This window comes from Microbacterium sp. BWR-S6Y (assembly GCF_041379845.1).
In the GTDB taxonomy this organism is placed as follows: Bacteria; Actinomycetota; Actinomycetes; order Actinomycetales; family Microbacteriaceae; genus Microbacterium; species Microbacterium hydrothermale.
This window is the reverse complement of record NZ_JBFECV010000001.1, coordinates 620,316-805,519: the sequence shown is the minus strand read 5'-3', so window position 1 is coordinate 805,519 and position 185,204 is coordinate 620,316. Positions and strand designations below refer to the sequence as shown.

Sequence of the window (185,204 nt, the reverse complement as noted above, 5' to 3'; positions counted from 1 at the left end):
ACCCGGAAGCTAAGCCTCTCAGCGCCGATGGTACTGCAGGGGGGACCCTGTGGGAGAGTAGGACACCGCCGGACTTCCTTTACCGAAATGGCCACCCAACGCTGGGTGGCCATTTCGCATTTACGGGTAGATTTCTCCCTGGGAAGGACGATCATGTCGACGGACGACGGCAACGAGCGCAAGAGCAACGAGGGGCGCTCGGGCGACCGCGCGTTCGGACGTGATCGGCCGTCGCGTGATGGCGGATCCGCGTCGCGCGGTGACCGCCCCGCCCGTCGCGACGGAGACGCGCGTCCCTTCCGCCGGGAGGGTGAGCGTCCCGCCCGCCGCGACGGCGACCGTCCGTTCCGTCGCGAGGGAGACCGTCCCGCACGTCGCGACGGCGACTCGCGCCCCTTCCGTCAGGACGGGGATCGTCCGTTCCGTCGTGACGGGGAGCGCCCGGTGCGCCGCGACGGTGATCGACCGGTCCGTCGTGACGGCGATGCGCGTCCGTATCGTCAGGACGGGGATCGTCCGTTCCGTCGTGACGGGGAGCGCCCGGTGCGCCGCGACGGTGATCGACCGGTCCGTCGTGACGGCGATGCACGTCCGTATCGTCAGGACGGAGATCGTTCGTTCCGTCGGGACGGGGATCGCCCGGTGCGCCGTGATGGCGACCGTCCGGTGCGTCGTGATGGCGACCGACCGGTGCGTCGTGACGGTGAGTCGCGTCCGTTCCGTCAGGACGGGGATCGTCCGTTCCGTCGGGACGGGGATCGCCCGGTGCGTCGCGACGGTGACCGTCCCGTGCGCCGCGAGGGTGATCGCCCCTTCCGGAAGGACGGCGACCGTGCGCCCTACCGCGGGGGCGAGGGTCGTCCCGCCCGCCGCGACGGCGACTCCCGGGGCTTCGGTTCCGGAGACCGTCGACCGTCGCGCGACAGCCGTCCGGGCGCCGGCGCCCCCCGACGGTTCGACCGCGACGACGCGCGTGCCACGCGGCCTCCCCAGGATCGTCGCGAGCGCGGCCCGGAGCTGCCCGAGGACGTCACCGCCTTCGACCTCCCCGGTGCCGCGCGCAACGAGCTGAAGACGCTCAGCAAGGACAACGCCGACAACGTCGCGCGTCACCTCGCGATGGCCGCCCGGCTGATCGACGACGACCCGGCCCTCGCGCATCAGCACGCCCTCGCGGCGTCGCGCAGCGCAGGACGCGTCGGCGTCGTGCGCGAGACCGTCGCCATCACGGCGTATGCGGTGGGTGACTTCGCTCTCGCGTTGCGCGAGCTGCGGACGCATCGTCGCATCACCGGCTCGGACGAGCAGCTGCCGCTGATCGTCGACAGCGAGCGTGGCGTCGGACGCCCCGACCGCGCGCTCGAGGAAGGCCGAGCGGTGGACCGCACGACCCTCTCCGTCCCCGTGCGCGTACAGCTCGCGATCGCCATGTCGGGTGCGCGACTCGACCTCGGACAGACCGACCGTGCCCTGCAGGAGCTCGAGATCCCCGAAGCCGACCCGGACCGAGCGTTCGAGTGGAGCCCCGCACTCTTCTCCGCGCGGGCGGCGGTGCTCGAGGAGCTCGGGCGCGACGAGGAAGCCTCCGAGTGGCAGCGACGAGCAGACATCGCCGCCGAGGCGCTCGACGCGGCGGCCGGAGTGGCCGATCGCGAAGTCATCGTCGTCGAGGAGATCGACCTGATCGATGACGAGGGCGGAGTGGACGTGGCATCCGGTGTCATCCCCCTCGAGGAGTCCGCGGGCGAGTCGGACGCGGAGGTCGCGGACGACGAAGGCGTGGCCGAGTCCGAGGACGCCGCCGCCGACGGCCTACAGGATGTCGCGGACTCGTCGTCCGCGGACGACGAGGCCGGGGACGCGCGATGATCTTCCGCCGCACCGCCGCGCCGGCGACGCCGCTGGACGGGGTGGACGTGATCCTCTCCGACCTGGACGGGGTCGTGTATGCCGGTCCCGGCGCTCTCCCGCACGCGGTGGACAGTTTGAACCGCGCACAGGACGAGGGACGCCGGCTGGGGTACATCACCAACAACGCCTCTCGGACCGACGCCTCGGTGGCGGAGCACCTGAGCTCGCTCGGACTGCGCGTCGTCGCCGACGACGTCACGACGAGCCCCCAGGCGGCGATGCGCCTCATGAAGGATCTCGTCCCGGCGGGGTCGACGCTGCTGGTCATCGGCGGCGAGGGTCTCGTGGTCGAGGTCGAGAAGGCCGGTTTCGTCGTCACGCGCAGCGCGGACGACGCCCCCGCCGCGGTCGTGCAGGGCTTCGCTCCCGAGGTCGGCTGGAAGCACCTCGCGGAAGCCGCGTACGCCCTGGCGACGCCGATCGAGGAGGGCGGCATCCCCTGGGTGGCGACCAACACCGACTGGACGATCCCCCAGGCGCGCGGGATCGCACCGGGGAACGGAACCCTGGTGTCGGCCGTGCACACCGCCGTCGGACGTCTCGCGACGATCGCCGGCAAGCCCGAACGGCCCATCTTCGACGAGGCCGTGACCCGCACCGGGGCGACGTCGCCCCTGTTTATCGGCGATCGTCTGGACACCGACATCCAGGGCGCGCGCACGGCGGGTATGCCCTCGCTCCTCGTCCTCACCGGGATCGACCGCCCGAAGCAGGTGCTCGCGGCGCCGCCGTCGCAGCGGCCCGACTACATCGTCGAAGACCTCCGGCAGTTGTTCGAGCCGTACCCGGCGACGATCGTCAAGGGCGAGCGCACCCGCGTGGGTGACGCGATCGTCGAGATCGACGGTGTGGACCTGCGCATCGTGGCGGAGGGCGGCCGACAGATCGACCTCCTCCGCGCGGGAGCGGCGGCGATCTGGAACTCCGGGCGGGCCATCTTCGGCTTCCGTGTTCCGGAGCAGCTGTACGCGGACCCCTTCCGCGCGCGCTGACGTCGGTAGCATGGCATCCATGTCGGACAGCGAAGACCAGGATGTCTCGACGGAGCTGATCGATCGACTGCGTCTCATCGAGGAGCAGCCTTTGCACGCACGTGCCGACGCCTATGCCGCGGTGCACGACGAACTGGCCCGGCGCCTCGCGTCGGCGCCGACCGATCCCGCCGCGGCGTCGCGCCCGTGACCTCCCGCCTCGACGCCGAGCTCGCCGCCCGCGGGCTCGCCCGCTCGCGTTCGCACGCATCGCAGCTGATCGCCGCCGGAGTCGTCAGCGTGGACGGCAAGCCGGTGGTGAAGCCGTCGACGCCCGTCGGCGCCGCAAGCGACATCACCGTCGCGGGTGCCGATCACTACGTCAGCCGGGCGGCGCACAAGCTGATCGCCGCGCTCGACGCCTTCCCGATCGAGGTGGCGGGGCGCACGGCGCTCGACCTCGGCGCCTCGACAGGCGGATTCACGCAGGTGCTTCGCGAGCGCGGTGCCCGCCCCGTCCTCGCGGTCGACGTGGGGCACGGACAGTTGTCCACCGTCGTGGGGAGCGACCCCGACGTGGTGTCGGTGGAGGGGTATAACGTGCGGTTCATGACCGCCGACTCCCTCGCCGCCGCGACCGGCGTCGACGAGCGGCCGAGCGTGGTCACCGGCGACCTGTCGTTCATCTCCCTGCACCACGTGCTGCCGGCGGTGGCGACCACCGCGGCGAGCGAGGCGGATGTCGTCCTGCTGATCAAGCCGCAGTTCGAGGTCGGACGGACCGCGGTCAAGGGCGGCCTGGTGACCGATCCCGCCCTGCGCTCCGATGCGGTGCACGGCGTCCTGTGGGCGGCGTGGGACACGGGGCTGCGAACGACCGGACTGATCGCGTCGCCCCTCGTCGGGACCCACGGCAACCAGGAGTATGTCGCGTGGTTCTCGGCCGTCCGGGGCGGTGACCCCTCAGAATGGGAGAGCACCGTGACCGAACTGACCGGAAGCCGATGACCCCCAGCGATCGCCGAATCCTCCTCGTCGTGCACGCACGCCGCGATGACACCGTCCATGCCGCCGAGCGCATCCTCACCGCTGTGCGCGCCGCGGGGGCGACGCCCGTCGTCTCGGCGGAGGACCGACCCGAACTCGCCGAGCGTCTCTCGCTCGAGGGAGTCGAGACCCTCGGCGTCGATGTCGACATCACCGACGTCGAGCTCGCGATCGTCCTCGGTGGCGACGGCACGATCCTGCGCGCGGCCGAGACCGTGCGCGGGGGGCGCGCTCCCATCCTCGGGATCAACATGGGCCACGTCGGGTTCCTCGCCGAGATCGAGCGCGACGACATGGACGACGCCGTCCGTCGCGTGATCGCCCGCGACTACACCGTCGAAGAGCGTCTCGCCCTGGCCGTCCGGGTGCTGGATGCCGACGACACCGTCATCTTCGAGACCTGGGCGCTGAACGAAGCCACCGTCGAGAAGGCCAGCCGCGAACGCATGCTCGAGGTCGTCATGGAGGTCGACGGTCGTCCGCTGTCGTCCTTCGGGTGCGACGGCGTGGTGGTCGCTTCGCCGACGGGGTCGACGGCCTACAACTTCTCGGCCGGGGGACCGGTCATCTGGCCCACGGTCGAGGCGATCGCCGTGGTGCCCCTCTCCGCCCACGCGCTCTTCGCGCGCCCGCTCGTGGTGAGCCCCGACGCGACCGTCGCCGTCGAGGTGCTCGAGCGCACGAGCGGGAGCGGCATCCTGTGGTGCGACGGGAGACGCTCGCACGAACTGCCGCCCGGCGCCCGCGTCGTGGTGCGGCGGTCGTCGCGCCCGGTGCGTCTGGCGCGACTGCATCCCGCGGCGTTCACGGATCGGCTCGTGCGCAAGTTCCGCCTGCCCGTCACGGGCTGGCGCGGCGCGACGGGAGGCACCGCGTGATCGAGGAGATGCGGCTGAAAGACCTCGGGGTCATCGCCGACGCCACGCTGCCGATCGGCCGCGGGTTCACGGCGATCACCGGCGAGACCGGCGCAGGCAAGACCATGGTCGTCACCGGACTCGGGCTGCTGCTGGGGCAGCGTGCCGACTCGGGGGCCGTGCGCTCGGGAGCCGCCCAGGCCGCCGTCGAGGGCGTCTGGCTGGTGCCCGAAGACGGGCCGGTCGCCGCTCGCGTGCGCGAAGCCGGGGGCGACGTCGAACCCGTCGGCGAGGGCGCTGCGGAGCTGTACCTCGGCCGCACGGTGTCGAGCGAGGGGCGCGGACGGGCGACCGTGGGCGGGCGGACCGCCCCGGCCGGGGTGCTCGCCGATCTGGCCGACGACCTCGTCGTGGTGCACGGGCAATCCGATCAGCTGCGTCTGCGCTCGGCATCCGCCCAGCGCGATGCGCTCGATCGCTTCGGCGGCGAGCCGGTGGCGACGGCGCGGGCGACCTATCGCGCCGCGTGGGACACCTGGCGTGCGCTCGACGCCGAGCTGTCGACCCTCACCGGTGATCGCGACGAACGCGCGCGGGAGGCGGAGCAGCTGCGCGCGGCCATCGCCGAGATCGAGGCCGCGGCGCCGCTCCCGGGCGAAGAAGACGAGCTGGCCCGCCGCGCGGAACGACTGGCCAACGCCGAGGAGCTCCGCGTCGCCGCGGTGACCGCGCACGCCGCCCTCTCGAACGAAGACGGGGCCCCCGACGTCGTGTCCCTGCTGGCGGAGGCCCGCCGCGCCCTGGAGCGCATCTCGGGCAGCGACGCCGCTCTCGCCGCGATCGGCGAGCAGATCGCCGACCTGGGCTATCGCGCCACCGATGCCTCCGTCGCGCTGTCGGGGTACCTCGCCGACCTCGATGAGTCCGGCCCGCACGAGCTCGCCGCCGTCGACGAGCGCCGCGGGGTTCTCGCCGCCCTCGCCCGCACCCACGGCTCGGTCGACGCCGCGATCGATCTGCTCGCGACCGGGTCGGCCCGCCTCGTCGAGCTGGACGACGACGGAGACCGTCTCGAACGCCTCGCGGCCCGACGCGACGAGGCGGCCCGCGAACTCGACGCCGCCGCCGACGCCCTGACCGCGGCCCGCCGCGAGGCGGCGGAACGCCTCGGTGCGGCCGTCACCGAAGAACTGCACGCCCTCGCGCTGCCCGACGCGAAGCTCACGGTCGACGTGGCTCCCGCCTCTCCGGCCGCGCACGGGCGCGACGACGTCGCCATCCTGCTCGCGCCCCATCCCGGGGCCGATCCGCGACCGGTGTCGCGGGGCGCCTCGGGCGGCGAGCTCAGCCGCGTGATGCTGGCCATCGAGGTCGTGATCGCCGGCGTCGACCCCGTGCCGACGTTCGTCTTCGACGAGGTGGACGCGGGAATCGGTGGCGCCGCGGCGATCGAGGTCGGTCGACGGCTGGCCCGCCTGGCGGAGTCGTCGCAGGTGATCGCGGTCACCCACCTCGCCCAGGTGGCCGCCTTCGCGGGCAACCACCTGACGGTCGTCAAGGGCAACGACGGCGCGGTCACGGCATCCAGCGTCCGACGCCTCGACGGAGCCGAGCGCGAGGCGGAGATGGCGCGACTGCTCTCGGGACTCAGCGACTCGGATGCCGCCCTCACCCACGCCCGCGAGCTGCTCGAGACCGGGCGGGCACGCTGACCCGACCGCGCTCGACCCCTGATCGACACGCGGGCGTGACCCGGATGTCGGAAGGGGCTGTCAGACTCTGAGGCGAACCCCCACACCCGACTGATAGGATCGAAGCCCGTGATGCAGACTTCGGACGCGGGACATTCAGACAGCACGACCTTCACGACGAAGCACATCTTCGTGACCGGAGGAGTCGTCTCCTCCCTGGGCAAAGGCCTGACGGCGGCAAGCCTCGGCAACCTCCTCACGGCCCGCGGACTCCGCGTGGTCATGCAGAAGCTCGATCCCTATCTCAACGTGGATCCGGGCACCATGAACCCCTTCCAGCACGGCGAGGTCTTCGTGACCGACGACGGCGCCGAGACCGACCTCGACATCGGGCACTACGAGCGCTTCCTCGACATCGAGCTGAGCCAGGCCGCCAACGTCACCACGGGCCAGATCTACTCGCAGGTGATCGCGCGCGAGCGTCGCGGCGAGTACCTCGGCGACACGGTGCAGGTCATCCCGCACATCACCGACGAGATCAAGCGGCGCATGCGCCTGCAGGCCAGCGAGAGCCCGCAGCCCGACGTCATCATCACCGAGATCGGCGGCACGGTCGGCGACATCGAGTCGCAGCCGTTCATCGAGTCGGCCCGTCAGATCCGCCACGAGCTCGGTCGCAAGAACGTCTTCTTCGTGCACGTGTCGCTCGTGCCGTTCATGGGCGCCTCGGGCGAGCAGAAGACCAAGCCCACTCAGCACTCCGTCGCGACGCTGCGATCCATCGGCATCCAGCCCGACGCCCTCGTGCTGCGCAGCGACCGCCCCGTCACCGAGTCCAACAAGCGCAAGATCGCGCTCATGTGCGATGTCGACGAGGACGCGGTCGTCAACGCGATCGACGTGCCGAGCATCTACGACATCCCGTCGATGATGCACGACCAGGGCCTCGACGCGTACATCGTCGACGCCCTCGAGATCGCCAAGGCCGCCGACGTGGACTGGACGCGCTGGAACCGCGTGCTGCAGGCGGTGCACAACCCCAAGCACGAGGTCACGATCGGCCTGGTCGGCAAGTACATCGACCTGCCCGACGCCTACCTCTCGGTCACCGAGGCCATCAAGGCCGGCGGTTTCGGTCAGGAGACGCACGTGAAGATCACGTGGATCCCCTCCGACCTGTGCGAGACGCCCGAGGGCGCCGCGAAGGCCCTCGGCGCGGTCGACGGCATCATCGTCCCCGGCGGCTTCGGCATCCGCGGTATCGAGGGCAAGCTCGGTGCGCTGCGCTTCGCCCGCGAGCAGGGCATCCCGACGCTCGGCATCTGCCTCGGCCTGCAGTGCATGGTCATCGAGTACGCGCGCACCGTCGCCGGGCTCGAGGGCGCCTCGTCCAGCGAGTTCGACCCCGACACCGCCCACCCCGTCGTGGCGACGATGGCCGAGCAGGTCGACATCCTCGAGAGCGGCGACCTCGGCGGCACGATGCGCCTGGGTCTGTACCCGGCCGCGCTCGCCGAGGGCTCGCTCGCGGCCGAGGTCTACGGATCGAGCAGCATCTCCGAGCGCCATCGTCACCGCTACGAGGTCAACAACGCCTACCGTCAGCAGTTGAGCGACGCGGGGCTCGTCTTCTCGGGGCTCAACCCCGATCTCGACCTCGTCGAGTTCGTCGAGCTGCCGCGCGACGTGCACCCGTACTACATCGCCACGCAGGCGCACCCCGAACTGCGCTCGCGGCCCACCGAGCCCCACCCGCTGTTCCGCGGGCTCGTCGGGGCGGCGCTCGAGCGTCACCGCTCGAGCGAGCTGTTCGACGTCGAGGAGGACTGAGATGGAGTCGCTGCGCGACGAGCGGGTCGACCTCGAGGTCGTCTCGACCGACCTCGTGTACGAGGGCGCCGTGTGGGACGTCCGCAGCGACACCGTCCGGTACGGCGACGGCGAGATGACGCGTCAATACGTCGAGCACCCGGGCGCCGCGGCGGTCGTCGCGATCGACGACGAGGGTCGCGTCGTGCTCATCCAGCAGTACCGCCACCCCATCAAGGAGCGCGACTGGGAGATCCCGGCGGGGCTGCTCGACGTGGCCGGAGAGCCGCCGCTCGAGACGGCGAAGCGCGAGCTGACCGAGGAGGTCGATCTCGAGGCCGACCGCTGGCAGCACCTGCTGTCGATGCACACCACCCCGGGCGGGAACAACGAGGTCGTGCACCTCTTCCTCGCCCGCGGGCTGCGCGAGGTCGAGACCGATTACGAGCGCGAACACGAGGAATCCGACATGCGGGTCGAGCGCGTGCCGCTCGACGACGTGATCGACGGGGTCATCGCGGGGCGTCTGCGCAACGGCATCCTGGCCGCGGGGGCGCTCGCGGCGGCCGAGGTCCTGCGCCGCGAGGCCGCGTCGGCCTGACGTGGAGCTCGAGCGCGCGGTCGACACCTACCTGCGACACATCGCGCTCGAGCGGGGCCTGTCGGATCACACGGTCGCCGCCTATCGGCGCGACCTCGAGGTGTACACGGCGTGGCTCCGCGCGCGTGACGTCGTCGAGGCCGAGGCGGTGACCGCCGAGCTGGTCGCCGCCTTCGGCGCGGAGCGGGCCTCGGCCGACCCTCCGCCCGCGGCGTCGTCGCTCGCGCGTCTGCAGTCGTCGGTGCGGGGGCTGCACCGCTTCCTCGTACGCGAGGGTCGGACCGAGGTGGATCCGAGCGGGCGTCTGCGTCCGCCCAAGACGCCCCGGCGCCTGCCGAAGGCCCTGACCGTCACGCAGATCGACGAGCTGTTGGATGCCGCGGGGCCGGCGCCCGGATCGCTCGATGCGTCGGCGGCGGAGCCGGTGGCCGTCCGCGACCGGGCGCTGCTCGAACTGCTCTACGCCACGGGCGCGCGCGTGTCGGAGATCGTGCAGCTCGACCTCGACGACCTGTCGCACGGCGACCTGCTGCGCGTGCGCGGCAAGGGCGACAAGGAACGCATCGTGCCGGTCGGCTCCTACGCGCGCGCCGCCATCGAGGCCTACGCGACGCGCGTGCGCCCCGCCCTCGCGGCACGGGGACGCGCGACGCCGCGGCTGTTCCTCGGGGTGCGCGGCGCCCCCCTCTCGCGGCAGAGCGCGTGGCTCATCATCCAGGCCGCGGCTGATCGCGCCGCCCTCACCGCCCACGTCTCGCCGCACACGCTGCGCCACTCGTTCGCGACGCACCTGCTGCAGGGCGGTGCGGACGTGCGCGTCGTGCAGGAGTTGCTCGGTCACGCGTCGGTCGCGACCACCCAGATCTACACGCACGTCTCCGTCGACGCCCTGCGCGACGTCTACGCGACGGCGCATCCGCGGGCGCGGTGAGGGGCGACGTGTCGGCGGGGCGGCAATGCGGATCACGGGCGCAGGGAGGGGCTCGGCCGAGCCCGGAGAGGGGATGCCGATGAGCGCATCGGACGCATCGACGACCGGGAGGAGACTGCTCGACGGCGGGCTGGCCCTCGCCGCACTGGTCCCGTTCGCCGTGCTCGGTCTGATGGGAGCCGTGGTCTGCCTCTCTTCCCTCGCGGGAACGGGCTCGGGCGGCGAGGAGGGGGAGACCCTGATGCTGAGCCTCCTGCTCGGGGCCGTGTCCGTCGCCTTCTGCCTTCTGGCGGCCCGGGCGTCGGCGCGCGGGGCTCGCCTGTCGTGGCCGCGCGCCCTCTGCCTGGTCGCCTTCGTCACGATCCTCTGGACGGCCGCCACCTTCGGCCTGTGGGGCACCGGCGCCTTCCTGCTCGTCGCCGATCTCCCGTGGGTGCTCTTCCTCATGGTCGTCACCGGGTTCACCCTCCCGGTGGCGGGCCTCGGCATCCTGGGGCTCGTCGTCGTCGCGATCGTCCGGCGCGCGCGGGGCCGAGGCGCGCCGGACGTCACCGAGGGGCCTGGGAGACTAGGGGGATGACCGCCACCCTCGTCGCCCAGAACCTTGCCGGGGGATACGGCCACCGCACGCTCTTCGAGGGCGTCGACCTCACCGTCGCTCCGGGCGACGTGGTCGGACTGGTCGGCGTCAACGGCGCCGGGAAGTCGACCCTGCTGCGGCTGCTCGCCGGCGCCGACGAACCCCTCGCCGGAACCGTGGGCCTCGCTCCCGCCGACGCCTTCGTGGGCTGGCTCCCGCAGGAGCACGAGCGCGTACCGGGTGAGACGGTCGCCGCCTACATCGCACGGCGAACGGGCTGCGCCGAGGCCGCCCGCGAGATGGATGCCACCGCCGCGGCGCTGGGCGACCCCACCGCCGTCGGCGCCGACGACGCGTACGCGACGGCCCTGGAGCGGTGGCTCGCGAGCGGTGCGGCCGACCTCGACGAGCGCATGCCGCAGGTGCTCGCCGACCTGGGGCTGGAGGTGGGGCCGGATGCCGAGATGACCGGCCTCTCCGGCGGACAGGCGGCCCGCGTGGGTCTGGCGGCCCTGCTGCTGTCGCGCTTCGACATCGCTCTGCTCGACGAACCCACGAACGACCTCGATCTCGACGGACTCGAGAGGCTCGAGGCGTTCGTCCGCGGGCTGCGCGGCGGGGTGGTGCTCGTCAGCCACGACCGCGAGTTCCTCGCACGCTCGGTGACCCGCGTCCTGGAGCTCGACCTCGCGCAGAACACGCACCGGATCTACGGCGGGGGATACGACTCCTACCTCGAGGAGCGGGCGACGCTGCGCCGTCAGGCGCGCGAGAAGTACGAGGAGTACGCCGAGACGAAGGCCGACCTGGTGTCGCGGGCGCGCACGCAGCGCGAGTGGTCGAGCCAGGGCGTGCGCAACGCGATGAAGAAGTCGCCCGACAACGACAAGATCCGCCGCAAGGCCGCGACCGAGTCGAGCGAGAAGCAGGCGCAGAAGGTGCGGCAGATGGAGAGTCGCATCGCGCGCCTCGAAGAGGTCGAGGAGCCGCGTAAGGAGTGGCAGCTCGAGTTCACCATCGGGTCGGCACCCCGGTCGAGCTCGGTCGTGTCCACGCTCTCCGGCGCGGTGTTCCGCCAGGGGACGTTCGTGCTCGGACCGGTCTCGCTGCAGGTCAACGCCGGGGAGCGGATCGGCATCACCGGGCCGAACGGTGCCGGGAAATCGACGCTGCTGCGTGGCATCCTGGGCCGTCAGTCACCCGATGAGGGGACGACGTCGCTCGGGACGAGCGTGGCGATCGGCGAGATCGACCAGGCCCGGTCGCTGCTGGTGGGCGAGCGCCCGCTCGCCGAGACCTTCGAGGCGCTGGTGCCCGAGATGAACGCCGGCGAGGTGCGGACGCTCCTGGCGAAGTTCGGGCTCAAGGCCGATCACGTCACGCGGCCCGTCGACGGTCTCTCGCCGGGCGAGCGCACGCGCGCGGGTCTCGCGCTGCTGCAGGCTCGGGGCGTCAACGTCCTCGTGCTCGACGAACCGACCAACCACCTCGACCTCCCCGCGATCGAACAGCTCGAGCAGGCCCTCGGCTCGTACACGGGGACGCTGCTGCTGGTGACGCACGATCGGCGCATGCTCGCGGCCGTCGAGACCGATCGTCGCTGGCACGTCGAGGCCGGGCGGGTCACGGAGCTGTAGCCGCGAGGCGCTCGCGGGTGCTTCGCACAAACGGGCTCAGCGGCGGGAAACCCCCCGAGTCTCGGACCGTTCAGCGTTCGTCGCGGCGCAGGGGGCCGCGGATCAGCGGCCCTGGCGCTTCTTGTACGGCTTGGGCTGGCCCTTCACGATCGGGGCGCGGCCCTTCCCCTTGTTGGCCTTGGCCTTGCCGCCCCCGGGGGCCTTCTGCTTGGGTGCGGGGGGAGGAGCGTCGGCGATGCGGCGGTGGGCCTCCTCGAGCAGCAGGGCGCCCGCCGGGAGCAGACGCGTGGGAGCCGTGCGCTGGACCAGCGGCTGGCCCACTTCCTCCTCGAGCTTGTCGAGCGTCGTGTAGAGCGAGGCGAGCGGGATGCCGAGCTTCTCGGCCGCGCGGGGGAAGTGCAGCTCCTCGGCGAGGGCGGCGAACCGGACGAGGTGCTCGAGCTTCATGGCATCCATTCTCCCGTGTGCGTGCCGACATCACACGATCGGCTCGAGATCACCCGTCGCGGTCGGTCCGTGACATGTGACCTCGAGCCGATCGTGTGATCTCGCGAGGGGGAGGGGGCCTTCCCGCCGGGGCGGGGTCAGGCGGCGGCGGATGCCAGGAAGCGGTCCGCCGTGCGCAGCGACAGCGCCATGATCGTCAACGCCGGGTTCGCGGCGATCGCCGAGGGGAAGACGGAGTTGTCGCAGATCCACAGGTTCGGGATCTCGTGCGAGCGGCCGTCGGCGTCGACGACGCCGTCCGAGGGGTCGGTCGACATGCGACAGGTGCCGATGGTGTGGGCCGTGCGGGCCAGCACGATCGTCTCGCGCGCTCCGGCCGCCTCCATCACGCGCAGCATGAACGCCGTCGCGTGCCGGTCGATCGCCTTCTCGTTCTCTCCCGCGGTGAAGGTGACGTGCGCCCGGGGGATGCCGAACTCGTCGGTCTCGTCGCTCAGCACGAGGAGGTTGTCGTCGGAGGGCAGGCAGTCGGCGTTGATGCCGATGCCGGCCATGAACCGGTATTGATCCAGCCGCTGCATGAGCTCCGGACCCCACAGGCCACCGCCGCGCACGAGCGTCGTCGACAGCGTCAGCGGCATCACGCCCAGGCTCTGGACGAGGTACCCTCCGGCGAAGTCCGCATCGGCGGGACGCATCATGTCCTCGGAGATGAGCGACGACGGGTAGCCGCGGTGCCCGCGCACCGGCTCGTCGAAACGGCCCCACACCTGGGTCGCGCCGTGCGCGAGGAAGTTGCGGCCCACCTGGCCGTTGTCGTTGGCGAGTCCGGTGTGCAGGAGGAGGCGGGGGGTCTCGACGCCGCCGCCGGCGAGAACGAGCGCGCGGCACCGCTGGCGACGGTCCACGCCGTCCTTGCGGTAGACCACCGCCTCGACGTGCCCGCGCTCGTCGAGTTCGATGCCGTGCACCATCGACTCGCTGCGGATCTCGGCGCCGGCCGCGACCGCCGCGGGCAGGTAGGTGTTGGCAGTGGAGGCCTTGGCATCCGCCCGGCATCCCTGGTGGCACTCGCCGCAGTTGACGCACGCCCCGCGCTCGCCGTGGTGATCCTGGAGTCGCGCTCGCGTGAGCACGGCCGCGGGGGCGTCGGCCCAGCGCACGCCGAGGGCGTCGCAGCCCTTGGCGACGAGGTTCGCCGGCGCGTTGCGCGCCGCGGGGGCGTACGCGTAGGTGCGGCTCGGGTCCCACGGGTAGGGCGTCGGGCCCGAGACGCCGATGTCGCCCTCGACGCGCTCGACGTAGGCGAGCAGTTCGTCGGGGTCGATCGGCCAGTCGCGGCCCACTCCCGATTCGCTGCGCAGCGCGAGGTCGCGTCGATCGGGACGCGGGGTGAAGGCGCCCCAGTGCAGCATCGAGCCGCCGACGCCGCGACCGCTGTTGTTCGGGCCGAACGCCGTGGGGTCGTCACCGCCGCTCAGGCGCTCCGACATCCAGTTGATCTCGACGGCCTCGGTCTCGTCGGGCGTCAGGTCATCGAGCGCGAAGTGGCGCCCGGCCTCGAGCGCCACGACGCTGAGTCCCTTGCGGGCGAGTTCGTTCGTCAGCGGCGCGCCACCGGCGCCGGTTCCCACCACGACGACGTCGACCGTCTCGTCGTCGGTGAAGGTGCGCATGCCGTCGAGGTTCATGCGGCGTCTCCTGTCGCGATCGTGCCGCCGACGTTCGACGGCTCCCAGTCTTCTCGGCGGCCCAGCCGCAGTTCCACGTAGCCGCGCATCGGCGAGCCGCCCGTGGCGAATCCGTCGTAGCCGACCCGCGCCATGCTCGCCGGATGTGCGAGCCACTGCCGCACGAGGTCGTTGCGCACGTCCTCCAGCCACACCTTCAGCTGCGCCGCGTCGAAAGCGCCCTCAGCGCTGCTCTCGCCCTCGATCGCCTCGCGCAGGACGCGCGTCCGGTCGGCGGGGTCGGTCGGCCAGTGGCGCGCGAGCGTGTCGAGCCCCGCCCGGTACGCCTCGGGGTCGGTCGGAAGGTCGGCGTTGCGCCAGCCGTCGCCCTCACCGCGCGCGAGCTGCGCGTCGACGCGCGCGGCGATGTCGATCGCGGGGCCGTCCTGCGGGACGACCAGGTCGGCGATCTCGCGCAGCAGGGTGAGCTGGGCGATATCGAGCACCTCGGGGGCGTACCCGCGGTCGTCGGGAAGAGCGCGCCGGGCCAGGATGCCGCGCACCCGGGCGTCGACGCGATCGCCGGCGATGAGGCGGACCCACTCGTCGGCGACCACGGGTCCCACCCGGATCTCCTCGTCGACGAAGCGTTCGATGGCCGCGGCGGCCTCGGCGTCGCGCTCGAGCGGGATCAGGTGACCGGTGTCGGCGAGGGGAACGAAACGGGCGCGCGGGTACACCGAGGCCAGCAGGCCCGGCTGGGCGGCCGCGCCGAGGTCGGCGTCGTCCTCACCGGCGAGCACGAGGGCGGGGAGGTCGAGCGTGCCCACCTCGGCCGTGGCGTCGACGCGGCTCCCCGTCTCGAGCCAGGCGCGCCACGCCGCGGGGGAGGTGCGGCGGAGGTCGTCGATCGCGGCGGCGTGCGCCGCGTCGTCGAGGGGCTCGGCGGTGTTCTGCGCGAGGAAGGTCGCTGCATCCTCATCGGAAAGGCCGCCGTCGGACACCCACGACAGCATGCGCTCGCGGCGCTCCTCGTCCATGGGTTCGGGGCGCGGGGGCGAGGGGGCCATCAGCACGACGCCGGCGAGGCCGAACAGCCGCGCCTCGCCCCGCAGGACGCGCGACGCCACGAGCGCGGTGACCTTGCCGCCCATGCTGTGCCCGCCGAGCAGCCAGGGGCCGCCCGTGTGGGCCGCCAGCGTGCGCTCGACGTGCGCGACGGTGGAAGAGAGGTCGGTCTGCGTCGCGGACGCCTCGGAACCGAATCCGGGCAGGTCGATCGCGACGACACGCACGCGGCCGGCCAGTCTCTCGGCCACCCGATCGAACGAGCGGGCGCTCGCGCCGAGCGCGTGCAGCATGTACAGGGTCAGGGGCGCCTCGTCGGGGACGGAGGCGGTGTCTTCGGACATGACATCACCGTTTCGCACCGCGGGCACGCGAGAGGGTCGGTTGCGGATTGCCGCGATTTGCGCAAGAGGCCCCGGTGCCCGCGAGGGGAGCGTGCGGGGCGGGCATGACGAACGCCCCGACCCGACGGGCCGGGGCGTTCGCCGGGGCACGTCAGGGAGTGACCATGCCGCCGTTGACGTTGAGCGTCTCGCCCGAGACGTAGCTGGATTCCGCGGATGCCAGGAAGACGAACGCCGGTGCGATCTCGGCCGGCTGCCCCGCGCGCTGGTAAGTGCTTTCGTCGTCGAAGTGCTCCATCTGATCGTCGGAGACGCCCTGGCTCACCTGCAGCGCCGACCAGGTGGGACCGGGGGCGACGACGTTCACCCGGATGCCGCGAGACGCGAGCTGCTGGGCGAGCCCCTTCGACAGGTTGTTGATCGCCGCCTTCGTCGCGGCGTAGTCGAGGCGATCCGGCGCGGGCACGTAGGCCTCGAGGGAGGCGGTGTTGATGATCGTGCCCCCCTCGGGCAGGTGCGCGAGAGCGGCCTTGGTGATCCAGAACGGGGCGAACACGTTCGTGCGGAAGGTCTGCTCGAACTGCTCGTCGGACAGGTCGTCGACCTTCTCGACCATCACCTGCTTGCCCGCGTTGTTCACGACGATGTCGAGGCCGCCGAGCGCCTCGGCCGCGTGCGAGACGAGCTCGCGGCACGCGCCGGGATCGGTGATGTCGGTCGCGATCGAGACGCCCGTGCGGCCGGCATCCCGGATCTGCTCGAGGATGTGGTCGGCGTCGCGCTGCTCGCCGGGCAGGTGCACGATCGCGACGTCGGCGCCCTCGCGGGCGAACGCGATCGCGACCGCACCGCCGATCCCGGAGTCGCCGCCGGTGATGAGCGCCTTGCGGCCGGTGAGTCGGCCGAGTCCGCGATAGGTCTTCTCGCCGAGGTCGGGCACCGGGGTCATGTCGGCCTGAACGCCGGGCTCGGGCTGGTGCTGGAGGGGCGGTTCGACGCGGGCGTAACGCGTGACCGGATTGTCGAAGGTGAACTGGTCGCGATCGGAGGTCATGCGTCGACGCTAGGCAGGGTGGTGCGCCTCCGCGGGGGCCTTGACGTGCCCGCCCGGATCGTCGTCGTCGCCCATACGCCGATGAGGACGGCGACAGCGCGACCTGATGAGGCGAAGGGTGATCTCTTCGGCCCCGCGGCCCTTCCCTCTCCGAGACGTCCCCGGCCCGGAGGATCGTCCGTCTAATCTCACCGCGTGAACGAGACCCCGCACGAACGTGTCGTCGCCCATGTCGTCGATCGCGTCAGCGGAGGCGTACCGGTCGCGGTGCGCACGTACATCCAGAACTCTCCCTCCGGCTACTCGCACGTCGTCATCTCGCCGTGGCGCGACGGCGCACCCTCCTCCGTCTGGTCGGGGTTGTCCGCCGCACACCTCGCGTGGGACACGTCCACCGTCTCCCGGGCGATCAGAGATCTCCGACGCGTGCTGCGCCGCCACACGTTCGACGTCGTCCACGCGCACTCCAGTTTCCCCGGGGCATACGTTCGGATGGTGTCCTCGCGCCGCCGCACGCGGGTCGTCTACACCCCGCACTGCTTCGCGTTCGTCCGTACGGACATCTCCGCGCCACAGCGCGCCGTCTTCCGTCTCGCCGAGAGAGCGCTCCGTCACCGCACCGGCATCCTCGCCGCCTGCGGAGCCGGTGAGCGTCGCGAGGCCGAACGCCTCGGTTTCCGCCCGGAACGCGTCCTCGTCGTTCCCAACCTGGCATCGGTTCCGACTCGCGACGGGTCCCGTCGTGCGCGCGGTCTGCGCGTCCCGAACCGCGTGCACATCGGCATGCTCGGTCGCTGGTCGGAGCAGAAGGATCCCGCTGCCTTCATCGCGGGCGCCGTCGCCCTCCGACGTGCCCTCCCCGGGATGACCGTGGACGCCACCTGGATCGGCGACGGGCAGGGCACGACTCCCCGACCTGACGGAGTGGAAGTGACGGGGTGGCTCGATCGAGCCGCGGTGGGTGAGCGGCTCGACGATCTCGACGTCTACGTGCACAGTGCCGCGTGGGAGGGCTTCCCCATCGCGATCCTGGATGCCGCGGCCGTGGGGCTGCCCATCCTCACTCGCCGGATCGACGCACTCCCCGACCTTCCCGCGGCATTGACGATCGACGGAGGGCTTGCGGATCTCGCCGATGCCGTCCGCTCCGATCGTTTCGACGCCTGGAGCTCCACCAATCGCTCGCGATGGGCGGAGTACCTCGGACCGCGCGACAGTGACGATCAGCGCCGCGCACTGGCCGGCGCGTGGGGATGATCTGCGTCACTCGTACGACAATTCGCGAGCGATCGCACGAGGATCGCTGTGCTGCCCGTACGCGTGACGCGCGGGCGAGAAGCGGGCGCGAATCCGTACCCCCACGCGCATCTTCCACAGCTTCCAGGGCACCCGCTCCAGCGGTGCGATGAGAGTCACCAGGGGCAGTCGTGCCCGCCACTTCTGCCTGACGTAGCGGTGCCCCTGCGCGTAACCACCCCCGAGAGAGGTGATCGGTTTGGCGTGGTGGACGACGTCGAGAGGCAAGGCGTACGACTGCCGCCCCTGCAGACGCCCCATTTGCACGAGATCGACGCCGTAGAGGTGGAAGCCGGGTAGCCCGAGGTCGACGAGCGAGAGATCGCCCGCCCGCATGATGAGGACGCACTCGTCGAGACACTCGACGGGAGCCGCCCGCTCGATGCGCTCTCCGACGACCATTCCCCGATCGGTGCTCCAGACGGTGCCGTGGGTTCGCCGCGCGGCATCTCGGCCGATGGCACCGGCGACGGCCCACGTCGGATCCTGCTCGGAGAGCGTGGACAGCGCGTCGGAGAGCCGGGCGAAGAAGCCCGCGGGAAAGTACACGTCTTGATGCGCGTAGACGACGAACGACCGATCGGCGCGGCCGAGAGCGTCCGCGATCACGTTGTTGGCAGACCGCGCCTCGCGCACGACGCGGAGGGGGACATCCCCGCTCCGGATCTCCGGGGATGCCGCGAGACACCGCTCGAGAGTCCGGTCGTCGTTCGTGGGGGACACGACGACGAAGTCAACGGGCGAGGGCGAGGGCGAGGGCATGGGGGATCTCCAGGAACGGTCGGCGGTGTCGATCAGACATCTGCGCGAGGGGTGGGAGCGGTGAGCTCGGACAGCAGTTCGGACAGCTCCCGATGGAACCGCTTCTCGGAGAACTCCTCGCGTGCCCACGTCTGACCGGCACGCGCGATGGTCGCAGCTGCAGCGCGATCGGACAGCGCATCGATGATCCCCTCGGCGAAGGCCCGAGGTTCGTCGGCGCGGCGCCAGATCGACGCGGGATCCTCGGTGATGCCCTCCAGCCCGACACCCGTGGACACCACCGGAATGCCCCAGAGCAGGGCGAGGACGGTTTTGAACTTCACACCGGCCCCCTGCAGAACGGGGATGACAGCGACGTCGGCCCGCGCGTAGAAGGAATCGAGGCTTTCCTGGTAGCCGGTCACCTCGATGGAGGCATCCGTTCGCGCGGCCTCGATCATCGCCGGGGTCGGATCCGCTCCGGCCAGCGTGAGATGCGCGTCGGGGTGCGATTCGCGGACCAGCGGCCACACGTCGCGGTACAGCCACTCGGCCGCACGCGCGTTATCGTCCCGCCGGAACCATCCGACATAGAGGACTTCGGCGCGGTGGTCGCTCTCGACGACGTGCCGGTGACGATCTCCTCCGATGTCCATCGCCTCGGACAGCGGAGGGCGCAGCACGCGGATGGTGGTGGAGGTCGGCGCCAGTTCGCGGGCGACGCCGGCGTCTTTCTCGCTGAAGACAATCGCGGCGTCGACCGTCGCGACGGCGCGGGCTTCGGCCGCGCGGACGAACCAGAGCTTCAGAGACCTCAGCGCACGTCTGGACGGCCCACCCCCGCCGCTCTCCCGCTGGCGGCGCACCTGTTGGGTCATCACGTCGTGCAGCACCACCAGGCTGCGGGTATCCGGACGTGTGTGAGCCATCGCGATGCGACTCAAGTCGGCGGACTGGGTCCAGTGGAACTCGACGACGTCGGCACGATTGAGGGCGTCGTGCGCGGCCGTGCACCGCGCCAGTCTCCGGTGCTCCCATCGATCGACCCGAGCGGGCGACAGGCGTCGCATCGATCGCGCGAGCGCGCTCGGACGCTCGTCGCCGGGTTCACCGTAAAGGACGACCGTTCCGGGCAGATCGTGTGTGGAGACGGCCCGCCGGTTCTCGTTCGTGTTGGGCGCGACGAAGACCACTTCGTGTCCGAGCGCGCGGAGAGCCCGCGCGTGACGGAGCGCGTACTCGCCTCCGGCGTGCGGAATGCCCTCGTAGGGAACCGTCCGCGTCACGCTCACGATTCGCATCGTCCTCCCCTCGTCGTCGTCGATGATGACCCCGTCCTGCGAACGGTCCGCGGTGGCCTCGTGAGCATGGGGGCGGATGAAGCGGCGGATCGTCGAGACATCCGGTCGGGCGAAGACGGAGCCGCAGCAGAGGGCGGCCACCGTCCAGACAGCGACGAGACCCGCGAGCCGCGGCAGAGGGTCCCACGTCCGCAGGAGCCACGCGTCGACGACGACGGCCGCGCTCAGCGCGGTGGCGGTGACGAGCAGCGCGCGCCCGGCCGAGCGCGCAAGGCTCCATCCGGACAGGCCGGCGCGAGGCAGGAAGACGAACGTCGAGCCGATCCACACCACCGCGTGCCCGCAGGCGATGGCGGCGGCGACCCACCCCGGGCCGTACGGGGCCCAGACGATGGCCAGCCCGATCATGACGGCCCGACCCACCGCTTCCGCCCCCAGCAGCAGCCCCGGGCGTCCGGCTGCCACGAAGGCCCAGTAGCCCACGTAACCCAGCGTCTGGAAGAGCGCACCGACGGCGAGCAGGGGAACGACGTCAGCGGCCGGTTCCCACTCCGCGCCGAGAACGACGTGGATGGCGGGATGAGCGGTCGCGGTGAGAAGGCTCACGTAACCGAGGACGGGGTAGCAGAGCAGCACTTGGAAGCGCCCGAGCCGTCGTTGCAGGTCGGCGGTGCTTGCCGCCCGGGAGAGCGCCGGGATGACGATCCGGGTCAGCGGACTCGCCAACTGCTCGAGGGGAAGATTCACCAGCTGATTCGCCCGGGAGAACAGGCCGAGGACCGCCGCACCGGATGCCGCTCCGACGGTCATCGTGCCGATGTTCGCCGACGTGTAGTTGAGCAGGTGGACGACGAAGGTGTTGCCTCCGAAGGACAGCAGCGATCGGATCGGGGCGTCTCGCCGTGGGCGCCCCGGTCGCCACCGTGCCGTCGCGATCGCCGCGACGAGGGTCACGGTGGCGGCGATCGTGCCCTGCAGGGACAAACCGACGACACCCGCGCCACTCCACGCGAGCAGGGCCGCCGCCACGAGACCCACCGCATCGCCGAGGAACTCGACGACGGCGAGGGTGCCCAGCCGGCCGGCACGGTTGAGCTCCACGCGGTACTGCACGCTCGCCGACCGCAGGGCGAAAGCCGGCGCGAGCAACAGCATGACGGGGACCAGGCGGCTGTCGTCGTAGGCGGAGCTCACCGGGAACGCGGCGACGACCACGATGGCCGACGCCACCACGCCCACGAGGGTGTTGATCCAGAAGAGGAGGTCGCGCTGTGCGACCGAGAGGCGAGGCGCGCGTAGCGCAGCCAGGCTGAGGCCGAAATCCCCCAGCACGGCGGCGAAGCCGGAAAGGGCGAGGCCGAGCGCGACGAGACCGAAGTCGGCCGGCGCGATGAGACGGGCGAGGATGACGATGCCCCCGACCTGAACCGCGTACCTGCCCCACTGCGCGCCGAGCAGAGCGATGGCGCCGACTCGCCCGGGGGCGGTCGATTCGAGCGAGGACATCCGCCTTCTCCTCCGGTTGTACTGTCTGGCCAGTGAGCAGGGTAATGAGCGACCGGTATCGCGCCGACCAGCACGTCTCGCCGCGGGCGGGGCGAGTGGGCGACCCGCGGTGGCGCCGATTCGCCGTTCTCCTGCTGCTGCTGGCGTCGCTGACCGAGCCGGTGGTCGAAACTCTCACGACCGACCGTGCCCACTACGTCGAAGGGGCGACGGTCGCCCCGCGACCGCTGGTGGAGGCGGCGACTGCCCTCTCCAATGCGGTCATCCCCCTGGTCGCCCTCGGCGTCCTGCTGCTGGCACTGCTGTGGGCGAAGGTCGACGGGAGAGCGCTCGTCCTCGTGAGCCTCCCCTCGCTCACGATGACGGTGAACGAGTTCGTGCACGGTCGTGCGCTCGGGCCCTCGCTCCTCCTCCCCGCCGTGGCGGGGATCCTGCTCGTGACGCTACGGGTGAATTTCGCGGACCTGGCGCTCTTGGGCTACGCCGGCGGCATCGTCGCGGCGATATCACTCCTGGGGATGGTCTTCGCCCCGGCGTTCGTCTTGATGTCCGCCGGACTGGCGTTCGCGGAGAAATCCATCACCGGGGCCCCTCTGCTCGCCGGGATCTTCTCCCACTCGAACATCCTGGGGCTCTACCTGGCGGCGTCGCTGCCCTTCGCCTTCCTGGCGAGGCGATTCATCGTGCGCTGGACGATCGTGCTGATCCTCGTCCTGGCGCTCGTCATGACATCGTCGCGAACAGCGCTCTTCGGTGCGGCCGTCGTCCTGATCGTCATTCTGGTGGGCTGGATCCTTCCGCGCGCGGCTTTCCGCCCGGTGCTCGTCGTGACGCTGATCGTGCTGTGCATCGCACTGGTCCAGGTGCCCTTCTCCGAGACGGACCCGTCCGCATACACCTACCGGGGCGAGATCTGGATGTACAACATCGGGTTGTTGGCGGGGAACTGGCTCTTCGGGCTCGGAGCGTGGTTCTACACCGACGACTATGCGCGTCTCTCGCAGGTGCTGTCCGCCGCCGCGAGCCACGCGCACAACGACCTCCTGACCAACCTCGTGATGGGCGGCCTGCTGCTGGTGAGCGTCATCGGGCTCGTTCTCATCAGCGCCTGGCGCGGGGCGGACGGGTACCTCGATCGGCGTCAAGGTTTCGTCGGCGGTGCGTTCCTTGCCGGAGTGGTCGCGTTGAGCATCACCGAGACGACCATGCGCTTCGCCAGTTGGGGCCCGTTGTCGGCGTCCTTGCTCGTCCCCCTCTTCGTCATGGTCGCCGACGCGTCGGCACGTCGCGGCGCGCCGACGACCGTCGGACTCGTCCCGGCGCCGCTCGTCCCGCCGTCTTCAGGTCCGGTACCGTCGACGCGTCGACAGGCGCGCGCCGCCCTCGGCGGGTCGGCGCGGGATCATTCCTGACAGCAACGGACCGAGTCCCCTGCGCAGGCGCCGCAGTCGCGCGACCGCGAGGCTCCCCGTCGGATCCCCGGCCCGTCGCGCTGACTCGCGGATCACGTCCGCGGTCGGCCACACGAGGGTCACGAGGAGACGCGCGCGAGAGGACCAGGGCAGCTCCCGCAGTGCGGTGAGGTAGGCCCTCGCACGGTCGGGCTGCGCTCTCCAGAACCAGTCGCGGGGAGGTCGGTCGTCCGCCGGCAGATCGGCCTCGGGACGACAGGCGCGCAGTTCCCGCCGCAAGGCGGGGACGGCACCGAGCCGGACGGCCGCCCCCACGGGATCGTCGGCGCGTCGGAGCAGTTCCAGGGCGGACGTCGACGGGTGCGCGGGGAGTGTCGGCCGACCGATCTGAGGCCGCGCGGCGTGCAACGCCGCGACCACCGCATGGCTCTCGCGCGCCGGAAATCTCACCGGCACCCCTGCGTGGATCTCGAGCACCGTATCGGAGGACAACGCGGCGAACGCGGCACTGTCGTCGAGGACGACACCCGGCATCCTTCGGTGCACGTCGATCTGGCAGCCCCAGGCCGGAGCATTCAGCGTCACGGAATGCCCCACATCCGTTCCCCTCCAGGGATCGGGCTCGCGTGTCCAGCCGTGATGCGTCAGGGCCTCGGCGAGATCATCCCAGCGCGAGGGGGCGCACCACACATCGACATCTCCGGAGTGCTCGCGGTCGCGCAAGCCCTGACGCTGCAACATCGGGCCCTTCACGAACACGTGGGGGATGCCGAGGTCATCGGCGACGCGCGCGACGAGGGCGTACACGAGTTCGTGCACCGGTGACGTGAGGATCGGCGGACGCAGATCGATGAGAGGATGTCGCGGCGATTTGCTGCGCGAGAGGAATCCGGCGGCCTCGAGTTCGAGCGCGATCTGCTCGTCACTCGCCGAGAGGACGGCATCGCGGGTCGTCGACAGTCGACGCCAGACGGCGGCGCCCGCGCCGATCAGCCCGATGGGGCCGCCCCCGTCGGCGGGGAGGAGGACGATCTCGACCGACCCGGCGTAGACATCGCTCTCGGCGACATCCAGCGCCGCGAGTGCGACCGGGGTCCAGGGGCTCCGGTGCGACGCGCGGGTTTCAGAGTCGGTCATAGTCGGGAAGAGGAGGCTCGCAACGGCGGAGCACCGCCGACATCGCGCTCATCACTCCCCGGAGGTGCTCGAGCGGGACCGCGGAGGCGAAGGGCAGCAGGACCAGGCGGATCGAGAGCGCCGTGAGCACCAGCAGGTCGGAGGCGAGCGCGCGTGTGCCCGTGACGCGCAGGTACGTGCGGGCGGAGAAGGCGACCGCGGGAAGCACGCGCGCGATGTGACGTGACGTCGTCGTCGACCGATCATGGACCAGACCCACGTCGATGGACTGCGGCTCGACGCCCCCACCCTCGAGATGCCGTCGGGCGAAGTACGCGTCCTCGAAGCAGAAGACGAATCGCTCGTCGAGCCCCCCGCACCTGTCCCACGCGGTCCGGCGGATGGCGACGGCGCTGAAGGACTTGTACGTCGCTCCGACGGCGCGATCGCGGGGTGTCCGGCGCAGTCGCGAGGCGACGGACTCCAGCAGGGACAGGGAGAGGAAGACGCCGCTCGGGTCGGGGAGCGGCCGCAGGGACTCGGGATCGAAATAGATCAGCTCCCCTCCCGTGCCGTCGGCGGTGCGGATCGCATCGCGGATGCGTCCGGGCGTCTCGGGGGAGAAACGCAGATCGTCGTTGAGCAGCACCACCCAATCCCAGGTCCCCACGGCGCGCGCGGCGGCACTGACGGATCGAGCGAAGCCCGGGTTGGCGCCGGTGTCGATGACGGGTGCGGCCCACCCGAGGCGGTGGTCGGCGACGGATGCCGCGTTCGCGACGATCCGCACGTCGAAGCCCGCGACGGGGTCGCGGAGTGCGGTCAGCCACGGCGCCGCCGCAGCAACCCGCGTGGGGCTGATCGTCGGGACGAGGACGAGGACCCGGGGCGCGGTCATCGCAGGGAGGGGAGGTGGTCGTAGAGGGCCAGGTGCGCATCCACGATCGCGGGCCAGGCCCACCGGGGGTGCACGTGCGATCGGGCGCGCAGGCGGAGCGCGGAGAAGTCAGGGGAGAGCAGCACCGACACGACGGCGTCGGCCAGCGCGTCCGCGGTGGCGCGGCGGGCGACGAGCAGGCGCGAGAGCCCCTCGACCACCTCGGCGTTCGCCCCGATGGGGGTGACGACGGCGAGGGTTCCGCAGGCGAGGGCCTCGACGGTCGACAGCCCGAATCCTTCCAGTGCCGTGGTGGGGGTGATGGCGAGGTGCGCCCGGCGATATCGATCGCGCAGCTCGGCCTCGGGGATGCGGCCCAGCAGCCGGACGTTCTTCTCGAGGCCCGTGGCGCGTATCCGATCGGCGAGCGTCTCGCCGAGCGGGCCGGAGCCGGCGATGTCCAGGTGGGCTCCCGGGATCCGCCGGAGGATCGCGGGCATGGCATCCACGAGCAGGTCCACCCCGGTTCGTTCGACGAGCCGACGGGCGGTGAACAGGCGGGGTGCGGATGCGGCGGTCGTCGCGAGGGCGACGTCCGCCCTTTCGTCGGCGGGCTGGAACCACTCGGTGTCGAGACCCCCGGGGATGAGCTGGACGCGGGCGCCGTCGCGCGCGTCCAGCGCTGCCACTTCGGATCGCACGAAATCGCTGAGGGTGACGAGGGTGTGAGCGCGCCGGAGGACGTGCCGCTCCGCCGCACGAAGACCGCCGACGGCGGTTCTGCGCACGGGAGAGGGAAGGGCGTAGGAGTTCCGCCGCTCGGACAGGAGCTCTCGATGGACGGGGGCGTGGCAGGTGTAGACGTAGGGCTTCCGGGCGAGAGCCGAGCCCAGCATCGGCACGGGGAAATGCCCGTGCAGGAGCACGCGACGCGATCCCGCGTCAGCGATCGCGCGTGCGATGCCGACACGGACGCCCCGGTGGACCTCGATCGGGTACCGGGCGGCGAAGAGCGGATCGCTCTTGGGCGGGGGAGAGTAGCGACGTATCCTCACGCCGTCCTCGCCTCGCTCGTCGCCGGGCTGGTCGGGCTGCGTGCGCTTGGACACGACGGTCACCGACGCCCCGGCGTCGACGAGCCCTCGGGACAGTTCGCGGACGTACCTCTCCAGACCGCCGAGCTTGTCGGGAGCGACGGCGTTCGTCACCATCACGAGGTGGGGCGGAGCGGCGGTCACGGTTGTCCTCCTCGGGAGGGAGCGCCGACGGCGCAGCGAGAGGGGCCTGATCGGGGGTGGGCCATGGTCCGACTATCCCCCTGACGCCGCGCCGCACGAACCGCCCCCGGTCGCTCCCTGCGCTCGGGCGCCGTCGGCTTCGCCGCCCGCCTCACCCGCGACGGCGTGCGCTTTCGCCCTCGCCCAGAGATGATCCCGGGACGAGGTCCGACGATGAGTCAGCGCACGCCGCCCCGATCCACCAATCGCGTCGGAACGAGGTGGGTGTGCGAACCGGTCGCCGGGGCGGCGGCACGGCGCAGCAGCGTCTCCGCGGCGTGACGTCCCAGGTCGGCGACGTCGTAATCGACGACGCGGATACGACGGGGGAGCAGGTGCGACAGCTCGAAGTCGTCGAAGCCGGCTACGTCGACGTCCGCTCCGCGCGGGAGGATCGCCTCGAGCACGCCGATCGTGATGCGGTTGTTGGCGCAGAACACCGCGGTGGGCGGATCGTCGTCGTCGAGCAGGCGGAGCATCGCGTCGCGGGCCGCGGCGGGGGTGTGCAGCGCGTCGACGACCCACGCGGGGTCGGGCTCGCGTCCGATCGCGGCGTAGGCCTCTTCGACGCCCGCTCGACGTTCGACCATCGTGTAGATGCCCGGCGCGTCGAGCAGCACCGCGATGCGACGATGCCCCGCCGCGAGCAGCTCGGCGACGGCGGCGCGCGCCCCGCCGCGGTTGTCGAGCAGGATCGTGTCGGCGGGGATGCCGGTGCCGGGACGGTCGAGGAAGACCACCGGAGTGCCGAGTTCGACCTCGCGCTGCAGGTAGGCGTGGTCGTCAGCGGTCGGCACCACGATCAGGCCGCCGACCTGACGCTGGCACAGGTCGAGGGCGAGGGTGCGTTCGTTCGTGGCATCCTCTTCGCTGGATGCCATGACCAGGTGCATGCGCTCCCGGGAGGCGATTGAGGATACGCCGGCGGCGACCGCCATGTAGAACATGTTCGACAGATCGGCGGCGATGAAGCCGATCGTGTCGCGGTCGCCGGAGCGCAGGCTCGCGGCGAGGGCGTTGCGGTGGTATCCGAGCCGCGCGACCGCGGCCAGGACGCGTTCGGCCATGGCCGGGTCGACGTGCGGTTGGCCGTTGATGACGCGCGAGACGGTTTTGAAGCTGACGCCCGCCTCGGCGGCGACGTCGACCATGGTCGGCCGGCCGGTCTTGCGCATGCGTCTCCTCGGGTGATGCCGTCGGGAGCGGCATCCTCCGAGCATAGGGATCGACCGGGGCGCGGTGCCATCCGGGCGCGGTGCCGTCCCCGAACCCCGCCCGCCGGCCTCGGGCGACGCCGACGCGCCCGGGACAGACGAATGTCCACGGCACGCCGCATCTCGGGGAGGGGAGGCGGCGTGTCGTGGACACTCACGAGAGGGTCAGAGAGAAGGAGCGACCAGGGTGCCCGTCTCGTGGGAGGCGATCGCGGCGGCGAACAGGCGGTGCGTGAGAGCGGCCTCTTCGGGGCGGACGCAGCCGAAGCCGTCGCCCAGCTCGCCCACGTACTCGGCGAGGAAGGCCGCCCACATCTGCAGGATGGCATCCGAGAATCCGGACTCGAAGTTCGGACCCGTCACCGTGGGCCACACCGACTGGCTGCCCGCGTCGACGCTCTGCCAGCTCTGCTCGCGGCCGACGCCGGGCACGTCGACGAAGGCGAACACCTCGACCTGCTTCGGGTTCTTGGTGCTGAAGCGCACCCCGCCCGACATGCCGATGGCCTCGAACTCCCACGTGTTCTTCTGACCGGGCGCGATGCGCTTGGTCTCGGTCGTGAGCGGGAACGGCGCCCCCTCGTGACGCGCCCACGAGTGGATCACGGCGTTGTCCCACGTGTCGCAGGGCTGCGGCGAGCCGTCGGGGCCCGGGCGCTCGGTGACGATGTCCTGCAGGATGCCGACGACCTTCTCGGGCGTCCAGCCCAGGCGCAGCGGCACGTGCCAGGTGTGCATGCCGAGGTCGTTGAGCACGCCCGCGTCGCCGCAGTACTGCTTCTGCCGCTTCCAATTGAGGGGCTTGTTCACGTCGATGTCGCTCGAGTGCAGGAAGGTGCATTTCGCCTCGACGATGCGGCCCAACGCTCCGGAGCGCACGTAGTCGACGGCCCACTGCGCTCCGGGGAAGAACGGCATCTCGCTCGAGACGCGCACGAACGACTGCGGGTTCTCGTCGATCGCGGCCACGACCGCATCGGCGGCGGCCCGGTCGATGCCGAACGGCTTCTCGGCGAGCAGCGCCTTGCCGGCCTTCACGGTGTCGACGTACAGGCGCTCGTGCAGGTCGTGGCGGACGGCGATGTAGACGACGTCGACGCGGGGGTCGGCGAGGAGCTCGTGGTGGTCGGTCGTCGTCAGCTGGACGGTGTCGATGCGCTCGAAGAATTCCAGCGCCGCGGGGTTGATGTCGCACACCGCGACGAGCTCGGGCTCGGCGGGGTGGTCGATGAGGGCGGGCCAGCGGCGCAGCGCCGCCGCGATCTCGCGGCCCATGAGGCCGCCGCCGATGATGCCGACGCCGATCTTCTTGCCGGTCATGCGGCACCACCGATCAGGGTCAGTGCGTCGTCGACCGAGGCGTTCTCGTGCACGACGGCCATGAGCGCGGCGGTGATGCCGGCCGGATCGCGGTGCTGGATCACGTTGCGGCCGTAGACGATGCCGCGCGCGCCCTGCTCGAGCACCGCCTGCGTGCGCTCGAGGAGCGTGCGGTCGTCGACGCGACCGCCGCCGCGCACGAGCACGGGGGTGTCGCCGGCGGCCTGGATGACGCGGTGGTAGTCGCCGATGTCGTCGGTCGGGTCTGCCTTTATCAGGTCGGCGCCGAGCTCGCGGGCCTGGCGGACGAGGGTGACGACCTTGGCGGTGTCGCCGTCGACGCCGTAGCCGCCGGAGCCGGGCTTGGTCTGCATGACCAGGGGCTCGATCATGAGCGGCATCCCGTACTTCTCAGCGTCGGTGCGCAGCGCGAGGATCGAACGGATGCACTGCTCGCGCACCTGGGGTTCGCCGGGCAGGTCGAGCAGGTTCACGCACACCGCCACGGCGTCCAGACGCACGGCGACCTCGATCGCGTCGGGGACGTGGATGCTGTGCAGGGGTGCTTCGAGCGGGTCGTTGTAGACGTTGGCGATGTCGGTGCGCAGGACCAGACCGGGCTTGTTCTTGCCGGGGACGGACTGCAGCAGCGGGGCCTGGCCGAGCGTGAGCTGCACGGCGTCGGGTCCGGCGTCGACGAGGGTGGCGACGGTCTTCGCCATGTCTTCGATGCCGGTGAGGAACGAGGGCTCGTGGAACGCGCCGTGGTCGACGGCGACGTCGAACGCGCGACCGGAGCGGGCGTTGAAGAGGCGGTTGAGGCGGGGTTTCGACATGGGGTGTGGGTCTCCGAAGCGTCGTGTCGGGGCGCGGCTCTGCGCTCGACGGTCAGTATGCGGGGAGCAAGACAACGTTGTCAATCACTGCTACCGTGAGGCGCACCACGGCGAGGAAGGCGGGGGCTCATGGGCGAGCTGTACGGGCGATCGATCGACGAGGCGCTCCGACGCGCGGGCTCGACCGCGCAGGTGGCGTTGGTGGAGCAGTCGCTTCGCACCGACGGTCCGGACGCCGGCACCCGGCGCGTGCGCATCGTCGCGGGCGACCTCGACGTCGAGCTGCTGCCCGACCGCGGTCTCGACCTCGGGCAGGTGCGCCACCGCGGCGTGCCCCTGGCCTGGGTGTCGCCGACCGGGTGGCCTCGGACGGGCGCCGCGGGCTTCGGGGCGTCGTTCGGGGGCGGGCTCGTGACCACGTGCGGCCTGCTGTCGTTCGGGCCGCCGTCGGTCGACGCCGAGGGGACGCATCCCCAGCACGGGCGCTACAGCGGGCTCTCGGCATCGGTCACCCGAGCCGAGGTGCGGGCGGATGCCGTGATCGTGGAGGCGACCGTCGTGGAGGCGACGGTGCTCGGCGCTCACCTCGAGCTTCGGCGGAGGGTGCGCGTGCCGCTCGGCGAGGGGCGCATCGAACTGCGCGACGAGATCGTCAACCGCGGCGCGCGGGCGGTCGAGCCGATGGTGCTCTACCACGTCAACCTCGGGTGGCCGCTGGTCGACGCGGGCACCGTGCTGCGCTCGCCGGCGGAGCGCGTGCGCGCCCGGGATGCCGCAGCCGAGGCGGGGCTGTCCACGTGGGCGGCGTTCCCGGAGCCGGTCGCGGACTACCCCGAGCAGGTGTTCCGTCACGAGCTTCCGGCCGACCGTCGTGTCAGCGCCGAGGTGGTCGCGGCGTCGGGGCTCGGCATCCGGATCTCCTTCGACACCGCGCAGCTGCCGGCGCTGTTCCAGTGGCGGGTCGCTCAGGACGACGGCCTGGTGCTCGGGGTGGAGCCCGCGACGGCGGCGACGATCCTGGGTCGCGCCGACGCGCGGCAGGCGGGCCTGCTGCGTCCGCTCGCTCCCGGCGGCTCCCGGGAGCTCGGCCTCGACATCGATGTCATCGGAAATCGAATCGAGACTTGACAACGTTGTCCGCCTGACCTCAGGATGACTCCATCGAGGCCCTCCCCGGGGTCTCCTGTCCGAATGACAACGATGTCGGAGATGCGATGACGCACGACGAGCAGGTGACCGCGACAGCGGTCGGCGAGGCCCCCGTGGCCCGCCCGCGCGCCCGCCTCATCGACGTCGCGACCGCCGCCGGGGTCAGCCCCAAGACGGTCTCGCGCGTCATCAACGACGAGCCCGGCGTGCTTCCCGGCACCCGGGACAAGGTGCTGCAGACCGTCCGCGCCCTCGGCTTCGTGCCCGACCGCAGCGCACGCGAGCTCAAGCGGCAGGCGGCCGACACGATCGGCATCCTGATCGACGCGATCAGCGACCCCTTCTTCGCCGCGTTCGTCAGCGTGGTCGAAGAGCTCGCCGTCGCCGAAGGGCTCAGCGTCATCTTCGCCAGCACCGGCTACGACGCCGCACGCGAGCGCACCCAGCTCGACCGTCTGACCGGCCACCGCCTCGCCGGTCTCGTCGTCGCTCCCGTCGCGGTGGGCGCGGCGACGCTCGCGGGACTGCGCACGCGATTTCCCGTGGTGACCGTCGACCGCTCGCGATCGGGCATCGACGCGGTCGTGATCGACGACTTCGGTGCGGCGGCCGAGGCCACCGCGGCCCTGCTCGCCCACGGGCACCGTCGCGTGGCGTTCATGGGCGAGGACGTGCCCTACCCCACCGTCAGCGACCGTCTCGCCGGCTACCGCTCGGCCCTCGAGGCGGCGGGAGTCGCCTTCGACCCCTCGCTCGTCGTCACGCACGAGCGGTTCCGCGCGGGAGAGGCGGCCGAGGCCTCGCGGCTGCTCGAACGCGACGACGCCCCCACCGCGCTGCTGTGCGCCACGAGCCTCGCCGCGATCGGCACCGTGCAGGCGATCCGCGCCCGGGGTCTTGCGATGCCCGCGCTGATCTCGTTCGGCGACTTCACCCTCGCCGAGGTGCTCGAACCGGGCATCACCTACGTCGACCACGACCCGCGCCTGATGGGGGCGGCGGCCTTCCGGCGCCTGCGTGAACTCGCCCTCGACCCCGACGCCGAGCCCACCCGCACCGTCGTACCGACGCGCCTCGTCGCGCGCGGATCGGGCGAGGTGCCGGTCGCGCCTCGCGGCACCACGGCGCGCGGCACCTCCTCCAATGGCCACACACTGATCCCCACCGCCGCCGCCGCGGCGCTCGCCCCCGTCCACCTCGAGCCGGTCGGCGCCGTCGCCGCCTCGGCCGTCGTCCCCCTCGGAGCCCCCTCATGAAGCCCGTCCTGCTGCCCCCCAACCCCGTGCAGCACTTCTACCTCGGCGGCGACCGCATCGCGGCGCTGCGCGGGATCGTGCCCGAGACCGACCGTCAGCCCGAGGAGTGGCTCGGCTCCACCGTGTCGCGCTTCGGCTCCGACGAGATCGGCCTCGCCGTGACCGACGAGGGCGCGTTCCTGCGCGATCTCGTGAGCGCCGACCGCGCCGCCTGGGTGGGAGCGCGAGCGGGACGGGATGCCGCGGATCTCGGCATCCTGGTCAAGCTCCTCGACGCGCGACAGCGCCTCCCCGTGCACGTGCACCCCGACCGCGCCTTCGCGGGCGCGCACCTCGACTGCCCGTACGGCAAGACCGAGGCGTGGTTCGTGCTCGAGACCGAGGACGACTGCGCCGTGCACGTCGGCTGGAACCAGGACGTCGACCGCGACGAGCTCGACCGGCGCCGCGACGCGCAGGACAGCGAGTGGATGCTGTCGCGCATGAACCGCGTCGTCGTGCGACCCGGGATGGGCGTGCTCGTTCCCGCCGGCACCGTGCACGCGATCGACGGCGGCATCTTCGTCGCCGAGGTGCAGGAGCCCACCGACTTCTCGATCCTGCTGGAATGGTCGGTCACCACCTCGACGCGCGAGGAGTCGCACCTCGACCTCGGCTTCGACGCCGTGATGCCCGCCGTCTCGACCGCGAAGCTGGATGCCGCCTCCCTCGACGCCCTGATCAGCACCGCCGGCACCACCGCTCCCGGGCCCGCCTTCCGCTCGCTCATGCCGGCGGCCGCCGACGCGTACTTCCGCCTGTTCGACGCGGCGGGCGACACCGCGGGCGACGCCGCATCGCTCGATGCCGGCTTCGCGGTGGTGCTGGTGCGCGAGGGCTCCGGTGCGCTCGTGTCCGACGCCGGGACCGTCGAGGTCGAGCGCGGTCAGGTCTACGCCGTGCCCCACGCCTTCGGCGCCTGGCGGCTGACCGGCGCGGCCGAGATCCTCGTCGCCGCCCCCGGCGCCGGCTGGCCCGCCACCCTCCGCGGGGGTGACGTGCGATGAGCGACTACGTCGTCGGGATCGACATGGGCTCCACCAGCACCAAGCTGCTGGTGGCCACCCCCGACGGGCACCAGGTGCTCGTCGTGAGCCGCCGGTCGCCGTGGACCAACCTCGACCACGGACAGGCCGAGATGACCGCCGCCCAGGCGATCGCCGTCGTGCACGAGCTCGCCGCCGAGGCCGACACCCGCCTCGACGAGGGCTACCGCATCGTCGCGCTCGGCGTCTCGGGAATGGCCGAGGCGGGCGTGCTGCTGAATGCCGCGGGCGAGGCGCTCGCGCCGATCATGGCCTGGTTCGACCCCCGGGGCGCGGCGCAGATCGCGGCGACCCCCGCGGACTTCCGCTCCGAGTTCCCCGGCCGTACCGGACTGCCGGTGGGGCCGTTGGCATCCGTCTCGAAACTGCTGCACCTGCGCGACACGGGGATCGCCCTCGCGGGCACCACCTTCCTCAACGTGCCCGAGTTCGTCGTGCACGCGCTCGGCGGCCCGCGCGTCGCGGAGTACTCGCTCGTCTCGCGGACCGGTCTCATCGACCAGGACGACAGCACCCCCTGGCAGGCGGCGCTCGACGTGCTCGGCGTGGACGCCTCGATCCTCGGGACGCTCGTCAGCGCGGGCGAGGCCGTGGGGACGCTGAGCGACCCCGATATGCCCGCGGGTTTCCAGGGTGCGGCGCTCACCATCGCCGGTCACGACCACCTCGTCTCGGCGGTCGCGGCCGGCGCGACCCACACGGGTCAGCTCTACGACTCGATGGGCACCGCCGAGGCCCTCGTGCGCGTGCTCGACGACACGCTGCCGTTCGCCGCGCGCGAGCGTCTCGCCCACGCGGGCATCAACTGCGTGCGTCACGTCATCCCGGGCAAGTACGTGCTGCTCGCAGGGACCAAGTCGGGCCTGCTGATGCGCCGCGTGCTGCAGCTGCTCGGGATCACGGATGCCGTGGGCCGCGCCCGCGTCGACGACGAGACCATGGCGCTGCCCGTGGACGGAACCGTCTCGGACGCCGGTCTCGCCGTCTCGGGGGCGCGCAACGACGACGGCGTGCTCACGATCGTCGCCCAGAGCGACGGGCTGAGCCCCGCGGAGCTGTTCGCCGCGTCCCTGCGCCACGGCAACGACATGCTCGCCGAGTGCATGGCGGTCATGGACCGCGAGGTCGCTCCGCCCACCTCGACCGTGCTCACCGGCGGGTGGTCGTCGATGGCATCCGTCGTCCGCTCCCGCTCCGCGCTGCTGCCCGAGGTCACCGTCTCGACACACGACGAGGGCACCGCCTACGGGGCGGCGCTGTTCGCGGCGTTCGCCGTCTCCTCCTCCTCTTCTTTCGAGGACGTCGCCGAGGCGTTCCTCTCTTCCTCTCTCCTCACTACGGAAAGGAGCTGACGATGTCGTCAGTCACAACGGCCACGCCCGTGCTGCAGGCACGCGGTCTCTCACGGCAGTTCGGTCACGTCCGCGCCCTCAACAACGTCGACTTCGAGGTCTACCCCGGCGAGGTCACGGCCCTGATCGGCGACAACGGCGCCGGCAAGTCCACGCTCGTGAAGGCGCTGTCGGGAAACCTCGCGGTCGACGAGGGCGAGATCCGCTTCGACGGCAAGCCGATCGAGATGACCAACCCGCAGGTGGCGTCGTCGCTCGGTATCGAGACCGTGTACCAGGACCTCGCCCTGGCCCCGCACCTCGACCCGGTGCAGAACATGTACCTCGGTCGCGAGATCCGCCGGCCCGGGATCGCCGGGGCCCTCGGCTTCATGAAGACGAAGGACATGGCGAAGGCCTCACGCGCCGCGTTCGACGAACTCGGTGCGACCGTGCGGTCGCTGTCGTCGCCGGTGGGGGAGATGTCGGGCGGTCAGCGTCAGGCGATCGCGATCGCCCGAGCCGTGCACTGGGCCGGTCGCCTCGTCTTCCTCGACGAACCGACCGCCGCCCTCGGCGTGCGTCAGACGAAGAACGTGCTCGAGACGATCCGCCGCGTGCGCGACAAGGGCATCGCGGTCGTGCTGATCTCGCACTCCATGCCGCACGTGATGGAGGTCTGCGACCGCATCCAGGTGCTGCGCCTGGGGACGCGCGTCGCCAACATCTCCGCGAAGGACACCTCCATGGAAGAACTCGTCGGGCTCATGACCGGCGCCGTCACGAAGGACGACTCGAAATGAGCACCACCACGCCCCCCACCGAGACGGTGGCCATCGGCACGTTCGAGGACACCAAGCCCAATTTCTTCGTCGGCTTGCTGAAGGCGCAGGCCTTCCAGATCCTGCTCATCCTCATCGTCATCGTGCTGATCTTCAGCGCGCTCGCACCGGACTCGTTCGCGCAGTGGTCGAACTTCCGCCTCATCATCCAGAACGCCTCGATCCTCGCGGTCCTCGGCGTCGGCATGACCTACATCATCATCACCTCGGGCATCGACCTCTCGATCGGCTCGGTGCTCGTGTTCTCGGGCGTCGTCTCCGCCCTGACGATGCGCGCGCTCGGCGGCGAAGGCTGGGGAGTGGCCACCGTCGGCATCCTGGTCTCGATCTTCAGCGGTGTGTGCTGGGGACTGTTGAACGGCTTCCTCATCGCGAAAGCCAAGATCCCGCCGCTCATCGTCACGCTCGGATCGCTCGGCATGGCCCTGGGTCTTGCGCAGATCCTCACCGGCGGCGTCGACATCCGCGACGTGCCGACCGTGCTCACGGTGTCGATCGGCTACGGCAACGTGTTCGGCTCGCTTCCGATCATCAGCGTCATCGCCCTCGTGGTCGTCGTGATCGGCGCGGTGGTGCTGCACTTCACGAAGTTCGGCCTCTACACCTACGCCGTCGGCTCCAGCGAGCTCGCCGCCCGCCGCGTCGGCGTCAAGGTCGACCGCCACCTCATCTCGGTCTACACGCTGTCGGGGGCGCTCGCCGGACTCGCCGGCATCCTGGCCCTCTCGCAGTTCTCGACCACCGCGATCGCCGGCCAGTCGCAGACCAACCTGAACGTCATCGCGGCCGTGGTGATCGGCGGGACCTCGCTCTTCGGCGGCGTGGGAACGATCTTCGGCACCGTGGTCGGCCTCTTCATCCCGGCCGTCCTGCAGAACGGCTTCGTCATCACCGGCGTGCAGCCGTTCTGGCAGCAGGTCGCCGTGGGCGCGGTGCTGATCACCGCCGTCTACGTCGACCAGGTGCGCCGCACCGCCGCGACCCGCGGCAACACCCAGAGCCTCTGGCGCAAGTTCGTCAGCGGAGGACGCCGCGGCTGAGCGCCCGGCGTCCGGAATCAACCAAGAGAGAACAGGCAATCACAATGCAGTGGAACAAGAAGGTTCTCGCGTTCGCCACCCTCGGCGCCGCAGCCACCCTCGTCCTCGCCGGGTGCTCCGGCGGCTCGTCGTCGGGATCCGCCTCCGGCGGTTCCGACGGGGGCTACAAGATCGCGTTCGTGCAGGGCGTCGCCGGGGATGAGTTCTACATCTCCATGCAGTGCGGCATCGAAGCCGAAGCCGAGAAGGAAGGCGCCACCGTCACCACCCAGGGTCCGGAGAAGTTCGACCCCACCCTGCAGAAGCCCATCGTCGACGCCGTCGTCGCGTCGAAGCCCGACGCACTGCTCATCGCCCCCACCGACGTCTCCGCCATGCAGGCGCCCATCGCCGCAGCCGAAGCCGCCGGCATCAAGGTCGTCCTCGTCGACACGACGCTGGAGGACCCCTCCGGTGCGGTGTCGCAGATCTCCAGTGACAACGAAGGCGGCGGAGCGGCCGCGTTCGAGGCGATCCAGAAGGCCAACCCCAACGGCGGCAAGGTCCTCGTCGTCTCCACCGACCCCGGTGTGTCCACCACCGACGCCCGCGCCCAGGGCTTCGAAGACGCCGTCAAGAAAGACTCCAAGTTCACCTCCGTGGGCGTGCAGTACTCCCACAACGAACCCTCCACCGCCGCGGAGATCGTCACCGCCGCCCTGCAGAAGGACCCCGACATCGTCGGCATCTTCGCCGCCAACCTCTTCGCCGCCGAAGGAAGCGCCACCGGCGTCCAGCAGGCCGGCAAGCAGGGCCAGGTCACCATCGTCGGTTTCGACGCCGGTCCCGCCCAGGTCAAGGCCCTCGAAGCCGGAACCGTCCAGGCCCTCGTCGCCCAAGAGCCCGCCACCATCGGCTCCGACGGCGTCAAGCAGGCCATCGCCGCCCTCAAGGGCGAAGCGACGGAGGAGAAGATCCAGACCGGCTTCACCATCCTCACCAAGGACAACATCAACGGCGACGGCAAGGACGCGGTCTACAAGTCGAGCTGCTGACCCCTGAGCCCGGATGTCGGGACCCCCGCTCGCGCGGAGGTCCCGGCATCCACCCCCTCCGCCCGCAGGCTTCGACAGGCTCAGCCACCGGGCTCGCGCACCCCAGGTCCCTGAGCCCGTCGAAGGAACCGCAACCACCCACCCGCGGCTTCGACAGGCCCAGCCAACGGGCTCGCCGGTCGGCCAGCGGGCTCGCCTATCAGCCGCCGGGCCCGCGAACCGTTCCACCCCATCGAGAGAGAGACCGCCGTGCCGCTGGCCGACATGCCCGACCTGCTCGCCGCGCACCGCGCGGTCGGGGCCTTCAACTTCATCACCCTCGAGGTCGCCGAGGCCGTCGTCGCGGGGGCCGAGGCCGCCGAGACCGGCGTGATCCTCCAGCTCTCGCAGAACGCCATCGCCTTCCACGGCGGGATCGCGCCCGCCGCCACCGCCGCCCTGCGCCTGGCCGAGGCCGCGCGGGTGGACGTCGTCGTGCACCTCGACCACGCCACCGACGAGCCGCTCATCGACGAGGCGTTGGCCGTCGGCATCCGCTCCGTCATGTTCGACGCGGCCCACCTGTCGGATGCCGAGAACCTCGAGCGCACCGCCGCCGTCGCCGCCCGCGTGCACGCCGCCGGCGCCTGGATCGAGGCCGAGCTCGGCGAGATCGGCGGCAAGGGCGCCCACGCGCCGGGCGTGCGCACCGACGTCGCCGAGGCCGCGCGCTTCGTCGCGGCGACCGGGGTCGACGCCCTGGCCGTGGCCGTGGGCAGCGAGCACGCGATGCGCGAGCGCAGCGCGACCCTCGACGAGGACCTCATCGCTCGGCTCGCCGCAGAACTCCCGGTGCCCCTCGTGCTGCACGGCTCGAGCGGTGTCGCCGACGCCGGGATCGACGGTGCCGTGCGCGCGGGCATGCGCAAGATCAACATCGGCACGCACCTCAACACCGTGCTGACCGCGGCCGTCCGCGACGAGCTGGACCGGGATCCGGATGCCATCGACCCCCGCCGCTGGCTCGCCCCCGGCCGCGCGGCGGTCGCCGGCGAGGTGCATCGCCTTCTCGACGTCATCACCGGGCGCATCGTCAGCGAGGTCGGCGCATGAGCCGCATCGTCACCCTCACCGCCGCCGGAGCGATCGACGCCACCTACCGAGTCGTATCGCTGCGCCCCGCGACCTTCACCCGCGCCGACAGCTACACGCGCGAGGTGAGCGGCAAGGGCGTCAACGTCTCGGCCGCCCTCGCCGCGGGCGGTGCCGACACCGCCGCGGTCGTGGTGCTCGGGGCGGACGACGTGCGGTTCGCCCGCTGCGGGTTGACCGCCCCTCTCCTTCGGATCGTCGAGGTGCCCGGCGCGACGCGGGTGAACACGTCGATCATCGACGCGGCCGGCGCCACGACCAAGGTCAACGCCCCGACCCCGCCGCTGTCGAAGCAGGCGTGGGATGCCACGGTCGCGGTCCTGCGCGAGGAGCTCTCGACCCGCGGCGACGCGTGGCTCGTGATCTCGGGGAGCCTGCCCGAGCTCGCCGACACCGGGGCGATCGTCGACCTCGGGGGCGTGCGCGATCTCGCCCGCGAGCTGGGCGCCCGGGTCGCCGTCGACACGAGCGGTGCGGCGCTCGATGCGCTGCTGGCCGATCCGACCGGCATCGACCTGCTCACCCCGAACGTCGACGAACTCGCCGCGGCCGTGGGCCGCCCGCTCGAGACCCTCGGCGACGTCGTGGTCGCGGCGCGCGAGGTCGTCGCCCGGGGCGTGCAGACGGTGCTCGCGAGCATGGGCGCCGACGGACTGCTCGCCGTGACCGCAGACCGCGCGGTGTTCGCGCGCGCCGACGCCCCCTACGTCGCCAACACCGCCGGCGCGGGAGACGCCGCCCTCGCGGGCTTCCTGCTCGGTCTCACGCGCGCCCCGGCCGCGTCCGCCGCGGGTGCCGACGCGCTCGCGGTCGCCGCCGCGAGCGCCGCGGAGTGGGGAGCGCACGCGGTCGCGCACGCCTCGACGGTCGTGGCGGGTCCGCCGCTCGGCATCCGGGCCCTCGTCGAGACCTCGCCCGACCTCTCGCGCGTGCTGACCGCCGAGGGGGATGCTCCGGCGCCCACCGACACTCGACGACCCCAGGAGACCGTATGAGCACCCTCGCGCCCGAGATCGCCGCGGCCGTGGGCGATGCCTCGCGCCTGCGCACCCGCGCGATCGACCGCGTCGCCTACGCCAACGACGCCTCGCACTACCTCCTCACCCCCGAGGCCGTGGTGGTCGCCGCCGATGCGGCGGAGGTCGGCGCGATCCTGCGCGCGGCCACGGCCTCGCGCACCCCGGTGACGTTCCGCTCGGGTGGCACGAGCCTGTCGGGGCAGTCGTCGGGCGCGGGGCTGCTCGTCGACGTGCGGCAGGGGTTCGGGCGCATCGACGTGCTCGACGGCGGACGTCGGGTGCGTTCCCAGCCCGGGGCGACGGTGCGCCAGGTCAACGCGCGGCTCGCGCGGCACGGCCACCGCCTCGGTCCCGATCCGGCGAGCGAGGCCGCCTGCACGATCGGCGGCGTCGTCGCGAACAACTCCAGCGGCATGGCCTGCGGGACGGCGGAGAACTCGTACCGCACCCTCGAGTCGCTCGTCGTGGTGCTGGCATCCGGAACCGTCGTCGACACCGCGGACCCGGATGCCGACCGCCTGCTCGCCCAGCGCGAGCCCGCCCTCGTCGACGAGCTGATGCGTCTGCGGGAGCGCGTGGTGGCGGATGCCGCGAGCGTCGCCCTCATCGAGCGGCAGTTCGCGATGAAGAACACGATGGGCTACGCCCTCAACGCGTTCCTCGACTACGACACCCCCGCGGCCCTGCTCGCCCATCTCGTCGTGGGATCGGAGGGGACTCTCGCCTTCGTCGCCGAGGCGACGTTCCGCACCGTGCCCATCCGCCCCGCGATCGCGACGACGCTCGCGGTGTTCCCGACGCTCGACGCCGCCACCCGTTCGCTTCCCGCACTGGTGGCGACGGGCGCGGCGACCCTGGAGCTCATGGATGCCACGTCGCTCCGCGTCGGCCAGCGTCTGGCGGGCACGCCCGCGGCGATCCACGGCTTCGAGGCCACGACCCAGGCGGCGCTGCTCGTGGAGTATCACGCGGATGATCCGTCCGCCCTGCGCGAGCTCGCCGACGCCGGGGGGCGCGTCCTCGCGGAGCAGCAGCTGCTCGACCCGGCCGTCTTCTCGAGCGACGCCGCCGACCGCGCCGCCGCCTGGACCTTCCGCAAGGGCCTCTACGCCTCGGTCGCCGGCGCGCGCCCCTCGGGCACCACCGCCCTGCTCGAAGACGTGGTCGTGCCGGTCGAACGCCTTGCCGACACATGCGGGGGCCTGCAGGAGCTGTTCGCGCGCTTCGACTACGCCGACAGCGTGATCTTCGGTCACGCCAAGGACGGCAACATCCACTTCATGCTCACCGACCGCTTCGAGGGGGCGACGGCCCTTCGCCGGTTCGAGGGCTTCACCGACGCGATGGTCGACCTCGTGCTGGGCGCCGGCGGCAACCTCAAGGCCGAGCACGGGACGGGCCGCGCCATGGCGCCCTACGTGCGACGCCAGTACGGCGACGAGCTCTACGACGTGATGGTGCGACTGAAGCGGGTGCTCGATCCGGGCGGCATCCTGAATCCGGGCGTCATCATCGACGACGATCCCACCGCCCACATGCGCAACCTCAAGACCCCCGTCTCGATCGAGCCCGAGGCCGACCGGTGCGTCGAGTGCGGGTACTGCGAGCCGGTGTGTCCGAGTCGGTCGCTGACGCTCACCCCGCGCCAGCGCATCGTCGTGCGGCGCGCGTCGACCGCCGCCCGTGAGCGCGGCGACGGCGCCCTGGCCGCGGAACTCGAGAAGGACTACGACTACGACGGCGTGCAGACCTGCGCCGTCGACGGCATGTGCCAGACGGCCTGCCCCGTGCTCATCAACACGGGCTCGCTCATGAAGCGCTTCCGCCGCGAGGACGCCAACCCCGTGCTCGCCGCGGGCTGGTCGGCCGCGGCGACCGGGTGGGGAGCGGTCACGCGGGCGGGTTCCGCGGCGCTCTCGGTCGCGTCGGCGCTGCCGACGCCGGCGGTGCGGACGGTGACGGATGCCGCCCGCGCGGTGCTCGGCACCGACACGGTGCCCCGCTACTCGGCGGAGTTGCCGAGCGGAGGGTCGTCGCGTCGCTCGCTGGGCTCCGTCGTCGGGGCACCGGGCGTGGAGCCCGTCGCGGTGTTCCTGCCGGCCTGCGTGGGCAGTATGTTCGGCCCCGCCGACGGGATCGGCGCGACCGCCGCGTTCACGCGCCTGCTCGAGCGCGCGGGGGTCGCGGCGGTGGTGCCCGACGGCATCGACGCGCTGTGCTGCGGCACGCCCTGGTCGTCGAAGGGCTACGCGAAGGGGCACGCGACGATGTCGGCGCGCGTCCGCGCCGCGGTGCGCACGGCCTCGCGCGACGGGGTGCTCCCGGTCGTGTGCGACGCGTCGAGCTGCACCGAGGGATTCGCGGCGACCCTGCGCGACGAAGGCGTGGACGTGATGGATGCCGTGGCCTTCGCGGCATCCGCTCTCCTCCCGCGTCTCACGGCGACCCCGGTGGCCGAACTGCTGGCACTCCACCCGACCTGCTCGTCGAAGCAGTTGGGCATCGACCCGGCGCTGCGCGCGGTGGGGGAGGCCGTCGCGGCCGAGGTGCGAGTGCCCGACGCGTGGGGCTGCTGCGCCTACGCGGGAGACCGCGGGATGCTGCACCCCGAGCTGACCGAGGCGGCGACGGCTCCCGAGGCGGCCGAGGTCGCGGGTTGGGGTGCCGACGCGCACGCCTCGTGCAACCGCACGTGCGAGCTGGGGATGACGAAGGCGACGGGGGAGTCGTACGTGCACGTGCTGGAGCTGCTGGAGCGGGCGACGCGGTAGACGCGCGCTCTCTGCCGAATCGCAACGTCGCCCCCTCTCCGATGCGAGAGGGGGCGACGAGCGCGGCGACGAGGGTCAGGCGGCCATCGCGCCGTAGCGCTTGTGGCCCTTCACGTCGTAGCGGTCCAGCATCATGACCTTCGACCAGACCTCGGCGAAGTCGCGGACGAACCGCTCCTGCCCGTCGGCGCCCGCGTAGGCGTCGGCGATCGAACGGAGCTGCGCGTTCGAGCCGAACACGAGATCGTTGCGCGACGCCCGCCAGCGCGCCTCGCCGGTCGCCTGGACGCGGCCGGTGAAGGTCGACGCGGTGTCGTCGTCCTTGGTCCAGACCAGATCGGTGTCGGTCAGGTTGACGAAGAAGTCCGTCGTCAGGACGCCGACGCGGTCGGTGAACACCCCCCGGTCGGATCCGTCCCAGTTGGCGCCGAGGACGCGCAGGCCTGCCGTCAGGACGGCCCACTCGGGCGCGGTGAGCGTGAACAGGTTCGCCTTGTCGAGGAACGCCGCCTCGGGCGCGACACCCGGGGCGAACTGGTCGAAGCGCTCGGACACGAAGTTGCGGAAGCCGTCCGCGACCGGGCGGAGCCACTCGAACATCTCGATGTCGGTGAGCTCCTGCGTCGTGTCGACGCGGCCCGGAGTGAACGGGACCTCGGCGTCGGAGCCCGCCGCCCGCGCCGCCTGCTCGACAGCGGCCGTGCCGGCGAGGACGATGAGGTCCGCGAGCGAGACCTGGCGTCCGTCCGACGCGGCGGCGAAGTCCGACTGCACGGACCGCAACGCCTCGATCACGGGAACGGTGCGGCGGTTGACCGCCCAGTCCTTCTGGGGTGCGAGGGCGAGACGTCCGCCGTTCGCCCCTCCCCGCTTGTCGCTGTCGCGATAGGTGGAGGCGGCGGAGAAGGCCGTGTACACGAGATCGGACACGGACAGCCCCGTGTCGAGGACGGCCTTCTTGAGGGCCTCCACGTCGGCCTCGTCGAGGGCGGGGCCCTCGGCGTCGGGCAGCGGGTCCTGCCAGAGCAGGTCGTCGGCGATGGTGACCTCGGGGCCGAGGTAGCGGTGCTTCGGGCCCATGTCGCGGTGGGTGAGCTTGTACCAGGCCTTCGAGAACGCCAGCGTGAAGAGGTCGAAGTCGGCCAGGAAGCGCTCGCACACGGCCCGGTACTCCGGGTCGACCTTCAGGGCGATGTCCGAGGTCATCATCATGAGCGGGTTCATCTGTCCCGGCACGTGCGCGTCGGGGGTCTTCGGCGCGTCCGGGTCGGTGGGCGTCCACTGCAGCGCGCCGGCCGGGCTCTTCGTCTGCTCCCAGTCGTACGCGAACAGGTTCTCGAGGTAGGTGTTGTCCCACTGGATCGGGTTCGGCGTCCAGCTGCCCTCGATGCCGTTGGTCGAGGTGTTCTCGGCGTTGCCGCTGCCCACCGGGTTGTGCCACCCGAGACCCATCGACTCGATCGGTGCGAGCTCGGGCGACGGGCCGATCTTCGATGCGGGCACCTGGCCGTGGCTCTTTCCGAACGCGTGTCCGCCGGCGATCAGGGCGACGGTCTCTTCGTCGTTCATCGCCATGCGCGTGAACGTGATGCGGATGTCACGGGCCGAGCCCATCGGGTCGCCGTTGGCGTACGGCCCCTCGGGGTTGACGTAGATCAGGGCCTGGTGCGACGCGGCCAGCGGGCTCTGCAGGTCGTAGTCCGCGTCGCCGTTCTCGCCGTGCCAGCGCTCGTCGCGGCTGACCATCTCGTCGGGGCTCTCGACGTTGTGCGGGTTCCAGACCTCGGGTCCCCACCAGGTGCCGTCGTCGGGCTCCCAGGCGTCGAGTCGTCCCCCGGCGAAGCCGTACGTCGGCAGGCCCATCAGCTCGAGCGAGCAGTTGCCGGTCAGGACCATCAGGTCGGCCCACGACAGCGCGTTTCCGTACTTGTGCTTGATCGGCTGCAGGAGGCGACGGGACTTGTCGGTGTTGCCGTTGTCCCACCAGCTGCCGATGGGAGCGAAGCGCTGCATCGCGGTCCCCGCCCCGCCGCGTCCGTCGGCGATGCGGTAGGTGCCGGCGGCGTGCCAGGCCATGCGGATCATCTGCGGGCCGTAGTTGCCGTAGTCCGCCGGCCACCAGTCGACCGAGGTGGTGAGCAGCTCCTTGATGTCGGCCTTCAGCTCATCGAGGTCGATCGTGGCGAACGCGGCCGCGTAGTCGAAGTCGGCACCGAGCGGGTCGGCCGCGACGCCGTTGCGGTGCAGCAGCTCGACCTTCAGCCGCTGCGGGTACCAGCTGTCGAGGCTCGGCGCCTGGCCGAAGGTTCCGCCGAGGTGGTCGCCGCCGGCGGGGAGGCTGCCGGCCATGTGGTAGCTGCAGGTGTCGGTCTTGTCGTCCGAGCTCATGGGTGCTCCTTCTGGACTCGAGTGGAGAGAGCAACTTCGCCGCGGTCGGGTGCGACACGATCACGAAAGTGAAGCTGCGCGAATGGGCCCAGAGTAAGCAGCCGCAGCGCGGCGCGCTATGGGACAAAGAGAATCCCCAGCAGGGGTTCCGATTGGCGTAAGGTGTGCGGCCGACGTCGTTCAGGAGCGCGGTCGCACGGGGACCCTGACCCTCTCGCGCGGGCTGTTTCCGGCGCGCGGCAGCGGACCGCGGGCGTCGTCCCCGCCCGTGGCCGACGGCCCGTCGGGTGCCGCCGCGACGGTCAGGCGATCACGCCGGGACGAGCCGCAGCGCCCCCGCGGCGGTGGCCTCGATACGCAGGACATCCAGTCCGTCGACGACCAGGTCGGCGGTCAATTCCTCTTCGGCGGTCGTGCCGGTGAGCGCGATCACCGCGCAGCCCGCCGCGCGGGCGGCGGCGATGCCGGCCGGGGCGTCTTCGACGACGAGGCAGCGCGACGGATCCACGCCCAGGCGCTCGGCGGCGAGCAGGAACGGCTCGGGGTCGGGTTTGCCGTTGACGACGTCGTCGACCGTGACGAACACCGCGGGCCGGTCGTAGCCGGCAGCGGCCAGGCGGGCCGTGGCGATCGGCACCGAGCCCGACGTCACGATCGCCCGACGCTCGGCGGGCACGGCGTCGAAGAACACGTCGGCTCCGCGGATGGGGTGCAGGCCCACGGCATCCCTCACCTCGAGATCGGTCACGTGCGCGAGCGCCTCGGCGTGCCGCTCCGCGGGGAGCAGCAGGCTCACGAGCGTGCGCGCGGGCTGGCCGTGGTTGGCGTGCAGGGCCTGCATCGACACGTCGTAGTGCTCGGCGAAACGCCGCCACGACCGCACGACGGATGCCGTGGAGTCGACCAGCGTGCCGTCGAGGTCGAACAGCACGGCGTCGAACTCGCGCGCGAAGATCGCGGCGCCGGGGTCGACCGGGCGCCTGCGCCCGAGCGCGGGGAGTAGTCGCGCGAGCTGCTGGGTCGTCGTGAGCTCCGCGTCGACGCCGAGGACGTCGATCGCGGGGGCGACGGACGGGGTGTCGGGGCGGTGCGCGTCGCGGGAAGCTCCGCGAACGGCGCGACGCGAGGCGAGCACCGCGGGGTCGCCGTCGACGTGCACGACGATCGGCTCGGTGGGGAAGAACGCGTCGCGCAGGGCCTGCCACTCGTCGCCCCCGGCGAGCTCGGCGGTGAACGGGGCGACGGCGACGACGCGTCCGGCGGTCGCGAGGACGTCGGCGGCCGTGGCGCGCAGGGCGGCGTAGCGCCCGGAGCGGATCGCACCCGCGTGCGGCGAGGTGAGCCAGTGCCCGCCCAGGGCCTCGGACGGGAGCGCGTCGAGCAGCGGCGTGGTCACGCTGTCGAGGTCGACCAGGGCGGCTCGCAGCTCCGCCGCCAGCGCTCGACCGAGCGTGCTCTTGCCGCTTCCGGCGGGTCCGGCGACGACGACGGCGAGCGGATCGGGTATTTGACACGACGACGGCATACCCCCACCATAGACGTAGCAAGTCACCGGTGTCATGCTTGTCATTCCGGGACTCGAAGAGGTTCCGGAAAGGACGGCCGCTCATGCACGACACCGGTGACATGGTGCGAGGGTCGGAGCGCCTGCACGGCGGCATCGACCTCGGCAGCACGGGCATCAAGATGCTCGTCATCGACGACGACGGGATCGAGGTCGCCGGCGCCCAGGTGCCGACGCCGTGGCGCGTCGGCGAGGCCGGCACGACCGACCTCGACGCCGAGGACCTGCTCGCCGCCCTGCGCTCGCTCATCGACCTCGTCGAGGCCGAGCTCGCGCCGCGGACCTCGACGCCGCTCACCTCCCTCGCGGTCGCCGGCATGGGCGAGACCGGCATCCTGATCGACGCCGACGGTCGCGCGGTCGCCCCCGGCTTCGCCTGGTTCGACCCGCGCGGGTGGGAGCAGATCGCCGCCTTCCCCGACGCCGTCCGCGCGGAGTTCGCCGGCCGCACGGGCCTCCCGCTCGGCGCGCAGGTGAGCGTCGCGAAGCTCGCGTGGCTGCGCGACCAGGGCACCGACCTCGCGGGGCTCCGCTGGCTCGACCTGCCCGAGTTCGTCGCGGCCGCGCTCGGGGGAGACATCGCCCTCGAGCTCTCGCTCGCCTCGCGCACGGGCCTCATCGACCAGGACTCCGGCGCCGCCTGGCCCGCGATGCTCGACGCCCTCGGCGTCACCGCCGACCTGCTGCCGCCCCTGCGCGGCGGCGGTCTTCCCTGGGGCACGGCATCCGCTGATCTCGGTCCCCGCGTCGCGGGCGCCGCGCTCACCGTGGCCGGGCACGACCACCTCGTCGCCGCCCAGGCCAACGGAACCCTGGATGCCGACGGCTACCACGTGTCGCTCGGCACCGCCGAGGTGCTGCTCCGGGTGCTCGACGCGCCCCTCGGCTTCGCGGCGCGGCAGCGCCTCGCCGACGCGCTCATCAACGAGGTGCGCCACGTCGTCCCCGGCCGGCACGTGCTCGTCGCCGGGGTGAAGACCGGACTGCTGCTGCGTCGGGCGCTGCACGCGGCCGGGATCAGCGACCGCGCCGGGCGCGATGAGCTGGATGCCGCGGTCATGGCCCTGCCCTACGAGGGCGAGCTGCCGGCCGGGGCGATCGAGGTCGCCGGCGCCCGCAACGACGACGGCGTGCTGCGGCTGACGCTGCACACCGAGGCGAGCCCCGCCGAGATCTTCGGCGCCGTGCTGCGGCACAGCAACGACGAGATCGCCCGACTGATCGCCGCCATGGACCGCGAGGTCGCCCCCGCCACCCACTCGACGCTCACCGGCGGCTGGGCGGGCATGGCCTCCGTGCGCCGCGCCCGCGCCGAGGTGCTGCCCGATCCGTCCCTGTCCACCCGCGAGCAGGACGTCGCCTACGGAGCCGCCGACATGGCGCGGCGACTCGTCTCGGCATCCGTACCCTCCTGACTCCCTGCCCGCCGCGCCCGTTGCGACCCGACGCGCGAACAGACCACCGCGCCGACCGGCGCGAATGAACCCCAGAGAAGAGAGATCATGAACGCCCTCACCACCATCGAGCGCCGCGCGCTCCAGTCGATCAGCACCCCCGACGGCCACATGCTCATCGTCGCCGCCGACCAGCGCAACGGCATGAAGGCCGCGATCAAGGACGCCCCGAACGGCTCCGACGCCATCTCGCGCGAGGAGCTCGCCGAGGTGAAGGCCGACCTCGTGCGCCACCTCGCCAACCACGCCCCCGCGATCCTGCTCGACCCCGAGGTCGCGCTGCCCCGGATCGTCGACGATGGCGTGCTCGCCCGCGATACCGCCCTCGTCGTCGGTCTCGACGCCTCGGGGGCCGAGACGGTCGACGGCCTGAAGTACACGCGCTACGTCCCCGGGACGACGCCGCACTCGATCCGCGAGCAAGGCGCCGACGTCGCCAAGATGCTCTGGTACACCCGCCCCGACAAGCAGGACGCCGACTCCCGCGTCGCGCACGAGATCCGCGACCTCGTGCAGGCGTGCGAGGCCGAGGGCCTGCTGCTCATCGTCGAGCTGCTCACCTACCAGCTCGAGGGCGAGAGCGACGAGGAGTACCAGGCGAAGTTCGCCGACCTCGTGGTCGACGGCGCCGCGCTGGCCGTCGCGTGCGGCGCGAAGATCCTCAAGCTGCAGTACCCCGGCTCCGCCGAGGCGAGCGCCCGCGTGACCGAGGCCGCCCAGGGCGTGCCGTGGGCCGTGCTCTCGGCCGGCGTCGACCACGAGACGTTCATCGAGCAGGTGCGCACGGCCGTCGCCAACGGCGCCTCGGGGGCCATGGCCGGTCGGTCGCTGTGGAAGGACAGCCTCTCGATCGACGCCGACCGCCGCGAGGAGCTCCTCTCGGGTCGTGCCCTCCCCCGCCTGCGCGAGCTCGCCGACGCGGTCGACGGACGCTGAGATGACCACGCCCGCCCGGCGCCGATCGCGTCCGCCGGCCGGATCCGACCCCGGTCGGACCGGCTCTCCGCGGGTGCACGCGGGGGACGGATGCCGCGGTGCCGGGCGGGCGGACCGGGAGACCGGCCGGATGGTCGCGGACGCGACCACGGGCGGGGGCGCGGCATCCGGTCGCCGCTCCCCGGCGCCGGGCGCGCGCTCGGACGCCGGCGCGCGGCGGATAGGGTTGCGAGTCGAAGCCCCCACCCGCCCGCACCCTGGAGGTGTCTCGTGACCACGATGCGCGACGTCGCCCAGCGCGCCGGGGTGAGCACGAAGACCGTGTCGCGCGTCTTCAACGACGACCCGCACGTGCTGCCCGACACCCGCGCGCTGGTCGAGGCGGCCATGCGCGAGCTGAACTACGTGCCCAACGCCCTGGCCACGACGTTCCGCGCGGGTCGGGCGTCGGTGATCGGCGTCGCCGTGCCCGACGTCGTCGACCCGTTCTTCGCGGCGATCGCGCGCGCGGTCGAGGACACCGCCCGCCGGCACGGGCTGTCGACGCTCGTGACGAGCCTCGGCGAGAACCCCGACGACGAGAAGCCCGCCCTCGAGTCCCTGCTCGGACGCCAGTTGACGGGGCTCGTGATCGCCCCGGTAGGCACCGACCACTCGTGGCTCGAGCGCTGGCGCGGGCACACCCCGATCGTGTTCGTCGACCGCGCTCCCGTCGGACTCACCACCGACACGTTCACCGAGAACGACGAGGCCGGAGCGCACCTGGCGACGACCCACCTGCTGTCGCACGGTCATCGCCGCATCGCGTACGTCGGCGACATGGTGCACCTCTCGACCGAGACCAAGCGCGTGGAGGGCTGGCGCCGGGCTCTGCGCGAAGCGGGGATCGACGTCGACGAGACTCTCGTGGCCTCGCAGGTCGCGACGCGCGAGGCCGCGGCATCCGCCCTCGAGCGTCTGCGGGCGCTGCCCGAGCCGCCCACGGCGATCTTCTCGGCCAACGCCCGCTCGTCGATGGCGCTCGCGCACGTGCTGCGGGGCGAGCCGATGCCCTTCGTCGGGTTCGGCGACTTCCCGATGGCCGACACCCTGACGCCCGCCGTCACGGTGATCGACCAGGACCCGCGTCGCATCGGCGCGCTCGCCGCCGAGCGCGTGTTCGCGCGTCTCGAGCCCGACGCCGGCCTGGGCCTCGACGAGGTCACGGTCATCGACGTCTCCCTCGTCGAGCGGGAGTCCTGCGCGGTGTGATCGTGCTCTCCTCGGCGCGGTCGAGCGGGTCGAGCCTCGCGGACGACCGGGGCCGGTCCCGTCGACGGGCTCGGAGCGACGCACATCGTCGCGCCCGGGGCAAGAGCGCTCACCCGTCGGAGCGCGGACGGTAGGAAAGACAGGGACAGACGCCACCGCTCCCGAGAAGAGGGCTCCGATGACGACCTCCCCGCACCCCGACCGCCGCCCCGCCGCTCGGACGGAGGTGGCGTCGTGAGGCTCACCGACACCAGCGACCTGTGGTGGAAGACCGCGGTCTTCTACAACCTCGACGTCAAGACGTACCTGGATGCCGACGACGACGGCGTGGGCGACCTGCGCGGTCTCGCGCAGCGGCTCGACCACCTCGCCGAGCTCGGCGTGACGTGCCTCTGGCTCGCCCCGTTCTACCCCTCGCCGCAGCGCGACAACGGGTACGACATCGAGGACTACTACGGTGTCGACCCCCGTTACGGTTCGCTCGGCGACATGGTCGAGGTGCTGCGCACGGCCCACGACCGCGGGATGCGCGTGATCGTCGACCTCGTCGTGAACCACACCTCCGATCGGCATCCGTGGTTTCAGAAGGCGCGGCAGAGCCCCGACAGCCGCTACCGGCACTTCTACCAGTGGAGCGACGAGGTGCCCGACGACGCCCCGGCGAGCATGTTCCCCGACGTCGAGGACGGGGTCTGGTTCTTCGACGAGACCGCGGGGCAGTACTACAAGCACTCCTTCTACCGGCATCAGCCCGACCTCGCCACCGATCAGCCCGAGGTGCGCGAAGAGATCGCGAAGGTCATCGGCTTCTGGCTCGAGCTGGGGGTCGACGGTTTCCGCGTGGATGCCGTGCCCCACCTCATCGACGCAGGCGACGGGCCCGAGCACGACTTCCTCCGCGCGCTGCGGGGATACGTCTCGCGTCGCAGCGGTCACGCCATGATGCTCGGCGAGGTCAACCTGCCCTACGACGAGCAGCTGCGTTTCTTCGGCGACGCCGACGGCGACGAGCTCACGATGCAGTTCGACTTCGTCGCCAATCAGCGGCTGTACCTCGCCCTGGCCCGGCAGGATGCCGCGCCCCTGCGCGAGGCGCTGGAGTCGCGGCCCGCGATCGCCCGCGGCAACCAGTGGGGCAACTTCGTGCGCAACCACGACGAGCTCACGCTCGATCAGCTGAGCGCCGAGGAGCGGGAGGAGGTGTTCGCGGCCTTCGCCCCCGAGGAGGGCCAGCGCATCCACGGCCGCGGCATCACGCGCCGCCTGCCGTCGATGCTCGAGGGCGACCCGCGCCGCATCCGCATGGTCTACAGCCTGATGTTCTCTCTCCCCGGGGCGCCGGTGCTGTACTACGGCGAGGAGATCGGGATGGGCGAGAATCCCACGATCTCGGGCAGTCGCGCGGCCGTGCGCACGCCGATGCAGTGGACCGCGGACGTCGATGCGGGCTTCTCGGGGGCGGACGAGCTCATCGCCGACGTCGTCCCCGGTGGATTCGCGCCCGAGCACGTCAACGTCGCGCAGCAGCGGCGCGACCCCGACTCGATGCTGCGGTTCACGCAGAACCTCGTGCGTCAGTACCGTGCGTCCCCCGAGATCGGGTGGGGGGAGCTCGGCATCCTGGATCAACCCCACGCGTGCGTGCTGGCCCACTCGGTCACGAGCGAGCTGGGCATGCTCGTCGCCGCGCACAACTTCGCCCCCGACGGTCGCACCTTCCGCCTGCGGATCGAGGGAGCGGATGCCGAGACCTGGCGCCTCGTCGACCTTCTCGACGACGCGGGCGGGGCGCAGACCCTGGACGGCGACGGGTTCGAGGTGACGCTCGACGGGTACGGGTACCGGTGGTGGCGGGTCATCCGGCCGGGGGAGCGGCGGATCGCCTGAGAGATCCGCGGGACCCTCGCGCGAGCGTATTCACGGGAATAGGCTGAATCGGCATCATCGTTGCTGCCGCGAGGGTCGATGGGACGGTTATGGAGCCGCAGACGTTCTCCACCCGACGAGTGGGTCGCGCCGGGCGCATCAGCGCCTGGGAGGCCCACCACGAACGTGCGCTCGTCGGCCTGGCCTGCGTCGCGCCGCGGTCGGGAGAGTTCGACGCGACCGTGCGCAGCGCCCGCGTCGGGCCGTTCGACGTGGCCCACGTCGTCGCGACGCCTCACGCCGTGAGACGCACGCGCGCGCACATCGTCGCCCACGACGCGCCCGGCCGGGCGATCTACCTGACCCGCCGGGGCGATGCGCGCCTGATCAGCGACGAGCAGGTCCTGGGACACGGCCCCGGATCGGCCGTCGTCTGCGCCACCGACCGGCCGTTCTCCCGGGAGTTCCGGGGCGGGGTCGACGAGATCGTCATCGCGTTCTCGGATGCGGACGCCGCGCACCTGCTCGCGACCGAGGCGGTCCCGACGGGGCGGCTCGATGTCGGCGCGACCGCGACGATGCGACTCGTCGCGGGCGCGGTCCACCGTCGTGTGATGGGGAGGCTCGCTTCGTCGGGGTCGTCCGACGACGACCTCATCGACCGGATCCGGCTGCTCCTGGTTCCGGGGCTCGCGTCGACGGAGGCGGGCCGGCGGAGCATCGTGCTCGACTTCGTCGACGCGCACCTCGACGACACCCGACTGAACACCGCGTCCATCGCCGCCCGTCTCGACCTCACGGATCGCACGATGCGTCGGCTCTTCTCCTCCGCGGAGCGGAGTCTGGCCGAGGAGATCCGGATGCGGCGGCTCGCGGCCGCTCTCCACATGCTGCGCGGGACCGTGCCGATCGGAGAGATCGCCGGACGGTGCGGCTTCGCGTCTCACCCGCACTTCAGCCGGGCCTTCCGGATGCACTACGGGTGCACGCCTCGGGAGGTCCGCTCCGGGCACCCCGTTTGACGAAACCGGACATCGAGGGGGCCTTTCGCCTTCGTCGAAGGACGTGGCGGGGTCGCCGACGCATACTTCCCGGGACGCCACGATGTCGTGGCGCAGGGATGAAGGACGGACCCATGGCGGTTTTCGACGACGGCATCAGCGACACAGCCCTCCCGGACGCCGGAGTGGTGCACACCGATGTGCTGATCATCGGGACGGGCCCCGCCGGCGCGTCGGCCGCCCTGGCGCTGGCGACGCTCGGCATCGACACCGTGATGATCACGAAGTACCGGTGGACGGCGAACACCCCGCGCGCCCACATCACGAATCAGCGGGCCATGGAGTTCTTCCGCGACATGGGCATCGAGGATCAGGTGAAAGCCGATTCGACCCCGCACGAGATGATCGGCGACACCGTGTTCTGCACCTCGCTCGCCGGGGAGGAACTCGGCCGGATCCTCAGCTGGGGGACGAGCCCCGCGCGCCACGCCGACTACGTCGCCGCATCCCCGACGCTCAACTGCGACGTGCCCCAGAACTACCTCGAGCCGATCCTCGTGCGCAACGCCACGGCGCGGGGGACGCAGACGCGGTTCTCGAGCGAGTACCTGTCGCATGTCCAGGACGACGCGGGCGTGACCGTGCGCGTCCTCGACCGGGTGACCGGACGGCCGTACGAGGTGCGGGCGAAGTACGTCATCGCCGCGGACGGAGCGCGGTCGCGCGTCGTCGCCGACCTCGACCTCCCGATGGAGGGCCGCATGGACATCGCCGGGTCGATGAACATCACGTTCACCGCCGACATCGACCACCTCGTCGGCCACCGCCCGAGCGTTCTCTACTGGGTCGTGCAGCCCGGCTCGAACGTCGGGGGAATCGGTGCCGGCCTGATCCGCATGGTGCGGCCCTGGAACGAATGGCTCATCGTGTGGGGATACGACATCGACGGTCCGGAACCGGTCATCGACGAGGCCGCGGCCGTGCAGATCGTCCGCAACCTGATCGGTGATCCCGACCTCGAGGTCACCATCACCGGGACCTCCCTGTGGGGGAACAACGAGATGTACGCCACACGCCTGCAGAAGGGACGCGTGTTCGCCGCGGGAGACGCGATCCATCGGCATCCCCCCTCCAACGGATTGGGATCGAACACCTCGATCCAAGACGCCTACAACCTCGCCTGGAAGCTCGCCGCGGTGATCCGCGGCCAGGCGGGCGAGGCCCTCCTCGAGACGTACACGGCCGAGCGCGCGCCGGTCGCCCGGCAGATCGTCCTCCGTGCCAACAAGTCGGGGCGCGAATTCGGGGAGCTCTTCACCGCGCTCGGCATCACCGACGCCGAGACGGAGGAGGAGATGCGGGACCTCATCGAGGAGCGCAAGGACGACACCCCGCGCGGGCGGGCCAAGCGTCGGGCGATCACCGCGGCGATGGAGCTGAAGAACTACGAGTTCAACGCCCACGGCGTGGAGATGGGCCAGTTCTACCGGTCGTCCGCCGTCGTCCCGGACGGAACCTCCCGGCCCACCCCGACGCGCGACCCGGAGCTGTACTACGAGCCGTCGACCGTCCCCGGCTCGCCGCTCCCGCACGCATGGGTCGGCGACGCGCGCCGATCGTTCTCGACGCTCGACCTGGCGCCCAGCTCGCGCTTCACCCTGTTCACCGGAATCGCGGGGCAGGCATGGGCCGACGCGGTCCCCGAGGTCGCCGACCGTCTGGGCGTGCCGATCGAAGCGGTCGTCATCGGACCGGGCCGGACGTACACGGACCTGTATTTCGATTGGGAGCGGCTGCGCGGTATCGATGAAGAGGGAGCCCTGCTCGTCCGCCCCGACAAAATCGTCGCTTGGCGTGCTCCGCACCTTTCGAGCGACCCGGCCGGGGTGCTCGCATCCGCCCTCGCCGCGATCCTCAGCAGGTCGCGATGACGCGCCCCGTCTCGTTCGTCCACACCACGCCGGCGGCTCGCGTCGTCTTCTCGTCGGGCCGGGCGCTGACCGGCACCGTCGCCGAGATCGAGCGGATGGGGGCGACCCGGGTCATGGTGATCGCGTCGCCGTCGCAGGCCGAGCTCGCGAGAGCCCTCCGCGCCGCCGTGCCCGTCGCGCGGGAGTGGAGCGAGGTCGCCCCGCACGTCCCGGTCGAGGTGGCCGACCGGGCTCGACACGCGGCGACCGAGGAGCGCGTCGACGCCGTCGTCGCGATCGGCGGAGGTTCGGCGATCGGTTTGGCGAAGGCGATCGCGCTGACCACCGGCATCCCGATCATCGCGGTTCCGACCACGTACGCCGGATCCGAAGCCACCGACGTCTGGGGTCTGACCGAGAACGGCCGCAAGACCACCGGGTCGGATCCCCGCGTGCTGCCCCGGGTGATCGTCTACGACCCCGAGCTCACCGCCTCGCTGCCACGGGACCTGGCCGTCTCCTCGGGCCTGAACGCCCTGGCGCACTGCGTCGACTCGCTGTGGGCGCCCCATCGGGACCCGATCAATGCGGCGCTCGCGACCGAGGGGGCGCGGTGCCTGGCGTCGGGCATGCGAGCCCTCGTGCGCGACGACGCCGACCCGGCCGGGCGGGAGCAGACGCTGCTCGGCACGTATCTCGCCGCGGCGGCCTTCGCCTCAGCCGGATCTGGTCTGCACCACAAGATCTGCCACGTCCTGGGCGGGACGTACGGACTGCCGCACGCGCAGACGCACGCGATCGTGCTGCCCTACGTCACGGCGTTCACGATCCCGTTCGCGCCGGATGCGGCGCAGCGCCTGCGCTCGGCCCTCTCGGCGGAGGACCCCCTCGTCGGGCTCCTCGATCTTCGTCGAGACGTGGGCGCGCCCGTCGCCCTGCGGGACTACGGATTCCGTCGGCAGGACATCCGCGATGCGGCGGACCTCGTTCTGCCGGTCGTCCCGCCTTCGCATCCCCGTCCCGTGACGCGAGAAGACCTCGAGTCCCTCTTGACAGCGGCGTGGGACGGGGCGCCGGCGGAGCATCTCGGGACAGGAGAAGGACATGAATGAGCACACCCCGTCGCCGCAGCAGCGCGCCCGCGAGGAGGAGCTGATCGAGACCGTCGTCGGCTCGTTCGCCGCGGCGCCCGACGCACGGCTGAAAGAGATCATGCAGGCCCTCACCCGCCACCTTCACGCGTTCGTGCGCGAGGTGCGCCTGACCGAGGAGGAATGGGCGGCCGGTATCGCGTTCCTCAACGCGGCGGGCCGGATCACCGACGAGCGGCGGCAGGAGTTCATCCTGCTCTCCGATGTGCTCGGTGTCTCGATGCAGACCGTCGCCGTCAACAACGAGGCCTACGGCGACGCCACCGAGGCGACGGTGTTCGGTCCGTTCTTCACCGAGGACGCACCGCTCATCGAGAACGGGGGCGACATCTCCGGAGGCGCGCCCGGTCGACCCTGCTGGGTCGAGGGCACGGTGACGGACACCACGGGGGCCCCGGTCGCGGGAGCGCGCATCGAGGTGTGGGAGGCCGATGAAGACGGCTTCTACGACGTCCAGTACGGCGACGACCGCGTCGCGGGGCGCGCCCACCTCTACACCGACGAGGACGGACGCTACCGGTTCTGGGGTCTCACCCCCACGCCCTACCCGATCCCGAACGACGGGCCGGTCGGAAAGCTCCTGGATGCCGTGGGCCGGTCGCCCATGCGCGCCTCGCACCTGCACTTCATGGTGTCGGCTGCGCAGATGCGGACCCTCGTCACGCACATCTTCGTCCGGGGAGACGAACTGCTCGACCGGGATTCGGTGTTCGGCGTGAAGGAGTCGCTGATCATGGACTTCTCCGAGCAGGCCGCGGGGAGCGAGACGCCGGACGGCCGCGACCTGGGCGGGCGGAGCTGGTCGCGGACCCGATTCGACATCGTCCTGGCCCCCGCTTCCGAACCGACGAACACCCGCGCCGAGGCGCAGAAAGGGACGGACCGATGACGTTCTTCGACCCGCAGACCTGGGAGGGTCGCTACTTCGACGGATCGTGGGTGAGCACGCCCGACACCGCCGCGGTCGTGTCGCCGTCCACCGGCGAGACGATCGCCCGAGTGGCCGCGCCCACCGCCGCCGACCTCGACCGGAGCGCGGATGCCGCGCGTCGCGCGCAGACCGCGTGGGCGGCCGCGCCCGCCGAGGAACGGGCCGCCGTGATGCGCCGCGCCGCGACCATCATCGAGGAGAACACCGAGACGCTCGCGCGCTGGCTCGGCGACGAGGCCGGATCCGCGCAGGGCAAGGCTCACTTCGAGGCCGGGCTCGTCGCCAACGAGTTCCATCTCGCCGCGGCGACCGCGATGATGCCCTACGGTCAGCTGCTGCGCTCCGCGCGCCCGCGGTTGAGTCTCAGCCGACGCCGACCGGTGGGGGTGGTGGGCGTCATCTCGCCGTTCAACTTCCCCGGCATCCTGTCGGCGCGCTCGATCGCTCCCGCCCTCGCCCTCGGCAACGCGGTGGTGCTCAAGCCCGATCCCCGCACGAGCGTGAGCGGCGGACTGTTCTTCGCGGCGGTGCTGGAGGCGGCCGGGGTCCCCGCGGGGGTGTTCTCGGTGCTGCCCGGCGGCGTCGAGGTCGGATCGGCTCTCGTGGACCACCCCGCCGTGCCCGTCATCTCGTTCACCGGTTCCACCGAGGCGGGGCGCGTCATCGGATCCCGGGCGGGACAGCTCCTCAAGCGCGCGCACCTCGAGCTCGGCGGCAACAACGCCCTCGTCGTCCTCGGCGACGTCGACGTCGCCGCCGCGGCATCCGCGGGGGCGTGGGGGTCGTTCCTGCACCAGGGCCAGATCTGCATGACGACCGGGCGTCACCTCGTGCACGACAGCATCTACGACGAATACGTCGAGAGCCTCAGCGCGAAGGCGGCGGCCCTCCCCGCGGGCGACCCGGCGACCGGCGCACCCCTCGGCCCGATCATCGACGAGCGTCAGCGCGACAAGATCGACGCCATCGTGCGCGAGACGGCGGATGCCGGGGCCCGGGTCACCGCGGGCGGGCACTACGACCGGCTCTTCTACCAGGCGACGGTGCTGGCCGACGTGACCCCCGAGCACGCCGCCTTCCAGAAGGAGATCTTCGGTCCCGTCGCCCCCGTGACGCGGTTCAGCTCCGTCGACGAGCTCGTCGACCTCGTCAACGCGAGCGACTACGGGCTCTCGCTGGGCATCCTCGCGAAGGACGCCTTCCGCGCCTACGCGCTCGCGGATCGCCTGCCCAGCGGCATCCTGCACATCAACGATCAGACGGTCGACGACGAGTCGCAGGCACCGTTCGGTGGCGTCGGCGCATCCGGAACCGGAGCGCGCTTCGGCGGGCACGAGGCCAACATCGAGGCGTTCACCGAAACCCAGTGGGTCACGATGCAGGCCGACGTGGCGACCTATCCGTTCTGACCCGCGCGATCGCGGTCGACGACCCGACGGAGACGCGAACGGGCGCGGCACCCCCCAATGGTGCCGCGCCCGTCGCGGACGGATCGGGAAGCCTCCCCGATCGCACGCGCGCAGGGGTTCCCCCACGGACACCCCGCGCGCGGTCCTCTCCATAAAAGCACAGCGCTTCGTAATTAGCACCCGGCAGCTGGTCGTAAATACGATCAGTCCGTCGTCTTCCTGCCCCCGCGGCGTCTACGATCGGAGAGTGGGTCGCGGTGCTGTCGGACCACCCTCGCGGTACTCCCGCCGAGTGGTGGCGAACGTGGATCGCCTGCGGAGGGCGCAAGGGCTCACCGTCGGCGAGCTGCTCCGTCGCGCCGGAATGACGAAGAGCTACTACCAGGCGCGCGCCGGTTTCTCGCTGCCCTACAACACGAACGACATCGAAGCGCTCGCCGCCGCCCTCGGGGTGACGCCCGAGGAGGTCGCCAACCCCGATTCCGCACCGCGGGTCGAGATGAGGGTCCCGGCGGCCCCCCTCGCCGCGCGGGTCCGCCGACTCGTCGAGAGCCAGGCCGCGCGCGAGAGCGACCTGCTGACGCACCTCCACGAGATCGACCCCGCCGCGGCCGAGAGCGCGCGGGTTCTCCTCGCCGCCGCGACCAACACCGTCGTGCTCGACGAAGAGGTGCTCCGTCTCATCACGCACTGGGCGGACGTGCCGACCGAGTACCTCACCGACTACACCGACGACGCCGTGACCGATCGCACCGACGCCGAACTCGAGCTGCGCGAGGCGATGCGCGACGCCGGCGCCAGCAGCATCCAGTTCCGCGCCCTGGGCGAGATGTCGCCCGACGCCCTGCGCGCGATCGCGCACTCGTTGCGAGGCAGGCCGCCCGCGACATGAACAGCCGCGAGGGGGGACGGTGGTGACGGAGGCGGATGAGGTGCTCGCCCGCGTGCGAGCGCGCGCGGATCGCGCCGTCCGCCGTGCCGAGCTCGCGCCGGGGATGACCTTCGAACAGGTCGTCGAAGCGGTCGAGCGGGCGCTGCGGATGCGGCTGCGCATCGTCGCCGAGACCGACACCAGCGGCTGGGGGACGCTGACCGGCTTCGTCACCTCGTTCGGCGACCGTCGCGAGGCCAGCATCCACGTGCGGGCCTCGGATGCCGCCGTCTACCGGCAGTTCGCCGCCTCGCACGAACTGGGGCACCTCCTCGACGACGCGCACTGCGCGGGATCTCTGCACGAGCGCTCCTCGGTCTCGCCGCACGACAACCCCGACCTGAGCACGCCCGAGTACGAGGCGGAGCTGGTCGCCGAGCACGTCGCGCACCGGATCGCGCGTCTGCTCTACGCCTCGCCGAGGGTGGCGGAGTCGTCGTGGTGACCGTCATCCTCATCGACGTCGCTCTTGCGGGTCTCCTGCTGGTCGTCGCCCTGCGGGCGCGGGTGGCCTGGCGCCAGCCGCGCGCGCGCATCGCGTGGTTCGCCGCGCTGATCGGCTCGATCGCCCTGCTGACCCAGGGCACCGTCGTCCCCCTCGAACTGCTCGACGGCCTGCTCGGCGGGACCAACGTGCTCAAGCTCGTGCAGAACGTCCTGACCATGGTCGCGCTGTGGCTCGGCATCCAGGCCGGAACGGCCCCCGTGACGGCGCGCATCCGGACGCTGCGCTGGTGGTTCCCGGCCTGTCTCGCGGCGCTGTTCGTCGTCGTGTTCTTCGTCGTGGTGCCCGAGCGCGGGTCGTCGTCGTTCCTCTTCCTCGAGAACCTGGCCGTGACCTCGACCGGCGCATGGGCGTACGGGGTGCTGCACATGGCGGGGATCGCGCTCGTCGGCCTGCTGCTGTTCCGCTCGGCCCGCCCCTCGCTGCCGAAACCGCGCGTGTTCTTCCGCGTCGGGGCCGTCGGCATCGTCCTCGGGTGCCTGAGCGAGATCGTCGACCTCACGCTCTCGCGGTTCTTCGAGCCGGACGCGGTCGTGAGCGCGCTCTTCGACCCCCTGTTCTACCTCGGCGTCGTGTCGTTCGTGATCGGCATCTTCGTGGCATCCCGTTCCTCGACGACGATCCGTCGCCGCGGCGAAGACCTCCTCGCGCGACTCGAACCGGTCGCGCGCGAACGCGGGGTCCGCTCGTTCGCGGGGATGCCCGCCGACGCCGTCGTCGAGACGCGCCTGCACGCCCTCCGGGTCGCCGTCGAAGACGACGCGATCGCCACCTCATCGCCGCTGAGCCCCGCGCAGCGCGCGCTCATCGACGAGATCGACGCCCACCTCACCCGCCGAACCACGGGAGTACGTCCATGATCCGATCCCTCGCCATCGGTACCGGTGTCGCCGCCGCGACCGTCGCCGTCGCCCACGAGGCGCTCGCCGGCTACGTCGCGCGTCGGCTCATCGCACCGCGCGCGCCGAAGGTCTACGCCCCCATCACCGTCGCCGGCGACACCGTCACCGTTCCCGCGACCCTCGAGAGTCGCGAACCGGGCACCTACGGGCTCTGGCTCGACGACGGCCGTCACGTCGTGGTCGGCGAACCGCTGCGCATCGGGAAGGACCGGGTCGTGCGCGAGCTCGCCTCGCGTCCGGACGGGCTCGCAGACGGGGAGGCCGTGGCCACCTGGACCTCGCAGAGCATCGGCGCCCCCGAAGACGTCGGGCCCACCCGCCACGTGTCGGTGCCGCTGCGCCGCGGCGGCGTCGCCGAGGCCTGGGAGATCGGCGATCGCGACACGGCCGACGGACGGTGGACGATCCACGTGCACGGCCTGCGCTCGAGCCGCAACGGCGCCCTGCGCTCGACCCCGGCCACGGCTGACGCGGGTTGGATGTCGCTCGTGGTGTCGTACGCCGGCGACGAGGAGTGCGCCCCCGCCGACGCCCTGCCCTCGACGCTCGGTACGCGCGAGTGGCTCGACGTCGACGACGCGATCGCCTACGCCGTCGCCCAGGGCGCGCGCGAGATCGTGCTGGTCGCATGGTCGATGGGCGGGACGATCGCGATGCTCGCCCTCGAGCAGTCGGCCGACCGCGACCGCGTCACCGCCCTCGTGCTCGTGGCACCGGCGCTGGACTGGACGCGGGTGGTCGAGAACGCCGTCGCCGGAGCCCGCTTGCCGCGCTCGATCGCGGGCGCCTCGATGCGCATCCTCGGCAGTCGGATCGGCGCTCGGGCCCTGGGACTCATCGAGGCCGTCGACGCCCCGGCGCTCAACTGGGTCGACGGCCCCCGGCCGGCACCGACCGTGCCGACGCTCATCGTGCACAGCCTGCGCGACCCCGTGGTGCCGGTGAGCGGATCGCTCGCGTACGTGAAGCGGCATCCGGATGCCGAGCTCGTCGCGTTCGACGCGACCGGGCATTGCAACGAGGCGAACCAGGATCCGGTCCGCTTCCGCGAGGCGATCACGGGCTTCTTGCGGAACCGACCGCGCGTCTGACGCGTCGGTCGGTCAGGCGGAGAGCGCGGCGATCGCTCCGCGCGCGCCGTGTTCGGCCAGTGCCGCGCGCGCCGCGAGGTAGGCCGCGCGCAGACGCGGGTTCTGCCCCAGGTCGCCGAACACCGGCGCGTAGTCGAGGAGCCTCTCGGCGTCGTCGGCGACGATCGCGCGCAGCTCGTCGAGGCGGCTGTCGACCGCGGGGGTCTCTTCCCCGGTCTCCGTGCGGCCCTCGAGGAACACGCTCCACCCCGCGAGCACGAGGGCGGCATGGTCGATGCGCCCGCCCGACGCGAGCTGCTCGCGCACGACGGGCAGCAGGAACTTGGGCAGTCGGTCGGAGCCGTCGACCACCTGACGTGCGAGGGTGTCGCGGATCGCCTCGCTGCCGAAGCGCGCGATGAGCTGGTCGCAGTAGGCGTCGAGGTCGATGCCCGGAACCGGTCGCAGCGTCGGGATCGCCTCGTCGTGCATGTAGCCCTGCAGGAAGTCGACGAACAGGGGATCCGTGCAGACCTCGTGCACGTAGTGCGCACCCGACAGGATGCCGAGGTAGCTCATCGCCTGGTGCGAGGCGTTGAGCAGCCGGAGCTTCATGAGCTCGTAGGGCTCGACATCGTCGACCAGCTGCACGCCCACCTCGTCGAACGGCGGGCGGCCGGCGGGGAAGCGGTCTTCGAGCACCCACTGCTCGAAGGACTCGCTGCGCACCGGCCAGCGATCACGGATGCCGAACTCCGAGGCGACGGCGGCGCGCGTCTCGTCGGTGGTGACGGGGGTGATGCGGTCGACCATCGAGTTGGGGAACGCCACGTTCGCGGCGATCCAGGCGGCCAGCTCGGGGTCGCGTCGCTCGGCGAACCCGAGCAGCGCCGCACGGGCGACGTGGCCGTTGCCTTGGATGTTGTCGCACGACATGACCGTGAACGCCGGGATGCCGGCATCCCGCCGCCGGCGGAGCCCCTCGGCGAGCAGGCCCATGACGCTGCGCGGGGGCAGCGCGCCGTCGAGGTCGGCGAGGGTCGCCTCGTCGCGCGGGGCGTAGGCGCCGGTCGCGTCGTCGATGCCGTAGCCGCCCTCGGTGATGGTGAGCGAGACGATCGCGGTGTCGGGGCCGGCGAGCTTGGCGACCACCGCCTCGGGGTCGTCGGGGACGAAGAGGTAGTCGACGATCGAGCCGACCACGCGGGCCGTGGAGGAGCCGTCGGGGGCGGTCGTGACGAGCGTGTAGAGGTCGTCTTGAGCGGCGAGGGCGTCGCGCATCGCCGCGTCGAAGGAGAGGACTCCGACGCCGCACAGGCCCCACTCGGTGTAGCCGGCCTCGAGCAGACGGTCGAGGTACATCGCCTCGTGCGCCCGGTGGAAGCCGCCGACGCCGAAGTGGACGATGCGCGCGCGCACGGCCGCCCGGTCGTACGTCGGAACGGAGACGTTCGCCGCGAGGGAGGGGAGGGCGGCGGCGGTGAGGTCGGTCATGCGGTGCTCCGTGTGGGTGGGGAGGGCGGGGCGAGTTGCGTGAGCCCGGTGGCTGAGCCTGTCGAAGCCTGCGGGTGGGTGGTTGCGGTCCCTTCGACGGGCTCAGGGACCTGGGGTGCGTGAGCCCGGTGGCTGAGCCTGTCGAAGCCTGCGGGCGGGAGGGGGTGGATGCCGGGACCTGCGCGTGGGGGGCGGGGGTCCCGGCATCCGGGATCGGGCGTCAGCAGCTGGACTTGTAGACCGCGTCCTTGCCGTCGCCGTTGATGTTGTCCTTGGTGAGGATGGTGAAGCCGGTCTGGATCTTCTCCTCCGTCGCTTCGCCCTTGAGGGCGGCGATGGCCTGCTTGACGCCGTCGGAGCCGATGGTGGCGGGCTCTTGGGCGACGAGGGCCTGGACGGTGCCGGCTTCGAGGGCCTTGACCTGGGCGGGACCGGCGTCGAAGCCGACGATGGTGACCTGGCCCTGCTTGCCGGCCTGCTGGACGCCGGTGGCGCTTCCTTCGGCGGCGAAGAGGTTGGCGGCGAAGATGCCGACGATGTCGGGGTCTTTCTGCAGGGCGGCGGTGACGATCTCCGCGGCGGTGGAGGGTTCGTTGTGGGAGTACTGCACGCCCACGGAGGTGAACTTGGAGTCCTTCTTGACGGCGTCTTCGAAGCCCTGGGCGCGGGCGTCGGTGGTGGAGACGCCGGGGTCGGTGGAGACGACGAGGACCTTGCCGCCGTTGGGGTTGGCCTTCTGGATCGCCTCGAACGCGGCCGCTCCGCCGCCTTCGTTGTCACTGGAGATCTGCGACACCGCGCCGGAGGGGTCCTCCAGCGTCGTGTCGACGAGGACGACCTTGATTCCGGCGGCTTCGGCTGCGGCGATGGGCGCCTGCATGGCGGAGACGTCGGTGGGGGCGATGAGCAGTGCGTCGGGCTTGGAGGCGACGACGGCGTCGACGATGGGCTTCTGCAGGGTGGGGTCGAACTTCTCGGGGCCCTGGGTGGTGACGGTGGCGCCTTCCTTCTCGGCTTCGGCTTCGATGCCGCACTGCATGGAGATGTAGAACTCATCCCCGGCGACGCCCTGCACGAACGCGATCTTGTACCCGCCGTCCGAACCGCCCGACGCGCCGCCCGAGGCGGCTCCGCCCGAACAGCCCGCGAGGGTCAGGGTCGCCGCCATGCCGAAGACCGTCAGCGCGGTCGCCTTCTTGTTCCACTTCATTGTGATCACCGTTCTTGTTGTCGGGTTGGGTAAGGGGTTGTGAGGGAAGGATGCCGCCGCGGCTCAGCCGCGCCGACCTCCGCTGAGGAACTTGCGCCAGAGGCCCTGCGAGTTGCCGCGCGTGGCGGCGGTGCGGCGCACCTGGTCGACGTACACCGCCGTGATCAGCACCGCGCCCACGGCCACCTGCTGCCAGAACGGCTGCACGCCCGTGATGACGAAGCCGTTCTGCAGCACCGCCGGGATGAACAGGCCGACGACCGTGCCCATGATCGTGCCGACCCCGCCGAAGAGGGAGGTGCCGCCGATCACCACGGCCGCGATGACATTGAGGTTGGTCTGCGACTGCCCTGCGATCGCCGTCGTGGAGAACTGCGAGAGAGACAGGATGCCGCCGAGCCCGGCCAGAGCGCCCGAGATCGTGTAGATCTTGATCAGCTGCGCGTCGACCTTGACGCCGACGCGGCGGGCGGCGATCTCGCTCGATCCGACCGCCAGCGTGTAGAGGCCGAAGCGCGTGTAGTGCAGCACGATCGCGCCGATCGCGACGACCACGAGGGCGATGACGCTGATGATCGGGACGCTGCCGAAGACGTTGCCGTAGCCGATCGAGACGGTCAGCACGGTGGGGACATCGCGGATATCGACGCCGCCGGTGAGGATCTGCGCGAGGCCGAGGGCCATGCCGAGCGATCCCAGGGTGACGATGAGCGGCGGGATCTTCGCCTTGGCGATGAGGAAGCCGTTCAGCAGTCCCCAGCACACGCCGCTGAGGATCGCGACCAGGATGCCGACGACGGCGACGCCCCAGCCCTCTCCGCCGAGCGCCCGCATGACGATGGCCGCGACCACGCCCGAGAACACCAGGACCGACCCCACCGACAGGTCGATGCCGGCGGTGATGATGACGTAGGTCATGCCCACCGCGAGGACCGCGAGGATCGAGGCGTTCTGGATGATGAGGCGGAAGTTGGTCCACTGCGCGAACGAGTCGGGCGCGATGATGCTGAAGACGATGATGATCGCCAGCAGGACGAGGAGGATCTGGAAGGCCTGCGTGCGGAGGATGCGGCGGACCGGGTTGACCTTCTGGTTGTCGTCGAACGTGCCGATCGCGACGGTCTCGGTGGGAGGGGTCGTGGTGCTCACTTCTGGTCGTCCTTCGTGACGGCGCCGGTCATGAGCCCGACGAGTTCTTCCATGGAGGTGTCCGCGGCCCGGATGTTCGCGACGCGGGTGCCCAGGCGCAGCACCTGGATGCGGTCGGAGACGTCGATGACGTGGGGCATCGAGTGCGAGATGAAGACCACGGCGATTCCCTTGTCGCGCACGCGACGGATGGTCTCGAGTACGTTCTTCGTCTGACGCACGCCCAGGGCGGCGGTGGGTTCGTCGAGGAACACGACGCGCGAGGCCCAGTGCACCGCCCGGGCGATCGCGATCGCCTGACGCTGACCGCCCGACATCTCGCCGACGGGCGAGGTGAGGCTGCGCACCGTGGCGCCGAGTTCGTCGAACGCGGCACGGGAGGCCTTCGCCATGTCCTTCGTCTTCATGAAGCCGAGGGCGCCCGCGAGGCCGGGCCGGCGGATCTCGCGGCCGAGGTACATGTTCTGCACCGGGTCGAGGTGCGGGGCCAGCGCCAGATCCTGGTAGACCGTCTCGATGCCGAGGGAGGAGGCGACCTGCGGGTTCGACATGTCGATCGGCTTGCCGTCGAAGCGGATCTCGCCCTCGTCGACCCCGAGGTTTCCCGACAGGGCTTTGACCAGCGTCGACTTGCCCGCGCCGTTGTCGCCGATCAGTGCGGTGACCTCGCCGGGGTAGACCTCGAAGTCGACGTTGTTCAGGGCGCGGACGGACCCGAATTGACGCGACAGGCCCCGCGCCTGCAGCACGGGCGTGGCCGTGGTGGTGCTCATGAGGAAGCTCCTTCGTGGTGACCGGCGCCCCCGGCGGGGGCGTCGGAGACGGTGACGACGAGGTCGGCCCGGCCGCGTCCGCGCTCGACGACGGCGGCGTTGCGCTCGTCGACCTCGCGGACCCAGGCGACGGCTTCGTCGTAGGGGTGGTCGTGGGAGAGGCGGCGGGCGACGAGGCGCTCGCGGCGCAGGTGCGCCTCGATGTCGAGGAACCAGACTTCGTCGAGGCGGGATGCCACGGCATCCCACCCGAAAGCGTCGTGCAGCAGGTAGTTGCCCTCGGTGATGACGAGCGGCACGTGGGCGGGCACGTGCACGGCCGAGCCGATCGACTCCTCCAGGGAGCGATCGAAGCGCGGGGCGTAGACCGCGTGGCCGGCCCGGATGCGGTCGAGGAGGGCGATGTACCCGTCGACGTCGAAGGTGTCGGGGGCGCCCTTGCGGTCGCGGCGTCCGAGACGCACGAGCTCCTCGTTGGCGAGGTGGAAGCCGTCCATGCCCACCAGGACGGCATCGGAGCCGAGGGCGGCGAGCAGCGCGTCGCTGACGGTGGACTTGCCCGCGCCGGGGGTGCCGGCGAGTCCCAGCACGCGGCGCTCACCGGTCGCGACGAGAGCGCGCGCACGCTCGACGAGGTCGTCGAGGTGCACGGTCGCGGCGGCGACCGGCCGAGCGTTCTGCGAGGTGCGGGTCACGGCGGTGTGGTCCTTCCGGGGACGCCGCACGTCGGAGTGCTGCGTCGATGAAGCGGTCCGGTGGAGGGCCCCACCGGTCGAACTCCGGTTACGGTAAGCCCACCGTGACACCGGTGTCAACACCCGTGACCAATTCGTCATGACACCGAAGTCATCCGCGTGATTCTGTGGTTATCATGGGCCGCGACGACACCGACGTCGTCCTCGACACCGAGCCCGCGAAAGAGCCTCCCCATGACCGAATTCACCGACCGCACCATCCTCGTCACCGGCGCCGGTGGCGGGATCGGCGGCGCGACCGTCCGCCACCTCGTCGCCGCGGGAGCGACCGTCCTCGCCGCCGGGCGAACGGCCGACAGCGTCGAGGCGATCGCCGCCGAGACCGGGGCCGAGCCGGTCGTGTTCGACCTCGAGTCCGAGGACGAGATCCGTTCCGCGATCGAGGGCCGCGACCTCTACGGCGTCGTCAACTGCGGTGGCTGGGGCGGCGAGATCGCCACCCCCATGGACACCGACATCGACGTCTTCGACAAGGTCATGAGCATCAACGCGCGCGGGTCGCTGCTGGTCACCAAGTACGCGTCCCGCGAGATGATCCGCGTCGGCAAGGGCGGCGCGATCGTCAACGTCTCGAGCCAGGCGAGCCTCGTCGCCCTCACCGGACACATCTCGTACGGCTCGTCGAAGGCCGCCCTCGACAACATCACGCGCGTCTCGGCCCTCGAACTCGGCGGGTACGGCATCCGCGTCAACAGCGTCAACCCGACCGTCGTCATGACGCCGATGTCGGCGTGGTACTGGGGCCGCCCCGACATCGAGGGGCCCTTCCTCGAGGCGATGCCGCTGCACAAGTGGGCGACCGAGGACGACATCGCCGCGCCCATCGTGTTCCTGCTCAGCGACGGCGCCGGAATGATCTCGGGCGTCTCGCTCCCCATCGACGGCGGCTACTCCAGCCGCTGACCGGCGCACCGCGGCTTCCCGGGCGTACCCCGCCGTGGGGCCTGGCGAGGGCGCCGTGGGGGCGCCGCGCTGGGGTTCCGTGCGGGGTCGGTCGCGGCCGGGTGCGTGCATGACCTCCGTGATTCGCGCAGGGTCAGTGGCATCCGGGCGTGTGGGGCTGAGGTTGTGCGGATCGCGGAGTTTGTCGCGGTCGGGATGCCGCGGGCGTGTCCCGGGCTAAAGGCCCAGCGTGCGCTCCAGGAACGCATTGCGGAAGACGCCCCGCGGGTCGGTCTCGCGGGCGGCGGCGAGGAAGTCCTCGGCCCGGGGGAGGGTGGCGCGGACGGCCTCGCCGAGCATCGTGAACGCCTTGCCCCAGTGCGGGCGCACGTCGAACGGTGCGAGAGCGACCTCGATGTGCGGCAGCACCGCCAGCACGCCCTCGGTGTCGTTGCGCCAGGTGAAGTGGATCGCGAGCACGTCGCGCCGGTACGCGGGGCTCATCCACAGCTCGTCGGCGGCGACGGTGCGCAGCTCGGTCACCAGCAGCTGGGCGTCGAACGCGGGCGCGATCGCGCGGACCGCGGCGAGGGCGTCGCGCGCGGCGGCGAAGGGCACGAAGTACTCGGACTGGATCTCGTCGCCGTCGCTCGGGAGCGCGTCGGCGCGGAAGTGCGGGAGTCGCGTGTGCCACGGCCCGACGGACCCGCGCGGGGTCGTGTTGTCGACCGTGCGGATGCGACCGAGGTGGATGTCGTCGCCGACCGGCCGACCGCCGAGATCCTCGACCCAGGCCGGGGCCCCCGCATCGCTCTTGGCCCACACCAGGTCGTGCGCCGGGTCGCCCCACGTCGTGAAGACGCTGACGCTGCGCGACCCGCCGAACACCCGCTCGGGGTCGCCCGCGATGTCGTCCCAGGCCACGCCGGTGTACGCCTGCTGGGTCACCTCGTACGTCGGCTCGGTCTGCAGCTCGACGGCGGTGACGACGCCGAGGGCGCCCAGGCTCAGGGCGGCCGCTCCGAACCACTCGTGCGTCTCGTCGATGCGGTGCGTGCGGCCGTCGGCATCCATGATCTCGACGGCCCGCACCGCGCTCGAGAGATTCCCGTTGCGCACGCCCGATCCGTGCGTTCCGGTCGCGGTGGCGCCCGCGGCCGAGATGTGCGGGAGCGAGCCGAGGTTGTGCAGCGCCCGGCCCTGCGCTTCGATCACCGGAGCGAGCTGCGCGAAGGTCACGAGCCCCTCGACCCGCACGCGATCGCCGACGAGGTCGATGCGCGTCGGCATCCGCTCGAGTGACACGAGAGCCGCCGCGGAATCGGCGATGTCGTTGAACGTGTGCCGGGTCGCCTGCACGCGCAGCGAATCGGCGGATGCCACGACCTCGGCGAGCTCGTCGAGGTCGGTGGGCAGCAGCACCTCGGTGGCGCGGTAACGGTGGTTGCCCGACCAGGTGGCTCCGGCGGAACGCGTCTCGATCATGGAATCTCCTGGGGTGGGACGGGGCGGACGCCTCCATCCTGCCCCGTCCCACCGACATCGGGGCGGGCCGGCACCGGCTCCGCCCGACCGCGGTCCGGGCTGACGCCTCGCCGCGCGTGGCCGGCCCCGGTCAGCGCGCCGGGAACAGTGCAGCCTCGAACACGGCCTCGGCCGCGCCGACGAGCAGGCGGTCCTCGCCCAGCTCGGCGACGGCCACGCGCAACCCCTCGGCGCACGCGGGGATCGTCTGCGCCCGCACGGCCCGATCGAGGCCGTCGAGGTCGAGTTCGGCGAGAGCGGCGAGGAAGCCTCCCAGCACGATCACCGCGGGGTTCATGACGTTCGCGGCATTGGCCAGGGCGGTCGCGAGGATCCGCCGCTGGCGCTCAGTCTCGGCGCGCACCGCGGCGTCGGAGCTGCGGGCGAGAGCGTCGCGCAGGGCCGCGTCGTCGAGGGCGCCCGCTCCCAGCGCATCGAGCAGCAGGGCTCGGCTCACCTCGTCTTCGAGCACGCCGTCGGCGGCCCGACGGTCGCCGGGGTCGACGATGCCGGGACGGTTCTGGCCGAACTCGCCGGCGTACCCGCCCGCGCCGCCCAGGGGATTCCCGCCCACGATCACGGCCCCGCCGATACCGCTCGCGCCGCCGTTGAGGTAGACCACGTCGTGCACCCCGCGCGCGGCTCCGAACAGGTGCTCGGCCACCGCGCCGAGGGCGGCGTCGTTGGCGACGTGCGAGGGCAGGCCCGTGGCATCCGTCATCAATCCGGCGAGCGGCGCGTCGTGCCACCCGAGGTGCGGCGCCTCGCGGACGAGTCCGTCCCCGGCCCGCACGGGCCCCGGCACCGCCACGCCCACCCCGACCGGTCGCGCGTCGGCGAGGACGTCTGCCCGCCAGAGATCGAGATGGATGCCGACGAGCTCGGCGGTGCGCGCGGGGGTGAGCAGCGCGTCCTGGGCGAGGCGCTCGCGGACCACGATCGTGCCGTCGAGAGCGACCGCGCCGAGGTCGAGGGAGTCGACCTCGGGATTCACCGCGATCGCGACGACGCGCGGGTCGGGTTCGACGATCGGCGAGGGGCGCCCGACGCGTCCCTGGGTCTCGGAGGCTCGCTCGACGACGAGGCCCGCCCGCTGCAGCTCTCCCACGAGATCGGCGATCGTCGAGCGATTGAGGCCGGTCGCCTCGGTGAGGGCGGCGCGGGAGCGCGGGCCCTCCCGATGGACGGTGCGCAGCACGAGCGCCAGGTTGGCGCGGCGCATGCCGTCGCCCCGACTGCCCGCGGTGACCATCCGACCACTGTGCCATGCGCCGGACCGATTCCCACCCCGGGCAAAGCGCACGGTGCCAGGATCGGAGCATGGACCTCTCCGGCATCCCCATCACCACCATCCGCGGCGAAGAGACGACCTTCGGCGACCTGACCGCCGGCAAGGCGGCGCTCGTCGTGAACGTCGCTTCGCGGTGCGGCCTCGCCCCGCAGTACGAGGCGCTCGAGGCGCTGCACAAGAAGTACGCCGACCGCGGGTTCACGGTGATCGGCTTCCCCAGCAACCAGTTCCTGCAGGAGCTCAGCGACGAGGACAAGATCGCCGAGTACTGCTCCGCCACGTGGGGCGTGACCTTCCCGATGTCGGAGAAGGTGAAGATCAACGGCCGCAACGCCCATCCGCTCTACAAGGAGCTCACGACGACCCCGGATGCCGAGGGCAAGACCGGTCGCATCTCGTGGAACTTCGAGAAGTTCGTCGTCGCCCCCGACGGTCGCGTGACGCGCTTCAGCCCGCGCACCCTGCCCGACGCCCCCGAGGTCGTCGCGGCGATCGAGGACGCGCTCCCGCGCTGAGGCCCGGCCCCGGCGCGCCCGGCCCCGGAAGCCGCCGCTTCTGCGTTTCCCGGCGCGCCTGGCCGCCCGCCGCCGCGCCCGGCCCCGGCCGCCGCTGCTCCGGTGGAGTCTCCCGACGCTCCGGAGCGGGCCGGGCCGGCGCGGCGTGACGCGGACACTCGACCGGCCCGGCCGCGGCCGGCCGGTGTCGGCGGTCTGCCCTATCCTGACCGGGATCCGACCCGAAGGAGTCCTCATGGCCGATGCCGTCGTCCTCGTCTCCGGTGGTGCCGCCGTCACCCCGTTCACCGACCCCGAGCGGGCGGCGGCGACGGGGCTCGCGGCCGGCAACACCATGACGGCGCTCCGTGCGCACCACCTCGACCGGGGGGTGCCCGTGTTCACGGCGCCCGCCCGCATCGGGGCGGGAACGGTCGAGCGGGATGCCGGGTGGCAGGGTTTCGACGACGTGCCCGTCGTGCTGTCGGACGCGGTCACGATCAACGCCGTCGGACGGATCGACGACGCCGGGGTCTCGCTCGCCGCCTTCCTGCGGTGGCTCGCCGGCGAGCAGGGGCTGGCGAGCATCGACCTCGTCGGCCACTCGATGGGCGGGCTTTTCTCGCGCGCCGCGATCCGCGAGCTCGCGGGCGGCGGTCCGCGGGTGGAGCATCTCGTGACCCTGGGCACGCCCTGGGACGGATCGGTGCTCGGAGACCTGATCGACGGCGAGATCTCCGAGGCCGATGCCCAGGGCGACCCCGCCACCCTGCAGATCCTCGCCGAGGCCCGCCCGTACGCGGCCGCGAATTCCGAGGGGGCGGCCGCGGAGGTCTCCCGTCGGTATCTGCGCGGCTGGAACGACCGTCAGGCGGGTGTGCTCGACGGCATCCCGGTGACCGCCGTCGGGGCCGGGTACTTCGCCGCGTCGACCGAGCCGGCGCAGCTGTGGCCCCACGACGGCTTGGTCTCCCTCACCAGCGGCCGTGCCGATCACGTGCCCTCCGCGGTGCTGCCGATCGTCGAGCGGCACGCGTTCGACGACCACGTGCACAGCATCTTCTTCGCCGAGGCGTTCGGTCTGCCGTGGGAGCGCGCGCTCACCTGGGACCCCGAGGTGTTCGCGGTGGTGGACGCGGCGCTCGGGCGCTGACGCGAGGGTGGACGCCGCGGCATCCGGGGTATATGTTGTGAGCACCAACAAAACCGACGGTGCGTCACCGCGCACCGGTGCGTCCATGCGAAGGAGCAGGAATGCCCACCCCCACCCGCGATGACAAGTTCTCGTTCGGCCTCTGGACCGTCGGATACAACGGCACCGACCCCTTCGGCGGTCCCACCCGCGAGCCGCTCGACGTCGTGCACGTCGTCGAGAAGCTCGCCGAGCTCGGCGCCTACGGCCTGACGTTCCACGACGACGACCTCTTCGCGTTCGGCTCGACCGACGCCGAGCGTCAGACCCAGATCGACCGCCTCAAGGGCGCGATGGAGGCCACCGGCATCGTGACGCCGATGGTCACGACCAACCTCTTCTCGGCCCCGGTCTTCAAGGACGGCGGCTTCACCTCGAACGACCGTCAGGTGCGCCGCTTCGCCCTGCGCAAGGTGCTGCGCAACCTCGACCTCGCCGCCGAGCTCGGCGCGAAGACGTTCGTCATGTGGGGCGGCCGCGAGGGCGCCGAGTACGACTCCGCGAAGGACATCCGTCAGGCGCTCGAGCGCTACCGCGAGGCCGTCAACCTGCTCGGCGACTACGTCACCGACAAGGGCTACGACATCCGCTTCGCCATCGAGCCGAAGCCCAACGAGCCCCGCGGCGACATCCTGCTGCCGACGCTCGGCCACGCGATCGCGTTCATCGACTCGCTCGAGCGCCCCGAGCTCGTGGGCCTGAACCCCGAGGTCGGTCACGAGCAGATGGCGGGTCTGAACTTCGCCGCCGGCATCGCCCAGGCGCTGTACCACGGCAAGCTCTTCCACATCGACCTCAACGGTCAGCGCGGCATCAAGTACGACCAGGACCTCGTCTTCGGCCACGGCGACCTGCACAACGCGTTCGCGCTGGTCGACCTGCTCGAGAACGGCGGCCCCGGCGGTGTGCCCGCGTACGACGGCCCCCGCCACTTCGACTACAAGCCCTCGCGCACCGAGGACGAGACCGGCGTCTGGGACTCCGTCTCGGCCAACATGAACACCTACCTGCTGCTCAAGGAGCGCGCCGCGGCCTTCCGCGCCGACCCCGAGGTGCAGGAGGCGCTCGAGGCCGCCAAGGTCGCCGAGCTCGCGAAGCCGACCCTGAACGAGGGCGAGTCGTACGACGACCTCCTCGCCGACCGCTCGGCGTACGAAGACTTCGACGTCGACGCCTACCTCGGCGGCAAGGGCTTCGGCTTCGTCCGTCTGCAGCAGCTCGCGACCGAGCACCTGCTCGGCGCGCGCTGAGCGTCGGAGGGGTCCGGATGCCGCGGCATCCGGACCCCTCTCCTCTTCTCCGTCGAGTGTCCAAGACACGCCGCATCGCCGCCGTGCGAGTCGGCGTGTCTTGGATACTGAACGGGATGCCGCGGTGGTGCGGCGCGAACAGAGGGAGTGAGCATGGCGCTCGTCATGGGAGTCGACTCGTCGACGCAGTCGTGCAAGGTGGTCGTCGTCGACGCCGAGACCGGGCGCGTGGTGCGCGAGGGGCGCGCGTCGCACCCCGCCGGCACCTCCGTCGACCCCGAGGCCTGGTGGGGGGCGCTTCAGGATGCCATCGCCCAGGCCGGTGGTCTCGACGACGTCGCCGCCGTCTCGATCGCGGGGCAGCAGCACGGCATGGTGGTGCTGGATGCCGAGGGGGCGGTCATCCGCGACGCTCTGCTCTGGAACGACACCCGGTCGGCGCCGGCCGCGCGCGACCTGATCGACGAGGTCGGAGCGGCGGAGTTCGCGGAGCGGACGGGGGCGGTGCCCGTGGCGTCGTTCACGGGCACGAAGCTGCGCTGGCTGCGCGACGCCGAGCCCGAGAACGCCGCGCGCGTCGCGGCCGTCGCGCTGCCGCACGACTGGCTGACCTGGCGTCTGCGCGGCTTCGGCCCCGGAAACGCCGTGCTCGAGGAGCTCGTCACCGATCGCTCCGACGCCTCGGGAACCGCGTACTGGGGCGCGGACGGGTACGACGACGACCTGTTCGTGCGCGCCCTCGGCCACGACGCGGTGCGTCCGCGCGTGCTCGCGCCGTGGGAGAGCGCGGGCACGCTGCCCGGCGGGGCGCTCGTGGGACCGGGCGCCGGCGACAACGCCGGCGCGGCCCTGGGCCTGGGCGCGGGGGTCGGCGACGTGGTCGTCTCGCTCGGCACCTCGGGCACCGTCTTCGCCGTGGCCGACGCCCCCGCGCGCGACACCACCGGCACCGTGGCCGGGTTCGCCGACGCGACGGGGAGGTTCCTGCCGCTGGTCGCGACCCTCAACGCCGCGCGCGTGCTCGACGCCGTCGCGGGTCTGCTCGGCGTCACGCACGACGAACTCGGCGCCCTGGCGCTCGAGGCCGAGCCCGGCGCCGACGGCGTTGTGCTGGTGCCGTGGTTCGAGGGCGAGCGCACCCCGAACCTGCCGAACGCGACGGCATCGCTGACGGGTCTGACCCTGGCATCCACCACTCGTCCGACGCTCGCGCGCGCCGCGATCGAGGGGATGCTGAGCGGTCTCGCGGTCGGCCTCGAGGCGATCCAAGCGCAGGGCGTCGAGGTGCGCCGTGTGCTGCTGATTGGCGGGGCGGCGGCGAACGACGCCGTGGCGCGCATCGCGGCGCAGGTGTTCGACGCCGAGATCGTCGTGCCGGCGGCGGGGGAGTACGTCGCTCTCGGTGCCGCGCGCCAGGCGGCGGGGGTGCTCGCGGCCGGTCCGGTGGACTGGACCGTGGCGACGACCCGCGCGGTCGATCCCGACCACCGCCCGATCATCCGCTCGCAGTACGACGCGGTCGCGGCGCTGCGCGCGACGGAGAGCTGACCGCGCGGATCGAGGTGGATTCGGCGAACCCGGATACGCCAGAGTAGGACAGGACCCGTCGACGCCTTGTAAGGGGGGCGTCGGCGGGTTCTTCGCGGGAGCGCTCCCTTGGGGGCGGGGAGGGAGCAGGGTCGCCGGCAGTCCGCGCCCGTCGGAACACGTCCGGCCGGTACTCACCGGCTCCGGCTCCATCGTCGAGATGAACGGACGCTGCCCGTGCCGCCCCTCCCGCGCCGCTACTGTGAGTCCTCATGAGCGGCGACACCGGCGGCAAGCGCATCGGCGTGCGTGACGTCGCCGTCGCCGCGGGGGTGTCGGCGCAGACGGTCTCGCGCGTCCTGAACGGGTACCCGGGCATCCGCGAGGCGACCAGGGAGCGGGTGCTCGACGCGGTCGCCGCCCTCGACTATCGCGTGAACAACGCCGCCCGCGCTCTCGGCACGAGCCTGACACGAACGGTCGGGGTCGTGGCATCCGATGCCGTCCTGCATGGGCCGGCCGCGGGGATCGCCGCCCTCGAGCGGGCCGCGCGGGCGCGCGGCCGGTGGATCTCGACCGCCTACACCGACTCGGACGACCCCGCCGACATCGACGCCGCCGTGCGCCACCTCCTGGATCAGGGGGTCGACGGGATCGTGCTCGTCGCCGCGCACGGAGCCACCCCGCTCGAGGGATACGACGTGCCGATCGTGCCGCTGTACGGCGAGTCGGGGAGTCGCCAACGCGATGCGGCCGCCCTCGTCGTGGATCATCTCGCCGACCTCGGGCACCGTCGCATCGTCGAGGTGGCCGGTCCGTCGGACTGGCGCGAGGCCCTCGCGCGCACGGCCGGCGTCGCCGACGCCGTCGACCGCCGCGGCCTCGAACGCGCGGATCGGCTCGAGGGGGACTGGAGTGCCGCTTCGGGGGCCGCCGTCGCCGAGGCGGTCGCCGCCGGCCTCGCGGAGGGGGCCACGGCCGTTGCGGTCGCCAACGATCAGATGGCCCTCGGGCTCACGGCCGGTCTCATGTCCCGAGGACTCCGGGTACCGGCGGACGTCTCGGTCGCGGGTTTCGACGACAACCCGGATGCCGCGTTCTACACGCCGTCGCTCACGACGGTGCGCCTCGACGTCGAGGGGGAGGCGGAGTACGCCGTGGCCGCGGTGCTGGGCGACGCGGTCGTCGCGCCGGCGGCTCCCGTGCTGGTGGTCCGGGACTCCACCGCCCCGCCGGCCTGACGCCGGGTGGCGTCCGCACATCGTAGGTTGCGCGCTCGCCGCCCGGCGCGACAGCCCCTCGAGATCACACGATCGGCGCGAGGTCACGCGGTTCGGCCGCGCCGCAGCCTGTCACCTCGCGCCGATCGTGTGACCTCGGCGCACGCGTGACGGCGACCCGCGAAACGCACCGTCGCGGAAGCGCGATGTTACCGGTAACATTGCCCACCAAGGGCGCTGCGCCCCACCCCGAACCCCGTCGAAGGAGACCGCGTGTCCGATGCCGCCACGTTCGCGCCCGAGGTGCAGGAGGCCATCGACGCCGTCCGCGCCGACGTCGCGCGACTGCACGCCGAGCTCGTGCGCTACAACCTCGTCATCTGGACCGGCGGCAACGTCTCGGGCCGCGTCCCCGGGGCCGACCTGTTCGTGATCAAGCCGTCCGGCGTCTCGTACGACGACCTCGCGCCCGAGAACATGATCCTGTGCGACCTCGACGGCAACGCCATCCCCGGCGCACCCGGCTCCGAGCGCAGCCCCTCCAGCGACACCGCGGCGCACGCCTACGTCTACCGCCACATGCCCGAGGTCGGCGGCGTCGTCCACACGCACTCGACTTTCGCCGTGGCGTGGGCGGCGCGCGGGGAGGAGATCCCCTGCGTCATCACCGGCATGGCCGACGAGTTCGGCGGTCCCATCCCCGTCGGTCCGTTCGCGATCATCGGCGACGACTCGATCGGGCGCGGCATCGTCGAGACCCTGAGCGGACACCGCAGCCGCGCCGTGCTCATGCAGAACCACGGCCCGTTCACGATCGGCGTCAGCGCGAAGGATGCCGTCAAGGCCGCCGTCATGTGCGAGGACGCGGCGCGCACCGTGCACTACGCCCGCGAGGCCGGCCCCCTCGTGCCGATCCCGCAGGACAGGATCGACGCGCTCTACAACCGCTACCAGAACGTCTACGGACAGAGCACGGACGACCGCCGATGAACGCCCTGATCACCGACGGCCGCGCCAGCCTGGGCATCGAGCTCGGCTCCACCCGCATCAAGGCGTGCCTCATCGGCCCCGACGCCCAGGTCCTCGCCACCGGCTCCCACGAGTGGGAGAACGTCTACGCCGACAAGCTCTGGACCTATTCACTGGATGCCGTCTGGTCGGGCCTGCAGGCCGCCTACGCCGAGCTGGTCGAGAACGTCCGGCAGCAGCACGGCGTCACTCCCGAGCGCTACGCCGCCATGGGTGTCTCGGCGATGATGCACGGCTACCTCGCTTTCGACGCCGATGGAGAGCTCCTCGCCCCCTTCCGCACGTGGCGCAACACCAACACCGGTGTCGCGGCGGCTGAGCTCACGGAGCTGCTGGGCGTGAACATCCCGCTGCGCTGGTCGATCGCCCACCTGCACCAGGCGGTGGTGGATGCCGAGCCCCACGTGCCCGAGATCCGCTTCCTCACCACGCTGGCCGGGTACGTCCACTGGAAGCTCACCGGCGAGAAGGTGCTCGGTGTCGGCGATGCGTCGGGTGTGTTCCCCATCGACTCCGCGACCCGTGACTACGACGCCGAGCTCGTCGCCCGCTACGACGGCCTCGCCGACGGGCGCGTCCCGGCGCTGACCGACCTGCTGCCGCGCGTGCTCGTGGCCGGGGCCGCGGCCGGCGAGCTGACCGACGACGGGGCACGGCTGCTCGACCCGAGCGGAACCCTGCGTCCCGGCATCCCGTTCGCTCCTCCCGAGGGCGACGCGGGCACGGGCATGGTCGCGACCTGCGCCGTGGCGCCCCGCACGGGCAACGTGAGCGCCGGTACGAGCATCTTCGCGATGGTCGTGCTCGAGCGCCCGCTCAGCGAGGTGCACCACGAGCTCGACCTCGTCACGACGCCCTCGGGGGACGCGGTCGCGATGGTGCACTGCAACAACGGCGCGAGCGAGCTGGCCGCGTGGGCGAACATGTTCACCGCTTTCTCGGTCGCGGCGGGCGTGCCCCAGACCCCGGATGCCACCTACGCGGCGCTTTTCTCCGCCGCGCTCGAGGGCGAGGCCGACGCCGGCGGACTGCTGGCGTACAACCACCTCGCCGGTGAGCCGATCGCGGGTCTCGACGAGGGGCGTCCGCTCGTGGTGCGCACCCCCGACAGCCGCCTGACCCTGCCGAACTTCATGCGCGCGCAGCTCTACGGCGTCTTCGGGACGCTCGCGCTCGGAATGGACGTGCTGCACCGCGAGGGCGTGCAGCTCGATCGGATGTACGCGCACGGCGGCATGTTCCGCACGGCCGGTGTCGCGCAGCGCTTCCTCGCGGCGGCTCTCGACGCTCCCGTCGCGGTCGCCGAGACCGCCTCGGAAGGCGGCGCGTGGGGCATGGCCGTGCTGGCCGCCTATGTCGCCGACGACTCCGGCCGCGACCTCGACCAGTGGCTGCGCGAGACGGTGTTCGCCACCGCCCCGATCATCACCGCCGACCCCGAGCCGGCGGACGTCGCCGGGTTCTCGGCCTACCTCGACCGTTACCGCGCGGGCCTCGCCGTCGAGGCCGCCGCCGTGGCATCCCTCTGAGACCGACAGGAAAGAAACATGACTCGCACGAAGCTCAAGAACGACCTCGACGGCTACGAGGTCTGGTTCGTCACCGGCAGCCAGAACCTCTACGGCGAGGAGACCCTGAAGCAGGTCGCCGAGCAGTCGCAGGCCGTCGTCGAGGGCCTGAACGGCCTGCCGGTGAAGGTCGTCTGGAAGCCCGTGCTGAAGGACTCCGACAGCATCCGCCGCATGGCCCTCGAGATCAACGGCCGCGACGACGTCATCGGCGTCATCGCGTGGATGCACACCTTCAGCCCCGCGAAGATGTGGATCGCGGGGCTCGACGCCCTGCAGAAGCCGCTGCTGCACCTGCACACGCAGGCCAACGTCGAGCTGCCGTGGAACGACATCGACTTCGACTTCATGAACCTCAACCAGGCCGCCCACGGCGACCGCGAGTTCGGGTACATCCAGACGCGCCTGGGCGTCTCGCGCAAGACGGTCGTCGGCCACGTGTCGAACCCCGCCGTGCGTCAGCAGATCGAGGACTGGGAGCGCGCCGCCGCCGGCTGGACCGCGGCCCGCACCCTCAAGCTCGCGCGCTTCGGCGACAACATGCGCTTCGTCGCCGTCACCGAGGGCGACAAGACCGAGGCCGAGCTGCGTTTCGGCGTGCAGGTCAACACGTGGGGCGTCAACGAGCTCGTCGAGGCGGTCGAGAAGGCATCGGATGCCGACATCGACGCGCTCGTGCAGGAGTACGTCGACAGCTACGACGTCGTGGAGGAGCTGCTCCCCGGCGGGGCGCGCCACCAGTCGCTGCGCGACGGCGCCGCGATCGAGCTGGGCCTGCGCTCGTTCCTCGAGGAGGGCGGCTTCGGCGCCTTCACCACCTCGTTCGAAGACCTCGGCGCACTGAAGCAGCTCCCGGGTCTCGCGGTGCAGCGCCTCATGGCGGAGGGCTACGGCTTCGGCGCCGAGGGCGACTGGAAGACGGCGATCCTCGTGCGCGTCGCGAACGTCATGGGCGCGGGCCTGCCCGGCGGCGCTTCGCTCATGGAGGACTACACCTACGACCTCGTGCCCGGTAACGAGCGCATCCTCGGGGCTCACATGCTCGAGGTCTCGCCGTCGCTCACGACGAAGAAGCCGCGCCTCGAGATCCACGAGCTCGGCATCGGCGGCAAGGACGACCCGGTGCGCCTGGTCTTCACCGCCGACGCGGGTCCCGCTCTCGTCGTCGCGATGAGCGACATGCGCGACCGCTTCCGCCTCGTCGCCAACGTCGTCGAGAACGTCGACGCCCCCGACCTGCCGAAGCTGCCCGTCGGCCGCGCCGTCTGGAAGCCCGCCCCCGACTTCGCGACCTCGGCCGGCTGCTGGCTCGCCGCCGGTGCCGCGCACCACACCGTCATGACGACGGCCGTGGGCATCGAGGTGTTCCGCGACTTCGCCGAGATCGCCAAGACCGAGCTCGTCGTGATCGACGACGACACCACGGTCCGTGGTTTCCAGAGCGAGCTGCGCTGGAACCAGGCGTACTACCGCCTGGCCCAGGGCCTGTAAAACCCGTCGCCCCGGGAGCCGCACTGCCCCGGGGCGACGCGGCACTCGCGCGCCTCGCTCTCTCGGGGCGCGTGCCGCGGCGCCGGTTCGTCCGGCGCGCGGATCGTGCCCCGGAACCTCCGCAGCGGTGGGCTGCGGAGGTTCCGGGGCATTTCCGCGTTGCGGGCGGGGGCGCCGGGGGTCGCCGCGCGAGGGGTTCCGGCATCCGGTGCGCCCTCGTCCCACTTGTGGCGGTGCGTGTCCCATGTGTGGTGGGTTGGTGGGCGCTGGAGTGGCCATTTTCGGGACATGGGGGCGCCCGTTTCGCGGCGCCGCGGCCGCGCGTCCCGCCGGCTCAGCCCTCCGCGTCGCCAGGTGTGGTCGTGCTGTGCCAGTACGCCGCGGTCTTGCTGCCCACGCGCACGATTCTGTCGGCGCGAAGCTCGGACTCCGGCCAGAAGCAGAGCTCGTAGCTGTCTGGGGCGGTCTCGTCGTCGAGGACGGTGTCCACCTCGTGGCCGGCGTCCATGGCCGTGGCCGACCACCGTGCCCGGTAGGTGCCGAGCGGCAGCGTGATCTCCGCGCCGCCCTCGAAGCCCCCGAACCACAGCACCGACTGGTCGGGACGGAAGGACACCTCGACGATGTCCTCCGCATCGTTGAGCGGGGGTGCGCTGTCGACGAGAAGCACGCGCACGGGAACCGAACCGGTGTGCAGCCCGGTCCGCAGATCCAGGAGCCCCGGAATCGCCGCGCCGCAGAGTCCGTTCACCTGCTCGGCGAACGGACGCCCCGAGACGAAGTCGTCGTAGCGCTCCTCCGGATGCAGCCAGATGAAGCCGTAGTGCACATGCATCGGGCCGTCGAAGATCACCGTCTCCGTCACAGCCGCTGCCCCAGCGCCCACAGCCGGTCCGCGCGACCCGAGATCGCCTCCGACAGGGCGAAGGCCTGCGAATCGGTGAGGGATGCCACGTAGTCGACGATTCCGCGGGATCGCGAGAGGCGCTCGGCCTCGGCATCCGACGGCCGCCGCTCGGCGGGCAGCTGAGCGTATTGCTCGCGCGCGAGCGCAATGAGCTCCCGCAGGCGCCGTGGGGTGCGGGCGCGGTCGAGGTCGTCGTCGAGCCACTCGCCGAGGGCCCGCACCGACCGGGCGAGAATGCGGCTCATGCCGCGCTGCTGGATGGCCAGGTCGGGGCGGCTGAGCACGAAGCGCTTGTGCACGAACTTCAGCACCTCGACGTGGTGCCAGGCCCACGGCGACAGCACGACGGGTCCCGCGCGGGGGGTGTCGAGGGGGCGCAGGCGCGCGGACTCCTGGAACCGGCGGATCCAGCGGTCGGTGAACGCGGCGAGCCGGCGCTCGGCCGTCAGCGACCCGTCGAAGGGGCGGGCGAGCAGATCGGTGACCATCTCGGCATCCACGTCGCTGACGGCGGCGAGGAAGGCCTCATCGTCGGCGATCCACGGGTCGTCGCGGCGCATCTTGCGGCGCAGGCGTTCGAGCCCGGCACCCGGTGCGAGCTCGGCGCGCACCTCGGCGTCGTCGCGGTCGCGCCACTCGAGCACGTCGTCGAGCCAGCCGCGGAATTCCGCCGCGATCGGCGCGTGATCCAGGATGCCGGCGCGGTAGAAGTCGTCGACGTCGTGCACCGAGTACGCGATGTCGTCGGCGAGGTCCATCACGGCGCCCTCGATGCTCTGGCGCAGGGGCTCGGCATCCACCCCCTGACGCGCGTCGTCGAGGTCGGCGAGGTCGAGGTCGTACGCGGAGTACTTGTGCACCCGGTACGCCCCGTCGGGGGAGCGACGGATGCCGCGCGGCGGGCCGACCCGCTCGATGTCGGCGGCCGCGACCGACGGCGCCCACGGGTACTTGGCCGAGGCGGCGCGCACGGCGGCGGTGAGATTGAGCCCGCGCGGGGCGTTCTCGACCACATCGAGCGAGGCGAGGATGCGGTAGGTCTGCGCATTGCCCTCGAATCCGTCCGGGAGGCCGAGCTCCTCGCGCGCGAGGCGGTTGAGCGTCGACTCGCCGAGATGCCCGAACGGCGGGTGGCCGAGGTCGTGCGCGTAGGCCGCGGCCTCGACGACGGTGGCGTTGCAGACGTCGCCCTCGCCGGACCGACGCGAGCTCGTGTTGAGCTGCAGGGCGACGACGCGCGCGATCGCGCTGACCTTGAGCGTGTGCGTGAGCCGGTTGTGGACCGGGGCGCCCGAGATCGACGGCGACACGACCTGCGTCACCGCCGACAGGCGCGAGAAGTACGGCGAGAACTGGATGCGCTCGAGGTCGATCGACCAGGGATCGGCCCGCGCGTCGTCGCGATCAGGGAACACGCGGGATGCCGGATTGCCGACGACGCGATCGAGGTGCGAGCCCGCGTCGGCGCCGCCGGACACGGGGTGCGCGGGCGCAGCGGCATCCGGGGGCGTGGTCTCGTCGTGCAGCGTCATCCGGTCCTCTCGCGGCGTCGATGGCGTGGGTCCACGCTACTGCCGATGCGGTGGGGGCTCGCCGCGCGCACAGCTCCTGCAGATCTCGGCGCCGGCGGCGCCCGCGGCTTCTCGTCGCCCCTCATCGCAGGAGTTGTGCTCGCCCGCCCGGGGGAAGAGACGCGCAGAATGGGCCGACGCTCTCAGCCTCGGGGCAGAGGCGGGGCGTGCACAACTCCTGCATGAGACGACAGATGGAGTCGGCACGGGCCGGTCCGGTCGGTTCTGCAGGAGTTGTGCACACGGGCGATGGCGCGGCGCCGAGCCGAGCGAAGGGCCCCGGTCAGCCCCGCCGCACCTCCACGTCGACCACGCGCGCGTCGTCGACCGACACCTCGTACGTCGCCCCCGTCAGACGCAGCGCCACCGCCTCGTCGACCTCGGCGCACGACGGTCCCAGCCGCAGCTCCACCTCGCCCGGCTCGACCACCCGGCGCATCGCGCGATCGCTGTACGCGAGGCGCGACGCGGGCACGGTGAAGCGCACCTCGGCGCTCTCGCCCGGATCGAGCTCGACCCGCGCGTACGCGACCAGCTGGGCGAGGGGGCGCGTGACGCTGGCCCGCGTGCGGTGGGCGTAGACCTGCACGACGTCGGTGCCGCGCACCGCCCCGGTGTTGGTCACGCGAGCGGCGAGGCAGAACGCGTCGCCCGCGCGCACCTCGGCCGTCGCGGATGCCGCGACCCCGTCGACCGCGAGACCCTCGCGGCGGAACGAGGTGTACGACAGCCCGAACCCGAACGGCCGCACGGGAGTGGGGTCGGTGCTGGTCACCCCCGACGGCCCGCCGAGCAGCGGATGCAGGTAGGAATACGGCTGCGCGCCGGCGGAGCGGGGGAGCGACACGGGCAGGCGGCCCGAGGGAGCGGCATCCCCGGCGATGAGCGCCGCCAGCGCGGGAGCGCCCTCCTCTCCCGGGAAGAACGCCTGCAGCACCGCCGCGGGGGCGTCGTCGCCGTCGAGCGCCCACCCCAGGGCGTACGGGCGGCCGGTCAGCAGCACGAGCACGACGGGCGTGCCGGTGGCGACGATCGCCTCGACGAGCTGCCGCTGCACACCGGGGAGCTCGAGCGAGTCGGCGTCGTTGCCCTCGCCGACGGTTCCGCGTCCGAACAGGCCCGCGCGGTCGCCGACGACGACGATCGCGACCTCGGCGTCGCGAGCGGCCGCTGCGGCCTCCGCGAAACCGGCGGTGTCGGAACCCTCGACCGCGCAGCCGGGGGCGTACGTCACCTCACCGAACCGGTCGGTCAGGGCGTCGCGCACCGTCGGAAGCGAGAAGCCCAGCGGCACCCCCGGGTGATGCGCGAGCACGTGGTTCGCGAACGAATAGCAGCCCATGAGCGCATCGGCGCTGTCGGCGTTCGGGCCGATCACCGCGATCCGTCCGGGCTCCCGCAGCGGCAGCACGCCGTCGTTGCGCAGCAGCACCGCGCTCTCGAGCGCGAGCCGGTACGCCAGCGCGCGATGCTGGGCGTCGTCGAGGTCGACGCTCTGCGGGGGCGTGGAGAAATCGGCATCCAGGAGTCCGAGGTCCTCCTTCTCGGCGAGCACCCGGGCGACGGCGCGGTCGACCACGACCTCGGGAAGGTCCCCGGATGCCACCCGCTCGGCCAGGTGCGGATAGGCGTCGGGCCCGGGCAGCTCGACGTCGATCCCGGCGTCCAGCGCGAGCTGCGCCGCTTCGCCGAGAGAGTCGGCGATCCCGTGCATCGAGCGGAGGAACTCCACGGCGAAGTAGTCGGAGACGACCGTGCCGTCGAAGCCCCACCGGCGGCGGAGGAGGTCGGTGAGCAGCTCGCGCGACGAGGCGACGGGGACGCCGTCGATCTCGGTGTATGAATTCATGACGCTGCGCACCCCGCCGTCGCGCACGGCCATCTCGAACGGCGGCAGGAAGACGTCCTGCAGCTCGCGCTGACCGGCCGAGACGGGTGCGTGATTACGGCCGGCTCGCGAGGCGGAGTACCCCACGAAGTGCTTGAGCGTCGCGTGGACGCCGGCGCCCTGCAGGCCCCGCACGTACGCCGTGCCGATCGTCGCGACCACGTACGGATCCTCGGCGATGCACTCGTCGACCCGGCCCCACCGCGCGTCGCGCACGACGTCGAGCACGGGGGCGAGGCCCTGGTGCACGCCGAGCTCGCTCATCGAGCGGCCGATCGCGGATGCCATGAGCTCCACGGCATCCGGGTCGAACGAGGCGCCCCAGGCCAACGGCGTCGGGAAGGTCGCGGCCTTCCACGCCGCGAAGCCCGTGAGGCACTCCTCGTGCACGAGCGCGGGGATGCCGAGCCGCGTCTCGGTCTGCAGGCGGCGCTGCTCGCCCCACAGCCACGCGGCGCGCTCGACGGGGTCGACGGGCCGCGTGCCGTACACGCGCGTGAGGTGGCCGAGCCCGTGCACCGTGGCATCCGTGTAGGCGGCGGTGGTGACCTTCTCGCCCGAGAGCGGGGCGACGACCTCGTCGCCCTGGTCGACCCAGTAGCCCACGAGCTGGGCGAGCTTCTCGTCGAGGGTCATCTCGGCGACGAGCGCCCGCACGCGCGGGGAGATGCCGGCCTCGAGGGCAGCGCCGACGTCGGTGTGATGGATGGTCATGATCGGGTCAGCCCTTCACGGCGCCGGTGAGGCCGCCGACGATCCGACGCTCGAACACGCTGAAGAACAGCAGAGCGGGGATCATCGACAGCGAGGTGAACGCGAGCACGCGCGCGGTGTCGACGGAGTATTGCGACGCGAACGCCTGGGTTCCGAGCGGCAGCGTGAAGGCGGCTTCGTTGTTGAGGATGAACAGCGGCAGCATGTACGAGTTCCAGCTGTTGACGAAGGCCAGGATGCCGACCGTGACGACCGCCGGAACGGCGAGCGGCAGCACCATGCGCCAGAAGAACCCCAGGCGGCCGAGGCCGTCGATCGAGGCGGCCTCCTGCAGCTCGTTCGGGATCGCGGCGAGGAACGGCGACAGGATGATGATCGTCAGGGGCAGCGCGAACGCGATCTGCGGCACGATGACACCGGCGAGCGAGTTCATCAGTCCGAGGTTGCGCACGAGGATGTACAGCGGCGTGATGGCGACGGTCATCGGGAACATCAGGCCCGCCGTGAACAGCGCGAACACCGCACCGCGGCCCCGGAAGCGGTAGCGCGAGAGGGCGTACGCGGCCATCAGGCCCAGGGCGACGACGAACACCGTGGTGGCCACCGCGGCGATCGCGGAGTTGCCGACCTGTCCCCAGAAGACGCCGCTGCCGAGGACGTCGGCGTAGTTCTGCCAGTTCCACACGGTCGGGAAGCCGGCGGGGTCGACGGTGATCTCGGCGTTCGAGCGGAAGCCGCCGAGGATGATGTAGATCACCGGGGCCAGCATCATGCCGATGAGCAGCAGCGCGACGAAGGCGACGACCACCGACGACGAGCGCTTCGATCCCGCGGCGACGCGACGCGGGGCCCGCGGGGTGACGAGGGTGGCGGTGGCGGTCATTTCGAGCCTCCGGTCAGGGCGCCGGCCGTGTCGCGTCGCAGCACGAACCGCTGGTAGACGAGGGCGACGGCGAGCGAGATGAGGAACATGACCACGGCCACGGCGCTGCCGTAGCCGAAGCTGCCCGCGTTGCGGCCGTTGGCGACCATGTAGGTCGCCATGGTCGAGGTGCCCGCGGTCGAGGCGACGTACTGGCCCCAGATGATCCAGACGAGGTCGAACAGCTGCAGCGAGCCGATGATCGACAGGAACGCCCAGATGCGGATGGTCGGGCCCATGAGCGGCAGCACGATGTGCCGCTGGATCTGCCAGTACGAGGCGCCGTCGATCGCGGCGGCCTCGCTGAGCTCCTCGGGGATGCCCTGGAGTCCGGCGAGGAAGAGGATGACGGCGAAGCCGATGTACTTCCACGTGATGATGATGAGAAGGGTCCAGATCGCCAGCGCCGGGTCGGAGATCCAGTCGGCGCGGAGGGCGCCCAGGCCGATCTTCTCGAGAGCGCCGTTGAGGGCGCCGCCCGACTGCAGCATCAGTCCCCAGCCGAGGCCGACGACGACCTCGGAGATGACGTAGGGCACGAAGATGAGCACGCGGATGAGCGACTGCGCGCGCATCTTGCGGTTCAGCAGCAGCGCGAGGCCGAGGGCCAGCGGTCCCTGCAGCACGAGGGAGCCGACGACGATGAACGCGTTGTGGCCGAGGGCCTCGTGGAAGGCCGGGTCGGTGAGAATCGTGACGTAGTTGCGGATGCCGACGAAGTCGGTGGGGGTGCCGAAGCCCGACCACTTGTAGAAGCCGTAATAGGCGGCCAGGGCGACGGGCAGGATGACGAACGACACGAACACCACCAGGGCGGGGCCCAGGAGGATCGCGAGTTCGCCGCGGATGCGCCAGGACTCGAGCCGCCGCCGCGCGGGCGGCCGCCCGGCCGAGGGGGCGCGGCGAGCGCCCTCCTCGACCGGGCGGCGAGACCCGGCGTCGGTCGCCGAGGTGGCGAGCTGGGTGGTCATGCGGGGGATCCTCAGCGCGAGGCGGCCGCGTTGACGGCGTCGACGATGCCCTGCGGCGACCCCTTGCCGGCGAACATGTCGACGACCGCGACGTTGAGCGCGTTGCCGACGTTCTGGCCGTAGAGGGTGTCGAGCCACACCGAGACGTAGGGCGCCTTCGAGTAGGCCTCGAGCACCGACTTCAGCGCGGGGGTGGTCACGGCATCCGTCGCCTCGGACGAGGCGGGCAGGGTCTGGAAGGCCGTCGCGTACGCCTCCTGGTTCTCCTTGTTCACCAGGAAGTTCAAGAAGTCGGTGCACTGCGCGGGGGCGTTGACCCAGCACGAGTAGCCGTCGACGCCGCCCATCATCGCGCCCGGCTCGCCGTCGCCGCCCGACACCTCGGGGAAGGGGAACCAGCCGAGGTCGGCGAGAGGCTGCTCATCGGGGGTGAGCGAGGCGATCACGCCCGGGTCCCACGCGCCCATGAGCTCCATCGCGGCCTGGTGGTTGGCCAGCAGACCGGCCGACGAACCGGCGCCCTGCTGCGCGGCCGTGGTGAGGAACCCCTCGTTGAACGGCTGCGTCGCCAGGAACGACTGCAGGTCCTCGCCCGCCTTCAGCCAGCAGGGGTCGTCGAAGCTGCGGCTCGCAGCGGCGGCGTCGAGGACGTCCTTCGCGCACGCGCGCAGGGCGAAGTTGTAGTACCAGTGCGCGGCGGGCCAGGCGTCCTTCGCGCCGACGGCGATGGGGGCGACGCCGGTCGCCTTGATCTTGGCGTTGGCGGCCTCGAGCTCGTCGATCGTGGTCGGTGCCGAGGTCACCCCGGCGGCGGTCAGCAGGTCCTGCGACGTGAAGATGCCGGAGGGGAGCACGGCCACCGGCATCCCGTAGTTCTTGCCGTCGATCTCGAACGCCGACAGCGACGAGCCGAGGGCGGTCTTGGCGTCGGCCGAGATCTTGTCGGTGAGGTCCATCGCCTGACCCGCGGTGACGATGTCGGCGAGCTTGCCGCCGCCGCGCGCCATGAAGAGGTCGGGGGCGTCGCCGGAGTTGAGGGCGGTCTGGAGCTTGCCGTCCATCTCCTCGTTCTGCACGGCCTGGATCTCGATGGTCACGCCGGGGTTGGCCGCCTCGAAGGCGGCGGCGGTGTCTTCCCAGTACTTCTTGCCGTCGCCCGTGGTGGAGTTGTGCCAGAGGGTCAGCGTGACGCTGCCGTCGGCGTTCTGCCCGCTGCCGCCGCCCGCGGCGCAGCCGCCGAGCGCCAGGGTGCCGGCGACGGCGAGGGCCGCTCCGGCAAGGATCTTGCGCGTGTTCATGTGATGTCCCGTTTCTCTTCGTCGAGGTGCGTCGTGGCGACGCGTCGGTTCCGGCTGCTGTGCCGTTCGTTCACCACCCCGGGGTCTGCGGCCCGCTGAGGTGTCAGAAGTGTCACCCGCGGAAACAGCGTCGTCAAACGTTTTCGAAAATGATTTCCACGCTAGGGTCGGATGCCATGAAGCGCGCGACCATCCACGACGTCGCCGCGGCGGCCGGGGTGTCGGTGGCCACGGTCTCGAAGGCGGTGAACGGCCGGTACGGGGTCTCTCCCGAGACGGTCGGACGCGTGCTCGACGCCGTGAAGGCCCTCGGCTACGAATCGAGCCTGGTGGCCAGCAGCATGCGATCGCGGCGCACGGGAGTGATCGGCGTGCTCGTGGCCGACATCGAACCGTTCTCGGCCGAGATCCTCAAGGGGGTGGCCGGGGCGCTGTCCGACACGGGCTACGACCTGCTCGCCTACACGGGCGCGCGTCGCGACGGCGAGGGGTGGGAGCGGCGATCGCTCAGCCGGCTGAGCGGAACCCTCATCGACGCCGCGATCATCGTCACCCCCACGGTGGTCAACGTCTCGAGCGAGGTCCCGATCGTCGCGATCGACCCCCACACCGGACGCGGAGACGTCCCCACCGTCGAATCCGACAGCTACACCGGCGCCCAGCAGGCCGTCCACTACCTCGCGCAGCTCGGCCACCGTCGCATCGGATTCATCGCGGGGCGCCCCGACCTGCGCTCGGCGGTGGCGCGCGCCTCGGGATACCGCGCGGGGCTCGCGGCGGCCGGCATCCCCTTCGATCCGGCCCTCGTGGGCGTGGGGCGGTACGAGCAGGACGTCGCGCGCGAAGCGGCGCACGCGATGCTCGCCCTCGCCGACCCGCCCACCGCGGTGTTCGCCGCGAACGACCTGTCGGCCCTGTCGATCGTCGAGGTGGCCGGGGAACGCGGCCTGCGCGTGCCCGACGACCTGTCGGTGGTCGGCTTCGACGACGTGCCCGAGGCGGCGCGCGCCCAGCCCGCCCTCACCACCGTGCGTCAGCCGATGAAGCGGCTGGGCGCCGAGGCGGTGCGCATGGTGCGGGCGCTGCTGGCGGGGGAGCACCTGGACGAGACGCACATCGAGCTGCCGACCCGCCTCGTCGCCCGCGGCACGACCGCCCCGCCGCCCGCGCGCTGAACCGGGCGGGGCGTGCCGTGCTGGCGGAGCGGGGCCGTGCGAGACTCCTGACTTCTCGAGCCGAGGAGGCCCCGGGGCACCCTTTTCGAGGGTGCGGGTGCGGTTTTTCAGGAGTTCGCCACGGCTAGCTCGCCGCCGGCGAGCCTCCCGCCCTCCCCCGCCGAGGGCGAGGCTCCCGTACCGTCCCACGCCCGCCGCCCTCGCCGCACGCGCAGCGACGGCGGCCCCCGCGCACCGAGCGGCCCGCGACACCCTACGCCACCCCGCGCCACACCGGCCGCCGCGCGCCGTACCACCCTGCGGCTCCGGTACCGTCGAAGGGTGACGAGTGCCAGCAGCAAGGACGACGAGGTCGACCTCCTCATCGACGCGTGGTCCCAGCTGCTGCCCGAGGTCGACCTCACCCCCCTCGACGTGATGTCGCGCCTGCGCCGCGCGGCCTTCCACCTGTCGAAGCTGCGGGCCAAGGCGTTCGCGAGTGCCGGGATCGCCGTGTGGGAGTTCGACGTGCTCGCCGTCCTCCGCCGCGCCGGCACCGAGCTCAGCGCCACGCGCCTGATCACCGCGACGATGATCGGCAGCGCGGCCATGACCAACCGCCTCGACAAGCTCGCCGATCGCGGCCTCGTGCACCGACGCCCCAACCCCTCCGACGGGCGGGCGATCCTCGTGGCGATCACCCCCGAGGGCATCGAACGGGTGGATGCCGCGATGACCGAGCTCGTGCGCCTCGAGGCCGAGGCGCTGCGCGACGTCAGCCGCGCCGATCAGGCGCTTCTCGCGAGCGCCCTGCGCGTGCTCGCCGCCGGCGAGACGCACGAGGCGTGATCGACCTCGCCGCCACTCTCGCTCGTCGCCCGGTCGTGCTCGACGGCGGCCTCGGCACGCTGCTCGAGTCGCGCGGCAACGACGTGACGAGCGACCTCTGGTCGGCGCGCGTCCTGCGCGACGACCCCGGCGAGGTGCGCGCCGCGCACGCGGCGTTCGTCGACGCGGGCGCCGAAGTCGTCATCACCGCCTCCTACCAGCTGGGCTTCGGGGGCGCGATCCCGGATGCCGAGCTCGATCTGCTCCTGCGCCGATCGGTGTCGGTCGCGCGCGACGCCGGCGACGCGGTGGTCGCGGCATCCGTGGGTCCGATCGGGGCCCTGCGCGCCGACGGCAGCGAATACACCGGTGCCTACGACCTCACCCTCGCCGAGCTGCGCGAGGCCCATCGCCGTCGTCTGCACGTGCTCGCGGCGGCGGGGGCCGATCTGCTGGCCGTCGAGACCATCCCCTCCCCGCTCGAGGCGGAGGCTCTCGCCCTCGAGCTCGCCGCCCTCGACGTCCCCGCCTTCGTCAGCTTCTCGGCCGACAGCACCGGTTTCTCCGCCGCCGGATCGCTCGGCGCGGCCCTGCGCACCGCGGCATCCGTTCCGTCCGTGCTCGCGGTCGGGGTGAACTGCTGCGCGCCCGGCAGCGTTCCCGGCGCGCTCGCCGGTGCGCCCGGCATCCCGCTCGTGGTCTACCCGAACACGGGGGAGACGTGGGATGCCGCCACCCGCACCTGGCACGGCGGGGCGGCTCCGCTCGCCGACGACGCCCCCGCCTGGGTGGCCGCGGGCGCGCGCCTCGTAGGCGGATGCTGCCGGTCGACCCCTGACGACATCGCGGGGATCGCGGCGGCGGTGCGCTGACGCCCGCGCGCCCGTCGCGACCCCGTCACGCGGTGCCGGGAGAGGCGGACGGGTCGCCGTCCTCCACCAGCAGGGCGACCTCTTCGGGGGCCCAGCCGAAGGAGTTCTGCATCTGATCCGTGAGCGTGTCCAGCGCGGACGGGAGGGAGGTCGCGACGCCGTGGCGGACGTTCACGGCGCGATCGTCGAGGGCGTGGGCCGCTGCGCGGAGCTCGGCGACCAGGCGGCGCAGGCGCTCTCCGCCGGACGCGGCGGCCAGCAGCTTCGCGTCGCCGACCACGACGACGCCGAGCTCGCGAGGTCCCGTCGCGGTCGCGCGCGCCGACGGCCGCAGCGACAGGATGACCGCTGCGCCGCAGACGAGCACGATGACCATCGCGACGGCGGAGCCGACCTCCATCGAGCGGAAGAGAGCACCCACCGCTCCCGACCATCCGGTCGTCACGGCGACGAGGACGCGGGCGGCGGTGTACAGGGCGTACGCGCCCATCGCGGCGGCGAGCAACAGGGCCGGGAGGCGGTCGAGCGTCGACGAGAGGCCGGCGACGAGCGCACAGGAAGCGCAGATCATCGCGAGCACGGCGGCCTTGATCGCCAGCGACACGTCGTCGGACAGGACCGCGGTGCATCCGCCGACCGCGGTGGCAGCGGCGGAGACGACCCCGACGACGACCCCCCTCTTCCGGTCGGTGAGCGCCGCGACCGCGACCAGCATGAAGCCCGGCGCCATCACCATCGTCGCGTCGGCCACAACGAGCGCGGGCTTCCCGCCCCCGTACGCGTGCACGAGGTACATCACCGTCGACCCCATCGCGAAGATGCCCGCCATCGCGGCGAACTGCACGTAGGTCGTGAACGGGACGGGCGCGCTCGTTCGGGGGAGGGCCGTGCACAGGATGCCGATGGCGACGCCGAGGCACATGGCGGCGAGGCCGATGGTCAGCAGCACGATTTCCTCCGGGTGCTCCGCGTTCGCTCCGGCCACGATATCGGCCCGTTCCGGCTCGGCGTGCTCCGGCGCGTCCCGGCGGCGGGTTCCCCTTCGAAACGGCCTGTCCCGCGCGCGCGGGAGCCTGGTCGCGGCCCGCGCATCGCCGCGTTCCTATCGCCGGGGGGATCCCGTACGCATCGTCGTCCGCACGTCGCCGCGACTCAGCCCGCGGCGCGCGGGGGCATCCCGCGCACGGAGGGTGCGGGTCGCGGGTGCGCAGCGTCTCCCGATGCGCCCAGCAGGGCCAGCTGGGCGGGTCGCCAGCCGTACGCGTCGCGCAGTCGCGCCCGGATCGCGGGGAGAGCGGCGGAGCGGCGCATCTCCACTCCGCGGTACACGTCGACCGCCGAGGGGTCGAGCTCGCGCGCTGCCAGGCGCAGTTCGGTGAGCAGGGCGAGCAGGCCGTCGGTGCCGAGCTCGCGGCGTCCACGCTGCCAGTCGGCGAGAGCGACGCGAGACCACTCCGACGACGTGTCCCGAGCGCGGGCCGTCGGCGAGCGACGGATGAGCACCACCGCGAGCCCGACGAGCACGACGCACACGGTGGCCGCGGCGGCGGCCGCCCCCGCCGAGAAGAACATCCGGTCGACGGCCGATCCGGCCGCGGGGGTCGCGCCGACGACCAGTCGCACGAGGGAGTAGAGGCCGTAGGCGCCGTTCGTCGCGCTCAGGATCCACGCCGATCGACGAGGGAGGGTGCGCGACCGCGAGCTGAGCACCGCGCACAGCAGGCAGGCCAGGGCGACGGCGCAGAGCCGGACGTTCAGCGCCGCGGGATCGGGGAGGAGGGCGGCGGAGGCGCCCACCGCCGCGGCGAGCACGATCGCGAGCGCGACCAGGGGGCGGATCCGTCGCGAGCGGGGCGGGGTGACCGCGATGCAGAGCAGGGCGGGCGCGAGCACCATTCCCATCGCCGCGAGCGCGAGCGGCAGGGGCCCGCCGCCCTGGAACGCCAGGATGAACAGCGCGGTGGACCCGACCGACAGCACACCCGCGACCGTGGCGACGCGCAGGAAGAAATGCAGCGGACCGCGGCTGCCCAGCTGCGGGAGGATCACCGCGATCACGCAGACGCCCAGCGTCGCGCACATGACCGCGAGTCCGATCGACAGCACCATGGCGTCCTCCACGCTCATCCTCCCGGTCCGGCCCGCGTCCGCGGCATCCGCGGTCCGGGCTTGACGCGGGTGGTCGGCGGGAGGAGTGTTCGCCGGGCAGGGTCGGGCGAGCGTGTGTCCGCTCAGTCGAAGTCGGCCGCGAGGGCGTTGCGGTGGTACTCGAAGATGATGCTCGTGCGGGTGGAGGCCACGCTGTGCCGGGCCGAGAGGTGGTCGACGACGAAGCGGCGCACCGCGGAGGAGTCGTCGACGGCGATGTGCACGAGGAAGTCGTCGGCGCCGCCGAGGAAGAACAGCTGGATCACATCCGGATGACGCCGGATCTCGTGGGCGAACGCGCGGATGCTCTCGTGCCGCTGCCCGGGACGCAGGGTGACCCCGACGATCGCCTGCAGACCGCGGCCGAGACGGCTCTGGTCGACGGCCGCGTGGAAGCCCGTGATGAGGCCTCGGTCGACGAGGCCGCGCAGGCGGGCGTGAGCGGTGGATGCCGCGACCCCGAGCTCCTCGGCGAGAGCCGCGTTCGTCATTCGCGCGTCGGCGGACAGCAGATCGATGATGCGTGCGTCCAGGGGGTGCAGGTCGTCGTCGGTCACCGTAGATCCTTCGCCTCGAGCGGGCGTGTGAGCCCGCGGCATCCGACGATATCTCCTTCAGGGATCGGAGAGGCGAAGGATCTACGGCGAAACACCACCGAAACCCTGTTTTCTGCGATCCTTCCGGCATCGCTCATCCGCTCGAGGAGGAACCTATGCGCGTGTCCGTGCCCACTGAGATCAAGAACAACGAGAACCGCGTCGCGATGACGCCGGCCGGGGTCGACGCGCTCGTCCATCGCGGCCACGAGGTCTTCGTGCAGGCGGGGGCGGGCGAGGGCAGCGGCTTCTCCGACGAGCAGTACCGCGCGGCCGGAGCCGAGATCACCGACACGGCCGAGCAGACGTGGGCGCGCGCCGAGCTCCTCGTGAAGGTCAAGGAGCCGATCGCTCCCGAGTACGGCTTCCTCCGCGACGACCTCACCCTCTTCACCTACCTGCACCTCGCCGCCGACCGCCCGCTGACCGACGCCCTCATGGCCGCGGGCACCACGGCCGTGGCCTACGAGACCGTGCAGACCGCGGACCGCGCGCTGCCGTTGCTCGCCCCCATGAGCGAGGTCGCGGGGCGCCTGTCGATCATCGAGGGCGCCCACCACCTCCTGCGCGCGTCGGGCGGTCGGGGTCTGCTGCCGGGCGGGGTGCCCGGCACGCCCCGGGCCAAGGTCGTCGTGATCGGCGGCGGCGTCGCGGGAGAGCACGCGGCGGCCAACGCCCTCGGCCTCGGCGCCCGCGTGACGGTCGTCGACATCTCGCTGCCCAAGCTCCGCCAGATCGAGGAGCGCTTCGGCGGCGCGATCGAGACCCGCGCCTCGACCCGCCTCGAGATCGCCGAGCAGCTCGCCGACGCCGACCTCGTGATCGGATCGGTGCTCATCCCCGGTGCCGCCGCCCCCAAGCTCGTCACCGACGACATGGTCGCCGCGATGAAGCCCGGCTCCGTGCTCGTCGACATCGCGATCGACCAGGGCGGATGCTTCGAGGGCTCGCGCCCGACCACGCACGACGCGCCCACCTTCCGCGTGCATGATTCGCTCTACTACTGCGTGGCGAACATGCCCGGCGCGGTGCCGCACACGTCGACGCGCGCGCTGTCGAACGCCACCCTGCCCTACATCACGCGCATCGCGGATCAGGGCTGGGATGCCGCGGCATCCGCCGACCCCGCTCTCGCGAAGGGCCTGAACGTGCGCGCCGGCGAGGTCACGAACGAGGGCGTGCGCGCCGCTTTCGCTCTCTGAGCTCCCGCGGGTGCAGCGCGCGCCGCTCTCCTCATCGAGTGCCCGAGACGCCCGGACGGGGTCCGAGATCGTCCGGGTGTTTCGGACACTTGCCGACGTCAGGCGCACGCCCCGACCACTCCGGATGCCGCGCCCTCAGCCCCGCACCCACGCGTAGGTGATCTCGGGTCGGCCCTGGCCGCCGTAGCGCGGCTCGCGGCGCACGCGCCCCGCGTCGGCGAGGTGCTCGAGGTAGCGGCGGGCGGTGACCCGCGACATCCCCTCGCTCTCGCCGACCTCGGTGGACGACACCGCGGTCGGCGCCGTGCGCACCCGCTCCGCGACGGCCGACAGGGTCGTGTCGCTGAGTCCCTTCGGCAGGCCGGGGGAGCCGACCGTGCGCAGCGACCCGAGCAGCGCGTCGACCTCCGACTGCGTGGCCTCGCCCGCCGCCCGATCCAGTCCCTCGACGTACGCGCGATACGCCTCGAGCCGCTCGCGGAACGCCGCGAACGCGAAGGGCTTGATGAGGTACTGAACCACCCCGATCGATACGGCCGCCCGCACGGTGTCGGCGTCGCGCACGGCCGTGACGGCGATGATGTCGACGCGCGAGCCCATGGCGCGCGCCCGCCGCGCGACGTCGAGGCCCGCCCCGTCGGGCATGGTCATGTCGAGCAGCACGAGGTCGATGCGGCGTTCCGCGTCGCTCAGCGCGGTGAGGGCGGCGCGGGCGCCAGCGGCCTGCCCGACCACCTCGAAGCCCGGGATCCGGCCGACGTAGGCACTGTGCAGCTCGAGCGCGAGAGCGTCGTCGTCGACGACCAGCACCCGGATCATCCGGTCACCGCCTCGGCGACCGCGGGGAGGAAGATCCGCACCGTCGTGGGGTCCGCGCTCACGTGCAGCGTCCCGCCTCGCGCCGCGACGATGTCGCGCACGAGGGCCAGACCGACTCCGCGACCGCCCGGACCACGGGGAGTCTTCGTCGAACTGCCGAACGCGAAAGGATCGGCGAGGTGCGGGTCGAACCCCGCGCCTCCGTCCGACACCTCGATGACCACGTCGTCGCCGTTCTCCCGCAGGGTCGCCCGCACCCATCGCGGCTCGGCGCCCGCGGCGGCGGCGTCGAGGGCGTTGTCGACGAGGTTGCCCACGACGGTCACGGCCTCCGCCGGGGCGAGGGGGAGGGCGGGGGTGGGCTCGGCGACGTCGAGGTCGAGGCGCACGCCGCGCTCCGCGGCCTCGTCGAGCTTTCCGAGCAGGAGGGCGACGACGATCGTGCCCTCGTCGTGCGACACGAGGCGATCGGCGAGTTCCTGGCGTTCGCCGGTGGATGCCACGATCAGCCGCCGCGCGTCGTCGACGCGACCCAGCTCGAGCAGCGCGAGCAGCGCGTGCAGGCGGTTGCCGTGCTCGTGCGTCTGCGAGCGCAGGGTCTCGCTGAGGGTGCGCACACCCTCGAGCTCGCCGAGCAGCGCCTGCAGTTCGGAGCGGTCGCGCAGGGTCATGACGTGGCCGCGCGCGGGGGCGCGGCGCCCCGTGAGGTCCCGCGCCTCCTCCTGATTGACCAGGAGCACGCGGTCGCCGTTGACCACGGTCTCCTCGACCATGCGGCGTCCCGTCGCGATGGCCTCGGCGAGGGCGGCATCCATGTCCGCCTCCCGCGGGTCGAGCGAGACCTGCCCCGACGACGCCGGCGGCAGGCCCAGCAGGTCGGCCGCCTCGTCGTTGTAGAGCACGATCCGTCCCGACCGGTCGGTGACGACGAGCCCCTCGCGCAGGGAGTGCAGCACGGTCTCGTAGCTCTCGACGAGGCGCGACAGCTCCTCGGGCGTGTACGACCCGGTCACCCGGCGCGCGCTGCGGCGCACGTACAGCGCGCCCAGAACGCCGAGCCCCACGATGGCGGCGGATGCCAGCACGATGAGCGGGGCGCGGGCCGCGATGTCCTGCTGCACGGCGCCGAGGGTGACCCCCACGGACACGAGGGCGACGATGGCGCCGGTCTCGACGCCGCCCTGCCGGATCGGGGCGATGGTGCGCACCGAGGGGCCGAGCGTGCCCTCGTACACCTCGGTGAAGGTGCGTCCGGCGAGGGCCTCCTCGCGCGAACCGATGTAGGGGAGCCCGATCTCCGCCCGATTCGGATGGGTCAGTCGGATGCCGTCGGGCGTCATGATCGTGACGAACGAGACATCCGTCTCGCCGAGGATCTGCTCGACCATCGGCTGCAGACGGTCGGAGTCGCCCGCCGCGGCGAGGGCCGCCACGTCGGGTTCGTGGGCGAGCGTCTCGGCCACCGAGCGCGTGACCTTCTCGGCCTCGCGCTGTCCGGAGTCGCTGAGCTGCACCGACAGGAGCGCGGCGAGCACGCCGGCCACGAGCACGACGACGCCGAGAGAGACCAGCGCCAGTCGTCCGCCCACGCTCAACCGCATGCCCACCGCCCTTCGTCGCGCCTGCCGTGAACAATACGACCACAAATCGCGGACCGGTCCGCCCTCGACCACAGTCGACTCATCCACTCCGGCGCTCCCGCCGGACAACGAAGACGTTAGGAAAGGGATAGGCGCTGATGGCTCTCTCACTCCGCACCACTCGCGACGGTCGACCGCGTAAGAAGATCGACCGCAACCACTGGCTCTACATCGCCGTCATCGTCGCCGTCGTGGCGGGCGTGATCGTCGGCCTCGTCGCCCCGCAGTTCGCGCAGGGTCTCGAACCCGTCGGCAAGGGCTTCGTCAACCTGATCAAGATGATGATCGCCCCGGTCATCTTCTGCACGATCGTCGTGGGCATCGGATCGATCGCGAAGGCCTCGACGGTCGGCAAGATCGGCGGCCTGGCCCTGGGCTACTTCCTCGTGATGTCGACCTTCGCTCTCGGCATCGGCCTGCTCGTCGGCAACATCATCCACCCCGGCGAGGGTCTCAACATCGGCAGCGCCTCGTACGACGCCGTCCCCGAAGCCACGACCACGCAGGACTTCGTGCTCGGCATCATCCCGACGACGTTCTTCTCGGCGTTCACCGGGGGCAGTATCCTGCAGGTGCTCTTCATCGCGCTGCTCTCCGGCTTCGCGCTGCAGGGCATGGGCGAGCGCGGTGCGCGCATGGTCGAGGGCATCCGCAACTTCCAGGTGCTCGTCTTCCGCATCCTCGGCATGATCCTGTGGCTGGCCCCGATCGGCGCGTTCGGCGCGATCGCCGCGGTGGTCGGCAAGACCGGCTTCGGTGCGGTCATCAGCCTCGGCATCCTGATGGGCTCGTTCTACCTGACGTGCTTCCTGTTCATCGCGGTGGTGCTGGGCGGTCTGCTCTACGCCGTCACGCGGGTCAACATCTTCTCGCTCATGAAGTACCTCGGCCGCGAGTACCTCCTGATCGTCGGCACCTCGTCGTCGGAGGCCGCTCTGCCCCGCCTCATCGCCAAGATGGAGCACCTCGGCGTCTCGAAGCCCGTGGTCGGCATCACCGTGCCGACCGGGTACTCGTTCAACCTCGACGGCACCGCGATCTACCTGACGATGGCGTCGCTGTTCATCGCCACGGCGATGGGCGCGCCGATGTCGATCCCCGAGCAGATCGGTCTGCTGATCTTCATGATCATCGCTTCCAAGGGCGCGGCCGGTGTCACCGGTGCGGGCCTGGCGACGCTTGCCGGCGGCCTGTCGGCCTACCGCCCCGACCTCGTCAACGGCGTCGGCGTCATCGTCGGCATCGACCGGTTCATGTCGGAGGCCCGCGCGGTCACCAACTTCACCGGCAACGCCGTGGCGACCCTGCTCATCGGAGCCTGGACGAAGCAGTACGACGGCCAGCGGGTGCGCGAGGTGCTCGCGGGGCAGATCCCCTTCGACGAGACCCTCCTGACCGGCCACGACCACTCGGCCACTCCGGCGGCGGATGCCAAGGAGCAGGCCTCGACCGGAGCGGGCACCGGCCCCTCCGCCGTCGACACGCAGGCGCTCAACGCCTTCCGCGCTCAGGCGGAAGCGGAGGCGGCGGCGCGGAGCCGCTCGTGACCCTGGCGCACACCTCGGCGGGGGCGGCTTCGGCCGCCCCCGCCCCCGCGCGCGTCGGCCTCGCCCGCACGTGGATGCTGCGTTCGCCGCTCGCGGGCGACCTCGACACCGCGGCCGACGTGCTCGTGCTCGACCTGGAAGACGGACTCCCCGCCGCGCGCAAGACCGAGGGCCGCGAGCGCGCGCGCCGCGCGGCCGCGCAGGCGCCGGTGTGGCTCCGGATCAGCGCCGCGGGAACCCGCGACGGACAGGCCGACCTCGCGCTCGGCCGTCAACTCGACGACCGCCTCGCCGGGGTGGTCCTCGCCATGTGCGCGGGGCCGGCCGACGTGGCCCACGTCGCCGCCTCGCTCCCGGCGGGCACGCCGATCGTCGCGATGATCGAGTCGGCCGCGGCGCTGCTGGCGGCCCCGGCGATCGCCGCGCATCCCGCGACCCGTCGTCTCGCGTTCGGCACGGGCGACTTCCGCCGCGACACCGGGATGTCGGCCGACCGCATCGCCCTGTCGTGGCCGCGTGCGCAGCTCGTCGTCGCGTCGGCGGCGGCGGGGATCCCGGGCCCGATCGACGGACCGTGCGGACCGGTCGATCAGGCGCTCGACGCCGCCCGACATGCGGTCGCGATGGGCTTCACCGGCACGCTGGCGCTTCAGGATGCCGCGATCCCCGGCGCCCACGCGGGCTTCACGCCGGCGCCGGCCGAGGTCGAGGCCGCTCGGTCACTGCTGTCGACCACGCCCGACGGCCCGGTCGACGGCTCCTACGCGCCGACCCTCGCGCGCGCACGGGCCCTCGTCGAGCGCGCCGAGGCGCTGGCCGCGCTCTGACGGCGGCGCCGTCGCAACCCGCGAAATCACACGATCGGCGCGAGATCGCACGGTGCGCGCGGCGGCGAAGGGGTGAGGTCGCGCCGATCGTGTGATCTCGCGGGTCGGTCAGGAGCGCCGGAACCACCGGCGCCGCGGCGGGGGAGCGGCGACCGCCGCCGCCTCCGCGCGCGCGCGACGTCGCTCGATCCACGCCGCCACCTCGGCATCCACGTCGACCGTCGGGGTCACCACCGGCGGTCCGCCCTGCAGTTGCCGTCGCGTTTCGACCACGCGGCGGTTGAAGTCGATCACCGCCTCGCGCACCTCGGACTCGTGCGCGAGCGCATCCAACCGCGCGGCCATCTCCGCGTGCTCGACGCGCAGCGTGAGGGCGGGAGGGCCGAGACCGGTGAGCTGTTCGGTCTCGATCTTGCGGCGGATCCACCAGTCGGGGTCGTGCGCGGTCCCTAGGTCGGGGAGGGGTTTGCCCGCACCGGGCAGGTTGTCGAACTCGCCGCGACGGATCGCCTGCTGGATCGACGTCTCGACGAAGGCGGCCCTCTCCGCCGCGGTCGACCCGCGCGCAGGACCCGACGACTCGGTCGTCTCGGTCTCGAGGCCCGCCTCGCGCAGCCGCCGGTCGAGGCGGTAGCGCTCCGCGGCCTGCCGCGCATCGTCGCTCACGCGGCCTCCCGTCCGTCACGCTCCAGGCGGGCGAGGCGCTGCCGGGCCATGTCCTGGGCCCGCGGGCCCGAGCCGAGGGCGCGTTCGGTCACGCGCAGGACGACGCGGGTGAGGGCGAGCACCGGCAGCGGCCACCGGCGGACCCCGAGCATCTTGCGGTAGCGGCGCGGGATCGTGGCCACGGCGGCGGCGAACAGCACGCGGTACGACAGGCCCATCAGCCCGGGGAACGGCGGTCGGCGCAGGAAGCGCACCACGTCGGCCACCCTCTCGTCGCCGCGCAGTTCGCCACGCTCCCAGAACCCGTCGATCTCCGCTCGCAGGGCCGCGCGCGTGAGGGGAGGGTCGACGACCCGCATGAGGCGCCCCGCGGTCGCCCAGTCGGCGACGTACGCGTCGGGGCCGCCCGGAATGGGCTTCCTCGACACCTCGTGACCCGCGAGGAACGCGTCGGTGAAGGCCAGGTGCACCCACCGCACGAGGTCGGCCGCCTCGGCGGTGTACGCGCGCTCGCTGCCGTCGCCGGCGCGGTACTCGCCCTTCACGCGCTGGTGGAAGCGTCCCACGCGTCGAGTCTCGGCATCCGCCTGCGTCCGCGAACCGTAGGTGAGGGTGATCACCCAGCGCACCGTGCCGGTGAGACGGCCGATGGGATCCTCGCGGTAGCGCGACCAGTCGTGCACACCCGCGAGGGCGCCCGGGTGCAGCGCCTGCAGCAGGAGGGCCCGGATGCCGGCCACCAGCGTTCCCATTCCGGCATGGACGGTCCACGCGGGACCGTTCTCGACGAAGTAGCCCGTGTCGTCGCCATCGGCGATCGCCCGCACGTACGGCGCCATGCCGGTGGGGTCCCCCGCGAGGGCGACGAGGATCTTGCCGCGCAGCGTCGCGAGCCAGCCGGGGACGGTGGGGTAGGGCGCGTCGGTCACCCTTCCAGCGTGCCACCGTCTGAGCGGGCGGGCTCGGGATGAGTTCGACGTCGATGATCTTCCGCGTCGGGCGGCGATCAGTGCCCCTCGTGGGTGACGACGGGGACGGTGCCGTCGTCGCGGAGGAGGACGGCGTCCTGCGTCGCGCCGAGGGCGGGGGTGACGAGCACGGCGATCACGGCAGCGGCGACGAGCAGTCCGGTGACGCTCATCGGCTGGGCGGTGCGGTCGGCTCGCCGGCCGTGGCGGCGCAGGTGCACCGCGGCGGTCGCGCCGACGACGACGAGCAGCACCGCGCCTGCGGCCACACCGATGATGCTGGTGTGCGCCGGAGCGACGAACATCAGCGCGGTGGTGAGCACGAGTGCCGCCAGGGCGCCCGCGAGGGCGAGCCGGGGGACGACGAGGCGTCCGGTCGACAGGGTCGCGGCTCCCCACGCGAGGGAGGCGAGGCCCAGGATCACCATCCCGATCCCGAGGCCCGTTGCCAGGACCCCGGAATCGGGACGGACGATCGCGCCCGCGCCGAGGGCGGCGACGATGAGTCCGGCCCCCCACGCGGATACGGAGGGCCACGACCGCACGAAGGTCGCGGCTTTCATGCTCAGACCGCCGCGGTGCGGGGGACGTTGCGCTCGGTGCCGAGACCGACGCCCAGCAGCACGACCGCGCTGGCGAGGTGCAGGAAGTGGTCGGCCGTGTTCAGCGCGAGGATGTTGGCCGCGGTGCCGACCAGGAAGAAGCCGACGATACCGAGGAGCAGGTAGACCGCGCCGACGGTGGTGTTGACGCCCTTGGCCGCGCGGGCGTTCGCCAGGCCCGCGACCAGCAGCGCGCCACCGATGAGCAGGTGCGCGATGTTGTGCAGCGGGTTGACGGCGAAGATGCCGAGCAGCAGCCCGCCCTCGGTCGCGATGAAACCGACGCCGCCGGTGACGGCGAAGCCGAGAAGGCCGACGAGAAGGTAGACAGCGCCGAAGACGGTGGCCACGATGCGATTGGGTGACGAGCTCATGATGAACCTCCCAGATTGTTGGCAGCGACCGTCCGGCCGCTTCACCACATCTTCGGAGGTGAGCGGGGCGTCGGATTGGCCTTTGCCAAGAGAGGCTTCGAGGGAGTAGGGGCCCGGATACGACAGAAGGCCCCCGAGTACTCTCCGAGGCCCTCCGCAACAGAGTCGACCATAGGTCGGCGGTGATCACGGCGAACGGGGATTGCAATTCCCGTGATGTTCACGTAGCCCCGTGTCTGCCACACTCCCCGTATGCGGTTCGAGACGACCCTGGCGCAGATGGGCGACAACACCGGTATCGAGGTTCCCCCGGAGGTGGTCGACGCCCTGGGCGGCGGCAAGCGCGCCGCCGTCGTGGTGGACGTCAACGGGTACGTCTACGCGAGCACCATCGGCGTCATGGGGGGTCGTCTGCTGATCCCCTTCTCCGCCGACAAGCGCAGGGCGACGGGGCTCTCCGGGGGCGATGCCCTCACCGTCGACCTGACGCTCGACAGGGCGCCCCGCACGGTCGAGGTGCCCGACGACCTCGCGGCCGCTCTCGCCGAGGCCGCGGTGCGCCCCGCGTTCGACGCGCTCGCCCCCAGCGCCCGGAAGGCCCACGTCGTCGCCGTCGAGACCGCGAAGGCCGCCGAGACCCGCGCGCGACGCATCGCCGCGATCGTCGCGAAGCTGTCCTGAGGGCCGGCGGCCCGGCCGGCGCCGCACCGCGCGTGCCCGCGGACGATAGCCTGGAGCGGGAGGTCCCGTGGGGCGCACGAAAGAGGCCATCGCCGAAGGACTGTCGATCGCGACGGCCGCGGCTCGACTGACCGTGCGCAACCGCATCCTCGTCGAGACGATCGCCCGCGGCGGGCAGTTCGACAACGAGCTCTTCGCCGAGTTCGCCCGTGCCACGCTGAGTTCCCTCGCCGATGAGCAGGACCAGGCGGCCGACCGGGTGACGCACCAGCGCAAGCGCGCGTGGGGGCGCTTCTCCGATTCCTCTGGCACGCACGATTACCGCGATCGCGATACGCGCAACCTGCGCCGTCGCGCGAAGCAGTCCCGCGGGGTCGCGAAAGAACTGCGTGCGCTCGCCGACGATCCCGAGCGGGTGAAGACCCTCGTCGCCGACGCGCGTATCGCCGCGTGGGGCGACGTCGAGGCCAACCTGCGCCAGCGGCTCGACGTGGAGGGCATGACCGCCGACGCCGACCCCGAATACGCCCAGATGCGGAAGGCGCGGATGGACGCGTTGCGCATGGTCGATCTGGCCCGCCTCGCCTCGCAGGCGAAGCGCCGGGCGAAAGAGCGGGCCGCGTCCGACGACGTCGCCCCGCGCGACGACGAGGGAGCAGCGACGGGCGGCAAGAAGAAGAAGTCCTCCGCGCGCTGACCGCCCTCCCGCCCCGTCGCGCGATAGCCTCGGCGGCGAGCGAGGAGGATGCCATGACGCGACGAGGGTTCGGACGCGCGGCGCGCACGGCGCGGCCCGGTTACGCGCTGGTCTCCGTGAGCGCGCGCGACGCGAACGGGTTCGTGCACCACTACGACGACATCGAGGCGCCGCTCGGCTCGCTGCACGAGGCCGTGGCCATCCTGCAACTGCACTCCACCGCGACCGACGCGGCGCACCACGGCGACGCGTCGGCGTCGGCGTCGGCGTAGACCGGCGGGCCCGTCGCGGGCGTTCGTCGCGTGCGGGCCGGCCAGGGCACCCGGCCTCGCCGGGGACGGAAAAAGCCCCGGCTCAGAATTTCTTCTCAGCCGGGGCTTGTCACTGTCTCAACACAGTGTGCGCCCGAAGGGACTCGAACCCCTAACCTTCTGATGAATAGTCACTTGGGTCACAGCCCAGATTCAGCGTGATTACGCGTGACAGAAACGCTATGTAGTGGTTGACGGGCGAGGATTAGCCCACACATTAGCCCACAGTCCGGCTGCCAGCCCTCACCCTTCCGGCGTTACCCCCTCGCGCGATTCAGCGCCGAGTCAGCCGCTGCGCTGCGGAGCCGACGCATCGGAGCGACGTAGGGGGAACCGGTCGCGTGCGTGTCGTTGATGGGCGGAATGAGGCGGCGGATGATGCCCTCCTCCGTCGAACCGGGCGCATCGAGCGTGACCCAGGTGAACGTGATGTGTTCCGCCATCCACTCGGTGAGCAACCGCTCGCCTGTCGCGTCGAGTCCGAACTTCATGCGGCGCTTCGGGTCACGCACGACGACGTGCCCGCGCAGCGGGAGTACGTCAAGCAGCAGGCCAGTCAGGCTTCGCCGAGGTGCGCTGCCGCGGGTGTTTCCAAGGTGGAACTTCACCCGGTCGCCGATGGACTCATCCTGCGCCTTGCCGACGTACAGAGGTCGTTCGGACTTCACCGTCGGGAACCCTTCGGGCCAGGGTACGTTCGCGGTGCCCCACCAGGCGTAAATACCCGTCGAGCGTTCCGTGAGCGCGTCTCGCATCGAGCGAGGCGTGGATGTGAGCAGCGTTTCGGTGATGTCCATACGGGCATTCATAACGTGTTCGCAATGTCCATGCATCCCACCCGAATGTCCCCTATGACCTGGGTGTTCCACGCTGGCACCGGTGGCCACCTTGACCCCCGCTCAGGCAGGGTCCGGTAGCGCACTCCCGGTGGCCGGACCATCTGTCTCCGGGAGTGACTCGCTCTCGGAGGACTGGGCCGCGTCAGCCTTCCGGTTGACGAACCGGTCGATGACCTTGTCCGCCGCCCACCCCATAGCAGCCCCCGCGAGGAGTGTGCCGGTGCCGATGTAGAACCCGCTGAGTCGCCCGTTGCCACGAGTCGCGTTCGCGCCGAGGTTCGCGTAGTGCTGACGAAGGCCGTTCGGCCCTCCGTGCTTCGCCGCCTCCTGCACTAGGCGCGTCCATGAGTTGCCCATGGCTACTTGCCCCGAGCCTTCGCCTTGGCGTCCGCCTCGCGCTTCTTCAACTTGTCGATGCGCTCGATGTAGGCAGCCTTCTCTAGTAGCCGCTCGGCCTCCGCGCGGAGTTCGCGCGGGGTGCGGTTGGTTGCTCCAGGCGTACGCGCCATGGTGCCCTCCTCGGGTTCGGGTATACATAGATTTATCATTCTTCTACCGTTTCCGATAGGGCCGATGTCGTCCGTCTCTCATACGTTTCGACGGTGGGACATCACTGGAAGCCAACGCACGCCCTCACGAGGACGCCGACCGGCTGGGTGATGCTTGACCGAAGAACGCTCGTAGCGCGTATCGAGAGGGCACACATCCGGCACCGCGACGCCTCGCACGCTGTGTCGCCCGAGGGGTGGACCATTACATACGGACCGCCGAACGACGTGGACTCCATCGCGACGGCAGTGTGGGTTCTCTGGGAGCGCGCGAAGGCGAGAACGCCCCCGGCCGCGACGACGAGGGCCGCTCGAAGCGCGTCAGCGCGGGACCGGCTGGTCGTTCGCTAGGCAGGAGACGATGCGGCCGAGCATCACGGACGAGCGCGGAACATGCTGCCGCTCGATAGCCTCGGCGACGGCATCGGCGTTGAAATCGGACACCCGCACATCGGAGATGAAGACTGGCTCACCCGCGATGAGCGTCGCGATGGCCTGGTCATAGTCGGTCGCGGTGAGGTCGATGATGCGCCGGACGGTCCGCGTGAGCGAGAGAATGCGGTCGCCCGCGAGGTGCCCGGCCACGACCTCCGCGGCCACCTCCGGGAACGACGCCCGGAACACGAGCGTGATGTTCTCGATGCGCTCGCTCGTCGCCGCGCGACGATACCGCTCAGGCGTTCGCACGGCGCGCTCCCTTCGCCCAGGACCGCAGGATGAGCCAGCGCTCGACCGCGTGCAGGTCGTAACGCTCCACGCTGCGTGAGATGCGGCGCGCGTCGATGAAGGTGCCGGGAACCGCAACAAGAGCGGCCTCCGCCGCGCTCACTCGCCGGGCGTAGCGGGCGGCGCTCACGAAGCTGCTCCAAGAATGGCCACGGCGTAGTCCACAGGGATGCTCTCGGTCCATGCCGCCGCTACCGCTCGTAGGTCGGTAGCGCCTGCGTCGAGCACGATGCGCAGGTAGAGCAGGTCTACGCCCGCGTCGAAGAGCACGCCCCATGCGACCACGTCCTCCACCTCGATGCCGAGGCTCACAAGGCCGGTTGCGTACTCGCGGAAAACCCCTTGGGGCAGGTCGGCGATGAGTTGCCGCGGCGCGGCCATATCGGCAAGCAGCGCTAGACGCTCGGCGGACGGGGCGCTCATCGGTCCGCGTCGTTCGCATCGCCCGCGCCGATGCCCAGCCACCCACGGCGCCTCAGCTCGGCGACGAGCATGACGCGGCGGTTCTTGAATCCAGCGATGAGCGACCACGGTGCCCGGCCGAAGTCCACGGCCGCGATGCGCGGCTCAGGTTCCTCGACGAGCGGGACCATCTCAACCACATCGAGGTAGGACGGGCGCTCGTCGCCGTCGATGACGAAGTCCACCGGGTAGCCGGTCATCCTCTCAACGGAGCCGACGAAGGCGCCGACCTCGAAGTAGCCGGAGGCGGGCGCCAGCGTGCCGACGAGGTTGATGTCCGAGTACGAGTAGTCCGCTCCGGTCACGCACGAGCCGAACACGCGTACGTCGCTGATTTCGTATCGCGCCGCGAGGGCCACGATTTGCTCCGCATAGTGCTCCAGCGCGAGGGAGGGGCGGGCGAACACGCGCTCCGCGGCACCGCATGAGCGGCAGTACCCGGCGCTCATGCCGTCACGGCCTCTCGCACGCGGAGCGCTTCGAGGCGCTCGATGGTGTCGCCGGTCATGAGCGCCGCGTCCATGATGACGAGGCGACCCGCCATCATGTCGAAGACCTCGGACCACGCGGGGCACAGGCTCGTGATGAACTCGGTGAGGCGTGGGTTGAGCACGAGCATCCCACCGACGAGCATCGCCGCGACATCGAAGCGACCTCGCTCCGGCGTCGTGATGAGCAGTGAGCCGAGGTGCGTATCCGGGTCGAACCAGAACTCGCCGGTCTCGACATCGCAGGTGCCCTTCGCGAACGCTGTGCGGAGCGCGCGAGCCATGCGCAGCGGGTTCATGCGGTCACCACCAGGTCGTCGCGCGTCAGGGCCGCTTCGGCCGAGCGCTCGGGTCGAGCGACCTCCGCGATGACGAGGTCCGTCCGGAACGCGACAAGTCGTTTCCAGGACGCGCCGCGGTCGTAGACCATCGGCGCACGGTCCAGCATCTCGGGGAACGAGATGCGCCAGGTGCCTGCCTTCAGAAGCATCTCGACCAGCGCAGCGGTTTCGTAGATGCGGCTCAGGTTGTCACGGGCCGCGTCGTAGAGCGCGCGGCTGCCGCTCGTGGCTACCGCCGTGACCGAGGTCACGGGGCGGACGCCGTCTACCGGCGCGAAGCGGATTTCAACGCGACGGTTCACTGGCCGACCTCGCTCTCGATTTCAAACTGCGGGGCCACAGCCTGGAAGAGGGTCCTAACGGCGCCCTCCACGTCGTCCGCCTCGACCTGCGCCTTGACCTCGGGCGTGACCGCAGCCATGGCGGCCTCAGCGGCTTCGCGAGCCTCTTCGGGGACGGAGGCTGCTACCGCGTCGGCGTGCTTCGTGACGATTTCCACGAAGTAGGCGTACTGCTGCCCGATTTCGAGGCAGCGCTGATTGGCCGCTTCGAGGTCACTCAGTGCGGCCGGGTCAGCGGTCGCACGCTCAGCGGCGTCGCGGAGCGGCAGTTGGCACTGCGCCTCCACGTCCTCTCCGATGGCTTCCGCCTGCGCGACGATGCTCTTCGCGCTCGTGGTGCCGTCGTCAGCCTGGGCGGCCTGCGCAAAGCCGAACGCGACGGCTCCGGCGACGATGAGGCCGCTCGTTGCGAGGGTGGCGAGTGTCTTACTCATGAGGGGTTCTCTTTCGGGGTTCTGGGGAGGCTTTTCCTCCCTCATCACCCCCACGCCGGGCGTGTTTTCACGAGCGCACGCGACAACGCCCCGCCAGTTACCCGGCGGGGCGTCGTCTTAGATATCGCGGTTCTTACGCCGCGCCATCACCTTCCCTCGTCAGAAGCGCCGCGGCAGCCGCGGTGCCCCATAGCCCAAGCGCTGCATAGTAGACGAGGGCCGCTGGTCCCTGCGCTTGCGTGGCCGCGCCGAGGTACGCCAGCCCGGAGCCAAGTAGGCCGGGCACCAGCACCGCCCAGCGAGCACCCCCGTGTCGCGTGATGGCACCCGCCACGGATAGCACCGCGGCACCGAGCGCGAGCAGCGGCCAGAGCAGCGCGGCCCCCGTCCAGATGAGCAGAGAGAAAATCGCGGCGGGAACCGCGAGGGCGACCAGCCAGCCGAGCAGAAGGAAAGCCAGGGACGGACGTGCGCGCATCAGAAACCCGCCTCTTCGATGCGGTCGAGGGTCCATCCACTACGCCCGCGCACCAGCGTGACGAAGGCGTGCGCCGCCTCCAGCGTGATGCGGTGGCCGGGGCGCTGCACCTCGGGGATGCCGCGCGCTTCGAGCATGATTTCCGCTGTCTCGGCAGCCGCGAGCACGTCGTCGGTTGTGACGAGCGCGGGCATCGAACCGAGCAGTGCGCGAAGGAACGGCGCTTCGGCCTCGCTGATGATGCCGAACATCAAGCCACCATCCCAGCCCCGCGGAGCACACGTGCTGCGTGCGCCGCGTAGTCGAAGCCGGTCGGCGGGTAGACACGTACACGGCGCTCGTCTCCCGCGCGGTCGCGCAGGACGGGGGTCAGGAACCAGTCGTTCGCCCCGCGCTCCAGGTAGATGACGCTTGTGGAGTACGTCCACTTCTTCGTGCCGGTGCGCTGATGCGCGATGACAGTCACGCCCTTTCGCAGCGAGGCCGGGATGCCAGCGGCTTCGAGCGCGCTTTCGGCTTCGCACGCCTCCTGCTGCACGCCTCGGGCGACGTAGACACCCGCGGTCGAGGCGCGGCCCGTGGGAGTGGTCTGCGCGCCGTCGAGCGCTTCCTGCACCCTCGCGGTGGCGTTCACGTTGATTTTCATAGGGGGTTCTCTCTTCCTGAGAGAGGCTTTTCCTCCCTCATCACCCCCACGCCGGGCAGGTTTTCACGCGGGCATGACAACGGCCCCCACCCGAAAGGGCAGGGGCCGTGAGTCAGTATCAGACGAGCGCTGCGGCGAGGGCGGTGCGGACCGCGTCCAGGTCCAACTTCTTCGCGGCGCGGCGGAGCGCCTGCGCACGGGCGCTCTTCGCGTCGCCCGTCAGGGCCGCAATGAAGCCGGTCTGTACGCGCTCTTCGCCCGCGGCCTTCCTGTCCGTCGCCATACGCTCGGCGATAATCGCTTGCAGTTCGGCACCGTCCTGCACGCCGAACTGCGAGGCGAGCGCGTCCCAGGAACCGTCAGCGACCTCATACATCGGCTTCTTCGGCTCCTCGTCGTCCTCTTCGGCGGCGAAGTCGAGGCCCGCATCGAGCATCTCATCAGCGGAGGCGGTCAGCCGGTCATCCAGCATCCACGCGGCATCCTCCGCGGCCCAGCGGCGGTAACCGCGCATCTTCGAGATAGCGACAATGCGCTCGGCCTCAAGGACAACGCGCTCGTCATCGGTCATCCCGGCGAGACGCGAACGGTGCGCCGCGAGCGAGCGGGCGGCGTCCTTTTCTTCAACGGTCGCGCCGCTCAGCGCGCGGGTTGCGTCATCTAGGGCGCGACGGGTGTCGCGGGCCAGGTTTGCGTCGGACAGCGCGAGTTCCTTGCGCTCGGCGGCGGCAAGGGCCGGACGCAGCGCGTGGAAGTACTCCAGTGCCCCCACAAGGCCAAAAATGTCGAGCAGGGGCATGTGCTCTTCCACGCGGCCCGAGAGCGGCGCGGCGGCACCCGCGGTAAGCGGCTCGGTGATGTAGTGAGCGGCCTTTTCGGCGACGTCAGATTCGATGTCTCCGCGATGCGCGTCGCGGCCGCGGAGCGCGCTCTTCACGGCGGCGCGAACAGCCTTCGAAGCGGCGGTGACATCCTCTCCGCCGACCCAGAAAGCAGCGGCGCGGGCCGCGTTCAGCGCGAAGGCCGCGAGAAGCTTTTTGTCTTCGTCGTTCTGGCGGGCGGTGGCGAGCGTGAAGGTCCAGACTTCTTGCGCGAGGGCGGCGCTCTCACTCTCCAGGCGGGCATCCGTGCGGTAAGCCTTCGCCGTGTCGTCCCAGCGGGTCATCGGGTAGACGACATAGCGTGCTTCGTCGCGCAGCCAGGCGACGTAAACGTCCTCCATCACGGCGAGGCCGTCGAGGTCGGTGGCTGGCACCTGCTGACGCCAGAACGTCTGCTCTGCGACGGTGTCTGTGTGGAGGGTGCTGAGTGACATTTCGGTGATTCCCTTGCGTAGTACCGGTTGCAGCCGGTCGAACTTTTGTTCGCAACTCCAGTATACTCCCCTGCCGTCAGAATCGTGACTACTTATGGTGTAATATGCGCAGCCGCGCGCTCTCACCCCACGAAAAAGGCCCGCCCCCTGCAAGGGACGGGCCTGGTACGGGAATCAACCGAACGGTCCTCTCATTGTATCTCGCACGCGGATGAGGAGCGAGCGGTCAAGCCGCGAGGCCCATCCGCTCCATCTTTCGCTCGATACGCACCATCTCGTCGATACGCGCCTCGGCTTCAGCCTGCTGGCGCTTCGACTCCGCGATTTCGGCCTCGACCTCCGGGGTACGCCACTCCACGGCGCGCGCCCAGTGCGCGGCCTCATCGTCGCCATCCCACGTGCGCGGCGGACGGGAGAGGTCGAAGACCGTGCCGGTGCCCACATGGACGCGGCGACCCTCCACATCCGGCTTCATGAAGCCCTTCGCGTCCACGTCGTCCTCGTCGTAGTACGTGCCGGTCTTCGCGTGCACGCCGTCAGCGAGGAAGCCGGTCGGCGCCCACGGCTTTCCGGTCAACGGGTGGCGGAGGTTCTTCGCATCCTGCGTGAGGTCGCGGTGGCCACCCCACGGTGAGAAGCCGGAGCGGTCGTAGCCCTGCTGGTCGAACCCGTGCGCCAGAAGCCAGGCCGCATAGCGCACACGCACCGCCTCCCGCTCCGACTTCGGGCGCTGAACAGGCACGGCCGCGCGCTGCGGCTCCGGCGTCACGCCCACGCTGCGATACCAGGCTGCGACACGTCGCGCGACGGCGCGGGATGCGCGCCACGCGCCCACGGTGCGCACCCATGCTGAGGGTCGGTCAACCGCAGTCTGCTGCGGACCGGCGAGCACGTAGGTCGTGGTGACGCGGCCGCGATTCGGGCCGGTTTTGATGACCGCCTGCGACTGCCGCAGCCGCGGGTCGTGCTTCCTGCTATAGCCCATCAACGATTCCTTCCCTCACCGCCCGCTCTCCTAGAACGCGCCGTATCTCTTTCGCCTTGTCGGCGTCCGGTAGACGCCAGGGCTTGCTCATCGGCTGCCATTCGCCGCCCGTCCGCTGAATAACCCTTGGCATCTCCTGCGACCCACCCGCCTTCGTGTCGGCCAGCCGCTTACCCGGTCGGGCGACAAGACAATCCCGTGTCGGCCCAGTCGCATGCCCGCGGTCTTCCGTAGTCTGTGACTTCGCGCGGCTCCCGACTGTCGTGCGGGTGCGGTCGGCTGACCAGACGCATACAGCTCTACGCTGTACCCGTGAGCATGCTCGACGACATCATCGACGGCGCCGTAGACGACGCGGTCAGTACGTCCAGCATCGTCCGAAAGGTGCAGGTCGTTGCTCGGCGCCTGGAAGCAACCGCCATCGAGTCATGGGCGAGAAATGAACTGCGCGGTTACGCGCAGGATGCAACACTGCCGGAGTACCGGTCTGACATCCGCACGCTCGTCACTGGGCACTGGGTCGCATTGAACTATCAGATGAACCAGATGCTCAGTGCTGACGGACTGCCTGAAGAGGCTGTGGAGTTGCTCTTCCGCGCTGAACTGCGTCAGAGTCTCGGCGAGATTGAGACACTCTCACAGCCCGAAGAGGGCGCAACGGCCAGTATCCCGTGGACGACACATTCGGTTGGACTCTGGAACCAGATGGTGAGCCGAGGTTTGGTTGTCGGATACCAGGGCGCGAGCCTATTGAGCGCACGTCAGATGCTCACCCCCGGCGCGTTACGAGGAGTTCTAGACACCGTCCGTAACGTCGGGATGGAGTTCGCTCTAGAGTTACAGGCCGCGAATCCATCAGCGGGGTCGAAGGAAGGCCCAACGGTCGAAGACGCGCCTATCGGGCGCGTGGTGTGGAACGTCACCAACAACCTGTACGGGGATGGCTCGGTGGTCGCGCAAGGCGAGAACATCCGCCAACGTACGACTGTTCGCACAGGAGACCTGGCGTCCCTGCTGGAGGCTGCCGGTGCACTTGGTCTGAGCGAAGAGGGCAAGGAAGAACTGGCACGGGTGGTGCTGTCAGACGGGCCGCGTCGTCAAGGAAAGGTGCAGCGGTTTCTCGCGAAAGTGGGCAACGGCGCGTTCCAGGTGGGAACGAGCGTGACGACAACACAGCTTTCCGCCCTCATCAGCTCCTACTTCGGCAGCTAGAACCACATCGCGCCGTGACCACAGACAACGTCCGTTCTGGTCTTCGAACTGCGAGCGTCTACACCGGCGCAACTCAGCCGACAATAGGCTGAGCAACCACCCACGTGTTCGAAACGGCCGAGCCACCGTCGAGGGGCAGGCAAGTCACCAAGACCAGGTGCCCCGTGTAACGCTGCGGGGCAGCCAGCGGGCCTTGCGCGTTCGCGTCACCTTTACCCGCCGTCCAACGCTCCGTCACGCGCCACGAGGCACCTAGAGCCTCGATGCGGTCCCCAACAGCGAAGGTGAGAAAGGCGTTCCCAGGTGCTTCGCCGCCGCCGGATAGCGCGTGCGCCGCCAGCCACGTCGCACCCTCCGGCAAGCCGTTCACGCGGTAAATGTGGGCGAGGTCAGGGGGTGAGATACGCCCGTCGGCGGGGACATCCATCTCGCGAATGTCAGACAGAACGTGCGTAGGCGCGGGCGTCTCTCCCGGACCCTCGGCCTCATCGGGTGGTTCGACCGTTGTCACGATGACAGGTGGCTCCGGCACCGCCGACGGCGTCGCCGTAGGTGATGCGGCCGCGACCGACGGCATGGGTGGGGACGTGATGACCGCAGGCTCCTGCACCGCAGCAACCCCGAGCACGAGAGCCGCGGAGAGGCCAGCACCGCCAGCAAGGGCGAGAGCGCCCCGCCACGATATGCGGAGCGCTCTCGGTAGGACATCCCGTGCTGTCATCGCCACTGCACGTACAAGATGCGATTGATGAGACCGGAGGTCGGTGCCTGTATGTGCGCCCAACCACCGCTGCCCGCGGTCCAGCCGTTCGGCTGCTGCCAGACGCGCCCGGCAGGCCCGCCATCCTTCGCCCAACCCGAATCCTGCACGGCGCTGGCGCCGAGTTCTTCGGCAGCCTGCCACGGTGCGATGGTCGCCCCCGCGGGGAGGATGAGCACGCGGCCACCGAAGATGCTCTCCGGTCGCGACTCCCACCGCCAACCGTCGCCGAGACGCGCCTCAGCAGCCTGCGCCCGCTCGAAGGCCTGTGCGACTATCTCCACTGCCGTGGGCTGCGGAGGCAATGCCCGCCCCGACGCTGAGTACCGGGTCTCGGAGGTACGCGCGGACGCGTCCTGCGCGAACGCAGCGGCACCAGTCAGTAGAAGAGTGGTGAGCGCGAGAGCGGTGCCGGAGGCCGCGAGTTTGAGATGTGCGTGCATGGTGTGTCCTTGGTTCGTGTCGGTGGGTGTAGGCGGGACCGAGATGGTTCTCGGCCCCGCCTACAGGGTCAGCGCTCGGTCCGCGGCCTGCGGCGCAGAGCGGCGAACGCTCCCGCCAGACCTGTCAGACCCAGCCCGGCCGCTCCTGCCAGGAGAGCTGATACTGGAGTTGCGGTCTGCGCCTGCTGCACGGAGCGTGAAGCATCGACTGGACCCGCAACGCCGGTGTCGAAACGGACATTCGGCGTGGTCGGCTGCGTCGGAGCCTCTGGCTTCGGCTGCTCGGGAGTAACCGGCGTCTCCGGTGTGACCGGAGGCTCTGGGTCCACAGGTGGCTCCGGTGTGACCGGTGGCTCGGGGTCCACGGGAGGTGTCACAGGCTGTTCCGGGTCTACCGGTGGCTGCTCGGCCGCGAAAACCGCGATGCGGACTTCGCCGGGTGCTGTCGCATCCGGGCGGATGGGACCGTACTCAGTGTCCACCAGCTCGGAGACGGTGAAGCCGAAAGCCAGTGTTTTCGGTTCCGAGGAACCGGCGTAGGTGAAGCCGCCAGTGACCCGCGTCACACCATCTGGCAGCTCGGCTGCCTGCACCTCGGCCACTGACGGGCTGAGACCGGTCAGGCGGCTTGCGGCGAGCAACTCATCGTCGGTGACTGTGACTGGTGTCTCGACCGGAATGCGCCTCTCGACGATGCCACCCTCGATATTGCTCGGCAGCGACTCCACGCGGACCTCCGCGTTGACGCGCGTGCCATCCGACAGGAGCACCGGCACCGAGATGCCCGCAGCGTTCAGCCATTCAGCAGAGCCGAAGTCGAACGTGATGACCGAACCGTCCACGCTGATGTTGAGGCCTTCCGGCGCGTTGTAGTCCAAGCCGAGGAACTCCCCGTCGCGAACGGCCAGACCGCCCGTTGCCGGAATGGTCAGGGTGCCACTCTCAGCGCTCGGGAGAGCCACGCTGACGCCACCGGGGATGCGTTCCGCGAGGTCGATGCTGACCGTCTTCGTTGGCTCGCCGGTCAGGACACCCACGCGGTAGTTCGGGTTCTCCGCCTGCGCGCCCTTGCCGTAGTCGATGAGGCCGAAGCCTGCGGGTGTGCCTGCGGGGGCTTCACCCACCACCTGACGTGGCTCAGAGGGCGTGACACTTGCGTCACCAGTGGGTGTGATGGTTTCGCGAGGCATCTTCCAGGTCAGGTAATGTCCGTTACGCCATTCGGCGAGGTCGGCCCCAGCCCACATCGCGATGCCGCCTTCGTAGGTGGTGCGCGGTGCCTCAGTGACCCACGCGAATGGCGAGTCGGCATCGACACCGGACGCTCCGGTGATGGTGACAGGCGTGCTGCTCACGCCCGAGGGCTGATGGCGCAGGGTGACCGTGACGCCAAACGACGCGTTCTCATCAAGCGCAGCGAGCCGCACACGGCCGTCGGTCGCCGTGGTGTCCGAGGTGACGGACGTGCCCGGAGACGCAACGACATCGAACGCGAACTCGTTCCAGTCGATGCGACCCAGACCGATGATGTCAGGTCCGGAGACGGTGCGCACCGGCAGCGTGCGGTAGGACTCCGTAGGCGTCACTTCCAGCTTCCCGACCAGCGAACGCAGGTCCAGCTCGACCTGTGCGCCTGGCGCCGCGTACCCGGCGATAAAGTCGGTGCGCACCTCCGGCATGTACTTCTCGTACACCGTGGGCGGTGCCAGTGGCGAAGACTGGTATGTGCCGGTGCCGATAGACACGAGGCCTTCGGTGTCGGATACCGCGGTGGAGGCGGCGGGCGAGTTGTCGGACGCGAACACGGCGCCTACCGGTGTGAACGTGAGCGCGAGCGCGAGGACTGCGCCGCAGCTCAGGGTGCTCAGGGTGATGTTGCGTGCCATTCAATGGCCTCCTTGCTGTGGTCCGACTCGTCTTTCGAATCGGAAGGTATAGGGGTGATGCGCGCGGCGTGCCTCAGCCGGGAGCGACGATGCGCGCGACAAAGGACGGTCCACGGCGAGGGGCGAAGCGCAGCTGCATGAAACTTCCGCTCTCCTTACTTAGTGCGGAGAATCGGGTGCGAATGTGGATGCTCGGCGCTGTGAAGGGGCTGAGAAACCGCGCCGCATGCCAGTAGCGTCCTGTCAGCGCGCGTTTCGTGGCATCTCGCGTGTGCGCCTATCTGACGCGCACCGCTGTAGCAGGGCGGGGCTCCGGGTCTCGGCGCTCAGCGAGGCGCCCAGAGCCGCTCGCGGCGGGGCCGACTGACACCGACGTACGAGAAAGGCACGGTCTGCACATCGCAGACCGTGGCTTTCTCGTTCGTTCAAGCCACGGCGTAGACGGTCCCCGTCCCCTCATCGGAAGCGGTCACCGTAAGCGTGTGCGGCCCGACCACCACCACATCGCCAACGGCCCGCGCAGCGTCGAAGCGCGTCGCGACGCTCCACCCAGAGCCGAAGTAGATGCTCGGCTCCTGCGCGATGCTGTCCCCGTCGAAGAGCCAGATTTCGGGCTGGCCGAGAGCAGCGCGGATGTCATTCGCGACGCTTGCCGTCGCCTGCGCGGGTAGCGGTTCGTCGGCCGCGGTCACGGTCGAGGTCAAATCGGAATCGCTACCCACGTCCGTGAAAGCGAGTGTCACGCCCTCCGGGATACGGGTTGCTTCGAAGACCTCGCCGCGTCCGATGACCGGACCAGGAGCGGTCGCAAGCATCACCTCGAACGGGACGCCCGGCGCGAGTTCCGGGGTGGTCGAAAGCACCGTCCACCCGAGGCCCTGTGCCGTATCGCAGACGAGCCGCGAGAAGCGAGCAGTCGCCGTCTCGCAGACCTCCGCGCCCTGTGGCTCAGCAACCCCCGAGTCCGCCTCGGCGGGTGGTGCGACAGGGCCGGCTGCGGGCGGTTGCTCGGTCACCTGCGTGATGAGGGCGGGCACATCAAGCAGCGGCTTGACGGTGCTACCGCCGAGCACCGCGGCCAGGCCGATAACCCCGGCGAGCAGGGTCGCGCCGTAGAAAAGACCGGTGCGCGGCGCGGGAGCCTCGGTGTCATCAATGAGCGTCATGGTGTCTCCTTGTAATCGTGAAGGGGGCGGGGCAGCGAGCATGATGCTCGGCGCCCCGCGTGTGGCTCACCGCCAAGCGGCGGGGACTTCCGGCGGAACCGGGTCGGCGGTGAGTGCCGGTACCTCTGCAACTGGTGTCAAAGTCCGCCCGGTCGGGTGGATGCCGCGTTCAGCGAGAAGGCCTGAAATCTCATCCGGATGCGCGTAAGCGACGCGGAAGCCGACAACGTCACCTCCGTCCTGCATCGCGACAGCGAGACCCTTACGCCCGTTATCGAGCGCACGGAACTCAGCTTCCGCCAGTGGCAGGTCGTCGCCAGGGAAGACCATCCGAAGCGACTCCTGCTTCAGGGGCTTACCTGGCGTCTTCAACTGGACCATCGTCGGGAAGTTCGCCCGAGTCGGACCGTCGATGATGCTCGCGTCTGGCCGTTGGAAGCCGAGGATGAGCCGGATACCGACGAAACGAGACTCGCGTGCGAGGTCGTCGAGGGTCATCTTGAAGTTCGTCTTCGCCTGGTTCACCGCGATAGCAGCCGCGACCTTCGGGTCGTTCTTATCCAGTCCCTTCAAGTCCTTTAGCAGCATGAGCGCTGCCGCCTCATCGATGAACACAACAAGCTGGCGGATGCCCTCACGCTCGCGCACGTCCGCGGGCAACTCATGCCAGTTCGTGACGCCGTCGTACTGCGGCAGGATGCTCGCGCGGCGCTTCATCTCGTCGTAGACCGCGTCGAGAAGAGCGGCGGCTCCGACCGGTTCGCCCGCCCAGCCGAGGGCGTATCCCTTCAAGCGAAGGAAGTCGAGGCCCTGCTTCGGCGAGCCGTCCATGATGACGATGTCCGAGCCGTTTGCCAGCGCGACGGCCATCATGGTGCGAAGGAGAACCGACTTGCCTGACCCGGTCGGACCGGTGACGATGGCGTGCACGCCGTCCTCTGAGTCGTAGATGACCTGCGTGCCGCCAGTGCCCTCGCCCATCGGGAAGCAACGCCACGTCGAGTCTGTTGCTTGAACGGGGAGCAGTGATGTGAGCGGCACGCTGTCGGGGAGAGCACGCGGGACGCCGTACGTGAAGTCCACGCGGCCAGTGCGCGCGTTCTCTTCGATGTTCCAGCCCGACGTGTATCCCGGAATCGCCGCGGCGAGTTCCTGAAGATTGCTCACCCGACGGTCGGCGGTAATCGAGGTAGAGGGCAGGCGGGCGACAATGCGTTCGAAGCGCGGCTCGTCCTTCGCGTATTCCGCGAAGACGTCCACCTCGTGAGGCTGCACCTTCAAAATGCGCGCCCACGCCGCGCGAATCGAGCGTACGGTCGGGGTGAGCGTCGCGAACGTTGCGGTTTTTGAGTCAGGGTTCCAGCTAACGAGGTCGCGGCTGTTGCTCTCTGCGTAGACACGGACCTCCGCGAGCAGCGCAGCCGCAGTCCCCGGTTTCTGCACGATGTGCGCTTCGGCGTTGCCGTACTCCAGCGGGTTCGAGCTGATGATGCCGCGGCCGTCGCGGGTGACGCCCACAAGGTGCGTCTGTGTGAAGCCGTCGAACTTCGCTGTCATAGCGCGCACCATGCATCCGATGCGCGCGGTCTCGTCCGGGTCGTTCACCGCGAAGCGCGGCAGGATGGCGTGGGCCTGCATTCGAATCTCCTTCTTTCGTTGTTGTTGTTGTCACGCGGCGACGCCGCTGGTGGAGAGGTCAGAGGAGATGCTCCTTTGCGGAGTTCTCCACGTAGAGGTAGACGGACTCGCGCCAGAGCGGCACACCCTCCGGTAGGGCCCAGTCCAAGAGCGCCGTAATGTCGTGCCTCAGGCCCGATAGACGGCGGAGGAGCGTGTCGCTGACGCGGTCGAACGCGTCGCCGGAGTGCTCCTCGGCTTCCAGCGCAGCCCGCTTGATGCCCGCGAGGTGTTCGGCGCTCGTGTCATCGACGGGCTGCAACCGCACACCCAGGCGAACCGCGGCACCGTCTGGTAGGCCGCAAGCGTGGAAGTCGGCGAGCGTCACGAGTACCCCGACGTAGCCGTCGTCTGTTTTCAAGTTGTAGAACCGCTCGCCTCTTGTGAGGGGCGTGAGAAGGCGCAATGCACGGCGAGCGATGCGCTCGTGACGACGCGCAGCGCGATGCTCTCGGTACTCGTCGTCCGTGACGGGGAGGCGAATGGTCTTCATAGTGGCTGCTCCTTCCGGGAGCGTGGTGAAGCACCCCGACCGTTGGGGCGCGGATGGTGCGCGTCGCCGAAATCGAACCGGCGCCGAAGCCGTCGGATGACGGTGTGAGTCCCACCAGGGAGCGCGCTGCGCCGCTACTTGTAGCGGCTTGCGACTCAGCCGAGCCGCGGGAGAGGCTGGTCACCCAGCCCCTGTGAGAGGTCGATGACCTTCAGGTCATCCAGACCGCCGCCGATGTGCTCTGCGAAGAGGCCTCCGGAGCGGGACTTTGCGTCACGCTGAGCGCGGGTTTCATCGTCCACTGGCTCCAGGATGAGGGTGTCGTCCACCGGGTCGGCGTGGGCAATCATGAACTCCGGCGCCTTCACGCGTACCCGCTCTTCCAACTCGGCGAGGTTCTCCAGAAGCGCGTCGCTCCCCGCGGGGATGCGGGCGATGAGACGCCCGAGTACGTCGCGCTGCACCATGAAGGTGCCGTCTGCGAGACCACGCTCATACGCGGACGGCGTCATCTTCACGACACCCGCGACCAGTCGATGGCTCACCTCGTCAAACGGAGGCGGCTCCTGAGAGCGAAGAACCGCCTTCGCTGTGGGCACCGCGCCGCCGAGGGCGAGGACGGTCGCGATGACCGTCGCCGCTCCCGAGATGACGCCCCAGAACCCGGCCGGAAAAAGCATTCCCGCCAGCGCCGCCCACGTCGCGGTCAGCGCGAAGGTCAGCGTCCACCACACGAGATGGCTGTGCTCCAGGGCCGCGCGAGGCGATGATGCGCCGCCGTTCGCCCAAGTCCACCGGTTCACCGTGAAGAGCCAGGCGAGGACCAGCGTCGGGGCTGCCAGCAGACCACGCGTCGCGAACGCGACGCCGACGAGGATGATGATGGTCAGCCCGAGGCTCACCCAACGTCCGACGGACGCTTTCGCGCGGCGTTCGAAAGCGACTTGCTCGTACTCCGACACCGGGGGATTCAGCTGTTGGAAGTCCGCGAGCAGCGGGAAGAATGGGATGCAGTTGGCGAGCGTTCCGATGACCGGGAAGCCGCTATCGCGCTGAGCGTTCGGGTACATCCGTTTCCTCCTTCCTCTCTCTCGTGCCGCGCATCGTGATGATGACCGCGGCAATGCCGTCCACGATGCGGCCGACGCCTGCGCGGCCTCGTTCCCCCAGTGCCTGCCGGAGCGCGGCGATAAGTAGGAGGCTCACGATGGCCAGGGCGATGAGCGCGGCGACCGTTGTCCCGTCCCAGGTCATCGGGCGCCCCCGGTCCACCGCTCGACCGCGCTCCGGTCGAAGCGCCAGTGACCGCGCCGTCCAACGCGGTACGGGTTGACGGGGAGGGCACGGTCCTCAGCGAGGTAGTGCCGGAGGGTATCCGGGTGGAAGCCGAAAGCCTCGGCTGCCTCAGCCGTGCCCATGAACGAGCGTGTAGTTGTCATCGAAGATGTCCTCTCTCGGATACAGGTAAGCGATGGCCTTCTCGGCCTCCGCGGGAAACTGCTGGCGCAGACCCTGCTCGACAGCAGTGCGAAGCGCGGGCGGTGCGTTGAGCAGGCCCGCGAGACCGGCCTTCGCCGTCGGGATGAAGTGGTCGAGGGCCGCGAGGCGTGTAGTCCGTACCGCGTCGGAAGAACCACGCGGCCATTCCTTCGGAGTCCACCCCCACGCGGCGATGGTGTCGTAGACCAGCGTTTTTTCCTCACGGCGGGCGATACGTGATGTTGCGGTGAGTGTGGCCTCAGCCTGGCGAAGCGTCCACGCCGCCTCCGCGCGAGCCACCGCCTCCCAGCGGAGGTCAAGGTCTGACGGGTCCGCGGGCAGGAGCGCTTGTAGGCGCTTCGTCGGCTTCGCGCCGCCCGCGGCCCAGAGGGCGGAGGCCTCCCATGCGAGTGGTGTGAGAGCCTGCGGGTTCGGCACGCCCTTGACGCGGTCGAAGTGCCAGGCGGGATGCGCGGCACTCAGCACCCAGTGGGCGATGAGGTTCGGCTCACCCGCGAGAATCGACGCGGACGCTGCACGCTCGACGGCGGACGGCTTGTGCGAGGTCGGCCAACGGCGGAGAGCGAAACGAGGTTCGCCGCTGCGTGTCTTACCGCGGCGTTGCAGAACGCCGTGCTCACACGCGAGGGTCAGCCAATCGCGGGCGGTATCGCGGTCGATGCCGAGGCGCGCTGCAAGGTTGCGGGCGTTGCCGACCCAGGTGTCCCAGGCGGCGGTGTTTGCGAGCATGTCGGCACCGACGACTGCGGCGAGCAGGCGCACCTTCCGGCGCTGTGAAGGAGTGGCTTCGGGATAGTCACGAAGCACGTGCGAGATGGCGCGTCGTGCGATGTCGCGGCGGCGCGCGGAAGGCGAGGACGAGAGATGCCGTGAGGCGGTCTTCACGAGACGGTCCCACTTGTCGTCATCGGAGACGAGCGAAGCGATTCTCGCGCCTGCGTACCGGCGCAGGTAGTCGCGCGTAGCAGTACGGTCCGTCTTCACCGCGCACAGCACAGCGAGAACCTGCGTGAACGGGTCGGCGCCGTCGTTGCGATGCAGCACCGGGGTGATGGTCTGGGAAAGATTCATTTCTTCCGCTCTACTGATGCCTCTAGGCCCCTAAAGGGGCCGTAGAGGCAGACCAGTAGGGCAGAGGGAATGGATAGGAGCACCGCGGTGCAGCGAGCCGCGAAGCGGCAAGCGTGCATCGAACGCGAAGTCGAAACGCGCGAGCAGGGTGCATGGTGGTGCGTGCGCACGCGGTCTCACGACGGTGTCGTGACCGCTACACGGGGAGCCGACGGTCGCCGAGACGAGGGGGTTCGAGATGGCGCGTTGAGCGTGCATCCCGGTGTGCAGAATGTGGCGCCAGGTTGAGTGGCTGGTGCCGCTGTAGAGGGCTGCTCTAGGAGCGAGCCTGGTTCCCTCTTAAACAAGTCCCCGGGCAGTGCGGAGAACCCCTTCCACGCACTGCCCGGGAACGCTTTTGTACCGGCTACCGGTACATGTTTCTTACGGCCGGATGAGGCGTACGGAGTATCCCGTGTCTACGGCTACTTTCATGCCGAGAATGTTGGCCAGACGCTGCGCGTCGAGACGCTCTAGAAGGTGCTCGATGCGCACTTCAACGACGGTGACGTTCACGCCGCCTACGCCGTCCGGCTGCACGTCCACGAGCGGTGTCGCAATGATGAGACCGGACGAACGCCACTCAGCCACCGTCATGCCGGTAGCCTGCGCGACAGCGTCGATGACGCGGTCAGCCTCCACCGCGTAAGCGGCGCGAATGACAGTCTCGGAGAGGCCATGCATGGTCACCATGCCTCCTTTCGTGTGGTCACTGCGGCCGCGGAGCGTGTCACGCGGCCGCAGCGAGGTCGAGTGTGGAGCGGGTCGCCGCGTGCATCCATCGGTCGAGCGCATCCGGGTTGAAGCCCGACCAGTGCGCGAGCACCTGCCCCGCGTCGTCGCGGACGATGACAACGGGCGCGGACAGGTAACCGAGTGCGCGCACTGTGGCAAAGGCTTCGGCGTCCTCCGTGAGGTCGATAACCGAGTGCGGTGTGCGCCCCAGGTATCGCTCCGTGGCAGAGCACTGCACGCAGCTGGGCTTCGAGTAAGTAATGATGGACACGCCGCCTCCGTTAGGTGCGAGAGCGGCTTCCGAGATACACGAGCCATTTGCGGCCGTTTTTCCGCTCTACTTACTTAGTGCGGGAAAATGAAGGCATATGTGGATGCTCATAACTGCGAAGACCCTGTGAACTAGAGAAGTTCCTAAGTTTCCCAAGTGTCCCATGCTTTACTACTGCCCCGCCCTCTAGACTCATCTGCTGCTATCGGTACTGAAACATGGGACACTTGGGAAACTTGGGACCGATTTGCGCGTAAAACGCAAAATGGCCCCCTTTACTTGAGGCCAAGTCGCTTGATGTGGGAAATCAGGCGGAGGTTCCCCAGCCTTCTATTTCCTCGACCCGAAATACCGCGCGGTTCTTCGTATCCTTGCTCACGAGGATGCGGAATGCCCGGTCGCCCCAGACCATCGGTGCTTCCTTGACGGACTGGAAGTGGCGCGTCCACGCCTTCACGCGGCCCGTCTCGGTATTCGCGGCCATCGCCACCTGGAGTACCTCCGGGAACGTCGGCGGGGTGGCGCCGGTGGTGTGGTTCACCATCTTGAAGAGGTCGGCCATCTTCATCCACGAGTGTGAGACACCTTGACGCTGCTCTTCCGCGTCCATGAGACCCCGGACGTATGCGAGAAGCTCCCCCCACTCCTCGGCCATCTCATCCTGCTCACGGGAGAGGGCCAGTTGGCTGCGCATCGCGAGGGCGGTGACGGACTCACCGTTCAGCGTCACCTCTTCGAGGCCTCCGAGGACGACACTCGTCCACCCTTCGTAGGAGCCGAGTACCGCGTGCGGCCTGGTGCCATTTTGGAGTCCATACGCGAGGAAGGTGTGCAGGGCCGCGAGGACTTCGGGGCGGTGTTCCGTAGCCCAGGCCCGAACGTCGGCGTGGCGGAAGCCGGTGCGCTGGCTCGCGGCGTGCTTGCCCATGAAGCGGAGTCGGGTCTTCAGCACGCGGCGTCCGAGGTCGCCGCCGACTTGGAGGTTGTTTCCGCAGAAGGAGACGATTTTCCCTTCGACAGGCATCATCTGGTTGCCTCCGAGGATGCGTAGCGGCAGCGACGCGCGCGTGGTGAGTGAGGTGAGTGTGAGGCTGTCCACGCGCTCGCCCAGTTTGACTTCATCGACGTGCGCGTGCGTTCCACCTTCGAGCGCCAGGGCCACGAGCTGCTTCCGGATTTCGTCGTCCTTCGACCGCTTGTAGTCGATTTCCGCGGCGCGGTCGTTTCCCTGACCGATGATGAAGCCGAGCATCGCGAGAAGCGTTTTTCCCGTGCCTCGCTCAGGGGCGTCGAAGCCCCACATGGGGGTAGCGCCGTACAGGTTCCGCGAGGCGCAAGTTGCGAAGTAGGCGAGGGCGACGGCGCGGTCTTCGTCGCTCTCGAACGGAAAGTCGGCGAGGAGTTCGGCGAGTACGTAGTCGGCCGCGGCCTGCGCTTCGGCAAATGTCGGCTTCTCGGGCACCGAGTATCGCGCCCAGTCACCGCGCTGCGTGTGGGGGATGTTGATGAGCACCTCTTCGGCAGCGTTGTAGCCGGGCTGTGAGGCAATGCGGCCGTCGAGCAGGAGGACCGGCGCGCTTGCGATGTAACGGACGGCAGGGATGGCTGGCGAGTAGAGCGCGGTCTCGTAGATGGCCTGCGCGAGAGCGGGCGGTACGGCGGCGAGGTAGTCGCCCATGAACGTGCCGTCCGGGGCGACCATGCCCTTCTTCGCGGGTTGCACGACGACCATCATGAGCGCGGCTGCGTCGCTTTGTGTCCAGGTGCGGGTGGTGCCATCCGGCTCCGTCGTCACGAGCGCTGTTGCGCGGCCGTCGAGCGACACTTTGCGGTAGACGAAGCGTTGACCTCCTCGGGTCGCCGACGCGAGCGCAGCGACAGTCTTCACAGTGACGGCCGCTGCATCCTCGTCGGCAGGGCGGATGATGGGGCGGTGGTCAGCGAGGTACTGACCGATGGTGGCACCGTTGGTGACCGCAGGTGTGGGGGCGCTCGGCACTACCGCGCCGTCGCCTGTGGGTGGTGCCCCGTACGGGTCTTCGGGCGGCGTCATCGAGTCCCAGTCCGGCGCCCAGTAGTCGTCCGCGGGTGCGGATGCTGGGAGGGATGGAGCGCCGAAGTCAGCGCGGATGGAGTCGAGGGTGTGCGTCATGGGGTGGGGTTCTTTTCGTCTCGGCGAAGGGACGGTGTACCCCTTCCCTCATCCCACGCCGGGCGCGTTTTCACGCTCACGTGGAACAGCCCCCGGGTTGGTCCGGGGGCTGTTCTCAGAGGCTGAGGAGGTCGCGCATCACTTGCTCCGCCTTGTCGCCGTACTTGCGCTTGATGACTTCCGCAGCCGAGCGGCGGGACGGCTTGCCAGTGAGGTCGAGCGCGCTGCACTTCGCGTTGAACGCCGCGGTGAGGTCGCCGGACACACGCTTCTTCTTCGCGGTCGCCGGGTTCCCCCTCGGCGCGGGGAGCGCCGCTGTCGCCGCCGCGAGGTCACTCAGATGCTCGATAACCCACGGCAACAACGCGTCAAAGCGTCCGTCGAAAGCGCAGGCGATACGCCAGGCTCCGTCCTTACCGACGACCGCCGCCAGGAGGCCGTATGTGGTAGCGGAAGCGGCGCCGGAGTCTCCTGGCTCCAGCCCGAGCGTCGCCATGGTGGTCGGGCTGAATGTGGAGATGAACTCGGTCCCGTCTTCGTGCGCTAGGACGGAGATATCGGCGTCCTGGCGCAGGCGGATGCTGTCACCTTCCACAGCGCCGCCGTGAACGGCTTCGACGTACGCGGACGCGGGTACCGCGCGGTCCATGCGTGTACGCGGGTTCTCGCCCTCGGCCTCCACATCGACGCGCTCGCGAGCCGTGGTCGTGGCGACGGTGCGCTGCGCCTTCCTCACGACATCAGCGCCGACGCGCGCCTCGTACCGCTCGCGCCACCCCTGCTCGCCGAAGGTGGTCTGCGGGGTGAGAGAGCCTTCTGTGAGAGGCGGCATGCGGTCGATGACAGGTCGAATGCCGTCCTCGGCGGTGTAGATGCCGTGCGCCTTGACTACGCCCTTCCCCACACGGTTGTGGCCCCAGACGCGGACCGGTCCGTGACGCCCGACAACGCCCTTGTCGAGGTATCGGCCATACTGCTCTTCGAGCGCCGTCAGGTACGCGATGAAGTACGCGTCGGTCACCTCCTCCGTAGCGCGGAGCATCACCTGGAACCCGCCGCTACCGCTCTCGACGAGCACGGCAGCGCGACCAAAATCTTGAGTGATGCGGTCGGCGATGCGCTCACCTTCCTCGGGCGTAGGCAGCGGATACAGCGCGCCGTCGGGCACTCCGTGGCCGCTGTCTACGTCAATGTCCGCCCACAGGAGGCGTCCGGTCGGTGGGAGGATGCCGCCGTTGCGAGCGTGCGAACCGACCTTCGCCGTGCCCTCTTCGGGACGCTCGGTCAGCAGCGTCTCGGGGAGGGAGAGCCGTCCGACGCCCCGCTCATCCCACTCGCGCAGTCGCATGACCAACGTGTCTATGACCGCGTCGTAGGTGGCGAGCGTGATGGGGAGGATGAGGGAGGCGGCGTCCGCAACAACGTCGCGGCGCCGTTCCACGCTGTCACGCTGTGACGCGCAGAGCCATAGCGTTTCGGTGGGGCGCGCCTGGAGCGTGTCGAGGTATCCGAGGAAGCGGGCCTGCGCGTGGACCTCTTGCCGTCCGATGGGCCAGCGGGTGACGAGGGCGGGGTTCGGCGGCAGCGGCTTGGGCGCGGGGACGATAACGGTGATGCTCATGCGGACACTGCCTCGGCTACCGCGTGTGTGAAGGCTGTGGGCATGCCATGACCTGTGCCGCAGAGGTCTTCTAGCTGATACTGGAGGATGGGGTCGGCGGCGATACTTGCGCGGCCACGCTGCACGAGGTGCCTAGCACCGTCGCGGCCCTTCAACCTGAGACGGCCCGCGACCTCGTCGAAGGTCGCGAGGACCGGGTCAGCGCCATCACTGTGGATGTTGGCGTACGAGGCGATGGCCGCGCGCTGCTTTGCTGTGAGCGGTTCACGCCCGTCAGGCTGCGGCCCGGTGAGGCGCTCGAACCCCATGCGGACGACGGCGGTTCGTAGGCGCTTCTCCCTCCCTGGCTCGGGAACAACTGCGCCGTCGTACGCTCCGTCTCCGAGGTCTTCGATTCGCTGCTCCCACGAGCCGGCGGTGTACATCGCGTCGGTGCGCATGCCCTCGCCCACGAGGCCTGCATCCTGGCCACTACGACGCGCTGCGATGGTCGCGGTCCATGCGCTGAGCTTCTTCTTCTCGGAGGCGAGGAAATCGTCGATGCCTTGCGGCGTGGTGACCTCGTAGACTGCGGCGTTACGCGCGGCTTCGGGGTCCACGTAGTCGCGAGTGACGGCTTTGAGCGCTCGCTCGGTGCGGCGCTCGATGTCGCGGATGATGGGGTTCTGCTTGCGACCGGTGGTCTCGGCGAGAAGGCGCATCAACTCTTCGTCGGTGAGGTTTTCATACTGCATAGGGTGGCCCTTCCGTGTTGGTGAAGGGCTGTTCTTCCCTCCACCCACCCCACGCCGGGCAGATTTTCACGGCGCAACAGAGAACGCCCCCACCTAGTCGGTGAGGGCGTTCGCAGCGCGGTCAGGTCTGGCAGGCCTGCGCCTGCCGCTACTCCGGGAAGATGACGACGAAGTCATTCGGCGCGACCTGGGTGCTCAGCCATGCGTCGAGAGAGGCCTTCGCTTCAGCGAGGCTGCCGTACGAGACGCCGGGCTGAAATGGACCGTTGAAGAAGTAGCTGGTCACGAGGTTTTCATCGAAGTCGTAGCCGGTCATGCGCAGAAGCGCTACGACACGTTTGCCGGTGTCGCTTCCTACCTGGGCAATAATCTTTTCGCGCTCTCGCAGGAAGGTTGATGTGCCGTCGTCCACCGTGTAGGTGGCTGCGTGGCTCGCGCCCTTCGAGTTGATGTCTTGTTGTACAGGTTCTGGGAGGGGCGCTCCGCGGTCCACCACGATGTACGAGCCGTCGGGCATCGGGTAGCCCCGATACTGGCCTTTCGAATCGCTGTTCAGCGCCTCGGCGGTCGCAGCATCAACCACCGCGCCGACTTCGAACTCTGGGGTCGCTGACAGCGTCGGCGTCGCGCTCACGTTAGCGCCTTCGGGCGCCGACTCCGGAGCACAAGCGGTCATCAGCAGGACGGCAGTCACGCCCAGGGCGGCGATGGCTGGAGCACGGTTCACGCTTCGCATCGTATCGGCGCTCAGAGCGCTCCGTCAGCGTCGCGGCTTTCCAGGATGCTGAGCAGTGCTGCGGGGTTGTCGGCGTGCGGAGCGACCGCGAGCACATCCCGCTCCAGTAGCCCGATTTCGGGGTCGCAGCGCCGCGTGATGATTTCGGGCACATCAAGTAGCCATCGCGCCCGCTCCGTGAACTGCTCTTCGAACTCCGCGCTCTCGTTCATGATGACGATGAGGCGGTCCGGGATGCGACCGGAGAGGTCCATCGCGTGCCGCAGACCATTCGCGAGACCCTCGCCGTCGTGGTCGTGCAAGAAGACCGAGCCGTGAACGCTCGTCCGCGGGACGCACGTGAGCATCCGGCTCGCGGCGTACTTCTCGCGCCACTCACCCGCAGCGCCCCAGATGAGGAACTCGTCCGGCTGCACGGCACCGTGGACGCGGATGAGCCGTTCTCCGGCGTCCTTCATCTGATACAGGCCGCTCGGTCCACGCTGCATGCCACCCGCCTCGTCCACGACCATCTGCACGAACGGGCTGAGCGACCTCGCTTCGCGAGCGAAGGCGAGCGCGCGCACGTGCAGAGCGAGCGTAGTAGTGCCGGTCATGGTGTCCTCATCTCGTGTAGGCGGAGCGCTTCGCAGATGCGGGCGGTGGTGAGCCGCCACTGGGCGACCGTGACGACGTGTCCGCGGACGGCGTGCGGGTGCGCGCGTCCGCGTGCTGCGACCGTTGCAACCCACGGCGCGGTGAGTGCGAGCGGCGTACTATCGATGAGGCCCTGCACGGTGCACTCTTCTGCCTCGAAGCCGTACGCCCGCATCAGGTCGAGCGCCGCGCGTTCGGCCCGCGGGCCGAAGATGACCGGCCGGTGCCCTCGCGCCTGAGCGTGCCGCAACGCACCGACGGCGCGGCTCGTGTAAATAACGCCAGCCTGCTCGCGGAGCGCGCCATGCATCTGCATCTCGGCCAACGTGATGAGCGGACCCCGCTTCCAGTCGACGAGCGGGCGTGCGGCCATGCCGATGAGCACACTCTCGATGAACAGCGTGGTCATCGTGCCTCCAGTGCAGTGAGCGCAACGGCCTCCGTGAGGCGCAGCGGCGGGCAGTCGATGATGCACGCGACCTCCGACATCGAGCGGAGAGGCTGGTCGGTAGTACCGATGCCCCAGCCAAGAAATGTGTCCGCGAGTGCGAAGTCCACGGCGTCGAGCGTCACGATGACCTCCGCACGCGCGCGCAGTAGCAGCAGGGCACTCATGCCCTGCACGCCCCACACGAAGCCCGAGTCCTCGTGCATTTCGATACCCGCGCTCATCGCTGCGGCGACGTGGCGCGGGTCGATGTCGGTGAGCGGCAACGCGAAGGCCGAAGCCTCCAACGCGACACGGGTCACGCCGTGGTCCCCTGAACCTTCGCGCGGCTCGCCTTCGCCTGCGCCAGGTACCGCCACGCGCTGCGAACGCTGATGCCATACTCGTCGGCGATATCGGGCATACGCTCACCCGCCTCGTAGGCGCGGAGGATGCTGCGCGCCTGCGCGGGTGTCAGTCGCTTCTTCGCGCCTCCGACGCGCCCCTTTGCTCGGGCAGCGGCGAGGCCAGCCTGCGTCCTTTCCCGGATGAGGCTGACTTCAAGCTCGGCGATGATGAGGCAGATACCGAGGAAGGCGCGACCGGCGGGCGTGCCGGTGTCCACCGACTCGGTCACGCTGCGGACCACGATGCCGCTATCCGCGAGGCGCTGCACGGTGCTCATCGCTTCGAGCGCGGAGCGGCCGAGGCGCGAGAGGGAGTAGACGGTGAGGGTGTCGCCGGGGCGCAGAGCGTCGAGCATGCGACCGAGGCCGGGGCGGTCCATCGACCTGCCCGTCCACTCGTCGCTGTAGACCCGGTCCGGGTCGGCACCGAGCGCCGTCTTGATGGCCGCGAGCTGCGACTCCAAGCCGTTGCTCTGCCCGGCGACGGAGACGCGCAGATAGGCCACGGTGAGGCCTGATGCGGTCGATTCCATGTGTGCCTCTATTCATCGTTCTCGGCTCGGTCTGCGCGGTGCCGGTCGGTCCGCGTGTTCTGGGTGCCAGGTCTCAGTGCCATTTCCTGCTGTCACGCCGGTACGTTCGCGGCGTAGTTGCGTGCATCACACTACGTCGTAATCGTGATGAGCGCAACAGTCGCCGTTACACTCATCTCATGCCTCGCCCGCCCATCGCCCCCGGAGAACACGGTGTCATTGGGGTGAAGTCGGCCAGCGAGTCGTCATGGTCGGCAATGCGTCCCCTTGGCGAGTTCGTAGCGGTCACGCGGTTCAACGACCCCCTCGAAGGGGTTCAGCAGATACGGCGGTACGGGGCGACCGCCGATGAGGCGCGCGCAGCCGTGGAGGCTGTGTGCGCGGAGCGTGCGAAGCGAAGCGCCCCGCAGCCACAGGCTTTCGACACATTCGGCGATGCCGTGGACTGGTGGTGGACGAGCGTGCGGCCGATGCTTCAGTGGAGTGCTGCGACCGAACGCAACTACGTGTTTGCGCGACAGCATGTAGACCGAGCGCTCAGCCCTCTCAGTGTGCCGCTGCCGCGGGAGGATTTCGAGGCAGTGTTGGACTCGGTCGTCCTCCCTCCGAGTGGGCGGACCCGGAGCCTCATCACGAATCTCATCGAACTTGTCGCACGGCATGCGCATCTCTTCAACTAGGCGACCGCGGCAAAAACCAACTCCTCGGCTGCACCTTGCGTGAAGGCCGTGAGCATCAGCGTGAGTGTGTCCTCAGACTCAGTCTGCCGAAGCGTTCGCATCAGCGTGGCGATACTCCAGTGTTCAGACTCTCGATACTCGTGCGCCGCCTTGCAGAGAAGCGAACGGCGTGCGCTGTACTCGACGTAGCCGAACCGTTCGTCGAGGAACGATTCGAGGTGTCCAGCATCGAGTTCGCCGCGCTCAACAAGTTCGACGCTCAACGCCGCGTCGTCGAGTTGGACGGTGATGCGGCCGTCCGCGACTCCTCGCTCACTGTTCATCAGCCGCTCGCTCGCATTCACCGCAGCGCGAACCTCCGCACAGTCCTCCTCCACCGGGAAGTGGTCGTCCACCTCACCTGCGATGCGCAGGGTCCGCCAGTCGGGGACCGTGGCCACAAGGTCGATACTGCCGGGCAGTGGATGAAGAGCCGCGACGGCGGCGGGGTGCGCGATGAGTGACTCCACGAACGCGATGTCGATTGCGGTCATCGGCTCACGGTCGTGTCTCTGGATGCCGAGCGAACCATAAATAAGCCGGTCTTCGCGGCGCAGCGCATTCGCTACGGTCGTGCCCGCAGCGTTGTACTCGTCATCCTCATCGCCGTCACCGGCAACGGCGCGTAGGTCTCCTCCGATGTAACCCGCGAATGGGGCGCGACCCCAGTCCACATACATCGGTCCGTGCTGCTCGACCTGGCTGGAGCCGGGTTCGATGACGAGTGTGTAGATGTCTTCAGTCATGGTCGTTCTCCTTCACGCCGTCAGTTCGTAGTCGTGGCGCATGAGCACAACGTCGGGTCGGCCGCCGTTCCAGTGCTCGAATGCGCTGTAGTCCCAGTCGGCGGGCGCGTACTTGTCGTCCCATGCGAGGCGCCCTATCTCGACGAATCCGCACCGCGCGTAGACCTTCGGCAGGTAGGTGTCGAATGCGTCGAGCGTGCGCCCACCTTCAGCGACCGCCCGTCGCATCAGCGCGTCAGCGACCCCCCGGTCGGCGGAGTCGGCGTGACGGAACACGCTCACGATGTCCGTCTCGTGAAGCGCGAATCCGGCAAGCCCGTCAGGAGTGAGGAACGTGCGCATTCTTTCGTACTCCGCGAGTGCGTACACGTGGAGCGCCGCGCCATGCAGGTGGGACGCGCGTGCCCTCAGCAACGCTCCGCGGAAGACATCCGCGGTCGTCTCGGAGGCGCTCATGCGCTGACCTCCTCGGCGACCGGCGCGAAGACGATGTGCCGCTCGGCCTCGTCATCGAAGACGTGGGCCTCCTCGGCCAGCAAGCTGATGCACTCCCAGTGCTCGGACTCGTCGGCGGTGATGCGCACGCTCCAGCAGCTTGCGCTCGGGTCAACGGCAGGGTCGATGATGCTGGCGTCGGTCCAGAAGTACAGACTGTCTCCGTACTCCCGCAGAACCTTCTCCACGCGCTCGCGAGGCGTCGAGGAAGCGCGCTCGACCGCTTCCGGCTTGTACGCCTTTGCCAGGCGTTCGGCCTCGTCCGCCGTGAACTCCGGCGGGTAGTTCGAGATGACGAAGCACAGTGCTTCGCCGACGGCCTTGATGTGCACGCGAGCGCGGATAGAGATGCGGTCCGCGTAGAACCAGCGCTCACGCGCGGTGAAGTCCCACTCGCGTACGCGTTGGCTCATGTAGTCCTGGCCGTAATCATCCAAGGGCGCATCCTCGCCGCCTCGTGAGTGCGCAGCAGTGAGGTGAGCCGCGAGGCCTCCCCAGTCCTGAGCCTCGATGAGTTCGTCGTCGAGTTCGCCCTCGATTTCCGAGAGGTGGGGGTCCAGCAGGCGCGACTCGATGACGCGGATTGAAACCGAGTCGCCGAAGTCATCGAGCATGATGAACGGCTGGTCCCAGCCGGTCTCTTCTCCGTAGCGGACCGCGTCGAGGATGCCGCTCAGTTCGCCGGACTCGTATGCAGCGACCGCCCAGTCGCGAAGCTTCCGCGCGCTGCGCGCTCGGTTCGCAGCATCAGCCGCTTTGCGCCGGGCCTTCGCCAACTTCTTGGCGTGACTCTGCGCAGCCCGCTCGGCTTTGATGCGGTGAGTGACGGCCGTCTTCGCGACGTTAGCCGGGGTGGGGATGGGTGCGTCAGCAGCCATTCTCTTCTCCTTCAACCCCCGCGCTGTCGGACGAACGAGGGCTTCAACGCTGGCCCGCCCACCGGTGGGGAGAGTCCAACCTCGACAGAAGAGGTCGTAACGTGAAGGAGTCGATGTGAAGTTGCGTGCATCACACTAACACACGTTTATGGCACGCGCAAGTTTTACGCAGGTCCGCCTTTCGGCTCGAGGATTCGCGCGGCCTCCGCGAACATTGCGCGCACTACTGCGTGGACCGTGCCGACGTTTATCTCGCGGTCTCGGCGAGCAGACATGACGTCCCAGAAGTCCCCCGGTTCGGCCTCAACATCGGCAGGACGTTGGAGGATGAGTTGCGACCAGAGCACACTGCCGTGCGCAGCGTTTGAGAATCGCTTCCAGGCTCGAACGGCTGCCTCACCCTCGAACGCCCTTCGGACCTGCTCTTCGAAGCCCGGGAGCTTCTCGTTCTGCTTGATGTTGCGCTCGCGTGGGGTGCCGTCAGCGGTGTAGAACCACCGCCTCCTCGCGTTCGCCACGAATGAGTCCAGAGCCTCGCTAACGGCCTCCCGCATACTGAGGTCCACCGTGTCGAGCGACTCCCTCTGCTTCTCTAACAGGCGCACGATGCGGCGTCTTGTCTCCTGGTCGTTCTCCGCGTTGGCTAACCAGACGAAAGTGGCGGACGCTTCGATGATGGCTCGGTAGTGCGCCGCGGTCGCAGCCTCCGGAAGGTCAGCTGTCAGATTGCTCGCTGGACCGAAGAACCGTCTCCTCGGGGTTGTGAGCAGCACATGCAGTGCTTCAATGTTCGCCAACGTGACCGACAACAGCTCCTCGAAATAGCCGCTCGCGATGCCCGTCCCGTCTGACTTGCCATCCTGGAGAGTCTCATCCCAACCCGCGACGACTGAGCCTGGAGCAGGCTGGCGCATCCAGTGCAGCAACCGCACGAGGTGCACGGTGAGGTCGCTTAGTGCGCTGGCTTCGTCTGCGTCGGCATCCGGCACCGCCACTACCTCGATGAGCGGAACGTCAGGATACCCCCGCGGCGTGTACGGCTCGGCCTCCTCCGCATTGAAGTACGGCGAGACCAGCGCGTGCAGGCGTCGTTGTTCGTCTCGGTCGGCGTTCTTCATCCTCCGACGCTAGCGCGCGGTTCGCGCCTGACAGCGTTGCCTCGGAGGGGCGGCATAACGCCCTCATCACGGATCGCGACGATAGACATAGAGTCGTGATGCTCGCCCGTGTACGACGGGTACCTTGGGGGCGATGAGCGGCAAGAAACCGAAGACGAAGCGTCAGCCTCCGCGCGCGACGGCGCCGCACCTAGTGAATGCAGCCATCGTGCAGCGCACCGCTCGTGCGGTTCTCGCCGTGGACATGAGCGATGTCGTGCTGAAGGACTTCGTGCCACAGGTAGCCGTGGGCCTGTGCCGCGCCGCCGCCGCGCAGAGCATCGTCGTGGCGACGCTGACGCGAACGGGTCAGGCGTCGTCCGCGGCCCCGAACCGGCGACTCGTGCTGGAGGCCGCGATTCGCCTCATCTGGCTGAGCGGCCTGTCGAAAGCGGACCGCCACACTGCGGCTTCCGTGATGCTCGAATCGGACCGGAAGGACACCAACGAGACACTCGCGTATCTGGAGGAGCGGGGCCAGGGGGCACCATTCGACCCGACGGAGATGAACGCGTTCGAGTTAGATGCTCCGACGAAAGGGCTGCTCCAGGAGCAGGTCCGAAAACTGCGCGCCGCGGTGGTGGGCAGCCAGTCGGAGCCGTGGTCGCTCTACGCGATGTGGCGCGAGGAGACGAAGTATGCGCATCCATCGGGCGCCCTCGCAGGCCAGTACGCTCCGACGCACGACCAGGCGCACCTCAGCTCGGGGCAGCCGGACCCCATGGACCCAGACCTCGAAGCACATCGCATCCTGCAAACACTCATTGTGATGACGACATGCCGCATCCTGGTCGAGGAAGGCTTCCCGGACGAGACTGCGAACCGCCTCGCGGTTGCATTTTTCGGCGAGTAGCTACGGTCAGGTGAAGTCGGGCGTCTCGCCCAGCGGCACCCAACGTGCATTCGCGCCGTCGCCGACCAGGCGTTTCACGACCGGTGTCCGCTCAGTCTGCCCGCGCCGCAGGCGACCAGTCCGGGACAAGTAGTAAGTGACGAGCGTGTCGTCCGACCGCCGAAAAGTCACGTACCAGGGTGCACCCTGCAACGACTGACGTCCATCGGCTAGGGCCTTCGCGGAGTAAGAGCGGTAGGCGCCGACCAGCGCACCAACCTTCCACTGCGCCTTGGAGTCAGGGTAAGCGGCTTCCCACCCGTCGTAGACATCAGCGAGCACGCCGATGGGCACTGCGCCCACCGGGTAGAAAACACCCTCTTTCGTCCTGACCTCGACAAGTAGCCGGTCGTCAGCGAGAGCGTGAGTATCCAGAGGGAGGTTGGAGATGTCGCCGTCGCGAACGCCTTCGAGTGACAGGTCGTCCAGCTCATCGAGCGCGTCCGACGGAGCCTCGGTCATCGTGGCCGATTCAGGCTCCGCCTCTGACCGACTGGCCGCTTGTGCCGACTCAATCTGCGAGCCGAGAAGTTGCTTGACATCCTTCACATCGACGCCCGTCTCGCTGACGGCGACGTGGGTCTGTTCGGCGATGGCTTCCACGCGTCTCAGGACTTCCTCGTGCTGTGCCTGTCGCTCCTCGGTCTCGCGCTCTGCGCGGTCGGCTGCGCGGTTCTGCACGCGCAGGATGGTCAACGTCAGCCCAATCGCGACGATGGCGAGGCCGAGAGAGATGAGGCCGATGGAGTCCCACAGTTGAGATAGGCGGAGCGACCATTCTCCCTCTGCGTTCGCCCTTACGACCCAGACAAAAACACCGAGAGCAGTCAAAGCCCCGCCGACGACATAGACGACGACCTCCCAGAACCACGGTCCGCGCTTCTCTGCCGTCTCGTTAGTTGTATCCCCCACGCGGTCACCATAGCTCAGGCATCGCGATGTCGGAGGTCGCTCCAATAATGGTGCCCCGTGTTGCCTTACCCTGAGAACGTGTCCCCCGTCGTGAACCTCCGAGAGCCGTTCGAGCTTCACCGCGGGAACGTAATGCACGCTTACGCGAGCTGGGAACGCCCAGACACCATCATTTCTGACGGCGCCTACGGCGTTCGCGGATTCCACGGCGACACCGTGACCGCTGAGGAACTCGTGGACTGGTACCGCCCGCACGTGAAGGCGTGGGACGAGGCTGCGAAGCCCTCCACCGCACTCTGGTTCTGGAACACCGAAATCGGCTGGGCGACCGTGCACCCGCTGCTCGTCGCGCACGGCTGGGAGTACGTGCAGACGGTCACCTGGGACAAGGGCATCAGCCACGTCGCCGGGAACGTGAACGGCCAGACTGTTCGTCGGCTGCCCGTGGTCAGCGAGGTCTCCGTCCTATACCAGCGCCGTCTCCTTATCGACACGGTGGATGGCGCCATGCCCGTCAAGAAATGGCTGCGCTATGAGTGGCAGCGTGCGGGTCTTGCCCTCAATCGCGCCAACGAAGCATGTGGCGTCAAGAACGCCGCAACGCGGAAGTACCTGACGCAGGACTGGCTCTGGTACTTCCCGCCCGGCAACATGGTCGAGAAGCTCGCTGCGTACGCACACGAGCATGGCATCGGTGCTGGCCGTCCCTATTTTTCGCTAGATGGTGAGCGGTCGGTGAGGGCCGATGAGTGGGACGCTCTGCGTTACACGTGGAATCACGCGCACGGTCTAACGAATGTCTGGCAACGTGCGTCGCTCCACGATTCCGAGCGGTTCAAGGGCAACCTCCTCAGGTCGGCGCCGCGCGTGCACAACCCTTCAGTGGCGTCCGCTTCGCACCTGAACCAGAAGCCGTTGGAGTTTATGGCGCGGCAGGTCGCAGCCACCACGAACCCAGGCGATGTCGTATGGGAACCGTTCGGTGGCCTCGCTTCAGCGTCCGTCGCCGCAGTCGGTCTCGGACGCCGTGCGTACGTCGCCGAGTTGCAGGAGCCGTTCCAGGACATCGCGGAGGCACGCCTCCAGCAAGCGGTCGAAATCGCCGCAGCCTCCTAGGCTGAGGGCGTGACTGACACTAACGGTGCTTTCGCGCCTGTCGAACCGCCCGACGGTAGCGACCCGGCCACGGTTGTCGATGCCGAGGCGCTCGGAGCTGCGGATGTCGAAGAGTCGTCCGGACCGAAGCGTCCCGAGCGCATCCCCATTCCGGAGGATGACGAGAAGCGCGCGAGGCTCGTCGAAAACGTCCGTGCTGCCCTCGCGGCACTGCCCAACTACTTCCGCAGCGAAACGAACATCGAAGGCCTCGAAGCGGGCGACCTCTTCTCGCTGAACTCGGTGCTCGGCGGCACCATTGAAGTGCAGACAGTCGCGACTCTGAACCGCATCCGTGAGGTCTGGGACCCAGACGAGGAGTGGGCAGAGTACGGCTTCGAGCGCTCCTCGCAGTCGTTCCCCGACGTGCGTCTCGTGACTCGGGCGAAGGGACACCCGTCGCCGGTACTAGGCATCGAGTTGAAGGGCTGGTATCTGCTCAGCCGCGAAGCCGAACCGTCGTTCCGATACACGGCGACGCGCGAAGCGAGTTCGCCCTACGACCTCCTGGTCGTCGTCCCTTGGCGCCTGAGCAACATCCTCTCGGGCACTCCCTACGTTTACGAGCCGTTCGTCGAGCAGTCGATGTACGCCGCCGACCTGCGCACGTTCTACTGGGAAGGCTTGCGTGGCGAAGGTTCGGTGGTTCACCCGACTGGAGTCACTCCGTACCCCGCGGCAAAGTCCGCAATCAGTGATAAGCCCGTTTCCGACAGCGGCGGTAACTTCGGCCGCGTCGCGCGCGTCCGCGGACTGATGGACGATTTCGTCGCCGAGGTGCTAGGGCGCGCGGTATCGGGCATCCCGGCTCGTCACTGGCTCAACTTCTTCAAGACTTACACCGACAACGCGGACAGTGACGCAGTGGATGCGGCCGTGGTGCGCGCGCTGAATGTAGTGAAGAAGCCGAAGGAAGCGGAGCGTGCTGCACGCATCGCGGACACGCTTCGCGAACTCGGCACGCTCATCTCGGGCGACCCCATCAAGTAGCGCCCCACGGCGAATGCCACCTCCGGGGGTTTCTGTCGCAGCGTCCCTAGTATCGAGGCGTGCCTTCCGAAGTGTTCAAGCGCGCCGACATGCGCTATCTGGTCTCCGCGCTGAGTGACAACACGACGCACGGGGGCATTTCGCAGTTCGAACTCTCGGTCGGCACGGGCACCGACGTGGGGGCGAACAAGACGACCCGCGCGACGGGGGTGGTTCGCTACATGTTCCAGCAGTCAGACACCGACTCCCTCGTCGTCGGCATGCTCAACTTTCTGTTCGTCGAGAACCCGCACGCGGACCTCAGCGACGACAACGCGTCGTACAAGGCGCTGCGGACGAACGTCCTTGAACCGCGAAGTATCCGGCTCACCGAGAACGGCTTCGCTCTACCCGACGGTAGCGACATCGACACTCTCGAACGCGTCCAACGGCCTGTTGTCGCGATGCCCGACCCCGCCACCATCGACCCGTGGGCCGCTGCCTCGGCACCCTGGGGCACGACGCCCGCTACGGTGAGCCAGCCTGCCATTCGACGAGATACCAGCAAGGTCTTCGTCGTCCACGGCCGCGACATGAGGCCGGTAGAGGTCATCAAGCAGTACCTCCTCTATCTCGGACTGCACGTGATGCCCTGGTCCGAAGCGGTGCGGCTGACGGGCGAGTCGCAGCCGCACACTTACGACGTAGTTCGCGCCGGGATGGCGGGTGCAGCCGCCATCATCGTCATCTTCTCTCCCGATGACTTGGCCCGCGTGAAGGATGACTTCTCCGAAGCGGGCGACCCGGACCGAACGCCGCAGGGGCAGGCGCGCCAGAACGTACTCCTCGAAGCGGGCATGGCATTCGCGATGGAGCGGAAGCGGACCATCTTTGTGAAGAGCGCACCTACGCGCGACATCTCCGACGTGGCGGGCTTCAACTGGGTGAAACTCGACGGCGTGTGGGACAGCCGCAAGGACTTGAAGAACCGCTTGGAAACCGCGGGTGCAACAGTGCGCCGAGGTGACTACGACCTGATGGACTCTGCCGCGGGCACATTCCGGGTCTTGTAGCCACTGCGGAGTGACAGCCCACGCTCGCGCGCCGAGGCGTACAGTCTCGGGCCATGACCGCTCACGACCCGCTCGCCGAGGCGTCGCCACACTGCCCTCAGTGCGGCCTCGGGGCGCTTCAGCCACACCCGACCCTCACGGCGTGGACCTGCCCGGAGTGCGGGACGGTTTCACTCTGAGCAGTGTGGGCGCATGACGCTACGGTAGTCACATGGTGACCCGACTCGACCCCGGCGAGGAGGGCGAGCGCTCACGCGGACGCCAGGGCGATGGTCGCTACGTCATGCAGGTGCGCATCCGCCTGTCGGAGACGGCCGCCCCCGTGAAGGTTCGTGGGACCAGCAGCCTGAAATCCGACCGCGCGGCAAAGAAGCAGGCGGAGGAGCGCCTCGAAGCGGCCATCGTGAAGAAGCGACGCGAACACGCACTCGATACCGGCGTGCAGCCCTACGACCCGGTGCGTTCGCTGTACGACCTCTGGTACGAGCGCGCCGCGTCGGCGCCGGAGGACTTCGGCCTGCGTCCGTCCACGGTGGAGGACTACGAGGACGCGTGGCGCGCATACCTGGACGCGGAAATCGGCGACCTTGCCATCGACGAAGTCAACACGCAGACCTTGGCGCGCGCGCTGCGCGGCATCTCGGTTCGGCGCCGCAAGTTGCGCGGTGGCGTGCTCAGCGAGAAGCCGGAATACCACGCGGGCATCGCTCGCACCTGCTACGCGACGCTCGCTCAGGTCTTCGGCTACGGCGTCGAGATGGCGGTCATCGACCGCAGCCCGGTCGTCGGTCAGATTGTCCCGAGCATGAAGGCTCAGCCCCGTGCGAAGTTGCGTGTGGACGCGTCGATGATGCATCGGCTACGCGAACTCTTCGACGCGCACGAGGAACGCATTCGCGTCGGCTACCCGCACATCACGCCGATACCGCTTCGAGCCATCAGCGAGGTGCTGCTCTACGCGAGCGCCCGCATCGGCGAGGTGCTCGCGCTGGAGACGAGCGACCTCGACCCTGACGGCCTCATCCAGGACGATGACGACCTGGATGCGCACGGCATCGAGGTCTTTATTCGCGCCACACAGAAGCGCGACGGCGGCGTGCGTGACCCGAAGACCGGCAAGCGGAGCGGCAGCGTTCTCTACCGACAGCCCCTACCAAAGGGTGGCGAGGACGGCTCGCGCATCAAGACCATCCCCGGCTGGGTCTACGACCGCTTCATCGCTCCGCGCATCGAAGGACCGCATCAGCGACCGGCCGTCTACATCTTCCGCACAGCGAGCGGGGCGCAAATCGAGAAGCAGAACGTCAACCGCGCGTGGCAGGGGGCGCTCCGCGACACAGAGTTCGTGGACCGGGACACTGGCCTTGTGCTTGTGACACCGCATGACCTCCGTAAGGCAGCGGCGCAGGTGCTCGCGGATGCCATCGGGATGGAGGCGGCGCAGGCGGCGCTTGCGCACCGGTCGGTCCGCACAACGGAGGGGACGTACGCGTCGCGACCCGTTCAGCGCGTCGATTTCGCGAAGGAACTGGACGCGGTTCTCAGGGAACGCTCAGATTCGAGTGACGTTTTCTAAACGGGTTCTGGTGTGGTCTGCGAACATGCGCCCTCAAACTAGCCCACGGAACTGGCATTAGCCCACAAAAAATCCCCGGTCAGATTTGCCGTCTGACCGGGGACTACTGTCTCAACACAGTGTGCGCCCGAAGGGACTCGAACCCCTAACCTTCTGATCCGTAGTCAGATGCTCTATCCATTGAGCTACGGGCGCTAGGGCCTCCGCGCGAAACGGCGCGCAGGCCGTGGTCCAGCATAGCCGGGACCCCCGGACACGTCTAATCGGGCCCGAACGGCGTGCATCCCGGGCGTGGCGCGCCGATGACCGGCGGGTGTCGGGACGACGGCCGTACGCTGGCGGAATGAGCGCTTACACCTCCGCGTTCGAGCTGTTCTCCATCGGGATCGGACCCTCGAGCTCCCACACCGTCGGCCCCATGAGGGCCGCGTTCTCCTTCGCCGCGCGACTCCGGGCCACAGGCGCCCTGGAGCGGGTGGCATCCGTCTCCTGCGCCCTCTACGGTTCCCTCGGCGCGACGGGGATCGGGCACGGAACCCCCGACGCGGTCGTCGCGGGTCTGCAGGGCCTCGAGCCCGAGACGGTGGATCCGGATGCCGTCCGCCGCGCGTGGTCGGATTGGCCCGACGGGCGCGCGCTCGCGCTCGCCGGCACGCGCGAGATCCCCTTCGCCAAGACGGACATCGCGCTCGAGCCCCGCACGCGGCTGCCCGGTCACCCCAACGCGATGACCCTCGTGGCGCGCGACGCGGACGGCGCCGTGCTCGCGGAGGAGACGTTCTACTCGATCGGCGGCGGCTTCATCCGCCGCGAGGGCGAGGCCGACGCGGTGGCCGCCGCGCCCCTGCCTCTCGCGTTCGACGACGCCGCGACCCTGCTCGAGATCTGCGACGAGCGCGGCATCACGATCGCCGAGGCCGCGCGGCTCAACGAGGAGGCGCTGCGCTCCGACGAAGAGATCGCCGCGGGCCTCGACCGCATCTGGGACGCGATGGCGGCATGCGTGAACGCCGGTCTGCACAACGACGGCGTGCTTCCCGGCATCCTGAAGGTGAAGCGTCGGGCCGCCGTCATCCGCGGGCAGCTCGACGCGATCGAGGCGGAGGGTCACCGCGAGCTGCCGGGCGAGTGGCTCGGGGCGTTCGCCCTCGCCGTGAACGAGGAGAACGCCGCGGGAGGGCGGGTCGTGACGGCTCCCACCAACGGGGCGGCGGGGATCCTGCCCGCCGTGGCGATGTACTGGTGGCGCTTCCTCGCCGACTCGGGGCTGGGGGTCGGCAATGCCGTCACCCCGCACGGCGAGCTCGTGGGAAGCGCTCTGCTCGGGTACGACGGTCACGCGGTCACGCGGTCCGAGGTCTCGCACTGGGACGATGACGACGTCGCGGAGGCGAATCGGCGACGCGGCATCCGCCGGTTCCTGCTGACCGCCGCGGCGCTGGGGTCGCTGTTCAAGGCGAACGCGTCGATCTCGGGAGCAGAGGGCGGATGCCAGGCCGAGGTCGGCTCGGCCTGCGCGATGGCCGCGGGCGGACTGACGGCGGTCATGGGCGGCACGAACCGGCAGATCGAGAACGCGGCCGAGATCGCGATGGAGCACCACCTCGGGCTCACGTGCGACCCCGTGGGCGGTCTCGTGCAGATCCCCTGCATCGAGCGCAACGCGATCGCCGCGTCGACGGCCGTGACCGCCGCGCGGCTGGCCCTGCGCGGCGACGGCAGCCACTACGTCTCGCTCGACGCCGTCGTCGAGACGATGCGGCAGACGGGCATCGACATGTCGACGAAGTACAAGGAGACCAGCGAGGGCGGCCTCGCGGTCAACGTCATCGAGTGCTGACCTGCCGCGGCGGCGCGGTGGGTGACGCGCCGCCGCGGCGCGTCAGGCGCGCAGCTTGGCGGTCAGGGTGCGCAGTTGCGCGAGTTCGTCGTCGGTCAAGCGGGCCATGCGGTCGGCGATCGAGCGACCGTGCGCCGCGGCCAGGCGGCGGAACATCACGGCCCCCTCTTCGGTCGCCGTCACGAGCGAACCGCGGCCGTCTTCGGGGTCGGCGCACTTGGTGAGCAGCCCGCGCGCGACCATGCGCTCGACGAGCCGCGAGACACTCGGCTGGCTGATGAGCATGTTGCCGGTCACGTCGCGCAGTCGCGCGGTCATGCGGGGGGCGCGGGTGACGGTGAGGAGCACGTCGTACTCGGCCTGGGTCAGTTCTTCGCCCTCGAAGTCCGATCGGATGTCTTCGAACACTTCGTGCTGTGCGCGGAAGAGGCTCTCCCAGGCCTGCACGGCGAGGCGACGATCGGTCATGTCCTCAGCGTAGAGGGATCGGGATGCCGTGGAGTCGGCGTCGACGCGGGAGCTGTGGACAGAGTAAGGGCCGGTCGGAGAGGCTTCCGACCGGCCCTTGTCCCTGCACCAAGAGTGTCCTGCAATCACATGTCGGTAGCTGCCACAGCAAAACAACTACCGTGCGAGCACTCTATAACGGTGAGGTAACGGAAGGGAAGAGGCGGCCGTTACATTTTCGTGACCGGTTTCGAGGGACCGTCCTGCGGGTTTCGTCCGGCGTCCCTCAACGCCCCCGCACGTGGTTCCACTGCGTGATGACCTCGGTGCCGTGCTCGAACCCGAGTTCGCTGACCGCCGACGTGCCCAGCACGAAGTAGCGGCCGCCCGCGGCGGTCAGTCCCAGCCAGGTTCCCGCGAGGGCGCGCAGGAAGTGTCCGTGCGAGAACAGAAGCACCTGTTCGCCGGCGCGCACCCGCGGGCGCAGTTCCGCGAGCAGCGACTCCGCCCGGACGGTGACCTGGGCGACGGATTCGCCCGGGGTCGCGCCGGCGGGCGTGCCCTCCCAGATCGTCCACGGTCGACCGAGCTGCTCCACGATCTCGGGGGTGGTGAGGCCCTCGTAGGCGCCGTAGTCCCACTCGACGAGTCGCGGGTCGGTCTGCACGTCGGGGTAGCCGGCACGCGAGGCGGTCTCGACGGCGCGCTGGAGGGGGCTCGAGAGGATCAGGTCGTAACGGCGGGTGGCGAGCAGCGTCCCCGCGAGCTCGGCCTTGTAGGCGCCGGTCTCGGTCAGCGGGATGTCGGTCAATCCGGTGTGCCGCCCGCTGCGGCTCCACGCGGTCTCGCCGTGCCGCACCAGCACGATGCGTCCGTCGGGTTCGGTCAGCTCGTCGTCCTTCACGCGTCCATCCTCCCGCCGCGCCGCGGAACCCGGGGACGGGCGCACGAAGAAGGGCCGGTCGGAGGGTGTCCGACCGGCCCTTTCCTGCACCAGAGTGTCCTGCAATCACATGTCGGTAGCTGCCACAGCAAAACAACTACCGTGCCCTCACTCTATAACGGTCAGGTAACGGAGGGGAAGAGGATGCCGCTCGGACATTCGAAATCCATAGGTCGGTTCACGCCCCGGATGCGTCGAGCGCCGCCGTGATGTCGGCGACGAGGTCGTCGGCATCCTCGAGTCCCACCGACAGCCGCAGGTGACCGAGCCGCCGGAACGGTTCGGGGTAGGTCGCGGTGCGGGGGCCGTCAGCGGCCGTGTGCACGATGAGGCTGTCGTCGTGACCGAGGGAGAACCTCGAGGTGATCAACCGTAGCTGCGCCACGAAGCGGTTCTGCAGGTCGGGATCGCCGTCGAGGGCGAAGGCCATCATGCCGCCGTACACGGCCCCGCCGAACTGCCGGCGCGCGAGCTCGTGCTGGGGGTGCGACGGCAGTCCCGGGTACGCGACGAACGCGACGCGCGGGTCGGCCTCGAGCGTCTCGGCGATCCGCTGGGCCGAGGCGAAGTGCTGACGCAGCCGCAGGGGCAGGGTGACCGAACCGCGCTGGATCAGCCACGCGTTGAAGGGCGAGATCACTCCGCCGACGTCGACCATGGCATCCGCCTTGATGGGTTCGATCAGCTCGCTGCGCCCGACCACGGCCCCGCCCATCGCGTCGCCGTGACCGTTGATGTACTTCGTCAGCGAGTGCACGACGAGGTCGGCGCCGTCGTCGAGGGGGCGGTAGAACGGCGGGGGAGTGAAGGTGGAGTCCACCATCAGGACGGCGCCCGCGGCGTGCGCGATCTCGGCGAGCATCGCGATGTCGGCGACCTTCGTGGTGGGGTTCGCGATGGCCTCGACGCACACGAGCCGGGTCTCGGGCCGCATCGCCGCGCGGACGGCATCCAAGTCGGTGACGTCGACGAAGGTGGCTTCGATGCCGTAGCGGCGGGGCAGGAGTTCGGTCCAGAGGCGCCAGGTGGCCTCGTAGACCACGTCGCTGACGACGACGTGATCGCCGACGCGGACGTGGGTGAAGAACACCGCGTGCAGGGCCGCGACCCCGGATGCCAGGACGACGGCCTGTTCGCCGTGATCGAGGGCCGCGAGCTTGCGCTCGAGCGCGAGCTGGTTGACGCCCGTGTTGCGCGTGTACAGGCCCGGTGCGGTGGCCGACCAGCTGATCTCGCTGGGGTCGTCGGGGAGGGCGAAGGAGTTCGACATCACGAGCGGCGTGCGCAGGGCCCGGGTGCTGTCGAGCTCGATGCCGCCGTGGACGGCGAGACTCGCGTCGGACAGGGTGGGGGAGTCGGTGCGGTCGGGGCGGACGCGCCCCGTCGATGGCTCGTCTCGTGCTGCCGTCATCGCGGCCCCCTCTCTCCGGACGCCGCGACGCGCGCGCCGCCTCCAGCGTAGTGACGGCGCCTTTCGCCCCGCCGTCGACTACTGTGACTGCGTCGCCCGGACGCCTCGACGGCTCCGGGCTCGATCATGAAGGCGAGCACCCCCATGAGTCGTCCCCTCGATTCCTCCCTCGACACGTCCGGCTCCGCGGGCGCACCCCGGCGACTGCGCCGCGCCATGGATGCGCGCCACCTCGTCATGATCGCCCTCGGCGGGGTGATCGGCTCGGGCCTGTTCCTCAGCTCGGGCTACACCATCCATCAGGCCGGCCCGCTCGGCGCGGTCCTCGCCTATCTGCTGGGCGCGTTCGTGGTGTGGCTGGTCATGGTCTGCCTCGGAGAGCTCGCGGTGACCTATCCGGTGTCCGGATCGCTTCACATCTACGCGGCGCGCACGATGGGTCCGGCCACGGGGTTCACCACGGCGTGGCTCTACTGGTTGTGCTGGGTGGTCGCCCTGGGGTCGGAGTTCACGGCATCCGGAATCCTCATGCAGCGCTGGTTCCCCACCGTCGACGTGTGGGTGTGGTGCGTGGTGTTCGCGGGCGTCCTGTTCACCCTCAACGCGATCTCGGCCCGCGTTTTCGGCGAGACGGAGTTCTGGTTCGCCCTCATCAAGGTCATCGCGATCGTGGCGCTCATCGTGCTCGGGACGATGGCCATCTTCGGCTTCACCCCGCTGTCGTCGGAGCCGCATCAGGCGGTGGGTCTGAGCAACTTCGTCACCCCCGACGGACTCCTGCCCGCCGGGTTCGGTGGAGTGTTGATCACGTCTCTCGCGGTGTTCTACGCCTTCAGCGGAGCAGAGCTCGTGGGCGTCGCCGCGGGCGAAACGAAGGATCCGGCGCGCAACATCCCGCGCGCCCTGCGCTCGACGGTGCTGCGCCTGCTCGTGCTCTTCGTCGGCTCGATCGTCGTCATCGCCGCCCTCCTGCCCTACGACCAGGCGGGGCTGTCGTCGAGCCCGTTCGTCGACGTCTTCGAGTACGTGGGCGTGCCGTACGCCGCCGACATCATGAATTTCGTCGTCATCACGGCGCTGCTCTCGGTGGGCAACAGCGGCCTGTACTCCTGTGCGCGCATGCTCTTCTCGCTCTCCGAGGAAGGGTACGCCCCGAGGGTCTTCACGAAGCTCACCCGCCGCGGCATCCCGATGGTCGCGCTCCTGGTGAGCCTTGCCATCGGCCTCGTCTCGCTCATCTCCAGCGTCGTCGCGGCCGAGACGGTGTACCTCGTGCTCGTCTCGATCGCCGGATTCGCGGCGGTGGCGGTGTGGATGTCGATCGTCGCCGCGCAGTTCTTCCACCGCCGGCAATACCTCCGATCCGGCGGCGACGTCGCCGACCTCGCGTTCCGCACACCCCTGTACCCGCTCGTCCCGATCCTCGCCTTCGTGCTGCTGACGGCCTCGATCGTCGCGATCGCCTTCGATGAGAACCAGGTCGCGGCGCTGTACTTCGGCATCCCGTTCGTGGGCGCGTGCTACCTGTTCTTCTGGCTCCGGTACGGCCGTCGGGGAACCACCCCGACTCGTCGCGACGAGGAGGCACCCGTCGCCTGACGGGCTGTACACGACGTCCACGTCTACGGTGGTGCCTCGCCAGGGTGGCGGATGCCATCGGGCGCGCGCCCGCAGTACCGTCACTGCACCACGACATGCGGAGGACACATGGACACGGTCGACACCATCGTCGTCGGCGCCGGGATCTCCGGCCTCGCCGCCGCCCGGCTTCTCGCCCGTCACGGGCATCGAGTGGTCGTGCTCGAGGCCCGTGACCGCGTCGGCGGCCGGGTCTTCACCGACCGCAGCGAAGGGCATGTCGCCGACCGGGGGGCGTCGTGGATCCACGGCATCGACGACAGTCCGGTCGCCGAGGCCGCACGCGCCTTCGGAATGCCGATGGTCGAGTTCACCGTCGGGGGCTACCAACCGGACTCGCGTCCCCTGACGTACTTCGATGCCGAGGGTCACCGCCTGGCGCCCGAGGCGGTGCGCCGCTACGCCGACGACATCCGCGCGCTCAACGCGGCCCTGGTGGACGTGATCGCCGAGGCCGCCGACGATGCGACCTACGCCGAGGTCGTCGAGCGGGCGCTCGCCGCGCAGGGCTGGGATGCCGAGCGCGCCGAGCGCGTGCGCGAGTACAACGACCGCCGCGCCCAGGAGCAGTACGGCATCGGCATGGCCGGTCTCGGGGCCCACGGTCTCGACGACGACACCGTCAACGGCGACGAGGTCGTCTTCCCGCGCGGGTACGACGAGCTCGCGACGCGGTTCGCCGAGGGACTCGACGTGCGACTCGAGCACGTGGTCTCCCGCGTGCGGTGGTCGGTCGACGGAGCCGAGGTCGAGACGGACCACGGCACGTTCCACGGGCGGCACGTGGTGGTCACGGTACCGGTGGGGGTTCTGCACGCGGGTGATCTCGAGATCGAGCCCGCCCTCCCCGCGCCGCACGATCGCGCGCTCGGTCTGCTGCGCATGAACGCCTTCGAGAAGGTCGTGCTCCGCTTCGCCGAACGGTTCTGGGAGCCGGACGTCTACGGCATCCGTCAGCTCGGCGACGAGGGGCAGTGGTGGCACTCTTGGTACGACCTCGGGCGCCTGCACGACGAGCCCGCCCTGCTCACCTTCGCCGCGGGTCCCGCCGCCCTCGCGACGCGCGCGTGGAGCGACGACGAGATCGTGGCGTCCACCCTCGCGCAGCTGCGGCGGCTGTACGGCGACGCGGTGCCCGAGCCCGAGAGCGCGGTGGTCACCCGGTGGCAGGACGATCCGTTCTCGCATGGCTCGTATGCCTACATGCTCCCGGGGTCGGTCGGCGCCGACCACGACGACCTCGCCGAGCCGGTCGGCGGGGGCGTGCTGCACATCGCGGGTGAGGCGACGTGGGGCGACGACCCGGCGACGGTCCCCGGCGCGATGCTGTCGGGGCATCGCGCGGCGCAGAACGTGCTCGGTCGAGAGGTCGCGGTCGGCGACCTCTGGGCCTGACGCGACGGAGAGCGCTCAGCGCGGCGCGGGGCCCGTGGCGACGGGGAGCTCGGGGTGGTTCGACCACTGGCTCCACGATCCCGGGTACAGGCGCGGTTCGAAGCCCGCGAGGGTGAGGGCGACGGCCTGGTGCGCCGCGGTCACCCCGGATCCGCAGTAGACGCCGACGCTCATCCCGTCGTCGGCGCCCAGCAGGCGGAACCGCGCGCGCAGGTCGTCGGGCGAGCGGAATCGCCCGTCGGTGCCGACGTTCTCGGTCGTGGGCGCGCTCACGGCTCCCGGCACGTGGCCCGCGCGCGGGTCGATCGGTTCGGTCTCGCCGCGGTAGCGTTCGCCGGCGCGCGCGTCGAGGAGCAGGCCCTCCGCGGCGACGTCGGCGACGTCGTCGAGCTCGAGGACGGGCAGGGCGCCGTAGGCGAGGTCGACCGTTCCGGGCGCGGGGGTCGCGGCATCCCCCTCCTCCTGCGCGAAGCCGGCGTCGACCCAGGCGCGATACGCGCCGTCGAGCAGGCGCACGTCGGTGAGACCGGCGTATCGCAGAAGCCACCAGGCCCGCGCGCTCGCCATGTTGTTCGCGTCGTCGTAGACCACGACGGTGTCGCCCGCGTCGATCCCCCAGCGGCGCGCGGTGTCCTGCAGGTCGTCGACGGAGGGGAGCGGATGCCGCCCCTCGCTCGGCCGGGCGCCGTGCGCGGCGAGGTCGCGGTCGAGGGCGACGTACTGCGCGCCGGGGATGTGGCCCTCGCGGTAGTCCGGTCGCCCGTCGGGGCGGTCGAGCCGCCACCGCACGTCGAGCACGCGCACGGGGCCGCCGTCGGGGTACGCCCCCGCGGCGAGGGCGGCGTTCAGGTCGGCGGCGGTGGTGAGGAGTGATTCCATACGCTCATTCTGACCCCGCGGTCGCCGCCGCGGTCGGTGCGGGGCCCGTGCGGCCGTCGGCGACGCGCGCGCGAGCCCGGTCGTGGCGGGAGGCGATCGGCACCACCGCGGTGGCCTTCGGCAGGCCCATCGCGGGGGTTCCCACGTAGATGGTCTCGGCGCGGTCGACCACGTAGGTCTCGTGCCAGATGCCGACGACCCCCGGGTTCGAGCGCGCCCGGCGGTTGAACCGCGTCCACGCGGGGCGGTGCTCCTGCGTCGGGGCCGAGGCGTAGGCGTAGAGCTTGTCGAGCGACGACCAGTACTGCACGAGGTAGGGCCCGCGCGCGCCGAGCAGCATCGTGAAGCCGAGCAGGCCGGAGTCGGCGTCGATGCTCAGCTCGCGGAGCATCTTCGGCATGTCGCTCATGAGCGGCATCCACTGGTCGACACGCCACCAGCGGTTGACGGTCATGCCGATGTGGAAGACGACGAGCTCGTCGTCCCAGCGGTGGGTCATTCGACCCGGATTGATGGGGGCCATGGCACGTCCTCACTCGATAGTGACACTATCCAGTGTTGGATAGTTTCGCTATCGAGTCAAGGGGGAACGTGCGGATCTCAGAGCTGGCGGCACGCAGCAGCGTCCCCGTCGCGACCATCAAGTACTACCTGCGCGAGGAGCTGCTGCCGGAGGGGGAGCGGTCCTCGCCCACGCAGGCCGCCTACGGCGAAGCCCATGTGCAGCGACTCGGCGTCATCCGTGCCCTCGTCGACGCCGGCGTCGGCATCGCGGGCGTGCGCAAGGTCGTCGCGCTGCTCGAGGAGCCGCCCGAGAACCCCTCCGACCTCCTCGGCGCGGCCCACGCCGCCGTGACGCCGGCGGTCTCGAGCGACCTCGACCTCACCGCGGCGCTCGCCCTCCTGGAGCGCATGGGCGGCTCGGCGGAGCACTGCTTCCCCGACCAGGTCGCCGCGGTCGCGCAGGCCCTGGCGACCCTCGATCGCGCGGGGTTCGCGGTGCCGGACGCCGTCATGGACGCCTACGTCGGGCACCTCGGCGCCCTCGCCGAGGCCGAACTCGCGGCGACCCCCGACTCCTCGATCGAGGATGCCGTGCGGTACGTCGTGCTGGGGACCGCGCTCGTCGAACCCCTCATCCTGGCGCTGCGCCGCGTCGGCGAGCAGATCGCCGCGTCGCGACGCTTCGGGGCGGGCTCGGCCTAGCGGTTCGGGTTCGAGGCGGCGCCGTCGAGCCAGAGCTCGTCGGTCGCGTCGCCGTGCGGACCGGTGGAGCCCACGTGCGCGTCGCTGATCTTCGGTCCCTTCGTGATCACGTGCACCAGCGCCATGCCGTGACCGCGGCCGAGGTCGTGATCGTCCTTCAACCACTGCAGGATCGGGCCGGCCTTCGTGCCGGGCCCGAACCCGCGCTCGTCGGCGAGGGCGATGAATTGGCGCGGCGTGAGTCCGGTCTTGGTCTCGATGTTGTCGAGGTACGCCTGAAACGACATGCCAGGAGGCTAGCGCCGCGCTACGACCGCGTCCACGGCGCGGTCGAGGCGTCCGCCTCGCGCCGCGCGCCCGGGTACGGTCGAAACATGGCCGTCACCCTGCATCGGGCGCCCGTCGCCGGCATCCCCCCGCTCGCTCTCTACCGCATCCTGTGGATGCGCGTGAGCGTGTTCGTCGTGGAACAGCAGGCCGCGTACCCCGAGATCGACGGCCGCGACATCGAGCCGGGCGCGGAGCTGATGTGGGCGAGCGAGGGCGACGACGTGCTCGCCACCCTGCGGGTGCTGCGCGAACCGGCGAACACCCGCATCGGGCGGGTCGCCACCGCCCCGCACGCCCGGGGCCGCGGCATCGCCGCCGACCTCATGCGCGCCGCCGTCGCCCACCTGGATGCCGAGGCGCCGGGCCTTCCGATTCTGCTCGACGCGCAGGAGCACCTCGCCGACTGGTACGGCCGGTTCGGGTTCGTCGTCTCGGGGGTGCCCTTCGCCGAGGACGGGATCCCGCACGTGCCGATGCGGCGCGATCCCGCCGGCGTCGCGTGACGCGCCGCGCCCTGCGGGCCGGCATCCTGGCCCTCGCGTGCACGCTCGTCCTCGCGGGATGCGACCTGAGATTCTCGCTCGGTTTCGGCACCGGTTCCGACGGATCGTTCTCGGGTTCGGAGGTGACCGTGCCCGTGCTCTACGCCAGCGGCAAGAAGGGCGGGGTGACCAATCAGCGCATCACGGCCGACTCCGCCGACGGCGGCGACCTCAGCATCGACATCACCGAGAACGACGTCAGCGGCGTCGACCCGGTCACCCAGTCGGCGACGTGGACGGCCGTGACCGCCGCGACCCTGCTTACCGGCGCCCGCCCCGACACCGCTTACACCTTCGGTTTCGACGCCCGCATCGCCACTCCCGCGGCGGGCGCGGTCACCGCGGTCGGCGTGCTCGCGCTGTACTACGGCACCGAGGTGCAGCCCGGGGTGGCGCTCACCGGACGGGTGACGCCCCTGGGCACGATCGGCCCGGTCGCGGGACTGCCCGAGCAGGTCACGGCGGCGATCGAGGCGGGCGGGATCGACACAATCCTCGTTCCCGCGGGCCAGCGGACGGCGGTGGATGCCGAGGGCACGGCCGTCGATCTCGATCAGCTCGCCGCGACCGGGGGCATGACCGTCACCGAGGTGGCCGACATCGCGAGCGCGTACGCCGTGATGACCGGGGAGGACCTCCCCGAGGCCGCCTTCCCGACGCCTCCGCCGTCGCCGTCCCCCCTGCCCACGGCGGAGGAGGCTCCGGCTGCCCCCGATTCCGTGGCGGTGGCGGTCGACGACGCCCTGGATCGCGCGCGCTCGTCGCTCCTCTCCGCGCCGGAGGGGGCGCTCGCCGATCGGGCGCGGGCCGCGGTCGAGCGCGGCGAACGCCTGCGCGATGCCGGCGACACGGGTGGCGCCTGGGCGGCGGCGTCGACGGCCGCCGACATCGCCGCCGCTGCGGCGGCTCCCGCCCTCTCGCAGGCGGATGCCGCGGCGCTCGCGGTGGACGCCGCCGGCGATGCCGACGCCGTGCTCGCGGCGTCGACCGGAGCACCCTCCACGCTCGATGATGCCGACGGTGCGCTCGCGGCGATCGGTGGGGCGGCCGAGGCCCGCGCCCTCGCCGCGCAGGCGCAGGCGTACCTCGCGACCGACGCCGACCCCTCGCTCGCCTCCGCGGGGCTGACCTCCGCCGCGCTGGCCTCCTCCGCGGCGCGCAACGCCCGGGCGATCGCCGACCTGCGCGGCGAGATCGACGGGACGGGCGCCCTCGCCTCGGATGCCGACCTCGACGGTCTCGCCTCCCTGCTGCGCCGGGCGGCGATCGCGGCGACCGACGCCGTCGACGCGCGGCGCGGTGACACGGCCGTGGCCGCCGACGACCTCGATGGTCTGCGCACGAGCGCGTTCGAGGCCGCGCGCGACGAGCTCGCCGCGCGCGCCGACGAGGGGGGCGAGTGGCTCGCGTTGGGCATCTCGACCGCCGCGTTCACCCGTGGTTCCGCGGCGCTGTCGGCGTTGACCGCGGTGCGGGTGCCCGACGGCGTCGACCCCTCGGATGCCGTCTCGCAGCGCATCGGCATCGCCGACGAGTACACGGTCCGGGCCGTCGACGCGCTCACGGCGACCGGCGCCGAGCTCCCGCTTCTGCGCGGCGCCCTCGCCGACGCGGCGGCGGCCGCGACGGCCGACCCGGCGCCGGGGGCGTCGGGGGTCTTCACCGCGTCCTTCCTGCGGGCGCGCGTCCTCGCCTTCGCCGGGGGCGTGCAGCGCGACTGACGGGCTGGTCGCGGGCGGGTGCCCGGGGGTCGCCGTGCGATCGCCGTGGGCCCGCGGTCGCCCGTCCTCCCGGGGCGCTGGGGGACCGACGTGCGATCGCCGTGGGCCCGCGGTCGCCCGTCCTCCCGGGTGCCGGGGGACCGGCGCGTGATCGGTGCGGACGGCGCGCGCCATCCCCTCGCGTGCCTGTCGCGACGGCATCCTCGGTGGATTCGACATATTTACATAGCTAAGGCTAACCTAACTTCTCCGAGCGGTCGGGGTCCTCCCGCCGCTCGCGCACCGTATCCCGCACTGGAGTGACACCTGATGAGTTCTCGCCTGTCCCGCACCGCCCTCCGGCCCGCCGCGATCGTCTCGCTCGCCGCCGCCCTCGCCCTCACCGGCTGCGCCTCCGGAGCCGCCGCGCCCGCGGACGAGGCCGCGGCCGCGCGCACCGTCACGGTCGACGACAACCACGGATCGATCGAGGTGCCCGTGGCGCCGGAGCGGGTCGTGGCGCTCGACAACACCACCTTCCAGACACTCAGCGACTGGGGAGTCACCCTCGTCGCGGCCCCCAAGCCGCTCATGTACGACCTGTGGCCCTCGCTCTCCGGCGGCGACGAGGTGCTCGACGTCGGCCTGCACCGCGAACCCGACATCGAGGCCGTCGTGGCGAGCGAGCCCGATCTGATCGTCGGCGGCTACCGCTTCCGCGACATCTTTGCGCAGCTGAAGGACATCCAGCCCGCGACCATCGAGACGAGTCCGCGCGACGGCGAGGACCACACCGCCGAGCTGAAGCGCCAGACGGCCATCCTCGGACAGGTCTTCGACAAGAACGACGAGGCGGCGCAGCTCTCCGCCGACCTCGACGCCGCCATCGCCGACGCGAAGAAGGCCTACGACCCGTCGCAGACGGTGATGGGGCTCATCGCCTCCGGCGGCAAGATCGCCTACGCCGCCCCGGGGGAGGGGCGCGGAGTCGGGACGCTCTTCCCGACCCTCGGCCTGACCCCCGCGCTCGACCGCGCCGCCGAAGACGCCTCGCACGGCGACGACATCAGCGTCGAGGCGATCGCCGCGGCGAACCCCGAGTGGCTCTTCGTCCTCGACCGGGACGCGATGTTCGGCGAGGACGGATACGTCGCGGCCCGGGAACTCGTCGAGAGCTCGGAGGCGCTGAAGAACGTCCCCGCGGTGCAGAAGAACCAGATCGTCTACCTCGACGGGAGCTTCTACCTCGACGAGGGCATCCAGGCCTACACGAAGCTGTACCGCTCCGCCGCCGAGGCTTTCGCCTCCTGACCGCTGTCCGCCCTCGCTCGCGTGAGGGGTCGAGGAACACCGTCGAGCCGCTTCCGGCGACGCGGACGACCCCTCCCGCGGGCGCGGTCCCGACAGGGATGGATGCCATGCTTCAGACCGCCCTCCGCCCACGCGCGCGACTCGCGCTGCCCGCCGCGGCAGCCGGTGTCGCCGCCCTCGTCCTCCTCTCGCTCTTCGTCGGCGCCTATGACCTGACCGCCGACGCCTTCGGGGCCGAGATGTTCGCCATCTCGCGCGTCCCCCGCACGACCGCCCTCGTCCTCGCCGGCTGCGCGATGGCCGTCTCGGGTCTGATCATGCAGCTGCTCACCCAGAACCGGTTCGTCGAACCCTCGACGACGGGCACCTCCGAGTGGGCGGCTCTGGGCCTGCTGCTGACGGTGCTGCTCGTCCCCTCGGCGCCCCTGTGGGTGCGCATGGTCGCGGCATCCGTCGCCGCCTTCGCGGGCACGATGGTGTTCCTCGGCATCCTGCGGCGCATCTCGCTGCGCTCGTCTCTCGTCGTCCCGCTCATCGGCATCATGCTCGGATCCGTCGTGTCGGCGTTCACGACCTACCTCGCCGTGTCGACCAACTCGCTGCAGATGCTGGGCACGTGGTTCATGGGCAGCTTCACCTCGATCGTCCGCGGCCGGTTCGAGGTGCTCTGGATCGTCGCGATCGTCGTGCTGCTCGTCTTCGTCTACGCCGACCGCATCACGGTCGCCGGTCTCGGTCGCGACATCGCCACCGCGGTGGGCGTGGACCACGCGCGCGTGCTGCTGGTCGGCACCGCCCTCGTCGCGGTGGCCACCGGGGTCACCACCGTCGTCGTGGGGTTCCTGCCCTTCCTGGGTCTCGTCGTCCCCAACCTCGTCTCGATGTGGCGGGGCGACGACGCGCGGTCGAATCTCCCCTGGGTGTGCCTCGGGGGCGTCGCGATCGTCGTGGCCTGCGACATCCTGGGTCGTGTCGTGCGGATGCCGTTCGAGGTGCCCGTGTCGATGATCCTCGGCGTCGTGGGCTCCGTCGTCTTCATCGCCCTGCTGTTGCGGATGCGGCCCCGTGGCTGAGGTGCTCGCCGCCACCGTCGTCGCGGCGCCCGCTCGACGCCCCCGGATCGCCTGGCGTTTCGGCATCCTGGCCCTCGTGGTCGTCGTCGCCGCGATCGGCGTGCTGACGTGGGACGTTCCCGGGGCGCCCGGCTCCCGCGGCTTCTGGATCGCCGTCGACCTGCGGATCGTGAGCGTCGCCACGATCGCCCTCGTCGCGTGCTGTCAGGCGGTGGCCACGGTGCTGTTCCACACGGCGACGGCGAATCGCATCCTGACGCCCTCGATCATGGGGTTCGACGCCCTGTACGTCGTCATGCAGACGGCCCTGGTGTTCTTCTTCGGCAGCGCGGCCCTGTCGGCCACCGACGGTCTGGCGAAGGTGATCGTGCAGAGCGTGCTCATGGTCGGCTTCGCGACGCTGCTGTACGGGTGGCTGTTCGCCGGGCGCCGCGGCAACCTGCACGTCATGCTGCTGGTCGGAGTCGTCCTCGGCGTCGGCTTCGGATCGCTGTCGACGGTGATGCAGCGCCTTCTCACCCCCAGCGACTTCGACATCCTCTCGGCCCGGCTCTTCGGCAATCTGTCGAACTCGGATGCCGAGTACCTCCCCTGGGGTGCGCTCGTGGTCGCCGCGGTGCTCGCGGTCGTCTGGCGGCGCCGTCACCGCCTCGACGTGATCGCGCTCGGGCGCGAGACCGCGCTGAACCTCGGGGTGGCGTACCGACGCGAGGTGGTCGGCATCCTGGTGCTCGTCGCGGTGCTCATCTCGGTGTCGACCACGATGGTGGGGCCGATGACCTTCTTCGGGTTCCTCGTCGCCACCCTCGCGTACCAGCTCGCCGGTTCGTCGCAGCACCGCGTGGTGCTGCCGTTCGCCGCTCTCCTGGGTGCGGCGACGCTGCTGGGGGGCTATTTCGTGCTGCGGCACGTGTTCTATGCCGCGGGCATGCTCTCGATCATCATCGAGTTCGTCGGCGGTCTGTTCTTCCTCATCTTCCTGCTGCGAAAGGGAAGCCTGTGATCTCGCTCTCCGACATCACGATGACCTACGGCGACCAGACCGTGCTCGGTCCGGTCTCGCTCGACATCCCCGCCGGGGGAGTCACCGCGCTGGTGGGACCGAACGGCGCCGGCAAGTCGACACTGCTGACGATCGTGGGTCGTCTCACCGCCCCGACGAGTGGACGGGCGCGCGTCGGCGGTCACGATGTCGCCACGACGCCCGGCCGCACGCTCGCGCGCGTCGTGTCGATCCTTCGTCAGGAGAACCACTTCGTCACGCGTCTCACGGTGCGCGAGCTCGTCGGGTTCGGGCGCTTCCCGCACTCGCAGGGGCGGCTCACCGCCGCCGATCACGCGAAGATCGACGAGGCGATCGCCTTCCTCGACCTCACCGCTCTCGCGGGCCGCTACCTCGACCAGCTCTCCGGCGGGCAGCGCCAGCGGGCGTACGTGGCGATGGTGCTCGCACAGGACACCGACTGCATCCTGCTCGACGAGCCGCTGAACAACCTCGACATGAAGCACGCCGTCGCCATGATGGGGCAGCTGCGCCGCGCCGCCGACGAGCTGGGCAAGACGATCGTCATCGTGGTGCACGACATCAACTTCGCGGCCGCCTACGCCGACCGCATCGTGGCCCTCGCCGACGGGCGCGTCGTGCATGTCGGTCCGCCCGCGGAGCTGATGACGCCCGAGATCCTCGAGCGCGTGTTCGGCACCCCGGTCGAGGTGCGCCGCGACGGTCCGTACCCCCTCGCGGTGTACTACCGGTGACGCGTCAGAGCTGGATGCCGTTGTCGGGATCGTTCACACCGACGTTGCGGCCGCGGCTGGACTCGTAGGCGATGAGCCACCCCACCGACACCGTCGCCGCGATGACCAGGCCCAGCCAGACGTTCTGCCAGACGAGCCCGAAGAGGATGCCGAGACCCAGCAGCAGAACGCTGCCCAACACCCAGTGCGTCCGTCCGCGCGGCCAGCCCGTCCCCGATTGCGTCATGGGCCCACCCTACGGGGGCGCGGGCGGCCGGCGTCTCGCGGACGGGGGCCCCGCGGAACCGGCGGTCCCGCTCACCGGTCGCGGTGGTCCTCCGGGTGCAGCCGGGGGCCGCGCCGGGGCTCGAGGCCCGAACCGGCGTAGATCAGACGGATGACGCGCTGCCGGTGCCCGACGAACGGCTCGAGCAGTTCGAGCATCCCGTCGTCGTCGGTGCGGTGGCCGGTGAGGGCGAAGCCCACCTGATGGGCGAGATGGTAATCGCCCACGCTCACAGCATCCGGATCTCCGAAAGCGCGGATGCGGGTCTCGGCGCTCGTCCAGATGCCGACCCCGCGCAGGCTGATGAAGACGCGGTCGCGGGCCTCGCCGTCGGCGGCGGCGGTCGCGGCGCGGACGATCGCGGAGCCTCGACGGGCCGACTCGACGATGGTGCGGGACTGCGGAGGCTCGAGGCCCGCGCGATGCCAGGCCCACGACGGCACATGCCGCCAGCCCTCCACGTCGGGCGGGGCGAACATCGGTCGCGGGGTGGGGCCGGGAGCGCGTTCGCCGTACCAGGTCACGATGCTGCGCCAGGCCGAGAACGCCTGCATGCTCGTCACCTTCTGCTCCATGATCGCGCTCACGAGGGCGTCGAACATGAGGTCGGTGCGGCCGATGCGCAGATCGGGGTGGCGGCGGTGCCACTCGGCGACGGAGGGATGCCGCGACGCGTCGAAGCCCTCGGGATCGTCGTGCGCGCCGCACAGCGCCGGCAGCTGGTCGAGGGCCCAGGTCGCCCCCGGCCCCCATGCCGCGGCCCGAACGCTCCCGTCGGCGCGCTGACGCACGGCGAGCGTCGCCACGCCGAGCGGGGTGCGGCTGACCCGCCAGACGACCCCGCCGCTCGACAGTGGAGCGGTCGCGACGTAGGTGGGGTCGTTGACGCCGTGGCGCTGCGCGGAGATCGCACGGCCCACGTCGACCACGGAGGACGGGCGGTACTCGGTCTCGACGGGAGGCGGTGTCGGGGCGCCGAGGTCGCGCGGGGGTCGCGGCGTGCGCACCCCGGTCGATCTCATGCCGACACCCTACGACGCATCGCCGACATCGCGGCATCCGTCGGTCGGTCCGCGCCCTCGGCGGCCCGTCGGAACGGGTGTCGCACTCGCGGGAGCCCGGCGAGGGCGAGCCCTCAGAAGCGGTCGGGCGAGGGGGTGCCGTGTCCGTAGCGGATCGAGACGTCGGCGTGACGGTCGAAGCGGTAGCCGACGCCGCGTACCGTGCGCACGATGTCTTCGTAGACGCCGAGCTTGGCGCGCAGGCGACGCACGTGCACGTCGATCGTGCGCTCGCCGGGGGCGTCTTCGTCGGTCGAGCCCTCCCACAGCGAGGCGACCAGCTCGGTGCGCTCGATCGTGCGTCCCTCCCGGAGAACGAGGTACTGCAGCAGCTCGAACTCCTTGAAGGTGAACGCCGCCGACTCCCCGTCGATCAGCACGCGCTTGCGCGAGATGTCGACGACCACACCGCCGGGTGCCCGATCCTCTTCGGCGGGCTCGTCCTTCGTGCGGGCCACGGCCGACGGCTCGTGCAGGGCCAGGCGCACCACGTCGACGTCACGTCCGCCGGAGCCGACGGGGGCGAGCGCGACGGTGGCGTACGTCTCCGCCGCGGGGGCGAGCTCGCCGAGCGTGCGGCGCAGGGCCTCGACGAGGGTGCCGAGGCTCACGCCGGCGGCGGCGGCCTTGGCCTCGTCGATGCCGACGTAGAGCGCGAAGCCGCGGGGGGCGGTGGCGGATGCCGCGCGGGGGGCGTCGGCGGCCGGGGCGGCGGGAGCGGCGCCCGGCGCGGGGCGTGCCGCGGCGGGGCGGGGGGTCGCGGGAACGGTCACGCGCGGGGCCTGGGCGCGGACGGGGGAAGCGGTCTGGGGGCGGTCGAGAACAGCGGAGATCGACATGAGGAGAAGTCCTTGCGTGGGTGAACCCGGGCGTCGGTCGAGAGCGGGGTTCGACGGGAGGTGAGGGCCGAATGGCCGGAGCGCGGTGCCGGAGGGCGCGTGATCGACGCGCGGCTCGGGCGACCGGGGGACGAGGTCGGCATGCAGAAGCGCGAGGTCGTCCGGGCGAGGGGTCGCTGTTAGCGGCACATTCGACAACACATGACAGCGCGGCCGGGCATCATGATGCCGGCAGTCCCGTTCGCCTCCCGGGCGGACAGAGAACGCGCAGTCACAGTCATGGGGGTGATTATTACCTATCGCGTCCGTGACCGTCAAATCATCCAGGGTCGGCCGGTCAGTGAGCAATGTGCGCGGTCGCCCCTCGTCCTCTGTCGGTCCGGCTGTGCATTGTGCGCGATCGGGCCCTGTCGTTCGGGAGCGGCGTACTCTCTCGGCATGGCCGACCTGAGCTTCGCCGACGACAAGACGGCATCCCGATTCACCCTCCACCGGGGCGACGACCTCGTCTCGGTGCTCGACTATCGCGACGACGGGCGCACGATCGCCCTCACGCGCGCCTTCACGATCCCCACCTTCCGCGGCCACGGCTACGCGGGTGTCGTGACCGAGCGGGCGGTGGACGCCATCGAGGCGGCGGGCGACCGCGAGATCATCCCGGTCTGCTGGTACGTGGGCGAGTGGTTCGAGGCGCACCCCGAGCGTGCGGGACTCCTGCACCGCCGCCCCGCCGGGTGAGGGCCGCGCCTACGCGCGCGGTGAGCGAGCGTCAACCCCTGCCGGGTGCCCTCCCGCCCCGAGCAAGCTGGACTCCTCGAAAGGGGGAGTCATGAACGACGACCGCGACCTACCCGAAGGCGTCATCGACGCCGACCCGCCCGGAGGATGGGAGAGCGGCGCCGTCGCCGACGGCGAGACGGCCGAGCGCAACGAGAGCGCCAAAGGGTCGTCCCGCCTCAACGACGCCGCCCCCTCGGACCCCATCGAAGGCGATGCCGCCAGTCACGGCATCGATCCCGATCTGAGCACGGAGGACTGACATGGCCGATCAGACACGAGCCCCGGAACCGGGCGACGGCGCCGACGGCGGTGCCGGGGCGGCCGATTCCGTCGGTGGAGCCCTGCACCGCGATCGCAAGGTCGCGCGGCCCGACGAGCAGTCGGAACCGGCAATGGACACGCATCCGACGGATGACGAGGCCCGCATCCAGGGCGTCGTCGTGCAGACGCGCGCCGACGTCGGCGACAAGAGCGAGCAGCGCATCGCCGACGTGCTGCGCCAGCGTTTCACCGAGGTCGGTCTCGACCTGGGCGACGACCGCATCCGCGCCCTCGCCGCCGAGATCGCCGGCGCGTAACCACCTCCGAACGCCCCGCCCCCGCCTGCCGGGTGCGGGGCGTTCGCACGCCGGGCGGGCCGTCGTCCCCGGGCGAGGGCGTTGCGGCGAGCCGATGTCGGAGGTGCCGCGTACCGTGGCTGCATGCGAATCCTGCACACCTCCGACTGGCACATCGGGCGCACCTTCCACGGGCATTCGACGCTCGACGCGCTGAGCGAGGTGCTGTCGACGCTGGTCGACCAGGTGCGTGAGAACGCGGTCGACGTCGTCGTCGTCGCGGGCGACGTGTTCGATTCGGCGGCCCCCGTCGCCGCCTGCTATCCCGTTCTCACGCGCACGTTGGCCTCGCTCGTCGACGGCGGTGCGAGGGTCGTCGTCACGAGCGGCAACCACGACTCGGCCGCCCGCCTCGGCTTCCAGTCCGCCCTGCTGCGCGACGAGATCACGATCGTCACCGATCCCGCCACCGTGGGCACCCCGATCACCCTCGCCGACGAGCACGGCCCCGTCCACTTCTACGGCATCCCCTACCTCGAACCCGCCATCGTGCGGCACGTGTGGCAGGGCGTCGAGCTCCGCAGCCAAGCGCAGACCATGGCGCACGCCTTCGACCTCGTCCGCGCCGACCGCGCCGCGCGCGGGGGCCGTGCGGTGGTCGCCGCCCACTGCTTCGCCGCCGGGGTCGAATCCACGCCGGGCGTCGAGCGCGAGATCCGTCAGGGCGGACTCGACGTGGTGCCGCTGCCGACCTTCGACGGCCCCGACTACGTCGCGCTCGGGCACATCCACGGCCGGCAGCAGCTCTCCGATCGCGTCCGTTACGCCGGTGCGCCGTTGCACTACAGCTTCGGCGAAGCGGGAAAACCCCGAGGGTCGTGGCTCGTCGACCTCGACGCGCAGGGTCTTGCCGCCGTCACCTGGCTCGACCTCCCCGTCCCCCGGCCGCTCGCGACCCTCCGCGCCCCGCTCGACGACCTCCTCGACGACGAGCGGTTCGCCGCGTACGAGGGCCACTGGGTGCGCGCCGAATACACCGACTCCACCCCGCAGCCCGATCCCATGCGGCGTCTGCAGGAGCGGTTCCCCTGGTGCGCCACGGTCGCGCATCTCCCGGCCGCGGCGCGCGTCGACGACGGCGTGGGCTACGCCGAGCGGGTCCGCGCGGCGCGCAACGACAGCGAGGTGATCGACGCGTTCCTCGCGCACGTCCGCGAGGGCGAGGGGGCGTCCGAGGCCGAACGCGCGCTCATCCGCGACGTGCTCGACGCCCGCCGGGTCGAAGAGGCGCGGTCGTGAAGCTGCACCGCCTCGAGCTCGAAGGGTTCGGACCCTTCCTCGAGACGCAGACGGTCGACTTCGACGCCTTCGTCGCCGACGGGATCTTCCTCATCACCGGCCGCACCGGCGCGGGCAAGTCGAGCGTCCTCGACGGCGTCTGCTACGCCCTCTACGGCGGAGTCCCGCGCTACGACGGCGCCGAGAAGCGGCTGCGCAGCGACCACTGCTCGCCCGACGACCCGACGCGGGTGACGCTCGAGTTCAGCGCCGCCGGAGAACGCTGGCGCATCACGAGGTCCCCCGAATTCGAGCGCCCCAAGCGTCGCGGAGGGGGGACGACGAAAGAGCCGCACCGCGCCCTGCTCGAGCAGCTGCGCGAAGAGGGATGGACCGGGGTCGCCGCGCGACCCGTCGATGTGGCCGCGCACCTCGACGACGTCCTCGGCCTCACGCAGCAGCAGTTCCTGCAGGTCATCCTGCTCGCGCAGAACCGATTCGCCCGCTTCCTCCTGGCCAAGAACGACGAGCGCTTGGGACTTCTGCGCACGCTGTTCGGCACTCGCACGTTCGAGCAGTACGCCGCCGACCTCGACGACCGCCGCAAGCGCGCTCACGAGGCGCTCGCCGCCGAGGGCGTCGAGGTCTCCACCCTCCTCGACGAGGCGGAGCGCCTGGCCGGCGAGCTCGACGCGGCGCACGATCCCGACACCTCTGACGGCGACGCCGTCGACGCCTCCCCCGAGGAGCTCGCATCCGCCGCTCCCGCCGAGCGCCTCGCGCGGCTCGTCCGTGCGGTGGAGCGGGCGGAGTACCGCGTGGAGTCTCTGGGTCGCGAGCGTGAGCGGGCCGACGCCCGACTCGACGCGGCCCTGCTGGCGCAGCGCGAGGCGACCGCCCTTCGCGATCGTCTCGACGAGCGCGCGCGGGTCAGGGAGCGGCTCCGTGCGCTCGAGGCCGACGACGAACGTGTCACGCGCTCGCGCGACGAATCCGCCCGGGCGGTCGAGGCCGAGCGGATCCGGGGCGCGCTCGACATCGCGGCCGCGGCGGCCGCGGCCGCGATGCGGGCTGAGGACCGTGCGCGAACGGCCTCCGAGCGGGCCGGTGCCCTCGACGAACCGGCCGGGCCGTCTCCCGCCGCCGGCGCGACGACGGCCGGCGACGGCGACGGCGACAGCGCTGATGCCGGGCTCGACGGGGAGGCCGCGTCCGCCACCGCCCCGTTCGAGGCGGACGTGGTCCTCGCCCTCGACGATGCGACCCTCGCCCAGCGCGCGGACGAGCTCACGGCGTCGTTGTCGAGGGGAGAAGCCGCTCTCACGGCCGAGACGGACTCCGTCCGCGTGCACGAGCGTATCCAGGGCCTGCAGGGGCGGGTGGCGGCGGCGCAGGCCGAGCGCGACGCCCTGCTCGCCGAGCGCGACGGCATCCCCTCCGCTCTCGACGCCCTCGACCGACGTCTCGACGAGCTGTCCGCGGGAGCGGCGCTTCTCGAGACGGCCCGTTCGGCGCGCGACGAGGTGCGGCACCGCCTCGATGCCGCCGTCGAGGCGGCGCGTCTGCTCGAGCATCGCGAGCAGGCCGATCTGGCTGCGCTCGTGCGTTCCGATGCCCTCCAACGGGCGCTCGAAGAATGGACCGGCCTGCTGCGCAGACGGCTGGCCGGCGCGGCGGCCGAGCTCGCGCACGACCTGGTCGACGGCGAGCCCTGCGCGGTCTGCGGCTCGCTCGAGCACCCGAGTCCCGCGGTCGGCGACGCGCAGCCCGTGTCCGACGACGAGCTGGCGGCCGCCGAGGAGCGCAAGAACGTCGCCGCCGAAGAAGATCGCGAGGCCTCCGACGCGGCGAGGGTGGCGCGCGACGTCCACGCGCTGGCCGCGGCCCGCGCGGGCGGGCACGACGTCGAGACCCTGACCGCTCGACGGGAGGCCGCCGAGCGGACGGTGGCCGAGGCGACCGCCGCCGTCGAGGAGCACGAGAGCGTGCGCGCCGAGCGCGCGCGACTCGGCGCCGACGACGCGCGGATCGCGCGTCGTCTCGACGACTTGGCAGGGGAGCTCGCCGACGCGAATCAGGAGCTGGCGCTCGCGCGCCAGCGCGGTGACGACCTCGACCGCGTCGTCACCGAGGCCCGCGGGGCCTTCGACTCGGTCGCCGCGCGTCAGGACGACCTCCGCGCGCGCCGTGACGCCGTGCGCGAGCTGCGCGATGCCCGCAGTGAGCTCATCCGCGCGCTCGATCAGCGGCAGACCACGCACCGGGCGCTCGACGAACTCGTCGCGGCCAGTCCGTTCGCCGAGGCCGAGTCCGCCGCGGCGGCGCTCCGCTCGGAGGGAGAACGCCGCCGTCTCGATGCCCTCGTCGCGGAGCACGTCGCGGCCGTCGCCTCCACCCGAGAGCGGCTGCTCGAACTCGAGCTCCAGCTCTCGGGGGTCGCCGACGATGCGCTCGATCCGGAGCCCTTCGCGGCCGCGGTCGTCGCCGCGCGCACCGAGGTACAGGCGGCCGCCGCCGCGCACGCCGAGGCGAGGGCGCTCGCCGAGCGGCTGCGGGCACTCGCCCAGCGCGCCGACGCCGCCCACGCGTCGGTCGCGACCCTGGCCGAAGAGCACGCGGTCATCGCCCGCCTCGCCGACACCGTCGCCGGTCGGGCGCCGAACACCCGTCGCATGACGCTGGAGACCTTCGTGCTGGCGGCCGAGCTCGAAGAGATCGTCACCGCGGCGAACCTCCGGCTCGACGAGATGTCGTCGGGTCGCTACCGCGTGCAGCACACCGACGCGCTGGCAGCGCGCGGAGCGGCGAGCGGACTGGGTCTCGAGATCATGGACGCCTTCACCGGCCAGTGCCGACCGCCGCAATCCCTGTCGGGGGGAGAGACCTTCCTCACGTCGCTGGCGTTGGCGCTCGGACTGGCCGAGGTGGTTACCGCGCGGGCGGGCGGCATCCATCTCGACACCCTGTTCATCGACGAGGGGTTCGGCTCCCTCGACGACGACACGCTCGACCTCGCGATGCGCACGCTCGACGAACTGCGCCAGGGGGGACGGACGGTGGGCGTCATCAGCCACGTGGCCTCGATGAAAGACCAGCTCCCGGCCCAGCTGCGCGTCTCGGCCACACCTCGGGGACCGAGCATCATCCGCCACGATCGCGGGCTCGCACCCGTCTGAGTCGGGCATCTTCGCGCCGTCTAGGCTGGGCGCATGCGCAAGAGCACCCTGTGGACCGTTCTCGGCGTCATCGCCGCCGTGATCATCGCGTGGGTCGTGGTGAACGTGCTGTTCTCGCTGATCGCGTTCGTCTTCCGGCTGGTGGCCGTCGCCGTCGTCGCGCTCATCGTCTTCTTCGTGTTGCGCGCGGTCTTCGCCCGACGCGACGTCGACTGACGCCGCCCCCGAACCACGTCCCCGCCGATGACGGGGGCGTGTGCGCCGCGACGCGCAAGCCCGACCGCCGTGTCGGAGGCCGGGAGTAGCGTCCATCCCGATGTCTGATTCCGCGTCCGCTCCCGCAGAGACCGCCCACCCCGTCACCCGCGACATCGTGCTGTCGCCGAAGCACCGGTGGAGGGCGTACTGGGTCGCGGTCGCGGTCGCGGCGCTGACCATCCTCGACCTGACGAAGGTCAACGTGGCGCTGCCCTCGATCGAGGCGGCGCTGAACGCCGGACCCACCGAACTGCAGCTCGTCGTCTCGGGCTACATCCTCACCTTCGGGTTGGTGCTGGTCCCGGCGGGGCGACTGGGTGACCTCCGGTCGCGTCGCGTCCTGTTCCTCGTGGGGCTCTCGCTGTTCCTCGTGACGAGCCTCGCGTGCGCCCTCGCCCCGAACACCACCGTCCTGCTCGTCGCGCGTCTCCTCCAGGGCGTGGCCGCGGGTATCCAGATGCCCCAGGTGCTGGGTCTGGTGCAGCAACTGTTCCAGGGCAAAGAGCGCGGTCGCGCGTTCGGCCTGTTCGGCGCCACGATCGGCATCGCGACGGCGTTCGGCCCGACCCTGGGCGGGCTTCTCATCGCCCTCGGCGGCGACACCGACGGGTGGCGGCTGATCTTCTGGATCAACATCCCCCTCGTCGCGATCGTGATCGCGCTCGCCGCGTGGCTTCTTCCGAACACGCGCGAGAAGTCGCGGCGACGACTCGATCTCGACCCGGTCGGGGTGCTGCTGTTCGCGCTGACGATCCTCGCGCTGATGTGGCCGTTCCTGTTCACCACCGGCAGCCCCGACGACAACCCGAACCGCTGGTGGCTGCTCGTGGCATCCGTCGTCTTCGCGGCGGCGTTCGTGTTCTGGGAGCGCCGCTACGCCGATCGGGGGCGGATGCCGCTCATGCCCTTCTCGATCTTCTCGCTGTCGTCGTACCGCAACGGCGTCCTCATCTCGACGGCCTACTTCTCCGCGGTCCCGGCGATGTTCCTCCTCGGAACGCTCTTCCTGCAGGGCGGGCTCGGGCTCGCGCCGGTGTTCGCGGGCATGGTCACGATCGGCTTCGCCGTGGCATCCGCGTGCAGTTCGTGGATCGGGGGCAATCTGGTGACCCGACTCGGGCGTCCCCTCGTGGTGTGGGGGATCCTCGGCATGGTCGCGACCGCGGGGGGCCTCGTGCTCGTGGCGCTGTTCACCGCTCGGGAGTGGACGCCGTGGGCGATGGCCGCCGTGATGGTCTTCGGGGGTTTCGCGGGCGGCCTGGTCATCTCGCCGAACCAGACGCTCACCCTCGCCGACATCCCGGTGCGCAGCGGCGGGGTCGCCGGATCGGTCGGCCAGCTCGGACAACGCATCGGAACCGCGGTGGGGACGGCGATCGCCCTGGCCCTCTTCTACGCGACCGTCTATCGCGAGCAGGGCACCGTCGACGACACCGTGGTGCTCTACCACGACGCCTACGCCTCGGGCATGATCACCGTCGGCGTCTTCCTGGGTCTGGCCCTCATCGTCGGCGTCGCCGACCTCGCCGGACGGGCGCGTTCGGGTTCGCAGACGCCCTGATCCCGCGGCGCTCCGCTGCCGGTCCCACGGTGCGCGGACGGACGCGCTGCGCGGTCCGCGAGCGCGACGCCGTGGGGGCCGTCAGACCCCGTAGCGGGCGCGGATCTCGGCGCGCAGCTCGTGGCTGCAGCGCTCGACGACGTCGTCCCAGAGCTCGGTCGCGCCATCCTGCGCGCGATCGGACACGGCGCGCAGGATGCGGATGGGCACATCGAACTGCTGGGCGACCCAGATGAGCGCGTACGACTCCATGTCGACGAGGCTCGCACCCAGCTCGCGGATCCGCCGCACGGTGTCGGCGTCGTCGACGAAGTGGTCGCCCGTCGCGATCACGAGACCGTCGTGCCCCGTCTCGACCCGCGCGGGGAGCGAGACGTGCTCGCCGAAAGTACCGTCCAAGCCCTTCACGTCGTGCTGGATGGCTGCGGCGAGATCGTAGATGCCGCCTTCGACGGCGTCGTCGATCGCGCCGGCCGTTCCGACGACGACGATCTCGTCGTACGTGCCCGTCGACAGGGCGCGGGTCAGGGCGAAGGCGGCGGGGATCTTGCCCACTCCCGTCAGCAGGCGTTCGAAGCCGGGGATGTCGTCTTCGAAGGCGACGAGTTCGGAGGCGTGGGCCGCGACGAGGAGTTTCACCCTCCCATTCTCGCCCGAGATGAGGGAGGTCGCGGATGCCGAGCGCCCGTCGGGTCACCCGTGTCCCGCGCGCGGCGGGACACGGGTACGGGACCCGACCCGGGTGGGGCTCAGGCCTGCGCGGGCTCCGAGGCGGCGGAGAGACGGGCGATCTCGTCCGCGGTCAGCTCGAGCGCAGCGCCGGCCAGCAGGTCGGCGACCTGCGACACCTTCGACGCGCTCGCGATCGGTGCGGCGACGGTCGGCTGGGCGCGCAGCCAGGCGAGGGCTGTGGAGGCGATGGACGCGTCGTGTGCCGCGCCCACCTCTTCGAGCGCGTCGATCAGCGCGAGACCGGCGGGCGTTGCGAGCTTCGCGGCTCCCTCGGCGCGCGGCGACTCGCTCGCGGCATCCCCACCGCGGTACTTTCCGGTGAGGAATCCGCTGGCCAGGGCGTAGTAGGGGACGAGCGACATTCCGTACTGCTCGGCGACGGGGACGATCTCCCGCTCGACCTCGGTGCGGTGCACGAGGTTGTAGTGCGGCTGCACGGCGACGGGGAGATCCGCTCCGGCGGCCTCGGCGAGCGAGATCCATTCGCGGATGCGCGAGGCCGAGTAGTTCGAGACGCCGACGTAGCGCACCAGCCCGTCGCGCACGAGATCCGCGAAAGCAGCGACCGTCTCTTCGAGGGGCGTGTCCGCATCGTCGAAGTGGGCGTAGTACAGGTCGATCGTGTCGAGCCCGAGGCGCGAGAGCGAGGCCTCCGCGGCGGCGCGGACGTTCTTCGCGGAAAGGCCGCGGAACTCCGGATGCTGGCTGACCTTGGTCGCGACGACGACGTCGCGCGGTGCGCGCGAGGCGAGCCACTCGCCGATGAGGGTCTCGCTCTCGCCGCCGGAGTTCCCGGGCGCCCACGCGCTGTACGCGTCGGCGGTGTCGATGAAGTCGCCACCGCCCGCGTGGAATGCGTCGAGCACCTCGAACGAGGTGTCGCGGTCGGCGGTCCAGCCGAAGACGTTGCCGCCGAGCGAGAGGGGGAGGATGTCGAGGTCGCTGCGTCCGATGCGCGTCATGATGCCCTTTCTGCCGAGGTCGAGAGACCCTCGTGACAACGACGGGCGCGGGAGGGCATTCCCGCGACGCGCCGGTTCAGCTGCCCCCGGACAGGATGCCGATCAGTCCGCTCACGAGCAGCCACAGGCCGACGCCGGCTCCGGCGATCCAGATCACGACCGTTCCGGCCGGGTACTTCTTCTTGCCGTCGCCGGCCGGGCCCTCGGGCGCGCTCACGAGCGCACCATCATCACGATCGACACGATGAGCACGGCGAAACCTCCGATGACGGCGATGGCGGCGATGACGGGTCCGCCTCCGGTGAGGAAAGCGGCGACGCCGAGAGCGACGAACAGGATGGCCAGCACGATGCCGCCGATCTGGTACACGCGGTACCGCCGGTCGACGCTCGACGTCTTCTGATCACTCACGCTGTCCCCCTTCCGCCCAGGCTACCGAAAAGCTGGGGGCTCCCTGAGTCGATCTCCCCGGTCCCCGCCCGTCCCGCACGAACCCGGCGTAGCGTTGACCCATGGTGTCGCGCCCCGTTCCCGATCCCGTCCGCCCCGGCCAGGAGTCCGTGTGGGACTATCCGCGCCCTCCGCGCGTCGAGCGGGTGCGCAAACGCGCCCAGATCGATTTCGGGGGCGTGCGCATCGCCGACACCGACGACGTGGTGCGCGTGCTCGAGACGAGTCATCCCCCCGTCTACTACCTCCCGATCGCCGCGTTCGGCGATGCGCTGACCCTCGGCGAGGGCGCGTCGTTCTGCGAGTTCAAGGGCGGCGCCCGCTACTTCGACGTGCACGGCGGCGGGGGAGCGGTGGCCCCGCGCGCGGCGTGGAACTACCCGCACCCGATGCCGGGTTACGAGATCCTCGACGACCGTGTCGCCGTGTACGCGGGTGCCATGGATCGCTGCGTCCTGGGCGGCGAGACCGTGCAGCCGCAGCCCGGCGGGTTCTACGGCGGATGGGTCACCAGCGACCTGGCGGGGCCCTTCAAGGGCGTCCCGGGGTCGATGGGCTGGTAGATCCTCCGCGGCTCAGTCGCCCGCGAACGCCTGCGGCACGGCCGCGTGCAGATCGGCGAGCCAGGTGCGGGCGTTGCCGTCGGACGGTGCCCGCCAGTCCCCGCGCGGCGAGAGCGAGCCGGCCGGTGACACCTTGGGCCCGTTCGGGATCGCGGAACGCTTGAACTGGGCGAAGCCGAAGAAGCGACGGAGGAAGACGTCGAGCCATTTCGCGATGGTGACGAGGTCGTACGACGGGCGTTCGCCCTCGGGGTATCCGGGCGGCCAGGTCCCGGCATCCGGATCCGCCCACGCGTGCGCCGCGAGGAACGCGATCTTCGACGGCCGGAACCCGAACCTCATCACGTGGTAGAGCGTGAAGTCGTGCAGGTTGTAGGGGCCGATGCGGTCTTCGGTGGACTGCATGCGGCCGTCTTGGCCGGCGGGTACGAGCTCCGGGCTGATCTCGGTGTCGAGCACCGCCTGCAGCACCGAGACCGTGTCGGCGCTCAGCTCGCCCGACGCGATGACCCAGCGGATGACGTGCTGGATGAGGGTCTTGGGAACCCCGGGGTTGACCGAGTAGTGGCTCATCTGGTCGCCCACGCCGTAGGTCGACCACCCGAGCGCGATCTCGGACAGGTCGCCGGTGCCCACAACGATGCCGCCGTGCAGGTTGGCGAGTCGGAACAGAAAATCGGTGCGCAGGCCCGCCTGCACGTTCTCGAAGGTGACGTCGTGCACCGGCTCGCCCGCCGCGAACGGGTGGCCCATGCGGGAGAGCATCTCGGATGCCGCGGGCCGGATGTCGATCTCTTCGATCGTGGCTCCCACGGCCTCGGCGAGGGCGATCGCGTTGCGCTTGGTAGCGTCGCTGGTCGCGAATCCGGGGAGGGTATAGGCGAGGATGTCGCTGCGCGGGCGCCCCATGCGGTCCATCGCCCGGGCGATGACCAGCAGCGCGTGTGTGGAATCGAGTCCTCCGCTCACGCCGAGAACGGGCTTCGGGTCGCCGATGGCCTGGAGCCGCTGGACGAGTCCCGACACCTGGATGTTGAAGGCCTCGTAGCAGTCCTGCGCGAGTCGGGCGGGATCGTCGGGGACGAACGGGAAACGGTCGAGCGCGCGACGCAGCCCGACGTCGGCGGCGGGCGGCGACAGCTCGAACGACACGGTGCGGAACACCGGACCGATCGTGCGACGGTTGTCGTCGAACGTGCCCTGGCGCAGGCGATCCTGCCGGAGCCGGTCGAGATCGACGTCGGCGACGCTGCGGCGGGGTCCGTCGGGGAAGCGCTCCGTGGTGGCGAGCAGCTGGCCGCCCTCGTGGATCATGGTCTGGCCGTCCCACGACACGTCGTTCGTCGATTCGCCTTGCCCGGCGGCCGCGTAGACGTAGGCGGCCAGGCACCGCATCGACTGCGACTGCGACAGGAGCAGCCGGTCGTCGGCGCGTCCGATCGTGATGGGGCTGCCGGAGAGGTTGGCGAGGACGGTCGCTCCGGCCAGGGCCGCGTGCGACGACGGCGGGACGGGAACCCACACGTCTTCGCAGACCTCGGCGTGCACGACGAGTCCGGGGACGTCGGTGGCCTCGAACAGCAGGTCGGGGCCGAACGGGACCGTGACCCCTGCGACGCGGATGTGCTGGGCGGTCTGATCGTCGCCGCGCGCGTACCAGCGGTGCTCGTAGAACTCGCGGTAGGTCGGCAGATACGACTTCGGGACCACGCCGAGCACCCGACCCCGGTGCACGACGACCGCGCAGTTGAACAGGCGGTTGCCGTGGCGCAGGGGAGCGCCCACCAGCAGCACGGGGAGGAGGTCGACGGATGCCGCGACCAGACGGTGCAGCGCCGACTCGACCGCGTCGAGCAGGGGATCCTGCATGACCAGGTCGTCGATGGCGTACCCGGTGAGGCACAGCTCGGGGAAGACGGCCACGGCCACGGCCTCGTCGTGGCAGGCGCGCGCGGAGGCGAGCACGGCGTCGACGTTGCGGGCGGGGTCGGCCACCGCGACGGGGATCGTGCACGCGGCGACACGCGCGAACCCGTGCCGGTACGCGCTCTCGAACGGCAGGTCGGTGATCACCCCCTCAGTCTGTCAGGCCCCTCCGACACTGCGGGGGCCGGATCGCGTCGTGGCGCCCCTGTGGAGGCGGCGCCGGTCGATGTCGGGGGTCGCGATTAGCGTGGGACCATGCGGTACATCGAGCACGACGCGCGAATCGTCTGGAGCGCCAGCGACCTGAAGGCCGCGGCCGAATGCGAGTTCGCGTGGCTGCGGGCGATCGACGCCAAGCTCGGGCGGGTGGCCGCGGTCGACGACCCCGAAGACGCCACGCTCGAGCGTGCGGCGCGCCTCGGCACGGCGCACGAGCTCCGGGTCCTCGACGAGTACCGCGAGCGCTGGGGCGACGCGGTGCGCGAGATCCCCGCGGCGCGCTCCTCCGACGTCGAGGCGCTCGCCGATGCGGTGCGCCGCACCGACGCCGCGCTCGCCGACCCCGCCGTCGAAGTGGTCTACCAGGCGGCGTTCTCGACCACCGAGTTCGTCGGTTTCGCAGACTTCCTCGTGCGCACCCCCGAGGCCGATGCCGAGGGGCGTCGTCCCTGGATCGTGCAAGACACCAAGCTCGCCCGGCGTGCGCGCGTGACCGCCCTCATGCAGCTCGCCGCCTACGTCGACCAGCTCGATCGACTGCGCGTCCCGCGGGCCGACGAGGTGCAGCTCCTGCTGGGCGACGGCACGACGAGCCCCCACCGGGTCGACGACCTGCTCCCGGTGTTCGCGCTGCGGCGAGCCCGGCTGAGGGCCCTCATCGCCGACCGCGACATCGCCGCGGGGGCGTCCGGGGCCGCGATCCCGTGGGGCGACGCCCGCGGCGCGCTCGACGTCGTGGCGTGCGGCCGATGCGCCACGTGCGAGCTCGAGGTCGTCGCCCACCGCGATCTGCTGCTGGTCGCGGGGATGCGACCGGTCCAGCGCGAGCGACTCCGCGCGGGCGGCATCGACACGATCGACGCCCTGGCCGCCGCCACCCAGGCCCCGCCCTCGATGAGCGTCGACACGTTCGCCTCGCTGCGCACGCAGGCGCGGTTGCAGCTCGAGAGTCCCGCGGGCGTCCCCGGGGCCGACGTCCCCGCCCACGCCGTGCCCACCTTCGAGGTCGTCGCCCCGAAGTCGCTCGGCGTGCTGCCCCGCCCCGACCACGGCGACCTGTTCTTCGACTTCGAGGGCGACCCGCTGTACTCCGAGGGCGACGGCGAGCACTGGGGGATCGACTACCTCTTCGGCTGGGTCGACAGCCGGGAGGTCTACGGCGCCCTGTGGGCCCATACCTTCGCCGAGGAGCGCGCGGCGCTCGAACGCTTCCTCGACATGGTCGCGCTGCGGCGGCAGCAGTACCCGGCGATGCACATCTACCACTACGCCCCCTACGAGCCGACCCACCTGCTCACGATGGCGGCGCGCTACGGCGTGCGCGAGGCCGACGTCGACCGGCTCCTGCGCGACGGGGTGTTCGTCGACCTCTACCCGGTCGTCCGCCGCGCCCTGCGCGTGGGGTCACGGTCGTACTCGATCAAGAAGCTCGAGCCGCTCTACATGGGCGACGAGGTGCGCACGAGCGAGGTGCAGCGCGGCGACGACTCCATCGTCAAGTACGTCGAGGCGCGCGCCCTGGCCGCCGACGGCGACGCCGCGGGGGCGCAGCAGGTGCTCGACGACCTCGCCGACTACAACCGCTACGACTGCGTCTCCACCCGTCGTCTGCGCGACTGGTTGGTCGATCGGGCGCGCGAGTCGGGTGCCGTCCCGTCGCGCAGCGCCGAGCCCGACGAGCAGGCGTACGAGCCGTCGCCGCGCGCGACGGCCCTGCAGCGCTGGGCCGCCGACGCCGTCGAGCCCGATGCCACCGCGCTGCGCCTGGCGGCCGCCGCGATCGACTACTACCCGCGCGAAGAGAAGACCTATTGGGCGACGCACTTCCTGCGCCTGCGCGAGCCGATCTCGGTGTGGGAAGAGACGCGCGACGTGATCGTCGTCGACGCGGCGCGCTCCCGGGTCGTCGCCGACTGGCACATCGCGGAGTCCGGTCGCGGGTCCGAGCGCCGGCTCGTGGAACTGCGCGGTGAGCTCGCCCCCGGCACGCGCGTGAGTCCGGATGCCGAGCCCTTCGCGCTCTACGACCTCCCCGCGCCCTTCCCGCTCGAGACGCGACCCCGCTGGATCCACGGTGCTCGGCGCGTCACCGTGCGCGAGGTGCTCGACGACGGGGTCGTCATCGAAGAGGTCGCGGCGGACGGCGTCACCTGGGACGACCTCCCGCTCGCCCTCACGCCCCCCGCACCGCCGCGCGCCGGCAACCAGCAGAAGGCGATCGATTCCTGGGCCGACGCGGTCCTCGCGACGGCTCCGCGTCTGCCCGACGGCCCGGCGGCCGACATCCTGCGTCGCGTGCCCCCGCGCACGCGGTCCGGTTCCCTCGCGCCGGTCACGGCGATCGCGGGCGAGCCCGGAGACGACGAGGTCACCGCGATCTCGCGGAGCGTCGTCGACCTCGACCACAGCTACCTCGCGGTGCAGGGCCCTCCCGGAACGGGCAAGACCTACGTCGGCTCGCACGTCATCGCTCGACTCGTCGCCGAGCGCGGATTCCGCGTGGGCGTCGTCGCCCAGTCGCACGCGACCATCGAGCACATGCTCGAGCGGGTCATCGCGGCCGGGGTTCCGGCGTCCCGCGTCGGCAAGGCGCCGAAAGATCCGGGCGTCGCGCACGCGTTCACGGTGCTGCCCAAGAACGGTGTCGCCGCCTTCACCGCCGAGAACGCGGCGCACGGCTTCGTCGTCGGAGGAACGGCGTGGGACTTCAGTCACGAGGCGCGCATCCCGCGGGGGAGTCTCGACCTCCTCGTCATCGACGAGGCCGGCCAGTTCTCCCTCGCCTCCACCATCGCCGTCTCGGTCGCGGCGACGCGGCTCCTGCTGCTCGGTGATCCCCAGCAGCTGCCGCAGGTGAGCCAGGGCACCCACCCCGAGCCGGTCGACACCTCGGCCCTCGGGTGGATCATCGACGGGGCCGAGGTGGTGCCCGCCGAGCTGGGGTATTTCCTCGCCCGCACGCGCCGCATGCATCCAGCCGTGGCGGAGCCGGTCTCGCGGCTGTCGTACGAGGGGCGTCTCGCCGCCCATCCGTCCACCGCGCTCCGGCAGCTCGAGGGAGTCGAGCCGGGTGTGCACGTCCGCCCGGTGCACCACCGCGGCAACGCGACCTCGTCGCCGGAAGAGGCCGCGGAGGTGGCGCGCATCGTCGCCGATCTGGTGGGACGGGTCTGGACCGGGGCCGAGGGAGGGGCCGGCGAGTCGGCCAGCGTCGATCCGCCCCGCGTTCTGCTCCCCGACGACATCATCGTCATCACGCCCTACAACGCCCAGCAGGTCGCGGTCGAAGAGGCCCTGTCGGCCGCGGGCTTCCCCGACGTCCCCGTCGGCACGGTCGACCGGTTCCAGGGCAAGGAGGCCGTCGTGGCGATCCTCACCCTCGCCGCGTCGGCCGGACGCGACGCTCCGCGCGGGCTGGAGTTCCTCCTCCTGCGCAATCGCATCAACGTCGCCGTCTCGCGCGCGATGCAGGCGGCCTACGTGGTCTTCTCGCCCGCGCTGCTCGACGATCTCCCGCGCACCCCCGAGGGGGTGGCGCGACTCAGCGCCTTCGCCCGCCTCGTCGGCGAGGCGCGCTGAGCCTTCACGTCCCGTCTCGTCGGCGGGCGCGCTGAGATCCCGCGTCCCGCCTCGTCGGCGAGTCGCGCTGAGCTCCCGCGTCCCGCCTCGTCGGCGAGCCGCGCTGAGCCTCAGCGTCCCATCTCGTCGGTGGGCGCGCCGACCTGCCGCGTCACGGGCTTTCGCCGAACTCGACCGTGGCGTTCGGCTCCGTCGGCTGCCGCCCCGACGCGCGAGATCGTCGAGCGCCGGTGAGCAGCACTCTCCGCAGGGCACGGATGCCACGGCATCCGGGGCCCTTTCCGTGTTGCGTCTGCAGCGCGAGTGCAGGCGCCGCACGAGATCACACGTTCGGCGCGACGTCACACGCTCGTGCGTCGCCGCCACGTGTGATCTCGCGCCGAACGTGTGATCTCGGCGGCTCAGCGACCGCGGTGCGACCTCGTGCGGAACCGGGGCGATCCCGCCGGGTCGCGGGGTCGCGTCAGGCCGTGCCGTACAGGCGGTCACCGGCGTCGCCGAGACCGGGCACGATGTAGCCCTTCTCGTTGAGGCGCTCGTCCACGGCGCCGAGCACGAGGGTCACGTCGTGGCCCTCGACCTGCTTCTCGATCGCCGCGACGCCCTCGGGGGCGCCGAGCAGGCAGATCGCGGTGACATCCTGCGCGCCGCGCGCGAAGAGGAAGTTGATGGCCGCGCCGAGCGAGCCGCCGGTCGCGAGCATCGGGTCGAGCACGAAGCACTGGCGGTCGCTGAGGTCGTCGGGCAGACGCTCGGCGTAGGTGGTGGGCTCGAAGGTCTCCTCGTCGCGCACCATGCCGAGGAATCCGACTTCGGCGGTGGGGAGGAGCTTCACCATTCCCTCGAGCATGCCGAGGCCGGCGCGCAGGATGGGGACGACGATCGGGCGCGGCTCGCTGATCTTCACGCCCATCGTGGTGGTGACGGGCGTCTGGATCTCGATGGGGTCGACGCGGACGTTGCGGGTCGCCAAGTACGCGAGGAGCGTGACGAGCTCCTCGGTGAGCTGCCGGAACACCGGCGACGACGTCTGGACGTCACGCAGCACCGTGAGCTTGTGGGTGATGAGCGGGTGATCGGCGACGTGGACACGCATAGGCTCAAGGCTAACCGCTTCCCCCGCACGCCTCAGCCTCGTTTTCGGAGCCCCGTGACCCCCACCTCACTCGACCTCGACGCCATGCGGCGAGCTCTCGCGCTGGCGGAGACGGCTCGGGCCGACGGCGACGTGCCCGTGGGAGCGGTCGTCGTCGACGCCCGGGGCACCGTGCTCGGCGAGGGCCGCAACCTCCGCGAGGTCACGCACGACCCCACGGCGCACGCCGAGATCGTGGCGCTGCGCGAAGCGGCATCCGCCCTCGGCTCGTGGCACCTGGCCGACTGCACGCTCGTGGTGACGCTGGAACCGTGCGTCATGTGCGCGGGCGCCATCCTCCAGGCACGCGTGGCCCGGGTCGTGTTCGGATCGTGGGATGCCAAGGCGGGCGCCGCCGGGTCGATGTACGACGTCCTGCGCGACCGGCGCCTCCCGCACCGGGTCGAGGTCGTCGGAGGGGTCGAGGAGGAGCGCGCGGCCGCGCAGTTGCGCGCGTTCTTCGCGGATCGTCGCTGAGCGGGTCCCGCACACCCCCGCCGCGAGACGGTGACCCCGTCGCCCTTCCGACGAGCAGCCGTCTAGGGATGCGGTCCCGGGCTCACGTTCCTCGAGAGCGGCGACGCCCGCCGTCAGCGGGGGAGCAGGGGCAGCAGCTCGGTGCCGACGAGGTCGGCGTGCTCGACGTCGCGCAGGTCCATCAGCTGGAAGTAGACGCGCTCGGCCCCCAGACGGTGCAGGCGCTCGACTTTCTCGGCGACCTCCGCCGGTGTCCCGATGAGGTTCGCGCCGTTGTCGAACTGCTCGCGCGACTGGCCGATGGCCGCCGCCCGGCGGGAGATCTCGGCGTCGTCGCGACCGACGATCGTGGGGAGGGCGACCGAGAGCTTCAGCGTGGCGGGGTCGCGGTCGATCGCCTCGCACGCGGCGCGCACGACTTCGAACTTCTCGGCGACGACGTCTTCGGCGACGAAGCCGATGTTGAACTCGGTCGCGTAGCGGGCCGCCAGCGCGGGGGTGCGCTTCGGCCCGCCGCCCCCGACGATGACCGGAACGCGCCCCTGCACCGGCTTGGGCAGCGCCGGCGCCTCGTCGAGACGGTGGTGCGCGCCCGCGAACGAGAAGGTCTCGGCATCCGGGGTCTGCCACAGGCCCGTCACGATCTGCAGCTGCTCCTCGAGCAGGTCGAATCGCTTCGCCGGGAAGGGGATGCCGTAGGCGGCGTGCTCGCGCTCGAACCACCCGGTCCCCAGGCCGAGCTCGGCCCGCCCGCCCGACATCGCGTCGACCTGCGCGACCTGGATCGCGAGGATCGACGGCACGCGGTAGGTGACGGACGAGACGAGGGTCCCGAGCCGGATGCGAGAGGTCTCGCGGGCGAGGCCCGCCAGGGTGGTCCAGGCGTCGGTGGGACCCGGACGGGGGTCTCCCTCGCCCATGCGCAGGTAGTGGTCGGAGCGGAAGAACCCGTCGAGGCCGTTGCGCTCGGCCGACTGCGCGAACGCGAGCTGGTCGTCGTAGCTGAAGCCCTGCTGGGGCTCGGTGAACAGGCAGTACTCCACGGGAGCCTCCGGGGGATCGAGAGCGGTGGGGTCAGTCGGCCGAGCGCAGGATGATCGCCTCGGTCGGCGGCGCCGGGTCGGCGGGACGACCGACGTAGCCGATGTGCGTCAGCAGCGCACGACGGAACACCGCGGGGCGCTCGAGGTGCACGGAGTGTCCGGCTCCCTCGACGGGGACCTCGGTGACCTCCCCGCTCTTCTCCGCGTACGCGGCGAGCACGTCGCGCGTCTGCGAGACCATCGGCTGCGCCGGGGCCACCTCGGCGCCGGGCCAGCCCGGGACGACGCCCAGGGCGCCCAGGTGGTTCAGGTCGTAGAACGAGGCGTCCGACACGATCGCGTCCGCGGTGCCGTGGATCCACAGGATCGGCGGCTTCCGCTCGAGGTCGACGATGCCCGAGACGTCGAAGTACTTCGGGGCCATCGTGTTGAGCACGCCGGTGGTCCCCGGGGCGAAGCCCGGCCACGTCGAGGTGGTCACGGAGTCGCCGGGGTAGTTGCCGCCCGCCGTCGAGGTCGTGAGCATCGACTCGACCCAGACGTCCTCGTGCTCGCTGGTGTATCCCGGGGCGACGTACCCCGAACGGAACACCGATCGCGGCGACGTGGGGGCGTCGGCCGTGGTGTCGTGGTCGATGAGACGCTGCACGAAGTCGGCGTTGGCGCCTCCCGCGCCGGTGCCCGCGTCGTCGTCGTTCAGCCGCGAGCCGTCGCGACGCGTGCCGCCGAAGCCGTAGGGCGACACGGGCGCCTGGAGGGTGAGGGAACGCACGGGGTGATCGAGCGCGTACTGCATCACGACGCCGCCGCCCATCGACCATCCCACGAGGTGGGCCTCGGGGATGCCGAGGGCCTGGAGGGTCGCGAACAGGTCGTCGCTGAAGTCGCGCACGCCGCGGGTCGCGTCGATGGGGGTGTGCTCGGTCCGGCCGAAACCGCGCAGGTCGACGGCGAGCACACGCAGGTCGCTCGGCAGGTCCTGCATGATCTCCTGCCAGAACAGCGACGACGACACGTTGCCGTGCACAAAGACCACGGTGTGATCGGGGGTCGTGGCCGGGTCGTCGCCCACGCGCTCGAGCACGTTCACACCCAGCCGGTCGGTCTCGACCAGGCGCGCGCTGATGCCGTCGAAGAGAGTCATTCAAGGTCCTCCGTGTCGCTCGCCGGTGCCCCGGTACACCGACTTCCGATGCTAACGCGCACCCCTGTCGCCCGCATTCAGGCTTGCCCCGGGGGAGGGGCGTGGTTCATAGACTGAGCGTCATGACGGATGCTGATGCTGTGACCTCGCTGCCCCCGGTCGCGATCCTCGGGGCCGGTTCGATGGGCGGGGCGATCCTGCGCGGACTCGTCGCCGCGGGACTCGCAGACGGCGGGGTGACCGCCACCAACCGCACGATCGCCAAAGCCGCCGAACTCGCCGAGCTCGAGGGCGTGACGAGCGTGGCCCTGGAGGCCAACCCGCGGGGCAACGTCGACGCCGCGGCCCGCGCCGACATCGTGCTGATCGGGGTGAAGCCCGGGATGGTGCCCGACCTCCTCGACGAGATCGCCCCGCACCTGCGCCCCGGGGCGATCGTGGTCAGCCTGGCCGCCGGCGTGACCCTCGCCACGTTCGCCCGGCACCTCGGCGACGACGTCGCCACACTGCGGTCGATGCCGAACACCCCCTCGCTCGTGGGGAAGGGCGTGACGGGACTCGCGGCCGGCCCCGCGGCATCCGTCGACGACGTCGCGGCGGTGCGCGCGCTGTTCGAGACAGTGGGGGCCGTTCTCGAGGTCCCCGAGGCGCAGATCGACGCCCTCTCGACGATCTCCGGCTCCGGACCCGCCTACGTGTTCCTGCTGGTGGAGGAGTTCACCAAGGCCGCGGGGCGCATGGGCTTCGACGACGACCAGGCGCGGCTCCTCGCCGAGCAGACCTTCATCGGCGCGACGACGCTCCTCGACGCCTCCGACGTCGACCCCGCCGAGTTGCGTCGCCGCGTCACGAGCCCGAAGGGCACCACCGAGCGCGCCGTCGCCGTCCTGCAGGAGGCGCACCTGGACGACGTCTTCACCCGGGGCGCCGAGGCGGCCCTGGCCCGCGCGAAAGAACTGGCCGCCGGGAGCTGACATGCGCCTGCGCTTCGCGGGACCGATCTGGTACTGGCGCGGCCCCGCGCCCTACCACTTCGTGACCGTGCCGGCCCGGGAGGCGGCTCTCATCGCCGAGGTCTCCCCGGTGGTCACCTACGGGTGGGGCATGATCCCGGCATCCGTCACGGTCGGGGCGACCACGGTGACGACATCGCTCTGGCCGAAGGACGGCGGATACGTGGTGCCGGTCAAGAAGGCGCTGCAGGATGCCGAGGACCTCGGCGTCGGCGACGAGATCGAGGTCGTGCTCGACGTCGACGCGTGACGTCCCGTCGTGCCGGCGCGCGTCACGCGGGAACGCCCCGCGGGTGCTGTCGTCGGTGCCCCGTGCTCAGCGGTCGAGGGCCGCGAAGCGCTCGATGTCGCTGTTCGTGCCCGAGACGATGATGAGGTCGTGGTTGGTGACGACCGTGTTCGCCTCGGCGTAGCGGAACGGGCGCCCGGGGCTCTTCACCCCGACGACCGTGACGTTGTACTTCGTGCGCACGCCCGACTCGTTCAGCCCCACGCCGCGCACGAGCTTCGGCGGGTACATCTTGGCCAGGACGAAGTCGTCGTCGAAGCGGATGAAGTCGAGCATGCGTCCGCTGACCAGGTGGGCGACCCGCTCACCCGCCTCGGCCTCGGGGTAGATGACGTGGTTGGCCCCGACGCGGGCGAGGATCTTGCCGTGCGACTGCGAGACGGCCTTCGCCCAGATCTGCGGGACCTTCAGGTCGACGAGGTTCGCTGTGATGAGCACGGACGCCTCGATCAGGGAGCCGACCGCGACGACCGCGACCTGGAAGTCCTGAGCGCCGATCTGGCGCAGCGCGTCGATGTTGCGCGCGTCGGCCTGGACGGCGTGGGTGACGCGCTCCGACCACTTCTGCACGAGTTCGAGATTGCCGTCGACGGCGAGCACCTCGCGGTCGAGCCGGTCGAGCTCGCCCGCGCAGGCCGCTCCGAATCGCCCGAGGCCGATGACCAGGACGGGGGCGTCACTGCGGATGCGTTCAACCAACGATGGGCCTTTCCACGGGGAGCGCGTACAGCTGCGACCGGGACGACGCCGCCACGGCCGCGGCGAGAGTCACTGTACCAATGCGCCCCATGAACATCGTGGCCGCCATGACGTAGACGGCCGGGTCGGGCAGCTGGGCGGTGAGCCCCGTCGACAGGCCTACGGTGGCGAAGCCCGAGACCACGTCGAAGAGCACGTGCTCGATCGGGGCGTCGGTGATGCGGCTGATGGTGACGGTCGAGACGGCGACGATGGTCGCGCCCCACGCCACGACCGAAAGGGCGACGCGCTGCACGTCGCTGGGGATGCGTCGGCCGAAGGCCTGCACCGAGGGGCGCCCCTTCGCCTCGGAGAACACGGCGAGGGCGAGGACGGCGAGGGTCGTGACCTTGATACCGCCCGCGGTGGATGCCGAACCCCCGCCCACGAACATCAGCATCGACCCGACGATGAGGGTCGCGCCGTTGAGGTCGCCGATGTCGATCACGCTGAATCCGCCGGAGCGCGTCATGGCCGACAGGAAGAACGCCTGGAACGTCGTGTCCCACGCATCCATGCTTCCGAATGTCAGCGGGTTGTCGTATTCCAGCAGCAGAATGACGCCCGCCCCGACGAAGAACAGGACCACCGTGGTGATGATCGTGAGCTTCGCGTGCAGCGACCACAGCCGGAACTTCCAGTAGTGCCGCCACAGCGTGAAGATGACCGGGAAGCCGATCGAGCCGAGGAAGACGCCGGCCATCAGAACCGTGAGCAGGAAGTAGTCCTGGGCGAAGGGCGTCAGGCCGTCGGCGTTGGGGATGAACCCCGTGTTGGTGAAGGCCATCGCCGCGTAATAGGGCGCCTCCCAGAGCGCGACGAGCGGATGGATGCCGCCGATGATGAGCGACGGGTAGATCAGGACGGTGAGCACCGCCTCGATCACGAGGGTCGACAGGGCCACGGTCCGCAGCAGCTGACCGACCTCGCCGAGGCGCACCGTCTGGCCCTCGTTGACCGGTCCGCCGTGCGCACGCAACGGGTTGCTGTCGCCCGCGGCGATGAGCTTGGCGCGCAGTCCGAGGCGTTTCGAGATGACCAGGCCGAGGATGGAGGCCAGCGTCAGCACGCCGAGCGCGCCCACGTTCACGCCGATGTACGTGATCACCCGGCCGAGCGGCGACAGGTCCGAGTACATGTTGATCGTCGACAGCCCCGTCACGCAGATCGTCGACACGGCCGTGAAGAGCGCGTCGGCGAGGGGGATGCGCTGACCCGTCGCCGAGGCGGCGGGCAGGGAGAAGAGCGCCGTGAAGAGAGCGATCAGGGTCGCGAAGACGAGCACGGCGAAACGGGCCGGCGATGCCGTCGTGAGATTGCGCAGACGATCCCATGCCTCGTAGGCGATGCGCCGCATGCGCACCGGCAGTCGCGCCTCGTTCGGCGTCGCCGCCATGCGCCGCTCCCTTCGATGCCCGAACCCGAATCATGGTACTCGGGGCGGGGCGCGGCTAATCTGATGCCATGGCGGACATCTTCGACGTGATCGCTGACGGAACGCGTCGCGACATCCTTCAGCTGCTCCTCGATCGGGCGACCGGCGGTGAGCGGGGGACGAGCGTCTCCCAGATCGTGGCGGCGCTCGGCGTGAGCCAGCCGACGGTCTCGAAGCACCTCAAGGTCCTGCGCGAGGCCGAGCTCGTCTCGGTGCGCGAAGAGGGGCAGCACCGGTACTACAGCCTCGCGGTCGCGCCTCTCGACGAGGTGGACGATTGGCTCGTGCCGTTCTTCTCCATCGACGAAGAGAACGAGCCGGCTCTCCCCGAGTCCGCGGTGCACGCCGCCGAGGTGGTCGGCCGGGCCGCGGCATCCGTCAAGCACTCGTTCTCGACGGCGTTCCGCAAACTCCCCGGACGGTGACCCGGAGGATGCCGCATACCGGGCATCTCGAGAGCACATCCGTCACAGAAGCCGCATAGGTTTACAGCCGTCTCGCGCAGACCCTAGAGTGTGCTCAGCATCAGGAGGGTGAGTTCACCCGGAACGAGGGGTGAGCCATGGCCGAGCTGCCGGACGTGCGGTTCTTGACGGTCGCCGAGGTCGCCGAGCTCATGCGCGTGTCGAAGATGACGGTCTACCGTCTGGTGCACGCGGGCGAACTGCCCGCGGTGCGCTTCGGACGCAGCTACCGGGTGCCGGAATCGGCGGTCGTGGAGGCCGTGCAGCGACCGGTGTCCGACGTCGGCTAGACTGATCCGAGGCTTTTTTCCGAACGCCTAGTGTTCCCGGGCGCCGACATCGGCACCCAGACCCCGACTTAGTGAGGTTTTCCGTGGGTTCTGTCATCAAGAAGCGCCGTAAGCGCATGGCGAAGAAGAAGCACCGCAAGCTGCTTCGCAAGACTCGTCACCAGCGCCGCAACAAGAAGTAACGCGGCCACCACACCGAGCGCCTGTCCGATGCGACGGGCGCTTCGTGTATCCGCGCGAGCAGCGACACCGCACACTGCGGCGAGCACAGGCGAAGCCGCTCGCGCCCACCCGTCCGCCCTCAGGAGGCACGCATGCAGTCCATCTCGGTCCACGACCTGCACGCGGGGCGCGAGCGCCCCCTCATCGACGTGCGCGAAGAGCACGAGTTCGCCGCGGGGCACGTCCCCGGTGCGGTGAACATGCCGATGTCGACCATCGGCGAGCACCTCGACGAACTGCCGGGCGAGCCCTTCGACGTCATCTGCCAGGCGGGCGGCCGTTCGGCACGCGTGGTCGAGGCGCTCTCGGCTCGCGGCCACGACGCCACCAACGTCGACGGCGGAACGGGTGAATGGATCGCCGCGGGATACGACGTCGAAGCCTGAGCTCCGACCCCGCGCCGATCGCGCCTCCTAGGATGGAGACGTGACCACCCTCACGTTGATCGGCAAACCCGCGTGCCATCTGTGCGAGGTCGCGGATCAGATCGTCGACACGGTCATCGAAGGCCTCCCGGCCGACGTGGCCGACCGCATCTCCGTCGAGCACGCCTCGATCGCCGAGGATGCCGCGCTCTACGCGACCTGGTGGGAGAAGATCCCGGTCGTCCTCATCGACGGCGACCTCCACGCGCACTGGCGCGTGTCGGCCGACCGTCTCCGCGCCGCGCTGATGGCGGCCGACACCCAAGGAGCCTCCGCGTGAGCATCCGCCACATCGTCCTCTGGAAGCTGTCGGCTGACGACGTCGACACGCGTGCCCTGCACGCTGAGCAGATTGCGGAGCGACTGCTCGCCCTCGCCCCCGTGATCGACGAGATTCAGCACATCGAGGTGGGGCGCAACACCGTAAACCCGCAGTCGAACTGGGACGTCGCTCTCGTCAGCGAGTTCGCCGACGTCGACGCGCTCGAGCGCTACCAGGTGCACCCCGCGCACCAGGAGGTCGCGGGCTTCATCCGTTCGGTCGTGTCCGAGCGGTCCTGCGTCGACTACCCGTTCTGAGCCCGTCCGCTGGGCCGGTGCCGGTTCAGCCGAGAGGCCGCACCGTCGCCGGAACCGCGGCGAGGGCGATGCGGACCGCGTCCCGATCGTCGACGCGCTGGTCG

General features: G+C 70.7%; 182 protein-coding genes and 1 tRNA gene (1 of these 183 only partly in view). 89 read left to right on the top strand and 94 right to left on the bottom strand.

What is annotated here, in order from left to right; translation table 11 throughout:
- Positions 1 to 789 precede the first annotated feature (789 nt).
- From AB1K56_RS03870 to abc-f, 11 genes are all read left to right on the top strand, one after another.
- On the top strand, positions 790 to 1,869 hold the full coding sequence (locus AB1K56_RS03870; RefSeq protein WP_371204633.1) for a hypothetical protein: 1,080 nt from the start codon (positions 790 to 792) through the stop codon (positions 1,867 to 1,869).
- Entirely contained in the window at positions 1,866 to 2,903 is a 1,038-nt protein-coding gene (locus AB1K56_RS03865) for an HAD-IIA family hydrolase (protein ID WP_371204632.1), read from the top strand. The genes AB1K56_RS03870 and AB1K56_RS03865 overlap by 4 nt, the downstream gene beginning before the upstream one ends.
- A 19-nt stretch (positions 2,904 to 2,922) precedes the next feature.
- Positions 2,923 to 3,093: a hypothetical protein gene (locus AB1K56_RS03860; RefSeq protein WP_371204631.1), complete on the top strand. Its 171-nt coding sequence runs from the start codon at positions 2,923 to 2,925 to the stop codon at positions 3,091 to 3,093.
- Positions 3,090 to 3,890 carry a TlyA family RNA methyltransferase gene (locus AB1K56_RS03855; protein ID WP_371204630.1) on the top strand — a complete coding sequence of 267 codons (801 nt, stop codon included), beginning with the start codon at positions 3,090 to 3,092 and terminating at the stop codon, positions 3,888 to 3,890. The genes AB1K56_RS03860 and AB1K56_RS03855 overlap by 4 nt, the downstream gene beginning before the upstream one ends.
- Positions 3,887 to 4,807, top strand: coding sequence for an NAD kinase (locus tag AB1K56_RS03850; protein ID WP_371204629.1), 921 nt, complete (start codon positions 3,887 to 3,889; stop codon positions 4,805 to 4,807). The genes AB1K56_RS03855 and AB1K56_RS03850 overlap by 4 nt, the downstream gene beginning before the upstream one ends.
- The gene (gene recN, locus AB1K56_RS03845) at positions 4,804 to 6,498 is read left to right on the top strand and encodes a DNA repair protein RecN (RefSeq protein ID WP_371204628.1); all 1,695 of its coding nucleotides are present in this window, start codon (positions 4,804 to 4,806) and stop codon (positions 6,496 to 6,498) included. Before AB1K56_RS03850 ends, recN begins: the two co-directional genes overlap by 4 nt.
- Before the next feature lie 111 nt (positions 6,499 to 6,609).
- Positions 6,610 to 8,307, top strand: a complete 1,698-nt coding sequence (locus tag AB1K56_RS03840) for a CTP synthase (RefSeq protein WP_264632330.1) — start codon at positions 6,610 to 6,612, stop codon at positions 8,305 to 8,307.
- Position 8,308: 1 nt separating this feature from the next.
- Entirely contained in the window at positions 8,309 to 8,887 is a 579-nt protein-coding gene (locus AB1K56_RS03835) for an NUDIX domain-containing protein (protein WP_371204627.1), read from the top strand.
- 1 nt (position 8,888) lies between these two features.
- Positions 8,889 to 9,818: a site-specific tyrosine recombinase XerD gene (gene xerD, locus AB1K56_RS03830; protein WP_371204626.1), complete on the top strand. Its 930-nt coding sequence runs from the start codon at positions 8,889 to 8,891 to the stop codon at positions 9,816 to 9,818.
- Positions 9,819 to 9,897: 79 nt separating this feature from the next.
- Positions 9,898 to 10,398: a hypothetical protein gene (locus AB1K56_RS03825; protein WP_371204625.1), complete on the top strand. Its 501-nt coding sequence runs from the start codon at positions 9,898 to 9,900 to the stop codon at positions 10,396 to 10,398.
- Entirely contained in the window at positions 10,395 to 12,035 is a 1,641-nt protein-coding gene (gene abc-f / locus AB1K56_RS03820) for a ribosomal protection-like ABC-F family protein (RefSeq protein WP_371204624.1), read from the top strand. Before AB1K56_RS03825 ends, abc-f begins: the two co-directional genes overlap by 4 nt.
- A 102-nt stretch (positions 12,036 to 12,137) precedes the next feature.
- Here abc-f and AB1K56_RS03815 read toward each other — a convergent pair whose 3' ends face one another.
- The 4 genes from AB1K56_RS03815 to AB1K56_RS03800 form a co-directional block, all read right to left on the bottom strand.
- Complete coding sequence (locus AB1K56_RS03815; RefSeq protein WP_371204623.1) at positions 12,138 to 12,482, bottom strand: LysR family transcriptional regulator; 345 nt, start codon at positions 12,480 to 12,482, stop codon at positions 12,138 to 12,140.
- Between the two features lie 137 nt (positions 12,483 to 12,619).
- On the bottom strand, positions 12,620 to 14,173 hold the full coding sequence (locus tag AB1K56_RS03810; protein ID WP_371204622.1) for a GMC family oxidoreductase: 1,554 nt from the start codon (positions 14,171 to 14,173) through the stop codon (positions 12,620 to 12,622).
- Positions 14,170 to 15,564 carry an alpha/beta fold hydrolase gene (locus AB1K56_RS03805; protein ID WP_371204621.1) on the bottom strand — a complete coding sequence of 465 codons (1,395 nt, stop codon included), beginning with the start codon at positions 15,562 to 15,564 and terminating at the stop codon, positions 14,170 to 14,172. The genes AB1K56_RS03810 and AB1K56_RS03805 overlap by 4 nt, the downstream gene beginning before the upstream one ends.
- Before the next feature lie 151 nt (positions 15,565 to 15,715).
- Positions 15,716 to 16,618 carry an SDR family oxidoreductase gene (locus AB1K56_RS03800; protein WP_371204620.1) on the bottom strand — a complete coding sequence of 301 codons (903 nt, stop codon included), beginning with the start codon at positions 16,616 to 16,618 and terminating at the stop codon, positions 15,716 to 15,718.
- 195 nt (positions 16,619 to 16,813) lie between these two features.
- On the opposite strand from AB1K56_RS03800, the gene AB1K56_RS03795 reads away from it, so the two are divergent.
- The gene (locus AB1K56_RS03795) at positions 16,814 to 17,875 is read left to right on the top strand and encodes a glycosyltransferase family 4 protein (protein ID WP_371204619.1); all 1,062 of its coding nucleotides are present in this window, start codon (positions 16,814 to 16,816) and stop codon (positions 17,873 to 17,875) included.
- 6 nt (positions 17,876 to 17,881) lie between these two features.
- Here AB1K56_RS03795 and AB1K56_RS03790 read toward each other — a convergent pair whose 3' ends face one another.
- Both AB1K56_RS03790 and AB1K56_RS03785 read right to left on the bottom strand, forming a co-directional pair.
- Positions 17,882 to 18,676: a hypothetical protein gene (locus tag AB1K56_RS03790; protein ID WP_371204618.1), complete on the bottom strand. Its 795-nt coding sequence runs from the start codon at positions 18,674 to 18,676 to the stop codon at positions 17,882 to 17,884.
- 32 nt (positions 18,677 to 18,708) lie between these two features.
- Positions 18,709 to 21,462, bottom strand: a complete 2,754-nt coding sequence (locus tag AB1K56_RS03785) for an oligosaccharide flippase family protein (RefSeq protein ID WP_371204617.1) — start codon at positions 21,460 to 21,462, stop codon at positions 18,709 to 18,711.
- 44 nt (positions 21,463 to 21,506) lie between these two features.
- On the opposite strand from AB1K56_RS03785, the gene AB1K56_RS03780 reads away from it, so the two are divergent.
- A complete protein-coding gene (locus tag AB1K56_RS03780) occupies positions 21,507 to 22,874 on the top strand; it encodes an O-antigen ligase family protein (RefSeq protein ID WP_371204616.1) in 1,368 nt (455 codons plus the stop codon).
- Here the strand turns inward: AB1K56_RS03780 and AB1K56_RS03775 are convergent.
- The 6 genes from AB1K56_RS03775 to AB1K56_RS03750 all read right to left on the bottom strand — a co-directional run bounded on the left by AB1K56_RS03775 (position 22,803) and on the right by AB1K56_RS03750 (position 29,514).
- Positions 22,803 to 24,011: a hypothetical protein gene (locus AB1K56_RS03775; RefSeq protein ID WP_371204615.1), complete on the bottom strand. Its 1,209-nt coding sequence runs from the start codon at positions 24,009 to 24,011 to the stop codon at positions 22,803 to 22,805. The genes AB1K56_RS03780 and AB1K56_RS03775 overlap by 72 nt on opposite strands.
- A complete protein-coding gene (locus AB1K56_RS03770; RefSeq protein ID WP_371204614.1) occupies positions 23,998 to 24,888 on the bottom strand; it encodes a hypothetical protein in 891 nt (296 codons plus the stop codon). The genes AB1K56_RS03775 and AB1K56_RS03770 overlap by 14 nt, the downstream gene beginning before the upstream one ends.
- Positions 24,885 to 26,105 carry a glycosyltransferase family 4 protein gene (locus AB1K56_RS03765; protein ID WP_371204613.1) on the bottom strand — a complete coding sequence of 407 codons (1,221 nt, stop codon included), beginning with the start codon at positions 26,103 to 26,105 and terminating at the stop codon, positions 24,885 to 24,887. The genes AB1K56_RS03770 and AB1K56_RS03765 overlap by 4 nt, the downstream gene beginning before the upstream one ends.
- A gap of 218 nt (positions 26,106 to 26,323) precedes the next feature.
- Positions 26,324 to 27,319, bottom strand: a complete 996-nt coding sequence (locus AB1K56_RS03760) for a LacI family DNA-binding transcriptional regulator (RefSeq protein ID WP_371204612.1) — start codon at positions 27,317 to 27,319, stop codon at positions 26,324 to 26,326.
- A 204-nt stretch (positions 27,320 to 27,523) separates the two neighbouring features.
- Complete coding sequence (locus AB1K56_RS03755; RefSeq protein WP_371204611.1) at positions 27,524 to 28,678, bottom strand: Gfo/Idh/MocA family protein; 1,155 nt, start codon at positions 28,676 to 28,678, stop codon at positions 27,524 to 27,526.
- Entirely contained in the window at positions 28,675 to 29,514 is an 840-nt protein-coding gene (locus tag AB1K56_RS03750) for a class I fructose-bisphosphate aldolase (RefSeq protein WP_136588314.1), read from the bottom strand. Before AB1K56_RS03750 ends, AB1K56_RS03755 begins: the two co-directional genes overlap by 4 nt.
- A gap of 129 nt (positions 29,515 to 29,643) precedes the next feature.
- On the opposite strand from AB1K56_RS03750, the gene AB1K56_RS03745 reads away from it, so the two are divergent.
- From AB1K56_RS03745 to AB1K56_RS03700, 10 genes are all read left to right on the top strand, one after another.
- Positions 29,644 to 30,642 carry an aldose 1-epimerase family protein gene (locus tag AB1K56_RS03745; RefSeq protein WP_371204610.1) on the top strand — a complete coding sequence of 333 codons (999 nt, stop codon included), beginning with the start codon at positions 29,644 to 29,646 and terminating at the stop codon, positions 30,640 to 30,642.
- 86 nt (positions 30,643 to 30,728) lie between these two features.
- Positions 30,729 to 31,919: a LacI family DNA-binding transcriptional regulator gene (locus AB1K56_RS03740; protein WP_371204609.1), complete on the top strand. Its 1,191-nt coding sequence runs from the start codon at positions 30,729 to 30,731 to the stop codon at positions 31,917 to 31,919.
- On the top strand, positions 31,916 to 32,965 hold the full coding sequence (locus tag AB1K56_RS03735; RefSeq protein WP_371204608.1) for a hypothetical protein: 1,050 nt from the start codon (positions 31,916 to 31,918) through the stop codon (positions 32,963 to 32,965). Before AB1K56_RS03740 ends, AB1K56_RS03735 begins: the two co-directional genes overlap by 4 nt.
- Positions 32,962 to 34,356, top strand: a complete 1,395-nt coding sequence (locus AB1K56_RS03730) for an L-fuculokinase (protein ID WP_371204607.1) — start codon at positions 32,962 to 32,964, stop codon at positions 34,354 to 34,356. The genes AB1K56_RS03735 and AB1K56_RS03730 overlap by 4 nt, the downstream gene beginning before the upstream one ends.
- A 2-nt stretch (positions 34,357 to 34,358) precedes the next feature.
- The gene (locus AB1K56_RS03725; protein WP_136588319.1) at positions 34,359 to 35,138 is read left to right on the top strand and encodes an ATP-binding cassette domain-containing protein; all 780 of its coding nucleotides are present in this window, start codon (positions 34,359 to 34,361) and stop codon (positions 35,136 to 35,138) included.
- Positions 35,135 to 36,217, top strand: coding sequence for an ABC transporter permease (locus AB1K56_RS03720; RefSeq protein ID WP_136588320.1), 1,083 nt, complete (start codon positions 35,135 to 35,137; stop codon positions 36,215 to 36,217). The genes AB1K56_RS03725 and AB1K56_RS03720 overlap by 4 nt, the downstream gene beginning before the upstream one ends.
- A gap of 44 nt (positions 36,218 to 36,261) precedes the next feature.
- Positions 36,262 to 37,251, top strand: a complete 990-nt coding sequence (locus AB1K56_RS03715; protein ID WP_371204606.1) for an ABC transporter substrate-binding protein — start codon at positions 36,262 to 36,264, stop codon at positions 37,249 to 37,251.
- 249 nt (positions 37,252 to 37,500) lie between these two features.
- Positions 37,501 to 38,343 (top strand): class II fructose-bisphosphate aldolase, encoded by an 843-nt coding sequence (locus AB1K56_RS03710; protein ID WP_371204605.1) that lies wholly within the window; start codon positions 37,501 to 37,503, stop codon positions 38,341 to 38,343.
- Positions 38,340 to 39,377 (top strand): 1-phosphofructokinase family hexose kinase, encoded by a 1,038-nt coding sequence (locus tag AB1K56_RS03705; protein ID WP_371204604.1) that lies wholly within the window; start codon positions 38,340 to 38,342, stop codon positions 39,375 to 39,377. Before AB1K56_RS03710 ends, AB1K56_RS03705 begins: the two co-directional genes overlap by 4 nt.
- Positions 39,374 to 42,172: an FAD-binding and (Fe-S)-binding domain-containing protein gene (locus AB1K56_RS03700; RefSeq protein WP_371204603.1), complete on the top strand. Its 2,799-nt coding sequence runs from the start codon at positions 39,374 to 39,376 to the stop codon at positions 42,170 to 42,172. The genes AB1K56_RS03705 and AB1K56_RS03700 overlap by 4 nt, the downstream gene beginning before the upstream one ends.
- 75 nt (positions 42,173 to 42,247) lie before the next feature.
- Here AB1K56_RS03700 and katG read toward each other — a convergent pair whose 3' ends face one another.
- Positions 42,248 to 44,560 (bottom strand): catalase/peroxidase HPI, encoded by a 2,313-nt coding sequence (katG, locus tag AB1K56_RS03695; protein ID WP_371204602.1) that lies wholly within the window; start codon positions 44,558 to 44,560, stop codon positions 42,248 to 42,250.
- 310 nt (positions 44,561 to 44,870) lie between these two features.
- Positions 44,871 to 46,085: an HAD-IA family hydrolase gene (locus AB1K56_RS03690; RefSeq protein WP_371204601.1), complete on the bottom strand. Its 1,215-nt coding sequence runs from the start codon at positions 46,083 to 46,085 to the stop codon at positions 44,871 to 44,873.
- A gap of 83 nt (positions 46,086 to 46,168) precedes the next feature.
- Between AB1K56_RS03690 and AB1K56_RS03685 the strand changes: the two genes are divergently transcribed.
- From AB1K56_RS03685 to AB1K56_RS03625, 13 genes are all read left to right on the top strand, one after another.
- Positions 46,169 to 47,539: an L-fuculokinase gene (locus AB1K56_RS03685; RefSeq protein WP_371204600.1), complete on the top strand. Its 1,371-nt coding sequence runs from the start codon at positions 46,169 to 46,171 to the stop codon at positions 47,537 to 47,539.
- An 87-nt stretch (positions 47,540 to 47,626) separates the two neighbouring features.
- A complete protein-coding gene (locus tag AB1K56_RS03680) occupies positions 47,627 to 48,514 on the top strand; it encodes a hypothetical protein (protein WP_264632346.1) in 888 nt (295 codons plus the stop codon).
- A 279-nt stretch (positions 48,515 to 48,793) separates the two neighbouring features.
- Positions 48,794 to 49,765: a LacI family DNA-binding transcriptional regulator gene (locus AB1K56_RS03675; RefSeq protein ID WP_371204656.1), complete on the top strand. Its 972-nt coding sequence runs from the start codon at positions 48,794 to 48,796 to the stop codon at positions 49,763 to 49,765.
- Positions 49,766 to 49,999: 234 nt separating this feature from the next.
- Positions 50,000 to 51,652: an alpha-amylase family protein gene (locus AB1K56_RS03670; protein ID WP_371204599.1), complete on the top strand. Its 1,653-nt coding sequence runs from the start codon at positions 50,000 to 50,002 to the stop codon at positions 51,650 to 51,652.
- A gap of 89 nt (positions 51,653 to 51,741) precedes the next feature.
- A complete protein-coding gene (locus tag AB1K56_RS03665; protein WP_371204598.1) occupies positions 51,742 to 52,653 on the top strand; it encodes an AraC family transcriptional regulator in 912 nt (303 codons plus the stop codon).
- Positions 52,654 to 52,766: 113 nt separating this feature from the next.
- The gene (locus tag AB1K56_RS03660; protein ID WP_371204597.1) at positions 52,767 to 54,563 is read left to right on the top strand and encodes an FAD-dependent oxidoreductase; all 1,797 of its coding nucleotides are present in this window, start codon (positions 52,767 to 52,769) and stop codon (positions 54,561 to 54,563) included.
- Positions 54,560 to 55,654, top strand: coding sequence for a maleylacetate reductase (locus AB1K56_RS03655; protein WP_371204596.1), 1,095 nt, complete (start codon positions 54,560 to 54,562; stop codon positions 55,652 to 55,654). Before AB1K56_RS03660 ends, AB1K56_RS03655 begins: the two co-directional genes overlap by 4 nt.
- Positions 55,647 to 56,582: an intradiol ring-cleavage dioxygenase gene (locus tag AB1K56_RS03650; protein WP_371204595.1), complete on the top strand. Its 936-nt coding sequence runs from the start codon at positions 55,647 to 55,649 to the stop codon at positions 56,580 to 56,582. Before AB1K56_RS03655 ends, AB1K56_RS03650 begins: the two co-directional genes overlap by 8 nt.
- A complete protein-coding gene (locus tag AB1K56_RS03645) occupies positions 56,579 to 58,033 on the top strand; it encodes an aldehyde dehydrogenase family protein (protein WP_371204594.1) in 1,455 nt (484 codons plus the stop codon). Before AB1K56_RS03650 ends, AB1K56_RS03645 begins: the two co-directional genes overlap by 4 nt.
- Positions 58,034 to 58,337: 304 nt before the next feature.
- Positions 58,338 to 58,925 carry a hypothetical protein gene (locus tag AB1K56_RS03640; RefSeq protein ID WP_371204593.1) on the top strand — a complete coding sequence of 196 codons (588 nt, stop codon included), beginning with the start codon at positions 58,338 to 58,340 and terminating at the stop codon, positions 58,923 to 58,925.
- A 22-nt stretch (positions 58,926 to 58,947) separates the two neighbouring features.
- A complete protein-coding gene (locus AB1K56_RS03635; protein ID WP_371204591.1) occupies positions 58,948 to 59,409 on the top strand; it encodes a hypothetical protein in 462 nt (153 codons plus the stop codon).
- Positions 59,403 to 60,329 carry a hypothetical protein gene (locus AB1K56_RS03630; RefSeq protein ID WP_371204590.1) on the top strand — a complete coding sequence of 309 codons (927 nt, stop codon included), beginning with the start codon at positions 59,403 to 59,405 and terminating at the stop codon, positions 60,327 to 60,329. The genes AB1K56_RS03635 and AB1K56_RS03630 overlap by 7 nt, the downstream gene beginning before the upstream one ends.
- Positions 60,326 to 61,462: an alpha/beta hydrolase family protein gene (locus tag AB1K56_RS03625; RefSeq protein WP_371204589.1), complete on the top strand. Its 1,137-nt coding sequence runs from the start codon at positions 60,326 to 60,328 to the stop codon at positions 61,460 to 61,462. The genes AB1K56_RS03630 and AB1K56_RS03625 overlap by 4 nt, the downstream gene beginning before the upstream one ends.
- A gap of 12 nt (positions 61,463 to 61,474) precedes the next feature.
- Here the strand turns inward: AB1K56_RS03625 and AB1K56_RS03620 are convergent, their stop codons facing one another.
- The 5 genes from AB1K56_RS03620 to AB1K56_RS03600 all read right to left on the bottom strand — a co-directional run bounded on the left by AB1K56_RS03620 (position 61,475) and on the right by AB1K56_RS03600 (position 66,762).
- Positions 61,475 to 62,935 (bottom strand): mannitol dehydrogenase family protein, encoded by a 1,461-nt coding sequence (locus AB1K56_RS03620; protein WP_371204588.1) that lies wholly within the window; start codon positions 62,933 to 62,935, stop codon positions 61,475 to 61,477.
- Positions 62,936 to 63,155: 220 nt separating this feature from the next.
- Positions 63,156 to 64,145 carry an ABC transporter substrate-binding protein gene (locus AB1K56_RS03615; RefSeq protein ID WP_371204587.1) on the bottom strand — a complete coding sequence of 330 codons (990 nt, stop codon included), beginning with the start codon at positions 64,143 to 64,145 and terminating at the stop codon, positions 63,156 to 63,158.
- Between the two features lie 63 nt (positions 64,146 to 64,208).
- On the bottom strand, positions 64,209 to 65,294 hold the full coding sequence (locus tag AB1K56_RS03610) for an ABC transporter permease (protein WP_136587459.1): 1,086 nt from the start codon (positions 65,292 to 65,294) through the stop codon (positions 64,209 to 64,211).
- Positions 65,291 to 66,067: an ATP-binding cassette domain-containing protein gene (locus AB1K56_RS03605; protein ID WP_371204586.1), complete on the bottom strand. Its 777-nt coding sequence runs from the start codon at positions 66,065 to 66,067 to the stop codon at positions 65,291 to 65,293. Before AB1K56_RS03605 ends, AB1K56_RS03610 begins: the two co-directional genes overlap by 4 nt.
- Positions 66,064 to 66,762, bottom strand: coding sequence for a nucleoside/nucleotide kinase family protein (locus tag AB1K56_RS03600; protein ID WP_371204585.1), 699 nt, complete (start codon positions 66,760 to 66,762; stop codon positions 66,064 to 66,066). The genes AB1K56_RS03605 and AB1K56_RS03600 overlap by 4 nt, the downstream gene beginning before the upstream one ends.
- Before the next feature lie 234 nt (positions 66,763 to 66,996).
- Here AB1K56_RS03600 and AB1K56_RS03595 point away from each other — a divergent pair, with 234 nt between their 5' ends.
- Complete coding sequence (locus AB1K56_RS03595) at positions 66,997 to 67,725, top strand: SDR family oxidoreductase (protein ID WP_136587462.1); 729 nt, start codon at positions 66,997 to 66,999, stop codon at positions 67,723 to 67,725.
- Positions 67,726 to 67,941: 216 nt separating this feature from the next.
- Here the strand turns inward: AB1K56_RS03595 and AB1K56_RS03590 are convergent, their stop codons facing one another.
- Positions 67,942 to 69,189 (bottom strand): D-arabinono-1,4-lactone oxidase, encoded by a 1,248-nt coding sequence (locus AB1K56_RS03590; protein ID WP_371204584.1) that lies wholly within the window; start codon positions 69,187 to 69,189, stop codon positions 67,942 to 67,944.
- A gap of 130 nt (positions 69,190 to 69,319) precedes the next feature.
- The gene (locus AB1K56_RS03585; protein ID WP_371204583.1) at positions 69,320 to 70,480 is read right to left on the bottom strand and encodes an ROK family protein; all 1,161 of its coding nucleotides are present in this window, start codon (positions 70,478 to 70,480) and stop codon (positions 69,320 to 69,322) included.
- Positions 70,481 to 70,548: 68 nt separating this feature from the next.
- On the opposite strand from AB1K56_RS03585, the gene AB1K56_RS03580 reads away from it, so the two are divergent.
- From AB1K56_RS03580 to araA, 8 genes are all read left to right on the top strand, one after another.
- Entirely contained in the window at positions 70,549 to 71,034 is a 486-nt protein-coding gene (locus AB1K56_RS03580) for a glutathione peroxidase (RefSeq protein WP_136587465.1), read from the top strand.
- Positions 71,035 to 71,269: 235 nt separating this feature from the next.
- The gene (locus AB1K56_RS03575) at positions 71,270 to 72,166 is read left to right on the top strand and encodes an esterase/lipase family protein (RefSeq protein WP_371204582.1); all 897 of its coding nucleotides are present in this window, start codon (positions 71,270 to 71,272) and stop codon (positions 72,164 to 72,166) included.
- A 101-nt stretch (positions 72,167 to 72,267) separates the two neighbouring features.
- Positions 72,268 to 73,455 (top strand): xylose isomerase, encoded by a 1,188-nt coding sequence (gene xylA / locus AB1K56_RS03570; RefSeq protein ID WP_371204581.1) that lies wholly within the window; start codon positions 72,268 to 72,270, stop codon positions 73,453 to 73,455.
- A gap of 153 nt (positions 73,456 to 73,608) precedes the next feature.
- Positions 73,609 to 75,003 (top strand): xylulokinase, encoded by a 1,395-nt coding sequence (gene xylB, locus AB1K56_RS03565; RefSeq protein WP_371204580.1) that lies wholly within the window; start codon positions 73,609 to 73,611, stop codon positions 75,001 to 75,003.
- A 251-nt stretch (positions 75,004 to 75,254) separates the two neighbouring features.
- A complete protein-coding gene (locus AB1K56_RS03560; RefSeq protein ID WP_371204579.1) occupies positions 75,255 to 76,223 on the top strand; it encodes a LacI family DNA-binding transcriptional regulator in 969 nt (322 codons plus the stop codon).
- Between the two features lie 252 nt (positions 76,224 to 76,475).
- On the top strand, positions 76,476 to 77,192 hold the full coding sequence (locus AB1K56_RS03555) for an L-ribulose-5-phosphate 4-epimerase (RefSeq protein ID WP_136587479.1): 717 nt from the start codon (positions 76,476 to 76,478) through the stop codon (positions 77,190 to 77,192).
- A complete protein-coding gene (locus AB1K56_RS03550; RefSeq protein WP_371204578.1) occupies positions 77,189 to 78,760 on the top strand; it encodes a xylulokinase in 1,572 nt (523 codons plus the stop codon). The genes AB1K56_RS03555 and AB1K56_RS03550 overlap by 4 nt, the downstream gene beginning before the upstream one ends.
- An 18-nt stretch (positions 78,761 to 78,778) precedes the next feature.
- On the top strand, positions 78,779 to 80,290 hold the full coding sequence (gene araA / locus AB1K56_RS03545; protein ID WP_371204577.1) for an L-arabinose isomerase: 1,512 nt from the start codon (positions 78,779 to 78,781) through the stop codon (positions 80,288 to 80,290).
- 334 nt (positions 80,291 to 80,624) lie between these two features.
- On the opposite strand, the gene AB1K56_RS03540 is transcribed toward araA, so the two are convergent.
- The 6 genes from AB1K56_RS03540 to AB1K56_RS03515 all read right to left on the bottom strand — a co-directional run bounded on the left by AB1K56_RS03540 (position 80,625) and on the right by AB1K56_RS03515 (position 88,561).
- A complete protein-coding gene (locus tag AB1K56_RS03540; protein WP_371204576.1) occupies positions 80,625 to 81,155 on the bottom strand; it encodes a hypothetical protein in 531 nt (176 codons plus the stop codon).
- Positions 81,152 to 82,729, bottom strand: a complete 1,578-nt coding sequence (dgt, locus tag AB1K56_RS03535) for a dGTP triphosphohydrolase (protein ID WP_371204575.1) — start codon at positions 82,727 to 82,729, stop codon at positions 81,152 to 81,154. The genes AB1K56_RS03540 and dgt overlap by 4 nt, the downstream gene beginning before the upstream one ends.
- Before the next feature lie 322 nt (positions 82,730 to 83,051).
- Entirely contained in the window at positions 83,052 to 85,370 is a 2,319-nt protein-coding gene (locus tag AB1K56_RS03530; protein ID WP_371204574.1) for a glycoside hydrolase family 3 N-terminal domain-containing protein, read from the bottom strand.
- 7 nt (positions 85,371 to 85,377) lie between these two features.
- Positions 85,378 to 86,253, bottom strand: a complete 876-nt coding sequence (locus tag AB1K56_RS03525; RefSeq protein WP_136587485.1) for a carbohydrate ABC transporter permease — start codon at positions 86,251 to 86,253, stop codon at positions 85,378 to 85,380.
- Positions 86,250 to 87,263 (bottom strand): carbohydrate ABC transporter permease, encoded by a 1,014-nt coding sequence (locus AB1K56_RS03520; RefSeq protein ID WP_136587486.1) that lies wholly within the window; start codon positions 87,261 to 87,263, stop codon positions 86,250 to 86,252. The genes AB1K56_RS03525 and AB1K56_RS03520 overlap by 4 nt, the downstream gene beginning before the upstream one ends.
- 11 nt (positions 87,264 to 87,274) lie before the next feature.
- Positions 87,275 to 88,561, bottom strand: a complete 1,287-nt coding sequence (locus AB1K56_RS03515; RefSeq protein WP_136587487.1) for an extracellular solute-binding protein — start codon at positions 88,559 to 88,561, stop codon at positions 87,275 to 87,277.
- A 176-nt stretch (positions 88,562 to 88,737) separates the two neighbouring features.
- Here AB1K56_RS03515 and AB1K56_RS03510 point away from each other — a divergent pair, with 176 nt between their 5' ends.
- The 3 genes from AB1K56_RS03510 (at position 88,738) to mmuM (ending at position 91,415) form a co-directional block, all read left to right on the top strand.
- Positions 88,738 to 89,736: a LacI family DNA-binding transcriptional regulator gene (locus AB1K56_RS03510; RefSeq protein ID WP_371204573.1), complete on the top strand. Its 999-nt coding sequence runs from the start codon at positions 88,738 to 88,740 to the stop codon at positions 89,734 to 89,736.
- A gap of 321 nt (positions 89,737 to 90,057) precedes the next feature.
- Entirely contained in the window at positions 90,058 to 90,564 is a 507-nt protein-coding gene (locus tag AB1K56_RS03505) for a MarR family winged helix-turn-helix transcriptional regulator (protein ID WP_136587494.1), read from the top strand.
- Positions 90,561 to 91,415 carry a homocysteine S-methyltransferase gene (gene mmuM, locus AB1K56_RS03500; protein WP_371204572.1) on the top strand — a complete coding sequence of 285 codons (855 nt, stop codon included), beginning with the start codon at positions 90,561 to 90,563 and terminating at the stop codon, positions 91,413 to 91,415. Before AB1K56_RS03505 ends, mmuM begins: the two co-directional genes overlap by 4 nt.
- A 25-nt stretch (positions 91,416 to 91,440) precedes the next feature.
- On the opposite strand, the gene AB1K56_RS03495 is transcribed toward mmuM, so the two are convergent.
- The 3 genes from AB1K56_RS03495 to AB1K56_RS03485 all read right to left on the bottom strand — a co-directional run bounded on the left by AB1K56_RS03495 (position 91,441) and on the right by AB1K56_RS03485 (position 94,120).
- Positions 91,441 to 92,400 (bottom strand): hypothetical protein, encoded by a 960-nt coding sequence (locus tag AB1K56_RS03495; RefSeq protein ID WP_371204571.1) that lies wholly within the window; start codon positions 92,398 to 92,400, stop codon positions 91,441 to 91,443.
- A 167-nt stretch (positions 92,401 to 92,567) separates the two neighbouring features.
- A complete protein-coding gene (locus AB1K56_RS03490) occupies positions 92,568 to 93,542 on the bottom strand; it encodes a hypothetical protein (protein WP_371204570.1) in 975 nt (324 codons plus the stop codon).
- 104 nt (positions 93,543 to 93,646) lie between these two features.
- The gene (locus AB1K56_RS03485; RefSeq protein ID WP_205822979.1) at positions 93,647 to 94,120 is read right to left on the bottom strand and encodes an Lrp/AsnC family transcriptional regulator; all 474 of its coding nucleotides are present in this window, start codon (positions 94,118 to 94,120) and stop codon (positions 93,647 to 93,649) included.
- 155 nt (positions 94,121 to 94,275) lie between these two features.
- Here AB1K56_RS03485 and ald point away from each other — a divergent pair, with 155 nt between their 5' ends.
- Positions 94,276 to 95,361: an alanine dehydrogenase gene (gene ald / locus AB1K56_RS03480; protein WP_371204569.1), complete on the top strand. Its 1,086-nt coding sequence runs from the start codon at positions 94,276 to 94,278 to the stop codon at positions 95,359 to 95,361.
- Between the two features lie 135 nt (positions 95,362 to 95,496).
- On the opposite strand, the gene AB1K56_RS03475 is transcribed toward ald, so the two are convergent.
- Both AB1K56_RS03475 and AB1K56_RS03470 read right to left on the bottom strand, forming a co-directional pair.
- The gene (locus tag AB1K56_RS03475; RefSeq protein ID WP_371204568.1) at positions 95,497 to 96,180 is read right to left on the bottom strand and encodes a response regulator; all 684 of its coding nucleotides are present in this window, start codon (positions 96,178 to 96,180) and stop codon (positions 95,497 to 95,499) included.
- Complete coding sequence (locus tag AB1K56_RS03470; protein ID WP_371204567.1) at positions 96,177 to 97,781, bottom strand: ATP-binding protein; 1,605 nt, start codon at positions 97,779 to 97,781, stop codon at positions 96,177 to 96,179. The genes AB1K56_RS03475 and AB1K56_RS03470 overlap by 4 nt, the downstream gene beginning before the upstream one ends.
- Before the next feature lie 137 nt (positions 97,782 to 97,918).
- Here AB1K56_RS03470 and AB1K56_RS03465 point away from each other — a divergent pair, with 137 nt between their 5' ends.
- Both AB1K56_RS03465 and AB1K56_RS03460 read left to right on the top strand, forming a co-directional pair.
- Complete coding sequence (locus AB1K56_RS03465) at positions 97,919 to 99,367, top strand: cation:dicarboxylate symporter family transporter (protein ID WP_371204566.1); 1,449 nt, start codon at positions 97,919 to 97,921, stop codon at positions 99,365 to 99,367.
- Positions 99,364 to 100,194 (top strand): aldolase/citrate lyase family protein, encoded by an 831-nt coding sequence (locus AB1K56_RS03460; protein ID WP_264631635.1) that lies wholly within the window; start codon positions 99,364 to 99,366, stop codon positions 100,192 to 100,194. The genes AB1K56_RS03465 and AB1K56_RS03460 overlap by 4 nt, the downstream gene beginning before the upstream one ends.
- 108 nt (positions 100,195 to 100,302) lie before the next feature.
- On the opposite strand, the gene AB1K56_RS03455 is transcribed toward AB1K56_RS03460, so the two are convergent.
- The 4 genes from AB1K56_RS03455 to AB1K56_RS03440 all read right to left on the bottom strand — a co-directional run bounded on the left by AB1K56_RS03455 (position 100,303) and on the right by AB1K56_RS03440 (position 102,804).
- A complete protein-coding gene (locus tag AB1K56_RS03455; protein WP_371204565.1) occupies positions 100,303 to 100,860 on the bottom strand; it encodes a DUF1992 domain-containing protein in 558 nt (185 codons plus the stop codon).
- The gene (locus AB1K56_RS03450; RefSeq protein ID WP_371204564.1) at positions 100,857 to 101,789 is read right to left on the bottom strand and encodes an oxygenase MpaB family protein; all 933 of its coding nucleotides are present in this window, start codon (positions 101,787 to 101,789) and stop codon (positions 100,857 to 100,859) included. Before AB1K56_RS03450 ends, AB1K56_RS03455 begins: the two co-directional genes overlap by 4 nt.
- A gap of 77 nt (positions 101,790 to 101,866) precedes the next feature.
- A complete protein-coding gene (locus AB1K56_RS03445) occupies positions 101,867 to 102,391 on the bottom strand; it encodes a hypothetical protein (protein WP_371204563.1) in 525 nt (174 codons plus the stop codon).
- Positions 102,392 to 102,393: 2 nt separating this feature from the next.
- Positions 102,394 to 102,804: a DUF4383 domain-containing protein gene (locus AB1K56_RS03440; RefSeq protein WP_136587506.1), complete on the bottom strand. Its 411-nt coding sequence runs from the start codon at positions 102,802 to 102,804 to the stop codon at positions 102,394 to 102,396.
- Between the two features lie 252 nt (positions 102,805 to 103,056).
- Between AB1K56_RS03440 and AB1K56_RS03435 the strand changes: the two genes are divergently transcribed.
- The 3 genes from AB1K56_RS03435 (at position 103,057) to AB1K56_RS03425 (ending at position 104,454) form a co-directional block, all read left to right on the top strand.
- Positions 103,057 to 103,485: a YdeI/OmpD-associated family protein gene (locus tag AB1K56_RS03435; RefSeq protein WP_371204562.1), complete on the top strand. Its 429-nt coding sequence runs from the start codon at positions 103,057 to 103,059 to the stop codon at positions 103,483 to 103,485.
- A gap of 67 nt (positions 103,486 to 103,552) precedes the next feature.
- Positions 103,553 to 104,182 (top strand): asparagine synthase, encoded by a 630-nt coding sequence (locus tag AB1K56_RS03430; RefSeq protein ID WP_371204561.1) that lies wholly within the window; start codon positions 103,553 to 103,555, stop codon positions 104,180 to 104,182.
- A gap of 53 nt (positions 104,183 to 104,235) precedes the next feature.
- Positions 104,236 to 104,454, top strand: coding sequence for a hypothetical protein (locus AB1K56_RS03425; protein ID WP_371204560.1), 219 nt, complete (start codon positions 104,236 to 104,238; stop codon positions 104,452 to 104,454).
- 296 nt (positions 104,455 to 104,750) lie between these two features.
- On the opposite strand, the gene AB1K56_RS03420 is transcribed toward AB1K56_RS03425, so the two are convergent.
- From AB1K56_RS03420 to AB1K56_RS03360, 13 genes are all read right to left on the bottom strand, one after another.
- Positions 104,751 to 105,290: a GIY-YIG nuclease family protein gene (locus tag AB1K56_RS03420; RefSeq protein ID WP_371204559.1), complete on the bottom strand. Its 540-nt coding sequence runs from the start codon at positions 105,288 to 105,290 to the stop codon at positions 104,751 to 104,753.
- Between the two features lie 401 nt (positions 105,291 to 105,691).
- Complete coding sequence (locus AB1K56_RS03415; protein ID WP_371204558.1) at positions 105,692 to 105,841, bottom strand: hypothetical protein; 150 nt, start codon at positions 105,839 to 105,841, stop codon at positions 105,692 to 105,694.
- A gap of 360 nt (positions 105,842 to 106,201) precedes the next feature.
- Positions 106,202 to 106,567, bottom strand: coding sequence for a hypothetical protein (locus tag AB1K56_RS03410; protein ID WP_371204557.1), 366 nt, complete (start codon positions 106,565 to 106,567; stop codon positions 106,202 to 106,204).
- Positions 106,554 to 106,736, bottom strand: a complete 183-nt coding sequence (locus AB1K56_RS03405) for a hypothetical protein (protein ID WP_371204556.1) — start codon at positions 106,734 to 106,736, stop codon at positions 106,554 to 106,556. The genes AB1K56_RS03410 and AB1K56_RS03405 overlap by 14 nt, the downstream gene beginning before the upstream one ends.
- A complete protein-coding gene (locus tag AB1K56_RS03400) occupies positions 106,733 to 107,029 on the bottom strand; it encodes a hypothetical protein (RefSeq protein ID WP_371204555.1) in 297 nt (98 codons plus the stop codon). Before AB1K56_RS03400 ends, AB1K56_RS03405 begins: the two co-directional genes overlap by 4 nt.
- Positions 107,026 to 107,427 (bottom strand): nucleotidyltransferase family protein, encoded by a 402-nt coding sequence (locus tag AB1K56_RS03395; protein ID WP_371204553.1) that lies wholly within the window; start codon positions 107,425 to 107,427, stop codon positions 107,026 to 107,028. The genes AB1K56_RS03400 and AB1K56_RS03395 overlap by 4 nt, the downstream gene beginning before the upstream one ends.
- Positions 107,428 to 107,513: 86 nt before the next feature.
- The gene (locus AB1K56_RS03390) at positions 107,514 to 107,855 is read right to left on the bottom strand and encodes a hypothetical protein (protein ID WP_371204552.1); all 342 of its coding nucleotides are present in this window, start codon (positions 107,853 to 107,855) and stop codon (positions 107,514 to 107,516) included.
- A complete protein-coding gene (locus tag AB1K56_RS03385) occupies positions 107,852 to 108,199 on the bottom strand; it encodes a hypothetical protein (protein WP_371204550.1) in 348 nt (115 codons plus the stop codon). Before AB1K56_RS03385 ends, AB1K56_RS03390 begins: the two co-directional genes overlap by 4 nt.
- A complete protein-coding gene (locus tag AB1K56_RS03380; protein ID WP_371204549.1) occupies positions 108,196 to 108,717 on the bottom strand; it encodes a hypothetical protein in 522 nt (173 codons plus the stop codon). The genes AB1K56_RS03385 and AB1K56_RS03380 overlap by 4 nt, the downstream gene beginning before the upstream one ends.
- Before the next feature lie 432 nt (positions 108,718 to 109,149).
- Positions 109,150 to 109,401, bottom strand: coding sequence for a hypothetical protein (locus AB1K56_RS03375; RefSeq protein ID WP_371204548.1), 252 nt, complete (start codon positions 109,399 to 109,401; stop codon positions 109,150 to 109,152).
- Positions 109,401 to 109,796 (bottom strand): hypothetical protein, encoded by a 396-nt coding sequence (locus tag AB1K56_RS03370; RefSeq protein WP_371204547.1) that lies wholly within the window; start codon positions 109,794 to 109,796, stop codon positions 109,401 to 109,403. Before AB1K56_RS03370 ends, AB1K56_RS03375 begins: the two co-directional genes overlap by 1 nt.
- A 118-nt stretch (positions 109,797 to 109,914) precedes the next feature.
- Positions 109,915 to 111,111 (bottom strand): hypothetical protein, encoded by a 1,197-nt coding sequence (locus tag AB1K56_RS03365; protein ID WP_371204546.1) that lies wholly within the window; start codon positions 111,109 to 111,111, stop codon positions 109,915 to 109,917.
- 226 nt (positions 111,112 to 111,337) lie between these two features.
- Positions 111,338 to 112,099 (bottom strand): hypothetical protein, encoded by a 762-nt coding sequence (locus AB1K56_RS03360; protein WP_371204545.1) that lies wholly within the window; start codon positions 112,097 to 112,099, stop codon positions 111,338 to 111,340.
- Positions 112,100 to 112,414: 315 nt separating this feature from the next.
- On the opposite strand from AB1K56_RS03360, the gene AB1K56_RS03355 reads away from it, so the two are divergent.
- The gene (locus AB1K56_RS03355; protein ID WP_371204655.1) at positions 112,415 to 113,308 is read left to right on the top strand and encodes a hypothetical protein; all 894 of its coding nucleotides are present in this window, start codon (positions 112,415 to 112,417) and stop codon (positions 113,306 to 113,308) included.
- 73 nt (positions 113,309 to 113,381) lie between these two features.
- On the opposite strand, the gene AB1K56_RS03350 is transcribed toward AB1K56_RS03355, so the two are convergent.
- The 19 genes from AB1K56_RS03350 to AB1K56_RS03260 all read right to left on the bottom strand — a co-directional run bounded on the left by AB1K56_RS03350 (position 113,382) and on the right by AB1K56_RS03260 (position 130,595).
- Positions 113,382 to 113,735, bottom strand: a complete 354-nt coding sequence (locus AB1K56_RS03350; RefSeq protein ID WP_371204544.1) for a hypothetical protein — start codon at positions 113,733 to 113,735, stop codon at positions 113,382 to 113,384.
- 290 nt (positions 113,736 to 114,025) lie between these two features.
- Positions 114,026 to 114,352 (bottom strand): hypothetical protein, encoded by a 327-nt coding sequence (locus AB1K56_RS03345; protein WP_371204543.1) that lies wholly within the window; start codon positions 114,350 to 114,352, stop codon positions 114,026 to 114,028.
- A gap of 227 nt (positions 114,353 to 114,579) precedes the next feature.
- The gene (locus AB1K56_RS03340; protein WP_371204542.1) at positions 114,580 to 116,397 is read right to left on the bottom strand and encodes a hypothetical protein; all 1,818 of its coding nucleotides are present in this window, start codon (positions 116,395 to 116,397) and stop codon (positions 114,580 to 114,582) included.
- A gap of 425 nt (positions 116,398 to 116,822) precedes the next feature.
- Complete coding sequence (locus AB1K56_RS03335) at positions 116,823 to 117,563, bottom strand: hypothetical protein (RefSeq protein WP_371204541.1); 741 nt, start codon at positions 117,561 to 117,563, stop codon at positions 116,823 to 116,825.
- A gap of 66 nt (positions 117,564 to 117,629) precedes the next feature.
- On the bottom strand, positions 117,630 to 119,201 hold the full coding sequence (locus AB1K56_RS03330; RefSeq protein ID WP_371204540.1) for an FtsK/SpoIIIE domain-containing protein: 1,572 nt from the start codon (positions 119,199 to 119,201) through the stop codon (positions 117,630 to 117,632).
- 58 nt (positions 119,202 to 119,259) lie between these two features.
- Entirely contained in the window at positions 119,260 to 119,733 is a 474-nt protein-coding gene (locus tag AB1K56_RS03325; RefSeq protein WP_371204539.1) for a hypothetical protein, read from the bottom strand.
- A gap of 155 nt (positions 119,734 to 119,888) precedes the next feature.
- Positions 119,889 to 120,803: a hypothetical protein gene (locus AB1K56_RS03320; protein WP_371204538.1), complete on the bottom strand. Its 915-nt coding sequence runs from the start codon at positions 120,801 to 120,803 to the stop codon at positions 119,889 to 119,891.
- A gap of 180 nt (positions 120,804 to 120,983) precedes the next feature.
- Complete coding sequence (locus AB1K56_RS03315; protein ID WP_371204537.1) at positions 120,984 to 121,151, bottom strand: helix-turn-helix domain-containing protein; 168 nt, start codon at positions 121,149 to 121,151, stop codon at positions 120,984 to 120,986.
- Positions 121,138 to 122,304, bottom strand: a complete 1,167-nt coding sequence (locus AB1K56_RS03310; protein ID WP_371204536.1) for a hypothetical protein — start codon at positions 122,302 to 122,304, stop codon at positions 121,138 to 121,140. Before AB1K56_RS03310 ends, AB1K56_RS03315 begins: the two co-directional genes overlap by 14 nt.
- Before the next feature lie 423 nt (positions 122,305 to 122,727).
- Positions 122,728 to 123,033 (bottom strand): hypothetical protein, encoded by a 306-nt coding sequence (locus AB1K56_RS03305; RefSeq protein ID WP_371204535.1) that lies wholly within the window; start codon positions 123,031 to 123,033, stop codon positions 122,728 to 122,730.
- A gap of 40 nt (positions 123,034 to 123,073) precedes the next feature.
- Positions 123,074 to 123,349, bottom strand: a complete 276-nt coding sequence (locus AB1K56_RS03300; protein WP_371204534.1) for a glutaredoxin domain-containing protein — start codon at positions 123,347 to 123,349, stop codon at positions 123,074 to 123,076.
- A gap of 307 nt (positions 123,350 to 123,656) precedes the next feature.
- On the bottom strand, positions 123,657 to 125,501 hold the full coding sequence (locus tag AB1K56_RS03295; RefSeq protein WP_371204533.1) for a hypothetical protein: 1,845 nt from the start codon (positions 125,499 to 125,501) through the stop codon (positions 123,657 to 123,659).
- A gap of 115 nt (positions 125,502 to 125,616) precedes the next feature.
- Complete coding sequence (locus tag AB1K56_RS03290; protein WP_371204532.1) at positions 125,617 to 127,122, bottom strand: hypothetical protein; 1,506 nt, start codon at positions 127,120 to 127,122, stop codon at positions 125,617 to 125,619.
- On the bottom strand, positions 127,119 to 127,856 hold the full coding sequence (locus AB1K56_RS03285) for a hypothetical protein (RefSeq protein WP_371204531.1): 738 nt from the start codon (positions 127,854 to 127,856) through the stop codon (positions 127,119 to 127,121). The genes AB1K56_RS03290 and AB1K56_RS03285 overlap by 4 nt, the downstream gene beginning before the upstream one ends.
- Positions 127,857 to 128,004: 148 nt before the next feature.
- Positions 128,005 to 128,583: a hypothetical protein gene (locus AB1K56_RS03280; RefSeq protein ID WP_371204530.1), complete on the bottom strand. Its 579-nt coding sequence runs from the start codon at positions 128,581 to 128,583 to the stop codon at positions 128,005 to 128,007.
- A gap of 20 nt (positions 128,584 to 128,603) precedes the next feature.
- Complete coding sequence (locus AB1K56_RS03275; protein WP_371204529.1) at positions 128,604 to 129,188, bottom strand: hypothetical protein; 585 nt, start codon at positions 129,186 to 129,188, stop codon at positions 128,604 to 128,606.
- Positions 129,185 to 129,637, bottom strand: coding sequence for a hypothetical protein (locus AB1K56_RS03270; protein ID WP_371204528.1), 453 nt, complete (start codon positions 129,635 to 129,637; stop codon positions 129,185 to 129,187). The genes AB1K56_RS03275 and AB1K56_RS03270 overlap by 4 nt, the downstream gene beginning before the upstream one ends.
- The gene (locus tag AB1K56_RS03265; RefSeq protein ID WP_371204527.1) at positions 129,634 to 129,978 is read right to left on the bottom strand and encodes a hypothetical protein; all 345 of its coding nucleotides are present in this window, start codon (positions 129,976 to 129,978) and stop codon (positions 129,634 to 129,636) included. The genes AB1K56_RS03270 and AB1K56_RS03265 overlap by 4 nt, the downstream gene beginning before the upstream one ends.
- Positions 129,975 to 130,595 carry a recombinase family protein gene (locus tag AB1K56_RS03260; RefSeq protein WP_371204526.1) on the bottom strand — a complete coding sequence of 207 codons (621 nt, stop codon included), beginning with the start codon at positions 130,593 to 130,595 and terminating at the stop codon, positions 129,975 to 129,977. The genes AB1K56_RS03265 and AB1K56_RS03260 overlap by 4 nt, the downstream gene beginning before the upstream one ends.
- A gap of 179 nt (positions 130,596 to 130,774) precedes the next feature.
- Between AB1K56_RS03260 and AB1K56_RS03255 the strand changes: the two genes are divergently transcribed.
- Positions 130,775 to 131,275: a hypothetical protein gene (locus AB1K56_RS03255; RefSeq protein ID WP_371204525.1), complete on the top strand. Its 501-nt coding sequence runs from the start codon at positions 130,775 to 130,777 to the stop codon at positions 131,273 to 131,275.
- On the opposite strand, the gene AB1K56_RS03250 is transcribed toward AB1K56_RS03255, so the two are convergent.
- From AB1K56_RS03250 to AB1K56_RS03235, 4 genes are all read right to left on the bottom strand, one after another.
- Positions 131,272 to 132,060, bottom strand: a complete 789-nt coding sequence (locus tag AB1K56_RS03250; protein WP_371204524.1) for a hypothetical protein — start codon at positions 132,058 to 132,060, stop codon at positions 131,272 to 131,274. The two genes, AB1K56_RS03255 and AB1K56_RS03250, sit on opposite strands and share 4 nt — an antisense overlap.
- Positions 132,061 to 132,072: 12 nt before the next feature.
- A complete protein-coding gene (locus tag AB1K56_RS03245; protein WP_371204523.1) occupies positions 132,073 to 132,516 on the bottom strand; it encodes a hypothetical protein in 444 nt (147 codons plus the stop codon).
- Entirely contained in the window at positions 132,513 to 133,433 is a 921-nt protein-coding gene (locus AB1K56_RS03240; protein WP_371204522.1) for a hypothetical protein, read from the bottom strand. Before AB1K56_RS03240 ends, AB1K56_RS03245 begins: the two co-directional genes overlap by 4 nt.
- Positions 133,434 to 133,597: 164 nt before the next feature.
- On the bottom strand, positions 133,598 to 134,551 hold the full coding sequence (locus tag AB1K56_RS03235) for a hypothetical protein (RefSeq protein WP_371204521.1): 954 nt from the start codon (positions 134,549 to 134,551) through the stop codon (positions 133,598 to 133,600).
- Between the two features lie 133 nt (positions 134,552 to 134,684).
- Between AB1K56_RS03235 and AB1K56_RS03230 the strand changes: the two genes are divergently transcribed.
- Positions 134,685 to 135,443: a hypothetical protein gene (locus AB1K56_RS03230; protein WP_371204520.1), complete on the top strand. Its 759-nt coding sequence runs from the start codon at positions 134,685 to 134,687 to the stop codon at positions 135,441 to 135,443.
- A 6-nt stretch (positions 135,444 to 135,449) separates the two neighbouring features.
- On the opposite strand, the gene AB1K56_RS03225 is transcribed toward AB1K56_RS03230, so the two are convergent.
- The gene (locus AB1K56_RS03225) at positions 135,450 to 136,394 is read right to left on the bottom strand and encodes a hypothetical protein (RefSeq protein ID WP_371204519.1); all 945 of its coding nucleotides are present in this window, start codon (positions 136,392 to 136,394) and stop codon (positions 135,450 to 135,452) included.
- Positions 136,395 to 136,472: 78 nt separating this feature from the next.
- On the opposite strand from AB1K56_RS03225, the gene AB1K56_RS03220 reads away from it, so the two are divergent.
- The 4 genes from AB1K56_RS03220 (at position 136,473) to AB1K56_RS03205 (ending at position 141,167) form a co-directional block, all read left to right on the top strand.
- A complete protein-coding gene (locus tag AB1K56_RS03220) occupies positions 136,473 to 137,510 on the top strand; it encodes a DNA methyltransferase (RefSeq protein WP_371204518.1) in 1,038 nt (345 codons plus the stop codon).
- Between the two features lie 9 nt (positions 137,511 to 137,519).
- Positions 137,520 to 138,539, top strand: a complete 1,020-nt coding sequence (locus tag AB1K56_RS03215; protein ID WP_371204517.1) for a hypothetical protein — start codon at positions 137,520 to 137,522, stop codon at positions 138,537 to 138,539.
- 59 nt (positions 138,540 to 138,598) lie between these two features.
- Positions 138,599 to 139,591 carry a TIR domain-containing protein gene (locus AB1K56_RS03210; protein WP_371204516.1) on the top strand — a complete coding sequence of 331 codons (993 nt, stop codon included), beginning with the start codon at positions 138,599 to 138,601 and terminating at the stop codon, positions 139,589 to 139,591.
- Between the two features lie 211 nt (positions 139,592 to 139,802).
- Positions 139,803 to 141,167 (top strand): tyrosine-type recombinase/integrase, encoded by a 1,365-nt coding sequence (locus AB1K56_RS03205; protein WP_371204515.1) that lies wholly within the window; start codon positions 139,803 to 139,805, stop codon positions 141,165 to 141,167.
- A gap of 122 nt (positions 141,168 to 141,289) precedes the next feature.
- On the opposite strand, the gene AB1K56_RS03200 is transcribed toward AB1K56_RS03205, so the two are convergent.
- A tRNA-Arg gene (locus AB1K56_RS03200) sits at positions 141,290 to 141,362 on the bottom strand.
- Positions 141,363 to 141,510: 148 nt separating this feature from the next.
- On the opposite strand from AB1K56_RS03200, the gene AB1K56_RS03195 reads away from it, so the two are divergent.
- Complete coding sequence (locus AB1K56_RS03195) at positions 141,511 to 143,007, top strand: L-serine ammonia-lyase, iron-sulfur-dependent, subunit alpha (RefSeq protein WP_371204514.1); 1,497 nt, start codon at positions 141,511 to 141,513, stop codon at positions 143,005 to 143,007.
- Positions 143,008 to 143,049: 42 nt separating this feature from the next.
- Here AB1K56_RS03195 and AB1K56_RS03190 read toward each other — a convergent pair whose 3' ends face one another.
- From AB1K56_RS03190 to AB1K56_RS03180, 3 genes are all read right to left on the bottom strand, one after another.
- Positions 143,050 to 143,475 (bottom strand): MarR family winged helix-turn-helix transcriptional regulator, encoded by a 426-nt coding sequence (locus AB1K56_RS03190; protein WP_371204513.1) that lies wholly within the window; start codon positions 143,473 to 143,475, stop codon positions 143,050 to 143,052.
- A gap of 265 nt (positions 143,476 to 143,740) precedes the next feature.
- Complete coding sequence (locus tag AB1K56_RS03185) at positions 143,741 to 144,358, bottom strand: histidine phosphatase family protein (protein WP_371204512.1); 618 nt, start codon at positions 144,356 to 144,358, stop codon at positions 143,741 to 143,743.
- A 217-nt stretch (positions 144,359 to 144,575) separates the two neighbouring features.
- On the bottom strand, positions 144,576 to 145,808 hold the full coding sequence (locus tag AB1K56_RS03180; RefSeq protein WP_371204511.1) for a PLP-dependent aspartate aminotransferase family protein: 1,233 nt from the start codon (positions 145,806 to 145,808) through the stop codon (positions 144,576 to 144,578).
- 144 nt (positions 145,809 to 145,952) lie between these two features.
- On the opposite strand from AB1K56_RS03180, the gene AB1K56_RS03175 reads away from it, so the two are divergent.
- Both AB1K56_RS03175 and AB1K56_RS03170 read left to right on the top strand, forming a co-directional pair.
- On the top strand, positions 145,953 to 147,407 hold the full coding sequence (locus AB1K56_RS03175; RefSeq protein ID WP_371204510.1) for an amino acid permease: 1,455 nt from the start codon (positions 145,953 to 145,955) through the stop codon (positions 147,405 to 147,407).
- A gap of 108 nt (positions 147,408 to 147,515) precedes the next feature.
- Positions 147,516 to 148,841, top strand: a complete 1,326-nt coding sequence (locus tag AB1K56_RS03170) for a flavin monoamine oxidase family protein (protein ID WP_371204509.1) — start codon at positions 147,516 to 147,518, stop codon at positions 148,839 to 148,841.
- A gap of 15 nt (positions 148,842 to 148,856) precedes the next feature.
- Here the strand turns inward: AB1K56_RS03170 and AB1K56_RS03165 are convergent, their stop codons facing one another.
- Both AB1K56_RS03165 and AB1K56_RS03160 read right to left on the bottom strand, forming a co-directional pair.
- Complete coding sequence (locus AB1K56_RS03165; protein ID WP_371204508.1) at positions 148,857 to 149,720, bottom strand: sulfurtransferase; 864 nt, start codon at positions 149,718 to 149,720, stop codon at positions 148,857 to 148,859.
- Positions 149,721 to 149,724: 4 nt separating this feature from the next.
- A complete protein-coding gene (locus AB1K56_RS03160; RefSeq protein WP_371204507.1) occupies positions 149,725 to 150,243 on the bottom strand; it encodes a DUF4188 domain-containing protein in 519 nt (172 codons plus the stop codon).
- A 68-nt stretch (positions 150,244 to 150,311) separates the two neighbouring features.
- On the opposite strand from AB1K56_RS03160, the gene AB1K56_RS03155 reads away from it, so the two are divergent.
- A complete protein-coding gene (locus AB1K56_RS03155) occupies positions 150,312 to 150,926 on the top strand; it encodes a MerR family transcriptional regulator (RefSeq protein WP_371204506.1) in 615 nt (204 codons plus the stop codon).
- Here the strand turns inward: AB1K56_RS03155 and AB1K56_RS03150 are convergent.
- Entirely contained in the window at positions 150,923 to 151,213 is a 291-nt protein-coding gene (locus tag AB1K56_RS03150; protein WP_371204505.1) for a DUF4287 domain-containing protein, read from the bottom strand. The genes AB1K56_RS03155 and AB1K56_RS03150 overlap by 4 nt on opposite strands.
- Positions 151,214 to 151,300: 87 nt before the next feature.
- Between AB1K56_RS03150 and AB1K56_RS03145 the strand changes: the two genes are divergently transcribed.
- The 6 genes from AB1K56_RS03145 to AB1K56_RS03120 all read left to right on the top strand — a co-directional run bounded on the left by AB1K56_RS03145 (position 151,301) and on the right by AB1K56_RS03120 (position 157,640).
- On the top strand, positions 151,301 to 151,759 hold the full coding sequence (locus tag AB1K56_RS03145; protein WP_371204504.1) for a GNAT family N-acetyltransferase: 459 nt from the start codon (positions 151,301 to 151,303) through the stop codon (positions 151,757 to 151,759).
- A complete protein-coding gene (locus tag AB1K56_RS03140) occupies positions 151,756 to 153,519 on the top strand; it encodes a S16 family serine protease (RefSeq protein WP_371204503.1) in 1,764 nt (587 codons plus the stop codon). The genes AB1K56_RS03145 and AB1K56_RS03140 overlap by 4 nt, the downstream gene beginning before the upstream one ends.
- Positions 153,520 to 153,828: 309 nt before the next feature.
- Complete coding sequence (locus AB1K56_RS03135) at positions 153,829 to 154,809, top strand: siderophore ABC transporter substrate-binding protein (protein ID WP_371204502.1); 981 nt, start codon at positions 153,829 to 153,831, stop codon at positions 154,807 to 154,809.
- Between the two features lie 107 nt (positions 154,810 to 154,916).
- A complete protein-coding gene (locus AB1K56_RS03130) occupies positions 154,917 to 155,882 on the top strand; it encodes an ABC transporter permease (RefSeq protein ID WP_371204501.1) in 966 nt (321 codons plus the stop codon).
- Entirely contained in the window at positions 155,875 to 156,885 is a 1,011-nt protein-coding gene (locus AB1K56_RS03125; protein ID WP_371204500.1) for an iron chelate uptake ABC transporter family permease subunit, read from the top strand. Before AB1K56_RS03130 ends, AB1K56_RS03125 begins: the two co-directional genes overlap by 8 nt.
- A complete protein-coding gene (locus AB1K56_RS03120; RefSeq protein ID WP_136587538.1) occupies positions 156,882 to 157,640 on the top strand; it encodes an ABC transporter ATP-binding protein in 759 nt (252 codons plus the stop codon). The genes AB1K56_RS03125 and AB1K56_RS03120 overlap by 4 nt, the downstream gene beginning before the upstream one ends.
- A gap of 4 nt (positions 157,641 to 157,644) precedes the next feature.
- Here AB1K56_RS03120 and AB1K56_RS03115 read toward each other — a convergent pair whose 3' ends face one another.
- The 3 genes from AB1K56_RS03115 to AB1K56_RS03105 form a co-directional block, all read right to left on the bottom strand.
- Positions 157,645 to 157,866 (bottom strand): hypothetical protein, encoded by a 222-nt coding sequence (locus tag AB1K56_RS03115; RefSeq protein ID WP_371204499.1) that lies wholly within the window; start codon positions 157,864 to 157,866, stop codon positions 157,645 to 157,647.
- A 71-nt stretch (positions 157,867 to 157,937) separates the two neighbouring features.
- Complete coding sequence (locus AB1K56_RS03110) at positions 157,938 to 158,927, bottom strand: DNA-3-methyladenine glycosylase (RefSeq protein WP_371204498.1); 990 nt, start codon at positions 158,925 to 158,927, stop codon at positions 157,938 to 157,940.
- A 113-nt stretch (positions 158,928 to 159,040) separates the two neighbouring features.
- Positions 159,041 to 159,805: a winged helix-turn-helix domain-containing protein gene (locus AB1K56_RS03105; RefSeq protein WP_371204497.1), complete on the bottom strand. Its 765-nt coding sequence runs from the start codon at positions 159,803 to 159,805 to the stop codon at positions 159,041 to 159,043.
- A gap of 438 nt (positions 159,806 to 160,243) precedes the next feature.
- On the opposite strand from AB1K56_RS03105, the gene AB1K56_RS03100 reads away from it, so the two are divergent.
- From AB1K56_RS03100 to AB1K56_RS03070, 7 genes are all read left to right on the top strand, one after another.
- Positions 160,244 to 160,543 carry a GNAT family N-acetyltransferase gene (locus AB1K56_RS03100; RefSeq protein WP_136587541.1) on the top strand — a complete coding sequence of 100 codons (300 nt, stop codon included), beginning with the start codon at positions 160,244 to 160,246 and terminating at the stop codon, positions 160,541 to 160,543.
- 91 nt (positions 160,544 to 160,634) lie between these two features.
- Positions 160,635 to 160,844 carry a hypothetical protein gene (locus AB1K56_RS03095; protein WP_136587542.1) on the top strand — a complete coding sequence of 70 codons (210 nt, stop codon included), beginning with the start codon at positions 160,635 to 160,637 and terminating at the stop codon, positions 160,842 to 160,844.
- A gap of 1 nt (position 160,845) precedes the next feature.
- Positions 160,846 to 161,163, top strand: a complete 318-nt coding sequence (locus tag AB1K56_RS03090; protein WP_136587543.1) for a hypothetical protein — start codon at positions 160,846 to 160,848, stop codon at positions 161,161 to 161,163.
- Between the two features lie 123 nt (positions 161,164 to 161,286).
- Positions 161,287 to 162,441, top strand: coding sequence for an exonuclease SbcCD subunit D (locus AB1K56_RS03085; protein WP_371204496.1), 1,155 nt, complete (start codon positions 161,287 to 161,289; stop codon positions 162,439 to 162,441).
- Positions 162,438 to 165,596: an AAA family ATPase gene (locus tag AB1K56_RS03080; RefSeq protein ID WP_371204495.1), complete on the top strand. Its 3,159-nt coding sequence runs from the start codon at positions 162,438 to 162,440 to the stop codon at positions 165,594 to 165,596. Before AB1K56_RS03085 ends, AB1K56_RS03080 begins: the two co-directional genes overlap by 4 nt.
- Positions 165,597 to 165,629: 33 nt before the next feature.
- On the top strand, positions 165,630 to 165,812 hold the full coding sequence (locus AB1K56_RS03075; protein WP_136587546.1) for a hypothetical protein: 183 nt from the start codon (positions 165,630 to 165,632) through the stop codon (positions 165,810 to 165,812).
- Between the two features lie 100 nt (positions 165,813 to 165,912).
- On the top strand, positions 165,913 to 167,415 hold the full coding sequence (locus tag AB1K56_RS03070; RefSeq protein WP_371204494.1) for an MFS transporter: 1,503 nt from the start codon (positions 165,913 to 165,915) through the stop codon (positions 167,413 to 167,415).
- A gap of 81 nt (positions 167,416 to 167,496) precedes the next feature.
- Here AB1K56_RS03070 and AB1K56_RS03065 read toward each other — a convergent pair whose 3' ends face one another.
- From AB1K56_RS03065 to AB1K56_RS03050, 4 genes are all read right to left on the bottom strand, one after another.
- The gene (locus AB1K56_RS03065) at positions 167,497 to 168,054 is read right to left on the bottom strand and encodes a nucleoside phosphorylase (RefSeq protein ID WP_136587547.1); all 558 of its coding nucleotides are present in this window, start codon (positions 168,052 to 168,054) and stop codon (positions 167,497 to 167,499) included.
- Between the two features lie 110 nt (positions 168,055 to 168,164).
- Positions 168,165 to 169,109: an aldo/keto reductase gene (locus AB1K56_RS03060; protein WP_371204493.1), complete on the bottom strand. Its 945-nt coding sequence runs from the start codon at positions 169,107 to 169,109 to the stop codon at positions 168,165 to 168,167.
- 76 nt (positions 169,110 to 169,185) lie between these two features.
- A complete protein-coding gene (locus tag AB1K56_RS03055) occupies positions 169,186 to 169,326 on the bottom strand; it encodes a hypothetical protein (protein WP_371204492.1) in 141 nt (46 codons plus the stop codon).
- Positions 169,323 to 169,520 (bottom strand): hypothetical protein, encoded by a 198-nt coding sequence (locus AB1K56_RS03050; RefSeq protein ID WP_371204491.1) that lies wholly within the window; start codon positions 169,518 to 169,520, stop codon positions 169,323 to 169,325. The genes AB1K56_RS03055 and AB1K56_RS03050 overlap by 4 nt, the downstream gene beginning before the upstream one ends.
- A 104-nt stretch (positions 169,521 to 169,624) precedes the next feature.
- On the opposite strand from AB1K56_RS03050, the gene AB1K56_RS03045 reads away from it, so the two are divergent.
- Positions 169,625 to 170,122 (top strand): DUF427 domain-containing protein, encoded by a 498-nt coding sequence (locus AB1K56_RS03045; protein ID WP_371204654.1) that lies wholly within the window; start codon positions 169,625 to 169,627, stop codon positions 170,120 to 170,122.
- Between the two features lie 12 nt (positions 170,123 to 170,134).
- Here the strand turns inward: AB1K56_RS03045 and AB1K56_RS03040 are convergent, their stop codons facing one another.
- Complete coding sequence (locus AB1K56_RS03040; RefSeq protein ID WP_371204490.1) at positions 170,135 to 172,195, bottom strand: NAD(+) synthase; 2,061 nt, start codon at positions 172,193 to 172,195, stop codon at positions 170,135 to 170,137.
- A 108-nt stretch (positions 172,196 to 172,303) separates the two neighbouring features.
- On the opposite strand from AB1K56_RS03040, the gene AB1K56_RS03035 reads away from it, so the two are divergent.
- The gene (locus AB1K56_RS03035; RefSeq protein WP_371204489.1) at positions 172,304 to 175,846 is read left to right on the top strand and encodes a TM0106 family RecB-like putative nuclease; all 3,543 of its coding nucleotides are present in this window, start codon (positions 172,304 to 172,306) and stop codon (positions 175,844 to 175,846) included.
- A 463-nt stretch (positions 175,847 to 176,309) separates the two neighbouring features.
- On the opposite strand, the gene upp is transcribed toward AB1K56_RS03035, so the two are convergent.
- Complete coding sequence (gene upp, locus AB1K56_RS03030) at positions 176,310 to 176,942, bottom strand: uracil phosphoribosyltransferase (RefSeq protein ID WP_371204488.1); 633 nt, start codon at positions 176,940 to 176,942, stop codon at positions 176,310 to 176,312.
- An 84-nt stretch (positions 176,943 to 177,026) separates the two neighbouring features.
- On the opposite strand from upp, the gene tadA reads away from it, so the two are divergent.
- Entirely contained in the window at positions 177,027 to 177,458 is a 432-nt protein-coding gene (gene tadA, locus AB1K56_RS03025; RefSeq protein ID WP_136587657.1) for a tRNA adenosine(34) deaminase TadA, read from the top strand.
- A 113-nt stretch (positions 177,459 to 177,571) separates the two neighbouring features.
- Here the strand turns inward: tadA and AB1K56_RS03020 are convergent, their stop codons facing one another.
- Positions 177,572 to 178,501: an LLM class F420-dependent oxidoreductase gene (locus AB1K56_RS03020; protein WP_371204487.1), complete on the bottom strand. Its 930-nt coding sequence runs from the start codon at positions 178,499 to 178,501 to the stop codon at positions 177,572 to 177,574.
- Positions 178,502 to 178,532: 31 nt separating this feature from the next.
- Entirely contained in the window at positions 178,533 to 179,645 is a 1,113-nt protein-coding gene (locus AB1K56_RS03015) for an alpha/beta fold hydrolase (protein WP_371204486.1), read from the bottom strand.
- Positions 179,646 to 179,767: 122 nt separating this feature from the next.
- Here AB1K56_RS03015 and proC point away from each other — a divergent pair, with 122 nt between their 5' ends.
- Together proC and AB1K56_RS03005 are read left to right on the top strand one after the other, a co-directional pair.
- Entirely contained in the window at positions 179,768 to 180,619 is an 852-nt protein-coding gene (proC, locus tag AB1K56_RS03010) for a pyrroline-5-carboxylate reductase (protein WP_371204485.1), read from the top strand.
- A 1-nt stretch (position 180,620) separates the two neighbouring features.
- Positions 180,621 to 180,908 (top strand): DUF1905 domain-containing protein, encoded by a 288-nt coding sequence (locus AB1K56_RS03005; protein WP_371204484.1) that lies wholly within the window; start codon positions 180,621 to 180,623, stop codon positions 180,906 to 180,908.
- Between the two features lie 66 nt (positions 180,909 to 180,974).
- Here the strand turns inward: AB1K56_RS03005 and AB1K56_RS03000 are convergent, their stop codons facing one another.
- On the bottom strand, positions 180,975 to 181,646 hold the full coding sequence (locus AB1K56_RS03000; protein WP_136587557.1) for a TrkA family potassium uptake protein: 672 nt from the start codon (positions 181,644 to 181,646) through the stop codon (positions 180,975 to 180,977).
- Positions 181,639 to 183,042 (bottom strand): TrkH family potassium uptake protein, encoded by a 1,404-nt coding sequence (locus AB1K56_RS02995; protein WP_264631683.1) that lies wholly within the window; start codon positions 183,040 to 183,042, stop codon positions 181,639 to 181,641. Before AB1K56_RS02995 ends, AB1K56_RS03000 begins: the two co-directional genes overlap by 8 nt.
- A gap of 107 nt (positions 183,043 to 183,149) precedes the next feature.
- Here AB1K56_RS02995 and AB1K56_RS02990 point away from each other — a divergent pair, with 107 nt between their 5' ends.
- The 6 genes from AB1K56_RS02990 (at position 183,150) to AB1K56_RS02965 (ending at position 185,100) form a co-directional block, all read left to right on the top strand.
- Positions 183,150 to 183,545 carry a helix-turn-helix transcriptional regulator gene (locus tag AB1K56_RS02990; protein WP_136587559.1) on the top strand — a complete coding sequence of 132 codons (396 nt, stop codon included), beginning with the start codon at positions 183,150 to 183,152 and terminating at the stop codon, positions 183,543 to 183,545.
- A gap of 137 nt (positions 183,546 to 183,682) precedes the next feature.
- Complete coding sequence (locus AB1K56_RS02985) at positions 183,683 to 183,874, top strand: helix-turn-helix domain-containing protein (protein WP_076677409.1); 192 nt, start codon at positions 183,683 to 183,685, stop codon at positions 183,872 to 183,874.
- A gap of 83 nt (positions 183,875 to 183,957) precedes the next feature.
- Positions 183,958 to 184,056 (top strand): 30S ribosomal protein bS22, encoded by a 99-nt coding sequence (locus AB1K56_RS02980; RefSeq protein WP_003792170.1) that lies wholly within the window; start codon positions 183,958 to 183,960, stop codon positions 184,054 to 184,056.
- Between the two features lie 132 nt (positions 184,057 to 184,188).
- Positions 184,189 to 184,482, top strand: coding sequence for a rhodanese-like domain-containing protein (locus AB1K56_RS02975; protein ID WP_371204483.1), 294 nt, complete (start codon positions 184,189 to 184,191; stop codon positions 184,480 to 184,482).
- A gap of 40 nt (positions 184,483 to 184,522) precedes the next feature.
- Entirely contained in the window at positions 184,523 to 184,801 is a 279-nt protein-coding gene (locus AB1K56_RS02970) for a glutaredoxin family protein (RefSeq protein WP_371204482.1), read from the top strand.
- Positions 184,798 to 185,100, top strand: a complete 303-nt coding sequence (locus tag AB1K56_RS02965) for a Dabb family protein (protein WP_371204481.1) — start codon at positions 184,798 to 184,800, stop codon at positions 185,098 to 185,100. The genes AB1K56_RS02970 and AB1K56_RS02965 overlap by 4 nt, the downstream gene beginning before the upstream one ends.
- Positions 185,101 to 185,125: 25 nt before the next feature.
- Here the strand turns inward: AB1K56_RS02965 and AB1K56_RS02960 are convergent, their stop codons facing one another.
- Positions 185,126 to 185,204 carry the final stretch of an ABC transporter ATP-binding protein gene (locus AB1K56_RS02960; protein WP_371204480.1) on the bottom strand. 986 nt of this gene lie beyond the right edge of the window, so only the last 79 of its 1,065 coding nucleotides appear in the window; its start codon lies off the right edge, out of view — the gene reads right to left on this strand; the stop codon is at positions 185,126 to 185,128.

What these genes read in the sequence shown, in the direction of transcription:
- AB1K56_RS02995 (WP_264631683.1), bottom strand. Translation starts at nt 183,042, where the DNA reads ATGCGGCGCATCGCCTACGAGGCATGGGATCGTCTGCGCAATCTCACG.
- xylA (WP_371204581.1), top strand. Translation starts at nt 72,268, where the DNA reads ATGCCCACCCCCACCCGCGATGACAAGTTCTCGTTCGGCCTCTGGACC.
- AB1K56_RS03645 (WP_371204594.1), top strand. Translation starts at nt 56,579, where the DNA reads ATGACGTTCTTCGACCCGCAGACCTGGGAGGGTCGCTACTTCGACGGA.
- AB1K56_RS03675 (WP_371204656.1), top strand. Translation starts at nt 48,794, where the DNA reads ATGCGCGACGTCGCCCAGCGCGCCGGGGTGAGCACGAAGACCGTGTCG.
- AB1K56_RS03415 (WP_371204558.1), bottom strand. Translation starts at nt 105,841, where the DNA reads ATGGCGCGTACGCCTGGAGCAACCAACCGCACCCCGCGCGAACTCCGC.
- AB1K56_RS03650 (WP_371204595.1), top strand. Translation starts at nt 55,647, where the DNA reads ATGAATGAGCACACCCCGTCGCCGCAGCAGCGCGCCCGCGAGGAGGAG.
- AB1K56_RS03230 (WP_371204520.1), top strand. Translation starts at nt 134,685, where the DNA reads ATGAGCGGCAAGAAACCGAAGACGAAGCGTCAGCCTCCGCGCGCGACG.
- AB1K56_RS03285 (WP_371204531.1), bottom strand. Translation starts at nt 127,856, where the DNA reads ATGCAGTATGAAAACCTCACCGACGAAGAGTTGATGCGCCTTCTCGCC.
- AB1K56_RS03130 (WP_371204501.1), top strand. Translation starts at nt 154,917, where the DNA reads ATGCTTCAGACCGCCCTCCGCCCACGCGCGCGACTCGCGCTGCCCGCC.
- AB1K56_RS03685 (WP_371204600.1), top strand. Translation starts at nt 46,169, where the DNA reads ATGCACGACACCGGTGACATGGTGCGAGGGTCGGAGCGCCTGCACGGC.
- AB1K56_RS03585 (WP_371204583.1), bottom strand. Translation starts at nt 70,480, where the DNA reads ATGGTCACCGCGGGCAGTCGGGGCGACGGCATGCGCCGCGCCAACCTG.
- AB1K56_RS03720 (WP_136588320.1), top strand. Translation starts at nt 35,135, where the DNA reads ATGAGCACCACCACGCCCCCCACCGAGACGGTGGCCATCGGCACGTTC.
- AB1K56_RS03800 (WP_371204620.1), bottom strand. Translation starts at nt 16,618, where the DNA reads ATGACCTCCGATCGCGACCAGTTCACCTTCGACAATCCGGTCACGCGT.
- AB1K56_RS03070 (WP_371204494.1), top strand. Translation starts at nt 165,913, where the DNA reads ATGTCTGATTCCGCGTCCGCTCCCGCAGAGACCGCCCACCCCGTCACC.
- AB1K56_RS03170 (WP_371204509.1), top strand. Translation starts at nt 147,516, where the DNA reads ATGGACACGGTCGACACCATCGTCGTCGGCGCCGGGATCTCCGGCCTC.
- AB1K56_RS03750 (WP_136588314.1), bottom strand. Translation starts at nt 29,514, where the DNA reads ATGTCGAAACCCCGCCTCAACCGCCTCTTCAACGCCCGCTCCGGTCGC.
- xylB (WP_371204580.1), top strand. Translation starts at nt 73,609, where the DNA reads ATGGCGCTCGTCATGGGAGTCGACTCGTCGACGCAGTCGTGCAAGGTG.
- AB1K56_RS03840 (WP_264632330.1), top strand. Translation starts at nt 6,610, where the DNA reads ATGCAGACTTCGGACGCGGGACATTCAGACAGCACGACCTTCACGACG.
- AB1K56_RS03850 (WP_371204629.1), top strand. Translation starts at nt 3,887, where the DNA reads ATGACCCCCAGCGATCGCCGAATCCTCCTCGTCGTGCACGCACGCCGC.
- AB1K56_RS03725 (WP_136588319.1), top strand. Translation starts at nt 34,359, where the DNA reads ATGTCGTCAGTCACAACGGCCACGCCCGTGCTGCAGGCACGCGGTCTC.
- AB1K56_RS03295 (WP_371204533.1), bottom strand. Translation starts at nt 125,501, where the DNA reads ATGACGCACACCCTCGACTCCATCCGCGCTGACTTCGGCGCTCCATCC.
- AB1K56_RS02985 (WP_076677409.1), top strand. Translation starts at nt 183,683, where the DNA reads ATGGCCGAGCTGCCGGACGTGCGGTTCTTGACGGTCGCCGAGGTCGCC.
- AB1K56_RS03615 (WP_371204587.1), bottom strand. Translation starts at nt 64,145, where the DNA reads ATGAAGTGGAACAAGAAGGCGACCGCGCTGACGGTCTTCGGCATGGCG.
- AB1K56_RS03005 (WP_371204484.1), top strand. Translation starts at nt 180,621, where the DNA reads ATGCGCCTGCGCTTCGCGGGACCGATCTGGTACTGGCGCGGCCCCGCG.
- abc-f (WP_371204624.1), top strand. Translation starts at nt 10,395, where the DNA reads ATGACCGCCACCCTCGTCGCCCAGAACCTTGCCGGGGGATACGGCCAC.
- ald (WP_371204569.1), top strand. Translation starts at nt 94,276, where the DNA reads ATGCGCGTGTCCGTGCCCACTGAGATCAAGAACAACGAGAACCGCGTC.
- AB1K56_RS03420 (WP_371204559.1), bottom strand. Translation starts at nt 105,290, where the DNA reads ATGGACATCACCGAAACGCTGCTCACATCCACGCCTCGCTCGATGCGA.
- AB1K56_RS03735 (WP_371204608.1), top strand. Translation starts at nt 31,916, where the DNA reads ATGAAGCCCGTCCTGCTGCCCCCCAACCCCGTGCAGCACTTCTACCTC.
- AB1K56_RS03095 (WP_136587542.1), top strand. Translation starts at nt 160,635, where the DNA reads ATGAACGACGACCGCGACCTACCCGAAGGCGTCATCGACGCCGACCCG.
- AB1K56_RS03445 (WP_371204563.1), bottom strand. Translation starts at nt 102,391, where the DNA reads ATGAAAGCCGCGACCTTCGTGCGGTCGTGGCCCTCCGTATCCGCGTGG.
- AB1K56_RS03490 (WP_371204570.1), bottom strand. Translation starts at nt 93,542, where the DNA reads ATGAGCGTGGAGGACGCCATGGTGCTGTCGATCGGACTCGCGGTCATG.
- AB1K56_RS03340 (WP_371204542.1), bottom strand. Translation starts at nt 116,397, where the DNA reads ATGGCACGCAACATCACCCTGAGCACCCTGAGCTGCGGCGCAGTCCTC.
- AB1K56_RS03085 (WP_371204496.1), top strand. Translation starts at nt 161,287, where the DNA reads ATGCGAATCCTGCACACCTCCGACTGGCACATCGGGCGCACCTTCCAC.
- AB1K56_RS03760 (WP_371204612.1), bottom strand. Translation starts at nt 27,319, where the DNA reads ATGCGCAAGACCGGCCGGCCGACCATGGTCGACGTCGCCGCCGAGGCG.
- AB1K56_RS03375 (WP_371204548.1), bottom strand. Translation starts at nt 109,401, where the DNA reads ATGTTCGGCATCATCAGCGAGGCCGAAGCGCCGTTCCTTCGCGCACTG.
- AB1K56_RS03440 (WP_136587506.1), bottom strand. Translation starts at nt 102,804, where the DNA reads ATGAGCTCGTCACCCAATCGCATCGTGGCCACCGTCTTCGGCGCTGTC.
- AB1K56_RS03835 (WP_371204627.1), top strand. Translation starts at nt 8,309, where the DNA reads ATGGAGTCGCTGCGCGACGAGCGGGTCGACCTCGAGGTCGTCTCGACC.
- AB1K56_RS03465 (WP_371204566.1), top strand. Translation starts at nt 97,919, where the DNA reads ATGGCTCTCTCACTCCGCACCACTCGCGACGGTCGACCGCGTAAGAAG.
- AB1K56_RS03245 (WP_371204523.1), bottom strand. Translation starts at nt 132,516, where the DNA reads ATGAGCGCCTCCGAGACGACCGCGGATGTCTTCCGCGGAGCGTTGCTG.
- AB1K56_RS03665 (WP_371204598.1), top strand. Translation starts at nt 51,742, where the DNA reads ATGGAGCCGCAGACGTTCTCCACCCGACGAGTGGGTCGCGCCGGGCGC.
- AB1K56_RS03825 (WP_371204625.1), top strand. Translation starts at nt 9,898, where the DNA reads ATGAGCGCATCGGACGCATCGACGACCGGGAGGAGACTGCTCGACGGC.
- AB1K56_RS03275 (WP_371204529.1), bottom strand. Translation starts at nt 129,188, where the DNA reads ATGACCGGCACTACTACGCTCGCTCTGCACGTGCGCGCGCTCGCCTTC.
- AB1K56_RS03700 (WP_371204603.1), top strand. Translation starts at nt 39,374, where the DNA reads ATGAGCACCCTCGCGCCCGAGATCGCCGCGGCCGTGGGCGATGCCTCG.
- AB1K56_RS03690 (WP_371204601.1), bottom strand. Translation starts at nt 46,085, where the DNA reads ATGCCGTCGTCGTGTCAAATACCCGATCCGCTCGCCGTCGTCGTCGCC.
- AB1K56_RS03425 (WP_371204560.1), top strand. Translation starts at nt 104,236, where the DNA reads ATGACGCGACGAGGGTTCGGACGCGCGGCGCGCACGGCGCGGCCCGGT.
- AB1K56_RS03390 (WP_371204552.1), bottom strand. Translation starts at nt 107,855, where the DNA reads ATGAACCCGCTGCGCATGGCTCGCGCGCTCCGCACAGCGTTCGCGAAG.
- AB1K56_RS03510 (WP_371204573.1), top strand. Translation starts at nt 88,738, where the DNA reads ATGAAGCGCGCGACCATCCACGACGTCGCCGCGGCGGCCGGGGTGTCG.
- AB1K56_RS03310 (WP_371204536.1), bottom strand. Translation starts at nt 122,304, where the DNA reads ATGAATCTTTCCCAGACCATCACCCCGGTGCTGCATCGCAACGACGGC.
- AB1K56_RS03100 (WP_136587541.1), top strand. Translation starts at nt 160,244, where the DNA reads ATGGCCGACCTGAGCTTCGCCGACGACAAGACGGCATCCCGATTCACC.
- AB1K56_RS03355 (WP_371204655.1), top strand. Translation starts at nt 112,415, where the DNA reads ATGCTCGACGACATCATCGACGGCGCCGTAGACGACGCGGTCAGTACG.
- AB1K56_RS03770 (WP_371204614.1), bottom strand. Translation starts at nt 24,888, where the DNA reads ATGACCGCGCCCCGGGTCCTCGTCCTCGTCCCGACGATCAGCCCCACG.
- AB1K56_RS03730 (WP_371204607.1), top strand. Translation starts at nt 32,962, where the DNA reads ATGAGCGACTACGTCGTCGGGATCGACATGGGCTCCACCAGCACCAAG.
- AB1K56_RS03090 (WP_136587543.1), top strand. Translation starts at nt 160,846, where the DNA reads ATGGCCGATCAGACACGAGCCCCGGAACCGGGCGACGGCGCCGACGGC.
- AB1K56_RS03075 (WP_136587546.1), top strand. Translation starts at nt 165,630, where the DNA reads ATGCGCAAGAGCACCCTGTGGACCGTTCTCGGCGTCATCGCCGCCGTG.
- AB1K56_RS03530 (WP_371204574.1), bottom strand. Translation starts at nt 85,370, where the DNA reads ATGACCATCCATCACACCGACGTCGGCGCTGCCCTCGAGGCCGGCATC.
- AB1K56_RS03370 (WP_371204547.1), bottom strand. Translation starts at nt 109,796, where the DNA reads ATGAAAATCAACGTGAACGCCACCGCGAGGGTGCAGGAAGCGCTCGAC.
- AB1K56_RS03790 (WP_371204618.1), bottom strand. Translation starts at nt 18,676, where the DNA reads ATGCCCTCGCCCTCGCCCTCGCCCGTTGACTTCGTCGTCGTGTCCCCC.
- dgt (WP_371204575.1), bottom strand. Translation starts at nt 82,729, where the DNA reads ATGACGCTGCACGACGAGACCACGCCCCCGGATGCCGCTGCGCCCGCG.
- AB1K56_RS02990 (WP_136587559.1), top strand. Translation starts at nt 183,150, where the DNA reads ATGGCGGACATCTTCGACGTGATCGCTGACGGAACGCGTCGCGACATC.
- AB1K56_RS03260 (WP_371204526.1), bottom strand. Translation starts at nt 130,595, where the DNA reads ATGGAATCGACCGCATCAGGCCTCACCGTGGCCTATCTGCGCGTCTCC.
- AB1K56_RS03195 (WP_371204514.1), top strand. Translation starts at nt 141,511, where the DNA reads ATGAGCGCTTACACCTCCGCGTTCGAGCTGTTCTCCATCGGGATCGGA.
- AB1K56_RS03780 (WP_371204616.1), top strand. Translation starts at nt 21,507, where the DNA reads ATGAGCGACCGGTATCGCGCCGACCAGCACGTCTCGCCGCGGGCGGGG.
- AB1K56_RS03180 (WP_371204511.1), bottom strand. Translation starts at nt 145,808, where the DNA reads ATGACGGCAGCACGAGACGAGCCATCGACGGGGCGCGTCCGCCCCGAC.
- AB1K56_RS03060 (WP_371204493.1), bottom strand. Translation starts at nt 169,109, where the DNA reads ATGACGCGCATCGGACGCAGCGACCTCGACATCCTCCCCCTCTCGCTC.
- upp (WP_371204488.1), bottom strand. Translation starts at nt 176,942, where the DNA reads ATGCGTGTCCACGTCGCCGATCACCCGCTCATCACCCACAAGCTCACG.
- AB1K56_RS03380 (WP_371204549.1), bottom strand. Translation starts at nt 108,717, where the DNA reads ATGAGGGAGGAAAAGCCTCCCCAGAACCCCGAAAGAGAACCCCTCATG.
- AB1K56_RS03860 (WP_371204631.1), top strand. Translation starts at nt 2,923, where the DNA reads ATGTCGGACAGCGAAGACCAGGATGTCTCGACGGAGCTGATCGATCGA.
- AB1K56_RS03270 (WP_371204528.1), bottom strand. Translation starts at nt 129,637, where the DNA reads ATGACCACGCTGTTCATCGAGAGTGTGCTCATCGGCATGGCCGCACGC.
- AB1K56_RS03320 (WP_371204538.1), bottom strand. Translation starts at nt 120,803, where the DNA reads ATGTACCCGAACGCTCAGCGCGATAGCGGCTTCCCGGTCATCGGAACG.
- araA (WP_371204577.1), top strand. Translation starts at nt 78,779, where the DNA reads ATGACTCGCACGAAGCTCAAGAACGACCTCGACGGCTACGAGGTCTGG.
- AB1K56_RS03105 (WP_371204497.1), bottom strand. Translation starts at nt 159,805, where the DNA reads ATGTCGATCTCCGCTGTTCTCGACCGCCCCCAGACCGCTTCCCCCGTC.
- AB1K56_RS03775 (WP_371204615.1), bottom strand. Translation starts at nt 24,011, where the DNA reads ATGACCGACTCTGAAACCCGCGCGTCGCACCGGAGCCCCTGGACCCCG.
- AB1K56_RS03680 (WP_264632346.1), top strand. Translation starts at nt 47,627, where the DNA reads ATGAACGCCCTCACCACCATCGAGCGCCGCGCGCTCCAGTCGATCAGC.
- AB1K56_RS03865 (WP_371204632.1), top strand. Translation starts at nt 1,866, where the DNA reads ATGATCTTCCGCCGCACCGCCGCGCCGGCGACGCCGCTGGACGGGGTG.
- AB1K56_RS03470 (WP_371204567.1), bottom strand. Translation starts at nt 97,781, where the DNA reads ATGCGGTTGAGCGTGGGCGGACGACTGGCGCTGGTCTCTCTCGGCGTC.
- AB1K56_RS03290 (WP_371204532.1), bottom strand. Translation starts at nt 127,122, where the DNA reads ATGAGCATCACCGTTATCGTCCCCGCGCCCAAGCCGCTGCCGCCGAAC.
- AB1K56_RS03205 (WP_371204515.1), top strand. Translation starts at nt 139,803, where the DNA reads ATGGTGACCCGACTCGACCCCGGCGAGGAGGGCGAGCGCTCACGCGGA.
- AB1K56_RS03595 (WP_136587462.1), top strand. Translation starts at nt 66,997, where the DNA reads ATGACCGAATTCACCGACCGCACCATCCTCGTCACCGGCGCCGGTGGC.
- AB1K56_RS03165 (WP_371204508.1), bottom strand. Translation starts at nt 149,720, where the DNA reads ATGGAATCACTCCTCACCACCGCCGCCGACCTGAACGCCGCCCTCGCC.
- AB1K56_RS03175 (WP_371204510.1), top strand. Translation starts at nt 145,953, where the DNA reads ATGAGTCGTCCCCTCGATTCCTCCCTCGACACGTCCGGCTCCGCGGGC.
- AB1K56_RS03805 (WP_371204621.1), bottom strand. Translation starts at nt 15,564, where the DNA reads ATGTCCGAAGACACCGCCTCCGTCCCCGACGAGGCGCCCCTGACCCTG.
- AB1K56_RS03250 (WP_371204524.1), bottom strand. Translation starts at nt 132,060, where the DNA reads ATGACTGAAGACATCTACACACTCGTCATCGAACCCGGCTCCAGCCAG.
- AB1K56_RS03625 (WP_371204589.1), top strand. Translation starts at nt 60,326, where the DNA reads ATGATCCGATCCCTCGCCATCGGTACCGGTGTCGCCGCCGCGACCGTC.
- AB1K56_RS03815 (WP_371204623.1), bottom strand. Translation starts at nt 12,482, where the DNA reads ATGAAGCTCGAGCACCTCGTCCGGTTCGCCGCCCTCGCCGAGGAGCTG.
- AB1K56_RS03575 (WP_371204582.1), top strand. Translation starts at nt 71,270, where the DNA reads ATGGCCGATGCCGTCGTCCTCGTCTCCGGTGGTGCCGCCGTCACCCCG.
- AB1K56_RS03590 (WP_371204584.1), bottom strand. Translation starts at nt 69,189, where the DNA reads ATGATCGAGACGCGTTCCGCCGGAGCCACCTGGTCGGGCAACCACCGT.
- AB1K56_RS03115 (WP_371204499.1), bottom strand. Translation starts at nt 157,866, where the DNA reads ATGACGCAATCGGGGACGGGCTGGCCGCGCGGACGGACGCACTGGGTG.
- AB1K56_RS03560 (WP_371204579.1), top strand. Translation starts at nt 75,255, where the DNA reads ATGAGCGGCGACACCGGCGGCAAGCGCATCGGCGTGCGTGACGTCGCC.
- AB1K56_RS03350 (WP_371204544.1), bottom strand. Translation starts at nt 113,735, where the DNA reads ATGGATGTCCCCGCCGACGGGCGTATCTCACCCCCTGACCTCGCCCAC.
- AB1K56_RS03255 (WP_371204525.1), top strand. Translation starts at nt 130,775, where the DNA reads ATGCCTCGCCCGCCCATCGCCCCCGGAGAACACGGTGTCATTGGGGTG.
- AB1K56_RS03035 (WP_371204489.1), top strand. Translation starts at nt 172,304, where the DNA reads ATGCGGTACATCGAGCACGACGCGCGAATCGTCTGGAGCGCCAGCGAC.
- AB1K56_RS03435 (WP_371204562.1), top strand. Translation starts at nt 103,057, where the DNA reads ATGCGGTTCGAGACGACCCTGGCGCAGATGGGCGACAACACCGGTATC.
- AB1K56_RS02975 (WP_371204483.1), top strand. Translation starts at nt 184,189, where the DNA reads ATGCAGTCCATCTCGGTCCACGACCTGCACGCGGGGCGCGAGCGCCCC.
- AB1K56_RS03515 (WP_136587487.1), bottom strand. Translation starts at nt 88,561, where the DNA reads ATGAACACGCGCAAGATCCTTGCCGGAGCGGCCCTCGCCGTCGCCGGC.
- AB1K56_RS03785 (WP_371204617.1), bottom strand. Translation starts at nt 21,462, where the DNA reads ATGTCCTCGCTCGAATCGACCGCCCCCGGGCGAGTCGGCGCCATCGCT.
- AB1K56_RS03240 (WP_371204522.1), bottom strand. Translation starts at nt 133,433, where the DNA reads ATGGCTGCTGACGCACCCATCCCCACCCCGGCTAACGTCGCGAAGACG.
- AB1K56_RS03525 (WP_136587485.1), bottom strand. Translation starts at nt 86,253, where the DNA reads ATGACCGCCACCGCCACCCTCGTCACCCCGCGGGCCCCGCGTCGCGTC.
- AB1K56_RS03110 (WP_371204498.1), bottom strand. Translation starts at nt 158,927, where the DNA reads ATGAGATCGACCGGGGTGCGCACGCCGCGACCCCCGCGCGACCTCGGC.
- AB1K56_RS03740 (WP_371204609.1), top strand. Translation starts at nt 30,729, where the DNA reads ATGACGCACGACGAGCAGGTGACCGCGACAGCGGTCGGCGAGGCCCCC.
- AB1K56_RS03235 (WP_371204521.1), bottom strand. Translation starts at nt 134,551, where the DNA reads ATGAAGAACGCCGACCGAGACGAACAACGACGCCTGCACGCGCTGGTC.
- AB1K56_RS03015 (WP_371204486.1), bottom strand. Translation starts at nt 179,645, where the DNA reads ATGACTCTCTTCGACGGCATCAGCGCGCGCCTGGTCGAGACCGACCGG.
- AB1K56_RS03620 (WP_371204588.1), bottom strand. Translation starts at nt 62,935, where the DNA reads ATGACCGACCTCACCGCCGCCGCCCTCCCCTCCCTCGCGGCGAACGTC.
- AB1K56_RS03330 (WP_371204540.1), bottom strand. Translation starts at nt 119,201, where the DNA reads ATGCAGGCCCACGCCATCCTGCCGCGCTTCGCGGTGAACGACCCGGAC.
- AB1K56_RS03755 (WP_371204611.1), bottom strand. Translation starts at nt 28,678, where the DNA reads ATGACCGGCAAGAAGATCGGCGTCGGCATCATCGGCGGCGGCCTCATG.
- AB1K56_RS03715 (WP_371204606.1), top strand. Translation starts at nt 36,262, where the DNA reads ATGCAGTGGAACAAGAAGGTTCTCGCGTTCGCCACCCTCGGCGCCGCA.
- AB1K56_RS03400 (WP_371204555.1), bottom strand. Translation starts at nt 107,029, where the DNA reads ATGAGCGCCCCGTCCGCCGAGCGTCTAGCGCTGCTTGCCGATATGGCC.
- AB1K56_RS03135 (WP_371204502.1), top strand. Translation starts at nt 153,829, where the DNA reads ATGAGTTCTCGCCTGTCCCGCACCGCCCTCCGGCCCGCCGCGATCGTC.
- AB1K56_RS03315 (WP_371204537.1), bottom strand. Translation starts at nt 121,151, where the DNA reads ATGGGCACGGCTGAGGCAGCCGAGGCTTTCGGCTTCCACCCGGATACC.
- AB1K56_RS03150 (WP_371204505.1), bottom strand. Translation starts at nt 151,213, where the DNA reads ATGTCGTTTCAGGCGTACCTCGACAACATCGAGACCAAGACCGGACTC.
- AB1K56_RS03660 (WP_371204597.1), top strand. Translation starts at nt 52,767, where the DNA reads ATGGCGGTTTTCGACGACGGCATCAGCGACACAGCCCTCCCGGACGCC.
- katG (WP_371204602.1), bottom strand. Translation starts at nt 44,560, where the DNA reads ATGAGCTCGGACGACAAGACCGACACCTGCAGCTACCACATGGCCGGC.
- AB1K56_RS03705 (WP_371204604.1), top strand. Translation starts at nt 38,340, where the DNA reads ATGAGCCGCATCGTCACCCTCACCGCCGCCGGAGCGATCGACGCCACC.
- AB1K56_RS03145 (WP_371204504.1), top strand. Translation starts at nt 151,301, where the DNA reads ATGGCCGTCACCCTGCATCGGGCGCCCGTCGCCGGCATCCCCCCGCTC.
- AB1K56_RS03160 (WP_371204507.1), bottom strand. Translation starts at nt 150,243, where the DNA reads ATGGCCCCCATCAATCCGGGTCGAATGACCCACCGCTGGGACGACGAG.
- AB1K56_RS03580 (WP_136587465.1), top strand. Translation starts at nt 70,549, where the DNA reads ATGGACCTCTCCGGCATCCCCATCACCACCATCCGCGGCGAAGAGACG.
- AB1K56_RS03325 (WP_371204539.1), bottom strand. Translation starts at nt 119,733, where the DNA reads ATGAAGACCATTCGCCTCCCCGTCACGGACGACGAGTACCGAGAGCAT.
- proC (WP_371204485.1), top strand. Translation starts at nt 179,768, where the DNA reads ATGACGGATGCTGATGCTGTGACCTCGCTGCCCCCGGTCGCGATCCTC.
- AB1K56_RS03475 (WP_371204568.1), bottom strand. Translation starts at nt 96,180, where the DNA reads ATGATCCGGGTGCTGGTCGTCGACGACGACGCTCTCGCGCTCGAGCTG.
- AB1K56_RS03335 (WP_371204541.1), bottom strand. Translation starts at nt 117,563, where the DNA reads ATGACGCTCATTGATGACACCGAGGCTCCCGCGCCGCGCACCGGTCTT.
- AB1K56_RS03520 (WP_136587486.1), bottom strand. Translation starts at nt 87,263, where the DNA reads ATGACCACCCAGCTCGCCACCTCGGCGACCGACGCCGGGTCTCGCCGC.
- AB1K56_RS03655 (WP_371204596.1), top strand. Translation starts at nt 54,560, where the DNA reads ATGACGCGCCCCGTCTCGTTCGTCCACACCACGCCGGCGGCTCGCGTC.
- AB1K56_RS03605 (WP_371204586.1), bottom strand. Translation starts at nt 66,067, where the DNA reads ATGAGCACCACCACGGCCACGCCCGTGCTGCAGGCGCGGGGCCTGTCG.
- AB1K56_RS03190 (WP_371204513.1), bottom strand. Translation starts at nt 143,475, where the DNA reads ATGACCGATCGTCGCCTCGCCGTGCAGGCCTGGGAGAGCCTCTTCCGC.
- AB1K56_RS03550 (WP_371204578.1), top strand. Translation starts at nt 77,189, where the DNA reads ATGAACGCCCTGATCACCGACGGCCGCGCCAGCCTGGGCATCGAGCTC.
- tadA (WP_136587657.1), top strand. Translation starts at nt 177,027, where the DNA reads ATGCGGCGAGCTCTCGCGCTGGCGGAGACGGCTCGGGCCGACGGCGAC.
- AB1K56_RS03745 (WP_371204610.1), top strand. Translation starts at nt 29,644, where the DNA reads ATGGGCGAGCTGTACGGGCGATCGATCGACGAGGCGCTCCGACGCGCG.
- AB1K56_RS03365 (WP_371204546.1), bottom strand. Translation starts at nt 111,111, where the DNA reads ATGTCACTCAGCACCCTCCACACAGACACCGTCGCAGAGCAGACGTTC.
- AB1K56_RS03810 (WP_371204622.1), bottom strand. Translation starts at nt 14,173, where the DNA reads ATGAACCTCGACGGCATGCGCACCTTCACCGACGACGAGACGGTCGAC.